The following is a 225,198-nucleotide window of genomic DNA, read 5'->3' as shown; positions in this document are numbered from 1 at the left end:
TTTCGGCCAAATATCTTCGATCTGCATGCTGGTTTATGACAGGTAATCGGCGAACGCGTCCACCACCTGCTCATAGACCTCACGCTTGAAGGGCACGATTTCCGCGATCAGCTTGCCGGGGTCTTGCCATTTCCAGCGGGTGAATTCCGGGTGATCCGTTGCGATATTGATCTGATCGTCGCGGCCGGTAAAGCGCAGCAGGAACCATTTCTGTTCCTGCCCGCGAAAACGGCCTTTCCAGATATTGGGCACAATCTCATGCGGCAGGTCATAAGGCAGCCAGCCATCGGTCTCGGCCACTACCTTGACCAGATCAGCGGTCACGCCTGTTTCTTCCCATAGCTCACGCAAGGCAGCATCGCGGGGGTCCTCACCCTTGTCCACCCCACCCTGCGGCATCTGCCACGCGTCCTTATGGCGGTCATTACGCTGGCCGACAAAAATCTTGCCGTCGGCATTCATCAGCATCAACCCGACGCAGGGGCGATAGGGAAGTTTGGCGATTTCTTCGGGGGTCATGCGTGGCCTCATGGGGATGTTCAGGCAACCTCTAACAAGCGCCGCGAGGTCCGCAAAGGGGGTGACGTTAGGTTTCGCGTGACAAAGTTTACGCGCGCGTCAATTTAGGTTGCAAATTCGTGAGGGAGAGTTTCGCCATGACTGCGTACCCAAACATGCTGGCCCCGCTGGATCTGGGTTTTACCACGTTGAAGAATCGCGTGCTGATGGGTTCGATGCATACAGGGCTTGAGGAAACCGGCGATTGGAACCGCGTGGCCGAGTTCTATGCCGACCGTGCGCGGGGTGGCGTAGCACTGATGGTGACGGGCGGGATTGGCCCGAACCTTGAAGGCTCGGTCCTGCCGGGTGCGTCAATGATGACCAACGACAAAGAAGTGGCGAACCATTCCATCGTGACGCAGCGGGTACACGAAGCAGGCGGCAAGATCGCGATGCAGATCCTGCACGCGGGCCGCTATGCCTATGGCCCGAAATGTGTAGCCCCCAGCCCTGTGAAGTCTCCGATCTCGCCGTTTCCGCCAAACGAGTTGGACGAAGACGGCATCGAGAAACAGATCAGCGATATCGTCAACGCTGCCCGATTGGCCCAGAAGGCAGGCTATGACGGGGTCGAGATCATGGGCTCTGAAGGGTATTTCCTGAATCAGTTCCTTGTAACCCACACCAACAAGCGCACCGATCGTTGGGGCGGGTCGTATGAGAACCGGATGCGCCTGCCCATCGAAGTCGTACGCCGCACGCGCGAGGCGGTGGGAACGGACTTCATCATCATCTACCGCCTGTCGATGATTGACCTGATCCCCAACGGCTCAACCCATGATGAGGTGGTGGAATTGGCGCGGCGGGTCGAACAAGCCGGTGCGACGATCATCAACACCGGCATCGGTTGGCACGAGGCACGGATTCCGACGATTGCGACCAGTGTTCCCCGCGCCGCCTTTGCGTGGGTGACCAAAAAGCTGATGGGCAAGGTCTCGATCCCCGTGATCACCTCAAACCGGATCAATACACCGGAAGTGGCCGAAGAGGTTTTGGCGACAGGCTGCGCCGATATGGTCTCAATGGCCCGCCCAATGCTGGCGGATGCGGATTTCGTGAACAAAGCGATTGCCGGGGACAGCGCCAAGATCGCGCCCTGTATCGCCTGCAACCAGGCCTGCCTGGATCACACGTTCAGCGGCAAGCTGACCTCATGCCTGGTTAACCCGCGCGCCTGCCACGAGACCGAGTTGGAGATTGCCAAGGCAGATACGGTCAAGACGGTGGCTATTGTCGGTGCTGGCCCGGCTGGTCTATCCACCGCCATGACCGCCGCCCAGCGCGGCCATGAGGTCACCCTGTTCGACCGCGCCAGTGAAATTGGCGGTCAGCTGAACATGGCCAAACAGGTACCGGGTAAAGAAGAGTTCTGGGGCCTGGTCGACTGGTACCGCACCATGATGGCTGATCTGGGTGTGAAAGTGGAACTGAACCGCGAGATTAGTGCCGATGACCTGACCGGTTTTGACGAAGTGATCATCGCCACCGGTGTTACCCCTCGCGATCCGCAGATACCGGGACAGGATCGGGACAACGTCCTCAGCTATATCGACGTGCTGCGCAACAAGGCCGAGGTCGGCGCGTCCGTCGCCGTGATCGGCGCAGGCGGCATTGGTTTTGATGTGTCCGAATTCCTGATTGAAGACGGACATAGCCCCACAACCGACTTGCCCGTCTGGATGAAGGAATGGGGTGTGACCGACCCCGAGGATCACCGCTCGGGCCTGGCCCCCGAAGGCCCGCAGCCCGAGGCTCCCAAGCGGCAGATCACCCTGTTGCAGCGCAAGAAGCAGGCACACGGCAAAGGGCTGGGCAAAACTACGGGATGGATTCACCGCGCAACGCTAAAGATGAAAAACGTCAATTTCGTAGGCGGCGTGAACTATGAACGCATCGACGAGGACGGCCTGCATGTAACCTTTGGCGAAGAACGCGCTGATCCGACTGTCATCCCAGCGGATACGATTGTTCTGTGTTCTGGTCAGGTGTCTGAACGCTGCCTTGCCAACGCGCTGATCGATCGCGGCATCACCCCGCACGTGATTGGTGGCGCGGATGTAGCGGCAGAGCTGGACGCCAAGCGGGCGATCAATCAGGGCACACGGTTGGCGGCTAGCCTCTGAGTTCGTACAAAGGTTACTCGGAAAGCGCGAGCTTGACGCCCAGCGCACCAAACGCGGTTGAGAAACACCGCTTGATCCAGGTCATGACGGATGGTCGGTGAATGACATAATCCCGCGCCAGCGCCGCGCAGGCTCCGTATCCAACAAAGACCACAAAGGTCAGTGCCATGAAGGCAAGGGCGAGCTTGATCAGTTCCAGCCCTGCGTTCGCCGTACCTGCCGGTAAGAACTGTGGCAGGAAGGCCAGAAAGAACAAGGATAGTTTGGGGTTCAGAACATTGATCAAAGTTCCGGTCACCGCGATTTTGACGTGGCTTACCGAGGATTTCTCGGCATTGACCTCCAATGCGCCGCCATCTTTGAGAATCCCCCAAGCCATATAAAACAGATAAAGGACACCCAGATACTTGATGAGCTGAAACGCCAGCGCGCTGGTATGCAAAAGCGTGGCAAGCCCGATGATACTGGCAAGCGCTGCCGGAACGATTCCAATTGTACATCCAACTGCGGCCGCAAGGCTGGCGCGAAAACCGCGCCCAAGACCAACGGCCAGCGTGTATATCACACCGGTCCCCGGCAATAGCACCACAATTAGGGATGTCAGAAAAAACTCAAGCGACATGCCGCCTCCAACTTGTTCCGAGGCAGAGTTTCCGACAATCAAATTAATGTAAACCGTTTTAGCTGGCAGTTCTGGTGACTACTCCACCGTAATCGTAATCACCTCGGACACAATTGGTGTTGCATGCGGCACGTGCCCTGCATCGCCCAACACCAGTTGCAGCGTGTGTTCACCGGGGGCAAGGTCCAGCGTCACTTCGGTCTGACCGCCACCAAAATGCAGGTGATTGTCGTCTGCGGGCAAACCATAGGCCAGCTCATCCGCGCCGTCTTCGCCCTCTCCTAGCGGTGGGCGGTCAATCAGCAAATGATGGTGACCGGTGTTTTCCTTCTCGGTCCCGGCCGGGGCCACGCCCATGCCGCTAAGACCAAAGACCACCGTCACAGGGGACTTGACGGTATCCCCGTCCGCCAGATTGACGAAATAAACCTTTGCTTCGGGGTTGGATGGCGTTTCTCCACCGGCCAACGCAAGGGTTGCGGACAGGCACAGGGCAGCAAGGGCGAAAAAGGCTTTCATGATCTCCTCCGTGGTCACAAATTTGCCATTCTCATCTTAGCATATTCGCGCCAATGCCCCTAAACTCTTTGTCTTTTTTGGGGTGTAGTCACCTTGGAAACTATTGTTTCCGCGTTTCCCATCTGCAAACGATAGCAATTAAATCCCTGATATTATCCCATGTCTGCCCCGTTTCCGCCCAGATTGGGCGCCAAAGTCAGGCAGAGACAAAACACCCGGGGAACGAGTATGGACCGACTGACCGAAATGGAAGCCTTTGCCAATGTGGTGGATCAGGGTGGGTTCACCGATGCGGCCAAGAAGATGGGTATTTCTAAATCTGCAGTATCAAAGCATGTATCAAGCCTTGAGGCACGGCTGGGCGCACGATTGCTGAACCGTACCACGCGTCGGGTATCCCCGACCGAGATCGGGCTGGCCTATTACGACCGCGCGCGCCGCGTACTGAATGACGCGGGCGAAGCGGATGCGCTGGTCACCTCAATGCAATCGGCACCTTCTGGCCTGCTGCGAATCAGCGTGGCGACAGATTTCGGGGTGAACCATCTGTCGCCGGTGCTGTCGGACTTTTTGGCCGCGTACCCGGATATCACCGTGAATATGGTTCTGAACAACCGTTACGTGGAATTGATTTCCGAAGGCTTCGACGTCGCCGTACGCATTGGTGAGCTTGAGGACAGCACCCTGCGCGCACGTAAACTGACCGAAACCGTGAAACGAATGGTGGCCGCGCCCAGCTATATCGAGAAATTCGGTCGTCCGCAGAAAATCGACGATCTGAATGAACACAAGCTGCTGCATTATTCGAGCCAATCCTCGGGCAATGTCTGGAGGTTGACCGCACCGTCAGGTGAAAAAAGACAAGTGCGCACCGCCGGTTGGCTCAGCGTGAATGACGGTCAGTCGCTGTTGAACGCGGCGATCTCGGGGCTGGGGATCGCATATCTGCCCAGCTACCTATATGCCGAGGCGCTGAAATCCGGCGAGGTACTGGATGCGATGCCGTCATTGCCCGATGAGGTGCAGGGTATCTATGCCGTCTATCCACCCGGCCGCTTCACGCAGCCCAAAGTACGCGCGTTCATCGATTTCCTGGTTCAGTCCTTTGCGGAAAAAGGCCTGATGGATTGGGTGGACTGACCCGATGCTCAACAGGCTGAACAAATGAATACAGCTATTCAGACCGAGAATAGCACCGAGCACGCCGATGGCGACGCACGTCCTGCATCGTCAACAGGGTCAAAAACGCCCCCGGTTTCAGCCGTAAGCGAAATCACTGGCCTGATTGGCGTAGTCGGCCTTTTTGCAGCAACATTGGCAGCCGTCTATTTCGACACGCCGTTGTTGCAGTCCATTCAGTTGTTGTTGGCGGGTGCCGCGCTTCCGATGATTGTGTCGTCTATCCTGCTGGACAAGGCCCATTTGCGCGCCTCAACAGGATTGGATTATAGGCTCAGGAGGCACTCTTCAGATGTTGTCTCAATCACGGTAACAAAGACCCTGGGCCTTGGGGCGACCTTTTTCGTCATCGCCATGGCCTACCAGATCATTCCGACCTACGACTCGTCAAAATACGAGCTGGTTCGCGCACTGACCCTTGCGTGGTTTCCTATAATTTGGATTCTGTCCCCAGCTTATATTGCCTTCACCACCCGCCACATGGTCGAGCCGCGCGACGAGCTTTGGCACTTTGGTAAGCTGATCACCCTGCAGCTTTCCGTCGTGGATTCTGAAAAGATTAAAGACCATTGCAGGACATGGCTGGTCAAAGGGTTTTTCCTGGCCTTCATGATCACCATCCTACCGCAGATCGTCAGTTTCGTGACCAACGCGGATCTAGAGAGCTTTTTTGCCGATCCAGTGTCGCTCATCCTGCTCTTGATCCAGGTTTCCTTTCTTGTGGATGTGTGCATCGGGTCGATTGGCTATGTCTGCACGTTCCGGGTTCTCGATTCACATATTAGAACTGCGAACCCGTATCTGTCTGCCTGGGTCGCTGCGCTGGTGTGTTATCCCCCCTTCGCGTTGATGACCACTGGCGGCCCGCTCGACTATCGCGCAGGCACGCAATCATGGACGGATTGGCTGTCGGATCAGCCTGTGCTTTTGATTGTTTGGGGCGGCGTAATTCTGTTGCTTGCCATAATCTATGCCTGGGCAACCGCTGCGTTCGGGCTTCGTTTTTCGAACCTGACCCATCGCGGGATTATCACGACCGGGCCGTTTCGTTATTCCAAGCATCCTGCCTATCTGTCCAAAAACATCATGTGGTGGATGCTTTACATGCCATTTCTTTCGGCCGTCGGACCAGCGGCCGCCCTTCAAAGCTGCATTTTGTTGTTGGGGGTGAATGCACTGTATTACGCGCGCGCCAAGACGGAAGAAAAGCATCTTATGACCGACGAAGACTATCACGTCTATGCTGACTGGATCGCGGAATATGGCCTGATTGCGCGCTTGCGAAATCAACGTCGCAGTCAGAAACCCTGACGGTCAGAGCCAACCGAAGGCGATTAGTCGAAGAACAACCACAGATCGTCTTCGTTTTGTCGACAAATCGTCTCTTTTGCCAGTGATAGTGCAAGTAACAGGAAAGATCTCCCCCGGTGAACCTCGACGGCCCGCGCATCAGTGCGGGTCTTTTTTTCTTGATTGTCTTTTAGAAACGCTCGACCCAAGGACGCAAGGTCAGCTCGTTACTCCAGGCGGATCGGTCCTGATGTACCAAATGCATGTATTCCCGCGCGATGGCGTCCGGGTCCAACATGCTGTCGGGGTTGTCCGTAGCCTCAACCCGTTCCGGACGGGACGCATTGCGGATGCCACCGTCGATATTGACCCACGCCACGTGGATGCCTTTGGGGTGCAACTCGCGCGCCATGGATTGCGCCAATCCGCGTTGTGCAAATTTGCCCATGGCAAAGGGTGCGGACAGCGGAAAGCCTTTGACCCCAGCCGAGGCACCGGTGAACAGAATCGTTCCGCGCCGGTTGTCCCGCATCGGCTGGTCCAGCATGCGGCGGGCAGCGGCCTGCCCTAACAAAAAGGCCCCGTGGGCCGTTACTTCAACTGCCTTGCGTACCGTTTCGGGGTCCAGATCGGTGATGGGACCACGCTGCCGGGCCGAAGGGTTGTAACAGGCCACACGCAATTCACCCGGCAGATCGGCGACCAACGCCGCTACGCCCGTGGCATCCGTACCGTCCAGCTGATGAAGCGTCGCACCCGTTTCGGCAGCCAGTGGTTCCAGTTTCGCGATATCGCGCGCGGTCAAGTGCAGCGCATATCCATCCCGAGCCAAGGCCCGCGCGAATGAGGCCGACAGGCCTGCCCCCGCGCCGATGATCAATGCCTGAGGGGTTTGTGTCTGATCGGCCATGGCGGGCTCCTTCACTCTTGGACCTCTCACTGACCTAAGTCGGTGCGATCAATTGACCAGCAATACGGCCTCAACCCGGCGATTCAGGTCGCGCCCTTCGGCGGTCGCGTTTGACGTCAACGGCGCCAGATACCCAATCCCCCGCGCCTCAAGCCGGTCGGCGGCAACCCCATGCGCCTCGATCAGGCGGGTTCGCACCGCTTGCGCCCGACCCGTGCTAACCGAGATATTAGCATCCAGCGCGCCGGTATCATCTGTGTGGCCCACCAACGCCAGCCGCGTACCCGGATTGTCGGCCAAATACCCGGCAATCAAATCCAGAGAGGCAAAGAGCCCGTCACCCAGCGTGATCTCACCGGTACGGAAATGCAGGTCGTCCAGAATCACATGCCCGTTCTGGGCCAATTCGCTCAGCAGGCCGTCCGAACCACTGACCGTTTCCTCAATCACCAGCGGCGGCGGAGCAGCGACACCAACCGGGGTGACACGGATCATCTGCACATAGCCGCTGGGCGGGTTGCGGCTGACCAGCAGGCTCAGCACCTCATCCCCGCGCGTGGCAGCCAAGAAGCGATAATCCTGGATCGAGACATACATGTCGGGGGTCGGCACCACCTCGGTCCCGAAGCGGAAATCGAACCCGCCGCAGTTCCGAGCCTCGCATTCGAACAAAACCTCATAGCCCTGCGCGATGATCTGTTCACGCAATGGCGCCAACAATTGCAACGTGGTGCTAGAGCCCGATTGCACACGCCATGTGATGCGCTCAATCTGCCCTTCGACGTGGCGCACGGGCAGGCTGCCATCGGCAAAGGGGCCAGTTGGCAGATCGTAACTGTCCAAGGGGCTGACACGGTCGCTGAGTTGACGTGCGCCGCTAGGCAGGGTCAGGTCTTGCGCGGCAAGCGGTCCGGCCAGCAACACCAGGATCAGAAAGGCAATTCGGGTCATCGGGCCTGCGCGTGATATTCGTCGTTCGGGGCCATGGCCGTAGCACTGGCAACCCGGTTCGACATGTTGAAAAATCCGGTGACATTGGCAAGGTCCCAGATATCCCGGTCTGTCAGCCCGACATCCCGTAGGTGTTGGCGATCGGGCTCTTCGATCTCGGCGCTGGAAGTCGTGATTTTGGCGGCGAAATCCAGCAGCGCGCGCTGTCGCGGGTCCAGTGGCGCCACACGGTAGTTCATCACCAGCATCTCACCCAGTTGAGGATCGCCCGACAATTGCCGCACCGCTGCGCCATGGGCCACAAGGCAGTAAAAGCATTTGTTGATCGCCGACACGACCACGGCGATCATTTCCCGTTCCAGCTTGCTCAGCCCACTGTCGCCCAGCATCAGATCGTTATACGTCGCCGTAAATGCGTTCAGCTTGTCGATATCAAACGCATAGGCCCGCAGCACATTCGGTACAAAGCCCAGCTTTTCCACACAGATATCAAAGTATTTCTGCGTCTCGGGCGGCAGCGGGTCCACCATCGGCAAATTCAGCGCGGTGGGCATATTCTGGTCGGTCACGTCAGGCTCTCTCCTTGGACAAGCTGACGGTAGTGGTATTCGCCGACAATCTCCATCCCAAGTGCGTGATAAAGCCCGTTGGCCGCAGCATTCGCCTTGGTGCAGATCACGCTGAGTGTTTCGGCACCGTTTTCCTGTGCCCAAAAGGCTGCCGCGCGCATCGCCCAGGCACCCAACCCGTGTCGCCGGTGCTGCGGCAGAACCTCAAGCGCGTGAACCATCGCAACACCGTCCTGTATCGCGACAAATACAGTACCGACGGGTTGATCGTCGCGGCGCAGCAGCAGCCCTGTTTTTAGGCCTTTCACCCGATCCATCACGGAAACCCGCGCCGGGCCAATTCCCCCCTGCGCCCAGATTTCACGCATGATCGCAAGGGGTTCCGGCGTGGGAAAGACCATCACGCGCGGGATCGGTGTATCGGTGAGGTGGCCTGTCGGACAGGCATAGATGTTAACCGGATCCAGAACCTCATACCCGCGCGCGGCAAGCTGAGCATCCAATGCCTCATCCCCCGGACGCAGACAGAACAGGTGCTTTTGCCCCATCGCCTGCATCGCAGCCTCGGCACCGTTGATATCAGCTTCGGTCACCGGACCCAATGCACTGGCCGCTGACACCCGCGATCCGCCGCCCTGCCCTTGTCGCAGCTGAAACGGACCCAGCCGTTCATAGCCCGCAGCGGGCCAGGTGCCGTCAACGATGTCGGGCCAGTTGACGCTCACAGATCAAGCTCTTTCGCCAACCGGGTGACAGCCGCGTCGATCCGCGCCCCGTCTGTGCCGCGCACAACCACGTTCGCCCCAAACACGCCGTTGATCTGGTACGGGTAGCTGCCGATGGACAGGTCCGAGAAATCTTCAGCTAAGGCGGACAGCGGGCCCGCGATATCACCCTCACCACGTTCCACGCGCAGGGTTTGCGACAACAACGGGCTGCCACCGGTCAGGCCGGGCAACACGCTGGCAACCATCGCCTGAAACACCGAGGGCACCCCGGCCATCACATGCACGTTCTGAATGGTGAACCCCGGCGCGGTCGAAACCGGATTGTCGATCAGCGCCGCCCCGTCCGGAATGCGCGCCATACGCAGGCGGGCCGCGTTCAACTCCTGCCCGGATTTGTCATAGCGGGCCTGCAACAAAGCGCGCGCATCCTCGCGCACGTCGATAGGCGTGTCGAACGCACGGGCAATGCTGTCGGCGGTGATATCGTCATGGGTCGGGCCGATCCCACCGCTGGTAAAGACATTGTCATAGGCTTCCGACAACGCCTTGACCGCCGTTTCAATGGCGGATGCGTCGTCGCTGACAATGCGCACCTCTTTCAGATCGATGCCATGTTTGGTCAGTTCACCGGCGAGGTAATGCATATTCGCATCTCGGGTGCGGCCTGAAAGGATTTCATCCCCGATCACCAGCATTGCAGCGGTTGGATTGGCCATGGCGCGTGCCTCCCTCTTGATCGACCTTTGGGGCAGGTATAGGCCCTGAGGCATGAAATTTGAAACCCCCCTTGTCCCCGCCCGCCTGATCCGACGCTACAAACGCTTCCTGGCCGATTGCACGTTGGAGGACGGGCGCGAGGTGACCGCACACTGCGCCAATCCGGGCTCAATGATGGGTCTGGCGGAGCCGGGTGGGAAAATCTGGCTTGAGCCCAATGACGACCCGAAGAAGAAACTGAAATACGGCTGGCGTTTGGTCGATCATGAAAATGGACACTTTACCGGGGTCGACACCTCGGTTCCCAACAAAGCCCTGCGCGCGACACTGGAAGCTGGTGAGATTCCGGAACTTGCTGCCTATAGGACCGTCCGCCCCGAGGTGAAATACGGCGAAAACAGCCGCATCGACTTTTTATTGACCCAACCGGGCCTGCCAGATGCCTATGTCGAGGTTAAAAGCGTCACCCTGTCTCGCCAACCGGGACTGGCCGAGTTCCCGGACAGCGTCACTGCGCGCGGCACAAAACATCTGGGCGAATTGGCGGAGATGGCGGCGCAGGGGCACCGCGCGATCATGCTGTATCTGATGCAGCGCACCGATTGCGACCGGTTCGCGCTGGCCGCGGATATCGACCCAGCCTACGCGGCCGCGTTCGAGGTCGCGCAGGGGCAAGGGGTCGAGCGGCTGATTTACGGCACGCGCATTGCACCCACCGAAATCACGGTCGGCGAAAGGATTTGGGCGCAACCCGGATAAGGCCGGATTTTATCTGTTGCGCCCGTTGCCATTTCCCGGTCCGCGCGTTTGACTATGCCCGGGTCACCCGCACCAACGATTTACCAACCAGTCAGGGGAACGCACTTGGAGTCCAATCAAGAAAAGCTAGTTGCCTTGCGGCAAGATTTTCACCGCTTTCCGGAACTTGGGTTCGATGAGACACGTACCAAGGCCAAAGTAGCGGAATTTTTGCGCGACCTTGGGCTGGACGTTCACGAAGGCGTCGGCGTCGTGGGGGTGTTGAAAGCGGGTACAGGCAACCGGGCCATCGGGCTGCGCGCTGATATGGATGCCCTGCCAATCCATGAGACCAGCCAGCACGATTACCCTTCGGAGACCGACGGCGTGATGCATGCCTGTGGGCATGACGGCCACATGTCGATGTTGCTGGGCGCCGCGAAGGAACTGGCTGCTGATCCCGGCTTCGATGGCACCATAGTTTTTTTGTTCCAGCCCAATGAAGAACATGGGCTCGGCGCGCGGGCGATGATTGATGAAGGGATTCTGGAACAGTTTCCGGTGGACGAGATCTATGCCATTCACAACCTTCCCGGTGCCCCTGTCGGGCAGGTATCGACGCGGATCGGGTTGATCTGTTCCTCAGAAAGCCTGTTCGAGATTGCAATCACCGGTCAGGGGGGTCATGCCTCGATGCCGCAAGCAGGGCGCGATGCGATAACCATTGGCGCGGACATGGTGCAGGCATTGCAGACCATCGTATCGCGTAAACTTGCCCCCGGTGCCGGGGCAGTGGTGTCAGTAACCGAGTTTCTGACCGATGGGCAACGCAATGTTCTGCCGGGACATGCGACTTTGAAAGGCGACGTACGCGCCCGCAGCCCCGAAGACCGCATCACCATCGAGGGCCTGATGCGCGAAATCGCACGCGGTGTGGCCATCGCGCACGGGGTCTCGGTCGATGTCATGTTCAACACGGAATTCATCGAAACAATTAATGCCGAGGAACCCACACAGGCCGTTGTTCGGACCGCACGATTCATCGGCGCCGACACCATCCCCGACTGCCAACCCATGAGCTTTTCCGAAGATTTCGCTCATTTCAGCGCGGCCGTTCCGGGCTGTTTTCTGCTGATGGGAAATGGCGAAACCGGACCGCATGGGCAACCGCTGCACTCCAGCGATTACGATTTCAATGATGAATTGCTGCTCTTGGGGGTCGATTTCTGGACTGCGCTTGCGCGCGATCGTTTGCCCGCAAGGGATTGAACCGAAGCGGCCACAATGGATAAGGGCGCAACCGGTTTCAGGCTTGCTGTTCCTCAGCATCGCCCGGCGCATCCAGAAACTCTGCCCACAACTCGGCATCCAGTCCGTTCACAAACGGCTCGAACTCATCTGTCACCGCCTGCCAGCCCCCGACCGAGGCGGCATTGACCGGCTTGCGCGCCTGTAGGTTACTGGCCGTCTTAATCGCGTTCGGGGACTTGTCCGGTGACAGCATCGCGTCCTCAAAGGACAGATCGCAAATCTGAGCCAGTTCTTTTGCGGTTTCTTCCAGATTGCCTACCAACGTCTCGTACCGAACGTCGTGAATGCGCCCGGGCAGTACCTTGTGCCAGTGCCGCATATAGCGCTGATACCGGTTGGCCTCGGCCGCCATCCAGTCCAGGTCATGGGTGAAATACAACCCGCCCGCGCCAAAATTCGCGCGCCACATGGACAGCGCGACATCGCGCGGGTCTCGCAGCACGTTAAAAATCACGGCATTGGGGAAAGCTTGCGCAATCTCACCCAAAAAAGCGTAGTTGCCCGGTGCTTTGTCCACAAAAGCCACTGCGCCATTTGTCAACGAAGGCAGCTTACCCGTGTAGAAATCGGCCAGATTATGAGCCTCGCGCCATTCGGGTGGTTGCGCTTCGGCCTGTCTGGCCCATTGGTGTACTGATGCCAGCTCACCCAAACCCTGAACAGCAGAGTGACGGCCCAGAATACGCTCGACCAGCGTGGTGCCCGACCGGGGTAGACCAACCACAAAAATCGGCCGGGTACTGCCCTTGGATGGTTTGGGCTGGGCAGCGGGCAATGGCGCAGCCAGCCGTTTATCGCATTCCTGCACGCTGCGTTCTTCCCAAGAGTCAAACCCCGCACGCTGCATCAAATGAGCCTCAGACAGGTGCTGCATTTCAAGCGGTGTGTTCTTTTCGCGGCGTGCCAGGCTGGCCGCAGCAAAGCATACCATCACAGCATCCTTAGGGTTTGGCACGCCGCGCTCCAGCGCAGCTGCGATCTGCGTCTTCAGCGTTGCGGCATCCTCGAAGGTCAGGTTGGGCAACCCCGCCATCATCTCAAGCGCCTCGGGGTGACCAGGCGCTTGCACCAGGGCTGTGCGTAGGTTCTTTAACACCTCGCCAAGCTGGCCCAAACCCAACTGAGATCTGGCAAGACGCAACAGGCCGGGAAGAAACCGCGGGTTTTTTCGAACCAGCGTATTCAACATGTCTACAGCACTATCCCATTGCTGCAACGCGTCCAGAATGTCCGCCTTCAGAATTTGCGCATTCACATTGGCGGGTTCGCGCTTCAGGACTTGTTCGATGGCTACAAGGGCCATTTCCGCTTCTTGCTCTTGCAGCAGGGCCAACGCCTGAATGAACAGCTGCGCCGGGCTGAGAGGACCACGTGCGCTGATTTTTTCCAGAAACTTCAAGGCAGCAGCCGGTTCGCCGCCTTGAATCAAGCTCAGGCCATAGTTCTGGATAAGTTCGGCATTGCCGGGGTCCAGCCGCCAAGCGCGTTCAAAATAAATCTGGGCCTGCTTGAAGTTCTGCTGCTGAATTGCGCACAGACCGGCAATTCGGGGCAACGCCGCAGCCTTAGGCCATTTCTTGGCCGCCTTGGTGGCGCGTTTAAAGGCCTGATCCAGCCGACCAGCCTGGAGAAGCGCGCTGATATTGGTGATCTCGGCCCTCAACTGGTCTGCTTTTCTTTGCATTTGCACGCCTTCTCCTGTTTCGCGCACCCGCGCAGCCTTGCTTTGTGCTAGTTGAAAATTACCTGAGGGTCTATATGCGATCAGGTACCAGACCGGGCGCGGACTTGACATTACGACCCAACGCCCTCTGGTACTTTCTGCACAAGCAGCGTAAAAGGAGTGCTGCGCGAAACATTTGGAGCCTCGCATCCATGAAAGAACATCGTGGCCGTCTGACCAAGGATGGCATCCGCATCTATGAACAGGGTGACTTTGCCGGCATGCACGCGGCAGGGGCACTGGCGGCGCGGATACTCGACGATATTGCGGATCATGTCTTTCCCGGCCAAACAACCGGTGAGATCGACCGCCTGATCACTCAGATGGTCGAGGATGCAGGCGCAACGTCGGCCACCATAGGCTACAAGGGCTATCAGCACGCAAGCTGTATCAGCGTGAATCATGTGGTCTGCCACGGCATCCCAGGCGACAAGCGCCTGAAGGATGGCGACATCCTGAATATCGACGTTACCGTCATCGTTGACGGCTGGTTCGGCGATACTTCGCGCATGTTCGTGGCCGGCAAACTGCCCCGCAAGGCAGAGCGTCTGATTCAGGTGACCCATGATGCGCTGTTCAAAGGCATTGAGATGGTCAAGCCGGGCAACACCTTCGGCGATATCGGCCACGCGATTCAGGCTTATGTCGAGGCGCACCGGATGAGCGTTGTCCGCGATTTCTGTGGCCACGGGTTGGGTCGTGTGTTCCACGCCCCGCCCAACGTGCTGCACTATGGCCGTCCGGGGACCGGAGCGAAGCTGGAAGAAGGCATGCTCTTCACCATCGAGCCGATGGTCAATCTGGGCCGCCCCGAGACCAAAACGCTGGCCGATGACTGGACCGCCGTGACCCGTGACAAGTCACTATCGGCGCAGTTCGAACATTCGGTGGGTGTCACGGCAGATGGGGTTGAGATCTTTACCCTGTCACCGGGCAACAAGTTTCACCCAACCTATTCGTCCTGATTGACGGCCTGATCGCGCAATAGCTTCAGCAGCAATGTCTCATCCCTCCACGGCGTTACTGCGTCATGGATGAATACCGGCGCGCGCATGGGATTGCGTTCGGGGCCGGTAGTCGATTCCGTATCCTTTGAAAGGGTCCAGATCGGGGGATTTAAGGTACGGTCCATGCCCCGAATGCTAGCACGTCCAGGTCAGATTCCCAAAAGCGTCGGAACCTCGGCCATATCGGTAAAGACTTCGGCCCCAAGTTCCGCCAGCTTCTCGCCCTGCCCATGCGGCGCGTAGGCCAGACAGCGCATGCCCGCGCGTTTGGCTGCCATTACGCCGTTCTGGCTGTCTTCGATCACCACTGGTGCGGTGGCCCCGAATTGATCGGCGGCCGTCTGGAACATGACCGGATCAGGCTTGGCGGTTCCCAAGACATGGGCGGAGTACATTGCGCCGCTAAAACGCTCCCACAAACCGTTCTGGCCCAGAGTGATCTGCATTTTGTCGGGACTTCCATTTGACGCCACACAGAAGGGGATGCCCTTGGCATCCAGCGCGGTCAGCAGTTCCGGAATACCCGAAACCAGATCCACGCCCTGCCGCAAACGATCATAGGTTTCTGCATAAACCTCATCGACCCAATCTTCGGGCAGGTTTGCGCCCAGCGCACGGGCCTTGTCGCGCACTCCGGTCATTGTACCCCCAAGAAAGAACGCAACACTGTCTTCCAGCGTCAAGTTCAGCCCATACCGTCCAAGATTGTCGACCAGCACCTGATTGGACAGCGGTTCACTGTCCACAAGAACACCGTCGCAATCGAAAATGACCAGATCGTGCATGCCTGCCCTCTTTGTTTTGCACTGTGCCTAGCCAACCGTGCGCGCAGGTGCAAACCGGGTGTCAGCAGAACCTTGCCCGCAGGGTTTCAGCCTGAAACATTTCGCCACATCAACGAGATATGCGTGTCACCGTATTTCCGGCTGTCCTGCAGGTCGAACCCCTGCGGCGCTGCCATGGGGCTGTTTTCCTCCCACACGATCAGCGCGTCGTCGGCAATCCAGCCATGGGACAGGGCAGCGATGGCCTTTTGCCCCATGGATTTTCCATAAGGCGGATCCAGAAAGATCAGATCATAGGGCGCACCCGGATTTTCGCCCAGCCGCGTGGCGTCCCGGCGGATCAAGGTGGTGCGGTCGGCGCTGCGGGTCAGGTCGATATTCTTGCGGATCAGCCCCTGCGCCACCCGCCCGTCATCCACAAAGGTCACCCGTGCAGCGCCGCGCGACAGCGCCTCAAGCCCCAGCGCGCCGGTTCCGGCAAACAGGTCCAGAACGCGCAGCCCGTCAAAGTCGATCTGATGACCCAACACGTTGAACAGGCTTTCGCGCACCCGGTCGGTGGTGGGGCGCAAATGAGCGCCCGCATCCCCTTTGCCAACCGACGCCAAGGCCCGGCCCCGGAACTCTCCGGCGATGATCCTCACGCCTTGAGCAGCGGTTTCAGATCCGCGTCCGGGTCGGCGACCACGGCCGGATCAGCGGTTTTGCCCGCCTCAATCAGACGCTTGCCAACCATATAAGCGCGAGGATCATTCATCGCGTCAACGGCGATCAGCTGATCGCCGTTGTAGTACCAGAAGGACACGGTCTGACCGTCACCCTGACGGGTCACCACGCGGTCATAGCCGGTGTTCAGGCCCGCGATCTGCAGTTTGACGTCATACTGATCCGACCAGAACCACGGTGTCGCCACATAGTCCTTGGCTGCGCCCAGCATGTTTTGGGCTACGATCTCGGCCTGATCAATCGCGTTCGGCACGCTTTCCAGACGAATACGGGCATCGCCATGTGGGAAGGACGCGCAGTCGCCCGCCGCCCAGATCGCCGGATCAGAGGTTCGACCATGCGCATCGGTCTTAATGCCGTTCTCCAACTCAAGCCCTGCGATCTCGGCCAGTTGAGTAGATGGGACGATGCCGACACCGACAACAACAAAATCGACCTCGATCTCGGTGCCGTCGGTCAGAACCGCACCAACCACCTTGCCGTTGTCGCCCACCAGACGATCCAGCCCGACACCTTCGCGGATATCGGCGCCATATTCACTGTGCAATGCGCGGAAGTAATCGCTGGTCTCGGGCGCGGCCACCCGTTGCAGGATGCGGTCGGCCATCTCGACCAAAGTCACCTTGACCCCGCGCTTGGCGCAGACTGCCGCGGCCTCAAGCCCGATATAGCCGCCGCCCACGATCAGGGCGCGCGCGCCGTCTTTCACGCGGGGCTCCATCTCGTCGATATGGGCCAGATCGCGTACTACGTGGACACCTTCAAGATCACCGCCAATCGCGGCAGGCAGGTAGCGCGGGTCCGACCCGGTGGTCAGGGCCAGTTCGTCATATGCGATGACCTCATCCCCTACGGTCACGGTTTTGGCCTGCGGATCAATCGCCGTCACGCGTTGACCCAAACGTAGGGTAATATTGTTCTCGGCATAGAAACTTTCGGGCCGCAGGAACAGGCGCTCCAGCTCCATTTCACCCAGCAGATAAGCCTTGGACAGCGGCGGGCGCTGATAAGGCAGATGCGGCTCGGCCCCGATCAGAGTGACGTCCCCTTCGAACCCGTCTTTGCGCAGCCTGGCAACAAGCGACGACCCCGCCTGCCCGGCACCGATGACGACAATATGGCTCATGTTCCTCCCACCGCGTCGAATTCCCGTGGTCTCATCCACTCGACCACCTATATTGCGGCTGAGCCCGACTCTGCAAATCCAAACGACAGGAGCTTAAAAAATGATTTCAACAGGTGAGACACTGCCCGACGCCACACTGACGCAACTGGGCGCAGACGGCCCCGAAGAGGTGCGGATTTCAGACAAAACCAAAGGGCGCAAAGTGGTGATCTTTGCGGTGCCCGGAGCATACACGCCGACCTGCAGTTCGGCCCATGTGCCCAGCTTCATTCGCACCAAAGACCAGTTTACCGCCAATGGCGTGGATGAGATCATCTGCGTTTCGGTAAACGACCCGTTTGTTATGAAAGCCTGGGGCGAGGCCACAGGCGCGGCCGATGCAGGCCTGACCATGCTGGGCGATGCCTCAGCCGAATTCACCAAGGCCATTGGCATGGAATTCGACGCCCCGCCCGCCGGACTGTATGCCCGTTCCAAACGCTATGCCATGCTGGTCGAAGACGGCAAGGTCACTGCGCTGAACCTGGAAGAAAGCCCCGGCACCTGCGAGATTTCGGCAGGCGAAACTTTGCTGGACGCGATCTGATCCTGCGCGCGGCCCTGGGTCACCTCGGGGCCGCAAACGCATTTAACTTGATGCAACGCCCTGATCAGCCAATAGTTGTGGCATACAATCAGGGAGTTCATTGATGAAACTGAAAGTATTCACTCTATTACTGAGCACAGCGGGGGCATTGGCCGCCTGCGGCCCGGCACCCACCCCTCAGCAACAGGCGGCGCGGCAGCATGAAATCGCATGTCTCAGCGGATCACTGGGCGGTGCATTGATCGGCGGCGCGATCGGCAACCAATTCGGTGGTGGATCAGGTAAATCCATCCTGACTGCGGCAGGCGCAGCCGCAGGCGCGATTGAAGGCAACAGATACGCATGCTGAGGAGAGCCGAGATGACACGTGGAATTTTGATTGCTGCGGCCCTTATACTGGCCGGTGCGGCCACAGCCGAGACCGTGGGCGAGTTGCATGAAAACGAACTGAAGGCCATCGACAAGAACAATGACGGCTTCTTGTCCCGTGATGAGTTCGATGCCTTTTCCGATTATGCCTTTCAGGAAATGGATGACGACAAGAACGGCACGCTGGGATTGGACGAAGCCAAGCCGTTTCTGGACATAAAACAGTTTCAGGACGTTGACCGCGATAATGACGACTTTATCTCTCGGGCGGAATACGACGCGCAGATGAACGACGATTTCAACGCGGCGGATAAGAACGGCAACGGTCAACTGGACTAGCAACAGGAGCGCACGATGAACAAATGGATCCGTTTGGGTGCGCTTTTACTGGTGGCGGCCTGCGATGTACCGCAGGCGCCGGTTGTGAACGGACCGGACGGGCAGACATTTATCCAGATCAACACTTCCGGGCTGACCTGCCATAACACCAAATGTCTGGATATTAATCCGGCAGCCCGCAGTGTGCGCCAAATCGGCAATCGGACGACGCAAATTCCTGGCAATATCAACGTCAGCGACGGAACCGTGACACCTGATGAGTTCCGGCAATTGGGTATTGCTGCATCCCTGGCCGGCGGAGAAGGCTCGCGGAGCGACAGAGGCTAAACCAGGCTGTCCATCTTGCGCGCCAGCTTTGCATCCAGCGCCGAAATGCCACCGACATCATGGGTGGCCAGCGTCACCTCGACTGTGCGGTAGACGTTGGACCATTCGGGGTGGTGATTCCACTTTTCGGCAAAAATCGCCACCTGCGTCATCCAGCCAAAGGCATGCACGAAATCTTCGAAGATAAAGGTCTTGGTGATCGCATCCCGGTCTTCGACCATGGTCCAGCCGTTGTTGAACAGCGGGTCCAGAAGCGGTCCGCGGGTCTCGGGCGACAGTAGTTCGGTCATTGCTGTTCCTCCGGGTTCGATTTCCTGAACGGGCCGTATTCCGTCAGAATCTCAATCTCTTGTCCCACTGCGTGGGCCTCGGCGTCCAGATATTTCTTGATCGCATCGGCAAAGCCGGGGTCGGCGACCCAATGCAAGCTATGCGTGCGCATAGGCATATAGCCCCGCGCCAGCTTGTGTTCGCCTTGCGCGCCGGCCTCAACACGGGCCAATCCTTCGGCAATGGCAAAGTCGATCGCCCTATAGTAGCACAATTCAAAATGCAGGCAGGGGTGATGTTCGACGCAGCCCCAATAGCGGCCATAAAGCGTTTCGCGTCCAATGAAATTCAGTGCCCCGGCAATCGGATAGCCATTGCGTTCCGCCAGAACCAACGCCATATCATCCGCCATGGTTTCCTGAGCGATATCAAAGAATTGTCGCGTCAGGTAAGGCGATCCCCACTTCCGCGCGCCGGTATCCTGATAGAACCGCCAGAACGCATCCCAATGTTCAGGGCGTAGATCATCACCGGAATAGGTGTGAATTTCTCCGCCAAATTCGCAGGCCTGCGCGCGTTCCTTACGGATATTCTTGCGCTTGCGCGAGGACAGCGCGGCCAGAAACCCATCAAAATCCGCATATTGGTCGTTAAGCCAGTGAAACTGCTGTGATTGACGCAGCAACAGACCCATCTGTTCGCCCGCCAGCGCTTCGTCCTCGGTGCAGAACGTGGCGTGGACCGAAGACACCCGGTTATCGGCTGCAATCTGCACGGCTCCTTGCACCAGGGCCGACATACCCGGAACCTCGTACCCCGGTCGCACCAGAAACCGCCGCCCGGTGGCCGGAGTGAACGGTACCGCGATCTGCAGTTTGGGGTAATACCGCCCGCCTGCGTTTTCATAAGCATGGGCCCAGCTGTGGTCGAAAATGTATTCGCCTTGACTGTGCGATTTGGCATACATCGGCGCGGCCGCGATCAGCATCCCATCCAGATATGCGGTCAGGTATTGAGGCTGCCAGCCAGTGCCCGCCCCAACCGAACCGCTGTTTTCCAGCGCCAGCAGGAATCGATGCGTGGTAAAGGGATCAAGCGGCCGCCCGCCATCGGCGGCCTCGGGGCAGGCGCAGGCATCCCATTCGGTCGCAGAAATCTGCGAAAGCGATCTCAGAACCTGAACTTCGATTTGCGCCTGATCCATGTGCCCTCCGCGTCTGATCTTTATCTGTGACACCGAGGGGCAGGTTCAACCCGGATGTGGCGCCAAATACCCTTCGAAGGTCACGTTATCGGCAACCCTTCGGGCCTGAGCCTCTTGCTCGGCCGAGCGTACGGTCCAACACAGAACCGGCACGCCGCGCGCTTTCAATTCGGCCACGCGGGGGCGGGACAGATCGGCGACCTCATGGCTGATAAAGCTGGCACCGACCCTGTCAAAATCGGGTATGTCGCGCAGGTGATCGCAGACCTTCTGCGGCAACAGCTCGACCTTGGGCTGGTAAGAACAAGTCACCAACCCGCGCGGCAGATGGGGGGCAAGACGCGCCAGTTCGGCCACGCTGTTGGGATTGAAAGACATCAAGGCCACTGGCCCGTCATAACCCTGCAAGGCCCGTACCGCGTCGGCCTCAAGTGATCCGACATTGGGACCCATCGCGCCGTCCTGATCCTTGAACTCGATCAGCAAGGGAACCTTGCCGTCCACCTGTGCAAGCACGTCGTCCAGCGTCGGAATACCATCATCAGCATGCAGCAGCTGCGTCGCCTGCGCCTGTGTCGCCGTCACCTGCTGAATAGGGCCGGGCTGCCCGGTCAGGCGTGTCATGTCGTAATCATGAAACACTATTGCCCGGCTGTCCGAGGTTCGCTGCAAATCAATCTCGATCCCGTACCCGGCCTCGACAGCCGCACGGATGGCCGCCCGGCTGTTTTCCGGGCGGTTATCCGAAAGGTCATGCAGCGCCCGATGCGCAATCGGGGCCTGCAGGAAAACTGACGGCAAGGTCGGTGTCATTGAACCTCGAAAATACCTTCGATTTCGACGGCCACGCCCAGCGGCAGTGCCGCGGCGCTGACGGCCGAGCGGGAATGACGGCCAGCCTCGCCCAGCGCCTCGACCAGGAAATCCGACGCCCCGTTGATCACCTGGGGCTGTGCTGTGAAATCGGCGGTCGAGTTCACGAAACCAGTCAGCTTGATCACGCGCACCAGTTTGTTGATGTCACCGCCACAGGCTGCCTTGACCTGCGCCAGCAGATTGATGGCGCAAACCTTTGCCGCCGCGGCACCGGCTTCGATTTCCATGTCATCGCCCAGCTTGCCGGTGATCAGATCGTCATCCTTGGAAATCTGACCCGAGACATAGACGATGTTGCCCACCCGAACGAAGGGTACATAGTTCGCCGCTGGCGCAGGCGCGTCCGGTAGGTTGACGCCCAGGCTTTCCAGTTTTGCTGCGATGCTCATGAAGTTTCCTCCCAATCTTTGAGTCGGGGCGAAGCTAACCGGGAAGACCGGGATCGGAAAGTACGAAAACGGGGATAGACGACCCAGAGCGGTCAGCGTAACTCTTCCTATGCCGAACAGTTGAACCTGTACCACTTTACGTAAGTACGTCGCACAGGTTAAACGCTTTTTGTTTCATACTGGTTGCGAAACGTATATGTGACATCGGATTGGGCCATGCTATGTGGCCACGGGCAGTATTGATTGACAGTTCGGGCGTGTGGAACCCGAACGTTTAGGAGTGGCAAAGACCGTGTTGAGCAGACCCCGCCTGAAGCACCTTATCGTCATGTCCGTGATGGCATTCCTTAGCGCCTGCGCCACGCGACCGCCGGAGGGGACCCCGTCGAATGAGGTGTTCGATCCCTATGAGAACACCAACCGGGGCATTCACAAATTCAACCTGGGCGTTGACCGGTTTCTGTTCCGTCCGGCCTCGAAAGGCTATGTCAAGATCGTACCCGATCCGATGGTGACCAGCTTTAACCATTTCGCCGAAAACCTGACGATGCCCGGGCAGGCGCTGGACTACCTGTTGCAAGGCAATGTCAAACAATCCGGCAACGCTTTGCTGCGCTTTGTGGTCAATACCACTGTGGGCGGCTTGGGCCTGTCTGACCCCGCTGCCGAGTTGAACCTGCCGCCGGTGGATACCGATTTCGGCGAGACCCTGCATGTTTGGGGCGTTGGCGAGGGCGCTTATGTCGAGCTGCCTTTCTATGGCCCGTCAACCCAACGGGATGCGATTGGTGTTGTGGTCAATCTATTCTCGAATCCGATTAATTTCACACCGGTCCGTCCGGTGGACAATATCGGCGTATATGCTGAGGTCGTCCGCCGCATGGGTGATCGGGGCCGGTTCTCGGATACGGTGGATTCAATCCTGTATGAAAGCGCCGACAGCTATGCGCAGGCACAGACAATTTACATCCAAAACCGCCGCTTTGAACTGGCACGCGACGATGAGGACGCCTATCTGGGTCTGTACGATGACCCTTATGCAGATATCGGGACTGACCCAGTCAGGGACCCCTACTTAGACCCCTACGAGGACCCCTATGCCGAATAACCATCTGAACCGACGTGGTTTTATTGCCACTGGCCTAGCCAGTGCGATGCTGACCGCCCTGCCCGCCTTTGCCCAGACCGAGGCCAGCGCCAAGGCACTGGTTGTCAGTGTCGTGGACGATATCAACCGCGTGATCGCCTCCGGCAAATCCGAAAAGGCGATGATCCGCGATTTTGAAAAGATCTTCGTGCAATATGCCGATGTGCCGATCATGGCGCGCTATGTGCTGGGGGCCGATGGCCGCTCAGCCAGCCCCTCGCAGATCAAGCAATTCACCAAAGCGTTTCAAGGCTATATTTCCAACAAATATGGCCGCCGCTTCCGCGAGTTCATTGGTGGCCAAGTCACTGTTCGCAATGCCCGCAAAATCAAGGCGGGCTACGAGGTGCGCACCTCGGTCAAGTTGCAGGGGTCTTCCCCGTTTGAGGTGACATTCCTGGTGTCGGACAAATCGGGCCGCGACAAGTTCTTCAACATGTTCATCGAAGGGGTGAACATGCTGCTGACCGAACGGACAGAGGTCGGCGCCATGCTGGATGCGCGTGGGGGCGATCTGAACCGCCTGATCAAGGATATGAGCCGAAACAAGCTCAGCTGATCCGGTTCACAAATGAAAAAGCGCCGCGCGATTGGTTTCGCGCGGCGCTTTTTTGGTTTTAGTTCAGGCGTTCGCCAGTTTCCTTGGCGAAATAGGACACCTTGCTCATGTCAAAGGCCAGGTTCAACATCTTGCCCGCCTGCGCACTGGTTTCCGCGTGCAGCCGCGCAGTGACCTGTTTGCCGCCCAGTTCCGAGACCACATAAGTGTCAGCCCCCGCCGGTTCGACCATGTCGACCATACAGGAGGCCTCTTGCACACCATCACCGGCACGGAACCCGGCCTCGGCAATGTCTTCGGGGCGTAGGCCCAGAATCACATCCTCGGGCAGTGACAGATCGCGGGCATCGTTTAGAACCAGTGTCTCGCCCGCTTCACGTGCAATGGCGATCTGCGTGCCCGGGCCGGTCTTGGACGCTCGCGCCGGGATCAGGTTCATCGCCGGTGAGCCCATGAAATCAGCCACAAACAGGTTGGCCGGGTTGTTGTAGATTTCAGCCGGGCTGCCGATCTGCTGCACGATTCCACCTTTGAGAACCACGATCTTGGTCGCCAGCGTCATCGCCTCGATCTGGTCATGGGTCACGTAGACGATCGAGGCATCCAGCGTTTGATGCAGTTTCTTGATCTCGGTTCGCATCTCGACCCGCAGCTTCGCGTCAAGGTTCGATAACGGCTCGTCAAACAGAAACAGTTTGGGATCGCGCACCAGTGCCCGACCCATCGCCACCCGCTGACGCTGACCGCCTGACAATTGGCTGGGGCGGCGGTTCAGCAGCGGCTCGATCTGTAGCAACGAGGCAACCTCGTTCAGCTTGGCCTCCTGTGTCGCCTGATCGACCCCGCGTACCTTCATGCCAAAGGTGATGTTCTTGGCCACGGACATTGTCGGGTACAGGGCGTAGGACTGGAACACCATCGCGATGTCGCGATCCTTGGGGCTGACATGCGTCATGTCCTTGCCCCCGATGGACAGCGTGCCGCCGGTAATTTCCTCCAGCCCCGCAATACAGTTCAGCAGGGTGGACTTGCCGCAACCCGAGGGGCCGACCAGCACCAGGAAATCACCCGGTTCGATCGAAATGTTGATGTCCTTCAGAACCTCGGTTGCGCCGTAATTCTTGTACAGATTGTTGATATCGAGGATGGGAGCCATGGGTTATCCCTTCACTGAGCCAGCGGTCAGACCGCGGATGAAATACTTACCGGCGACGACATAAACGAGCAGCGTCGGTAGCCCCGCGATGATCGCGGCGGCCATGTCGACGTTGTACTCTTTGACGCCGGTGGTGGAGTTTACGATGTTGTTGAGCGCCACGGTCACGGGCTGCGTTCCCGCCTGGCTGAACGACACGCCGAACAGGAAGTCGTTCCAGATCTGCGTGAACTGCCAGATCACGGTCACCACGATGATGGGCAGCGACAGCGGCAGGAAGATCGACCAGAATATCCGCAGGAATCCGGCCCCATCGACCCGTGCCGCCTTGGTCAGCTCGGCCGGAATGGTGACATAGTAATTGCGGAAAAACAGTGTGGTGAAACCGAGGCCATAGATCACGTGGACGAAGATCAGACCCGGAATGGTCCCGGCGATCCCCATCATGCCCAGCAGCCGCGCCATCGGCAGCAGCACAACCTGAAACGGGATGAAGCAACCAAACAGCATCAGCGAGAAGATGATATTAGCGCCTTTGAACCGCCATTGCGCCACGACATAGCCATTCAGCGCGCCCAGCAGGGTCGAAAGGGCCACCGCAGGCACCGCGATCAGGACCGAGTTCCAGAAGTAAGGCCGCAGCCCTTCACACTGGATACCGGTGCAAGCCCCGGACCACGCGGTTTTCCAGGCGTCAAAGCTGACCTCACGCGGCAGCGAGATCAGGCTGCCTGTGCGAATTTCCTCAAGGCTTTTAAGCGACGTGGTCAACATCACGAAAAGCGGCATCAGGTAATACAGCGCGAACAGGCCCAGCAGGACATACAGCAACCAGCGCAAGGCGATCTTGCCCGTGGCGCTTTGGGTGCGGGTTTGGGTTTGGGGCATCGACAGATCAGTCATTTTTAGCCCTCAGCTCTGAGTAAAGATAGGGAACCACGATGGCAAAGACGACCAGCATCATGATCATCGCGGAAGAGGCCGCCTGACCGATATCGCCGCGCGAAAACGCCATGGCATACATGTAGGTGGCTGGCAGATCGGTCGCGTAGCCCGGACCGCCACCCGTCAGGGCGATGACAAGGTCAAAGCTTTTGATCGCAAGGTGGGCCAGCACGATGAAGGCAGACAGGAAGATCGGGGCCATCGACGGGATGATGATCGCCGTATAGATGCGCCACGTGGGGATACCATCGACCTGCGCGGCCTTGATGATTTCGCCATCCACCGAACGCAGACCGGCGAGGAACAGCGCCATAACAAAGCCCGAGCTCTGCCAGATTGCGGCGATTACGATGGTGTAGATCGCGTAATTCGGGTTCACCAGCCAATCGAACTCGAAATTCGGGAAACCCCAGCCCTGCACCATGGATTCAATACCCAGACCCGGGTTCAGTATCCATTTCCACGCGGTACCGGTCACAATCATCGACAGTGCCATCGGGTACAGGTAAATTGTGCGGATGGCTCCTTCGACGCGGATCTTCTGATCCAGCAGGATGGCCAGCAGCAGACCCAGTACCATCGCGATCACGATGAACAGAGCACCGAAGATGTAAAGGTTGTTGATTGCCGTATCCCAGCGGGGTGAATCAAACAGGCGCTCATATTGGATGAACCCGTTGATCTCATATTTCGGCAGTAGTTTAGATCGTGTCAGCGACACCCATGCGGTCCATCCGATAAATCCGTAAACAAAGATCAATACGGCGATGAACGACGGTGCCAGCACCACCTTGGGCAGGTGGTTTTCCAGCCATTCGGACATTTTAGCCTCCGGGGAAAGATGCTCTGCCCCGCATTATAGGGGGCAGAGCGTATTGGATCAGTAGCTGTTCGCCACCGCGTCCGCCAGTTGCTGAACCGCGTCAGCCGAGGACATATCCGAGTTAAAATGCGCGGTCACAACGTCGGTGATTGCGCCGGACTGCGACCCGCGCAGCGCCATGCCATGGGCATAGGACGGCAACAGCGACCCAGCGTCCGAGGTCGAGCCCATGTCTTCAGCCGACAGGTTGGCGCAGATGTCAAAATCATCCAGCGCCACGTCGGTGCGAGCAGGGATCGAGCCCTTGTTCAGGTTGAACACTTTCTGGAAGTTCGGTGCGACGATCAGCTTGGCCAGCAGATCCTGACCGGCTTTCTTGTCGTCACCGTCCACGTTGAACATGGCAAAGCTGTCGACGTTGTACAGATAGCCGTCGCCGGGGGTCGAGGCGCACAGGAAGTCTTCGCCGGGCTTCTTGCCAGCCGCCAGGAATTCACCCTTGGCCCAGTCGCCCATGATCTGGAAAGCGGCCTCGCCGTTCATGACCATCGCGGTGGCCAGGTTCCAGTCGCGGCCCGAGAAGTTCTCGTCGACATAGCCGCGCAGGGTACGCATCTGATCAAAGACCTGAACCATCGTGTCCGAGGTCAGCGCCTCGGGGTCCAGATCGACCAGCGCTTTCTGGAAGAACTCGGGCCCGCCGATACCCAGAACCACAGTTTCAAAGACGGTCGCGTCCTGCCATGACTGACCACCATGGGCCAGCGGGATCACACCGGCAGCCTGCAGCTTATCAGCAGCAGCGTTGAACTCGTCCCAGGTGGTCGGCATTTCGATGCCATTTGCGGCCAGAACATCAGCATTGGCCCAGATCCAGTCTACGCGATGTACGTTCACTGGTGCGGCGCACCATGTGCCCTCGCACTTCATGTGACCTGCGATGGATGCGGGCAGCACATCCGCCCAGCCTTCGGCGTCGGCCACGGATGAGATATCGGCCAGAACGCCCTCTTCGTACCATTCCTGAATTGCGGGGCCTTTCAGCTGAACTGCGGTCGGCGCGTTTCCGGCCAGCACCCGGGCACGCAACGCGGTCATGGCCGCGTCACCGCCACCACCTGCAACCGGCATATCGGTCCAGGTTCCGCCATTCGACGCGAACTCTTCCTGCAGTACGGCGACCGACTTGGCCTCACCACCCGACGTCCACCAATGCAGAACCTCGGCCTGCGGCTCGGCCAGAACCGACGACCCGGCCACAACGGCCAATGTCGAAACGGTGGCGAATGCAAAATGCTTCATTGTCTGTCTCCTCCCTAGAGAACTTAGTGACTGCTGATGCAGCGATGCCCGTTATTCTGAGACCAGTTCGTCATCTGGCAACGCTGAATCCGCGCCAAAGCCCGGAAACCACCCAAAAATTCACTGCTTTTGTTACAGCGTGTTACGTTGACATTGAATCTGTTTCCGTTCGTTACAATGGATGATGTCGGAGGAGCAGAAACTGGGAGGACAAACCGCGTGAGCATTCCGCGACTTTTGGTGGTGGATGACGACCCTGAAATGCGGTCGATGATGACCCAATTCCTGCATCAGAACGGGTTCGTCGCCCTGCCCGCCAGTTCCGAGGCTGAAATCCGCAACCATCTGACAGCGGGACGGATCGACCTGATCCTGCTGGATGTGATGCTTGGGGATGAGAACGGAGTCGAAATCTGCGCCCGCCTGCGGGCTGAACAGGATGTGCCGATCATTCTGGTTTCGGCCCTGTCAGCCGACCATCAGCGCATGGCGGGGTACGAGGTCGGGGCCGACGACTATATCGCCAAGCCTTTCAACCCGCAGCTGATGCTGGCGCGGGTTCGTGCGGTGATGCAACGCGCCCGGCGTACGCCGTCGCTGGCCTATCGCCGCCGCACACACCGCTTTCGGTTCAACGACTGGGCCTATGACGGCAAACGGGATGAGGTGCATTCACCGGAAGGCTACCTGGTTCCTCTGTCGCAACGGGAAACTGCGCTGCTCAAGGTTTTGCTGGCCAACCCGCATATCCCCCTGACCCGGGATGAAATCGCCGCTGCGCTGGACGTCACCGGCAGCGCCGACAAACCCGAGGCGCAGGGTCGCGCCATCGACATGCTGGTTGGTCGGTTGCGTTCGAAAATCGAGGTCAACCCGAAAGACCCGCAGATGCTGCGTACCGAACGCGGGGTCGGCTATGTCTTTGCGGCCGAAGTGTCGGTGGAAGAGGACGCATGACCACACACGCCCCGCGCCTGCGCAGCCTGGGCTGGATCTGGACAGGGGCCGCCTTTGCCTCGGGGCTACTCTCCGCCGGGCTGTGGTTTTCTTCGGCCCGCGCCTGGGACAACTTTCTAACCCGCGCCTATGTCGCAGGGTTTTCCGTCTATGAAGAGCTTCGGGTCAGCAAAATCCCCCCGCCGGGGATCACGATCACCCCCTTGTCCCCCGAAGCTGCGCAGTTGGCCGATGCCGGGCGGTTCGAGCAACTGCCCGGCCTGTCGGATCGCAGCTTTGTCACCAACCTGTCGATCCTGACCGACAACACCGCCCCCCTGGCCGGGCGCGAACTGACGCTGGCGGTGATGTCCGACCGGCTGGTTTATCCGGTGTCTGATCTTCTGTCCCGCGTTGACCAGACCGGGGCCGAGAAGATGGGCAATCTGACCCGCCTTCTGGCCACCTATTGCAGCGAGCCAATCCTGATCGCCCGGTTCGGACACAGGGGCTGGCAGCAGGTGGACGGCACCGATATCTGGGGTTGCAAGGCCGCCCCTGGCGACCTGCGCCTGCCCGCCATTCTGGCCGCCATTGTGGCTTTGGCGGTCATCCTGACATCGATCGGCAATGTCTCGGACAGTTTCACCCGGTTTTCCAACGCTCTGCGCGGCCGCAAACGCCGGGGCGGGCCGAGCAGCTATGATGCCGACGGCCCGGCGGAACTGCGCGACATCGTGTCAGCCGTGAACGACCATCTGGATGCAGAGCGCATGCAGCTTGAAAAACGCGCTACCGTTCTGTCCGGTGTCAGTCACGATCTTGGCACCCCCGCCACGCGTGTTCGCCTGCGCGCGGCCCTGATCGCCGATGACGAACTGCGCGAAAAGCTTGAGGCCGATGTGGATCAGATGACGGGCATGATCGAAAGCGTGCTGACTTACACACGCTCGGAACTCAGCGTTGAAGACCCCCGTCAGATTTCCCTGACCGCACTGGTCGAGTCTGTGGTCGCTGATTATCAGGACATGGACCTGCCGGTAACCCTGAAGAAAATCGCCCCGGTCGCAGTCGAAGGCGCGCCATCGGTCTTCATGTCCCGACGCGGGCATGGATCCTTGCCCGAGACACGGCGGATGCTGGTGATGGGGCGGCCAATTTCTCTGAAACGGGCGTTAACAAATCTGATCGACAACGCCCTGAAATACGGCCGCCATGCCGAGGTGCAGCTGGAAACCGACGCCCGCACCGCGACCATCACGGTCGAGGACAAGGGTGCCGATCTGTCCGTCACTGATATTGAAAACCTGATGGCACCGTTCCGGCGCGGATCGAACATCGGATCCTCAGACGGGTTCGGCCTGGGTCTGACCATCGTGGCCACAATTGCCGAACAGCATGGGGGCTCCCTCAGATTTGAGGCCGGGGACCAGGGCTTGCGCGCGCGGCTGCAAATCACCCGGCAGTGATACCTCATGTCATATAGCTGCGCACCAACGCCCCAGCGATCAGAGACCATCCATCCGCAATAACAAAAAACGCCAGCTTGAATGGCAGCGATACCGTCGCAGGCGGCACCATCATCATTCCCATCGACATCAGCACCGCCGCCACAACCAGATCAATGATCAGAAATGGCAGGAAAATCAGAAAGCCGATCTGAAAGGCGCGTGCAATCTCGGACAGCATGAAGGACGGCATCAGGATCGACAGCGGCGCCTCGGGCGTCAGGGCGATAGCGTCACCGCCTGGTCGCAAGGCCGCCATCGCGTGAAACGTATCCGGGTCCAGCCGCGCGGCCATAAAGGCTCGGAAGGGCTGAATGGCAATCTGCAACGCGGGTTCAACCGCCATGGTTTCTTCGACCATCGGTCGAATACCGGTGGCCCAGGCCTCGGAAAATACAGGCTCCATGATGAAATAAGTCAGGAACATCGCCAGGCTGACGATCAGCATGTTCGGTGGCGATTGCTGCAATCCGATCCCTTGACGCAGAATGGCCAGAACGGTGATCAGAAACGGAAAACAGGTGACCATGATCGCCAGCCCGGGTGCCAGGCTGAGGATCGTGATCAAAAGGATCAGCTGGATGGTCCGCGCCGAGATCGACCCCCCCTCGCCCAATGACAGCGACAGCTCTTGCGCCGCAGCCAGAGACGGGGACAGTGTCGCCAGCGCAACAACCAACCAAAGCAGAGCCCGCATCAACCGATCCCGTTCTGCAAATCCGCAATCTCTGTCAGGCGCACAGCAAGCTGCCCGGCCTGATCGCCCTCCATCTCTTCCAGCAGGCCGCGGGCGACCAGTTGGTCTCCGACATACAGGTCGACCGGGTCCTCGATCCGCTTGTCCAGCGTCAGCACGGCGTTCTCACCCATGTTCAGCAGGTCGCGGATCAGCGGGCGCGCACGCCCGACCGAAACCGTAACCTCAATCGGAACCGCCTCGAACGGATTGGCTTTTTCGGGTTTCGGAGTTTGGGGATCATTCATGGTTCACTGCCTCTTTTGCCTCAAATACATATGCGTCAAATGCCCCCGCGACCGCGGCGAGCAGACCGCTGCAATCCACCTCACGCTGGGTTGTACCGACCTGCAACCGGGCCTGTCCTGGCTCTAACGAGGGGTCTTCGATCACGCGAGTGGGTGAGGACAGTTCCTGCGGCAGCAGGGCCTCTACCCCAGCCGCGCGGCCCTTGGGCACGAAGATTTGCATCGGCTGGCTAATCTGTTCCCGCGCCATTTCGGTCAGCTGTTCGGCCAACCGGACAGCAAAACCGCGATCCAGCGTTTCGGGCAGGACAGTGTCCACCAGGCTTTGGAACATCGGGTCCAGCGACAATGTCATGCGGGTGACAGCCTCATGATAAGTAAAGGACATATCCTCCAACGATCTGGCCAGCCCGTCCGAGACCTGACCTCGGCTTTGTTCTTGCGCCTGAAGCGCGTCTTCCCAACCGGCGCTATAGCCTTGCTCGAACGCTGCCAGCCGCTGTTCCTCCAGCGCGTCCTCGTCCAGCAGGTGCAGCTTGCCACCCCCGGCTTGCAGCGTGAAATCCTCAAGAAGATGAGCAATCGACATCAGACACGCTCCTCACCTTCTTCAAGCCAGCTGCGCAGGATCTCGACGGTCTCTTCCTGTTTATCGCCGATCATAGCCCGCAACCGGTCGACCGGATCAGCGCCCGCCTGCGCGGCCAGCGCCGGGACGTCGCCAGCGGCAGTCTGGCCCGGCAGCGCGCTAAATTGTCCGTTTTCGTCAGTCGCTATCTCGCCGGTCAGAATGGCCTCGGGCTCAGGAGGTGCCCCGGCGGGCAGCAAGGCCGGGGCCATCGCCGGTTGAGTCAGGATGGGACGGATCACGAAGAGCCCAAGCACCAGCGAGACAATCGCCAACACTGCCATCTGGATCAGCGACATCGCGTCGAAATGAACCTTTTGCCAGATCGAGGCCGCTGCCAATGTGCCCTGCGGCTCTACCACCGGCAGGTCCAGCGATTTCAGGGTGATGACGTCCCCGCGTTCGGCGTCGAACCCCACGGCCGAGGCCACAAGCTCCTTCAAGGCCTCCATCTCGGTTTCGGGCATCGGCTCAAATGTCTCGACTCCGGTCGCGTCCACGGACCGTGTGCCGTTGACCAGAACCGCAACCGTCAGACGCTTGATCGCACCGGGGGCATTGTGGACTTCCAATTCGGTTTCCGAGACCTCGTAATTCACCCGTTCCCGCGTCTGCGTCGCGTTCGAATTCGATTCGTCCCCACCCGCGCCATCGCCATCCGGCAGGTTCGACGCCACGGTGACATCGGCGGATTGATTGCGGGCGCTGTCCGAGCGTTCCTCGACATCAGTGCTGATGGCAACGCGGCCATTGGGGTCAAAACGGCGTTCGCGGATGGATTCGGTCTTGGTCACGGTGTCGACGCTGACCTCAACCACAGCATTGCCCGTGCCGACGCGCGCCTCGACCAATCGCATCACACGCTCGCGCAACTGGCGCGCCTTGTCATCTGCCGTATCCGCAGCGTCTGCGGTCTCCTGCGCGCCGATCACCGCCCCGTTCGAATCGACCACGGTGACATTCTCAGGCGCCAGACCACTGACGGCAGACGCCACAAGAAACCGGATCGCCTTGGCCTGATCGGATGTGATCTGCGCCCCTGACGGCACCAGATAGACCGAGGCCGTCGGCGCCACGCTGCGCTGAAACGGGTTGTTCGATCCGTTGGCAATATGAACCCGTGCCTGGCTGACATGAGGGCTGCCAACGATGGTTCGGGCCAGCTCACCTTCTTTTGCGCGCCAATAGGCGGCATCGAACATCTGCGAGGTGGTGCCAAACCCGCTAAGTGAATCCAGCAGCTCATAGCCTTGATTGCCGTTGGCGGGCATCCCCTCGCTGGCGAGTGTCATGCGCAGCTCATCTCGCTGTGATCCGGGCACGTAGATCGAGCCGCCCCGAATCTCATAAGGCACCCCGCGCTGATCCAGCGAGCGGACGACATCCCCCGCCGCGCCACTTTCCAGCCCGGCATAAAGCAAGGTCATCGACGGCGCCGTGACCAGTCGCGACATCGCAAGAACCCCAAGAAAAACCAGCACTACTGCGCCGGCGACGATGATTTGTTTACGCCTGTCCAAACTTGCCCAGACAGTTCCGATCTGCTGCACGATCACCTCCGACTCGCCGACATTCTGCCCGGCGCATCCCTTGTTTGAACGATTGCCCTTAACAATCGGTTAGTCCCTGCCGGGTTATGACGATTGCAGAACGGACAAATGAGGACGTCATGACTGACGCGGCTGCAGAACAGGCAGAAGTACCAGAAAAATTTGGGAAAAAAGGGATGATCATAGGGGTGATTCTGGCCGTGGCCGGGGCGGCTGGTGGCTATTTCCTGACCACCTCCGGGTTGCTTCCTTTTGGTGGCAAGCCCGCAATGGAAGACGTCAAGGAAACGGATAAGGGCAAGGCTGTAAAGGCCCTGCCGCAAGTGGGATTCATCGATCTGCCGCCGGTGATCGTGTCGGTGAACGCAGGCGATTCGCGGCATCTGAAATTTCACGCTCAGCTTGAGGTGAACAGCGAATACGCCGCCGATGTCGAAAAGATGAAACCCCGAATCATGGACATCCTGAACGGGTATCTACGCGCGGTCGAAGTCTCGGACCTTGAAGATTCTCTGGCCCTGATGCGCATCCGCGGCCATCTGCTGCGCCGCATTGAAATCGTCGTCGGAGAAGGCCGCGTGCGCGACGTTCTCGTGATGGAATTCGTTTTGAACTAGGAGGCGAAATTGGAGCTGATTGCAGATATTTTGCTGGTCGCCGGCGCGCTGGGTGCGGGTCTGTATTGTTTCGTGCTGTCCCGGCGGCTGAAACGCTTCACCGATCTGGAAAAAGGCGTGGGCGGCGCGGTTGCTGTTCTGTCGACCCAGGCGGATGAGCTTAAGAAATCCCTGGGTGCCGCACGAGCAGCCTCGGACCAGTCCGGTGCGGAATTGAAAGAGCTGACGCAGCGGGCAGAATCGGTGGCGCAGCGGTTAGAGCTGATGATGGCTTCGATGCACGACGTCGTTCCATCGCAAGACAAACCCGACCAGTCGACCGACCCCGAAGAAGATATCAGCGCCGCACCCGAGGAACAGGCGGAATCCGCCGTGGCTGAGTTAGATAAAGTCGCTGAAACGATCGAAGCGCCCGAGAAGCCAAAAAAGGACGCGACCGCCCCAGAACCGGCCAAGCGGCCGGGCGGCTTGATGTTCTTCCGCCACGATCGCTCTCAGGGTGAGGCCGCATCATGACCCGCCGGAAAGCCGATAGGCGCCCAAAAGGTGGCGTGCTGGCGGTCATCTCTTTGCTGATGATCGGGTCTGCCGCGATTCGTCTTGGGCTGGAAGCAGGGCCAGCGTTGGCAAAAACTGCCGAACCTTATGCCCCCAAAGTCAAACACGCACAGCCCGATCTGCCCGGCGCAAAGGTCCTGCTGACCGAACTGCTGCGCCGGGAAGAAGCGCTGAAAAAGCGCGAGGCAGCAGCGCTTGACAAGGAAAAGGCATTGGCCATTGCGGATCAGGCGATCGAGATGCGACTGGTTGCCCTGCAAGAGGCCGAAGAGGCGCTGCGCGCGACGCTCGCCATTGCCGAAAAAGCTGCCGAGACCGATCTGACGCGCCTGACGGATGTCTATCAAAGCATGAAACCCAAGGACGCCGCAGCGTTGTTTGAGACGATGGACCCAAGCTTTGCCGCCGGATTCCTGTCTCGCATGCCGCCCGATGCGGCTGCTGGTGTTCTGGCCGGGCTGCGCCCCGAAGCCGCCTATACCATTAGCGTCATAATGGCAGGCCGCAACGCCGCCGCCCCACAGGAATAAAACTCTAACCCCGCACAGGATTTTGCTGGAGATCACCCATGATCGGAATAATCGGAATTGTCGTCATTTTCGCCATGGTGTTCGGCGGTTATCTGGCTGCGGGCGGCAAAATGACCATCATTTTGAAATCGCTTCCTTTTGAGATGATGATGATCGGCGGTGCCGCTGTTGGCGCTTTCCTGATCAGCAATGACATGAGCGCCGTCAAACACACCCTCAAAGACATGGGCAAAGTGTTCAAAGGACCAAAATGGAAACCTGAGGACTACCGCGACTTGCTGTGCCTGCTGTTCTCGCTGATCCGTATTGCCAAGGCCAACCCGGTCGAGGTGGAACAACATATCGAAGACCCGGAAAATTCATCTCTGTTCTCGGCTTACCAGAAAATTCAGGCAGATAAAGAGGCCGTTGACCTGATCTGCGATACGATGCGCGCCGCCTCGATGAACTATGATGATCCCCATCAGGTGGAAGAAGTTCTTGAAAAGCGGATGGAGGCGAACTTCCACCATGCCATGCATTCCAGCCACGCCTTGCAAACGGTTGCGGATGGCCTACCCGCCTTGGGCATCGTTGCGGCGGTTCTTGGCGTGATCAAGACGATGGGTTCGATTGACCAGCCCCCCGAAGTGCTGGGTAAATTGATCGGCGGCGCCCTAGTGGGGACCTTTCTTGGGGTGTTTCTGGCTTATGGTCTGGTCGGACCTTTCGCGGGCAAACTGAAAGCTGTCGTCGAAGAAGACAACCACTTCTACCAGCTGATCAAAGAAGTGTTGGTCGCCAATCTGCACAACCACAACGCCGCCATGTGCATTGAGGTTGGGCGTCAGAACACCCCAACCCACAACCGCCCTGATTTCACCGAGTTGGAAGAAGCGTTGAAAGAACTCAAACAGGCAGCCGCATGACCCGGTTTGCATTCTTATTCTCGGCGTTCATCTCCGGGGCCAGCGGAGCCGCAGCGCAAGATCTGACGGTGCGCTCGGGTGAGCATGAAGGTTATACCAGATTGGTGGTTAAAGTGCCTCAAGACACCGATTGGGTTCTGAAACAGACAAAAAACGGCGCACGCCTGAACGTCGCGCTGAAGGATGTGACATACCGAACCGGCACCGTCTACCAACGCCTGACGCAAAACCGACTTGCCGCGATTTCGCAGGCCGAACCAGGCGGTGCACTGGAACTGGAGTTCGGTTGCGATTGTGTCGCTTCGGCCTTTCTTTTCAAAAGTACGATGATTGTGATTGATATCGCGCCCGGCACCTTCCTGCCGCCGCTCACCAGTGATATTCCGGCCCCGGTCCTGCCCAAATCCCCAAAAGAAATCAAAACGACAGGCCCGGAGCAGACCATTGATGCACTGGCCCTGCCGCTGTTGAACCTCAACGCGAACGGATTCGAAGACCAGCTTTCGACCCGGCTGCTGCAGGGGGCGGACCGCGGAATCATTGATCTGAACATTGCGCCGGTGGGGCCACGCGCATCCAACGGGAATCAAAGCGTATTTTTGCCAGCCGGTGTTGAATTGAATGTTCAAGTGACTTCGATTTCGGACGGTTTGAACGGGCTTTTGGGTCCGGATGTTCCAAAAGTGGAACGGCGCCCACCCTGCGTATCCAGCGCCGAGCTGGCTTTTGACCGTTGGTCTAACGAGCGTCCGTTTCCAGAACAAGCCGCGCAGCTTCGATCAGAACTGTACCAAGAATTCGATACCATCGACAAAGAGAGAGCGCTGAAACTGGCAAAACTGTACGCGCATTCCGGGTTTGGCGCCGAAGCGATCCGGGCGTTGGACCTGCTGGACGAGCGATCTTTGGAAACCGAACACATCGCGGCCATTGCCCGTGTTCTGGATGATGGGCCGCTGATCGAAGACAATCCGTTCCAGGGCTTGCAGCGTTGCGAGGGCGATGTGGCTTTGTGGGCGGCGATGAGTGAAGGCAACTTGCAAGGCGACGCCAATCTAACGGCTATCGAACAGTCTTTTGCCCGCTTACCGGACCATCTGCGGCGCCATGTCGGCCCGGCCTTGTCGGACATTCTGGTAGACGGGGACGAGTTAGAAGCCGCCCGGCGGATCTTGCGCTCGGTCGATCGCGTCAAGACGCAAACCAGCGCAAATGTCGCGCAGGCAAAGGCCAAGGTTGCAGCGGCCGAAGGTGACGCTCCCCGGACCGAAGTCTTGCTGACTGAAGCGATCGAAGCGTCAGACGCCACGCTTGAGGCGCCGTTGGCACTGGCCCGACTGGTCGACAAACGTTGGCTGGAACGTGGCGCAATCTCTCCTCAGGAACTGGATCTGGCGGAATCCTACACGATTGAGTTTCGCCGTTCTGACATCGGCCCCCTGATGAAACAAACCCATATGGTCGCGCTAAGCCTGAGTCAGGAATTCGATGCCTCTCTGGATTTGGTGGCAGAGCTGTCAGAGGATGCGGAATCCGCGGACGCTCTGAACCGTGCAGTGCTTATCCTGACCGAACGCGCTGATGATGCGACCTTTTTGCGCCGCGTCCTGATCTTGTCACATAAGCATTCCCAAAATCTGACAACCGACACAGCCATTGCCGTTGCTGACCGACTGGCAAAGCTTGGGTTTTCACGACATGCATACGCACTAGCAAAGCGTCCTCAGGACAGGCTGAGGCGGGGTGAGCGTGCCCGTCTGCGGGCCAAAGCCGCGCTATTGGATCAGCGTCCGCATCAAGCGATGCTGGAACTGGCCGATGATCAGACGGACGCAGCGATTATGCTGTGGACTGAAGCCCTGATTGCAGCAGAGGATTTTGCGGCGGCGGGTGATCTGATGCGCAACTCAGGTCGTGAGGATGAAGCAAACCGCTTGTTCTGGTTGGCCGATCTACCAGAGCAAGTGAATTTGGAAAATCACACCAAATTCGATCAGGTCGTCCAGACATCCCAAGGTCTAACAGCCGTACCGGCCCGACTTCCTGAAACGCCCCTGGCCGACGCGGAGAACCTATTGAGGGACAGCGTGGAAACCCGCAACAGGATTGCGGAGTTGTTTGCCATATTGAGTCAGCCGTGAATACGGCTCTAACCCGGACACTTTCCTGATGTTTGTCGACACGCGCGACGTAAACGACACATTTTCTAAGGATCAAATATCAACGGAGACAAGTCAGACATCCGAGAGTCCGGCGCGACCCATCCCAAAATTGCATCCCGAATTGCCGCAGCCCGGGTCGGGCCGATGACTGGCGTTGCGAATTCCAAGTACTTGGTGATCACTTCTTCGCGGCTGATGGGGACCTCAGGACCGCCTCGGGCGTGGACATCTCCAGAGTCGAAAATCTGCCCATCCGTGGTTTCGACACTGACATCGGCCCAACGCCCCTCGGGGAAGCGGGCATTGTGACGATCACTCTCGGCCACGTGAATACGGGGTATCAGCGCGGCCACTGCCGGGTCAGAAAGACCGGAACCGGAAATATGCTCGACCCCGATCCGACCGTAAAGCGCCTGCACGGCCACCGCGAAAGGCAACGAATACTGTGCCTGAGAGGTCGTGCCGGGCATTCCGGCATACAGGCAAGCACCCTGATGGAATGAGTTGATCTGAATAGACCGGATTTGCGCATGAGACAGGTCATTGTCCCGCATTACCGCCCGGACACCGTCGATTGCGGCATGGGCCCAACGGCAGATTGGGTAGGGTTTCACGTATTGATGCTCGACCTGCCAAAACTGGCCTAGATCGGCCCAATGAGGCGCGGCGATTTCTGCCTCGATCGTGATGGCGGGGGCACCGGTAAAGCCACGTTCGGCCAGAATAGCGGCTGAAACTCCGACAAGCGCACCCCAACCCGATCCGTCATGCAGCATCGTGGGGTTGGCAATCTCGCGCATCATCTGACTGCGGGGACCGTGATATTCGGCGATACCCATCGCCTGCCGCATCTGATCCAGCGAATGACCGCGCAGACGGGCGGCCATCGCGACCACACCCAACGCGTTCCATGCACCTGACGTATGGTAGTCACTGACCGAGGCATGCAGCGACAACCCCGCGCGCCCGGCAATTTCATAGCCGGTGATCACCGTCGCCAGTGCTTCGGGGCCCGTCAGATCCGGGCGATGGGCGGCCATGGCGATCAGTGCGGGCAAAACCACGACACCAATATGCCCCTTAGTCGGGTTATAGCCGTCATGCCCATCCAGGTTATCCGTCTGGGTCGCCGCCGCATAAGCCGCCCCGGCCATGCTGACCGGACGCCCGTCGAACATCATCCGGGCGCTGTAGTCCGGATCAGAGCTGCCATAGAGCAGGGCCGCCGTGTCGCGTGCGATCACCCCGGCCTCCATCGGGCCAGAGGCGATCAGGATGCCCATCGTATCCAGCATCATCAGCGCAGCCGCTTCCTTGGCGCTGTCGGGTATCTGATCGGCAGATCGGTTCAGGGCAAAATCTGCAACGCGGGCGAAGGTTCCAGTCATGAGACGCCTTCGGCCACCGGCTGAATTTCACGCAACTTGTGACCATTGGGATCGAAAGGCGGTTCCGAGAGGATTCTGGCGCTGTGCGGCTTGCCCAGAATGTAGATTTCGACCGCATCGCCGGGGCCGGCCACCTTGGGGTCGGCATACCCAATGGCCAGGGACTTGGCCACCGAATAGCCATAGGCACCCGAGGTCACCCGGCCCACAGGCGTACCATCGGGCATGAATATCGGCTCACCTCCGGTGGCATCAGCGTCAACGGCATCAACCTCAAAGATCGAAAGCATTTCGCGGGCAGAATTATCTTTGATGGACTGATAGGCGTCTTTGTTCAGGAAATCCTTGTCCAGTTTTATCAGGCCGGCCAACCCGACCTCTTGCGGCCAGTATTCCTGAGAATATTCCCGGCCCCACGAGCCGTACCCCTTTTCAATACGCAGCGATCCCAACGCGCGAGCGCCAACCGGGCCACCGTTCAGCTCTTTCGCCGCATTCAAAAGCGCGGAATAGAGCCTGATTTGATCGGATTCGGCGCAGTGTAGCTCCCACCCCAGATCACCGGTGAACGAAACGCGGATGGCCAGACAGGTCACCCCGGCCACTTCGATGGTCTGGGACCGCATAAAGCGGAACGCCTCGTTCGAAAGGTCCGCGTTGGTCAGCCGTTGAAGCAGATCGCGCGATTTTGGTCCCGCTACGTTGAAGCCCGCAATCCGATTGGTGGCAACCTCGAACGTGGTGCCTTCGGGCAGATCGACCATGTTGAAAAAACGCTGATGATACCGTTCCGCCATGCCAGAGCCGATCATCATATACTCATCCTCGGCCACTTTGGTGATGGTGAAATCACCGGCCACGCCACCGCGAACCGAGATCAGTGGCGTCAGGCAGGACCGTCCCACTGCAGTCGGCACCCGATTGGCCACCAGACGATCCAGCCAGTCATACGCGCCCGGCCCTTTGACCACGTAATTGGCAAAGTTCGAGATATCGATGACGCCCGCATGATCGCGCAGCATCTGCACTTCGCGGCCAACTGGCTCCCACCAATTCTGGCGAGTGAAGCCGTTGGTTTCAGTCGCCCCGGGGTGATCTGCGAACCAAAGCGGGTGTTCCCAACCACAGTTCAGTCCAAAGACGCAGCCCATATCTTTCTGCATCTCGTAAGCGGGGCGCACACGGGCGGGACGGCCAGCGCTGCGTTCTTCGTTCGGGAAATGGATGGCAAATCGATGGGTATAGACATCTTCGACCCGCGCCTTGGTGAATTTCTTATCGGCCCAATCGCCAAACCGCGCCAGATCCCAGGCGAACATGTCATATTGCGGTTCACCCTCGACCATCCATTGCGCCGCCAACAGCCCGAGGCCACCGGACTGCGAGAAGCCGGGGATGATACCGGTACAGCAGAAATAGTTCTTCAGTTCTGGCACCGGCCCCCAGATCGCGTTGCTGTCCGGCGACCAGATCATCGGGCCGTTGATCACCCGTTTGACCCCGGCTGTTGCCGCCACCGGCACACGTTCGGTAGCGCGGATCACGTTTTCCATGATCCGGTCCAGATCGTCGGGGAACAGGTCATGGGCGAAGTCCAGCGGCGTGCCGTTTTCGGCCCAGAACCGCATGTCTTTCTCATAGGCTCCGATCAGCAGGCCGTTTCCTTCCTGACGGAAATAATACTCACCATCTCGATCGGCGATCGAGGGCAGGCGACGGCCCAGTTCCGCAACCTCGTCAATCGCCTCGGTCACGAAATACTGGTGCTCGGTCGGTTGCAGCGGCAGTTCGATCCCGGCCAGAGCCGCGACTTCTCGCCCCCACAGACCCCCGGCATTGACCACCCATTGCGTGTGGATATCACCCTTTTCGGTGCGCACGATCCACGAGCCATCAGGTTTCTGTTCAGTCCCTATCACAGGGCAAAACCGCTCAATCGTTGCCCCCATGGCGCGCGCTCCGGCGGCGTAGGCGTGGGTCACACCCGACGGATCGACGTTGCCGCCATCGGGTTCGAACATGATACAACGGATATCGTCGAACTGCGCCAGCGGATGCAGTTCCATCGCCTGTTCGCGGCTGATCTCATAGAAGTTCAGGCCGTAGAATTTTGCCTTGGCCTCTTGCAGTCGCAGCTGGTGTTCGCGGTCCTCGGTCTGCGCCAGATACAGCGAGCCCGACTGGAACACGCCGCAGCCCTGTCCGGTTTCCTTTTCCAGCTCTTTATACAGGTTCATCGTATAATGCTGGATGCGGGTGATGTTGTTGTTGTCGTGCAGCCCATGAATATTTGCCGCCGCATGCCAGGTCGAACCCGAGGTCAGCTCATCCCGCTCCAGCAACACCGCGTCGGTCCAGCCGAGCTTGGCCAGATGATAAAGGATCGAGCAGCCGACAAGACCTCCTCCGATCACAACGGCCTGGGCGTGGGTTTTCATGGGTGTGACCTCCTGCTGGCGGGCGCATGAACCGCACCCTGTCAGGAAAGTCAGCCACAGGTCAAAGGTGGCTTATGCTCTGTTCCCGACGCGAAATGTCGGGAACAGAGTATTCTTGGTATGAATAATTTTCACGCAGAGATGAGTTAATACGGTGCCTCGACATCGTTCATTGAGACATAAACCGTCTTCATCTCGCTGAAATGGTTGATCGCCAGTTTCGAATTCTCACGTCCGACACCCGACATTTTCGACCCTCCAAACGGTGCCTCGACCGGAGCAAGGTTGTAGGTGTTGATATAACAGGTGCCCGCCTCGAACCCGGCCACAATGCGGTGGGCGCGGGTCAGGTCGTTGGTGAACACACCGGCGGCCAAGCCGAATTCTGTGTCGTTGGCGCGGGCCAGTACCTCTTCCTCGGTGTCGAAATCCAGCACCGACATGACGGGGCCAAAGATTTCTTCGCGCGCGATGGTCATATCATCGGTGACATCGGCAAAAACAGTAGGCTGCATATAGAACCCGTCACATTCGATGCGCTCACCGCCAAAGACCAGCCGTGCGCCTTCGGCCTTACCCTTTTCGACATAACCCAGCGCGATATTCATCTGGTTTTCGCTGACCATGGGGCCGAAATTGACCTCTTCATCCAGCGGATCGCCGATTTTCGCCGTTGCCAGACGCTTGGACAGACGGTTCAGGAAGGTCTCTTTGATGCCATTCTGCACGAACACGCGGGTGCCGTTGGAACAGACCTGACCCGAGGAATAGAAATTGCCCAAAATCGCACCCGACACGGCGTTTTCGATATCGGCGTCATCGAACACGATCATTGGGGACTTGCCACCCAATTCCATGGTCACGTGTTTCATGCCATCCGCCGCGGCGGAATAGACCTTGCGGCCCGTCGGAACAGACCCGGTCAGCGATACCTTGGCCACGCGCGGGTCGGTCACCAGTGACGCACCTACATCGCCATAGCCCTGCACCACGTTGTAGACGCCTTTGGGCGCGCCGGCTTCGATCAGAATCTCGGCCACCTTCAAGGCCGACAGGGGCGTGGTCTCAGAGGGTTTGAACACCATCGTGTTGCCGCAGGCCAGCGCAGGGGCACCCTTCCAGCAAGCGATCTGGGTCGGATAGTTCCACGCACCGATTCCGACGCAGACACCCAGCGCCTCGCGGATGGTGTAGACGAAATCGCCACCGCCCAGCGGGATATGCTCACCCGTCAGCGACGCCGTCAGCCCACCGAAATATTCCAGCGCATCGGCGCCACTGGTTGCATCGGCCACCAAGGTCTCTTGCAGCGGTTTTCCGGTGTCGTGGGTTTCGAGGATCGACAGCTCACGATTACGCTCACGCATGATATCGGCGGCGCGGCGCAGAACCCGGCCACGTTCAGTTCCGGACATCGCGGCCCATTCCGCTTGCGCCGCGTTGGCGCTGTTTAGAGCCTGATTTACAATCTCTGGCGTGGCGGAATGCAGCCGCGCGATGACCTCGCCAGTGGCCGGGTAGATGACGTCGATGGGGGCGCCATTGGTGTCTTCGACATATTCACCGTTGATGAAATGGCTGGCCTTGGGCTGAAACTTCATGCCGCGTCCTTTTCTTGATTGCACCCGCGTCGGGCAAAGAGCGTTATCCGCGGATTTAGCTTTTATTGATTGGTCAGTCAATAAAAGCCGTGACAGGCAACATCCCGCCGAGTCGCAGCCCCCTCTCTTGAAATTAGAAGTTAATGTTCCATTTATGTTCTACATAGTCAGGGGAATATCCGATGACCCAGAACTTGCGAAATTCCGCCCCAAGCGGCCCGACAAACGACTATCACCTGCTGCCCGTCACGGACCGGCAGATGCGCTTTGCCCGCGCTATTGCGGAACAGTCGGCGCTGGAAATCCCGGTCGAAGCACAACGCGACCGCCGATCAATGTCAGCCTGGATTTCGGCACATAAACCACACGATCCGTCACCTTTTGCCAATTATCCCACAGGCAAGCAGGTCGCCTTTGCCGAACGGATTTCGCGCAGCAAACGCAGGCCAATCCCGTCTGAGTGTTTTCGCGACAAATACGCAATGTCCCAGTGGATCGACCACAACAAGTGACCGTTCAATTCTGGCTGTGTCCGCGCGCGTAAATGCCCACGGCCGCCGCTACGAACAGGCCCAGCAGGATATACCCAGTGATCGCCTCAGCCACGGCCAGCCCGCGGCACAGGCCTGCGGGATGCAGGTCTCCGAACCCAACCGTCGTGAATGTGACATATGAGAAATACAAAACGTCTGACGGCCCTTTGGCCCCGACCACACACAGATCGTTATACCCGAACGAGCCGTAAACGGCTGCGAACAAGAAAGGCACGACCTGAATAAAGGAGATCCCCATAAGCAACAGCTGGCGCTTTGGGGATTTCACCTGGGTCATGTAGTACCAGGTCTGCGACACCAGCCAGATCGTCAACCCTACGGTTGTTGCAGTCCCTATTTTGTCGCCAGCAGTGGTCTCGCTCAGCCGCGACAGGCCATACCAGGCAACAAAGCTGACGACCACCAGACCCAAGGCCGCGACCAAGGTCGATTTCCACTCATCCAGAGTTGTCGGGTCGCGGTGCATTAAACCTCCGATACGGTGATGCAGGTTCAATGATCGACATTCCGACCCGCGCCTGCAACCTTATTTATCAGAGAGTTAGTCGGCGCCCAGATGCTCTTGCCCGCGCTGACGCGCCAGACCGATCTGCTTCTGCCGCTCACGGAACCGCATTTTGTCGGCTTCAGAGGTTTCGTCAACACACCGATGGCAGGACACGCCATGTTCGTATTCAGGGCGCTTCATATCCTCGGGCAGAATCGGACGGCGGCAACCGTGGCACAGGTTATGCGGCCCCTCGACCAGCCCGTGCCCAACGGACACACGGTTGTCGAACACAAAGCACTCGCCCTGCCAGGTGCTGTCATCAGCTGGCATTTCCTCAAGATAGCGCAGGATGCCGCCCTTCAGGTGATACACATCCTCAACCCCCTGCCCCAGCAGGAAGTTGGTGGATTTCTCACAGCGAATACCACCGGTGCAGAACATGGCGACGCGCTTGTTGTGGAACCGCTCTTTGTTCTCTTCCCACCAAGCCGGGAACTCACGGAAACTGGCCGTTTCAGGGTCTATTGCGCCCTCAAACGTGCCAATCGCCACCTCATAATCGTTGCGGGTGTCGATCACCACCACGTCGTCCGAGCGGATCAGATCGTTCCAATCCTCAGGCTCGACATAGTTGCCGACACGGGCGCGCGGATCGATATCCGGCTGCCCCATGGTCACGATCTCTTTTTTCAAGCGCACCTTCATCTTGCCAAAAGGCGGGTGATCGGCGGTGGCCTCTTTCCAGTCCAGATCGGCACAGCCGGGCAGCGCTTTGATATGCGCCAGCACCGCATCGATCCCAGCGCGGGGGCCGGCAATGGTGCCATTGATCCCCTCTTGCGCCAGCAGCAATGTGCCTTTGACAGATTGCGTACGGCACAGGTCCAACAAAGGCTCGCGCAGGGCAGCGTGATCCGGGAAACGGGTGAAGTGATAGAGAGCAGCGATGGTATACATGCGCGCGGTCTAAACCTGACGCAACAGAGTCGCAAGGGATCGAATTGACGCTTCGCAGCCAGATTGACGATTGGGCCTGCGCGCCCTACCGATAGAGCAACCTGAGGAGAAACCGCGATGACCCACGCCCTGCTTGTGATCGACGTCCAGAACGATTTCTGCCCCGGCGGCGCGCTGGCCGTACCCGGAGGGGATGAGATCGTGGCCCCGATCAACGCCATGATGGACGAATTCGATGCCGTGATCCTGACGCAGGACTGGCATCCGGCGGGTCATTCGTCCTTCGCCGGGTCGCATGACCACAAGAACCCGTTTGACATGACGGAAATGCACTACGGCCCGCAGGTACTTTGGCCGGATCACTGCGTTCAGGGAACCGAGGGCGCCAATTTCCATCCGGATCTGAACACCCATGCCGATCTTGTCCTTCGCAAGGGCTTTCGTAGCGGTATCGACAGCTACTCGGCGTTTTTCGAAAATGACCAGAAAACACCAACAGGGTTGGAGGGGTATCTTAAGTCGCGCGGAATCACGAAACTGACGCTCGTCGGCTTGGCCACTGATTTTTGTGTGTACTATTCCGCAATCGACGCAGCACGTCTGGGTTTTGACGTCACGGTCCGAATGGATGCGTGCCGAGCTATCGATATGGATGGATCACTGGCCGCTGCTGAAACCGCAATGCGGGAAGCCGGCGTTATCCTGGCCTAGGGGGCAGACCCCTCGGACGCCAGGTATCTCAGCACGACAATCACAACCACGGCCAGACCAAGCGCAAACCCGATACGCCCCTGAACCGAGCGTCGTTTTGGTTTGACCACATCAGGCGCTTGAGGGCTTGGCGTCAATTCCTGCAACTCGCGCGTGGCATTTGCCCGGGGGCGTGCCCGCTTTACGTCGTCCAGGAAATGCCAAAAGTCGAAATCACCACAATATTCCCCCTGAACACCCATATTGCGGATATTCGAAAACAGCCGTTTCAGGATGCGTTCACGATCCGGTGCATCTTCGGATAGGAAATAACCATGTGGAAGGCTGCCACCCTTGGATTCCAGGCTGAAGCCCGATTCCAGAAAAATACGACGAATCTTGGGGGATGCACTGTGCAAGGCCTCAACAGTCTGAGTATTGCGAAAGGTCGCGCGAACGGCGCGGTGGCCCGTCACGGCAGCCATGCCATGTTCCGGATCCACTTCATCAGGCGCAATCGCTACAATATCAAAGTCGTACTCGAGACCCATTCACCAACTAAACCTTGTTCTTCCAACCCCTTCTTTTCACTAACCAATGAAAAGATCACACAATATGCTCGATTTGTGACCTCACCTTGTCATTGTCTTCAATCTAGCGACTCTTGCCAATCCATGCACCTATTGATCTAACAACGGAAATCGCAGGAGTTCCAGCATGGTCGATATTGCGACGCGCGTGTACAATCATAAATGGAAGATTGACCCGATTGTACGGTCTTTAATCGACACAGACTTCTACAAACTGCTGATGTGCCAGTCAGTGTTTCGAAATAAGCCCCAAACGGATGTGGTTTTTTCGCTGATCAACCGGTCGAATCACATTCCTCTGGCCAATCTGATCGACGAAGGCGAACTGCGCGAACAGCTGGATCACATCCGGTCGCTGAGCCTCAGCCGGGGTGAAAGCACCTGGCTGCGCGGCAATATGTTCTATGGGAAACGGCAAATGTTCCGCTCGGATTTCATGGAGTGGTTCGAGAATCTGCGCCTGCCGCCCTACCACCTTGAGCGCAAAGGCGATCAGTACGAACTGACCTTCGAGGGCAAATGGCACGAGGTCATGCTGTGGGAAATCCCGGCGCTTGCGGTGCTGATGGAGCTGCGATCCCGGGCCGTTCTGAACAATATGCGCCGGTTCGAACTGCAGGTGCTTTATGCCCGTGCCATGACCCGCGTTTGGGAAAAAATCGATCAATTGCGCAGCATCGATGGGCTGGGCATTGCTGATTTCGGCACCCGTCGGCGGCATTCCTTCCTGTGGCAGGACTGGTGCGTGCAGGCGATGATCGAAGGGCTGGGGCCCGCGTTTACCGGCACCTCGAACTGCCTGATCGCGATGCGACGCGAGGTTGAGGCGATCGGCACCAATGCCCATGAACTGCCCATGGTCTATTCCGCGCTGGCGGAATCCGACACCGAACTGGCGCAGGCCCCCTATGACGTCCTCAGCGACTGGCACGAGGAACATGACGGCAATCTGCGCATCATCCTGCCCGACACCTATGGCACGCAGGGCTTTCTGGACAATGCGCCGGATTGGCTGGCGGGATGGACCGGTATTCGTGTCGACAGCGGAGATCCGGCGACAGGTGCCGAGATTGCCATCAACTGGTGGAAATCGCGCGGTGAGGATCCGCTGCAAAAGCGGGTTATCTTCTCGGACGGGCTGGACGTGGACAAGATCCACGAACTACACAGCCAGTTCGCTCATCGCACGAAGGTCTCGTTTGGTTGGGGCACCTTGCTGACCAATGATTTCCGTGGACTTGTCCCGAATGACGCACTGGCACCGTTCTCGCTGGTCTGCAAGGCGGTGTCCGCCAATGGCCGACCAACCGTGAAACTGTCCGACAACCCGGAAAAAGCGATGGGCCCAAAGGATGAGATCGAGCGCTATAAGCGCGTCTTCGGTGTGGGTGCACAACAGTCGATCGAAGTGATTGTTTAGACCCTAACCATGGTAAGCCGCTACTGTTTTCACCTGCGAGAACCCAAACAGCGCCTCGAACCCCTTTTCGCGGCCATGACCGGACTTGCCGACACCGCCAAACGGCAACTCTACCCCGCCCCCCGCACCATAATTGTTGATGAACACCTGTCCCGAACGCAGCTCTTTCGCCAACCGCATCTGCCGCGCACCGTCGCGGGTCCAGATGCTGGCAACCAACCCGTATTCGGTGGCGTTGGCGATCTGAACCGCCTCCTCCTCGGTTTCAAAGGGGATCAGAACCTGCACCGGTCCAAAAATTTCATCCCGAGCCAGAAGGTGATCTGACGGGACATCGGCAAAAAGGGTTGGCTGCACATATGCCCCCTCGCCGGGTGCATGATCTACGATACGCCCTTGTCCTGCGATGTTTAGGTCCGCGCCTTTGGCTAAAAACCCCTCGACGATCTGTTTCTGACGGGCCGAGATCAGGGGGCCGACCCGCAAATCTTCGGGTGCTGGACCAACAGTCAGATCGGCATAGGCGGCTGCCATGCGGGTTTTGACCAGCTCATACACCCCACGCTGCACCAGAATACGGGACGAGGCCGAGCAGGTCTGCCCGGCATTCTGAATACCCGCGTTCACCAGAAACGGCAGTGCGGCATCCAGATCGGCATCGTCAAATACCAGCTGGGGCGATTTACCGCCCAGTTCCAGCGTCACCGGCACCACGTTGCGCCCCGCCGCCTGTTGCACCAGCGCGCCGGTGGCAACTGACCCTGTGAATGAGATATGCTGCACGCCTGGATGCGCTGACAATGCCGCCCCGGCCTCGGCCCCTAACCCCGGCACCACGTTCAGCGCTCCGGCAGGTAGGCCCGCCTGTTGCGCCAGATGGGCAAAGGCAAGCGCGGTCAAACAAGCCTCTTCCGCTGGCTTCAGCACGCAGGCGTTGCCCATCGCCAAAGCTGCCCCGACAGAGCGGCCAATGATCTGCATCGGGTAGTTCCACGGCACTATATGCCCGGTCACTCCGTGCGGTTCGCGCAGCGTGTACACGGTGTATCCGTCCAGATAGGGGATCGTCTCGCCCATCACCTTGTCCGCCGCGCCGCCGTAGAATTCGCAGTACCGCGCCAACGCCACGGCATCCGCACGGGCCTGTGTCAGCGGTTTTCCTACATCCATCGCCTCAAGCTGCGCCAAGTCCTCTACGCGCTCCAAAACCAGTTGGCCAAGTCGGGTAAGGAGGCGGCCGCGCTCCAACGCCGTCTTTCGCCCCCAATCCCCATCCAACGCCGTTTGGGCGGCCTGCACAGCGGCATCTATATCTGGGGCATTCGCGCGGGCAATCCGGCAGATCTCGGATCCGTCAGATGGATTGATCATCGAAATCGTCTGCTGTGACGCAGGCGCGACCCAATCGCCGCCGATCAGGCAAAGGCCGGGATTGAACCAGAGAGAATTGGGCATTTTGGCCTCCATATCGACTCTAACAAAGGAATTACGCGACATTTACACCGATACCGGGCAAGACCGGTGCGGCATCGATCAGGGTCCGAGTGTAAGCGTGCCGCGGGGAAGAGAATACCTGTTCGGTCTCACCCTGTTCAACAATTCTGCCCGCCTGCATCACCATCACCCGGTCCGTGATTGTCCGTACGACACTTAGATCATGGCTGATGAACAGGTAAGTCAGGTTGTAGGTGGCACACAGCTCGGCCAGCAGATCCAGAATCTGTGCCCGGACGGATACATCCAAGGCCGAGACCGCCTCATCAAACACGATCAGATCCGGGCGAATGATCAAGGCGCGGGCAATGGCAATCCGCTGTCGTTGCCCGCCCGAGAATTCATGGATGTATTTGTTCGCATCATCCGGGCTGAGGCCCACGGCGGTCAGCATTTCGGCGATACGGTCTTGCCGCTCTGTGCCGGTGGGCGGGGATTCCAACAGGTGAAACGGCTCGGTGATCAGGCGGGCGACGCGGTGGCGCGGGTTGAAACTGCCATAGGGGTCCTGAAACACCACCTGCATCTTACGTCGCACAACGGGGTTCGGCTTGTGACCGGCAAAGACAGGCTGGTTGTCCAGTAAAATTTCACCGCTCTGCACGTCCTCCAAACCCAAAATTACTCGTGTTAGGGTCGATTTTCCACAACCAGATTCTCCGACCAGGCCCAACCGCTCACCCCGGTGCAGGGTAAAGCTGACTTCATCGACCGCGCGGTGGTGATCCGGCCTGCTGAACAGACCTTTTCGCGGCAAGCTATAGTCGCGCACCACATTTCTCACCTCTAGCAATGGCAGGGACTCGGGCGGTTCAGGCAGTGAAACCTGATGCCTCGAGGCCTGAAACAGCATCTTCGTATAGGGGTGCTGCATATTGTGCAGCAGGTCAGTGGTTGCACCGCTTTCGACCACCTCTCCATGGCGCATCACGACGATCTGGTCGGCCATGTCTGCCACCACCGCCAGATCGTGCGTGATCATCAGCAGCCCCATGCCATATTCGCGCGCCAGTCCTTTGAGCAGGTCGAGTATCTGCGCCTGCGTCGTCACATCCAGCGCGGTTGTCGGCTCATCCGCGATCAACAATTTGGGGCGCAGTGCGATTGCCATGGCGATCACCACACGCTGCCGTTGACCGCCGGACAGTTCATGCGGATATCGCGACAGCGGGAAACGGTCAGGCGGCAGGCCAACGCGGCTCAGAACCTCGTGTGCGCGAGCCAACGCCTTGGTGCGCGACATGGCCTTGTGGATCAAAATGGTCTCGATCACCTGATCGCCAATGGTTTTGACCGGGTTCAAGGCGGTCATGGGTTCCTGAAACACCATCCCAATCTCGGCCCCACGCAGGTCGCACATTTCGCGTTCAGACTGTTTCAGCAGATTCTGACGTCCCAGCCAGATCGCGCCTTCTGTCTTTGCGCCATTTGGCAGCAATTGCATCACGGCCAGCGCGGTCATCGACTTGCCCGAGCCACTTTCACCGGTCACGGCAACAATTTGTCCGGCACCAACACACAAGCTGACCCGCTTCAGAATCTCGGTCTCATGGATGGTCAGAGAAAGGTTTTCGATCTCCAGCAAGCTCATGCGCGCGCGACTCGTATTCTGGGATCAAGCCAATCGCGCAACCCATCGCCTAAAAGGTTCAGTCCCAGCACAGTGACAATAATTGCCAGCCCCGGAATCAGAGCCAAATGCGGGGCAAAACTGACCATTGTCTGCGCATCGGCCAGCATTCGACCCCAACTGGGTGTGGGCGGCTGCGCACCCAGACCGACATAAGACAAGCCCGCTTCGGCCAGGATACCCAGCGAGAACTGGATGGTCCCCTGCACGATCAGCAGATTCGCAATATTGGGCAGAATATGTTCTGCCGATATCCGCGCCGCGCCTTTGCCCGCGACACGCGCGGCCAGAATGAACTCGCGTTCCCATAGGGGCAGGGCCGCGCCACGGGTGATGCGGGCGAAGACGGGAATGTTGAAAATACCGATGGCGATGATCGCGTTGATCGCGCCTGCTCCGAACACCGCTGTGATTAGAATGGCGATGACTAGCGAGGGGAAGGCAAAGACCAGATCGTTGCCGCGCATGATCACCTCATCCAGCCAGGACCCCTTGCGCGCCGCTGCCATCAGGCCCAGCGGCACACCTAGTGCCATGCCGATCCCCACCGCCACCAGCGCCACTGCAAGGGACGTGCGCGCGCCCACCATGATCATCGAGAACATGTCGCGCCCGAAATGATCTGTGCCGAACCAATGCTGTACATTAGGCGGCTCCAGCTTGTTGGGGATATCCAGCGCCGCATAATCATACGGCGTCCAGACAAAAGACATAAGCGCCGCCAGCAAGACCAACGAGGACAATACTGAACCAAGAAGCAGGTTGCGGCTCATGTCCGGCCCCTTAGCCTTGGGTCCACGGCGGCATAGGCGAGATCGACCAGAAAATTCACGGTGATGACAGCAAAGACAAGCAGCATGACCACCGATTCCACCACGACCAAATCGCGGGCCGAGATCGCCTGAAACACTAGCCGCCCGAGTCCGGGCAGATAAAACACCTGCTCGATAATGATCGACCCCGCCAACAGAAACGAGAACTGCAGCCCGATGATGGTCAGAACCGGGATAAGCGCGTTGCGCACACCGTGCCGCCACATTGCTTGACGGCGTGACAATCCCTTGGCGCGGGCAGTGCGCATGAAATCTTCGCCCAGTATATCCAGCAGCGAAGACCGCATGACCCGCGCCAAGATCGCCGCCTGCGGCAAGGCCAGCGCAATGGCTGGCAATGTCAGAGAATGCAGGCCGGTCCAGACGCCTTTGTCCCAACCCGCAAAACCTCCGGCGTTGAACCAGCGAAGGTTGATGGCAAAGATCAGCACCAGCATCATCGCGAACCAGAAATTCGGCACCGCGATGCCCAGCTGCGTCGCCCCCATCACCGTCAGATCCCCCGGCTTACCTCGGCGGGCGGCGGCGTAAATCCCGGCAGGGAAGGCAATCAGGGTCGATAAGGTCAGTGCATAAAGCGCCAGCGGCAAGGACACCCACAACCGATCCGCAATCATCTGCGACACCGGTGTGCGATACGTGTAAGAGGTCCCGAAATCCCCCACCACCATGCCGCCAACCCAGTTGAAATATCGTTGGATCTTGGACCCGTCCAATCCCAGCTCGGTCCGCAATGCGGCCAGCGTGTCCTCTTGCGCGTTGACGCCCAGCATGAACGAGGCCGGATCACCCGGCGCCACTTCGATCACGGCGAAGATAACCACTGAAGCAACCACAAGGCTGATCAGCAAAGATATCAGTCGTTTGAGGGCAAAGCGCAGCATTGAAGCCACGTTAGGATCACATATCGCGCGGGTCCAGCACCTAAGGCACCAACAGATAGGCAAAAACCGCGTAAGCGACGATGGCTGCATAGCCCAGCGGGTAAATCCACTTGATTGCGTAATTGTCCAGTTTTCTGGCCCCATCCTCACGCCCGGACACTTTCAGTTTGCGCAAGGCCACGTTGAACACGATCAGCGCCCCCGTCATCAGGAACATGCATTGAAGGATGAAATCCAGAAAGGTCAGATACCCCAGCTTGGGCAGATCGGCCGAAATCGCCCAGTTGAAGGCCACGAAGACCAGCAGATTGCCCCCGGCAATCTCGATCCGGCGGCGGTATTCGTCGAGGAAAAACAGTGCCCAGCCCACCGAGACCAGAACCAGCATCGGCAGGAACACCCGGATCACATAATAGGTCAGGTGCCGCTTTCCTTCGAACGCCAGCGCCACCTGATCGCTGTCCCGACCAGACAGGCCGATGACCGTTGAATGCAGAATCTGTGGGTTGTCCAGTATCCATTCTTCCTCGCCAAGCAGATCACCCAGGCCGGAGTGATCTTCCAGCGGATAGTAAGTCACGTATTCAGATGGAAAGATTGAAACGACCTCGAAAAAGAACTCCTGCGTGTCGAACGGGTACTTGCGGAAGTCGAAATGCGGGGCCTGCAATGTCAGCGAGGATTTCTCGACATAGACCACATGCCCGTCATAGTGCAGCGAGGCCGCGGCTTCGTGTATCCATTTGTTGGATTGCTGGTTGTGAATGACAAAGGCCGGAACCACCGCCCCAATATCCGAGGTATGTTTGGCCAGCGTCCTCGGATTGAAAACCTGAAACTCGCGGCCGACCTCTTCGCGGTCGAAGGCCAGGGCCGGGTCGGTCCATTCGACACGCAGAACGACAACGGCACCATAGTTCTCTGCCTTTTGATCTACGCTGGTGACCTGATCTATCCGGATACCGATCCCCACCTTCAGCGGGTTTTCCGGCGTGCCAACCAACGCCGCAAGCCCGCCATCCAGCACGTTTTGCGCCTGCGACTTGTCGCCCAGCACACAGAAGCAGGCAGTCACAGCAACAAAACACAAAAATCGGACCAGGTTCATTTTCGGGCTCATTCGGGAACAGGCAATCCGGGGCCGGATACAGCCCCGGATCAGATTATTCGGACCAACTGATCTGGGTCAGGTCGATGGCAGCTGTTGGCGCGTTCTTCCACAGGCCCTGAACACCGGCCTTGGCGACCCCCAGCTTGGCCAACTGGAACAGGTATCCGTTGACATAATCCGTGGCGATCAGGCGCTGCATATCGCCCAGCAGTTTTTTACGCTCATCCGGGTCGGTGGTGGCGTTCAATGTCTCCATCAGTGTCTGGGCATCCAGACTGTCATACTGAAAATAATAATCGGGGCGGGCATAGATGCCGATATCCATAGGCTCGGTATGGCTGATGATGGTCAGACCGTAATCCTTGCCCTTGAACACCGATTCCAGCCACTGCGCCCATTCCACATTGATGATCTCGGCCTTGATGCCAACCTCGGCGAGTTGTGCGGCAATGATCTCGCCCCCGCGCCTTGCATATGAGGGCGGCGGCAAGTGCAAGGTGGTTTCAAACCCGTCTGCGTACCCCGCATCGGCCAGCAGCTTGGCGGCCTCTTTCGGGTCATGAGCCGAGTTGCCGGTCAGATCGACATAAGCCGGGTTATGCGGTGCGAAATGGGTACCGATGGGCGTGCCGTAGCCGAACATCGCCCCGTCAATGACCGCCTGCCGGTCGATGGCATGGGCCAGCGCCTGCCGTACGCGGATATCATCGAACGGAGGTTTCTTGTTGTTGGTCGACAGGATGGTTTCCCCTTCGGTCGACCCCACCAGCACCTGAAAGCGCGGGTCAGCCTCGAATTGAGGCAGGTTTTCGGGTGCGGGGAAGTTGTCGAAGACGTCCACATCTTCGGCCATCACCGCGGCAAAGGCGGCAGTGGGATCCGAGATGAATTTGAACGTAGCAGTCTCTAACGCAGGTTGTTCGCCCCAATAGTTGGGGTTCCGGTTTAGCGTGATGCTATCGCCCTGCACCCAGTCACCAAAGGTAAAGGCACCGGTCCCCACCGGGTTGGTCTTGATGTTGTCGATGCTTTCGGGCGCGACGATCACCGCATCCCCCCAAGCCATGTTGAACAGAAAATTGCCGTTCGGCTCGGACAGGGTGACCTTTACGGTCAGCGGATCCACAACCTCAACGCTTTCGATGCCTGCAAACAGCGCCTTTTGCGCATTGGCACTGTCTTCGGCCGTGGCGCGGTCGAGGCTGAATTTGACGTCCTCAGCATCCATGACGGTGCCGTCATGAAAGGTCACCCCGTCACGCAGCTTGAATGTATAGACAGTGCCGTCCTCGGAAATTTCCCAGCTTTCGGCCAGGCCGGGCACGACCGAGCCGTCACCCATAAAGCGGGTCAGACCCTCGAAGATATTTGTGTAAACAACCGAATCAATGGCCTGCGCGGCGGCGCTGGTCGGGTCCAGGTGTGGCGGCTCCAACTGCATCGCAATCGTAATGTCCGATTTGGCCAAAGCCTGCGAGGCAAACAGGCTGGCGCCCACCGCCAGAGCCGACGCAATACTCCGAAACATCTGCTTTGTCATGAAAAACTCTCCCTGTTTGAATCCTTGGAACCGGCTGTTTTACAGGCTTTTCTGCACTCAATGTCCCTTTAAACCTCGGGTCAATCAAGGAAATGTTCGCGCAACCGGGGTTTCTATAACCTTGTGCAATCTGCTATGCCGCACTGCAACATGAACCCCGCAGGAGCGATCATGAGCGCCACCGCCCGCAAAACAGCCCCGAATGCCGAGGACATCCGTGCCCGCAAAGGCAGCACACCATTGGTCAGTTTGACCGCCTATACCACACCGATGGCACGGCTGATGGATGCCCATTGCGACTTTGTTCTGGTCGGCGACAGCGTCGGCATGGTGCTGCATGGGCTGACCTCGACCCTGGGTGTGACGATGGAGATGATGGTGATGCATGGTCAGGCCGTTGCGCGCGGTCTGGACAGGGCGATGATGGTTATCGATATGCCCTTTGCCAGTTACGAACACGACCCGGCCCATGCCTTCAAGAATGCCGCTCGCCTGATGGCCGAAACCGGCGCAGGTGCGGTCAAGCTGGAAGGCGGCGTCGAAATGGCCGAGACCATCCGCTTTCTGGTCAAGCGCGGTATCCCGGTGATGGCGCATATCGGCCTGACGCCACAATCGATCAACACGCTGGGCGGCTACAAGGTGCAGGGTCGCGACGAACAGGCGAAGGCCGTGCTGGCCGATGCCCATGCCGTGGCCGAGGCTGGTGCATTTTCCGTTGTGCTTGAGAAGGTACCGCAAGGCCTGGCTGATCAGATCACCGCCGAGGTCGCGATTCCGACCATCGGCATTGGCGCCTCAGCCGGTTGTGATGGGCAGATTCTGGTCGTGGACGACATGGTGGGCTTTTTCACCGCGTTCAAACCGAAATTTGTCAAACGCTATGCCGAACTGGGTCCGCAAGCCGAGGCCGCCATCGCGGAATATGCCTCCGATGTGCGCGCCCGCAGCTTTCCAGCGGATGAACATGTCTTTGCCGATCAGGCTCCGGCCAAAGGACCTAAGACATGACCGCACCCATTCTGCGCCGCCTAAGTGATTTGCGCGCGCTGACGACCAAATGGCGCGGCAACGGCGAGACGATCGGTGTCGTCCCCACCATGGGCGCGCTGCATCAGGGGCACTTGTCTCTGGCCGAAGCCGCCAAGGCCGGAACCGACCGGGTGATCGTTACGGTTTTTGTGAACCCCAAACAGTTTAACAACCCCGACGATCTGGCCAATTACCCGCGGACCGAGAACGAAGATGCGCAGAAACTGGCCCCTTACGGTGTCGACGCGATCTATGTCCCCGATCCCGAGGAGATCTATCCGCGGGGCTTCGCCACCACCGTATCAGTCGCCGGTTTGACCGATGTGATGGAGGGTGAATTCCGCCCCGGCCATTTTGACGGCGTCGCCACTGTGGTCGCTAAGCTGTTCCTGCAAACGCAGGCAGATCGAGCCTATTTCGGGGAAAAAGACTATCAACAATTGATGATCGTCCGCCGCATGGCCCGCGATCTGGACATCCCCATCGAGGTGATCGGCTGCCCCACGGTGCGCGAACCCTCGGGGTTGGCGATGTCATCGCGCAACCTCCTCCTCTCGCCCGAGGGGTTGAACATTGCGGCCAACAAGCACCGGATCATGCAGGGTGTGGTCCAGTCGCTGAAAGCAGGGGCCGCGTTTGAAACTGTGGCCGCGCGGGCCGAGTCTGATCTGCTGGCGGCAGGTTTCACTCAAGTTGAATATATTCAACTGCGCTGCGCCGACACACTGGACCCGCTGACCCATGCCACACGGCCCGCTCGGCTGTTTGCGGCGGCTTGGGCGGATGGCGTGCGGCTGATCGACAATATTCCTGTCTGAACGCTCTGGCACGATCGTCATTGTTTGCGCTAAAGTCCGGCAAAACCAGACCGGAGGGGGGCGCAGGCGTGACCTATATTCTTGCCATTGATCAGGGCACCACATCATCGCGGGCCATTTTGTTCGACGCGGATATGCAGCGCGTAGGCACCGCGCAGCACGAATTCACCCAGCATTTCCCGCAGGAAGGCTGGGTCGAGCACGACGCCGAAGAAATCTGGGAGAGCGTTCTGCGCGTCTGCCGCGAAGTGATGGACTCCACCGGCGTCACCGCCGACCAGATCGCAGGCATCGGCATCACCAACCAGCGCGAAACCACTGTGGTCTGGGACCGCACCACCGGTCAACCACTCCACAACGCCATCGTCTGGCAGGACCGCCGCACCGCCGAGATTTGCGCGCGCTATAAACGGGCGGGGTGCGAAGATGACGTGACCGCTCAGACCGGGCTGCTGCTGGACCCCTATTTCTCGGGCACCAAGGTCAAATGGCTGCTGGATACTGTGCCCGGCGCGCGCGAACGGGCTGAGGTCGGAGAGCTGATGTTCGGCACCATCGACTGTTTCCTGATCTGGCGTCTGACCGAGGGGCGCAGCCACGCCACCGACGCGACCAATGCCGCACGCACCCTGTTGTTCGACATCAACAAAGGCGAGTGGAGTGCCGAAATTTGCGACCTGCTGGACGTACCGATGAACATGCTGCCAGAGGTGCATGATTGTGCCTCGGACTTCGGAAATACGACCCTATTCGGGGGGGATATCCCAATTCTGGGCGTGGCGGGAGATCAGCAGGCCGCAACCATCGGGCAGGCCTGTTTTCAACCCGGCATGATGAAATCGACCTACGGTACGGGGTGTTTTGCCCTGCTGAATACCGGGGACAAACCGGTTGAATCCAAAAATCGCCTGCTGACGACGATTGCCTATCAGTTGGACGGCAAGCGCACCTATGCGCTGGAGGGGTCGATCTTTGTGGCCGGGGCCGCTGTGCAATGGCTACGCGATGCGTTGCAGATCATTGAGAGCGCCCCGGAAAGTGGTGAACTTGCCCAAAAAGCCGATCCAAACCAGCATGTGGTGCTGGTACCTGCCTTTACCGGCCTCGGCGCGCCCTATTGGAAGCCCGACTGCCGTGGCGCGGTGTTTGGCCTGACCCGCAATTCCGGCCGCGCGGAGTTCGCCAAGGCCACGCTGGAAAGCATCGCCTATCAAACCCGCGATCTGTGGCACGCCATGCAGGGCGACTGGGGCGCGGACACCGATGTCACCCTGCGCGTGGATGGCGGTGCCAGCGCCTCGGACTGGGCGATGCAGGGGCTGTCGGACTATCTGGGGGCCGAGGTCGACCGCCCGGTGATGCAGGAAACCACCGCATTAGGGGCGGCCTGGCTGGCCGGCATGCGCGCCGGTGTTTATCCGGACCAACAGGGTTTTTCCGAAACCTGGGCACTGGATCGTCGGTTTGAACCGGAATTGTCCGCCCAAGAACGCGACGCCGCATATGATCGCTGGAAACGCGCGGTTGAGGCCGCGATGGCCTTCTAGCTGTGATCCTTCATCAGCCGCTGTTTCTGCCGTGACCAGTCCCGCTTGGCCTGAGTCTCACGCTTGTCGTGCAGCTTTTTACCTTTGGCGATGCCGATCTTCAGCTTCGCCCGGCCCTTGTGGTTGAAATACAAAACCAGCGGCACCAGCGTCATGCCCTTGCGCTGGGTGGCATTCCACAGATTCGACAGCTCTTTGCGCGACACCAGCAGCTTGCGGCGGCGGCGTTCTTCGTGCTTGAAAACCTTCGCCTGCTCATAAGGCGCGATATAGCTGTTGATCAGCCACAGCTCGCCATCCTCGACCGAAGCATAGCTTTCGGCAATGTTTGACCCACCAACGCGCAGGGATTTGACCTCGGACCCTTCCAGCACGATGCCGCACTCGATATCGTCCTCGATCGCGTAATCGAAGCGCGCACGCCGGTTTTCGGCGATAACTTTGTAATTCGGGTCTGTCTTTTGCTTGGCCATGACGCGTTGATTTAGGCGGCTTGGGCGGCCCTTGCAAGCCGTTGCGGTCAGGACGTGGCCGAGATGATCAGATCAGGACCGAAAATCGTGTCGGCGTGACTGTGCAGATAGATCTTCAGCCACGGCGTGAACCGCTGCGGATGTCGTTGCACTTCAGCCAGCAGATCATGGTAGTCGATCCACCGGATATCCATGACTTCGTCTGGATTAGGCTCGATTTTAAGCGGCCCACGAACATGAGCCAGAAAGATATCGACCACTTCGTGTTCGATCATGTTGTTGCCAACATCGGCGTGATATTCCAGCCGGTGCCGGTATTCCGGGTACAAGCCGGTGATCCCCAGCTCTTCGCGCAAACGACGCACGGCACATTCCGAGGGCGTCTCGCCCCAATCGGGATGGGTGCAGCAGGTATTCGCCCACAGGCCCGGCGTATGGTATTTGCCCAAAGCCCGGCGTTGCATCAAGATCTCGGTGCCGCGCACGACAAAGACCGACACTGCCTTGTGCCGCAGGCCCTTTTCATGCGCCTCAAGCTTGTCCACGGGGGTCAATTCACCATCAACCCAGGCCGGGATCATGATTCCCATCTGTCGTCTCCTGCTGCCGATCCGCCAGGGCGGCGGGATGTATGGAATTGGCTGCCGCCGGACCGGCTTGGCTTTGCGAAGTCATGCAAGGGCATGATGAACCGCGTATCCCCAAGGTGACCTTGATCCAAGCTGTTATCAATCGCACGAAAGGCCGCAGGGGGCTGCGGCCTTTTGCAATCTTTCGAATGGTCTGGTTTTTCAGACGTTATTCGCCCGAGACACTGACGATATAGGCATAGACGTCTTCGCCGCCCTTCTTCAACTTGAAGGTCATTTTCGACTTGGCCGATGTCTCACCCAGGTAATCTTTCAAAAACGCCTTGGGATCCTGCGCGTATTCGACAAAGGTGGCTTCATCCCAGACCAGACCGTTTTCACCAGCCTCAACGATGCTGTCTCCGTATTTGAACCCTTCGACGGTACCCGCGGTGCGGCCCGCGATACCGTAAAGGTTCGGACCGGTCTTACCGCCCTTGACGATGACTTCACCGGCCGGGTCAGCGATCTGATGGCAGGATTTGCATTTATTGAAGGCCTTTTTGCCGGCCTCGGCGTCACCTTCCGCATAGGCAGGAAGGGCCAGCAGGCCGACAATTGCGGTAGCGAGGATACGATTCATGAGTTTTGCTCCGATACGAATTGGCTGCACCGAATGGACCGTCGGCGCAAAAAAGAGTCAACGCGCAGATTGCCGCGCGAGGGTAATGTGCCCTGCGGCATAAAGACAGTCCTTAACTTTTGTCATGTGGTGCGGTCCAACAGGGCAATAGATCGCCCGCTGCCGGGGTCGCCAGATAAATAGCCCGCGCAATAGCTCGTGCCAGACAGACCGAGGCCGCATGTCCGATCAGCCCCAAGCCGGCTTCGGCGTCGATAGTCTGCGCGCCAGTGCTGACCGCAAAGACCAGATCTCCGTCCCCTGGTGTGTGTGCCGGCAGAATGGCGCGGGCAATGCCATCATGTGCTGCCACTGCCAGTCGCTGGCACTGCGATTTCGACAAGGCAGCATCCGTGGCCACAATAGCGATTGTCGTGTTGCCCTTATCCGGCTCGGCAAGTCGCATCGCCTGCGCCTTGAGGCTGGGAGCAGGAAAGCCAAGACCGGCACTTGTATCAGATCCTAAACCGCCAAATTCGTCTCCAAACTCGAACGGCGCTGCCCAGAAATGGCGGTCGCCGGGTGTTGTCACACTGCCCAACGGGTTGGCCGCAACCAGGGCACCGACGGTCACCCCATTGTCCAGAACCAATGAGGCGGACCCGAGCCCCCCCTTGTGCCGCGCCGCCAAAGCGCCGGTTCCGGCCCCCGCTGTGCCTAACGCAAAATCCACATCTGCGTCGTCAAAAGCCGCTCGTCCCAGCGCGCGATATGGGTTTTCAACCCAATCCTTGTCTCCGCCGTTCAACAAATCAAACAGGATCGCTCCGGGCACAATGGGCACCACGGTATCGCCCACTGGATACCCCCTGCCCCGCGACCGCAATGCATCCGAGACGCCAGAACAGGCATCCAGTCCAAAGGCCGACCCACCGGACAAAGTAATTGCATCCACTTGCGAGACCGATTTATCCGGCGCCAGCAGATCGGTTTCCCGCGTGCCCGGTGCGCCCCCCATCACGTGAACCGAGGCGGTAAAGGCCTGATCTGCCGTCAGGACAGTTGTTCCCGATTTCAACGCAGCGTCCTGCGCATTTCCGACCCTCAGGCCAGGGACATCAGTGATCAGATTACGGGGTCCGGGGATCATGGATAAACCTCAGATACAACGGCCACCGTCGACCTCCAATGCAGCGCCGGTGATCATGCTCGCCTCGTCCGAACACAGGAAACAGGCGGCGTTGGCCATGTCGTCGGGGGTCGAGAAACGCCCCAGCGGGATGGTCGACAGGAACTTGGCACGCATTTCAGGCGTATCTTCTCCCATGAAGGATTTCAGCAGTGGTGTTTCCCCGGCCACCGGGCAGAGCGCGTTTACACGCACACCCGAAGGCGCAAGTTCCACCGCCATTGTCTTGGTGGCCGTGATCATCCAGCCCTTGGACGCGTTGTACCAATTCAGGTTCGGACGTGGCGACAGCCCCGCGGTCGAGGCCACGTTCAGAATCGCACCCGCCCCGCGCGCTTTCATCGCTGGCACCAGCGCCCGTGCGGTCAGATAGACCGATTTCATGTTCACGTTGAAGACGCGGTCAAATTCCTCTTCGGTGACATCCTCTAGCGGCGTCGGCAGATGCGTGACACCGGCATTGTTCACCAGAATATCCAATTGCCCGAACCGATCCATCGCCATATCCGCCATGGCCTGCACCGAGACTGCATTCGCCACGTCGACCATCTGAGCAATCGCATTCGGCCCAAGCTGATTTGCCTGAACCTCGGCCGCGTCACCATTGATATCGGCAATCATGACCCGCGCGCCTTCGGACAGGAATTTCTGCACGATCCCGGCACCAAAGCCAGACGCGCCACCGGTTACAATCGCGGTTTTCCCCTCTAACCTCATGATCTTGCTCTCCCTTGCCCTATCAAACTAGCAAGGCACCGTGAAACTGCCAGTTCAATCTTCTGCGACCTTGCCGCGCAGCGCCTTCACATCCGAGCGCGCTTTTTTGGCCGCCAGCCGCCGTTTGACCGAGCCATAGGTGGGTTTCGTCGCAATCCGCCGCTTGGGTTTCACCAACGCGCGGACGATCAGTTCAACCAGACGGGCGCGGGCAATCTCGCGGTTGCGGGCTTGGCTGCGGGTTTCTTCGCATTGAATGATGATCGCGCCATCTTTGGTCCAGCGCCGCCCGGCCAACCGTTTCAGCCTGTTTTTGACCGGATCGGGCAAGGAGGGCGAGCGCGCAGCCTCGAACCGCAGCTCAACTGCGGTCGAGACCTTGTTCACGTTCTGACCACCGGGACCGGACGAGCGGACAAAGCTCTCGGTCATTTCCCAGTCCTGCAGGGTGATATCGTCGGTGATGCGCAACATGAAGTGGACCTTATCCGGCACAAGCAGAAACAAAAAGGGCCGCCCCGGCGGGACGGCCCTTCGAAAGTACAGGAGGTTGGGTCGGTTAGATCAATCGACCAGCCGGAGCGAGCGCTCCGCCAAGGGCTGCCCTAACAGGCGATCCCCCCGGTTGTTCCGACACCTCTCTCCAATCTCTTTCTCGACACTGGATCACCTCCTTTTCTATCTGTTGCGGTTAACTTTGAGCCTGACACAAGATGCGCCATTCTCAAAGCACTTTTTTTGCAAGCTAAGCGGTCAACCGCGCCTTTATGCCGGGTGCGCGGTCAACCGCGCAACAATCACCTTGAACGGGATCAGCGCGATCATCGCCAGCGACAGCTTCACCAGCCAGTCGGCAAACGCCAACGTCACCCACAGGGGGGTCATCGGACCAGTCAGCATGAAGGGCACAGGCTCCCACGCCCAGTTGATCGCCGCATCAGCATTGGCACCGAAAACCGTGATCGAAGCTGAGAATGCGATGGTGAAAAACAGCGCGGTGTCCAGCGCCGAGCCAACCAAAGTCGACACCAGCGGCGCGCGCCACCAGCGACCACCGCGAAGCGAATTGAACACGGTGACATCGGTCAGCTGTGCAATCAGAAACGCCGTCCCCGAGGCAACAGCGATCCGCAGCGGTACGGCGGCATAGGTGAACCCGTCACCTTGCAGTATGATCTGGCTGCCGATCAGCGAACAGATGATGCCGGTAACAAACCCGGCGAACACCACCTTGCGGGCCGTGGCCACGCCATAGACGCGGTTCATGATGTCGGTGACCAAAAAGGCCAGCGGATAGGTAAAAGCACCCCAGGTCAGCAGCCCGTCAAAAATCAGGAACTGAACCAGAATGTTCGAGGCCACAACAATGGCGGCCATGGCAATAATGCCGGGTATATAAGCGCGTTGCATGTTTTCAGATGCCCGTTTTGACAAGGTAGCGGCGACTTGGCCTAGGGACCGTCCCAAGGCAAGCCGTGCGTTTAGACCTTTGGATGGGATGTGTCAATCCGGTAGCAGATACTCCACCAGTTCAGTGCGCTGAAGGACCAGAAAGTTGTCGTCCGAGATCATCGTGGCGCGCAGCCGCCCCTGATCATCGCGCCAAACCGACAACCCTTCTAGGTTATCATGCGTGCCTGTGCCGGTCGTAAACAGGTTTTCTTCGGCACCGACTGAATCCTCTGTGATCTGCCACCGCCGCAGGCGGGTGCGGAACCCTGTCAGGGACAGGGCTCGTTCCAATAAATAGAACCGACCATCTGGACCAAAATCGGCAGATACAGGCAAGAATTTGCCCCGCTGTGGCAACACGAAAGGGGTCGACCAACCCTGCCCGTCCCAGCGATAAACGGGGATGTCGCCTGCTTCGGTCCGGCTTCTTTCGGGAAGGGTATACAGCCACCCCTGATTGTCGATTGCCAAGGCTTCGAACGACCCATTCAGTTTCAGATTTTCAAACGCCTTTGGGCGCGGCAGCACCCGCGCTTCGGCTTCGGGGGTTGCGTACCGGGCAACGCGATGCACTGACTCAAATGAGATGTAATGGCTACCGTCAGGTGCGACCGCAATGCCTTCGGAATCCCCTGCTTCGCCGGATAGGGGCCGTCCTGTGCTGGAGAGAACCGGCCAGTTCCCGGTGATCCGGACCCCCGTAATGTCATCCTCGTCCCGCGCAATGGTCGCGCGGACAAGAACCGACCGGTCACTAAGCGCAAGCATATGCCGACCGTTGTTCGAGATATACAGGGCCGAAAACCCACCAAACCATTCCGCCGGGTGGCGCCAGACAAAGCTGTTTAAGTATGTGGCCGTCTTGACCTCGACCGCCCAAACCGCACCCGCCAGCAAAGTAGCAATCAGTTGGATTGCAAGACTGCGGCGCATTGCTGGGGTAAATCGGTCAGAAAATACTCGCGGCGTTTCTTCGGCGCAGGCGCGTTCGGGTCAGGTGGCGGCGGATTGAGGATGTTGCGCACCCATTGCTGCGCCTCGGCACACCCATCACCTTTGGGCGGCGCGTCCTGATTGACACAGCCGCGCGAGCCCTTGGGGCATTTCAGACGCACGTGGAAATGATAATGATGCCCCCACCATGGCCTGATCTTGCGCAGATAGGCCTTGTTGCCTTTCTCATCATTGCACATCTGAACCTTGGCGCCGGGAAAGACGAAAATCCGCGCCACGCGCTTGTCCTTTGCCGCCTCACGCAGCACGGCGTGGTGTTGTGCCGTCCAATTGCCATTCACATAGGCCCCGTTGGCGCGGCGCAGAGAAATCGACGAGATATTCTCGCGCGCTTTGCGCGACAGCCGCATGTTGTCGCCAGGCAGCATCCAGATATCGATGTCCAACCCCAACTGGTGGCTGCGATGACCAGAAGTCATCGGACCACCACGCGGTTGGCTGATATCCCCGACATAGAGACCATTCCACCCCGGTTGCCGAGCCGCAAACTTGCTGAGGTCCTGTACGTAATCCACCGCCTCCGGGTGGCCCCAGTTGCGATTACGCGACAGGCGCATGGCTTGCCATGTCGGCCCCGTTTCAGGCAATTGCACCGACCCCGCGGCACATCCGCGCGAATAACTGCCGAACGCGGCTGGTTTTTGCTGTGAACTTTGCTTTTGCGCCCCGAACAATTGCTTGGCCAAGGGCTGCGCCCCGGCTGCTCCTGCCAATGTCATCGCGGCGATTATTGCTAAAAAACGTAGTAAAATCATCTGCTCTGATCCCCTTCCGGTTTAACCCAGCGCATTAGGAACAGGCCCAGAATAAACAACAGAATGATCGGTGACACCCCCAACCGCGCACTGCCCGTAACAGTTGTGGCAATCCCGATTAGCAAAGGCGCGGCAAAAGATGTCGCGCGGCCGGACAGGCCGTAAAGGCCAAAGCTTTCGACCGGCGTTTTTGGGTCGGTATGGCGCACCATCATGGATCGGCTGGCCGATTGCAGGATACCGCCCATACCGCCGATCAGAACTCCGCAGCCAAAGAACACCAGATCCGGCAGGCCTGACCCTTCGGGCAAGGAGATGCCGTAAATCTGCGTCCGATCCATCGACACCACGGTGATGCAGACAAAGATCAGCACCCAGATCGCGACCAGAATAACTGGTTTAGGGCCGTATTTCTTATCCATCTTGCCACCGACCCACGCAAAGATGGCCGAGGCCAGAACGCTGACAATCCCGAACACTCCGATCTTGATCAGCCCCCATTCCAATACCAGCCGTGCATAGACACCGCCGAAACTGTACAGCCCGTTCAGCGCATCTCGGTAGAACATGGAGGAACCCAGATAGGTCGCCAGACTGACCCGGTGCCGCAAGTCTGAGATGGATTTGCCCAGCAGTCGCAATGCCTCACGCAGGCTGCCAGTCTTGTTACTGTCCGGGTCATCACGCACCCACAGGAAATAGGGCACCATGAACAGGATGAACCAACCGGCGGTAAAGGGACCGACGAACCGCGTGCCCTGCTGGCTCGCCGCATCCAGCCCGAACATCGGGTCCATCCCAATCAGTGTCTTGCCGTTGGGCTGTTCGACGAACAGCAACAGCATGATCGCCAATGAAATCAACCCGCCGAAATAACCAAACGCAAAGCCCGAACCCGAAATTTCGCCCACTTCATTGTCATTGCCCAGATCAGGCAGCTGAGAGTTGATGAAGATCAGCGCATATTCCGCGCCGACAAAACCCAGCCCAAAGGCCGACAGCATCAGCCACATGTTCGATCCATCTGGCAGCGTGTACCAAAGCGCGGCAGATCCCACCGCGTACATCGCCGAAAAGGCAAAGATCCACGGAATGCGCCGCCCCGACACATCCGCCATCGCACCCAGCAAAGGTGCGCCAAAGGCGATGATCAACCCGGTGATGGTCAGGCAATTGGCCCAAACCGTCTGCGCCCGCGCGGCCGCAGCCTCGGCATCCAACCCGGTTCCTGAAAAATACCCCGCCGCAACCCCGGCGAAATAGGGGCCGAACACAAAGGTGACCAGAAGGGTGTGATATGGTTGACTGGCCCAGTCGAAAAACCACCAACCCCAAATGCGCTTGCGCTTGGAAATCTCTGCCATAACTGCCCCTGTTTATTGTTGCATTCATAAGACGGGGCTTTAACCCAATTCGCAAGCGTTGTGTTGGCGCGGGCTTGCTCTTTGTCGCGGGGGCGCTTACCTCTCATCTCACGTATTTACCGGAGGCCCCATGCTGTCGTTGATCCAAATTCTGCTGCTGATCCTGGACATTGTCTGGTTCATCATTTTGGCCCATGTGATCATGAGCTGGCTGATCAACTTTCAGGTTCTCAACCTGCACCAGCAACTGGTGGCGCAAATTTGGTATGGCCTGAACCGGATATTAGAGCCTATCTATGGCCCAATCCGCCGCGTCCTGCCCGCGATGGGTGGGCTGGACCTGACGCCTTTGGTGGTGCTGATCGGGGTCTACGCGCTGCGGATCATTCTAATTAACAATATGGGCTATTTCGTCTGACCTCTTGTTCACCGAATCTTAGTATGTGATTGTCCTGTCTTAAGAGCAGATAAACCTTAAAACAGGGCAACCCCGCACATGTTCGACGCCGCGCCTTTGCTGCGAGATGTCTTTGGATTCGACGATTTCCGCCCCGGTCAGGAAGAGATCGTCGACGCCGTTTCGCTGGGTGAAAACGTGCTGGCGATCATGCCCACGGGCGGCGGCAAATCCCTGTGTTTTCAGCTGCCTGCCTTGATGCGCGACGGGGTGACGGTGGTTATCTCTCCTCTGATTGCCCTGATGCGCGATCAGGTGCGCGGGCTGCAAGAGGCCGGGGTCGAGGCCGGTGCGCTGACCTCGGGCAACACCCCCGAAGAAACCGACGCCGTGTGGGAGGCGTTGGAGGCCGGGCGTCTGAAACTGCTCTACATAGCCCCCGAGCGTCTGGCCGCCGGGTCAGCCTTGGGCATGTTGCGTCGGATCAATGTCAGCCTGATCGCCGTGGACGAGGCCCATTGCGTCAGCCAATGGGGCCATGATTTCCGCCCAGATTATCTGCGGATCGGAGAGCTGCGACGCGCATTGGACGTGCCTTTGGCCGCTTTCACCGCCACTGCGGATGCCGAAACGCAGGACGAGATTGTCGAAAAACTATTCGACGGCACCGCCCCGCGTAAGTTCCTGCGCGGCTTTGACCGGCCCAATATCCATCTGGCCTTTGCTGCCAAGGACGGCCCACGCAAACAGATCCTCGACTTCGCCGAAGCGCGTAAAGGCCAATCCGGTATCGTCTATTGCGGCACCCGCAACAAAACCGAAGTGTTGGCCCAGGCCTTACGCGCCGAAGGCCACACCGCCTGTCATTATCACGGCGGAATGGAGGCCGAAGACCGCCGCATCGTCGAAACCCGCTTTGCCCGCGAGGATGGGCTGATCGTGGTTGCCACCGTTGCGTTCGGAATGGGCATCGACAAGCCCGATATCCGCTGGGTCGCGCATGCGGACCTGCCCAAGTCCATCGAAGCCTATTATCAGGAAATCGGCCGCGCCGGCCGCGACGGCGGGCCTGCTGAAACCCTGACCCTGTTCGGCCCCGACGACATTCGCTTGCGCCGGTCCCAGATCGACGAGGGGCTCGCACCACCGGAACGGCGCATGGCGGATCATGCGCGGCTGAACGCTCTGCTCGGGCTGGCCGAGGCGCTCGAATGTCGACGCAAGACCCTGCTGGGGTATTTCGGAGAACAGATCGAACCTTGCGGTAAATGCGACCTGTGCGACAGCCCTCCGGAAGTGTTCGATGGCACCACCCCCGTTCGCATGGCCTTGTCGGCGATCCTGCGCACCGAGGAATGGTTCGGCGCGGGCCATCTGATCGACATTCTGCTGGGTAATGAAACCGACAAGATTCGCGCCCGGCGGCACGACAACCTGTCCACATGGGGCATCGGCAAGGACTGGTCGCGCCCGCAATGGCAGGCGATCTTCCGACAGATGATGGGGCACGACCTTGTCCGCCCCGATCCCGAACGCCACGGCGCGTTGCGCATGACCGAAGCAGCCAAGCCGATCCTGAAGGGTGAGGCGCAGATCAACCTGCGCAAAGACACGATCCGCAAGGCCACCCGGAGACCCGCCGTCAAGATGATGGTGTCCGAGGAAGACGCGCCGCTGCTATCTGCGCTCAAGGCCAAACGTCGCGCGCTGGCGGAAAGCGCGCGAGTTCCGGCCTATGTTATCTTTCCCGATCGCACCCTGATTGAAATGGCCGAAAAACGCCCGGCCTCTTTGGACGATATGGCCCGGATCAGCGGAGTTGGCGCAAAAAAGCTGGAACGGTACGGCGACACCTTCCTTGAGGTGCTGACCGGCGCGGTTGAAGAATTGCACCCAGCACGCCGCAAACTGGCGGGCCGCGAACAAGGGGATATCTATGACCGACTGCTTGAGGTTCAAACACGGCTTTCACGCGGCTCCGACGGGATTGACAAACCGCTGACCTGTTCGGCCTCACAACTGGCCAAGGTCGCACAACTGCGCCCCAATGACCCGCGCGGGATGGAACAGGTGCTGGGCAACCGTCGTCACGAAAGGTTTGGTGCCGCGTTTCTGGACGTGCTGCGTCAGGCGGGCTAGATACCCAGCATCAGGCAAGAAACGAGGGCGGATATGCTGGTAGTGGTTTCCCCGGCCAAGCGGCTGGATTGGGCAGAGCGGGACGTTGAGGTCACGCAACCCGACTTTCAGGACGACGCGATCCGACTGTCGAAAACCGCCCGCAATCTGACACTGGGCGATTTGAAAAAACTGATGGACCTCAGCGACGATCTGGCCCGTCTGAACCGTGACCGGTATCGAGCATTTTCGGACTCACCTGGCGCTGAATTGACCCGACCTGCAGCGCTGGCCTTTGCTGGGGATACCTATCAGGGGCTGGAAGCGACCTCGCTGGATGCCGAAGAAATGGCCTGGGCACAAGACCATCTGCGTATCCTGTCCGGTCTGTATGGGGTGTTACGCCCGCTGGACGCAATTCAACCCTATCGTCTTGAAATGGGCAGCAAGCTGAAAACCCGGCGCGGCAAAAACCTGTATGAATACTGGCGCGATCAGCTGAGCAAGGCGCTGAACGCACAAGCTGATGAGGTTGGATCGGACATTCTGGTGAATTGTGCCAGTCAGGAGTATTTCGGCGCGGTTGACCTTAAGGCGTTGAAGCTGCGGGTGGTCACGCCGGTCTTTATGGAAGACAAGGCCGGCACCCCCAAGATCGTCAGTTTCTTTGCCAAAAAAGCGAGGGGTGCGATGGCCCGATATATCGTTCAACACCGTCTGACCGACCCCAAAGGGTTGCTGGATTTCGACACTGGTGGATATGAATACCGCTCGGACCTGTCGCAAGAGGACAGACTCGTTTTCGTGCGCCCCTATCAGGCCTGATCCAGCATCGATGGGTCGTAAGCAACCAACTCAACCGTGTTGCCCTCGGGGTCTTCGGTGAAAATGCCCCGCCATCCGATCCAGCCGAATTGTTCAACGCGGTAAGGCTGACTGATTTTGTCATACCAGCGCATAACGGCCTCTTGTTCGGCAAAGGGCAATGACAGAGCAATATGATGCAGCGATGACCCGGCGCCGGTAGTGGGCTTGTCGGCGCCGGTCGGGCGCAACCCAGGCCGCGGGGCGGCCGCATGGTCGAACAAAGCCAACACCTGTGTATGTCCGCCAAACCCTTCGGCGATGCGGAAAAAGGTGATGGCGCTGTTGTGATCACCGCTCAGGCGTTCCAGCCCGATTACATCTTCATAAAACGCCATCATCGCGCCCATATCGGCACAGCGAATGGCAATCTCACCCAAGGCACGAGGCTGAAATCCACGATCAGTCATGGCTTACCCTATTCAGCCTGTGCATCTTCGGCAATGACAGGCAAAACATCCTCGGGCTGATGGTCCAATATCATCTGGTGGATTCTCCGCTTTTGCAGCGGTTTGGTCAGATAGTGATCCAATCCGGCCGACAGAATGCCCTGATCATCCCCAGCCATGGCATGCGCCGTCAATGCGACAATCGGCACATGCCGATCTGTGTCAATCTCGCGCCGCCGGATTTCCGCCGTGGCCTGTTTCCCATCCATCTTGGGCATCGAAATATCCATGAAAATCAGGTCCGGGTCGAATTTCTGATGCTGGTCTACGGCTTCCAGCCCATTCGCAGCGAATTGCAGGTCAATATTCAAATCCTTGACCATCTTTTGCAGGATCAACTGATTGGTCCGATTGTCCTCGGCTGCCAAAACACGCATCTGGCGTTCACCCTGCGGCTCTGACGGTGCCTCGGGATCACTTGAAGCAGCTTCAGGCGTGACAGGCAGCCGCCCCAATGTCGTCAAGCGCGAATACAGTTCGGCGCGGGGAATAGGTTTCTGCAAAACCCCGTCAATCAGGTTACGTGCCGGGTTGGCGTGGATGACACCGGGATTGGCCGACATCACCACCACGGGCAAATCCCCCCAGCCCCGGTCTTTCAGCGTGGTCGCCAGTTCCAACCCATCCATGTCCGGCAGGTCGTGATCACACAGCAACAGGTCCACACTGCCATCAACAGCGGCCAGCGCCTCACCCCCCGAGGCGCAAACGGTGACTTTCGATCCCAATCGCCCTAGCTGTTTCGACAGGATGGCACGGTTCACCGCCAGATCCTCGACAACGACCACGTGGCGCAACCGACCAGCCAAATCAGGCGGTGTGGGTTGCGGGCCTTCGATGGTGGGCAACGAGATGCGAAATCCAAAACAGGAGCCCTGCTCAGGTTCGCTTTCCACCCAGACCGACCCGCCCATTAGTGTGATCAGCCGCTTGGTGATCGCCAACCCCAGCCCTGTACCCTCGAATGCGCGGTTTTTTTCATCTTCGACCTGATTGAATTCACCGAAGATGTGCCCGATCTTGTCCTCTTCGATGCCGATACCGGTGTCTTCGATCGCAACGTGAATATCGCATGTGTTCGTGTCTGCATTCGGCACACCAGTGACGCGGATCAACACATGGCCTTCGGTGGTAAACTTGACCGCATTGCCCACCAGATTGGTCAATACTTGCCGCACGCGACCGGGATCGCCCACGAACAAGGTCGGTAGGAACAAATCATAATCGACCAACAAGGACAGCCCTTTGTCGCGCACGCTGGGTTGCATCAGCATCGCAACCTCAAGAATGCAGCGTTCAAAATCGAACTGTTCAGGGTGCAGGATCAGCTTGTCCGCCTCGATCTTGGAATAATCCAGAACGTCGTTGATGATCACCAACAACGCCTCGCCCGAGTTGCGGATGGTGTTGAGATAGAGCCGCTGTTCCTCGTCCAGCGGGGTTTCCGACATCAACTCGGTCATGCCGACAATGCCGTTCATCGGGGTTCTGATTTCATGGCTCATATTGGCCAGAAAGGCAGATTTGGCCCGGTTTGCGGCCTCGGCCCGTTCGCGGGCGGCCTTCAACTCAGCCTCATGCCGAACCGAGGCGGTGATGTTCAGGCCCAAACTGACCACGTCACCGCCATTGCCGCGCTGGTCGATCAACTTGAAATATTCACCATTCCACAGCTTGATCACCACCGATTCCGGCTGGGGTTGTGCCCAGCGGTTCAGCATTCTGGCCTGCCAATCGGCCGGAGATTCCGCGCCAATGTCGATCAGCCCTTCGTCGGTTAAAATCTCAAGGATACGGGCATAAGAAATACCCGGTGACACTTCATCCAACCCATCAAACAGGCTGAGATAAGCCCCATTGGCCCCAATCATGCGGCACTGATCATCGAAAAAGGCAAATCCGTCCTGAATGGTCTGCATCGAATGCCACAAGCGGCGCTCGGCCACTTCGATCTTGGCATTGGCTTCGGTCAGGTCGGATTTGACCTTTTCATTTTCATCCCTGACCGTTTCGACCTCGGCCTGGGTTTCACCGATGCGTTTGGTCAGGGCCATCGCATGCAAACCCAGCTTGCGATTGGCGGCTGACAATTCGATCTGCTTCATTTCCAACAGCCGCTCGGCCGCCAGCCGCGCACGCCGTTCCTGTGCCAGTTTGGTTGCTAGACTCATCGTTTCTGATCCCAGGTAACTTGCGCCCAGCATCCCGACAGAGCGTGAAAAAGTGTTTAAGCCGTTGCCCGAACACGGACCATCGTGCCAGAGTTTTCGAAAACCCGGAGGTCTGCCATGCCGCGAAAAACATACTTGCCAATACTCTGCGCCATCACGCTGGGTTCTCATGCGGTGGCGGATTGCGCCACAGAAGCGCAGATCGACCAATATGTGCAGGACTATCTGACCAACACGCCGACGGCGGCCCTTTCTGCGGATGGCAGCATGGAAGACGCGCTGTGTACACAGGCCAAGATAGTCAGTGTGTTAGAACCACATTTGGGGCCGATCATCGGCTATAAGGCAGGCCTGACCAGCGCCCCCGCGCAAGAGCGGTTCGGCGCATCTGAACCGGTTCAGGGCGTTCTGTACCGCGATATGATGCTGGACGACGGGGCCACTGTACCCGCCACATGGGGTGCGCGTCCGGTTTTTGAGGCCGATTTGGTGCTGGTTGTCGGCGACGCTGGCATCAATCAGGCGACTACCCCGGCCGAAGTTCTTGCCCATATCTCAGCCATCCGCCCCTTTATCGAGCTGCCGGATCTTACCCTGGCCGAGGGGGAGCCAATCACGCCGGTTACCCTAACCGCCATTGGCGTTGCCCCGAAACTCGGCGTGTTAGGCTCTGAAATTCCCGTATCCGATCCTACAGCGATGACGCAGGCGTTGCAGGATATGACGGTCACACTCCGCGCCGCGGATGGCGAGGTACTGGCGCAAGCCCCAGGGGCGGCCGTTTTGGGGCACCCGGCAAATGCGGCCCTATGGCTGATGTCGAAAGGTATCGAGTTTCAAGCCGGCGACCTGATTTCGGTCGGGTCTTTCGGCCCGCTTGTGCCGCCTGCAAAGGGCAAAGGCGGGGCGTCCGTCACCTATGCGGGTCTGCCCGGTGATCCCACGGTCAGCGTGGTGTTCGAGTAATCAACGTCGCCCTTCGCGCAACCATCCGGCCAGCAAGAAGCCACCGGCCAGCACCAGCACCAGCCAGGGCGGTAAAAGCCCGGCCTGTGTGACATCGCGCGTCTCATAGGCTTCTCGCGGGGTCAGGCCGATCCATCCGCGCCCAGCAGCCGGACGCCCGGCGCGGACATTGCGGATAGACGGCAACCCGTCTTCCAGTCGGATGGTACCCCCGCGCAATTCGGCCAGTACGGGTTTCAGCACCTCATCAGTGGCGATGGTGCGCTCAAACTCTTTCGGCGCAGCGGGGCCCAGCCCGATCACTGCCATCTGGTCACCTTCCTGAAGACGGTAGAGGCCAATCTCGGGTCCAAAATATGTCGCCTCGAACCGCCCAGGGGAGACCTCATCGAGCGTTATTTCAAGCGTTTCGCCATCGGGGCGGGTGATGGTCACCGGTCCGACCTCATCCTCCAATGTCTGACGGATGATACGCATGACCTGCCCGTTGGCTTCGGCCCATAAGGCTTCTTCCTCAAGCTCGGGTTCTTTCATCATCCAATGGGCCAGACGGCGCAACAGTTCCAATTGCGGCCCGCCGCCCTCAAAACCCCGGCTCCACAACCAGGCATGGTCCGACGCCAAGAGCGCCACGCGCCCTTCGCCCACGCGGTCCAGCACCAGCAGGGGTCGCTCATCCACACCGGTCATCAACAGCTCACCCGTGCGGTGGTTGACGTCGATCTGGCGCAGCCATGCGCCCCAATCCTCGGAATCCCCCAGATCTGTCGTCACCGGGTGGCGATGGCCCAGATCGGTCACCATGGGCACGAAACGTTCCTCGATCACTCGGGCAGTGGGTTGTGCCGGCAGAATCGGCGCCAAAGGTGAACGGAAGATGCTGTCGGCGCTGGCAAAATCCGGCCCAGCCGCAATCAAAACAGCGCCGCCTTCGTTGATATAATTGGTGACATTGTCCAGATAGATCGCGGGCAGGATGCCGCGCCGTTTGTAGCGATCAAAGATGATCAGGTCGAAATCGTTGATCTTTTCCAGAAACAGCTCGCGCGTTGGGAAAGCGATCAAGGACAACTCGTCCACCGGCACGCCATCCTGTTTCTCGGGCGGGCGCAAGATGGTGAAATGCACCAAATCGACCGAGCTGTCGGATTTCAGCAGATTGCGCCAGGTCCGCCCACCCGGATGCGGCTCACCCGACACCAGCAGCACGCGCAACCGGTCACGCACCCCGTTCATCTGGATCAACGCGGTGTTGTTGCGGTCGGTCAATTCGCCCTCTGCCTGAGGCACAGTGAACTGGATGACATTGCGCCCACCATGCGGCAGAGCGATGGGCAATTCGACATCGACGCCGATGGGAATGGTGAATTGTTCCGGCTCGGCCCCATCTACTGATATCTCAAGCGGCGCAGTGGTCGCCCCGGTAGGCGCAGCGCCGCTGTCTTCGACGCGCAAGGTCAGGGTGACAGGTTCGCCGATAATGGCAAAGGCAGGGGCATTGCGGACGATCAGGCGGCGATCCCAGTCGCTTTCACGTCCGGTTTGCAGCAAGTGCATCGGCGCGGGCAGGTCGGGGGCCTGCTCGACATCATGCACCAGACCGTCTGAAACCACCAGAATACCCGCAATCCGTGCGCGCGGCTCTTCGGCCAGTGCGGCGCTCAACGCGGCCATAACCTGCGTGCCTTCGTCGCCGTCTCCGTCGGCGACCTTGATCCGGCGCAGCTCGGTATTGTCACGGGCTTCGATTTCAGCAGCCAAACCCTCGGCCGCCTGTGCGGTTTGGTCGGCGCGATCCGAAAGGGCCTGACTGGCGCTTTCATCCTCGATCATCAGCACGATATCAGTCAGCGGCGCACGGTCTTCGACCTGATAGACCGGACCCGCCAAGGCCGCGATCACCACCAGCGCCGCCAGCCCGCGCAAGGCCCAACCAGACAGGCCGCGCCAAAGGGCCAGCAGAACCCCTGTGACCGCAATCGCGGCGACAATGGCCAGTACTGGCCACGGGATCAGCGGATCAAAGATGACTGTTCCGGTCATTGTCCCAACCTGTCCAAAAGCGCAGGCACGTGTACCTGATCCGATTTGTAATTCCCGGTCAGCACATGCATCACCAGATTGACCCCAAAGCGATTGGCCAGTTCACGCTGACGTTCCCCGGCATAACCACGCCCGACTGGCAACAGCGCCTGTCCGTTGCGGTCAATTGCCCAAGCCCCGGCCCAGTCATTGCCGCCAATCACCACAGGGGTGACGTTGTCGTTGAGATTGCGAAATGGCATGCCCTCGATCTGTTCGGCATCCACCGGGGCGGCCTCGACCCAGATTTCTGTACCAGCGTAGCGACCCGGGAAATCCTGCAGCAGGTAAAAGGCTCGGGTCAGAACATGATCACCCGGAACAGGCTCTAACGCGGGAATATTAAGCGGGGCCGCCAGTTGTTGCAGTTTGCGCCCATTGGGGCTCGAGGCCCCAAAGCGCGCGATATCCGCATCACGTGTGTCGAACAGGATCATGCCACCCGACCGCAAATAAGCGTTCAGTTTAACATAGGCCTCAGCCGAAGGCTGCGGCTGATCCGGAGTGATCGGCCAATACAGCAGCGGGAAAAACGCCAGTTCATCGCGCTCTAGATCCACCCCAAAGGGCTCGGCAGGTTCAACTGATGTGCGATAGAACAACGTTTGCGACAAGCCACGCAGACCAGCACCTGCCACATCGTCAACCTGCGCATTTCCGGTCAGCACATGGGCCAGCACCAGCTCATGCGTGGCATTCAGTGCGAATTCTGTATCCTCGGGCGTCTGCGCCTGCGCCTCGGGCACCAACAGCATGGCACCCAGCGCAACCGCCGCCGCTTTGGCCAGACCAAGGCGGCCAGACAAGGCCAATGAGGCGATCACATCAATCGTCAGAAATAGCAGAGCGAGGCTGAGCAGGATGCCCCCGACAGGTGTCTCAGAGTTCACCTCCTGCCCTTTGATCGGTACATCCGAAGGCCAGATTGCCGGGCTAACCACTGCCTCTTCTGTCAGAACATTCAAGGCCAGCTTCTGTTTGCCGCTTTCATAAAGGCCGGGCTGCAATTCGGGGCCGATTGTGCCCGAGATCAGCTCGACCCCGTCCACGCCAGCCAGATTGCCCGCATCAGACAGGGCGCCAAAGCCGTCCATCACTTGCAGCGGCTCCCACGTGGTGCCCTGTAGCTGCGAATCCTGCCGAGATTTCGCCGCTGAGGCCACGGCCAGACGGTCCAACATCTCAACAAACAGCCCCGAAAGCGGCAGGCTGGACCATTCTGCATCTGCCGTCACATGGAACAGAACCACCTGGCCCAAGCCCAGCGCCTTGCGTGTGACCAGGGGCGTGCCGTCGGACAGCGACGCAATCACCCGATCCGCCAAGTTAGGGTCTGGTTGCGCCATGACCTGTGTTGTGACCGTAACATCGCCGGGCACCTGCAAGCCGTAGAAAGGCGAGTTTTCCGGGAAGGGTGCCAGCCCCTTGGCCTCACCCCAGCTCATCGCGCCACCGACCGAGCGACCGCCGCTGCGCAGACGTACCGGCAGCAATACATCTTCGGAATCGCGGCCCAGGTCGCTGGCGGCCATGCGCGGACCGGCAAAGCGCAGCAATAATCCGCCCTGTTCGACCCATTCCACCAATGCCGTCTGTTCCCCGGGCGACAGTTTGGCCACATCGGCCAGAACGATGGCATCAGGATTGGCAGGTAAAACTTCCAGCAACCCTCCATCCACGAAATCCGCAGTGGGACTCAGGACCTGGGTCAGATAGTGCAGCGGTGAGAGCAGTTCCAACCCTTCACGGTTCAACGTTCCGGCGATCAGGGCGACCTCGCGTCGGCGAAGGCTGTCATCCGTTAGCGTTACCGCACCGGCCGAACGCTGCCCCTGAATCTCGAACCTTGTGATCCGTCCCCGCAATTCGGATGGCAGGGCAAGCTCCACCTGCGCAGTTGTTTCATTTTCTTCGAAAACGGCATCAGCGCTGTGCAGAATGCGCATGACACCCGCCGGGTCGCGGCCCTGAGCCACAAGCGTGACAGCCGTCGCCGGCCCGGGTTCAGATCGTCTTGCAGTCAGTTGAATAACCCCATCCTGATACACTGCCGGAACCATCGCCAGCACCGGGGCGGCAGATTGATACACCGTCACGTCACCACGCGATTGCAAAGTGTCCAGAATTCGGGCGCTGTTCGGGTAAGCCAGCTTGTCGCTGAACCAGAATGTGTCAAAGTCCTCTTCGATCTGATCCAGCACGTCAATTGCCTGCGTGATCTGGGTTTCGCTTGGTTGCCATGGCACCGGAACCATCCCCGGCAACCGCCCGCGCCAGGCCTCTGCCGCCTGAAAGACAGGGGTTTCCGGCTCTGTAAGGCGCAAAATGGATACAGGACGGCCCGCGCGTCCGGCCTCAACAAACTGGGCGTCAATTTGCTCCAGCGTTGCTGGCCATCCAGTAGCCCCGGCCCAGCTTGCATCCAACACCAAAAGCAACGGGCCGGACCCGGCCTGAATACGTGACGGATTCAATACCGGTCCGGCTAATCCGATGATGATCGCGGCAACTGCCACCATCCGCAGCAAAAGCAACCACCACGGGGTACGGTCCGAAACGCTTTCCTTGTCCTTCTGTCCCAAAAGCAAAGTGACCGCGGGAAACAAGCGGCGGATCGGTGCAGGTGGAACTGCGCGCAGAATCAGCCACAGGATCGGCAGGGCCAGCAGGCTCAGCAATACCCAAGGGGATGTGAAGCTGATCACTGACAGAAATGCCGTCATCGCAAGCTCCCGTCCAAAGCGCGGTACAGCCACAGCAGCGCCGCCTGTGCGCTGTCTTCAGTGTGGTGCAGGCCATATTGCCAATTTGTCGCCCGGCACAATTGCTGTAGCGCTTCTTTGCGCTCCGCCAGCCGCTCAAGATACCGGCCACGCAAAGCACCAGCTTTCAGGGTCTCGTGTTTCAAGGTTCGTCCGACACTCTCGAACACGGTGCGGCCGTGATAGGGAAAAGATTCCTCGCTGGGGTCCAGAACATGCATCAAAACGCCCCGTACACCACGGTCGGCAGCTTTGGTCAGGGCCAGCTCCACCTCGCTCATCGGGCCCAGAAAGTCCGATATGAACACGGCACGCGCGCGCGGGATCATGGCGCGATGCTCGGGCGAGGCGTAATCGTCCTGCACATCGCCTGACCAGGCCTGCGCCAGTCGGAGGATTTGCGCGTTTCCGCGCCGGGGCGGCAGCGTGGTGCCGGTTAGGCCCACGCGCTCTCCACCGCGAACCAGCAGGATCGAGATTGCCAAACCCAGCAAACGGGCCCTGTCACCTTTCGTGGGAAGGTTCTTGTTGGACGCAAACCGCATCGAGGCACCCTGATCCACCCACAGCATCACCGATTGCGCGATCTGCCATTCCCGTTCACGCACAAACTGCTGATCCCCGCGGGCCGAACGCCTGTGGTCGATCATCCGACGGCTGTCACCGATCTGCGCTGGGCGGTATTGCCAGAAATCGTCACCAAGGCCCGAGCGCCTGCGTCCATGATCGCCCAGCAAAACGGTTCCGGCCAGATGTTCTGCGCGCGCCAACAGCGGCGGCAGCCGGGATGCCTCGGCCTCGGATCTTTCTCGAAGGGTCAGCGCGGCATTCACGCCGCGGCCTCGGTACGGATTAACCCGGCGGCCGTCGAGTCGATCAGCTCAGCCAGACTATCACCACGCGCGCGCGCCGCGAAGTTCAGCGCCATCCGGTGGCTGAGCACCGGGCGGGCCATGTCCAGGACATCTTCGGCATTTGGCGCCAACCGCCCCTGCAACATCGCGCGGGCCCGCACCGTCATCATCAGCGCCTGCGCCGCACGGGGACCTGGACCCCAGGCAACTGTTTCTGCGACGCGCTCGGACGCACCCGCCTCTTCTGGGCGGAACGCACGAACCAGATCAAGAATCAACTCCACAACCGACTCTCCCACCGGCATGCGACGCAGCAAAACCTGCGCGGCCAGCAGTTCATCTTTGGTGAAAATCTGATGGGCTTCGTCTTCTTCGACCCCTGTGGTTGCAAGCAAAATGTCTCGTTCGGTCTGACGGTCAGGGTATTCAACATCGACCTGAACAAGGAACCGGTCCAGCTGCGCCTCGGGCAGGGGATAGGTGCCTTCCTGTTCAATCGGGTTTTGCGTGGCGAGAACATGAAACGGCTCGCCCAGCGGGCGATCTTCGCCCGCCACGGTTACGGTGCGTTCCTGCATTGCCTGTAGCAGAGCCGACTGAGTCCGCGGGCTGGCGCGGTTGATCTCATCCGCCATCAGCAACTGACAGAAGATCGGGCCAGAGATGAAGCGGAAGTGGCGGGTGCCGTCATCAGCGGTGTCCAGAACCTCGGACCCCAGAATATCGGCAGGCATTAGATCGGGCGTGAACTGGATACGATTGCCATGCAAGCCCATCACCGTCGACAAGGTTTCAACCAATCGCGTCTTACCCAGCCCCGGCAAGCCGATCAACAAAGCGTGACCGCCGCACAACAGCGCAGTCAGGGTCAGGTCAACGACCCGTTCCTGTCCGATAAAGCGACGGGTGATCGAGGCCTTGGCCTCTTGCAGCTTGTTTTCCAGCGCTTCGATCTCGGACACGAGGTCGGCAGGTTCGCTCATGACTTTCCCTTCCGTGGACTATTATGATTGAAGTGTATCGCGCTGAGAGGAAATGGCAAAAGCAATGAGCGGACAAAAACCTGTGACCCCTTCACCTGATGGTCTGGCAGCATCAGTCAAAGCAACCAAATCCAAGGGTTTGCCGCCTGTTCACCTGTGGAATCCTCCGTTTTCCGGCGATCTGGACATCAAGATCGCAAAAGATGGCACCTGGAGTTATTTAGGGTCGCCCATCAACCGGTTCGAGCTTGTGAAGCTTTTTTCCTCAATTCTTAAGAAAGAAGACGGGAAGTATTACCTGGTAACCCCGGTGGAAAAGGTTGGAATCACCGTCGAGGATGCGCCCTTTGTGGCCGTCGATTTCGATATCGAAGGGGAAGGTGACGGGCAAAGCGTGACTTTTAGCACGCATGTCGGTGACCGCGCTGTGGCGGGGCCGGATCATCCCATCCGCATTGTCATCGACGAGGAAACAGAAGAGCCGTCGCCCTATGTATTGGTGCGCACAAACCTTGAGGCGCGGATTGATCGTAAAAGCTTTTACCGCCTTGTGGACCTTGCCCAGCATCAGGATGGCTGGTTCGGCGTTCGGTCGGGGGGGCGGTTTTTTCCTTTGATTCCGTCCGAGGACCTGCCGGATTAAGCCCGTCGCGGGACCCGGCGATCCTGCGCCAGAACCACAGCGACAGCGACGATGCTCGCGCCCAGCGCGCGGGTCCAATTCCACTCTTCGCCCAATACCAACATGATCAGCATCACATAGAAGGGTGCGATGTTGATATGAAACGAGGCCAATGCCACGCCCAGCTTGCCCACCGACGCGATGAACAGCACCTGACTCAGCCCCAGCGAAACCAGCGCATAGATGACCAGCATCCCCATCTGCTGCACATCAATCGGTGCCGAGGGCAGGATATCCATGCCAGCCTGACCCGCCGCAAAGAACAGGAATGCAGCCACGATCAGCCCCCCAACCAAGGTAATCGTGCTGCGCCCGGTCTGGCTGAGGTCGGGGAAATCCCGCGCTGTCGCCATGCTGGCCCAACAAAACAGCCCGGTTGACAGGATGGCACAGCCCGCACCCAACCCCAGCTGCGCCGGAGCTACCGCACTGGTGGCAATCAGCCCGCCGACGATCGACACAACCAGACCTACCGCAAAATTCCACCGCAACCGCCGTGCGCCAGTCGCCAGTTCCAACAGCGTCGCGAACAAAGGCGCGCAAGAGGCGATGATGGCCACTGTTACCGGGTCAGTCAGTTTTTGCGCCACAATGATCAGGAACATGCCAGCGCCCAGCGTCCCGCCAACAAACAACGCATGTCCCCAACGGGCGCGCAATACGCGTGACGAACCGTCAATCAGCAACCAGACCGGAACCAGAAACGCCACCGCCAATACCAATCGTGCTGCAAACAGGGCCACCGGAGGCCAGCTTTGCAACAGCACCTCGGCGGCCGGAAATCCCGCCGCCCAAGTCAGCATGGATGCAACCGCCAGACCATTGCCAGACACCGCGGATGTCCGTCCGCCAGACACAGTAAGGGCGTTCCCGCGCACGGGGTCAGGGCTCATTGCCATCGTGTTCAAACCTTCTGTTGGCACGGCGCGCAAAAATGATTCGCCGCGTTGCCCCAAAAGTCTCTAATTTGATCCAGGCGATCTGGCCGATTTTCGACAATCTGTCGTTTTTGATCCCCTTCCCCAAAAATCGCCGTCCCGCTAAGGTCCGGCCAACAGCTGCCCGAGACCGCCCATGCCCAAATTTGCCGCCAATATCTCACTGCTCTTTGCTGAGCTTCCGTATCTGGAGCGTTTCCAGGCGGCGGCCGACGCCGGGTTCAAAGCGGTCGAAATTCTGTTTCCTTATGAACTGGCTGCAAAGGAAACGCGCCGCGCGCTGCTGGCAAATGGACTGGAACTTGTTCTGATCAACGCGCCGCCGCCCAATTACACCGGGGGTGAGCCCGGCTATGCCGCAGTTCCGGGCGGCGAGGCGCGGTTTCAATCCGATATCCGCCGTGTCTTGCGCTATGCCGAGATCCTACGACCAGGGCTGATCCACATCATGTCGGGTTATGCCGCGGGTTCGGACGCGCAGGACTGTTTCGTGCGCAACCTGCAATGGGCCGCCGATTTTGCCCCGCAACAGCAGTTCACGATCGAACCGCTGAATCCGGTTTCCCAGCCCGGGTACTTTCTGAACGATTACGATCTGGCAATGCAGGTGCTGGACCGTGTGAACCGCCTCAATGTCGGCCTGCAATATGACAGCTTTCATGCTCATATGATCCACGATGACGCGGAAACTGTCTGGAATCGCTTTCACCCGCGGATCGTTCACGCCCAGATCGGCGCCGCCCCCGACCGCTGTGAACCGGGGCGCGGACCGACAGATTTCCAACGTCTGTTCGCAGCGATGGACGCAACGGGTTATTCCGGCTGGGTCAGCGCCGAATATATTGCCTCCACGTCACGAACAACGGACAGCCTTGACTGGATGCGGGGCTAGCTCTGGCGTTTTGACGGAAAATACAGCACATCAGGGGAAACAAGACCATCAGGATGCCCGCAATGATCCCCGCCCGCTTTTCCCGCGCCTTGTTCAGCCTGATCATGTCGGGCCTCATGTCCTGCCTGGTGACCGGGATCGCGACGGTAAAAGCCATCGGGTTTGGCCCCAACACCGTCAGCGACTGGATAGCGTCCTGGGCCTTTTGCTGGCCCATCGCCTTCACCGTCATCCTGCTGCTTGGCCCATCCGTGCAACGGTTGGTCAACCGCCTGGTCAGGCCACAGGACTGACCCGCTGTGAAGAGGGCCCGCCGGGCCTGATGAACTGCGCTGCCCTTGTTTTTAGCAGCTAGTGCGCCTCGGCCCAGTTGGCCCCTTGCCCCGAGTCCACGCTCAGCTTCACGTCCAACTTTACCGCCGGATCCGAGGCGCCTTCCATCACGTCGCGCGCCACGTCGACCACCTGATCCACCGCGTCCTCAGCCACTTCGAACAGCAATTCGTCATGCACCTGCAACAGCATCTTTGCGGGTAACCCATTAATCGCATCCGGCATTCGCACCATTGCACGGCGGATCACATCTGCTGCTGTACCTTGGATCGGCGCATTGATTGCTGCCCGGCGTGAAAATCCCGCATGCGGTCCCTTGGCGTTGATCTCGGGCGTATGGATTTTGCGCCCAAACAGCGTCTGCACGTAACCATGCTCTTTGGCAAAGGCGACGGTGTCGTCCATGTAGCGGCGAATACCGGGGAACCGCTCGAAATAACGGTCGATGAAACCCTGCGCCTCGGCTCGTGGGATGCGCAGGTTGCGCGCCAGTCCAAAACCCGAGATGCCATAGATCACACCAAAGTTGATAGCCTTGGCCTGACGGCGGATATCCGGCGTCATCTCGTCCAGCGGCACATCAAACATCTCGGACGCGGTCATAGCGTGAATGTCCAAACCATCTGAAAACGCTTGTTTCAGAGCCGAAATATCGGCGATATGCGCCAGAATCCGCAATTCGATCTGGCTATAGTCGAGACTGACCAGCACATTGCCCGGCTCGGCAATGAACGCCTCGCGTATGCGCCGCCCTTCTTCCGTGCGCACCGGGATGTTTTGCAGGTTGGGATCGGTCGAGGCCAAACGCCCCGTGTTCGCCCCAGTGATCGAATAAGAAGTATGCACCCGGCCCGTATCCGGATTGATATGGGTCTGCAGCGCGTCGGTGTAGGTCGATTTCAGTTTGGACAGCTGCCGCCAATCCAACACTCGGCGCGGCAACTCATGCTCGGTTGCCAGATCTTCCAAGATATCCGCCCCGGTCGAATATTTACCGGTCTTGCCCTTTTTGCCGCCTTCCAGACCCATCTTGTCGAACAGGATCTCACCCAGCTGCGCGGGTGAGCCGACATTGAAGTTCTCTCCCGCCAGCTCATGGATTTCAGCCTCTAATCCCGCCATTTTCTGCGCAAACGCGTTCGACATGCGGCTCAGGACGTCGCGGTCGACCTTAATGCCGTGCATCTCCATCTCTGCCAAAACCGGCACCAGAGGGCGTTCGAGCGTCTCATATACTGTGGTCACCTGCACCTGATGCAGTTGCGGCTTGAACAGTTTCCACAGGCGCAGAGTGATATCCGCATCCTCGGCAGCGTAAGCCGTAGCTTCATCAATCTGAACCTTGTCGAAAGTGATCGCCGACTTGCCCGAGCCCAGCAATGGTTTGATCGGGATCGGCGTGTGGCTCAGATACCGCTCGGACAGGGTATCCATACCATGTCCGTGCTCGCCCCCATGCATCGCATAGGACATCAGCATGGTGTCATCGATCGGTGCCACGTCGACGCCGTACCGCTTAAAAATCTTGGCATCATATTTCATGTTCTGCCCGATTTTCAGGATCGACTGGTCTTCGAACATCGGTTTCAGCAGGTTCAGAGCCTCATCCAGCGGCATCTGCCCCTCGGCCAACGCATCCGACCCGAACAGATCATCTGTTGCGCTTTCGCGGTGAATCAACGGGACATAGCAGGCCTCGCCCGCCTCAACGCAAAGCGAAATGCCGACCAGTTCAGCGATCATCTCATTCAGACCGGTGGTTTCGGTGTCCACCGCGACCCAGCCACGCTCATACGCCTGATCAATCCACTTTTGCAGCGCCCCGGCATCGCGTACGCATTCGTATTTCGACGCATCAAAGGGGACGGCCTCAGCCTCGGCCTCTTCGACCGCAGGTGCGGGCGCATCAGCGATTACCGGGGCCTCGGCCCCCAACTTGTCGGCGATGCGCTTGGTCAGGGTGCGGAACTCCATCTCGGCCAGAAAACCCAGCAGAGTGTCCGGTTCGGGGTCTTTCACCTCAAGATCGTCCAGGGTGAAATCCAGCGGCGTTTGTTCGTCCAACTGCACCAACTTTTTCGACAGCTCGATCTGATCGCGCTTTTCGATCAGCGTCTGGCGGCGTTTGGGCTGTTTGATCTCTTCGGCGCGGTCCAACAGGGTTTCCAGATCGCCATATTCGTTGATCAGCAAGGCCGCTGTCTTAATCCCGATCCCCGGCGCACCCGGCACGTTATCGACGCTGTCACCTGCCAGCGCCTGCACGTCGACCACCCGTTCCGGCCCAACACCGAACTTTTCGAACACCCCATCGCGGTCGATGCGCTTGTTCTTCATCGCGTCCAGCATTTCCACGCCGCCGCCGACCAACTGCATCAGATCCTTGTCCGAGCTAACGATTGTCACCCGTCCGCCGGCATCGCGCGCCTGCACGGCGAGGGTCGCGATGATGTCGTCGGCTTCATAGCCCTCTAACTCTTTGCAAGCGATGTTGAACGCCTGCGTCGCCTCGCGCGTCAGCGGCATCTGCGGGCGCAGATCTTCGGGCATCGCCTCGCGGTTGGCCTTGTACTGGTCATACAGGTCATTGCGGAAGGTGTGCGATCCCTTGTCGAAAATCACGGCCACATGGGTCGGCGCGTCCGGCCCGGCGTTTCCTTCGACATATTTCTGCAGCATGTTGCAGAACCCAGACACAGCGCCAATCGGCAACCCGTCGGATTTCCGCGTCAATGGGGGCAGCGCGTGATAGGCCCGAAAAATAAAAGCCGATCCGTCGATCAGATGCAGGTGACATCCTTTTCCGAAATTGCTCATGTACGCGCTCCGTTCTGGTTGGGAACGGTTCTGCCACAGGGTTGTGCAGGTGACCAGCGCAGAAGACAAACAAACTGCGGATCCGCTTGCTTAGCCGAGGTTGAATACCCTGCGCGCCTTATCCCAGACCAGCCCTGTACGATCTGCGATTTGCTGCAACTGCTTGTTTAGGGACCGATCATTCAAACGACGGCTCAGTGACCGCAGGGGAACAAGGTTACGCTCACCATACCCATCGATCAGAAGAAACATCCGGGTCTGACCGCGCAACCCGTAGACGATGTTTTCCGCGTGGATGTCACGGCCCACAATCTGCAGTTCGAACAACTTTTCCACAAAACGGTTGAGGTCACCCAGCATCTGATCGCTCAGCCCCTGCTGTCGGCACATCGACAAAAGATGGTTCGCAAGCTGGCCATCGCTGGATTGAATCCGTTCAACCACAACCCCCGGCCCGACATCTGTCTGCACAACGCCGAACGACCGCGCCAATGGCAGCTGCGCGATTTCCTCACCGCTTTTCAGCGCGGCTTTCATCTCACATTCGATCTCTTTCAAGGCGTTGCGAAAGGCGGTGTCCGGCAATATCCGCCGCACCAACCGTTTAGAGAACGAGCGGTTCCGGCGTGTACGGGGCCGTGTCACCTTGATCAAAAGCGCGGGCTGATCCGGGTAGGCATACACATTTCTGTGGCCGCCTTTTGCCAGTGGCTCCTGATCCGATAGCCGCAAAAGCTGCACTGCATATGGCATCCGGCCTCCGTTTCGCGCGGCACCTGCCACTCTGTCAGCTTTGTGCCTGGCTGCCGGACAGCACAAATTTGCAATCACAGTACGGACACTCGACCCAACCGATATCCCCGGGGATTTGCAGCCAGACGCGCGGATGGCCCAATGCGCCTTCCCCGCCGTCACAGGCGACACGGGCGGTTTCGACGATCTTGGTTTCCGGCGCTTCGATTGTCACGGCTGGCGATCCTTCTTCGGTTGTCGGCCTCGCGGGCATGCATTAGGTGCGTTTATGAGCGATGAGCAAACCGGGGGCAAGGGTCACATGGCCGATGCGGCAATCAGGATCGAAGGGCTGCGCAAAACCTATCGTGGCGGCAAGGGCCAGCCCGAGAAGAGCGCATTGAAAGGCATCGACCTGACCGTTCCACGAGGGTCAGTCTTTGGCCTGCTGGGGCCGAACGGGGCCGGAAAATCGACCCTGATCAACATCCTGGCCGGGCTGGTGGTGAAAACCTCGGGCCATGTGTCAATCTGGGGCTACGATCAGGACCAGAGCCCTCGCCAGTCCCGTGCTGCCATTGGCGTGATGCCGCAGGAACTGAACCTCGACCCGTTCTTCACCCCGCGCGGTGCGCTTGAGGTACAGGCTGGCCTTTACGGCGTGCCCAAAGCACAGCGCCGCAGCGATGAGATTCTGGAGCTTGTTGGCCTCAGCGACAAGGCCGAGGCCTATGCGCGAACCCTCTCGGGCGGGATGCGGCGGCGGCTGCTGTTGGCCAAGGCGCTGGTGCATCATCCTAAGATCCTTGTGCTGGATGAACCGACGGCGGGCGTGGATATCGAACTGCGTCAGATGCTGTGGGCCAATGTGCGCAATCTGAATGAACAGGGCATGACCATCATCCTGACCACGCATTATCTGGAAGAAGCACAGGAAATGTGCGACGAGATCGCCATCATCAACCACGGCGAAATGATCGCGCAGGACAGCACCGCCAACCTGCTGGGCCGGGTGGACAGCCGCACCATGGTGATTGCTCCGGACAGCCCGATTGTGAATCTTCCCACAACCGAAGGCGTCGAAGCCGCTTTGCGAGACGATGGCACCCTGGTATTGAGCTATCGCAGCGCCCAGACCAGCGCCGAACAGGTTCTGGAATCCGTACGCTCTGCCGGCATTCGCATCCGCGATGTTCGTACCGAAGAAGCGGATCTCGAGGATGTCTTCCTCGCCCTCACCTCATCCCGCGCGAATGAAACCCCGGCGGACGATCAGGATCAGCCGCGCCGGGGCATGCACCGGGTCAAGCTTTAGACCCGGTCGATTCGGGCCTTGTAGCAATTGTTTCGCGCGGATCGGACGTGGATATAGCTCACATCGGGGCGGGCAAAGATATCCCTGACCGCAGTGGCAATCTGGTCTGTGGCTGTGATCGCTCCGGTGCCATAGACGATCCGGTCATCGGTTCCGTAGCCCTTGATCAGATAGTCGGGTGACGTGGTCAGAATTTCAGGCAGCCCTTTCCCCTCGTACCGCTCACACTGTGCAGCGCATAGAAATATCGGACCCGTTTCCGCGTAAGGATGTGTCTCTAGAAAAGGCCGGTGCGCCAATATTAGCATCTCTTCGCCCTCAGGAATATTCTGCAGGCAATGGCGGCATGGATTGCCTGTGCCTGTGGATGTCGCGCGCTCTGGCGTGGCACCATAAGCATCCGGGTGACCAGCCTGAAGGGCGCGCACTTCGTCGGTTGCCAATGCGGTGATCTTGAACATTTTGCGTCTCCTTTTGCCCAATCATGCCCACCCGGAAAATCCCAATCGACCCGTTTCCTGCGCAAAGGACTCGAAAAAGAACAAAACGTGAATATAATATGGAATCGCCATGTATGCCGAACTGTCGATCACGTCGAATTTTACCTTTCTCACCGGGGCTTCACATCCCGAGGAATATATGGAGCGTGCCGTCACCCTTGGCCTACCGGCCATCGCGATTGCCGATGACAATTCGGTCGCCGGAATCGTCCGTGCCCATACCCAAGCGCGCGAAATCGCCCGCAAGGTACGTGAACGGCTGGAGTGGGAAGCGCAGAACACCTCTATCGGCCCACCTTGCCCCGATCACATCCCCAAACCGCCCTCTTACCCCATCCACGCGGTGCCGCGCCTGATCCCAGCGGCGCGGCTGATCTTTACCGACGCGCCCACCGTCACCGCCCTACCCCTGAACCGGCAGGGCTGGGCCAACCTGTGCCGTATCCTGTCGGCTGGCCGCCTGCGCGCCGAAAAGGGCGACTGCATTCTACAGCTGTCCGATCTGCTGGAGTTTTCCGACGGTCTCCACCTGCTGCTCTGGCCACAGGCGACACCGTCTCCGGGCGGCGCGAACGGATGGCGGACACAGGCGCAACAGCTAACGCGCCGCTTTGCCGGGCGGATGCATCTGTTGATGCACCCCCGGTATGATGGCGCAGATACTGTCTATTTCTCTTTATTAGAGACTGAATCAAAGCAACTCGGCATTCCCACCCTAGCCAGTGGCACACCGCTGATGCATCACGGCACCCGTCGCAAGCTGGCCGATGTGGTGACCGCCATCCGCCTACGCCGCAAAGTCGATGAGCTCGGTCGCGAGGCGCTGGCCAACGGGGAACAGCGCCTGCGGTCTGAGGCCGAGATGCTGCGGATATTCAAAGGCCACGAAGGCGCGGTCACCCGCGCCCATCAACTCAGCGAACAGCTAACCTTTTCTCTGGACGAGCTGCGCTATGAATATCCCAGCGAGGGCAGCGATCAGGAAACCCCGACCCAACGCCTGCACCGCCTGGCGCATGAGGGTTTAAAATGGCGCTATCCGGCGGGCGCGTCGGAAAAGGCGCAAAAGATGCTGGCGCATGAACTGACCCTGATCGGTAAGCTGAAATACGAGCCCTATTTCCTGACCGTCCGCGACATCGTCCATTTCGCCCGCTCGCGCGGTATCCTGTGCCAGGGGCGGGGCTCGGCGGCCAACTCGGTGGTCTGCTTCTGCCTTGGCATCACCGAAGTCAGCCCCGAGATGGGCACCATGGTCTTTGAACGCTTCGTGTCCGAGGCCCGCGATGAGCCCCCCGATATCGACGTCGATTTCGAACATGAACGGCGTGAAGAGGTGATCCAGCACATCTACGACCGCTATGGCCGCCACCGTGCGGGTCTCTGCGCCACCGTGATCCACTATCGCGGCAAACGCGCCATTCGTGAGGTCGGACGGGCGATGGGCCTGACAGAAGACACCATTTCAGCCTTATCCTCACAACTCTGGGGCTTTTTCTCTGCCGCCGGGCTCGAGGCTGAACGTATGCGCGAAATCGGTCTCGACCCCGAGGATCGCCGCCTAAAACAGACTCTAATGCTGGTCTATGAGATCAACGGCTTTCCCCGCCACCTTTCGCAACATGTCGGCGGTTTCATCATCACCGAGGGGCGTTTGGACGAGCTGGTCCCCATCGAAAACGCCACGATGGAGGACCGCACGGTCATCTGCTGGGATAAGGACGACATCGACTCTCTGGGTATCCTCAAGGTCGATGTCCTCAGCCTCGGAATGCTCACCTGCATCCGCAAGGCGTTCGACCTGATCGGCCAACACCACCAGACCAGCTATACGCTGGCCACCCTGCCGCCCGAGGACCCAATGGTTTATGACATGCTGTGCAAGGCAGACAGTATCGGCGTGTTTCAGGTAGAATCACGTGCGCAGATGAACTTTCTGCCCCGGATGCGGCCCCGCAATTTCTATGATCTGGTGATCGAGGTCGCCATCATCCGCCCCGGCCCCATCCAAGGCGACATGGTCCACCCCTATATCCGCCGCCGCAACGGAGAAGAGGAGGTCAGCTTCCCCTCGGACGCGTTGGGCGAGGTGCTGGGGAAAACGCTGGGCGTTCCGTTGTTTCAGGAACAGGCAATGCAGATCGCCATTGTCGGTGCCGGGTTTACCCCGGAACAGGCCGACCGCCTGCGCCGGTCGCTGGCAACCTTCAAGAAACATGGCAATGTCAGCGAATTCCGTGCGCTGTTCCTGCGCGGCATGAAGCGCAACAGCTATGACGACGACTTTGCCGAGCGCTGTTTTTCTCAGATCGAAGGCTTCGGCTCTTACGGTTTTCCCGAAAGCCACGCGGCCAGCTTTGCGCTGTTGGTCTATGCCTCGGCCTGGATCAAATGCCATCACCCGGGGATTTTCGCGTGCGCGCTGCTGAACTCGCAACCGATGGGGTTCTATGCGCCTGCTCAGATCGTGCGGGATGCACGCGAACATGGGGTTCAGGTGCGCCCGGTCTGCATCAATGCCAGTTTCTGGGACAATGTGATGGAACCCGACGGTCATGGCGGGCTGGCCCTGCGGCTGGGGTTTCGCCAGATCAAAGGCCTCAGCGAGGAAGACGCCAGTTGGCTGACCGCCGCGCGCGGCAACGGCTACACCCAGGTCGACGATGTTTGGCGTCGTGCCGGGCTGGGGCCGTCGGTGATCGAACGGCTGGCCGAAGCCGATGCCTTCGCCGCCTGCGACCTGACCCGGCGCGAGGCGCTGTGGCAAGCCAAGGCGATTGCCACCGCCAAACCTCTACCGCTGTTCTCACAGAATCTGGAAGGCGAGGCGCTGGACGAGCCCGAAGCCTATCTGCCCCAGATGACGCTGGGCGAACAGGTGGTCGAGGATTATGTGGCCACCCGTCTCAGCCTCAAGGCGCATCCGGTGGCCCTGCTGCGGCATATTCTGACACCGGACCAGCGCGACAAAACCACCCCTGTAGCGTAACCCCTGAACCGGCTATTGACCGCGAACAGAATCGAAACCCCGAGATCACGCATGTCCAGACCAACCATGCCCCCGCGATTCCCCGCGACGCCCGAGCAAATCAACGCGCAGGTCAGCGCCTTCTATGCTCGCGTCCGGGAAGACAAAGTGCTGGGGCCAATCTTCGACCGACATGTCGATGACTGGCCCGCGCATGAGGAAAAAATTGCCGCCTTCTGGCGCAACGCCATCCTGTTCGAGCGTAGCTATGACGGCAATCCACAGCGGGTTCATATCGAGCGGCCCGATGTAAAACCCGAATTCTTCGCCCATTGGCTGGATCTGTTCGAAGAGGTCGCCACCCGGATGCTGCCACCGGAAACCGCCATTCCCTGGGTCGCCTTGGCGCGTCGTATCGGTGTGGGGATGAAAGCGGGTGTTCAGTCTGCCCGTCAGCCTAAGGACGCGCCACCGATCCTGCGATGATCGGATATCATACCGGCTTTGACATGCTAGCGGTAAAATAGGGGCTATCAGACTCTGCAAAATGGGTTTATGCAGCGCGAATAGACAGCCCGAGATCACTCCGTGCCGCCCTAAACACCGCACATCACCCGAGGCCAGACTCATGAGCACTCAAAACACCACCCTCCGGGGTCTTGGCTATGCGTTTGCGGGCTTTGCAGTTTTTGCGAGTCATGACGCACTGATCAAAGTGCTGGGCGGGACCTATTCGGTGATGCAGATCATCTTTTTCGCCACGCTGTTTTCCTTCGTGCCGATGGCGGTGACAATCCTGACCGACCGGACAACCGGGAACTTCCTGCCCCATCACCCTTGGCTGGTACTGCTTCGCTCAGCCTTGATGGTTTCGTCCATGGTCTGTGCTTTCTATTCCTTTTCGGTTCTGCCGCTGGCTGAGGTCTACTCGCTGCTGTTTTCCTTCCCGCTGATCGTCACCGTCCTGTCGATTCCGATATTGGGAGAGGTCGTGCGCGCCCAACGCTGGGCCGCCGTTGGTGTTGGTCTGATCGGTGTCCTGATCGTCTTGCGCCCCGGTGCCACGGATATCACCCTGGGCCATCTCGCGGCCCTGACGGCCGCGTTCTGCAGTGCCTTTGCGTCCGTTCTGGTGCGCAAGATCGGGAATGAGGAACGCTCGGCCGTATTGATCCTATATCCGATGCTGCTGGCCATTGTAGCGATGAGCCTTGCCCAACCCGCCGTGTATCTGCCGCCCTCGCTGCTGCATCTGGCAATGATGGCGCTGGTCGGCGTGTTCTCGGTGATCGCCCAGCACCTGATCATTCTCGCCTATCGCGCCGCGCCTGCGGGCGTTATTGCCCCCAGCCAGTACAGCCAGATCATCTGGGCCACGATTTTTGGCATGGTTTTCTTTGGTGAACGCCCGGACATCTGGGTGGCGGTTGGCGCAAGCGTCATCATCGCGTCCGGTGTCTATGTAGTCTGGCGCGAAAGCCGCACCAACACCACCTCGGCCAACACCCCTGTTCTGCGGGTACGGTCACCGCGGTCAGATACCGGGGCGTCACGGCCGGGGGAGTAAGGGCAAAAACACGCAAATTCAGGGATCTCTGACAGCCTTTTTCAGCTGTCCTTATGCCTGATCATAAAGTGGCCGTTCGCCCCTTTTTCTTCAAATTTTCCGGTCGCACGCACCAAATCGCTCAACCTCTTGTAACCGTAAGTACGGGAATCGAAATCCGCGTAGATTTTGCTGAGTTGGCTGCCAACGAGCCCAAGCCTAACCCATCCGTCTGGCTCATCTGTGTTCCGAACCACATTGTGAATCAACTGGAAGGCATGGTTCAGATCATATTTTGTTTTTTGGGGGGCCGCAGTCTCAGCCGGCTGGCTGACTGATGCAGTTTTTTCGATATTCTCAACGTAAATAAATCTATTGCACGCTGTGACAAAGGCTTTGGGTGCCTTACGTTCTCCAATACCAAAAACATCCAATCCCTGTTCCCGGATCCGACTAGCAAGTCGGGTGAAGTCGCTGTCAGACGACACCAGAACAAACCCACCAAACCGTTCCGAGTGCAGAATGTCCATGGCATCAATCACCAACGCGATATCGCTGGAGTTTTTACCGGATGTATTGGCAAATTGTTGGTGGGGAACAATGGCGTATTTGGCCAATGACTTAGCGTCCCAACCTTGTGGCGACCCGTTCGAGAAATCACCGTAAATGCGCCTCAGGCCAGCTTCGCCTAAAGTAGCTATTTCTTCAAAAATCTCTTCGGCATGTTTTGCGGGCACGTTGTCCGCATCAATCAGAACCGCAAGGCGGTCTGTCCTTCCTGTTGTCACCTCAATCCCTCAACTATAAATTTTATTCGTAACATGGAATGTAATGACAAAAAGGGCGGGCAAAAGCCCACCCTTTCGGATTTTTCAAGTTTTATCAGTAAACAACCACCGACCGGATGCTCTCACCTTTATGCATCAGGTCAAAGCCGTGATTGATGTCGTCCAGACCCATGGTGTGGGTAATCATCGGGTCAATCTCGATCTTCCCGTCCATGTACCAATCAACGATCTTGGGCACATCGGTCCGGCCCCGCGCACCGCCAAAGGCGGTGCCGCGCCACGACCGGCCTGTGACCAGCTGGAAGGGGCGGGTCGAGATTTCGGCACCAGCAGGCGCTACGCCGATAATGATCGATTCTCCCCAGCCCTTATGCGCCGATTCCAGCGCGTCACGCATCACACCGACATTACCGGTGGCGTCGAATGTATAATCCGCACCGCCCTTTGTCAGGTTGACCAGATAGGAGACCAGATCGCCCTCGACCTCTTTGGGGTTCACGAAATCGGTCATGCCAAACTTGGTGGCCATTTCCACCTTGGACGGGTTCAGGTCAACGCCAACGATCTGGTCAGCTCCGGCCAGACGCAGGCCCTGGATCACGTTCAGGCCGATACCGCCCAGACCGAACACGATGGCGCGGCTACCAATCTCGACCTTGGCGGTGTTGATCACCGCGCCAATACCGGTCGTCACGCCGCAGCCGATGTAACAGATCTTGTCGAACGGAGCGTCCTCACGCACCTTGGCCAGCGCAATCTCGGGCAGGACCGTGTGGTTAGCGAAGGTCGAGCAACCCATGTAGTGCAGGATCGGATCGCCATCCAGCGTCGAAAAGCGCGAGGTGCCATCGGGCATGAGGCCCTTACCTTGGGTTTCGCGGATCGCCTGACACAGGTTAGTCTTGGGGTGCAGACAATATTCGCATTCGCGACATTCCGGGGTGTAGAGCGGGATCACGTGATCGCCCGGCTTCAGGCTGGTCACTCCCGGGCCGACCTCGACCACCACGCCCGCGCCTTCGTGGCCCAGAATGGCGGGGAACAACCCTTCGGGGTCAGCACCCGACAGGGTGAATTCATCGGTGTGGCAAATGCCGGTGGCCTTGATTTCCACCAGAACCTCGCCCGCTTTGGGGCCTTCGAGGTTTACTTCCATCACTTCCAAGGGTTTGCCGGCCTGAACGGCGACGGCGGCACGGGTACGCATATCGTTGTCTCCCTGTCTTCTTTGCCCCGACCCTGCGTCAATCGCAGAGGGTTTTCAACTGCGCTTTGGTGACAGATCGGCTAATGATTTGATATTGCAGAAACGACATTGCCGCAAAGAGGAACGCCAATGCGCCGATTTATTCCGATTTTGATCTTGCTGGCCGCTTGTGCCGAAACGCCACCCGCACCGGAAGACGCCCGCCTTGCACCCGAAGCCGCACCGGTCGATCTGGCCTTTTGCGAGGGTGAACCCTTTGGCGATTCCATTGGTCAACCGGTTTCGACCATTCAGGGCCAGCTGCCTGAACGCGCGCGTGTGTTAGGGCCGGATGATTTGGCCACGCAGGATTACCGCATCGACCGGTTGAACGTGTTCGTCAATGACGCCGGGATCATTCAGCGTCTGACCTGCGGGTAGGCGTGGACTCGGGGTATGATTCTACGGTAAGAACAAAATGGGAACATTTTGATGTCTGCCGATGCCCAAACGACGAATACTCTCACTCTGGTTTCCCCGTCTGGGGGCTGAACGGCTGGTCCGCGCTGCGCGGGGCCTGCAGGATGGGCCTTTGGCCGTGGTGGCCGAGCAGGCGAACATGCAGGTTGTCACCTCGCTGAATGCACAGGCTCAGGCCGCCGGGTTGCGCGTGGGTCAGCCGGTGCGCGATGCCCATGCCATGTGCGCGAATCTTGTGACGCGCCCTCGCAATACCCCCGCCGAGACCGCGTTTCTAACCGCTTTGCGCCGCTGGGCAGGCAAATTCAGCCCCTGGGTGGCCGAAGAATCACCGGACGGGCTGATTGTCGACCTGTCGGGCTGCGCCCATCTGTTCGGCGGCGAAGAGGCGTTGCTGAGCGTACTTGAGGTCGACTGCGCCGATATGGGCCTGAGCGTACAGATGGGCATCGCCGACACGCTGGGCGCGGCCTGGGCGTTGGCGCGATACGCCGGGCAAGAGGCCACATCCGACCGCAACGGCGACGCCATCAGCCAAGAGGCCCGTGCCACCCGTGCCCGCGCCACCAAACGGCGGCACTGGACCAAAGGTGGCGCCGCGCCGCAGGTGATGGCCTTGGGTGGTGGCGCGCGGATTGCAGCGCCGGGACAATCCTATGGCGCGCTCAGCCCCCTGCCCATCGCGGCGCTGCGGTTGGAGGATCAGACCGTGGCGCAGTTGAACCGGCTGGGCCTGCGCCGGATCGGCGATCTGTTGGGCCAGCCGCGTGCCAGTTTGGCGCGGCGGTTCGGGCGGGGTCTGGTGCTGCGGTTGGATCAGGCCATGGGCAGCGCGCCCGAACCGGTCTCGCCCGCCCGTCCGCCCCATCGCTTTGCGGTGCGGATGACCCTGCCCAACCCAATCGGTCTGATCGAAGACGTCATGGCCGCCATTGATCGGATACTGCCCACGCTTTGCGCAAAACTGGAGGAGAAAGGCCGCGGCGTTCGCACCCTGCGGCTTGAGGCACATCGCGCCGATCAGGCGGCTGAGATTATCGAGGTTGGTCTGGCCCGCCCGACCTTTGACAAATACCGCATTCGCCCTTTGTTAGAGATGAAAATCGACAAGATTGATGCAGGTTATGGCATCGACATGCTGCGGCTTGTGGCGGTCCAGACCGAGCCTATCCACGCCCGCACCATGGCGGGTCATGCCGAGGCCCACCGCGCCGTGCGGGATCGGCTTGAGGGCAACACCGCCGTCGACGACCTGATCGGTAAGCTGGGCGCACGCGTGGGGCTGGAGGCGATCACGCGGCGGCACCCGGCGGCCTCACATATCCCCGAGAAGACGGCGCAGACGCTGGCCGCAGCCTGGTCGGAACCGGCGCATGACTGGCCTGCCCCTCCGCGTCCCCGCCCCTTGCAGATGTGGCAACCCGAACCGGTGATGGCGCCGGAAACCCCGGACGTGCCCAGCGCCTTTCGCTGGCGTGGGCGCGACTGGCAACTGGCACAAGCCACGGGCCCGGAACGCATTGCGCCGGAATGGTGGCTGGACGATCCCAACTGGCGCAGCGGCGTGCGCGATTACTGGGTGGTGGTGACCGAACAGGGCGAGCGGCTGTGGCTGTTTTATGGCCATGGCGGTACCATGTCGGCAGGATGGTTTTGCCAGGGACAGTTTTGTTAGAGTCTATTTTTCACGATAAACCAGCCAATCAGGCAGATAGTCGATCAGACGCACCAGCCAGGAAAATGGTGCTGGAAAATCAGTACGGAATCGGCGACGTGACATCGCTTTGACCACCCGGTCCGCTGCATCCTCGGGCGTCATCAGCATCGGCATCTTGAAAGTGTTCTTCTCGGTCAGGCGGGTCTTGATAAAGCCCGGATTGACGATGCGCACCGTTACCCCTGTGCCCGCCAGGTCGAACCGCATGGTCTCGGCCAACGAAACAAGTGCTGCCTTGCTGGCCGCGTACCCCACCGCCGCGGGCAAACCCCGATACCCCGACAAAGACCCGATCAGCGTGATATCCCCCCGACCCCTGCGTACGAACCTGCGTACAACCTCACCCAGAACCCGCAGGGCACCCGTGTAATTCACATCCGTCATCGCCAGCACGGCCTCGGAATTCCAATCGGCAGAGCGCATCGGTTCATAAGCTCCGGCGTTATAGACCAACCCGTCCACCTCTCCGGCCTCGACCGCGGCACGACGTACAGCGTCCAGATCTGTCACGTCGCACGGAACAGCTTGCGCATTTGGCAGGGCAGAACAAATCTCGGTCAGACGCTCGGTATTGCGGGCAGACAGGATCAGATGTGCGCCCTGACGGCTCAGCGCCTCGGCCAAAGCACGGCCCAGCCCTTCGCTGGCGCCAACGATCCAATAGGTTTTTCCTTCAAAGCTGCTCATGCCCTGACCAATACAGTTGTGTCTAAGATTTTACGGCCAGAGCGACGCACTGGATCAAAACTCCAGCCGTGACAACATAGTGCTTTTGCGAAAAACTTCTAATCCGATTGATCCACCCCGGCATTTCCTGCGTATCCTATTGTAAAATGTCGCACAAAGAGGATGGCATGTTCGACGAAACCCGAGGCGTACGCAAGAAAATCGCGGTAGTAGGTGCAGGTATCTCAGGTCTGTCGGCCGCTTACTATTTGTCAAAAAACAACGATGTGACCGTGTTCGAAGCCGAACCTCGGCTGGGCGGCCATGCCCGAACCGTCATGGCAGGCAAAAACGGCGACCAACCTGTCGATACCGGTTTCATCGTCTTCAATTATGCCACCTACCCCTATCTGACGCGCCTGTTCGATGAGCTGAACGTGCCCGTCATCAAATCCGAGATGAGCTTTGGTGCCACCATCGACAACGGCCGCATTGAATACGGTCTGAACAACCTGCGCACCCTGACGGCGCAGAAACGCAACCTCGCGCGGCCTGCCTATTATAAGATGATCGCGGACATCCTGCGCTTTGGCAAAGAAGCCCCCGAAGCCGCACGTGACGATGACACCACGATCGGAGAGCTGGTCGATCAGCTGCGTCTGGGTCATTGGTTCCGCCACAATTACCTGATGCCGATGTGCGGCGCGATCTGGTCCACTCCGGTGGAGTTCGTGGATCAGTTCCCGGCCCGCTCGCTGGTACAATTCTTCCGCAACCATGCCCTGCTGGCCAGTGGTCGCGCCAATCAGCATCAATGGTACACTGTCAAGGGCGGCAGCATCGAATATGTCCGCCGCATCGATGCCGCGTTACGTGAGCGCGGGTGTGAAATCCGTCTGGCCTGCCCGGTTGAGCATATTCAACGCGGCGATGCCGGTGTGACTGTCCACAGCCAAGGTCAGGTTGATCTGTTCGACGAAATCATATTGGCCACCCATTCCGATCAGTCCCTTGCCATTCTGGGCGAGACCGCAACAGATGCGGAAAGAGCTGCGTTAGGCTCTATTCGTTACCAACCGAACACGGCTATCCTGCATTGCGACCCAAGCCAGATGCCCCGCCGTCGCGCGTGCTGGTCCAGCTGGACCTACCGTTCGCAAGCGGGGAATGTTGGCGTAACTTACTGGATGAACCGACTGCAGAATATTCCAGACAGCGATCCGCTGTTTGTGACGCTGAACGCATCTTCGGAAATTCCTGCGGGTAAAATCTATGACAAGGTCGAGTTTGCCCATCCGGTGTTCGACAAAGCGGCCCTGAAAGCTCAGGGGCAAATCCGCGAGATGCAGGGACAGAACCGAACCTGGTTTGCCGGGGCTTACAACCGGCATGGATTTCACGAAGACGGGATTGCCAGCGCGATGCATGTTGTTGAGCGCCTTAACGGCACCCCGCACACACTCGGAGCTGACAATGGCATTCCTGCACAAGACCCGGCCATCCCTGCCTCGGCTGATCTCTGATACCTGCCGCGCTGCACTGTTTTCTGTGATCGTGCTGGCCCCGGGCGGGTTGGCCGCGTCACCGATCACCCAGACGCTGACTGATGCGCAACTCAGAGGCAGCGCAACCTTCCGGTTTTTGGGCATGCCGATCTACGAAGCCAAGCTGTATACGCCGCAAGGCAGCACGCTCAATTGGACGCAGGACTTTGCATTGCAGCTGACCTATCGCAAATCCCTGAAACAGAAAGCACTGGTTGAATCGACGTTGGATGAGATGGCTCGACAAGGAAACCCTGCCCCGACGCAGGCCCAGTTGCAGAAGTGTTTTCAGGCGGTTAGCAAGGGCGACAACTATATTGCAATCTCGGAAGGCCCGAACAAAGTTGGATTTTGGCGAAACGGCCAAAAGACCTGTACCCTGTCCTATCCCGGCGCCAAAAGCGCCTTTATGTCCATTTTTCTGGGCGACAACACCCGATCGGGCAGTTTCACCCGGCAATTGAAGGGCGGATGATGCTGTACCCGCGTGTCAGTCTGTATGCGCTGATGCTCGCTGCGGCGGGGATACCGCTATATATCCATCTGCCGCGATTTGCTGCCGTTAATCTTGGTATCGGGTTGGGTGTGATCGGCACCGTTCTGCTGGTGATCCGGTTAATCGATCTGGTGCAGGATCCGCTGATTGGTTGGGCCATAGACCGCTGGCCAAACGCGCAACTGCTGTTTGCTGCGACCGCTGCGATTGGTTTGGCGATCGGGTTTCCAATGCTGTTTGGACTGCCGCCGGGAACAAATATTGCCTTATTAGTCTCTGTTTTAGTCTTACTGTTCTCAGCCTACAGCTTGGGCACCATCCTGCTTTACGGTCGCAGCGCGACGCTTGCCATACGACCAGAGCCGCAAGAGTTGATAAGATTGGCCGCATGGCGCGAAGGCGGGCAGTTGACAGGCGTCATCCTTGCAGCCAGCGCCCCAGCCTTGTTCGTAGGATTCGGAGCCAGCGCGCAGGGCTATCCCGCCTTTGGCCTGTTTCTGGGCCTGATCGCGATCTTCACCCTGACCCTGACGATCCCAATCTGGCGCCGACCCCCGATTACTGGCGATGGCCTGTCGTTCAATGGGCTCGCACAAGCTGGTGCGCTGCGATTGCTGCTGCTGGCGCTGGTCAACAGCTTACCAGTGGCCATCACTTCGACCCTGTTTTTGTTCTTTGTCGAAGATCGCCTGCAATTGCCGGGAAAAGCCGGACCACTGCTGATCCTGTTCTTCCTCAGCGCCGGGGCCAGCGTTCCGCTTTGGGCAAAGCTGGCTAACCGGATTGGCCCGAAACGAACACTGATCATCGCCATGCCCCTGTCGATCGCGGGGTTTATTGGTGCAGCTTTGTTGTCCGCCGGTAATCTGACCGGGTTCGCCGCAATCTGCCTTGCCTCGGGCGCGGCACTGGGGGCGGATATGGTGGTGCTGCCGGCCATGTTCTCGGTCGCGCTGACGCGGGCGGGGCTGAACGCATCCGCTGCGTTTGGTATCTGGTCATTCGCTGGCAAGCTGGGCCTCGCGCTCGCTGCCTTTTTCACTCTGCCGCTGCTGGAACGCAGCGGGTTCACCCCAGGACAGGCAAACTCGGCCGAGGCGTTGCGGACGCTCACCCTCGCCTATGCCGTGCTGCCCTGCATCCTGAAACTCGGCGCGTTTGGGCTGGTCCTGACGTTGCCTTCTGAGGTCTCAGCCAAATGACTATCTTAGCTATCCTACTGCTTGCCATCCTTGTTCTGGTCGCAGCTCAGCGCCGGTTCCTAAGCTTTCGCTCGCAATCCCCTGCCGATTACAGCGGCACCGGGCCTGCCTTTAAAATGAAAGAAGTCCTGAACGGCGAAATCCTGTCCGAAGGGCTGATTTATGGCCCCAATGGGAAGATGTCGAACAGCTTTGTCGCCCGTATGGTGGGGAAATGGGATGGCAACACCGGCACGCTGACCGAGCATTTCACCTATTCCAACGGCAAGAAGATGACCCGCAAATGGCATCTGACGCTGGGCACGGGCAACACGTTTACCGCGACGGCAGAAGATATCGTCGGTGAGGGTCACGGCACAATTTCGGGATCGACCGTGAAGCTGACCTACCGGATCATCCTACCCCAGGACGCGGGCGGGCACACACTGGACGTTACCGATTGGATGTACCTGACCGAGAACGGTGTGATCATGAACCGGTCCGAGATGCGCAAATTCGGCATCAAGGTCGCTGAACTGGTCGCCACTATGCGCCCCGCGCCCGAAGCTAAAGCTGCGCATGTCAGCGGTTCAAATGGCTATGACACCGCGGTAGAAACGAGGACCTTGCAATGACGCCCCGCCGCATCCTGATCGCGGCCCTTGCCATCGCGGGGCTTGCCGCGCTGACCGCCTGTTCCGCCAAGCCGCGCGTACCTAAAAGCTTTCTGTCCGACCGGCAGTTGAATCTTGAGGAGTTCTTTGAAGGCAAAACCGTCGCCTATGGTCAGTTTCAGGATGTTCTGGGCAATGTCCCTCGCCGATTTACGGTGGATATCCAAGGCACCTGGGATGGTGAAACCCTGACCCTGATCGAGGATTTCGTCTATGACGACGGCGCCACCGAACAACGCATCTGGACCCTGATCAAAACCGGTCAGGACACCTGGACCGGAACTGCGCCTGGCGTTCTGGGCGCTGCCAGCGGGGTCGAGCGTGGTGATACCTTCAACTGGACATACAAGATCGATCTACCGGTCAAGGACGGCACCATGCGGGTCAATTTTGACGACTGGATGTGGCTGCTAAGCGATGATCGTCTGCTGAACCGCGCCTATGTTTCGCGATATGGCGTGCGGCTGGGCGAGGTCATCCTGTTCTTTGAAAAACAGTAGGCCACCAAAAAGGGCGAACCTAAAGGCCCGCCCTTGAACCTAAGTCAAACAGGTCACTTTAGAAGTTGAACCAGACACCAAAGTCGGCCTGAATCTGGCCGTCGTCGTCACCGTCTTTAACTTCGCCAACAGCACCACGCAGTGTTGCGCCCGCACCCAGATCATAGATGGCGCCCACACCGATGTTGCGCGTGTCATTATCGGCCGATCCGTCACCATAGACCAGCTGCAACGTGGTCGCTGCACCCAGGTTATAGGCGACCGAGAAACCGTAAGCAGTGCCGTTTTCATCATCATCGGCCACATCGTCGTCCGCCAGGAACAGCGTTCCGTAGAAGTCATTGAATTCGGCACCCAAAGTGAAGACGGTCAGGCTTTCCTTTTCGACACCATCACCTTCATCGGTTTCACCATAAACCAGCGAGGCGGTGATGTTGTTGAAAGTATAAGCCGCACTTACGTCCCAGCGGTCACGGTCCGTGGTTGCGCCAGTGCCATTATTTGCAAAGATGGTGTTCTGGTCGTAGGACGCCGAAACAGCAAAATCACCAACGGTGTACTGGAAGAACACGGCATTGTCGCCCGAACCGGTCGATTCATACTCGAGGAACGAGTAGTTCACGCCCGAATACTGACCCAGAAACTCTTCCAGGCCGGGCTCGGTGCCGAAATAGTCATCCAGGTTGTCGAATGAACCAGCCACGTTGCCGGCGTCAACACGTAAGCCACCATAGATAACAGAGAACCGCGCGCCGTTCAGACCGGCGTTGTTGGCTTCACCAGTGTCGGAGTCTTCGTCGGCCTGCAGACGAACACGACCTTCAAACCGAACGCCACCGTCAGTTTCCGTGAAACCGTCAATATTCAGACGGAAACGTGAGATCAGGATGGCCTCGTCAGAATCTGCCGTGAATTGGTTTACCGTACCATTGGCTGTGGTGGTGGTCAGTGTCGTGTTCTGACGGTCCTCAAGGTAACCAATACCAAAACGGCCATAGCCGCTGAGGTTGATGCCGGATTCGGCCGCTGCGATGCCTGCGGTTGCAATTGTTGCGGTCGACGCAAAAAGAAGTTGTTTCATGATAAGTCCATGAGAGTGAGAGGAGTTTGGCTACAAAGTGTGGCTGAGCGCCTAGTCGAACAAATCGCGGGCATGCTCAACAGGGCCCGCGGACATTCGAACGTCTTGCCCTCGGCTTGCGTTGCAACTTTGCACAGGTGAAATCAGATAAACTAATTTTTATTGTTTATTTTTAGATAATTAGCATAGCTTCCAGAAGCCGTTACAAAAAGTTGATCGCAGAAAAAGGCCGCGACCTCTTTAATTTAAAGAGACTGACCCAATAGCCGTAAATGGTGTTTTCGATACTCATGCCAACGCCTTACGGCCACGCTGATCGGTAAAATCCAACGCTTTCGAATATACCTGCTCAGCCTGCCAAGCTCTTCGGCAGATCAGTTGCCGTAATAGACAAAAGACAGCGACCGGCTGACACCTCCGGGCGGTTTCGGAAAGGGTGAGGCCGCTGCCACCTGTGCCTTGGCTGCCCGTTCAAGATCCGGTGTGCCGTTGGTATCCACCACTTCGACATAATCCAGGGTTCCGTCCGGCTTGATCACGAAAAACACCCTCGCAAAGCCCCGCGCTGCTGTATAGACGATCGGCGCGCGGTTCAGGTGAACCAGAACCTCTCCGGCATAATTCGTCCGGTCAGAATTTCCGGGCCCTCGCCCGCCTGAGCGCCTGCCGCTATTGCCCGAAGTAAACCTGTCGACACCCCGGCGAGCGTATGTGGTCAGGGGGGATTCAATTTCGCGCGATGGATACCGAAGGTTGCTGAAATCCCGCACGCTACGCAACACGTCCCGCGGTTCAGACTGTGGGCGACGATCCGGCAGTTGTGGGCGGATCGAAGAGGCCACAGCCAGCTCTGATCCTTCGCTGCTTTCCTCTGCCTGCGGTGCGGATTCGACTTGGGCTGTGGGAATATCGGGCTCGACCGCCTCGCTTTCAGTGGGGATATCCGGCGCAACTGATGGCAATACGTCTTCCGAAGGGTCCGGCAGCGCGGCAAGCTGCTCGGCCTCAACCGGTTCAGGTGCCGCGGCCTCAGTAATCGGTTCGGTCACCTCGGGGTTGCCTTCTGGGACTTCGACAACCTCGGCAGTTTCTACGTCCGGAGTTTCTTCCACCTCGTCACTGGCGCTCTGGTCGCCATCCGTGGTCTCTTGGGGTTCGGGGGCTTCTGACTCGACCGGTTCGGGGGAAACGGGCTGCAACACTTCTGAGGTGCCCGTATCGGGCGCAAAGGTTTGTTGGGGATCGTCCGAGGCCACATGCACTTCGCTGGTTGGAATCTCGGCAGGTTCGGGCGGGTCTTCGACCGGAGGTTCAGGCGTTTCCTCCGGTTCGGGCTCAACAGGTTCAGCGACGGCTTCAACCAGATCTTCGAAACTGTTGCCCAGTTCAACCCTGTCGGGTGTATCAGTGTCACCTGATTGTCCGGTCAGTCTGGGTGCGGTCAGGCTTAGCCCCGTCAGATGCAGCAGCAGCGACAGAAGCGCGGCCAGAACCGCAATGACCACCGACCCCCGGATCATTCCAGCGCCTTTTCGGTCACGACAAACACGGATACGGCGCCCAGTCGCCGCAGTTCAGCCGTCACTTCCATCAGCCGAGCGCCCGGCGCCTCGCGATCCGGGACGATACGTACCGGTCCGGGGTCGCGCCCTGTCATATAGGTTTCGGGGTCCATCGGCGCGCCGCGAAAGCTGAGCGTTCCGTCCCGGTGCAACACCAGCGCATCGGGCGGTTCGCGGCCTTCCAACTCGGACGTGTCGACCAGATTCAGATCAGGGTCCAGCGGCGTGGCCACCGTTCCCGCGATCAGAAAGAAGATCAGCATCAGGAACACGACATTGATCAGCGCAATGGTCGAGTCGCGTTTGCGGCGGGGGCGGCCAAGACGGATCATTCCAGCACCAGAACGCTGAGGCCCTCGCGCCCGCGCAGCAAAACCAGCAGGTCCACCAGCCGCTGCGCCGTCGTGTCAGGGTCCAAACTGACCAGCACCTGCCCGGTCGTCACCTGTGTGGTCAGGTCCGCAAGCGTGACCGGAGTACCGTTCAGAACCAGCCTTTCTTCTCCCAGCTGCACAAAGGCTCGATCTTGAGGTGTGTCCGCGGTCGGGTTGCCCGCTGTTGCGGCGCTCAGCTCGATCTCGCCATATTTGGAAAAGGTCGAGGTCAGCATGAAAAACAGCAGCAACAGAAAGATCACGTCGATGAGCGGTGTCATCGCCAGTGGTCGCCTGACAAAGGGTGCGAGGTTACGCATGTCCGGGCGTGGCCGCCATGCTCTGTGCGTCCTCGGCCAGCGGGATGGCCTGCCCCGGCACCAGTACCGTGCGCAGCGCCTTGTCGGCGAACACCCGTTCCCGCGCGGTGCGGCTTTCGAACCACGACAGCACCATCGAGGTCGGCATCGCCACCGCCAGGCCCACCGCAGTGGTCACCAGCGCCACCCAGATACCACCCGCCAACAGCGACGGATCAACCGAAGACCCGGCGGTTTGCAGACTGCGGAACGCTTCGATCATGCCCAGAACCGTACCAAACAGACCCAACAGCGGCGCCAGCTGCGCCACCGTGTCCAGAAGACGGAAACCACGTTCAAGCCCGGCCAGCGCCAGCCCCGCCTCGGCATCCAACCGTTGATCCAGACCGGGTGCGTCCGGCGCATCCATCGCCACGCCGACCAGCGGCGCAAGATAGCTGTTGCTTTTGGCCAGTAGCGCGCGGGCGGCTTGCTTGTCACCGGCATCCCAAGCGTCCAGCGCCTGCGACAGAACCCGGTGCCGACCAACACCCGAGGCGGCGAATTGCCAAAGCTTGTAAAGCGTCACCGCCAGCGTCACCACGGACATGGCGATCAGGATGGCCACAACCGGCCCGCCCAGGGCCAGAATTTCACGCAGGGCGTCAAGAATACTCATCCCAAAAGCTCCACTTCAGTACGGCTGCGCAAGGTTGGTGTCTTGTCGCAGATTTCGCTGTCAGCACCGTCGACGGTACAGCCGCTTAGCCCATTGATCAGAACCCGCCCAAGATTTTCACAGGCGATGTCGCGTACATCAAACTGACGCACGCGGGGGCGTTCCGCTGGCAGGTCCCGAAATCCAAAAAGGGTAAAGCGTTCGAACACACCAGCGGCATCGAAAATCACCACCTGATAATTGGCAGTGTCTATCGCCGTTGCAGTTTCGTTTTCGACCAGAAAGGTCAAACGGCAGGCGCCTTCGACATCTTCAGTCGCGTTCAGCTCGACCACCAACCCCGGCGCATCCTTCGCAGTTTGGGCCTGAGCCGCAAAGGGCAGCGTGCTAACGATGGCAGCAAGGGCCAAAGGGCGAAACTTCATGAATACGCTCCCAATTGTTTCACGCAGGCAGAGGTTCTGACAGCGCTATGTCCGTCTTATCCAAGACCGCTGGGGCGCGAAAGGGTTGCGGACATCTTTGTGATAAAGTGCGATTTTCGACCCGTTCAACCCTATTGCCGGGTCCAGGGCAACAGCGTGCTGCTCTAGTTGATGTCACTGGGGCAGTTGCAGGCAGTCCTATTTGTCATCGCGCAGTCCACTCACTGGCACGAACAGACTTACATGTCGGACCTGCGCCCACTTCAGGTCTGATCGGCTTAAATTTCTCGTTCGCAAGCACACTCACACGTGAATAGCTATCGGGGAAGGGGTGCAAACAAACCTCGTGGTAACGTCAGCTTCTGCTCCACGACAAATCTTGCTTTTATTGAAAAAAGTGGTGAGCCGTGCAGGATTCGAACCTGCGACCCACTGATTAAAAGACCCTAAACTATAACGTTAAAACAATGAGTTGCTGAATATTTTTCCAGCCCATACCAACGTTGAAGGCGGTTAATTATACCATTCCCACAAGAGAGGATAGGCGCAGTACGCTGTAACTAGTGGATCAATAGTAGGGCCGTGACAGAGAGATGCCGGTGTAGCTCAGCTGGTAGAGCACGTCATTCGTAATGATGGGGTCGGGGGTTCGAGTCCCTTCACCGGCACCATCCTTCTCACGGCAGAACTTGAAAAAGGCTCTTTGGGCTTCCGGCCCTCAAAAAATGCCCACTAGGTTGGTTTAAAAATATCAACCTTGGTTTCTAGACAAGGCCGCAGAGAAAAGTCATTTGCGCCAATCGTGAACCATCCTTCTGGTCTCTGGTAGAAATCCAAACCTCGCCCGATCTTGATGATCCAGCGGTCGTCGATTCTGATCTCCCGATCATGAATCTTGCTGTCAATCTCCACTGAAAGGACGACATCTCGCTCAAGCAGACTCTGTTTGAGTTCTTCAATCTTGCTCTCAACCCCCGCAAGATCGGTGTTTTCATCATACCCGGTTAGAAGGTGGATTTCTCGTACGGTCGGACTCTTAACAACCGTCTCGCAGAAGCGGACAAAATTCGCGATCTGATGCGGTGCACGAATGTATGGGTCTTCAATCGAAACGCTCTTAGCCTTCGCCAGGTATGGTCCTATGATCGTGTCGTAGGTATGCCCAACATCCCCATAGGCGATCGTGTAGTGCCGATCTTCAGGGATCTCAGCTTCTGAGGTCTGCGCAACGTCAGATGACACCTCGCTCTTATGGGTCTTCGCTTCTGGTTCTTTGGTCTCAACCATTTTCGGTCTAGAGGACTTTCCAGAAAGCGTGCGGCGGGCAGGTTCAAGAGTAGCAGCAATACCTTTGGTCTCGGGGCAGTGCACCACCACCTCGCGGCCTTCTGGCGCGAAGTAGGAAAGGTTGATCAATGCAAACTCATCATCTGGTTTGCGCTTATTCATCTGCTCCTTGACCCTACGACGACATTCAATCGCGTATTCCACATACTCGAAGAACTCATCGTCGCTTGGAGCCCCGTCGGGATGGAGGATTTTCAAGAGCGCGCAGAGTGTCTTCTTAATGCCCTTCTCGTCGCGACCTTCGACATTGCTCCCGAGCTTCACGCGGCTTGAGACTTCTTCGTAGCGGTTGTTGTGCTTAAGCTGATAGTGAAACGCTTCGGCCAAGTAGTCCGTGATTAGCCCAAAGCGGTCGGTCAAGTACGCACTACTCGTCTTGGGCATCTCCCAGCCAGGCAAGTAGCAGGCAAAGCGGTCCATCACGGCCAGATCGAACTCCGCGGGGAGTGGTAGGAAGAGGTCATGCTCGGATGAACGAACGATTTGTTCCACCGACTGATCGATGTTTCCTACGAAGGCCATGCTCGCATTGGCAATGATCTCGACACCCCTCGAGAACCGACCATTGGCCATGAAGTCCTTCATAATTTGGATGGTATCTGGGTCTTTGATCTTGATCCCACCAACCTCGTCGAAAGCAACGGTATCCCAGAAGCCAACAAGTCCGATCTTGTTGCGGGCGTTGTTGTAAAACAGCGTTGCCTTCGTCGCTTGGCCGCCACTGATCAGCGTCGAGTACGGGGAAAATTCACTAAAGAAGTACGACTTCCCGGTACCGCGCGGACCAAGCTCGACAAAGTTGAAATTAGCCTCGACGAGGGGCGCGAGCCTAGCAATGAAGTGCAGCTTTTGCCTATGTGACAGCGTGCCTGGTTCGAGGCCGACCGACCTCAGGACCACGTCTAGCCATTCGTCTCTCGTCAGCTTTGCACGGCCTTCTTTGTAGGCTTCAAAGTCGAAGCGGCTCAGCTGGATAGGACGAAGGTCTTCTACGTAAAAAGCGTAGTTGTCATCGTCGATGTCGTTGTGTGCGATTGTCACCTCTGCCCAGATACCGCCTTCAAGAAGTCGATCGATGTCACGGTAGAACTTCTCGGCGATGGCGACTTTTTGGGATGCAAAGTTCTCAAGAGCTGCCCAGTGCCGCTTGTCCTTTTCGACGTAGCGTACATGCACCTTGTCGATGAACTTGTGCTTTCCCTTTACGGCAACCCGAGATTGGGCAGCGTTTGCCTCGTCAGGGCGAACGTAGTTCTCATCAAGCGTCGCCAGAACGGCTTCCATACCGGCTTGGATTTCCGCTGGTTCGTTGCTTGCGCAATACCTTGCCAAAAGGAACTCCAGGACGAACGTAGGCACGTTCGTCCCTTTCTTAATGCGATGCAGTAGGTCCTTGCGGACGACCTTGCCGTCGAAGACCTCGTTGAGCTTCTTGTCGAGGTCATCCATTTCCATTTCAAACGGCATAATCAGTCTCCAGATCAAGGCTGGCGTAGGCGGCCATCGTTACCGGATCGAGGGCCTTCAGCTTAAATTTGCCTTCAAACTCAGGCTCCATGCGGATGGTGATTTGCTTGCTCTCGCCGGGCCGCAGCGTGATGGTACGCGTGGCTGGGTTTACGTCCCCGCCTGGGCGCGGCTCTCCTACGACATCACCTTGTGTGGACTGAGCTTCGAGAAGGACCTCAATGTCTTTGTCCTGTGTGAACATGTCGTCAGACGATGCACTCACTTCCACTACCGGCACCCGAGTTGTGATCCGCTTAGCGCCGCGCTTGTAGTTGAGTTCAACACCGAAGCTTCCGGAACCCGACAAATCCTTGGTATCCAGTCGCGCGACCAAGACCGGTACGATCGCCTCCGGCAGCGATACTCCTCCGTGAAAGTAGAGATGTCCAGCTCGGTACGGAGCCATGCTCTTTGGCAGAGCGACTTGCTGATAGTCTCCACGCACCCCTAGCTTGGCCGCATCGATTACGACGCTATGGTTATCTGCGTTGCCCGTTCCTAGGAATGCACGGTCGTGTGCGTTCACGACCCAATTGCCTTGGGGCTTTGAACAGACGTCGCCGTCAGATGCATGCCCATTCAAGAAGAACCCGTGATCTGTGGCAATAACTGCGTCCTGGAAACCAAGTTCGCGCAGCTTATGAAGTGCCACGCGAACAAGTTTCAGCGTGTTCGGGATAAGCCCGAGGGTGCTCTCCGGATTGCTCTCAAGCTGACTGTCGATCTCGGTTGAGCGCAGCACGATAAGATCAACAGTCTTGGAAAGGCGCGGTTTCGCTTTTACGAAATCGCTCAGGGTCATTTCATGGAACCGGTCACCCAACCGCTTCCTTAGAACATCCATACGCTGACTGACATTCGCGACTTTGACATCACCAAGCCTGGGAACGAGCTTACCGGCCTTTTCTGTCAACCTGAGGTCTTCGCGCGCCCCAGGGAGGAGACTTGCCATTCCAACTGGCGTAATGGTGGGAAGCTGCGCGTACGCCGCTTGCAGCTCCACGGGGCCATCATCCGCGAGCCTCTTCTCAAGGACGACACCGAGTTCGTAACGGAGGGCATCTACCAGGACATAGGCGACTCTCCGCCCGCTTTCCTTCAGCTTGCTTGCCACATGCTTGTCGTAGACATCGAGATTGCTCGGGCGTCCCTGCGGGGGCCAACCAGACGTTTCCAGATGCTTCACAAAGGCGGTCTGCACCTTCTCGGCGAGGCGTCTGTATTTTGACCTCGAGTACTCGACCACGTCAGACAGGAGGTCTTGGTGATCCAAGAAATCGGAGAGGGCCTGCTCGAACTCCCTCTGGAGTCGATCAGTTTCCCTCAAGCTAGAAATGTAAAACTCAATCAGGGCGCTCTGTGACTTTGTGTGATCAGGGAGCTGTCGCTCGTTGTCGTCGCAACTCTCAATCAGGGAGAAGCTAGCCTTAATCAATTCCCACTGAGCTTGGCTTTCACCACGACCGATCCAAACCGAATGTCCATGGGCTGCGATGGTATCCCTTGCAGCGTTGAGATCGTTCTCTAGTAGACCCCTTATAGCTCGCTTCAGGAAGGTCCGCTCTTCGAAGGGGAAAGTATCTCTGCTGCCCAGGTCTTCGATACTTGCGCAAATCCGATCTAGCGAGAGCTCTTGTTCGATCTGCTCAGCGCGTTCGATGTAGACATCTCGGCTCGCTGGACTGGTTCTCAACCTCTCGCAGACGTCCTCGATAATTGGTTTCGCTTCAGAAACGGCATGCGGAACGCCTTGGAGCTGCTCTGGTAGGTCCGCTGGCAAGTCGAAGACAAACTCGCTGAAGAGAACGAACCGCCACAACTCGTCGGAGATCGAGTTCCAGGTCTTGCCTCGCGTTTTGACACTCATGCCCAGCGTTGCGGATAGGAACTCCCGCGCTTCCTCGCTCCATCCATCGTGAGCTTTGAGCGCCGCCGCTTGCTTCTCGCTCGGGGCGAGCAAGGCTTCAAGGATTTCACGTCCCGACTCAACCTTCAGCGCGGCGCGCAGTTGCGGCCATCTCGCACCGCCACCTACGGCGTCGACCACTGAAAACGTCGGACCACCTGGGGAGTTGGCAAAGACGCGCCTTATCTCCGTTGAGTGATCAGGCTTGGCACGGAGGCAAAGACTTAAGTAATCATCCCCGTCGTCACGGGGGAAGACCGCTCCTGCCTGAGCGTAGATCGAAAACGGATCGATCTGTTTCTCTTCATCAGTTTCAGGCCGTCGCTTAGGGACATAGACCAGCACGGCATCCAGCGTGCTTTTTGGCCGTCCAATATCTTGTAGGGCTTCTATTGCATCCAGGCGGCTCTTGATGCTGCTGCTACTCGCATCGACGACACGAACACGTTCGTCTCCAAGGCTCGCACAGACGTTCTGGTATTGCCCGTCTGGATCGTAGACGACCATGCACCCCGCCTCGATCAAGCGAGGGCGCAAGATGGTGTCACGGATGAAGGCTGCAATACTCATGCCCTATCCTCGGGTTCGATGTAGAGGTGTTCCAGGTCGTGCGCGATGGCGAGGGATTTGTCCGTCTTGCACTTCTCGCGCACGCGGTCTGGCCAGTACGCCATAGCCAGGTGCGCCCAGTCGTAGTCACCTTTCTCCAACTTCGTCCACGCATCCTTCAGAACCTTCTGCCACGGCTTGTGGCGGAAGAGCGACCAGAGCGGAGCCGCGGTGATCTGAACGCCGTCGTCGTGGTTGGGGCGATAGGTTGGAGCGATCTCTAGGAGCGCGTCACGAAGCTGGATGAGCTCCAGCTCCAGGTCCTGCAGTTTCTCTAACACTTTCTCGTCTGCGCTAGAGCGGGAGCCGCCTTTGTCGCGCAGTGTCACCAGGTCGCGGCGAACTTCCTTTAGCTTCGGCTCGACGAAATCATTCACAGCTGTGTAGAGCGTTTGGTCGGTCAGACTGGGGTAGTAGAGCCAGAGCGTGTAGCTGCCGGAATTGGTCGCGATCGGCCAGTAAATAGGGGCAGGACTGCCACCCTCTGTATACTTCTTTAAATGATCGGGAAAGAAGCCAGACTGCGAATTGATATATGAATCCAAATCTTGTGCGCGCAGATACCCAAGAACAGTTTCCTCCGTATTTTCGGAATTTTTTCCGAAGGTCTGCGTCAAAGACATATGCACATGCGATACAAGAGAATCTGGTCCACTTGGATCACCACTTAATACTTCCACGGCTTGATGATGATCTGTCGTGCTAAGTGCCTCATTCAGATTGGGCGGTGCTTCCAAGTCAATGCCGCAGATATTTCGAGGCTTCTGAGTGCTGGCAGAGTCGTTCCATCGACCGAACGCACACCCAACAAGCAGCGATATCAGGGTTGCGGCAACATATCGTTCTCGCTCCTTCAGAACCAGCATATCACCCGGGAGCTGCTGAGCAGTAGTGGCGCCAACGCGCAGCTGTAAAGCCTTCAGATCTTCTGAAGACATACCAAACGACGTCTGAACTATTTTGTCAGCTTCAAGCCTTAGCGATCTTAATGATTTCGATAGCGCTTCCGCATGGCTTACGGCTGACTTTATCGGGTCGGGATCAAATACAAAGTCCAAGCACCAGTGTTTCACGAAGTACCTGCTGCATTCATCGCCCGATACAAACTCGAGCGAAAGCATGATCGACTGCCGTGTTATATCCGACAGCCTTTGCTTGTCATCGGAACTAAAATTAGGCACTGGAAGAAGCTTGACATAGTTTGCTTGAAAAAACCGATTTGGATTTATCACTTTCAATAGAAGCCGCACAGGCTCGCTATTTAGGAATGACAGAAGCCAAAACGTACTATGCTCATCATTCGGAACGAGTCCATGGGCCGCGATGGAGAATATTCCACCCTTTTGCATCAGCTGAGCTGAGAAGGTCGTCTGTCCAGTGTAGATATACGATATTCCCTTCTTGAAATATGATTCATGCCCGGTGAATGTTCCCCCCGTAGCACTTTCAGCTATGGCGCGAAGTTCAGCACAGTCTTTCTGCCAATTCACTACGATATGATCGTTCTTCAGATAGTGCTGAGGATTTCCACCTGTTTTGATATGCGGCCAGTCAGAAGAAAAACTCTGCGCGGCTGATGGTTCCCACCAGCGACGGTAGAAGCGATCTTCATTACCCCGCGTATGCAACCCAACGGAAATTCGACAAAACTTTGATATCGGTTTATTTTCAGAAAAAACTTGGTACAGCGATTCCGGCACCCAGTATGAGAATACGCTGTTTGGCATACTTAAGAATTTTTTTGGAGCCGCTTCAAATAGATGCGGGTCCTGCTGGTCAGAACGATAACGGGCTGACGCCTCGAGCAAAATCTCTGCTTTATCTCTAGGCGATTTGATGTCGATAAAACCAGATTTTCGGGGAAGATGGTGATTGGAGCCGGCGCATATGCAAATGCAGGCAGCGGATACCGCAGCGTCGTCCATTACACCATTGCCAAGTTCAACGATTGATTCGAGGTTCGTCTCATTTATCAACCGGACACGAAGATCTTCAAAGTTTGCTAGGTTGAGGTAAGTGCTCGATGTGATTGCACCGAGATATCCGCCCTCACCAAGCAACTCCAACCCACGATCGATAAACGTGGCGTATAGATCCTTCCAAGAACTGGGGTAGGCTTCTCGCAGGTAGGGCTTTTGGTTTGAAGCTGGCTGCCCAAAAGGTGGGTTCATGACTGCAACATCAAAACGCACGTTTCCCAAATCAACTAGGCGCAACCCTTGCAACGCATCGTCTGCAAAGAGCCGCCCCTGATAGGTAGATCGTGTCGCGCGCGCGAACTCGACAAGGGCTTCTCGGAGGCGCGTTTCAGCCTTCTGCCAATGCGCTATGTCCTCTTTGCGGAAGAGGTCGCCATGCTCGCCGAATACTTCGCGGACAAGTACAGGCAGTTCCTTTTCGACCTGCAACAGCACCCCAAGCTCTGGCAAGCCCTTGAGCAGGAATAACGTCCTCTCAAACAGTTCTGCATCCAGGGGGTCGAGCTCTTCCATCAACCGCTTGCGCAACTCGACCTCTGCAGGGGGTGCGACAGCGGCCACCACATTCCCGTGCCCAACCTGAGGCCGATCCTTGGCTTTGATGCCTGCCTCGTGCCAGGCGCGCTGCGCCCGCAACCACAGCGCCAGCGACGCGATCTGTGCCGCGCGCGGGTCGATGTCGACGCCGTAGATGTTGTGTTCGATGATCAGCCGCGGCACGTCGTGCAAGAACGCGTCCTGGTCGGCATAGGTCTGGCTGAGTGGTTTCAGATCGGCACTGCCGCCAGTTTCGGTATCCAAGCAGCCGGGACCATGGGTCTGCTCCCACGCCCAGGCCTCGCGATAAATCTCCAGGAACAGGTCAAAGGCGTAGAGCCCGAAATGCATAGAGCCACAGGCCGGATCGAGCAGCTTAATCGTGCGCGGGTCGCGCAGGCGTTCGGCGGGTTCGGACTGCTCGTCCGGCTTCACCAGCAGGTATTGGCAGCGGTCGCGCAGGCCGGTTCGCCCGTCCGTCCAGTTGAACCAGAGTCGCCCCAGAGTGTTGTCGACCAGGAACTCCACCACATAGCGGGGGGTGAAGAACTGGTTGCGGACTGCCAGTTCCCGACTGTTGCGCGGGGCTTGAGACGCATCGCGCATCGCTTTGCGCTCTTCTTTCGAGTTGAAGTACTGGTAAATCCAACCAATCGTCTCGTCTTCTGCCCACAGCGGCTCGATCTCACCGTGGTTAATAAGTTCGATCACCTCGAGGAGCGCGGTCTCGCGAGGGAACAGGCGGCCCTGTGGCGAAAACCGGTCAAAGAGCCCCGGCAAGTCCTGCGCCAACTCATCGAACACGCTTTGTAAGAAGACCCGATAGGCATCACCAGTCTCCCCGAGACCAGTCCCAGCAAGGCGTGAGTAGAGTTGGAAACCCTGAGACTGATAGCCGTTGCCAACAGTCTCGATGAGCAGCCCGCGCGCCTCGGCCATACGCAAGGCAGCGAGCCGGTTGAAGATCGTGAAGGCCTGCTCGCGAACAATCCGGTCCAGGCCTGCTTTTGTGTCCGTATCCGAACCCGCGCAATAGTGTTCAAGCGTGGCTCGAAGTATGCGCGCCGTCTCGCGCTGTTGGTCCGTGATGTGACGCAAGCTTTCGAGCGAAGAAACAGTGCCCGAGTCAGGATCCAACCCATAGTCGTTCTGGAGCTGTCGAGTGAACTCCTCTTCCAGAATTCCACGCGCTTCGCTCACGAAGCGCTGAAGCCTGTTGCGTGTGGACTGATCAAACGCCATCGATCAGCCCTCATCCGTCTTCAGAGAGATGGAGACGTCGATCTCCTCGTAGAGTCGAGCTTGCGTTTTCAGCTCTTCCAGCTCCGAGATTACCGCTTCGAGCTCCGACGCCGAGCTCACCTTGGCAGGGATGGACACCGACGTTTCCAGGCGCGAGGGACCGTCCTTTCCCTTCTTCGCCTGCTCATCAGCAATGCGCTGGCGAATGCGCTCCTGTCCTGTGACCTCCACAGAACGCTTCAGTTCGTCAAGCGTGGTGCTGATATCATAATTCCGAGCAAGCAGTGCGTTAAGCCCGGCTAGGTCTTCAGTCGCTGTGAGCTCCAAGGCATCCAATCGGCGTAGGGTCGTACCACGCTCGTCCTGAGTAAGTTCTCGCCACTCAGACAGCTCTTGGAGACTTTCGCCGCCGTCCTTGAGTCGTTGCTTTTGTTGGTTCGACAACTCAATGACAGTGTCACGAACGCGGCCCTTGATGTGAGTTAGGGTCGAAGCCAAGTCTGCAGAATGCCTGAAGAAGTCGTCCTTGGCTGTCCAATTGGAAATGGATGAGAGCTCATCCTTTAGCTCCATGCGCAGCGCGCCGGGTGCGCCGGTATCCGGCAACGCCTCGATATCACGCTTATGAGATTGAAGCTGCCGAAGTGTGTGTTCCAGCCCATTCTCAAGTGCTCGCCGAACCTCTGTAGCCCATTTCAGATTTTCGAAAAGTGCCGACTCCTCCGCTCCTAGAAGTTGGGGCGCATCCGAAGCGTCAGAAGAAAGCAGGTCCGACAGAGACTGGTTCAATGCTTGTGCGCGATCACTTCCGTCAACACCAAGTGAGCCGAGTTTTTCGGGCAAGGAACCATATTCGTTCTGAAACCGAGGGAAGTTCTTCAGCGTCGCTTTGCTGATCTCTTGCTCAAGCGGGATGACGGTGTCGCCCAGCAACTCGGTCAGACGTTCCGAAGCGCGCGACAAGGCTTCATTGGAGGGACGCTCGTCCCTCAGAGACACGCCAATCTGCTTGAAGCTGTTATTTGTCTTGAGGGCATCAATCGCAAGCGGTCCAGCAGTTGTAACCTCGCGCCCTGAGACCGTGAGTTTGATCTCGCCAGCTAGTAACATAACGGCGAGAATGTACCGGGTTGTGTCCTGCGACCACCCGAACGGGTCAGCGTTGAAATGCTCAAGAAGTCGCTTCCCGACCGCGCTTCCATGCCGATCAATGTAGTCACGGATGCTCACGAGAGCCTTTTCGTCAGTCTTGAACGACGGACGACCAGCTTTCACCTGAACAAGCCCGAGCGGGTCTAGGGCACTTGTGATCGCCGCTGGATTAGCAAGCTTAAGAACCTTCTCAGCATTATCTGTGTTGGCTCGAACAGGTGCTTCGCCATAACGATCGAACACTTGGGCTGCTGCGCTGGAGAGTATTTTCTTTGACGCCTCTAAGAGGTCGGCATGCAGCGCCGATACAGCAGTGCGCTGTCCCCTGAAGATGAACGACCCCCCCTGAAGAGCAGTCTTAAGTTTCGACTTGAGTTCTGTCGCCAGCCTTGCAGCGCGATCTTGTTGTGCTCTGCAATAGTCCCTGATCTCCTGATCGGCGTCGTTTCGATGAAGTTCGGTTATCCGCTGACAGCGGAAGATCTCGTTGCAGAGGTCGTCCAGTTCGGGCGTTGTCCTCGTCATTAGTCCGATGACATTTCGAGACGCATGGCTTCGTGAGTCGTCAACTAGGCGGATCTGGGCAGTTTCGTAGTCGTCGGATGCAACGAACTCGACGACTGTCTGAATGGCGTTTTGCTCTCCAGCAAGGCTCGTCACTGAGCCTCCACTCTGAACCTTGATACCCGAAGCAACTGCAAGAGTTCCGTGAAAGTTGACCCTGGGTAGAGGATCGAAGACTTCACGGACACCATCGTTGAAGATGCGCCGAACATCGACAGAACGAAGCGCCAGTCCGCTACGCTCTTGCTCGATGTCGCGCAGCTTCTCGCTCAAGAAGACAAGCGTGCCATCTTTGTCGCCGAGCGGCACCAACGGGTCCCGCACCATCTCTTCCACGGCTGCTTTGACTTCCTCGAACTTTGACGGAGCCATGACCGAGGAGTGCATCAAACTGGCAACGTTCTGAAGCGTGACTGGTAGGTTCCCCAGTATCTGCAACACGGCAATAGATTTGGCGATATTTTGGTGAAGAGGTTGATCGGGAAACCGAATTTGAACTTTGCCGACCGCTTGATGAACTGGAGCAAAGGCTCTTCGAATATCCTTCTCGAGCTCGTCATACACCGTGACCGTCGTGGCGAGCGACCCTACGGGTTGATCCGCAAGTGCAGTTGTCCCCCCCTCACCACGAAGGATGTCTTGGACAACTTTGATGGCTGAACGCAGCCCAACGCCACCTGTCGACTTGGCTAGTGCTCCAAGTAGGTGAAGAAGGATTTCAAAGTGAGCAGGCAGGAAGGGGTAGAGCTGAACGAAAGTGTCGCGGGTGAAGTCCGCGTCGTAGTATTTCGCATTCTCTAGCCGGGTGTTCTGTCGCAGCGCTTGACCTTGCTGATCAAAGAGTTTGGCGAGCTGCTTTTCACCGTCGTTTGACTTACCAAGTAGCCGTCGATAGCAGATTTCCTTGATATCGCTGGACTCGAGATCGATCTGGATAGGAAACCGATCCTTAAGTTTGAAGAGCTGAGGTGAGTTGAGACTTGCTCGGGGATCATCCTCAGTAAGCGTTTGTTGCGCCGTCGAGATGATCCAAACCTTGCCGTCGCCTAACCTCTTGAAGTTCTTCGCAAGCCCATCGAGATTGAGGATCAAGTTGTCCCGGGAGGCAACATATTGACCAACTTCGTCGACGATGAAGATGATATTTTGCTTACCGCTCTTTTGGCGCACAATATCAATCATCTCTTGGACACGCTGATCCTCGAACTGAAGGAAGTCTTCGATGTTCGAGCTAAAAGAAGATGCCTCGGGGAAGAGCTCTGGGTACATCTCATGCGCGATGCGAGGAATAAGTGCGTCAATAGCAAGCGGATCATTTTGTATCCGCTTCCAAGTGGCACCCGGCATCACCTCAGAAACCTTTTTGTGAAGCTCTTCGGTCCGATTGTCCGCTTCTACTTTCCGCTCGAAAGCGGCAACCTTTAGGTTCCGAGAGTAACCTGCCCATTGAAGAACCTTGTAATAGAGGACGCTCGATACATCCTCCATCGTCGCCCCAGCGAGCATCTCACTAGCTAGGTCTAGCATCACGACAGCTGCCGGAAATCTCTGCGCGACGGTACTAAGGTGAGCTTTGGTCTGCGGCTTGTGAAGGCGATCTTGCAGGTGAGTTAGGAAAGGGACTCCGTCGATTGTCCTCTGATTGTCGAAGGCAAGACCCAGGTATTTTGTAAAGGAGCTTTTGCCCGATCCGTAGAAGCCGGAGACCCATACGCCAACTTCGTTTTCGCCGCCCGCTTCCATCGCGCGTTGCATTTGATCGAGCAGTTTTTCGAACTGCTCCTCAATACTATCAGTTACAACGTATTCAGATATTTCAGCCTTCAAGCGCCTCTCTTCGTCAGCGCCGTAGCTGATGACTTTCTCAATCGTCCGATTGATGTCGCGAGATGGGTCGAACAGACTGCGAATGCTCATGCTTTGTGCTCTCAATAATTGTTACCCGCCCACGTGCACGGAGCGATAGTTGCCGTCCTCTGGGTAAAACCCGAGAAACTTAAGCCTTGTTTTTCCTGTACGGGTTCCCGGATAGAGAAAGATCGTCGGCACATGAAAACTACCCTGCAATTTACTTTCAATTGAGCCGATACGCAGGAACGGATGCAGTGCTTCTAGATCTGTTACAATTAGCAGCGCATTTTCTTTTCCCTCAAGCTCGGTGAGCTTACTCTCAAGTCGCTGAAGAAGACCGTCTTCTGCAGTAGCACGTGCAGCAAGAGCATCATTGGTCTTCTTCCAATCAGTCGGGGATTTCTCGTCCTGTGCCACCCAGAGGGGCCAGAACGGATCTTGCTTCAGCAAGTCCCAAAGCAGCTCCGAGATTGAGAACAGCTGAACGTCCCAACCCTCTTGATGTAGCTTCGCTTCCCAGGCAGGCGTTTGCCGCTTTACCTCAAGTATGCTTTCAGGAGGAAAGACGAGGTAATAAACGGGTTCAAAGCTCGCGTGACCGAGCTCACGTCCATGGCGAATCCTTTCACGAAGCTCATCAAAATCTGCTCTAAGTGAGGCCATCGCAAAGCGCCTCCATGTCCGGGGACGTCCAACTGATACGCACAATGTCGCTTGCGCTCTGAATGACTAGGTTGCCCTGGAGTGATGCACGTTTCAGCTCCTGAGCTACATCTTCACGAGACAGGCCAAAAAGCCCCCAGTCCTCATGTGCGAGTACGGTGTTGTCGCCCATCCCAAGAAAATGAAGATCATACGCCAGATAGGCAGTGACAGGTTGCGCAATTCGAAAAGGAAGAATTTGCCGGGTTGATTTCAACCCGGCCTCGAGAAGCCCAAAGTCTGCACAGCACCCCGTAAGATAAGCTGCAACTCGGCGAATAGTGCTTTCGGACCATCGCTTTGAGGTCTTGCCGTCGTCGATGCCGCGCTCGACAAAATACCGGGCATCGTTGCTTGTCATGGTATCGTAGCCACCCTCATAGCGCGCCCAGTAAACATCGCGGACAAAATCTGCGAGGATTGGGTTGGCACGGCAGGTGTACAGAAAGAGTAGCTGTAGGAACGCATCACTCGGAAGCTGATGACGCAGAGTCTTAAGAAGTCGCGCCGTTTGCCCTTCACCCCTCAGGTAGCGTGGCGCAAAACACTCTGCCACGATGTTTCGCAGGCGACGGGCCGTCACGTTCGGAAACCGACCTGAAGAAAGCGCAGTCGCGTACAACGCTGCTGTGCGCATTCCAGGTTCCCAGATTTCGAGTAGCTCTTTGGTTTCCTCAACCAATCCGAGGCCGGCCTGGAGCTGCGTTGTGTAGGGAGCACTTTCCACTACGAGCTCCCCTCGAAATATGGATAGGCGCTCATGCCTCGTTCAAATGCTCCAAGATAGATTGACGCTAATTTCGATAGCGCCGATCCAGATAGAACGTCCTCGACGTTGCCACAGAGAAATGGCCCCTCAGCATTTTCGGTTTGAGCGTCGGCAAAGGCCCTAAGAGACTCTAAACGAGCTTCTCGATCGTGAGCTAGGATACCCTCGATCTCGTCCGGCGACAGAGATGCGATGGTGTTTTGGATATCTTGCTCGACTTCTTCAGGAAGCCGAAAAGTGTGAAAGCTACCCGCACTCAAATGTTCATCATGGGCGCTTCGAGCCGCCTCCAAGATGCCGTGATACTGCGCCAAGATCGACGTCCTCGGAAAGACTGGCTCCAAAAACATCTTTGCCGACAGTGAAAAGAAGGAAGTGGGCCACCAGCCGTAATTATCACGCTCTCCCAATGCGCCAACTAGCAGCCGTAGCTCAGCAATTTGCCTGTAGTGCGATGCAGTGCTCAATGTCTTATCCTTGGTCAAAACCGTTAGCGTGGAACTCATCTCGCGTGATCGCTGGTCAGAGGGGAAGCTCGGAGAAGCTATCTCCGTGCTCCAACGCTATGGAACCAAGTCCCTTTCTTCAAGAGCTCAACGGTTCATTCAGAACGATAATTGCTGACTTTTCGACTTTGAAGTTTTTCAGGCAGCCGCTGTGGCTCGTTTGTGAAGCGTTGAGAAAGACTTCAGATACACAGGCGCGTTTCGGTCGGATTCATACATGGCGTACGTCTATAAAACATCCCAATGCGCCAACACCGGCTACACCTCTGGGCCCGGGACCTGGCAATGCTGGAACACCCCCCTTGGGGTGGGTGGAATTTGAAAGAGTCATGCCCCAGGTAATGCGAGTGCCTCGCATGAATGCGTGCGACCAACTAAGGTGGGTGCAGGGGGGTGGGCCGATGCCCATCTGGAACACATGCTCGATCATTTGCCTGAAGCGCCGGGGAGCGGCGGCCGCATTTGGGCGTGACCCCAAACACTAGATTATTGCATAACTGATCTGAAATCCGTTGCGTATCCAAGCTTCTCAATAAGATATTCTACTGCTTCCCAATTTTTCTTAGATGTTTAGTTTATGTTGTCTTTGCGCGTCGGGAATTTGTGGTCAAAAGTAACAATTGAGGAATCGAGCGGCTCGCTACCCTTGTAAACAATGACATTGTGTTCACTTCAACACATCGGCGTGCAGGAGCTGTCTGCTGATGTCTTCGGCAAGAACGCGGGATGCAATTTTGGCAAGAAATACGACTTTTTTGGCGGTCAATCAAATGCAAGTACTTGCACGAAATGCTAGATTTTGCGGTGACTAAGAGATCCGGACCAGTGAATGAAACATCTAATAGCGATCATTGCACTGACGGCGGTTGCGGCTTGCGCCGTCGATGAAACTGAGTCTTCGCCGACCTATACACCTGTGACTGCAGCCGCTCCGACTGCTTCCGGCACAGCATCGCCCGTTCATGCTCAGACCGTTTGGGTGAACCCCATTGATGGGCAGACATATATGCGTGTGGGCGGTGGAGATATGTTCATGAATCTTGATACCAACGACATGTATATGCGGGTTGGCTCAACTCATGCGATGAGCCTCGAAACCGGCGAACTTAAGTACATGGGCGGCTGGTGATGGAACAACTATTTGTAATAATCGCGGGAGTGTTGGCGCTCTTTTTCTTGATCTGGCTGTATATCCTGCTGCCTGCAGGTATGGCGGAGCGTAGAAATCGTAGCCAACTGATTTGGGTCCTAATCAGTTTTTTGGGATCACCCATTCTGGCCTGTCTCCTTCTGCTGGCATTGGGAGATGCAGAATGAGCTACACTTTCTCAGCCGCAATTTTCGCAGCGTGCTGCTTTGCAGCCTTGCCTTGTCATGCAACGACGCTTGAAGGCAAAGTCGTGCATGTCCGTGACGCCGACACGATAGAGATAGCAACTGACCGCGGTCGATTTGCAGTGCGTCTTAATGGCGTTGATGCACCGGAGTTGAATGAGCGAGGCGGCCAGGCTGGCAAACGCTGGATGCAACGTACTTATCGAAATGCCATCGTCACCTGCAACTTCAATGGTCAGCGGTCCTATGACCGATGGATTGCCGTGTGCTTTGACACGAACGGAGCGGACATTGGCGCGGCTGTCATCAATGCGGGTCACGCTCGCGATTGCCCACGTTATTCAGGTGGTCGCTACCGGAAATACGAGACAGAAGCGTCCCGTGCTATTCCGCCCAAACGATATTGCCGATGAGGCTGAGCAAAGTCGCAATCGTGCGAAGATCTCCGAAAACGGGCAAGTCTGTGCCGTTGCACTTGGACATTCTGAAGGCCAGCGATGTATACGACCAACACGATATTCGCTACTTCAGCCTCGCCTATCCGTCCTGTCATTGAAGATCGCGCCACAAAATTCCCCGCAGCGCGGCTGAGGACGCCAACTCAAGCTTCTCATACACTTGTCAGAGTGCGCCAAGCCTTCCAATACCCGTTCTGCGCCGCAACCCAGGCAGCAACCAGATTTGCCTTTCGCAACAACCCCTGCTGAGCCCCAAGTGTCTCCGTCGCTCTCCATTCTGGCGTTCGCGTCAATTCAAGCGGAGGTGGGTTTTCAGAAAGCCAATCCCTAGCTTGGCGGACATGGCGGTTGGGACTTGGAGGTGTCCCGGAATATTGGCGCGCCCCGTGCTTAATGCACTTTGGCGTACCATAGGCAGCCCATCCCCTGCAGGGGGTGCCGTCTCGCTTAAGGGCCGTACAACGTTTCTGCACCCCAACACCGAAGCCATGCTGCAGCGCCATTTCCATTGCAAGCGACTTATCTCGACTAACCGGCCGCAGGTTGGCCAGCTGTCGTGCACGAGCTTCTGGATTGTTAGAAAGAGGCATGCGGATCACTTCCACCAGGACCGCCCTCATCGTTAAGTTCGGCCTCTATTTACGACGGAAGGCCCACCCCTTCCACCACGTATCACCCATTGCTTCCTCTGAAATACTAAGCCAAATTTGGCTTCCCGCGAAGAATAAGATTAAGGGTTGATCGGGGGGCATGGGGGGTGTGGCAGTTGCTTGGCCTTCAGATCAGTGTTGCATCGTTGGTGCCCCAAAAGTCTCCAAAGAGCCTTCAAAATTCGGCGAATTCTGCACGAAAAGTGAGTTTCCGGCGCCCGTTTGGCTTTTTCCCTTGCTTCACAATGAACCGATGATTGCCAAAGCGGCGTCGGTTAAGCGGCGCGAGCAAATCATTTACTGCTCGCGCCGAAATTTCGCTTTGGTCGCTCTCGTGCTTCTTTCCTCGTGCAACTGCGTAGTTCCGAAGCTGTTCTTGGAACCGTGTCGCCAGATCCCCTGGCATGAAGCCTTCATTGTTTATACGCACCCTGGCATTGGCGTCCTTATCTTTCCTTTCCGCCAACCGGATAAGCCCGGCGTCGGCCACACTCTTGGCGATCTCTTCCTGCTCGACAACCATTGCTTCGACAAGATCGGCGGCGGCTTCATCGACTGATGCCAAAAAGCGGTTTTCAGCCCAAGCGTCGTAGATCTCAACACCCGTCTGAGAAGCAACCATCATGGGCGCGGCCACTTCATATTCCCAATCGCTGAACCGACCGCCAGGAATGCGGGCAACTGAACTGATGTCGGCTTGTGCGATTTTTGCGTAGGCGGAGAGGAGCGCAGAACGGTTCTCGACAGTGAAGCCAATCAGGTCCCTAGAGAAGAGACGTCCTGGTTTTGGCCCCATGAAATTCACCCAAAGCGCGCGAGACATACTGTCAGCCGATCCTGGCTGTATAGCATTTCCAGTGACGACGATGACGGGCAATGTCGAAACTTCCACCTCCTGTGTCTTACCCAGGATGCGAAGCCGCATAGTGTCGCTGGTGGCTGCTTTGTCTAAGGTCGCATTTCTCCAATGCCAACCATTAGGAAGATTGTCGAAAAGGATCATGGTCGGTGTCTCAATCAGTGCCGCCGCATAGGATTTCTGAAACTCTTGCCTGTCCTCGGGATACTCTGTGACGCCGGGTAGTCCGCCGGTAACCAATAGGTGGGCGGCTTCAGCGCTTGTCGTTTTGCCACTGTTCGGCTCGGGCGCATTCAGAAGGTAGATCGGACACCCGCGCCGAATCGACGTTGGTCGCTTTATGAGAGTTAAGGGCAGCGACAGAAAGTGCACCAGATCCTGAAAGTTATCAAAGCGAGCTTCCATCATCCAATCTTCGACCAAAAAGTTGAATGCGTCCTGTGGTGACGAGTACATGTCAGGGTCTATGTCGACGTTTTTGCTGTCGATATAGAGCTTTGTCGGGGGGTGGTATCCGATAGATCCGGTAAGCAATTGTCCTTCCCACCACACCGGGTGATCAACAACCCCCGCCAACTCGCGCAGGCCACCGGTCGGCCCAAGATTTGCGATCGCTTTGATGATCCACGGGTCCATTCTTTTGCGGGCGATTTCTATCCGCTGACCGCTTTGCACGCGCCCGTACCATTCTACGGCGCGCTCCATGGGAACTATCAGGTTAGTTGTATCGGCCTTGATAGGACGCTTGCGCCGGACGAAGGGCGCACTTCTATCGATACCTTCTCGTAAGATTGCACTTTCGATCTCGGCCACGACGAAGGTCGCGTCTGCGAAGCAATATACCTCACCAAACCTATTCAGAGCCTGCACAACAGCCGCAATGGTGGCGCTTCGATCATCGCCCTCGTCAGGCACGACGACGCGATTTGCGCCAATGCGACCCTCAATCATTTTCAGCACGTTGTTCAAATCATCAGCCATCGATTTGTTTACTCAACCATTCTGAAATGATTTTTTGCTCGTTTGTATTGAGGCGCGAGAGCGCCCTTACAGCGGCCTCGATTCGCTGCTCCCGATTTGGAAGTCGGCGTCTTGCTCGCTCAGCGTCCCGCCGCGCGTTGGTCGCCTGCGTTTTGCGGGCGCTACCGATTTGCGAGATAAGCCAAGTAACACTGGCACCAATATCCGCGCCCATGACGCCTATGCTGATAAGCATGCGTACTATTTCTGCATCGCCCCAACCATCTTGGCACAACAACCAAGAGATGCTGTTAACACGGCGTTTCCAATCGTCTGATCCAGCAGTCGTGGTTTTGGCGTGACGGACGTGTTCCAGCAACACCGGGTCGGCGGCACCAAGGCTCATATCGGAGCGCATCTTACGGAAAACCGCGCGGCGCTCTGCACGGACGGCCTCATCTAGACTGCCCACATCTGGACCACCTGACCGGCGCACCCAGTCAAGGAAAGCGTCCGTGGTGCGTCCATATTCAACACTCGAGCATCGGTGAAAGCAGTGAAATGAGCGATACGGATCGGAACTCGTAGGCGGTCGGTAACCTGTGCCCTGGATTTCTCCTTCACTATGCTCGTCGTGCCAGGGGCAAAGGACGTCGATCCAACCGTGATCGCCCCGGTCTCCAAGGATCATTCCTTGGGCATCAAGCCAAACTAGCACTGGGTCGTCGCCGATGTTGGCGGGCGCGGGATCACCCGCGGTAAGAGGCGCTGGGGCGTTTGACTTTACTAGTTTGCTGGCAGCCTGGAGATCGAGACCCAGCCCTGTAATGACTTCCGCTTCACTGAAATGCCTGCCAGTCCACGCGACCAACTCTGCGCGATATGTTTTGCCATAGGGCAAAGAGCCTGGCAGCCTCGCGAGCCGCAGCGGGTTCTGCCCGCCCGGATCACTTACACCAGCCAATATAGTAGCATCGAGCAACAGTTTTGCGCGCTGATAGTCACGCACTGGCTCATCAAAGATATAGCCCCACTGCTGCGATCCTGGTTTGGTCTCCACCACAAAGCTCGGCTCCGTTTCGGGAGTCTTAATGGTCCGGTCACCTTTTTTTTGACCAACGTCGTCAAGCACAAGAACTGCCATCCCGCACCAGGTACTTTTGGTTCGTCGAAACTTACTCCGATCGCCGATCGTTGGATCCTGCGGAAGGTGAAGACCGACACCAAAATGCGTGTGAAACTCCTGTACATTGCTCGCCGGCCAAGCGTATGCAGGAAATGTGGGTCTTCCCTGTAATAGGTGGGTGGCCGCAATGCAGCCTGTCTCACCCTCTTTGGCCGCATGAAACACTTCCTCCAGAAATTGAACGTTGGTCTCTGGAAGAGTTGCATGCCGAAGCATTGGTCGTTCAGCAACGGCGAGTCGCTGGCTCTTCTGGTTGTGTGCTTCGCGACTCATGATTTGACCCCTGCGGCCACGTGTTTTGCCTCAACTCTGGGCTTCACGAACTCATGAACTTCAGCGAATTCGAAATACACCCACGTGGAGTTGTCGTAGCCGCCTCGGCCATTTCCCAACCACGAAACCCGTCCAACCGGAACGATCTTAGCTACGTGAGGAGCGAAGGGCGCGAACCATTGCCCGGTGAGCCAATCCGAAGGAATCAAGAGCCATGCCCGGCATTTTGCTTCCAGCAGCGCATTGAGCACACGAAGTCGGGTCTTCTTTCCGTAGGGCGGGTTGGTAACCACTAGATGAAGTGGCCGACGATTAGCGACATCAGAAGTCTCTACCTTGCGGTCCCGAGGCTCAATGTCGTACGCCTCAGCGATGTGAAGCCCCCGGGCCTCAAGTTGTGCTGCAAGAACGTTTGCGCCGGCACACGGCTCAGAGATTTTCTCATTCGGATCCAGGTAAGGTACCAGCCTGTCTACCACGGACGTGGGGGTGTCGACCTTGTCGTCCTTAATGTGTGTGTGGCCGCGTTTGCTCATGCTGCACCACGCGGCGGAACAACACGCCTTTCCCGGAACGCATCAAGGCTTTCACGTGTCACTCGACGCCCTCGAGGACCGATCTTGTAGGAAACCAATTCACCGCGGCTGATTAGATCCCAGATTTTGCGATGCGAGACCGCAATCTCGGCTGCAGCGTCAGCGATTTTCAAGTCTGGTTCACGAGTAATGTGCATGATGTTCCTCCACATTCAAACCGCACATTTGTGCGAATTTGGGATTAGAGAAATCATGCCATAGCACTGAAAATCAACGAGAAAAGATAAGCCTTAAGGCTTGCCAACATAAGCCTTAAGGCTTGTTCAGAGACCTGAGATTGGAGGCTACTAAACCAGTGCTCGCAAGTAGCTTATGGAGTAAGTTCTCCGATTGACGGGGTCTTCTGTGGACCATGAATCAAGTCGTTGCTTAAGCAGAACTAAGCCATTCTCTTTGCACCTACCGGCATCCGCCAGAGCCTTCGGCCAGAGTTGCTTGACCATTGCTTTTGCGACTTCGGCCCTTTCAGAATTGATGGCGCTTCCTCGGGCGCGTCCTGGAGCGCGGCGTCGTTCAGGCTCTTTTGCTGCATCTAACTGGCGTTCAACATTGGACTTGATCACTGCTCCGCGCATTTCCATATCTTCAGCATTGATTCTAAGCCGTGCGATCTCGGATGCCGCAGCTTGGAACGCCTCCAGCACGACCTGGTGGTTATTTAAGTCAAGCGGAATTGCTCCAACGTGGGCTCCATCCACTCGGTACCAACCTCCAGAGCCAATCTCGTAACTGCCAAACCAACTATCATCGAAAACCTGTATTCTTCCGTCATCGCCACGCTGTAGGAATAGACCGCCGATCTCATATACTTGACTCATGTTCGCGCCGCCCCGATCGGTGTAACGTTTTCTTCTTCCAAAGCGGTCAAGTGGTCGACCCAGGCCTGCGTAAATCGGCGGGCTGCTTCGTTGTACTCAGCAGAGACGTAGATATGGTCGGCGCCGTCTGAGGGCGGTGTATGGTTCGACAACCGGTCGCGTATGTCGCGACCCCCGCCATTCTCAGCAACCCATGTCAGCGCTGCTCTCCTCGTGGCGTGTGAGGTGAACTCTTCCGAAATGCCTATAGTCTTACGATTACGAGCAAGCGTCCGGATTACCAAATGTTTGTCGGTCGGGCGGTTGGTGTCTTGAGCCGAAGGAAAAACCAGATCCGAAGTGGCCTCATCCTGTCGGGTGCGAAGTCTGGCGACGGTCTGCCAAGCCAGCATCACGACATGCGCCTTTCCGTTTTTCGATCGCGCGGCAGGGAGGGTCCACGTGCCAGCATCCAGATCGAGTTCAGCCCACTCCATGGCGGAGACTTCGCCGATCCTGGCAAACGTTTCCAACTGGATGCGAAGGATCAGGCCATGTTTCCCCATTTGATCGAGACCGCGGATATAGTTGCGCAGCTCGCGGGTCCCAGGTGTGTGTTGTCTTGGATTGCGTTTAGGTAGAGTTACCGCGCCCACAGGGTTAGGATGATCTGGTGACAGCCACGTGCCGTCGAGTGTCGAGATCTTGCGTGTCCTACCACTTGCAACATTGAACAACGTCGACAGCACCGACCGAACTTTCTCAGCCTCCCGCAACGCACCCGCATTGACGATGTTGGATAAGACAGCCTTGGCCACCCCGTGGTCGAACTCACTTGCAGGCAAATCTGCATAATAAGGCACTATGAACTTGCCCAAGAGGCGTTCGTCTTCCTTTGCCGATGATGCGGCTTTGGTCGCGCGCGCATATTCGGCAATGTAACGCTTGATCAGATCACCCATCGTCAATGAACTAGGTGAGTCGGAGCTGACGGCAGTCGGTACATTTCCCTCGAGCCGCTGGGCGCGAAGGTCACGCCACCTTTCGCGGGCATCGGCAGTGCTCATAGCAGGGTAGCGCCCGAATTGCAGTTCGATCTGCTTCTTGGTTTCGGGGTGTTCGTAGCGATAGATCCATACTTTGCCTGTACGTTTACCGTGACGCATCAAGAGACCAGGACGGTCCTTGTCAACGAGTTTGCCGCCGATGGCCAGCTGCCGGTACTCCAGATCTGAAACATTAGTCACACGCTGACCAGCAGCCAATGCTGCCGCTTTGCGTAGGGCTTCACGCAGTTCGCCGCGGACGCCGGTGTCTAATGCAGCTTGGATATGAGTTGAAGCACGCTCTCGTGCTGACAGGTTCCTCTCAGGCATAGCAGCGTTTCCTCAAGAGATTGGCGATGTCGGAATCAGCTATTGCAGCGGCTGGCCCCGCCGCGACTCTAGGATTTCTTCCAGGTTTTTTCCAGATTTGCCTGCATTGTTGTGCCGAAACCTGCACAATCCTGCGCTTCCGCGTGTTGTGGCGGCAAGGCTGATTGCCCCTGCTTAACAGAGGTTTCAGTCATATTTTCTTGGTGTTTGGAGTGGTGAGCCGTGCAGGATTCGAACCTGCGACCCACTGATTAAAAGTCAGTTGCTCTACCAACTGAGCTAACGGCCCACTCTTTTGTTGGATCTGTTCGATCCGTGGCGCTCTCTAAGGTATTTTCCCGACTGGGTTCAAGCCCTTATTTTGCACCTCGTTTCACCGTCACTTAACTTGTTTCCGGCGTCCCGATAGGCGGCCTAATTAGGGAGGTGACGCGGGGGGGTCAACCCCTTTTTTCAGGAATCTGCATCGCAGGGTGGATTCCTTTCAAACGCGTGGTTATATGCCGGCCATGCAACGAATGATGACCTCTGGTTTGCCCTTCATGAAGATGCACGGGCTTGGCAATGACTTTGTCATTGTAGATGCGCGCGCGCAAAGTGTTGAGATTTCGCCTGCGCTTGCTAGGGGAATCGGGCACCGACAGTTCGGCGTGGGTTTCGACCAGCTGGCCGTGATAGAAAACGGTAACGCAGATGCGCATCTGGTGTTTTATAACGCCGACGGGTCGACCTCAGCGGCATGCGGGAACGCCACGCGCTGTATCGCCCGTTTCCTGTTGGAAGAAAGCGGCAAATCGGAACTGACGCTGACCACCGAACGCGGCACGCTTTTTGCCTGCGATGCCGGGGACGGCATGACCTCGGTGAACATGGGGCAACCGCAGCTGGAATGGAACGAGATTCCGCTGGCTGAAGAAGTTGATACACTGGAATTGCCGATCGAGGGTACTCCGACCGCGACCGGTATGGGCAATCCCCATTGCACGTTCTTTGTCGAAAACGCCGAGGCGATTCCCCTGGGAGAATTTGGCGCGCGGTACGAATATCACCCGCTGTACCCTGAGCGCACCAATGTGCAGGTGGCGCAAGTCATCGGACCGGACCACATCCGCATGCGTGTTTGGGAGCGGGGCGTGGGAATCACGTTGGCTTCTGGTTCGTCCTCCTGCGCGACAGCTGTGGCTGCTGCTCGTCTTGGCCTGACTGGTCGCAAGGTTCAGATTGATCTGGACGGTGGCACCATTTGGGTCGACTGGCGCGAAGATGGCGTCTGGATGACCGGACCCACCTGCCATGTGCTCTCGGGCACTCTGACCCCGGAATTTCTGGAATCTCTGGAATGAGCGCTCCCAAATTCACCACGCTAGGCTGTCGCCTGAACGCCTATGAGACCGAGGCGATGAAAGAGCTGTCGCAGCAAGCCGGTCTGACCGACGCGGTGGTGGTGAATACCTGCGCTGTAACTGCCGAGGCCGTGCGCAAGGCCCGGCAAGAGATTCGCAAACTGCGGCGGGAGAACCCCGACGCACGGCTGATCGTGACTGGATGTGCTGCGCAAACCGAACCCGAGACCTTTTCCCGGATGGAGGAGGTCGATGCGGTGATTGGCAACACCGAAAAGATGCAGCCCGACACCTGGAAAGGCATGGCCGCGGATTTCATCGGTGAGACTGAGGCTGTGCAGGTCGATGACATCATGTCGGTGACTGAGACGGCGGGACATCTGATTGATGGGTTCGGCACCCGCTCGCGCGCTTATGTGCAGGTCCAGAATGGCTGTGACCATCGCTGCACCTTCTGCATCATTCCTTATGGCCGCGGCAACTCGCGCAGCGTCCCTGCGGGCGTGGTGGTGGATCAGATCAAGCGGCTGGTGGACCGGGGCTATAACGAGGTTGTACTGACCGGCGTTGACCTGACCTCTTGGGGCGCTGACCTGCCCGCAGAGCCCAAGCTGGGCGATTTGGTCATGCGCATCCTGAAACTGGTGCCTGACCTGCCGCGGCTGAGGATCAGCTCCATCGACTCGATCGAAGTGGATGAGAACCTGATGCAGGCCATCGCAACCGAACCACGCCTGATGCCGCATCTGCACCTGTCGCTACAGCACGGGGATGACCTGATCCTGAAGCGGATGAAGCGCCGCCACCTGCGCGACGATGCCATCCGTTTCACGCAAGAGGCCCGCAAGCTGCGCCCCGAGATGACCTTTGGCGCCGACATCATCGCAGGCTTCCCGACCGAAACGGATGCGCATTTCCAGAACTCGCTGAAGCTGGTTACAGATTGCGACCTGACCTGGCTGCACGTCTTCCCCTATTCCAAGCGCGACGGCACCCCGGCGGCCCGCATACCGCAGCAGATCAACGGGAACATTATCAAGGACCGCGCCGCCCGTCTGCGCGCGATGGGTGAGGCGCAGGTCGCAAAGCACCTGACCGCCCAGATCGGCAAGACCCATCACATCCTGATGGAAAACCCGCATATGGGCCGGACCGAGCAGTTCACCGAGGTCGCGTTCAACACGCCGCATGCCGAGGGGCAGATTGTGACGGCCAAAGTGCTAGGGCGCTCAGACGCACAGCTGACTGCCTGAGGTAAAGCTGCTTAGGTGGTGACCGCAGACACCGCTGCGGTGTCATAGAATTCCTCGTATTCACAGACCAGCCCGTCGCGAAACCGGCAAATGATCAAAATCGGCGTCTCTACCGTCTTGCCAGTGCCTTTATGCGTCCAGGCACAGGCGCCGATGCCGACAACACGGTCATCCTGTGCAATGGTGTCTTTCAGGGTCCAATGCTGCATCTCGAATGCGGCAGTCAGATCTTCCAGATATTCCTGCATCTCGGCCCGACCATCGCGCCCACAGCTGAAATCCAGCCCGTATTGGCCCCGGCCCAGCGAACGCATGCACAGATCCTCGGTCGTGTATTTTTCCCACATACCGATATCTGACGCCTTGCAATCGTTCCATTCCGCAAAGGCTTTCCGCATCTTTTCGACATTGCTCTGCGTGTCCATAATTCGTTCTCCCAAATGTAATGCGCTGAAAATGTGCTGCCCCAGAAACAACAAAGGACGGGGCAAGTATAACACCGGCAGCCAGCCGAACAAAAAAGGCCCGGTGTCGAACACCGGGCCTCGTAACATTCAGAAGCAAAATCCGATCAGACGGTCTTCTTGCCTTTCACGCCTGCCCACAGGCGCTTGTTGACCAGGTACAGCAACACCGACAACAGCGACAGGAAGATGACACCGACGAAGCCGGAGTACTTACGCTCCATCATCTTCGGCTCGGCCGTCCACATCAGGAAGGCCGCGATGTCTTCGGACAAGGCTTCGACCGTGGCCGGGTGACCGTCAGCGAATTCCACCTGATCTTCGGCCAGGGGCGGTGCCATCGAAATCCAGCCGCCTGGGAAGGCGGTGTTTTCGTACAGGATCGTGCCGGCCTCTTCTTTTTCATGGCCGGTATAGCCATCCAGCAGCGAGGCGATGTATTCCGCGCCACCCATGCCTTTGAAGAACTGGTTGATGCCCAGACCGTAAGGACCGTGGAAGCCCGCACGGGCCTTGGCCATCAGGCTCAGGTCCGGTGCGCCAACGCCGTCATTTGCCGGGAAGTGATCGGTCGGAATGGCCGGACGGAAATCGTCCAGCTCGGGGTCGAACACTTCGAAGTTGCCCGCCGCATAGGCGATGACTTCTTCTTCCGAATAGCCCAGCGCTTCAAGGTCGCGCAGGGGCACGTATCTCAGGCCGTGGCAAGCCGCGCAAACCTCGGTATAGACTTGAAGACCGCGCTGCAGCTGGTTCTGGTCCCAGGTGCCAAACGGCCCCTCGAACGAGAAGTGGAAGTCCTCGATATGCTGTTCGCCGCCGCCTGCCGCGTAGGACGCAGCAGGAGCAAGGGCGAGAGCAAACGCGGCACCGATTGCAAGTTTCTTGAACATGTTTCCGGTCCCTCTTCTTACTCGGCCGGCGTGGCGTCGGCGTCAGCCTTGCCATAATGCGCGTTGAAGTCTTCTTCGATGGTCTCGGGCTGGGCCAGAGGTTTCTCGATCACGCCAAGGATCGGCAGGATCACGAAGAAATAAGCGAACCAGTAGGCGGACGCGATCAGCGAGAAGGTCGCATAGGGCTCTTCCGCGGGCATCGCACCCAGCCACATCAGGGCAAAGAAATCGATGATCAGCAGGTAGAACCACCATTTGAACAGCGGGCGGTATTTGCCCGAACGCACAGTCGACGTGTCCAGCCAGGGCGCCAGCGCCATGGCCAGGATCGCACCGAACATCGCGATCACACCAAAGAATTTGGCGTCAACAATGCCGCCGGTGATGAAGCTGGCGAACTGCACGACCCAGACCTCACCAGTGAAGGCACGCAGGATCGCGTAGAACGGCAGGAAGTACCATTCGGGCACGATGTGCGCAGGCGTCACCAGCGGATTGGCTTCGATGTAGTTGTCCGGGTGGCCCAGATAGTTCGGCATGAAACCGACGACCGCCCAGAACACAACCAGGATAACAGCCAGTGCGAACAGATCCTTGATCACGAAGTACGGCCAGAACGGCAGCGTGTCTTTCTCGGCTTCGGCTTTCGAACCGCGGCGCACTTCAACACCTGTTGGGTTGTTATTGCCAGTGGTGTGGAAGGCCCAGATATGCACGATCACCAGCGCCGCAATGACAAACGGCAGCAGGTAGTGCAGCGAGAAGAAGCGGTTCAGCGTGGCGTTGTCCACCGCGGGTCCGCCCAGCAGCCAAGTCTGGATCGCATCACCCACGAACGGGATCGCGCCAAACAGGCCGGTGATCACGGTTGCACCCCAGAAGGACATCTGACCCCAAGGCAGAACGTAGCCCATGAAGGCGGTGCCCATCATCATCAGGTAAATCAGCATCCCGATGATCCACGTGATCTCACGCGGGGCTTTGTACGAGCCGTAGAACAGGCCACGGAAGATGTGGATGTATACCGCAACAAAGAACAGCGATGCGCCATTCATGTGCAGGTAGCGCAGCATATAGCCGCCATTCACGTTGCGCATGATGTGTTCGATGCTGGCAAAGGCCAGATCGACATGCGGGGTGTAGTGCATCACCAGAACGATACCGGTGACAATTTGCAGCGCCAGGCAGAACGCCAGGACGATGCCCCAGATCCACCACCAGTTCAGGTTCTTGGGCGTTGGGATCATAAGGGTGTCATACAGCAGGCCGACGATCGGCAGACGGCTGTTCAGCCACTTCTCGCCATTTGTCTTCGGCTCGTAATGATCGTGGGGAATTCCGGACATCTGGGTCTCCCTTAGCCGAGCTTGATGGTTGTCGCATCCACCCATTCAACGGGCGGAACGGGCAGGTTTTCAGGCGCGGGGCCTTTGCGGATTCGACCGGCAAGGTCATAGTGCGAACCGTGGCAGGGGCAGAACCAGCCACCGAAATCACCCGCATCGCCCAGAGGGACACAGCCCAGGTGGGTGCAAACGCCCATCTGAACAATCCATGCGCCGGGCGCTTCGCCTTCGGGCGACGGCATCACGCGGTTGGCATCCGTTGCGGGCGCATCGGCAGGCAGGTTGAAGTTGCGCGCCAGCGGATCAGGCAGTGCATCTACGCCTTCGGCGTCCTGTTCCTGAGCCTCTTGGATCTCAGCACCGGTACGGTGACGGATAAATACAGGCTTGCCCAGCCATTTGACGGTCAGCTGCGTGCCCGGCTCGACACCGCTGACGTCCTGGCGAATCGAGGACAGCGCCTGAACGTCTGCCGATGGGTTCATTTGGTTGATCAGGGGCCATACGGCTGCACCCGTCGCAACGACACCTGCGCCGCCTGCGACGTAGTAGAGGAAATCTCTGCGGGTGCCTTCGTGGTCTTCTGCGTGGGACACGAGGTTTTCTCCGATTCCGGCGCCCGCGATTGCGGGCAAACATGCATCAGCACCGCATCAAAGCGGCGTCTCATCGCGGCTATCTAGCCGGGAGAAATCGGTTCGTCCAGCGGTCATAGGCGCGCAGGACGCCTCAACAGGGCATTCATGTCACAACGACGGGGTATTTTTTCAAGATGGGGACAGATTTAAGCGGGGGAACCCACCGCCTGTCCAAACCTGCTGCCCATGTGATTCGGGTGAGGCATACTGAGGGCGAAACCGGCATGCAGAACTGGGTTTTGCCCCGCAAGAGAGCGGGCATCGGGCAAGATTCAGACCAGATTCTGCCACCCTATTTTCCACTTTTCTGGAATGTGTGACCAATTAAAAACTGAGTTAAAAATGTATATTTTATAACGGGTTATATACGCCTGAATTCGATTGCACTTTTAACGGGAATCCACGAAAGGCAAGGAAATTCCAACCTCTGCAGGACGTTTTCAATGTCAAACCCCGTGTCACAACTTTTTGCACCAACGCTGACCCTTTTTCTGGCCATCGCGTCTCAGGCCGTGGCCGTTGGCGATCCGGCAAAGGGTGAAAAACTATATAACCGCTGCTCTTCTTGCCACGCGATCATCAAAGATGGAGAAATTTTGGTCAAAGGCGGCATCACCGGGCCGAATCTGTATGGTGTGGTAGGTCGTGTTGCCGGATCCGAGACTGATTATCTTTACGGAAGCGAACGCCTGCCCATCGGAATGTTCACTGATGACATGATCCGTGCGGGCAACGAAGGGCTTGTGTGGACCGAGGAAAATATCATCGCTTACTCGCAAGACCCGATTGGGTTTATTCAGGATTACCTGAATGACGAAACCGCACGCCCGAACATGAGCGTGAAGCTGAAGAAAGGGGCCGAAGACATTGCTGCCTATCTGGCCACCTTCAGCAGCCAGTAATGCAAAAGGCTCCGCCCCATCCTCGGCGCGGGGCCTGTTTCCTAGGCTGGCGGGCGGGTGGCAACCATGCTTGGCCGTTCGCTGAAATCCGCGTACCACGCGGCCAACGCATCATTGCCCTTACGCCAGCCACGCGCATCATGCCGCAGGTCCAGATACCCCAGTGCGCAGGCCACAGCGATCTGGCCCATATCCAGCGGGCCCGCCAAATGGGCCATCCACCGTTGGTTCAGCGCAGCGCAGGCACGTTCGATCTTACCCCATTGCGCATCCTTCCAAAGGTCCCACTGCTTATCCTCGGGGCGGAAACGCTCTTCATAGGCGACCGCCAAAGCTGAATCCATAATACCGTCTGCCAGCGCTTCCAGTGTCAGCACGTCCCAGCGCCCGGAACCCTCGGGGTACATCCCGGCCTTGGCGCGTGCATCCAGAAAGGCGCAGATCACCCGACTGTCGAACAATGTCGGGCCATCGGACCGCTCCAACGCGGGGATTCTGGTCAACGGCACTTTGCCCAGCAGGGAATCGGAGGGATCCAACGGCGTATTGGCAATGGTCATCACCTCGACATCGTCAAGTTGGTTGGTTTCATGCAGCAAAACCATAACCTTACGCACATAGGGGGACATCGGGCTGTGATAGAGTTTCATTCACATTCTCCTTGGCTTCAGAAACCCTACAGCAGCTGGTTTGAAACAAAACCCATCAATTGCCAGCACCTTCACCCTTGCGGAACCGCGCGGGCCTTGGCAATGTCGATCCCGTTCTCAGGGCGGGGCGAAATTCCCCACCGGCGGTATGCGGGCCAAGACCCGTAAGCCCGCGAGCGGCCCCGTTGACCGGGGTGTCAGCAGATTTGGTGAAAGGCCAGAGCCGACGGTTAAAGTCCGGATGGAAGAGAACGTGCAAGTAACGCCGGTGATACGGCGTATTTGCTCGTGATCGCCTTGGGTGACGTGTCTGTTACGAAAGGAGATCATGATGACACACACCCGCTATGCTTTTATCAAAGCCAACTGGCATTCCGATATCGTTGACCGCGCGCTGGATGGGTTTCTGGACCTCATTCCCGCCGAGCAGGTCGACGTTTATGACGTCCCCGGCGCGTTCGAGATGCCGCTGCTGGCCCGCGACCTGGCCCAAACCGGGCGTTATGCCGCGGTCGCCTGCGCCGCATTCGTCGTGGATGGCGGTATCTACCGGCACGATTTCGTTGCCCAAGCCGTGGTTGACGGGCTAATGCGCGCTGGGATGGACACAGGTATTCCGGTCCTATCGGTATCGCTGACCCCGCACCAGTATCAGGAAACCGACCACCACAATGCCATCTACCGCGACCACTTCGTACAAAAGGGCCGCGAAGCGGCACAGGCGGTGTTGAAAATCACCCAGACCCGCGCCGGGTTGGCGGCGGCTGCGTGATGTGAACAAGGTTGGGGTCAAACGGCCCCAACCGCAAATCCGCTTGAGGCCGCGGGCCTTGCCCGCTAATCACGACGCGCAAAGGAGCATGCCCCATGTCGATGAACAGCTTTGGACACCTCTTCCGCGTCACCACCTGGGGCGAAAGCCACGGGCCCGCTTTGGGTGCCACCGTCGATGGCTGCCCGCCGGGCGTTGCGATTGACGAGGCGATGATTCAGCACTGGTTGGACAAGCGCAAACCGGGGCAGAACAAATTCACCACCCAGCGGCGTGAGCCTGATCAGGTTAAAATCCTGTCCGGCGTGTTTGAAGGCCAGACCACCGGCACGCCCGTGCAACTGATGATCGAGAACACCGATCAACGCTCAAAAGACTACGGCGATATCATGGACAAGTTCCGGCCGGGTCACGCCGATATCACCTATTGGCAGAAATACGGTATCAGGGATTACCGCGGTGGCGGGCGCAGTTCGGCCCGGGAAACCGCATCGCGTGTGGCCGCCGGGGGGCTGGCGCGCGAAGCTATCAAACAGATCGCTCCCAATGTGCAGATCACCGGCTATATGGTGCAAATGGGGTCGCGCAAGATTGACCGCAACAATTTTGACTGGTCGCAAATAGAACAGAACCCGTTTTGGACACCTGACGCGGCAGCAGCCGAAGACTGGGCGACCTATCTGGATGACCTGCGCAAATCCGGCAATTCGGTCGGCGCAGTGGTTGAAGTGGTAGCCCGAGGCGTCCCTGCCGGCATCGGCGCCCCCGTATATGCCAAGTTAGACACTGATCTGTCCGCTGCGATGATGTCGATCAACGCCGTCAAAGGTGTTGAGATCGGTGAAGGTATGGCCGCCGCCGAACTGACCGGCGAAGCCAACGCAGACGAGATTTTCATGGGGCAGGACGGTCCGCAATACAGCTCCAACCATGCGGGCGGTATTCTGGGCGGTATCTCGACTGGGCAGGATCTTGTGGTGCGATTTGCGGTGAAGCCGACCTCGTCGATCCTGACCACCCGCAAAACCATCACTAAATCCGGTGAGGAAACCGAGATCATTACAAAAGGGCGCCACGATCCTTGCGTCGGCATCCGTGCTGTGCCCGTGGGCGAGGCAATGATGGCCTGCGTCATCCTCGACCACTTGCTGCTGCACCGTGGCCAGATTGGAGAGAACCGTGGACGGATCGGCTGATCTGCGCGCGCGCCTGCGCGCCATCGTCGCGCAGCGGATGGAGACCGACCCGGCGCATGATCTGGCCCATCTGGACCGAGTTTGGGTGAACGCGCAGGCCATTGCGGACGATCAGACCGACATGCCCGTGTTGCTGGCCGCCAGCTATCTGCATGATCTGGTGAACCTGTCCAAAGACGACCCGGATCGCCATCTGGCATCCCGCCAGTCCGCGCAGGAATCAGAGCCTATACTGGGCAAACTCGGCTATGGCCCAGACCAAACTCGCGCCATTCAGCATGCGATTGAGGCACACAGCTTCTCTGCCAATATCACGCCAGTCTCACCCGAGGCCTGCATCTTACGCGATGCGGATCGGCTGGACGCGCTGGGCGCGATCGGCATTGCGCGGAACTTTTCGGTTTCAGGCGCTTTGGGACGGGCGCTGTACGATCCGGCAGATCCGTTTGCCGCAAATCGGTCCTTGGACGATCTGACCTATTCGCTGGATCACTGGAAGGTAAAGCTGCTGGGCCTGCCCAGTGACATGCTGACCGAGGGCGGAAAAACCCTTGCACGACAACGCATCGAGCTGATGATCCGCTTTCTGGATGACTTCGCGGACGAGATCGGCCAGTCTCTGCCTGCGGACTGGACGAATTCCTGATTCCACGCGTTGATCTTTGTCGAACAAAGGCGCAGGTTCGCGCCGATGGCAAAACCGTTAACATCGCATCGACCGCTGCTGGCCGTCGCTCTGAAAACGAGCGCGGTTTTTTTGTTCACCGTGATGGCCGGGTTGATCAAGTCGCAGTCTGATCACTTTCCACCCGGCGAGATGGTGTTCTTCCGATCACTGTTCGCCATTCCAGTGATCGTCATCTGGCTGATCTCACGCGGAGAATTGGCGCAAGGCTTTGTTGTTCGCAAACCCATGGGTCATTTCTGGCGCGGCGTACTTGGGACCACAGCGATGGGGCTGACCTTTACTGGCCTTGGTCTGATCCCCCTGCCCGAGGCCACGGCAATTGGTTACGCGACCCCGATTTTCACCCTGATTCTGGCCGCGATCATGTTGGGCGAGCGCATCCGCAAGATTCGGATCGCCGCCGTGGCAATTGGCCTTTTGGGTGTTCTGATCATGATCTGGCCCCGACTAGGCGGCAACAACATGGAGGCCGCCGCAACCATCGGCGCGCTGTGCATACTAGGAGCGACCGTTGCACGCGCCTTTGTGCAGATTCACATCCGGCAGTTGGTGCAGGTCGACCACCCGGCGGCCATTGTGTTTTATTTCTCGATGACCGCGACCTTGCTGTCCGGTCTGACCGTTTTCTGGGGCTGGGTCCTGCCCACGTGGGAGCAAGCCGCCGTGTTGATTCTGGCCGGGCTGATCGGCGGTGTGGCGCAGATTCTGGTGACCTCGTCCTATCGCTTTGGTCAAGCGTCGATGTTAGCGCCCTACGACTATACTTCGATGTTGTTTGCCATTGTCATCGGCTATTTCTGGTTCAGCGAACTCCCGACACTGGTGATGTTGATCGGTGCGGCACTAGTGATCGCCGGCAATATTGTGGTGATCTGGCGCGAACATCAGCTGGGTCTGGAACGTGGACGCGCCCGCGCCGTCACAGATCCCAAAGCCTGACCTTTACCTTTGCCAAACTTCCCCTAGGGTGTGGCGCGACACAAAATGAGGGTTCCCCATGAGCGACGCACAGGATCACAAGGAAAAGATGCAAAAGGTGCAGGCTCAGCACCGCAAGAAAGTCTCAGAGGCGGTCGATCCCGACCGTGGGCTGGTGCTGATCAACACCGGCAAAGGCAAGGGCAAATCCTCGGCTGCTTTTGGCGTGGTAATCCGCGCCCTGGGTTGGGGGCAGAAGGTCGCCGTGGTCCAGTTCATCAAGGGCAAGTGGAAAACCGGCGAGCGGCGTTTCTTCGAAGAACGTGATCTGGTCACCTGGCACACGATGGGCGAGGGCTTTACCTGGGACACCCAAGACCGCGAGCGTGACATCGCAGCCGCTAATGCCGCCTTTGACAAGGCCCGCGCGCTGATGGCCAGCGGGGATTATGATCTGGTGGTACTGGATGAGATCAACATCGCCCTGCGTTATGAATATCTGTCGGTTGATCAGGTGATTGACGGGCTGAACGAGCGATCAGACAAAACCAGCGTGTTCCTGACCGGGCGGGACGCTCCGCAAGCGCTGCGCGACTATGCCGATCTGGTCACTGAAATGACCGAAGAAAAGCACCCGTTCCAAGCCGGGATCAAAGCACAGCGCGGCGTGGATTTCTGAAAACAGAGTCTAAACAGCCCCAAACCGGGGCTGTTATCCCGCCCGGTTTTCATTGAGAAACCGGACCGACCCGCGTTGGCTGGCGGCGCTGTCAGGTAAACGGTCGGATGACTTGGCATCTGTGGCAGGTTTTTTCTTGTCGACATAGGCGCAAAAATCGTCGTCACAACAGCAGCCGCACGCGGTTGCGGCCTCGTACCGTGCCATGATTTCGTCCAGCGGATCGCCCATACCAAGCTCTTTCCATGCCAGTCTGTTTCGTTTCCGAGGCGGCGGCGGGCTCTCACCAAGTCACGCGCTAAGCCCGCAAACCGCCTCGAAATTCGGTGCCGGATAGTATCATACCCAGCGTTGCTTTTTATCTGATTATTTTAGTCGGGAATTGCAAGAGCAAAAGCGCCATGTGATCAGGTGTGATGCGTTTGATGAGCGGATGAGCCGCCTGTTCTTAAAACAAGCGACTCACAGACATAAAAGTGGGCGTATTTCACACTCAGGCGGTTGCGCCCTGTTCCGACGCGCTAAGCGAGATCACAGCAACCACCGCCGCACCATTCAGCCAGTAGTAAATTGCGTCCAGCCCCGTAAAACCAAACAGGCTAGGTGCGGCCAGGAACGTGACGCCGACGAGCAAATCAACCGCCAGGTGGAATTTATAGGGCAGAACCCGCCAGACGCCGAGATGGTGGTCGGTCAGCACGGTCAGAACAAGCGCCGCGACACCGGTGACTACCGACAGCCACAACGCCATTGGGTTGGATTGCCCCAGCCCTAAAACAAAAGGCAACACCATCAGCGCCAGAGCAACCGGATAATCAAGATAAGCATGCACAGTGCGGGTAACAAAACGGACAGACATTGTTTTTTCCTTTCCTAACTTGGCATGGCACCAAGTTAAGATTGGATAGTCGGACGTTTAATTCTGGATCGTTCGCGAAACATTGCAGATCGTTCGAAGATCCAGCGGATCAGTGCATGGACCGGTAAGCTGCCGGAGACAGGCCAATCTGTTTCTTGAACACGCGGGAAAAGGCCGCTTCTGACGCATAGCCAACCTCGGCCGCCGCATCCGCCACGTTCCAGCGATTCTCAGTCAGGCCGTGACAGGCGATCTGCATGCGCCAATCCGTCAGATATTGCATGGGGGTCGCGTTCATCTTCTCGGCAAACAACTGCGCGAAGGCGGTACGTGACATCCCGGCCTCACGCGCCAGTGACTCGACACTCCATTCCTGTGCGGGGGCCTGATGAAAGGCGGTCAGCGCCCGCGAGATGCGCGGATCAGCGAATCCGGCCAAGGCGGTATCGCTGGGGCTTTGGTATTCCAGATGGGCGCGTATGGCTTGCGCAAACAGCACTTCGGACAGCTTCAGGGCGATCAGGTCGCCCCCGATACGGGCACCGTTGATCTCGGACCCGATCATGCGCAGGGTCGCTTCGATCCAGGCACCGGCCTCTTCGCCGTAGTTTTCGATCAGAATGTACGACGGCAAGCGGTCGATCAGCATATGACCTGCGCCCCTTCGTCCCGGCGGACCAGTGAATGAGAAATGGCCGCACACCAGCTGAGTATCGCGGCTTTTATCCTCGCCCCCGTAAATCAGGACGCCGTCGCCCTGATAACCGGACTCCTCCAGAACCTGCTCTAATGGCAACGCGTCCAGTGGCTTGATCTCATTGCACAGCAGCGCGTGCGCGGCCCCGTGCGGGATCAGGATCAAATCGCCTTGCTTGAGCCGCAGCGTTTCCCCTGTGTTAGAGACATAAACCTTCAATTCGCCGCGCTGAACAAAGTGGAAGCGGGCGACATTTTGATAGGCAGGGACCTGGATACCGAAAGGCGGCGTGAATGACGTGCGGAAATAGAATGTCCCCCGCAAGGACAGGCGGGTGAGGATATCGCTGAGCAGGTCCAACATGGGCGTAACCTATCGCTGCCTGCGCTGCCGTCCAGCCCGTTGAACGATCTGCACAAGAACTTGAACGGCGGGCAAAGAAAAACCCCCACGAAACGCGGGGGTTCCTAACTGTGCGTTTCTGGTCAGATCAGGCGCGAACCAGCGCCTCATAATCTGCGGCGATCTCGCGGGTCAGATCTCCGACTTCGAAAGCGTAGTCGCCGATTTGCCCCACCGGAGTGACCTCGGCCGCCGTCCCGGTCAGCCAGCATTGCTCGAAATCAGCCATTTCTTCGGGCTTGATACGACGTTCGATCACGTTGATGCCCTTGTCTTTCAGCATCTGGATCACGGTCTGACGGGTGATGCCGTTCAGGAAGCAATCGGCCAACGGAGTATGTACCTCGCCATCCTTGACGAAAAACACGTTGGCACCGGTCGCCTCGGCCACATAGCCGTTGTAATCCATGAACAGCGCGTCCGAGCAGCCCTTGGCCTCGGCCTTGTGCTTGGAAATGGTGCAGATCATGTAGAGACCCGCCGCCTTAGCGTGAACCGGGATGGTTTCCGGACTTGGGCGTTTCCATTCGGCGATGTCCAGCTTGGCGCCTTGCATCTTAGCGTCGCCATAATAGGCGCCCCAAGGCCAAACCGCGACGGCCATACGTACGGGGTTTCGAGCCGAGGCCACGCCCATATCTTCGCCCGAACCGCGCCAGACCAGCACCCGCACATAGGCGTCCTGCAGACCGCTGGCTTTCAGGGTTTCTTCCTTGGCAGCTTCGATCTGATCGATCGTATAAGGCATCGGCATGTCCAGCGCGTCGGCAGATGCGATCAGACGCTCGGAATGCTCGCGGCTTTTGAAGATCTTGCCGTTATATGCGCGCTCACCTTCGAACACCGAGGACGCATAGTGCATTGCATGAGACAGGATGTGTACATTGGCATCGCGCCAAGGCACCAGTTCACCGTCTATCCAGATCACGCCGTCACGATCATCATACCCCGCCATGCGAAACCTCCTGAACTGGGTTGAATTTTTCGCTTGTTGCGCCATTTAAGTCCGATGCGGACATAAAGTTGCGCAGAAACTGCGGTTCGATACCTGTCCACTCTTGGAATGTCAATAACGCTGACATAAAGTCGGTCCTGAGTAACGAATGAGGCAAATGATGTCGGATACGCGCCCCGCCCAAGTGTTTGGCGGTGAAAGCCTTTTGTTTTTGACCGACGAACAGTTGCGACAAGGGATCGAAGCGATGTTTTTCGCTTACCGGGGCTTTACCGCCGATCCTGATCGCATTCTGGCGCAACTCGCCTATGGTCGAGCCCATCACCGCGCCGTTCATTTCATCAACCGCGCGCCAGGAACGACCGTGAACAACTTGCTGGCGATCCTGGGCGTGACGAAACAGTCGCTGAACCGGGTACTGCGGACCTTGATCGATGACGGGCTGGTCGAAAGCCGCGTGGGCACAGTGGACAAGCGCGAACGCCACCTGTTTCTGACCGAAAAAGGCAAGGCGCTTGAGGCCAAACTCTCTGAGGCTCAGCGGGTGCGAATGCGCGCCGCCTACAAGGATGCGGGCCCCGAGGCGGTATCAGGATTTCGTAAAGTACTTGAAGCAATGATGGATGCTGATATGCGTCATGCTTACACGAAACTGCGGGATACGACCTCATGAGCGATTTGGATGCCCATCTGCTGATCGTCGACGACGATGAGCGTATTCGTGATCTGCTCAAGAAATTCCTGATGCGCAGCGGGTTTCTGGTGACCGCCGCCCGTGATGCCGCCCATGCGCGGCGGGTACTTTCGGGGCTGGACTTCGACATGATCGTTCTGGACGTGATGATGCCGGGCGAAGACGGCGTAAGCCTGACCAGAACTCTGCGCGAAACCCATTCAACCCCGATCCTGCTGTTGACCGCGCGTGGTGAGACCGAACACCGGATCGCCGGGCTTGAGGCTGGCGCGGACGATTACCTGGCCAAGCCGTTCGAGCCAAAAGAGCTTTTGCTGCGCATCAACGCGATCCTGCGGCGGATGCCTGAAACACCAGCGCAAGATACGGCGACCAAGATTTTGACCCTCGGCCCGATCCGCTATGACGTGGAACGTGGTGAGATGTGGCAGGGCGAAGAACCGGTGCGTCTGACTGCGACGGAAAGCCAGTTGATGAAGATCTTCTCGACCCAACCCGGTGAGCCGATCAGCCGCGCCAAGCTGGTCGAGGATCTGGGCCGCGACAAGGGACAGGCGCAGGAACGCGCGGTGGATGTGCAGATCACCCGGCTGCGGCGCAAGATCGAACAAGACCCAAAGCAGCCACGTTATCTGCAGACGGTCCGGGGCGCCGGGTATATGCTGGCGCCGGATTGATCAGGCCGCTTCGCGGCAACTATTGGCCTTCGGCGAAGGTATTTTTAGCCAGATGAACAGGGGATCAATATGAAAACCGCCCTTTTGACTCATGCGGATTGTCTGGCGCATGTCACCCCGGATGGGCACCCTGAGCGGGTGGCCCGGCTGGAGCATATCCTGCATGCGTTGGAGTCATTGGACCTGAACCGGGTGACAGCGCCACTGGCGGCGGATGACGATCTGCTGCGCATACATCCGGAAAGCTACATCCGGGATGTACGCAAAATGCGCCCCGCAGAGGGCTTTGCCCAGATCGACGGGGACACGTTCATGTCTCCGGGCTCGGTCGATGCGGCCTATCGCGCGGCGGGGGCTGTGGTGCGGGCGGTGGATATGGTGCTGGGCGGTGAGGCGCAAAATGCCTTTTGTGCGATCCGGCCTCCGGGGCATCACGCCGAGACTGACACCGCGATGGGGTTTTGCCTGTTCGGCAATGCCGCGCTGGCGGCGAAACATGCGCTGGATCACCACGGGCTGAACCGTGTCGCAGTGGTTGATTTTGACGTGCATCACGGCAATGGCACGCAGGATTTGCTATGGGATGAGAAACGCGCACTTGTGATCACCAGCCAGCAGATGCCGTTGTGGCCCGGATCGGGGCGTCCGGATGAAACCGGCGCGTATGAGACCATTCTCAACATCCCCCTGTCCCCCGGTTCCGGCGGGGCCGAGATGCGTGCGGCCTATGAAACACAGGCTTTCCCGCGCCTGCGCGCCTTCAAGCCGGACCTGATCATCATCTCGGCTGGATTTGACGCGCATCAAGACGATCCTTTGGCCAATCTGAACTGGTCCACAGGTGACTTTGCCTGGGTCACCGCAGAGCTTTGCAACATAGCCGATGAGCTTTGCGGGGGACGTATCGTCTCGACTCTGGAAGGCGGGTATGATCTGAACGCACTGGCCCAGGCCACACTCGCCCATGTGGAAGAATTGATGAAGGCAGCCCGATGACCGATACTCCAGTAGACCAGATGACATTCGAACAGGCGATGAAAGAGCTTGAGGCCGTTGTTGGCCAGCTCGAGCGCGGCGATGTGGCGCTGGACCAGTCCATCGCGTTGTATGAGCGCGGCGCGGCGTTGAAAAAGCGCTGCGAGGAGGAGTTGAAGCGGGCCGAAGAAAAGGTGGCCGCTATTACTCTGGACGCCAACGGTCAGCCGACCGGGACGACGCCTGTCGAAGGTCAGTAAATGTTTCGTGAAATACTAGCGCAGGATGCGGCGCGGATTCAGGATCAGTTCGATCTGGTTCTGGGCGCGCTGGACGATCTGAATGTGACCCGTGCGATGGCCTATGCCACCAAAGGTGGCAAACGGTTACGTGGGTTTCTGGTGCTGGAAAGCGCGCGCCTGCACGGCGTGGATGCAAGTCGCGCCGTTTGGCCCGCCACCGGGATCGAAGCGCTGCACGCGTACTCACTAGTCCATGACGATCTGCCCTGTATGGATGACGACGATCTGCGCCGTGGGCGGCCCACGGTTCATGTGAAATGGGACGAAGGCACCGCCGTTCTGGCCGGGGACGCGTTGCAGACGCTGGCCTTCGAACTCTGCACCCGTCCCGAGGTCGGCACGGCCGAGGTTCGGGCAGAATTGGCTCTGACCCTTGCCAAGGCCAGCGGAGCGCAAGGTATGGTGCTGGGTCAGGCGCTGGATATCGCGGCGGAAACGGCTGCAGCACCGCTGACCCTGGACGAAATCACGCGCCTTCAAGCGGGTAAGACCGGTGCCCTTATTGAATGGTCCGCATGTGCAGGCGCACGTTTGGCGCAGGCCGACCCCGGGCCGTTGCGCCAATATGCCCGGGCACTGGGGCTTGCTTTTCAGATCGCGGACGACATTCTGGATGTCGAGGGTGATGCCGAAAAGGCTGGAAAACGCCTGCAAAAGGATGCCCAGGCTGGCAAGGCCACATTTGTTTCACTGTTGGGTCTGGAAGCAGCCAAAGCCCGTGCGGCGGAACTGGTGGATCAAGGCTGCGCCGCACTGGACGGCTATGGCGCATCGGCAGAAACCTTGAAGGACGCCGCCCGCTTCGTTATTGCCCGGGACAGCTAAGCCAGGAACGCCAAATGTCTGACCGTCCGAAAACGCCTTTGCTGGACCTTGTGAGCCGCCCTGCGGATCTCAAGCAGTTCTCGGATGCGCAACTGCATCAGGTGGCGCAGGAATTGCGAACCGAGACGATTTCGGCCGTGTCCGTCACAGGTGGGCACTTGGGCGCGGGCCTAGGTGTAGTCGAGCTGACCACCGCGTTACATGCGGTGTTCGACACGCCCCGCGACAAGATCATTTGGGATGTGGGGCACCAGTGTTATCCGCATAAGATCTTGACCGAACGGCGCGACCGTATCCGAACCCTGCGCATGAAGGACGGACTGAGCGGGTTCACCAAGCGCAGCGAAAGCCCGTATGATCCGTTTGGGGCAGCGCACAGTTCGACCTCGATCAGCGCTGCGCTTGGGTTTTCCGTGGCCCGCGATCTGGGAGGCGTCACGCCCGAAGGGCTGGGTGACGCAATTGCCGTGATCGGCGATGGGTCGATGTCGGCGGGTATGGCCTTTGAGGCGATGAACAACGCCGGTCATCTGGGCAAACGCCTGATCGTCATCCTTAATGACAATGAGATGAGCATCGCCCCGCCCGTCGGTGCACTGTCCAGCTATCTGTCGCGAATTTACACCGAAGCACCGTTCCACGAATTGAAAGCCGCTGCCAAGGGTGCGGTCTCGCTTCTGCCTGAACCGTTCCGAGAAGGTGCAAAACGGGCCAAGGAAATGCTGAAAGGCATGGCGGTGGGCGGCACGCTGTTCGAAGAGCTTGGCTTTTCCTATATCGGGCCTCTCGACGGTCACGACATGGATCAGTTGCTGCCGGTTTTGCGCACGGTCAAAGCACGGGCGACCGGTCCGATCCTGATCCATGTGCTGACAAAAAAGGGCAAGGGCTATGCGCCCGCCGAGCAGGCCCGCGACAAGGGCCACGCCACCGCGAAATTTGACGTGGTCACGGGCGAGCAGAAAAAGGCCCCGTCCAACGCGCCGTCATATACGTCGGTCTTTGGCAAAGCGCTGGTTGATGAGGCGGGGCGCGATGACAAGATCGTGGCTGTCACGGCCGCAATGCCGGACGGCACAGGGTTGAACCTGTTTGCCGAACGCTACCCTTCGCGCTGTTTCGACGTCGCAATTGCGGAACAGCACGGCGTGACCTTCGCGGCGGCGCTGGCGGCTGGCGGTATGAAACCGTTCTGCGCGATGTATTCGACCTTTTTGCAGCGCGGCTATGATCAGGTGGTGCATGACGTGGCCATTCAGCGCCTGCCGGTGCGTTTTGCCATCGACCGTGCAGGGCTGGTGGGTGCTGATGGCGCAACCCATGCGGGATCCTTCGATATTGCCTATCTTGCCAACCTGCCCGGCATGACCGTCATGGCCGCTGCGGATGAGGCCGAACTGATGCACATGGTGGCCACGGCGGCGGCCCATGACGATGGCCCCATTGCGTTCCGCTATCCGCGCGGCGAGGGTGTGGGCGTCGACCTGCCTGAACGAGGCGAGGTGCTTGAGATCGGCAAAGGCCGCATGATCCAAAAAGGTGCGCGCGTGGCGCTTTTGTCCTTTGGCACCCGCTTGGCCGAGGTGCAGAAGGCCGCCGAGGCCCTTTCAGCCCGCGGGATCACACCCACCATCGCCGACGCCCGTTTCGCCAAACCGCTGGACCGTGATCTGATCCTTGATCTGGCCGCTAACCACGAGGCTCTGATCACCATCGAAGAAGGTGCCGTTGGCGGATTTGGCAGCCACGTGGCACAGCTATTGGCGGATGAGGGTGTGTTCGATCACGGGCTGAAATACCGCTCGATGGTGCTGCCGGATATCTTCATCGATCAGGCCAGCCCAGCGGACATGTATGCCGTTGCGGGCATGAATGCCGAACAGATCGAAGCCAAGGTTCTGTCGGTTCTGGGCGTCACAACAATAGGCGAAAAACGCGCCTAAGCGGTTACCGGAACACGATTCGGGAATGCATGTGGTGCCTCAAGAGGGACTCGAACCCCCGACCTTGTCCTTACGAAGGACCTGCTCTACCAGCTGAGCTATTGAGGCAAGCGAGGGTTCGTTTAAACGGTCGGGGTGGTACGCGCAAGCCTACTTCTTTTTGGTTTCCTCGTGCTTTTTCCACGCGTTTGGGCAAGCTGTGCTGTTGACCGCTCGACCCCAACGCGAACATTCAGTGACAACGAATGTGAATTTATTGTAACGGCGCGGGTTAGGGATTGTTGCTTGCGTATTATTTCGATATTTCATGAAATATGATAAATCGAATAACAAACCAACTCGCTGTCCTTGGCCACCCGCAACGTATTTCGGTGTTTCGTATATTGATGCGACGCTTTCCTGACGCCGTTCCGGCGGGTGAATTGGCGACAGAGCTGAGTATCAAACCCAGCACTCTGTCGAACTATCTGAACGCATTGCAACGATCCGGGCTGGTGACGCAGAAACGGTCGGGGACTTCCCTGCTTTATTCGGTTGAAATGAAGAACGTTCAGAACATGCTGGGCTTCCTGCTGAACGATTGCTGCCGTGGCCGCCCTGATATCTGCATGCCATCCGAGCAAGGAAACGGCGCAATGACGGGCCGCAAATTCAACGTGTTGTTTATCTGCGTTGGCAACTCGGCACGTTCCATTTTTGCCGAGACCCTGCTGCGAGACATCGCTGGGAACCGGTTCAACGTCTACTCAGCTGGCACAAAATCGTTTTCCGAGCTGAATCCGATGGCCATGCAAGTGCTTGAGGACAAGGGTCATGACACCTCGGGTTTACGGTCCAAAAGCACATCTGAATTCTCGGGCCCCGACGCGCCCGAGTTGGATTTCGTTTTTACTGTCTGCAACAAGGCCGCAAACGAAGAATGCCCCGCCTGGGAAGGTCAGCCGATTAGCGGCCACTGGGGTATGATCGATCCGGTCCAGACCGAAGGCACAGACGCCGAAAAAAGCCTAGCGTTTCAGAACACTTATGGCGCGCTCAAGCGCCGGATTGAAGCCTTCACCTCTTTGCCGGTCGAAAGTCTTGACCGGATCGCATTGCAATCTGCTGTCGATGACATCGGCAGAACGCCCGTCGAGGAAGAACAATGACAACTTACGCACTGAACGGTTTGGGCCGGATGGGAAAGCTGGCCTTGAAACCATTGCTGGAAAAAGGCGCCAAGATCGCCTGGATCAATGATGCAGTGGGCGACCCCGAAATGCACGCGCATCTGCTGGAGTTTGACACCGTGCATGGCCGCTGGGATGCCAATTTCGAGCATGACGCAGAGAGTGTCACGATCAATGGCACCCGCCTGCCTTTTATTGGCACCAAGGACCTGAATGCCCTTCCACTGGACGGTGTCGATGTGGTGATCGATTGTACAGGCGTATTCAAGACTGAGGCCAAGCTGGCCCCATATTTCGAGGCTGGCGTGAAAAAGGTTGTCGTCTCGGCTCCGGTCAAGGAGGGACCGACTGCCAATATCGTCATGGGCGTCAACGATGCCACCTATGACCCGAACAAGCACCTAATCATCACTGCGGCCTCATGCACCACCAACTGCCTGGCGCCTGTGGTCAAGGTGATCCATGATAACCTGGGCATTCGACACGGATCGATGACCACAATCCACGACGTGACCAACACGCAAACCATTGTGGATCGACCGGCCAAGGACCTGCGCCGCGCACGCTCGGCGTTGAATTCTCTGATCCCGACCACCACCGGATCGGCCACCGCAATCACGCTGATCTACCCCGAACTCACGGGGCGGCTGAACGGCCATGCAGTGCGTGTGCCGTTGCTGAACGCCTCGCTGACCGATTGCGTATTCGAAGTCGAGCGGGAAACAACTGCTGAAGAGGTCAACGCCCTGTTCAAAGCCGCTGCCGAAGGGGACTTGAAAGGTATTCTGGGTTATGAAACGCGGCCTTTGGTGTCGACCGACTACACCAATGATACACGCTCTTCGATCGTGGATGCGCCTTCGACCATGGTGGTGAACGGAACGCAGGTAAAGATCTATGCCTGGTACGACAATGAAATGGGTTATGCGCACCGCCTGGTGGACGTTGCCCTTATGGTTGGGTCGGGGCTGTGACCCAACGGCCCGAGGGTCTGTCAGCCTATATCGCGGTCACAGCCGCCTATTGGGCGTTTATGCTGACCGACGGTGCGTTGCGCATGTTGGTGCTGTTGCATTTTCATTCGCTGGGCTTTTCTCCGGTGCAGCTGGCCTATCTGTTTGTTTTGTATGAGGTCGCAGGGATCGTGACCAATCTGACGGCGGGCTGGATCGCGGCGCGGTTCGGGTTGGCCTCGACGCTTTTTGCCGGTCTGGGACTTCAGGTTCTGGCCTTACTGGCGATGACGCAACTGGACCCGAATTGGACCATCGCAGCATCGGTGACCTTTGTGATGATGGTGCAAGGGGCCAGCGGCGTGGCCAAGGACCTGGCCAAGATGTCCTCGAAATCTTCTGTGAAACTGCTGGCACCCACCGAGGGGGGCGGGCTTTTTCGTTGGGTAGCGGTGCTGACCGGATCCAAGAATGCGGTGAAAGGGCTGGGCTTTCTGCTGGGTGCGGTGATGTTGGCCACCTCGGGATTCATGATGGCGATCCTGATTATGGCCGCAGTTCTGGCGCTGATATTGATTGGAGTAATACTGTTCATGCCCGCAGGTCTGCCCATGGGTCGCAAAGGGGCAAAATTCTCCGAGGTGTTCTCGAAATCCGCCAATGTGAACTGGCTTTCGGCGGCGCGTGTCTTTCTTTTTGGCGCCCGAGACGTGTGGTTCGTGGTCGGCATCCCGATCTATTTCTACGCCGTGCTGTCCGACGGCACCCAAGAAGGAAACCGCGCAGCCTTTTTCATGATCGGCTCTTTCATGGCAGTCTGGGTTATCCTTTACGGCGCTGTTCAAGCCAGCGCGCCCAAGATTCTGCGCGCCAGTGAACGCAGCGAAGCAGACCTGATCCGCTCCGCCCGCGGCTGGGCCGCAGCTTTGTTTTGCGTACCCGCCGCATTGACGATTGTGGTGCTGTTCTCTTCAGGCCCCGAAACATGGTTAACCGTCACGCTGGTTCTGGGCCTGCTGCTGTTCGGCGCGGTGTTCGCAGTCAACTCATCGCTGCATTCCTACTTGATCCTGGCCTTCACAAAATCGGAACGGGTGACGATGGATGTCGGATTTTACTACATGGCCAATGCAACGGGCCGTCTTGTAGGCACCGTCCTGTCCGGGCTGACCTATCAAATCGGAGGTCTTTCCCTGGTCCTGGGCACCGCAGCCGCGATGGTTGCACTGGCAGCGCTGGCATCGGGCAAGCTGACCGATCAAACCGCTGACGCCTATTCTTGAATGTCGTCGTACACTACCTGACCGCCCGGCCGCCTATAGCTGTGTTTCAGCAAACTTGGCGACCCCGGCAGGATTCGAACCTGCAACCTGCCCCTTAGGAGGGGGCTGCTCTATCCAGTTGAGCCACGGGGCCGCGCAAGGCTCTCTGTAACCCGGTTTTTTCAGGTTGTCATGACCTTTGCACAACAGTTGTAAATCAAGTCCCGTTCACGCTACCATCGGGCAAAACAACAGTGCAGGTGCCCTCCGTGACCACAGAAACAAAACGTCCGCTTACCCTTCGTGATGTATCCGAAGCGTCAGGGGTGTCCGAAATGACGGTCAGTCGGGTCCTGAGGAACCGGGGCGACGTGTCCGATGCTACCCGCACCCGCGTTTTGGCTGCCGCGAAAGAGTTGGGATACGTTCCTAACAAGATTGCAGGCGCGCTGGCTTCCAGCCGCGTAAATCTGGTTGCGGTGATTATCCCGTCGCTGTCCAATATGGTCTTTCCCGAGGTTCTGACCGGTATCAATCAGGTGTTGGAAGACACTGAATTGCAGCCCGTTGTCGGCGTCACCGATTACCTGCCCGAGAAAGAAGAAAAAGTCCTTTACGAGATGCTCTCGTGGCGGCCGTCGGGTGTGATCATCGCGGGACTGGAACATACCGAAGCAGCCCGCGCAATGCTGGATTCAGCCGGAATTCCGGTGGTCGAGATCATGGATACGGACGGCAAACCAGTGGACGCGATGGTCGGCATCTCACACCGCCGTGCCGGGCGTGAAATGGCTGCTGCGATCCTGAAAGCGGGTTATCAACATATCGGTTTCATGGGCACCAAGATGCCGTTGGACCACCGCGCGCGGAAACGCTTTGAAGGTTTTACCGAAGTGCTGGGCAAGAACGGGATCGAGATCGAAGATCGCGAGTTCTACTCCGGCGGCTCGGCCCTGGCCAAGGGGCGCGAGATGACGCAGGCCATGCTGGATCGTTCACCAGATCTGGATTTCCTGTATTATTCCAATGATATGATCGGTGCTGGTGGATTGCTGTACCTGCTGGAACAGGGCATCGACATACCGGGACAGATCGGTCTGGCCGGGTTCAACAATGTGGAACTGCTGCAGGGGTTACCACGCAAGCTTGCCACGATGGATGCCTGCCGTCTTGAGATCGGGCGCAAGGCGGCCGAGATTATCGCCACACAATTGGCCGATCCGAATACCGAGGTCGACACGCGTCTGACACTGACCCCCAAGATCAGCTACGGCGACACCCTGAAGCGGCGCTAAAACCGTGGCGCCGCGGCGGCTGGACAACAAAACGGCCCGCGCGTTGTTTATGGATCACCATGCGCTGGCCGAACCGCCTTCGGGCGGGGCCAAAGGTGCGGATTTATTGGATTTGATCCACCGACTGGGCTTTGTTCAGCTGGACAGTATCAATACCGTGGCGCGCGCCCATGACATGATCCTGTATTCGCGCAGGCCATCCTATCGCGCCAAAAACCTCAAACAGCTTTACGAACGTGACAAGGCGCTGTTTGAACACTGGACTCATGACGCTGCTGTCATCCCGATAGAGTTTTACCCCCATTGGCATCTGCGATTTCAACGTGATGAGGTATTGTTGAAATCCCGGTGGAAAAATTGGCGCCGGGATGGGTTTGAGCAGCAGTTTGCCTCTGTCCTGCAACATATCCGCGATCATGGCCCGGTCTCGTCCTCGGATGTGGGCAAGGACGAGAAAAAGGGCTCGGGCGGTTGGTGGGATTGGCACCCATCGAAAACGGCGCTTGAGTTCCTGTGGCGGTCGGGCGCGCTGACCGTGGTTGGCCGCAACGGATTTCAAAAGCAATACGATCTGACCGAACGGGTCATCGAGACGCATCTGTGTCCTGGCAACATGCCCTGCAACGCCGAGGAAACCGTGGATTGGTTGTGCAAAGCAGCGTTGGACCGGCTGGGATTTGCAACACCCGGAGAGCTGGCGGCATTCTGGGATACGGTCAGTGTTAGCGAGGCCAAGAACTGGTGTAATAAGGGTCTAACACAGGGCATTCTGGAGGAGATTGAAGTCACCTGTGCCGATGGAAGAATCCGCAATCTGCTCGCGCGCCCGGATTTGGCCGAGAAAAACCCGCCTTCGCCGTCCAGCCGCATTCGCGTGCTTAGCCCCTTTGACCCGATGCTGCGCGACCGCAACCGCGCGGAACGTCTGTTCGGGTTCCATTATCGGATTGAGGTCTTCGTTCCCGCCGCCAAACGGACCTATGGCTATTACGTGTTTCCGCTGCTGGAAGGGGACCGATTGATTGGCCGGATCGATATGAAAGCCCAGCGCGACAGTGGCATTCTGCAGATCAACGCGTTATGGCCAGAGCGATCCGTGCGCTGGTCCGACGCACGGACACGCAGGCTGGAGGCCGAGATGGACCGCGTCCGCCGGTTTGCTGGATTGGACGGTGTTGAATTCGCAACCGATTGGCTGAAAGACCCTAAATAGGGTCTATTCTGAATCCGTCAGCGTCAATTGGATCGGCTGCAACCCGTCAATCCCCCCTTCGATCACATCCCCAGCCTGCACTGGGCCAACACCGGCGGGTGTGCCCGTCAGGATCAGGTCACCTGGACGCAGATGGTAATATCCGGACAAATGGCTGATGATTTCGTCGATCTTCCAGATCAGTTCGCTCAGCGTGGCATCCTGACGAATGTCGCCGTTCACGCTTAGATGAATGCGTGTGTTGTCTTGCGGTGACCAGTCCGCAGCCGAGGTCAGGGGCGCAAACACTGCCCCGGCCTCAAGGTCCTTACCCAGATCCCAGGGTCGCTGTTTGTTGCGCTCTCGGATTTGCAGATCCCTACGGGTCATGTCCAGGGCACAGCCATAGGCATAGACGGCGTCCCAGGCCTGCGCACTGGTGGCGCGGAAAACGGGCTTGCCGATGGCTACAGCCAGCTCCATCTCGTAATGAAAATTCTCGGTCCCCGGAGGGTATGGCACAGACGCACCGGTCAGAACTGCGTTTGGAGCTGATTTGGTGAAATAAAAGGGGGCTTCGCGGTCGACCTCGTGCCCCATTTCGGCGGCATGAGCGGCATAGTTACGGCCCACACAGAAAATTCGCCCCACCGGATAGGCCGCATCCTGCCCCCGCATCGGAATCACAACCGGATCGGGAAGAGAAAACAAATTGTCTGGCATGGGAGCCCCCTAATCTATCAGCCAGCGCGCATCTTAATGCGGTGAACCGCGGGAACAAGTCGCCGCTTCTCGCGACATCGGCTGAATTCACTGCAATTTTACCTGCCAATCGGCAAGCCCTGGCCGACAGCTGTTCACAATCTGGTCGACGGGCTTGGAAAACGCTCAAACAGCTCTAAGTTGAAAGATGGCTGGGTGACGAGCGCTGGCAAATCGGGGTGCCGCGCGCTCTGACCGCCACTCACAGATATGGCGGGGACCCAAGCACCCGCCACGACGTCAAGACACCCCATAGGGTCCCGCATCACGCGGCATTATCGGGTGCGAATATTTCAGAGAACTATGGTCAAAGGCGTTACCCCCAATGTCTTTGGAGCAAAAAGCCGGTTACTTTTTTGATTGGCGCGTTCTCTGAATTGCGGGCCGGACCGTCGGGAACTATCCGGTGCAACCGGCCTCGGGCCAGGCATATAATCCAGTACACGTCTGGCCGCCCCGTCAGAGATAGCACCTGTCTCTGGCGGGGTTCGTATTTGGGGTGTCACGTTTCCAGTTCGCGCAATTCGTTCAGCAGGTCCAACAGGGCCTCATGCCGGTCGGGCCCAAGTTTGGTGCGCAGATCCTCGGCCAGATGGATGGTTATCTGAATATTGTCTTGGATAATCTGCTTTCCTTTGGCTGTGATGTCGACGATCTGGCGGCGCTTGTCACAAGGGTGCGCGCTCCGCAGGATCAGGCCTTTGACCTCAAGCTTTTGCAGAATGCGAGTGAGGCTGGGCAACAACAGGCAAGCACGGTCCGCAATATGAGTCGGCTCTTGCGGGCCTTCCTCGTTCAGGACACGCAGCACGCGCCATTGCTGTTCGGTCACACCAACATCCGCCAGCATCTTGCGAATGGGACCCATGACCCGTTCCCGCGCCCGCAGCAACGCAATGGGCAATGAACGTGACGTCAATGGTACATCATTGGTCATACGAAATTCTTGCCGAATTCCGCCGACACTGCAACGGGACAAAGGGTTTTTTCCGCTGTTCTTACCTATTTGGCCATAAATAGACTCTATGCGATGGGATATTTTCACAGGGTTGTCATTTTGTGATGAAGTGAAGGATCGAAAGATCGTTGACCTTCTGCCCGCGTTGTCCATCACTATCAGCAATACAAAACCAGCCCGGGGGTAACCCCCACCAAACAATGCTGAGGATAGCGATGAAATGGGATGAATTCTCAGACTGGGGCAAGAAAATATCCGAATGGGCACAGGATTATCACCTGACCGTGGGGGACAAACCGGTGCGCGCCCAGACCGAGCCCGGAGAAGTTTTCAACGCCCTGCCCGCCCATCCGCCGGAACAGGCGCAGGCGATCGAGGACATTTTCCGCGATTTCGAAGATATCGTGATGCCTGGTATCACCCATTGGCAGCACCCCCGGTTCTTTGCCTATTTCAACTCGAACGCCTCGGCCCCTTCGGTTCTAGCCGAGTTTCTGGCCAGCGCCATCGCGCCGCAATGCATGCTGTGGCAGACCTCGCCCGCCGCGACCGAGATGGAAACGCGGATGATGGACTGGCTGCGACAAGCGCTGGACCTGCCCGAAGAGTTTGCTGGTGTCATCCAGGATTCTGCTTCGTCGGCAACGCTGGCCGCTGTGCTGACTATGCGGGAAAAAGTGTTGAACTGGCAGGGCAATCGTCAGGGGTTGTTCGGTCAGAAACCGCTTCGTGTCTATTGCTCGGCCGAGGTCCATACATCGGTGGACCGCGCCATCTGGGTTGCGGGGATTGGGCAGGATAATCTGGTACGTGTTCCGATCAAGGGAGATTGGCGCGGGATGGATCCTGCGGCACTGGATAGGGCAATTCAGGCCGATTTAGACTCTGGTTTTCAGCCCGCCGGTGTCATTATGTGTGTTGGTGGCACCGGAACTGGGGCCACCGATCCGATCGACGAATGCTTGAAGGTGGCGCAGAAATACGGGCTTTATACGCATGTGGATGCGGCCTGGGCCGGGTCGGCGATGATCTGCCCGGAATATCGCCACTATTGGCCCGGCGTGGATCAGGCCGATAGCATCGTCTTCAACCCGCATAAATGGCTTGGTGTGCAATTCGATTGCTGTGCGCATTTCCTGAAAAACCCGGATGACCTGGTGCAGACGTTGGCGATTAGCCCGGAATTCCTGAAGACGCATGGTAAGGACGGGATCATCAACTACTCGGAATGGTCGGTGCCTCTGGGCCGTCGGTTCCGTGCGCTGAAACTGTGGTTCGTTATACGCGCCTATGGGCTTGAGGGGTTGCGTGAACGGCTGCGCAATCATGTGAACTGGTCCGTCGACCTGCATGACAAGTTGGCGGCCGAGCCGGATTTCCAGATCACCACGCAACCGATGTGGTCGTTGTGGACCTTCCGCTATGCGCCTGAAGGGCACCCCGATCTGGACGCGCTGAACCTGCGGCTGGTTGATGCCATCAACGATGATGGCCGCATTTACCTGACCCAAACCCGTGTTGACGGTGATATGACGATCCGTTTTCAGGCGGGTCAGTTCGAAACCACTGAAGATGACGTGCGAATGGCCTATGATGTCATCACCGAAATCGCACGCTCACTAACCTAAGGGTTCCACCATGTCCGCACCAAAAAATACTTTCAAACAGGCTCTGATCAACGGAGATCGCCAAATCGGTTGTTGGAGCAGTTTTGCCGAACCCATCGCAACCGAGATCATGGGCACCGCCGGATTCGACTGGCTGGTGATCGACGGTGAACATGCGCCGAATGACATCCGTTCGATACGCGATCAGCTTATGGCGCTGGCCGCCAGCCCCTCGCATCCGGTGGTACGCGTGCCCGTTGGGGAAACGGCGAAGATCAAGATGGTGCTGGATGTGGGGGCGCAAACCATTCTGGTACCGATTGTAGAAAGCGCCGAACAGGCACAGGAATTGGTCCGCGCCTGTCGTTATCCGCCCATGGGCCTACGCGGTGTCGGTGCAGGGGCCGCACGGGCGACTGGCTATGGGTCCGTCACGGATTACATTCAAACGGCAGATGCGCAGATTTGCCTGCTGGTTCAGGTGGAAAACCGCGCCGGGATGGCAGCACTGGACGATATTCTGACGGTTGACGGTATTGATGGTGTGTTCATCGGCCCGGCGGACCTGTCCACCGACATGGGCTATCAAGGCAATAGCGCCGCGCCCGAGGTGCAGGCCACCATCGCCGACGCCATCACCCGTATCAAAGCCGCCGGCAAGGCACCTGGCATTCTGGGCACCAATGATCAGGCAAATCAGACCTATATGGATATGGGCGCGCAGTTTCTGGCAGTGGGAATCGATGTGATGCTATTGGCGCAGGCGGCGCGGGCCTTAGCGGCCAAGTGGAGAGCGAAGTGACGCCTTAGCCCTGCATCCCTGCCGCGGCCTGCGCGTAACCACCCGAAGCTCCATCGACGAAATGCACATGATCATCGCGCGTGGCCGAGGGCACGAAACAGGTCATCATAGCCTCATCCTGCACGTGCAGACCATAGCGAACCTTGCCCTGCCCGCGCGCTTGTTCCAGCATCACGCGGATCTGCGATAAGGTGGCCGGATCGCAATCCAGCGTCATTTTCAACCCATCATCGAATTTGCGGAAATCGGCATTGCGACTGACCATGTGTTTGTAATGCTCGGGGTCGAACTGACCCAATCGCTTTCCGGTCTTGAACAGCAGCGCAATCAGCAGGTTTTGCCCCAAAAGTTTGAGTTTCTGCGCAAACAGGTTGCGCCCGGCCCGTGACACACGCGCATCAAGCGCGACATCGGGGGGTGGCCAACTGATTGGTGGGCCGTTTTCTGGCACGGGGTGGCCTGCGCGCTCTAACCGATCGGCCGCGGATAGGACGGATTGAGACAGATCGGCAAAATCGCTTTCGGTGGCTTTGGAAGTCGGCTGCACCACGACCGAGACGATCATTCCATGCCGCGCCCTGCTATTGGACCAGCGACAGGACAGGCCGGTAAGGTCGGGCTGCGCGCCGGGGTCGGCGGGCGGCACTTCGAACTGGCCTTCTTTCATCTGCGCCTCAGCCCAGGCCAGCCCGCCCCCCGAGAACATGGCGTAATCCACCCCGTCTGACGGCGCATAGCGTGCCACACGGAGGTCTTTGCCCGCCATGCGGATTTCGGACACAGGCACCAAGGCCCCGCGCAGAGTAATCCCAAACTCCTCGTCCGCCCAGCGCCGAAGCTGGGCCAGGACCGTTCGGCCCGTGTCAACCGCGCTGGCGGGTATGGCAAATCCGGCCCCGTCGCCACCGAAGACATAGGGAAACTCCTGCCCCTTCAACCCGTTGATCATGCCCGAGATCACAGCCGCGCCGACCATATTGACGGTTTTATAACGCCCTTTGGCAATCTCACCGGTGGAATCAACGATATCGGCCACGCCCAGCGCCCAATCATCCGGCACAGCGGTAAACCGCGCAGGCTGAGCCAGTCGAGTAAAGTCCCGCTGCAGGGGAAGGCTGTCATAAAAGGCGGCCTGGGCGTCTTTCATCTGCACCTCGGGGTGATGGGTAAATAGTTAGATAGACCGAATGTGAACGCTGTCCGGTGAAAACAGTATAGCACACGCGCTTGTGTGGCGCATCGTGACGTGCGAAGCATTTCCGCGCAGGCGGGGGTAGAAGGGACGAAAAATGAAGGCAGGTCTGGTAGTCTTGTGCCTGGGCTATGTGCTCAGCCAGTTCTTTCGCGCCTTTCTGGCGGTTCTCAGCGTTGATCTGGGCCGCGATATCGGCGCCACACCCGAGGATCTGGCCTTTGCCTCGGGTCTTTGGTTTCTGATCTTTGCCGCGATGCAATTGCCGGTGGGATGGGCTCTGGACCAGGTCGGGCCGCGCCTGACCTCGGCCGTTCTTTTGCTGGTCGGCGGCGCAGGTGGCGCAGCCCTGTTTGCCGTGGCCCACACGCCGTTTCACATCGCCATCGCCATGGGATTGATCGGGGTCGGATGCTCGCCTGTTTTGATGGCATCTTATTATATCTTCGCGCGGGAATACCCGCCCGCCCGCTTTGCGACATTGGCCGCCGTGATGTTGGGGGTTGGATCGGTCGGCAATCTGGTGGCCTCATACCCCACTGCGCTGGCGGTCGAACTGGTTGGATGGCGCGCAACGATGTGGGTGTTGGCGCTGTTTTCGGGGGCTATCGCACTGGGTATCTGGTTCACCGTGCATGACCCAAAACGGGTCGAGATCGAACACAGGGGGTCCGTGCTGGATCTGCTGAAGGAACCCGCGCTTTGGGCGATCCTGCCTTTGATGCTGGTCGCCTATGCACCCTCGGGCGCCACACGAGGGTTGTGGGCCGGACCGTACCTAAGCGATATATTCAACCTAAACACCACTCAGATCGGGACGGCGACTCTGATCATGGGCGCGGCGATGATTGCAGGCACCTTTGCCTACGGGCCGCTTGACCGGATGCTAGGCACGCGGAAATGGGTGATTTTCGGCGGCAATGCGTTGGGCACCGTGGCGCTGGTGCTGTTGTGTCTGTGGATCAACAACGCCGTCTGGGTATCAGTGGTTCTGATGGCGGTGATTGGGTTCATGGGGGCCAGCTTTCCGGTGATCATGGCGCATGGCCGCGCTTTCGTTGCACCGCATCTGGTTGGGCGCGGCATGACCTTGCTGAACCTCTTTGGCATCGGAGGTGTGGGGCTGGCCCAATTTATCACCGGACGCATTCACGCGGCCACGGTGGACATAAGCCCGACCGCACCCTACACAGCGATATTCGGCTTTTTCGCAGTCGCGCTTGCCATCGGGTGCGTGATTTATCTATTCAGCCGCGACAGCATAGACTGATCCCGCCTCGGATCATCGGGTATGGAGAGCTCAATGCAGGATATCGAAGTTCTGGCGCCGAACCTGAAACATAGTCTTTCGGGAGTGACCACAACTGTTATCCGGCTGCTGCCCATCCAGTTAAAGCTGATCAACATCCGCGCCACGGGCCCAGGGTTGCCAGATAATATTCCGCATATTCCCCTTTGGAAGACTCTGTTTTTGCCCAATCGTGCGCCCATCGTCTGGCATGCGCGTCGCAACACCGAAATGCTGATGGGGCTGTTCCTAAGGTCCGTATTCCGCCGCAACTATAAAATGCTGTTCACGTCGGCCGCACAGCGCGATCATTCGGGATTTACCAAAAAACTGATCTCGAAAATGGATGCGTTGATTGCCACCACACCACAGGCGGCCTCATTCCTGCAACACCCGTCGAAGGTGATCATGCATGGCGTTGATACGCAGATCTTCCACCCGGCCGAGGATAAGGAAGCACTGCGCGCCAAGCTTGGATTGCCAACCGGGACGTTGATAGGGTGCTTCGGGCGTATTCGACCCCAAAAAGGCGTCGATCTGTTGGTCGATGCAGCGATCAAGGTGCTGCCATCCTTTCCCGATGCCAAAATTGTCTTTACCGGCAATGCCACGAAAGAATTCGAAGCCTTCCAGCATGAACAGGAAACCAAGCTGAAACAGGCCGGGCTGGCCGACCGTGTCCGGTTTCTGGGCGAACGCCCGTGGGAGGAGATCGTCGAAACCTATCGCGCGCTGGATTTGTTCGTCGCCCCTGCCCGCCATGAAGGGTTCGGCCTGACCCCGCTTGAAGCGATGGCATCAGGCGTTCCGGCCATCGCCTGCCATGGCGTTGGCGCCTTTAGTGCGCAGATTCAGGACGGAGTAACCGGTCGTTTGGTGAAAAAAGACAACGTTGATGCGCTGGCCGAGGCTTTGCACGACATGCTGAGCGACCCAGGCAAAATGGCCGCCGCCGGAACCGCCGCCCGCCAGCATATCGAACAGAATTTTCGAATCGAAGGCGAGGCAGAAGAGATCGTCAAGGTATACCGATCCCTGTTAGCGCAAGACTGAGGCCGGAAACGCCTCAAATCGCCGTCATCCTCGGAATAATGGCGCGATTCCTCTTTTTTCTTTGCTGCAACGCGGCTATGAACGCGCGTCCTTAACTTTGGAGACATGAAATGGGCTATCGCGTCGTAGTCGTCGGCGCCACGGGTAACGTGGGCCGCGAAATGCTGAACATCCTGGCGGAACGCCAGTTCCCTGTCGATGAACTTGCTGCCCTGGCAAGCCGTCGTTCGCTGGGGACTGAGGTGACTTTTGGCGACAAGACCCTCACGACCAAAGACCTGGACACATTCGATTTCACCGGCTGGGACATGGCATTGTTTGCCGTGGGGTCCGAGGCCACCAAGGTTTACGCCCCCAAGGCGGCCGCGGCTGGCTGCGTGGTGATCGATAACTCGTCGCTCTATCGCTATGACCCGGAGATTCCGCTGATCGTGCCGGAATGTAATCCGCAGGCGATTCACGACTATAAGAACAAGAACATCATCGCCAACCCCAACTGCTCGACGGCGCAGATGGTTGTCGCGCTGAAGCCGCTGCATGATCGCGCCAAGATCAAGCGCGTTGTCGTGTCGACTTATCAGTCGGTTTCGGGTGCTGGCAAAGAGGGGATGGATGAGCTGTGGGATCAGACCAAGGCCATCTACAACCCCACCACCGAGGTTGAACCGAAGAAGTTCCAGAAACAGATCGCCTTCAACGTCATTCCTCAGATCGACGTCTTCATGGAAGACGGCTCGACCAAGGAAGAGTGGAAGATGGTTGTCGAAACCAAAAAGATCGTCGATCCGTCGATCAAGGTTACTGCTACCTGCGTTCGTGTTCCGGTGTTCGTCGGCCATTCCGAGGCGGTGAACATCGAATTCGAAGAATTCCTGGACGAAGACGAAGCCCGCGACATCCTGCGCGAGGCACCGGGCATCATGGTGATCGACAAGCGCGAACCCGGCGGCTACGTCTCGCCGATCGAATGCGCAGGCGATTTTGCCACCTTCATCAGCCGCATCCGCCAGGATTCGACGATCGAAAACGGCCTGAACCTGTGGTGCGTGTCCGACAACCTGCGCAAGGGCGCGGCGCTCAACGCTGTGCAGATTGCCGAACTGCTGGGTCGTGAAGTCCTGAAAAAGGGCTGATAAACATATCGAATGTGCCATGTTGGATGACGTGGCACATTCCACCTCTGCCTGTTGACAAAGACAGGCTGGCTTGTCACCAAAATGACGCGCTTTGACAGCGGGACATGTGACACAGCAAACCACATGCATTGCCCCGAACAAAGCGACAGAGGCAGAGCATGCGAGTTTTGACCAGGCACAGGATTGTACGAAACCTGATCATAGGCTGCGCAAGTATGCTGATGGGTCTGGTCATTATTGGCTTTACAGGCCCCGTCATTGCAGCTGGGGATTCGTTCGCCCTGCTTCGCCCGCTGGCCGGCGTTCTGCTTTTACCATGCGCCGTGATTTTGCTGTGCATGCGCGCGCGTTACGTCGCTTTGAGCGCGATAGCCGTCGCCGTCCTCGCGATTGGGTCAATCGCAACCAGCTATGCAGCGCCCTCAGGTGATTGCAACGGTGCTTGCCTGACGTTGTATCAAAAGAACCTCATGAGCCAGGCCTGGCCACGCTATCCCTTGGCCGATGACATAATAGAATCCAACGCCGAGATCGTGACCTTGCAGGAAGTGTCCAGTCACAATCGCAAGTTCATGAGAAACATGTTCGAACATTACCCGGCAAAATCGATCTGTGAATTTCGCCCCGAACAAAACGTCGCCATCTTGACCACATTGCCAATTGTCGAAGGTTCCGAGTTTTGCCTGGAAGGGTATGGGCTTGTCGGGGTGCAGGTTAAAACCCCCGGCGGCGGTCTGGTTTGGGTTGTATCCGTACACCTGAACTGGCCGTTTCCTTACGACCAATCCAAACAAAGCCAAGTGATTGCTGATCGCATTAAGGAACTCGACGGGCCGGTTCTGATTGCCGGAGATTTCAATATGGTGCCCTGGGGCCAAAGCGTTCAGCGGATCGCGGCGGCAGCAGACAATCAAAGCTTTGGAACTATCTTGAACACTCATAACCTTGGCAGCTGGCAGATACCCTTGCCAATCGACAACCTGTTGTTCCCGAAAGGAACAACGGGAACGGTTGAGTTGCGCCCCTTTATGGGCTCCGACCACCTTGGAAAGCTCGCCCGAATTCGATTTGAATAATCTGCCCGACCGTTGCGCCGGGCTGCATAGATCAAAACCTGCGGCGCAAAACCTATTGGCTTAGGTCTGTCCTTCGACCAGCGCCTTTAGATTGCTCAGTCCCTGTTCGTAATCGCCGCCGACCCACTTATCCATCATCAACCCCATCCAGCGTGCCATCGGGTTCATCCCAAGATCGGATTCAAGCCCCCAAGTTACCTGAGTCTGATCGCCTTCGGGCGCCAGCTCAAACGACGCCGATGCCGTGCCCATCGGACCAAAATCCAGCGCGGTTCTGACGGTCTGATCCGGAACACTTTCGATGATTTCCTGAGTGCCGCTGCCGACTTGTGGATGCTCGGAACTCCAGCTCAGGGTATTGCCCACCCCAGCTTCGGGTCCGCTATAGGACAGTTGCGTTTCCGGGTCCCGCGCCAGCCAGGGAGACCATTTCTCGGTCTCTTGCATGGAATTCACATAAGGAAAGATGGCGCTGGCCGGGGCATCGATGGTGATGCTGCGCGACACGATCGCCTTGCCGGGCAGCAGGTATGAGACACCGATCAATAGCAAAACAAGACAGATTAGAAAAAGGAAAATACGTTTGATGACTCGCATATCGCGCCTCTAACCCAAACCTGGATCAGGCCACTATACCAAAAAAGGGCGCAGAATCAGAGACCTGATCCTCCGCCCACTATTTGCGCAACATTTCAGCGCCGCTTAGACGACGACGAATTTCTTTTCCTGCGGATCATAGCTTTGCAGCCCGCCTTCGCCGATATCGGTCCACAACCCATGCAGGCTGAGCGAACCATCCTGCACCGCAGAGGACACGAAGGGAAAGGTCATCAGGTTCTCAAGCGAGGCCACAACCGCCTGCCGCTCAAACTGACGCGCCTGTTCAACGCTGTCCTCGACATCGGCGACCAGGTCGTATTTCGGTTTGAGGATATCCATCCAGCGGCCCACAAAGCTTTCTTTGGCTTCCAGTTGCGGGGCCTGCCCCTTGCACATGTCGATACAGCCCTGCACACCACCACATTGCGAATGGCCCAGCACGATCAGATGCGCCACTTTCAGAGCGGTGACCGCATATTCAATCGCCGCACTGGTGCCGTGATGATCACCATCCGGTGCATAGGGCGGCACCAGGTTGGCAATGTTGCGGTGAATAAAGAACTCACCCTGATCGGCCCCGAAGATCGAAGTGACATGGACGCGGCTGTCACAACATGAAATCACCATCGCCCGTGGACGTTGTCCTTCAGTGGCCAGACGGCGATACCAGACTTGATTTTCAGAATATGTGGTGGCTTTCCAGCCGTGATACCGCTTGACCAAATAGTTCGGCAAAGGTTTGGCGTGATCCATTTGAAAGTCCCTGATTTGTTCGCTGGGGGCTGCTCTACCCCGAATTCGCAGAAAATTCGAGCGATTATCCCCCGCGAATGCAAGGTTTTGCAAAGGAATTCGCGGTCAAAGTCGGTCCATGCCGTGGGGGCACAAAATATTGGGGTGAATGTGGTGGATAAGATACTCACGCTTGAACACAAGGAAACCGTTCGTCTGGATCAGGACCGGCTGAATGGATTGTACCGGCAATTGGGCGACAAGAACGCATTGGACGTTTTGTGCCGTACGGTCGAGGAACTGGCCGTGCGCCTGTCGAACTGCGAACGGTTCTGGCGGCAACGCGATTGGGCCGGGTTGCGCAAATGCGCGCGGTCGCTGGTGGCGATCGCCGAACAGATCGGCATGGTCGCATTGGCCCGCGTCGCCGGAGATGTGGCGCAGTCCGTGGATGCAGGGGATGCCGTTGCCACCGGCGCCACCCTGTCGCGGCTGATCCGGGTCGGTGAAAACTCGTTGACGGTGATCTGGGATCAGCAGGACCTTTCGGTCTGACGGGGCTTGCGGACGGGCCGTGGGCGGCTAGGCTGGGCGCAAATCGAACAAGCCGAGATTTCCATGACCCTGTCCTTCGCTTCCTCTTCTGATCCATCGCTTCCGCTGCATGTCATCGCACAACCCGATCTGGAAGGTTGGCTGAGCGATCAGCCAGACCATATTCCAAACTGGGTCAGGGCCAGCGGGTTCACCGGCGCGCTGGGTCAAGCATTGCTGATTCCCGGACCGGAAGGCAAACCCGAATTTGCGCTGGGGGGATATGGCAAAGCAACAGGCCGGGTGCGCAAGCGCTTTCCGCTGGCCGCCGTGGCCGAAACCCTGCCAGAAGGCACCTATCACATTGCTTCTGGCGTCCCATCCGAGGTGTTAGCGACCGAATGTCTGGGCTGGTTGCTGACCGGCTATGCGTTCAACCGCTATGCCAAGCAATCTCCGGCCAACGCCCGGCTGATCGCGCCCGAGGGCGTCGACGCCACGTTGATCGAAGTTTTGGCCCAAGCCGAGGCCCTGACCCGCGATTTGGTCAACACGCCCACCGCAGATATGGGTCCGGATCAATTGCAAGCTGCGGCAGAGGCGCTGGCGCAGGAATTCGAGGCGTCGTGCGACGTGATCCGCGGCGCGGCGCTGTTGGATCAGAACTTTCCGATGATCCACGCCGTTGGCCGGGCATCCGCGCAGGACCCCCGGCTGATCGAGATAAACTGGGGCAGTGTCGGTCCCAAGCTGACATTGGTCGGCAAAGGTGTGTGTTTTGATACCGGTGGGTTGAACCTGAAACCCGGCAACTCGATGGGCTTGATGAAGAAGGACATGGGAGGATCGGCCAATGTGCTGGGCCTGGCCCGGATGATCATGGCGTTGAACCTTCCGCTGCAACTGCGGGTGTTGATCCCAGCGGTTGAAAATTCGGTGGCCGGAGACGCCTTTCGCCCCGGCGATATCCTGACCTCGCGCAAGGGCTTGACGGTTGAGATCAACAATACCGACGCTGAGGGGCGGCTGGTACTGGCCGATGCGCTGACGCTGGCAGATGAGGGGGAGCCGGATCTGGTAATCTCGATGGCCACGCTGACGGGTGCCGCGCGGGTGGCCGTTGGCCCCGATCTTGCGCCGTTTTACACCGATGACGACAGTGCTGCCGATGCTTTGGCACAAGCAGGCAGGCAGGCCGCTGATCCGGTTTGGCGGATGCCGTTCCATGAACCCTATGAGGCAATGATCGAACCCGGCATCGCCGATCTGGACAATGCGCCTCCGGGTGGGTTTGCAGGCTCGATCACCGCCGCGCTGTTCCTGCGTCGGTTTGTGGGCAATAGTCGTTACATGCATTTCGACATCTACTCGTGGCAGCCCAGCAAGGTCCCGGGTCGCAGCAAAGGCGGCCTCGGTCAAGGCCCCCGCGCCATATTGACCGCCCTACCCGAGATTCTGGGCTTATGACCCAACAGCGCATCATAACCCCCGTCGCTGACCTGTTGCGCCGCCCGGATGGTCCGCGGGACCGGCAGCTTTTATTCGGTGACACCGTCACCGTCCTTGAAACGCAACAGGGTTGGGGCCGGATCACCGCCGACAAGGACGGTTACCCGGGCTGGGTAAACCTGGATCATTTGGGGGCACCGGTGCCCGATACGCATTGGGTCACGGCGCCTGCGACCCACGCCTATGCGCAGCCGGATATGAAAAGCCCCGACCGGGTCTCGTTAAGTTTCGGCAGCAGGGTTCAGGTTCTTTCGGAAAATGGCCGGTTTCTGGAAACTGAGCTGGGATTCATCCCCGCCGTTCATGCCAAGCGCAACGCCATCCACCTGACCGATCCGGTTTCCGTGGCCGAACTGTTTCTGGGCACACCCTATCTTTGGGGCGGCAACAGCCGGTTCGGATTGGATTGCTCGGGTCTGGTGCAGGCTGGGCTATTGGCCTGCGGCACGCCTTGTCCCGGCGATAGCGGCGATCAAGAGCGTGAATTGGGCGAGGCCCTGCCCGCTGGGACGGAACCGAAACGCGGCGATCTGCTGTTTTGGAAGGGTCACGTCGCCTGGGTCTATGGCGACAACATGCTGCTGCATGCCAATGCCTATCACATGGATGTGACGTTCGAGCCGATGGATCAGGCTATCACGCGTATTCTGGAACAGGGTGATGGGCCAGTGACCGCCCACAAACGGCTCTAATCAAGGTCGACCGAGCGAATCAGCTTGCGTTCCAACACCCTTAGAACCGTGCGCAAATCCTGGCCGCGTTTCAGGATGCGGCCATCCATGCCAACCACCGAATACATCCCCTGCCTTTGCCGCAGACGTGGATGTTTCTCGACCCGGTAAATCGGATGTTCTGCCGTTCGCCGAAAGATGGAAAACACCGCCATGTCGCGCAGGTTGGAAATTCCGTAATCGCGCCATTCTCCGGCGGCGACCATCCTGCCATAGACGGATAGAATATGGGACATCTCGTGCCGGTTAAACGCGACGGGCATCTGGGCCGAGTTTGCAGAAAACCGGCTGGGAGGCTGCATGTTCATACCCCAAGCCTTGCCGGAAATTGCGTTTGAATCAAGCCCAAGCACAACAGGATGTGATTTTTTGGTTCGCCCTGTGCTAGCGCCGCCCGACCTGACGGCAGATCAGAATCACCGGCAACAGCCCCACCGCAAGGATCACCAGCGAGGGCACGGCGGCACCCTCCAACCGCTCATCCGAAGCCAGCCGATACGCCTGTACCGCCAGCGTATCAAAATTGAAGGGCCGCATGATCAAGGTGGCGGGAAGCTCTTTCATCACGTCGACAAAGACGATCAGCAGCGCCGTCAGCAGCGAGGGCGTCAGGATTGGCAAATGCACCCGTCTCAGCGTTCCCAACGGGGTCTGGCCCAGCGACCGTGCAGCGGCGTCCATGTTGACATGCACCGTGCTTTGCCCACCCTCATAAGCGCTGAGCGCAGCGGCCAGAAAACGCACCATATAGGCCGCGATCAGCAACCAGATTGACCCGGTAACCAGCAGGCCGGTCGAGATATCGAAAGTTTCGCGCATCCAAGCATCCAATGCGTTGTCGAAACTGGCAAAAGGCACCAAAAGGCCCACCGCGATTACACCGCCCGGCACTGCATACCCCAGCCGCGCGACATAACCTGACGTGGCGGACCCTTTGCCCGGGCGCAACCGCTGATAGAACCCTATGCAAATCGCCGCAAAAACGGTGACGACGGCGGCCGTACCTGCCAGCGTTAACGAGTTCTGGATAAACCCGATATAGCGCCGCGACAGCAGGTTCTGTTCCGATTCAAGACCCATCTGCACGAGAATGAACACCGGCAGCAAAAAACCCAATAGCACCGGAATGGCACACAGCGTGAACCCCGCAACTGCAAACCAACCTTTAATCTGCTGTGCTGGCAGTGGGGCGTGGCTTTTACCTGCCTGGTAATATTTTGCCTTGCCCCGCCGAGTGCGTTCGATCACTGCCAGCAGCAACGCGAAACCCAGCAGACACATGGCCAATTGCGCGGCGGCAGCGCGGTCTCCGATCGAAAACCAGCTGGTATAGATACCGGTGGCAAAGGTCTGGACACCGAAATAGGCCACGGTACCAAAATCGGCGATGGTCTCCATGATCGCCAGCAGGACCCCGCCGGCAATTGCCGGGCGCGCCATTGGCAAGGACACATGCCAGAACGCCAGCCAAGGGCTTTTTCCCAACGCCCGCGCGGCCAGAAAAGCAGTCGAGCTTTGCTGTAGAAAGGCGGCGCGGGCCAACAAATAGACATAAGGATACAGAACCAGGATCAGCATCACCGCCGCGCCCCCGGTCGAGCGAATCTCGGGGAACCAATAGTCGCGCGGGCCCCAGCCGGTCACCTCGCGCAGGGTGGTTTGAACGATGCCGGGGTGATCCAGAATGAACGTATAGGCATAGGCCAGAACATAGGCCGGAAAGGCCAGTGGCAAGACCAGTGCGATCTCAAGAAAGCGGACGCCCGGAAAGCGGGTCATCGTCACCAGCCAGGCCGCGCCCACACCGATGGACAAGGTGCCGATGGCGACCAGAACCACCAAAATCAACGTTGTCAGCGCATAGCCGGGCAGAACCGTATCCAGCAGGTGTGAGATCGTTTCCGTCCCACCCGTCACCGCTGCCAGCACAACAGCCATCATCGGAAGCAGACAGGCCGCAGCCACCAGATAGGCCACCACGGCCACCAGCCGGGTGCCAAACACGCCCCGATTGCGCGTTCCGTGTTCTGAGTATTCGATTTCGGCCATGTTTCCGGTGTTACAGGCAAAGAGGCGCAGGTTTCGCCTTTAATCGACTAAAATGCTAAGAAACACCAGTAGGCAGAGGAACAATTCTACGGCACAAACTGCCGCAGAACCCTTTGTTGGACTATTCGTAAACGCGTTGATCCTCGATCACCAACCCGTCCTTGGGCAGCGACCCGGGGGCCACAACCTCAATCGCGCCTTTCAGTTTCAGCACCTCAATTACGGATTTGGCATAGGTCACGTCATCGTCGCGTGGACTTTCGATCTGAACGGTCATCGTGTCCATTTCCCCCTGTCGCGCGGCGATGACACGGGCTTTGACGATCTCTGAATGTTTGTCGACCAGCGCGGCCACCTGTTCAGGACGCACGAACATGCCTTTGATCTTGGTGGTCTGATCGGCCCGTCCCATCCAACCCTTGATACGCAGGTTGGTGCGGCCACAAGGCGATTGTCCGGGCATGATCGCGGACATATCACCGGTGGCAAACCGGATCAGCGGATAATCTGGGTTTAGCGAGGTCACCACGACCTCACCCACCTCACCCGTTGCAACCGGGGTGCCTGTGCCGGGCGTGACGATTTCGACAATCACATGCTCGTCGATGATCATTCCCTCCATCGCGTGGCTTTCATAGGCGATATTGCCCAGATCGGCGGTGGCATAACATTGCAGACAGGAAATACCCCGGTCGGCATAATCCTGACGCAGCGATGGGAACAGCGCGCCACCACCCACCACGGCAGAAGAAAAGTTCAGCTCCACGCCCATCTCATCCGCTTTGTCCAGAATGACCTTCAGGTAATCCGGAGTACCCGCATAAGACGTACACCCCACATCACGCGCCGCAGTGACCTGCAACTCGGTCTGGCCGGTACCGGCGGGCAGCACAGCGGCCCCAACAGCCCGCGCACCACTTTCAAAAATCATCCCAGCCGGGGTCAGGTGATAGCCAAAACAGTTATGGACGATATCTCCGGGTCCTACGCCTGCCGCATGCAGGAACCGGCCCATGCGCCACCAATCGGGATCAGTGCTGCCGGGCTCATAAATCGGGCCCGGGGACTGAAAAACATGGTGAAAATGCCGCGCCGGTGTGACCGTGAACCCGCCAAACGGCGGCCGCGCCGCCTGTGCCTGCGCCAGTTCAGATTTGCGCAGCACTGGCAGTTTCACCAGATCCTCGGCCGAGGCAACAGCACTGCAATCAACCCCTGCAAGATGCGCCGCAAAACCGGGCGCGGACAACGCCCGCTGAATTTGAACACGCAGCGCCTGAGCCTGATCGGCAGCGCGCTCGTCGGCTGAACGGGTCTCGAGCGCGTCGTAGTAGTTCTTCATGACCAGATCCTCCATCCGCTTACAGCCACCTTTTGCGGCGGCGGTATGAGCGCACGTCACGGAAGCTTTTGCGCCCCTCGTCGGACATGCCCAGATAAAACTCTTTCACATCCGGGTTTTCGCGTAGATCGGCCGCCGGGCCGTCCATCACAACACGCCCCGATTCCAGAATGTATCCGTAATGTGCAAACCGCAGCGCCACATTGGTGTTCTGTTCGGCCAGCAGGAAGGACACGCCCTCTTTCTCGTTCAAATCCTTGACGATGCCGAAAATCTCTTCGACCAGCTGCGGCGCAAGACCCATCGATGGCTCATCCAGCAGGATCGTTTCTGGGCGCGACATCAAAGCCCGACCCATCGCCACCATCTGCTGTTCCCCGCCCGAGGTATAGCCCGCCTGCGACCGGCGCCGTTCGGCGAGACGCGGGAAATAGGAATACACAAGTTCAAGATCCTGCTGGATCGCCGCGTTGCCATCCTTGCGAGTATAGGCCCCGGTCAGCAGATTTTCCTCGACCGTCAGGTGTTCAAAGCAATGGCGGCCTTCCATCACCTGAATGACGCCCTTTTCCACCAGATCGGCCGGATCGCTTTCATGCACGCTGGTGCCGCGATAGGTGATCGTACCCTTGGTGACCTCGCCCCGTTCGGACTGCAGCAGGTTCGACACCGCCTTGAGCGTCGTGGTCTTGCCCGCCCCGTTGCCGCCCAGCAAGGCGGTGATCCCACCCTTGGGCACGGTCAGGCTGACGCCCTTCAGCACAAGAATGACGTGGTTGTAGATCACCTCGATATTGTTGACCTCCAACAGGGTTTCGGCCTGTACATCGGTGGTTTGTGCCGCATCCAGCATCGTCAACTCCCGTAGATTTCGTTGATCTTGCGCTCCACCTCAGCCGCGGTCAGCCACGGGATGGGTTGAGAGCTTGTCATGTTCTTCCCCGCCTCGAACAAGGCCCCGGTGATACATTTGTCAAAAAGGGGTTCGGGGTTCTTGCAATTGAGCGCGGGCAGTTCAGGCGCAACCAATGCCTTAAAGGTCCAAGAGGGGTTCTGTTTCACAACGCGAAGGGTTCGGTCGATCGACTCGCGAAATCCCTGATCGGTGACCAGTTGGAAATTCCGGCCTGCCAACGCGAGGATACCGGGTCCTGGGTCCTTTTCCGCGACAACCAGGTCACCGTTCACCAGCAAAGTTACCCGAACGTCAAATTGTTGGCCTGTGCGCTGCGTAGCTGTTTGCTGACCTTTAGCCAGGCCTTCCAGAAACACATGCTGGCGCACACCTGCATCCGCGTATAGGCCCCCATTGATCTTGCGAGGCGGGAACAGAACCGGAATGGCCGAGCTGGCCAGAACCGCCTCGGACACGCAATCCTCTTTTGTCGCGAAATCATCTGGGGTGGTGGCCAGATACTGACCGATATCCATGATGTCGAACCGCCCGGTTTTCAGATTGACCGCGCCGACCACCACGCTGTTGACCTCTTGCCCGGATTGGCCCGGATCGGCCCGCTCGGCGATACGATCCAGCAGAGGTTCGTCAATTTCACTTTCGACCAGCCGTTTCAGTTTTTTGGTGCTGAAGACAGAGCTGGCCAAAGGAATCGGTGGCACGATTTGCAGCGACAGCACATCGTTCAAATTGATCCTGGTATTGGATTTCAGGCGCGCGTCAAACGCCGATCCCGCAAATGCCAGAGGGGTAATCAAAGCCCCGGCGCTGGCCCCGGTCACGACGTTGAAGTCTGGCCTGCCGTTTTCTGTCCAGCCGGTCAGAACGCCTGATGAGAAGGCACCATATTGCCCACCGGTGGTCATAGCCAGAATTTCGACGGGAATGCCCCGCCCATCGCGGTCAAGGTTTGCACGTTGCGCGGCCTGACCTTCGAACACCCGGGCAAACAGATCCGCAGTCGCATCCACATTCGGCGCTGAGCTGCGCCCGACAACGGATTTCGCCGGAACAAAATCTCGGACAAGCCCGGTGCAGGTCGGCCCGTCGATCTCGGGCGCGCTGCACGCAGCAAGCCCAAGTACCGCACTCAGCACTATCCCTGTTCTTATCCGGAGAAACTCCAGCATCACCGCGTGTCCTTGTTTGGGGGTTGGGGCGGCAGATCACCGCCGCCCCTGTTTTTGTTGCGCTTTAGTTGCAGCGCCCCTCGAGGTTGTTTTCCGACGCGTAAGCTGCGGAATCCTCGTCGATAAGCGCACCGATCACGTCACCATCTGTTGGTTTGAAGTCAGAAATCAGCGACCAGGTCTTGTTCGCCGCGTCCCACTGCGTCACACCAACCAGAGCGTCGCCGCCGTGGTTTTTGCACGAGACCGAGAAGGTCGGACCAAAGTTCGGCAGGCCCAGCTCAGCCATTTTCTCTTCGGTCATTTCAAGCGCTTCCATACCGTCACGCATGTCAGCCGGAGTGATTTCGGCATTGCCCGAAAGCTCTTGTGCTTTCTTAATGGCTTCTGCAGCCAGCACCGCAGCGTAAAGGCCTCGGTTATACAGAACCGTCCCAACCTGATCGCCTGCACCGGCAGCCTTGCCAGAATCGACCACATATTGTTGCAGGTCAGCAAAGACCGGGAAATCCGTGCCCACATTGTGGAAGGTCAACGCCTTGTAGCCATTCGCGGCCTCACCCGCAGGCACAACGTCATTTTCCGAGCCGGACCACCAGATACCGATGAAATTCTCCATCGGGAAGCGGATGTTCGCGGCTTCCTGTACCGCAACCTGGTTCATGACGCCCCAGCCCCACATCAAGACATAGTCAGGACGGTCGCGGCGGATCTGCAGCCATTGCGACTTCTGCTCTTGACCGGGGTGATCGACCGGTAGGGCCGCCAGCTCAAAGCCGTGCTTCTTGGACAGTTCTTCCAGCGTGCGGATCGGCTCCTTGCCGTAGGCCGAATTGTGGTAGACCAGAGCAATTTTCTTGCCGCTCAGATCGCCACCGTTTTCTTCCAACAGATAGTTAATCGCACCTGACGCCCCGTCCCAATAGTTGGCCGGATAGTTGAACGTGTGGCTAAAAACGTCGCCATTCTTAGCCGAAGTCCGGCCATATCCCATCGTGTGCAACGGGATATTGTCCGCGGTCACTTTTGGGATCAACTGATAGGTGATGCCCGTCGACAGCGGTTGATACACCAACGCGCCTTCGCCCTTGGTTGATTCGTAGCACTCAACCCCTTTTTCGGTGTTGTAGCCGGTTTCGCATTCGACCACGCGGATCGGCACGCCGCCAATGCCGCCATCCCGTTCGTTCAACAGGGTGAAATAGTCGTTATACCCGTCCGAAAACGGAATGCCGCCAGCTGCATAGGGCCCAGTCCGGTAGCTGAGATCAGGGATTACCAAATCCGCCAGAGCCGGTCCTGCGGCCATCAGGGCGCCAAGCGCCGCGGTTGCCAGTGTCAATTTCATCGGGTGTCTCCTCCCTTGGTTGGTCCGATGTTGGGGTCGGGCTTTGCACCCGTTATCTGATTGGGCCTGCCCCTTAGTGCGGGAACGGCCAGAGTCTGAGTTTCTCTTTCGCCACGCGCCAAAGCTGCGCCAGACCGTGTGGCTCAAGGATCAGGAACATGATGATCAGCGCGCCGACAATCACCAGCTGCAGATGCGCCACAATATCGGTGGGCCAGCCCAGCCAATCGGCGCCAACAACTTTCAGCACCACGGGCAGCAACACCAGAAACGCAGCGCCCGCAAAGGATCCGAAAATAGACCCTAACCCGCCAATAATGATCATGAACAGCACCAGAAATGATTTCTGAATGCCAAAGACCTCACCCACTTCGACAGCGCCCAAATAGACGGCAAAGAACAGCGCCCCGGCGATGCCCACAAAGAACGAGCTGACGGCAAAAGCGGTCAGTTTCGCCTTCAGCGGGTTCACCCCGATGATCTCGGCGGCGATATCCATGTCGCGGATCGCCATCCAGCTGCGCCCCGTGGTGCCACGCGTCAGGTTGCGCGCAATGATGGCGCTGACCGACAGGAAGATCAGGCAGAACAGATAGGTGGCCCAGGCCGGTGCATTCGGGCCGGTGATGATGATGCCGAACACGTCACGCTCGGGCGCGTTGATCTGGCCCGAAGCGGAATAGTTGTAGAACCACGGTACGCGGTTGAAAAGCCAGACCAGAAAGAACTGCGCGGCCAGAGTTGCCACCGCCAGATAGAACCCCTTGATCCGCAGGCTTGGCAGGCCGAACAGCACGCCGACAATGGCGGTGATCCCGCCCGCCAGAATGACATGTATGAACATGCTGACATCCGGGAACGCGGTCATCAGCTTGTAGCAGGCATAGGCCCCCACGGCCATGAACCCCCCGGTGCCCAAGCTGACCTGACCGCAATAGCCCACCAGAATGTTCAACCCGATCGCTGCAATCGCGTAGATCAGAAACGGCAACAGCAACGCATTGGCCCAGTAATCATTGATGAGGAACGGAATAATCCCAAAGGCCACGGCCAGCACGACATAGTACCGATACCGGTCGAACTTGATCGGAAAGGTCTGGTTGTCATCGATGTAGGAGGTTTTGAAATCCCCGGCCTCACGGTAGAACATAACTTACTTCTCCCACTCTTCCTGTGCCCGGTTACGAGCCTCGGCATCCAGTTGGTTTGTGCCCTTGGCGTATCCGCTCGCCTCGGAGTTGCGCACCAGTTTCATGTAGGCCAGAACGCCCGTGATCAGCCCGGCAAAAGCCAGTATCGCGGCCACGACCAGCTGGCTTTCGGTCAGATCTTCCGAGGTGACGGCGATATAGCCAAAGGCCCAGAACCCTGCCCATGCGATGACGTTGATGATGGCGATCAGTTTGGTCATGTAGCGACCCCGCGGCTTTTGACGTTCAGCCAATGCACCACAGCAGCAAAAGCTGCGTAGAAGAACAGCGAGTCCAAGGCTCGCAGATAGCTCACAATGAGCAACATCCTCATCTCCCACGCTGTATCGCCAGGCATCGCTATGCTTGAACCAGACAGGTTGAGTTCAAAGCAGTCACCAAGTGACCGCGCGAACCCATAGGCCAGCAATGCAATTGGCAACGTTTTGAAGAGGGGTTCCAGCTTATCCATCTATACTCTCTCGATAATTTTCTCACCGAAGAGACCTTGCGGACGAAACACCAGGAAGATCAACGCCAAAACGTAAGCGAACCAGTTCTCGGTCGCGCCGCCGACCAGCGGGCCGACGGCGAACTCGAACAGTTTCTCACCCACACCGATTATCAACCCGCCGACAATGGCACCTGGGATCGAGGTAAACCCGCCCAGCATCAGCACCGGCAGCGCCTTGAGCGCGATCAGCGACAGCGAGAACTGCACGCCCGACTTGGTGCCCCACATGATGCCCGCGACCAGCGCCACGAACCCAGCCACCGACCAGACCATGATCCAGATGAAGTTCAGCGAGATGCCAACCGACAGTGCTGCCTGATGGTCATCGGCCACTGCACGCATGGCCCGGCCCTGTTTGGTGTACTGGCTGAACGCCACCAAGGCCGCCACCAGCAGCGCCGCAATCACGGTCGCCACGATGTCCAGATTGTCGAGGAAGAAGCCATAACCGAAGATGTTAAAGGTGCTCTCATCAATCCACAGATTGATGCCCTGCGGCAGGCCCACATCCAGCGTCTTGATCTCGGACCCCCACATCAGGTCGGCCACACCTTCAAGGAAATAGGCCAGCCCGATGGTGGCCATGAACAGGATGATCGGCTCTTGCCCTACCAGATGACGCATGACGAACCGCTGTACCGCCCAGGCCAGCAATACCATGACACCCATGGTCAAAAGGATCGCCACAAAAGCGGGCACATTCCACCCGAAGGTATGAACATGCGTGCCAAAAGTTGCATTTATCACATGCGCAAAGGGCACCTGCCCGTTCATGACCCCGACCAGCGTCATCGCCGCAAACAGCGCCATAACGCCTTGGGCATAATTGAAAATCCCCGAAGCTTTGTAGATCAGAACAAAGCCCAGCGCGACCAACGCATAGAGCACCCCGGCCATCAGACCGTTGAGGATGACCTCCATCGCGAATACGAGTTGTTCAGGCATCTGCGCCTCTCCCCATGTCTGTCCGATGCTCAGTCATGACTGACCCCCAGATAGGCGTCGATGACGTCCTGATTGCTGCGCACCTCATCCGGGGTGCCGTCGCCGATCTTTTTTCCGTAATCCATCACGACCACGCGATCGCTCAGGTCCATCACCACGCCCATATCGTGTTCGATCAAGGCAATGGTGGTGCCGAACTCGTCATTCACGTCTAGGATAAAGCGGCTCATGTCCTCTTTTTCTTCGACATTCATGCCCGCCATCGGCTCATCCAGCAGCAGCAGCCTGGGTTCGGCCGCCAGCGCACGGGCCAGCTCGACCCGCTTTTTCAACCCGTAGGGCAGGCGCGACACCGGCGTTTTGCGAATGTGCTGGATTTCCAGAAAATCGATGATCTTCTCCACTGCCTCGCGGTTTTCCACCTCTTCCGCTTCTGCCTTGCCCTTCCACCAGGCCTGCTGAAAAATGTTGGTCTTCATAAAGTTCAGCCGTCCGGTCATAACGTTGTCCAAAACGCTCATACCTTCGAACAGAGCAATGTTCTGGAACGTCCGCGCAATGCCTTGCTGCGCGACCTCGAATGGCCGCATCGGTGGGCGCTTGGCCCCGTGAAACCAGACCTCACCCTCTTGCGGGACATAGAACCCGGAAATCACGTTCAACATCGAGGATTTACCTGCCCCATTCGGCCCGATGATGGCGCGGATCTCACCCTCGCGAATATCAAACGAGATATCCTTGATTGCCACAACACCGCCAAAACGCAGAGTGATGTTCTTCATCTCCATCACCACGCCGCCGATCTTGCGGCCGTCTTCGGTGACATATCCTTCGGAACTATCCAGCATCAGTCACTCCCTGACCTACGCAAAAACGGGATGGCGGGCGGGGCGATGACCGCAGGTCGAGCGGCGCTCGGCGACCCATCATTCCGCAGCCACTTTATGTTGAGCGACCGGTACAACCGGCGCATCTACGATCTCAAGCGTCGCGCTGATCGATCCCTTGCGGCCGTCCTCATAGGTCACTTCCGTTTTGGTTGAGACGGTCTCTGACCCGTCATACAGCGCCGCGATAATGTCGCTGAACTTGTCCTCGACAAACCCGCGCCGCACTTTCCGCGTGCGGGTCATCTCGCCGTCATCCGCATCCAGTTCCTTGTGTAGAACCACAAAGCGATGCACCTGACAGCCCGACAGCATCTCGTCGGCGGCAACAGATTTGTTCACCTCTTCCACATGTGCCTTGATGGTCTCTAACACCTGTGGATTCGCCGTCAGTTCTTGATAAGACCCGTAGGCCACGTTGTTACGTTCCGCCCAATTGCCCACTGCTGTCAGGTCGATATTGATAAAGGCCACGCAGCGATCCTTGCCGTTTCCAAACAAAACAACTTCAAGGATGTCAGGATAGAATTTCAGCTTGTTCTCGACGTATTTCGGCGCAAACATCGACCCGTCGGCCATCTTGCCCACATCCTTTGCGCGGTCAATTATCCGCAAATGCCCTGAGTTCTCTTCGATGAAACCGGCATCGCCAGTGGCAACCCATCCCTCGGCATCTTTGGTCGAGGCCGTGGAATCCGGGTTTTTGAAATACTCAACAAAAACACCGGGCGAGCGATAGTGAATTTCTCCCTTGTCATCGATCTTCAACTCGACATCCGGCGCAGGCACACCAACCGTATCCGCGCGTACTTCGCCGTCCGGTTGCACGGTGATGAACACGGTGGCCTCGGTCTGGCCGTAGAGCTGTTTCAGATTGATGCCAAGGGATCGGTAGAAATCGAAAATCTCGGGCCCGATGGCCTCACCCGCTGTATAGCCCACCCGGAACCGACCATAACCCAGCGTATCCTTCAGCGGGCCGTAGACCAGCAGATTGCCCAGCGCGTATTTCAACTTATCACCGAGGCCCACGGGTTTGCCATCCAACAGCAAACCTCCGACCTTCTTGGCATGCGCCATGAAGTGATGGAACATGCGCTGCTTCAGCTTGCCCGCGTCCTCCATCCGGATCATCACATTGGTCAGCTGTGTTTCGAACACGCGCGGCGGGGCGAAGAAATAGGTCGGTCCGATCTCGCGAAGATCGGTCATCATCGTATCGGCGCTTTCGGGGCAGTTCACGCAGAACCCGCACCAATAGGCCTGACCGATGGAAAAGATAAAATCGCCCACCCAGGCCATCGGCAGGTAGGACAGGATATCCTCGCTCTGGGTCAGATGATCGAACTCGGCTGAATTCTTGGCGCTTTCGATGACGTTGCGGTTCGACAACACCACACCCTTGGGCTTGCCGGTAGTGCCCGAGGTATAGAGCATCACGCAGGTATCGTCATAAGTGACCGCAGCAATGCGCTTGTCCAGTTCCGCATCGAACCGGGCGTGACCGGCACGGCCTTCGGCCATGATGTCGTCCAGCGCGTTCATCTGGGAATGGTCGTATTTCCGCATCCCCCGCTTGTCGGTATAAAGAATGTGTTTGACCTGGTGCAGGTTTTCCTGAATCTCGATGACCTTATCGACCTGCTCTTGATCGCCGCAGACAACGTATTTTGCACCGCAATGTTCCAGTACATAGGCCATCTCTTCGGCCACCGCGTCCTGATACAGCGGAACTGGCACCGCTCCGACCATTTGCGCAGCGACCATCGACCAATAATGCGCCGGGCGGTTGCGACCGATCACAGCAATATGGTCGCCCTTTTCAACACCCAACTCGAGAAACCCCAACGCGATGGCACGAATTTCCTTAGTCGTCTCAGCCCAAGTCCAGCATTGCCAGATGCCGAATTCTTTCTCTCGATAGGCCGGGGCGTCCCCGAACTGTGTCGCGTTTCGGTGTAGCAGCGCAGCAAGGGAGTGCATCCCCTCGGCGCCCGACTGCGTCTGAGCCAATCTTCCTCTCCTCCACATCCGACCTCTCCCCGGGCCGGAAAAAGCGGACCCGAGGATCAACCCCGGACGCCAACGCCCGATTAAGGGACGCTTGCACGATCAGCGTCAACTTTTTCCTGATGTTTTCTCAATTCTTACGAATTGTAACAACCAAGACGTGGTGAAACCTGACCAATCTTGGGTGTGAAAATTGCAAACCTAAACCAAACGAACAGATAAACAGCCCTGACCTACTATCAAATGCTCTGATCGTCAGGAACGATTTGCCGCCGCAGACATCGGTCTTGCGGAGGTCTTCTAATGGCTAAATATTCTGGATTACCACATAAGACACGGCGCGTTGGGCGCTGGTAAAAAATTCAGAAAATCGCGTGTTGATGAAGGCCGACAACAACAAAGGCCGACGCCGCAATGACCAATGCAGACGCGAAATACTTGAAACTTAGCTGTTTCTTTTCAGGCTTCATCGTCCATGTCGCCCATTTGTTTTGCAATTCATTGTTGGTGGAACTTGTATCGCTTTTCATAACATCACCAATCCGATCTGCGCCATTCAATCTGCGTAGCCGCCCCTGACCTTATCATTGAGTAATTCTGCAGACAGGCACCATTAGGTGTTTTCGACTCGCCGTAAGCTAACAGAGTTTGCATCAACAATATTAAATACAGAAGCAACGCGTTGTTCACATTGCATTCACATTCTCTTGGTTGAAAACGGAACTGATTTCGTTCCGACGTCCAATCTGACGGACTTACAGCCAGTCCCGCAAAATTGGGATCAGCGGCACATCCGCTGCAGGCATCGGGTAGTTTCGCAACTCATTCGCGCGCACCCATTTCAGTGCCTGCCCTTCTTTAGACTGCGGGATCCCCTCCCACTTGCGGCAGGCAAACAAGGGCATCAACAGGTGAAAATCGTCATAGCTGTGACTGGCGAAGGTCAGCGGGGCAAGGCAGGAGGCCCAGGTGTCGATGCCCAGCTCCTCATGCAATTCGCGGATCAAGGCGGCTTCGGGCGTTTCTCCGGCTTCGATCTTGCCGCCGGGGAACTCCCACAAGCCCGCCATGGATTTACCTTCCGGGCGCTGCGCCAGCAACACCCGGCCCTCGATGTCGATCAGGGCGACGGCAGACACTAATACGGTTTTCATGGTCGCAATCCCGGACGCAAAACCGGGCTCCACTTTTGCTGGAATTGCTCCGGTTTCACGAGCGATAATCCGCGTTGATCTCGATATACCCGTGGGTCAGATCGCAGGTCCAAACGGTGGACTTACCTTCGCCCAGCCCCAGGTCGACCGAGATCACCAGATCCTGACCTTTCATATAGGCGGCGGCGGCGTCCTCGCTGTAATCGGGGCTGACCCAGCCTTTCTCGGCCACCAGAATGTCACCGAAAGAAATGCTCAGCAGGTCCCGATCCGCCGCGGCACCCGATTTTCCGATGGCCATAACAACGCGGCCCCAGTTCGGGTCCTCGCCCGCAATTGCGGTTTTGACCAGAGGGGAATTGGCAATGGCCAACCCATGCACCTTGGCATCTGCGTCCGAGGTGGCCCCAGTCACGCGGATTTCCACGAATTTAGTCGCACCTTCTCCGTCGCGCACTACCTGCTGCGCCAAATCCAGCATCACGCCTTCCAGTGCCTCGGCAAAGGCGGCATTGCCCGTCGCATCCACGCCTGACGCCCCGGTCGCGCACAGCAACAGGCTGTCCGAAGTTGAGGTATCGCTATCCACCGTGATGCAGTTGAATGTCCGGTCCGTCTGCGCGCCTAGCAGCGCCTGCAGCGCCGACTGTTCGACCTGCGCATCGGTGAAAATGTAAACCAGCATCGTCGCCATATCCGGGGCGATCATGCCTGATCCCTTTGCAATCCCCGCAATAGAGACTGTTTTTCCATCAATCTCGACCTGCGCGCAGGATCCTTTTGGGAACGTGTCCGTGGTCATGATCGCGCGCGCGGCATCCTCGACCGCGTGACGGCTGAGGCCCGCTTTCAGAGCCTCAAGCTGCGCCACGATACGCTCATGGGGCAGCGGCTCACCAATTACGCCGGTGGACGAGGTAAAAACCCGTTCGACCGGAACACCGGTGGCCTTGGAAACTGCCTGCGTCACCTCGGCCACCGAGGTCTGACCATAATGACCGGTAAAGGCATTGGCATTGCCTGAATTCACCAGGATCGCAGCTGGTCCCTCGTTGGTTCCGCCGATCTTGTCCTGACAGTCTAGGACAGGGGCCGCGCGTGTGGCGGAGCGGGTGAACACCCCCGCCACCGAAGTGCCGGGATCCATCACCGCCAGCATAACATCAGTACGGCCCTGATAGCGCACACCGGCCTCGACCGTGGCGAACCGCACACCATCAATCGCGGGCAAATCGGGAAAGGCCGCCGGGGCCAACGGAGATACCTTGGTGATCGTGGCCACGGGGGTTACTCCTGAAGCAGTTCGATCTGACGCAGCGCCTCGGGGCCAGCACCCTCGGGGGCGGGACGATCGATGTCGGCCTCGCGGGTCAGCTCGTCGATCCGAGCCTGAATGACGCCCTGTTGCAGGGTTTGGGTCAACTCGGCGCGTACCTGTTCCAATTCAGGCGCTTCGGTTTTGCGCTTGTCGTTCAGGGTGACCAGATGCCAGCCGAACTGAGTTTTCACCGGCTCGGAAATCTGGCCTTTGTCCAGCGCGATCACGGCCGCCTCAAATTCCGGGACCATCTGACCGGGTCCGAACCAGCCCAGCTCACCCCCGTTCGGGCCCGACGGGCCGGTGGAGTGTTCTTTGGCCATCTCGGCAAAATCGGCGCCGTCATCCAGCTGTGCCTTGATTTCTTTGGCTTTGTCTTCCGTTTCCACCAGAATATGGCTGGCGTTGAACTCGTCCGAACCTTCGAAATCTGCGTACTGGGCGTCATAGGCGTCTTGTATCACGTCGTCGGTCAGGTTTTCGTCGATCAACGCATCCACCGCCTGCACCGCCCGCATGGATCGCGTCTCGTTTTCCAAGGCCAGAGTGTTCAGTTTGCTCAAAGCGTCCTGCTGCTGGCTCAACAATTGTTGCTGGATCAGCTGATCCAGAATCAGATCATACAGAACATCGTCTTCGATCTGCTGGTACTGCTCGGGCAGCGCGGCTGCGGTGGCGATGATGTGACCCAATGTGATTTCATCACCGTTCACACGAGCGACCACGGTGGCGGCATCAGGTTTGGTTTCGGCGGCCAATGGCAGGGCCATCACAGCAGCAAGCGCCAGCGATGGCAGAAAAGTGAGGCCTTTGGGCATGGAATCATCCTATTTCTTTGCCGCGACAGGGCGCAGCGTTGACACTCTGGGACCTGCCGCTTACATCGCTTTGAAGCCTTGGACAGGGCCGCCTTTCACCCCCCGTATCTATGGGTTGCGCGCAAGGTGGGCAAGCCTGTCGCAACCACGATAAGAACAGATCCGCTGGAGTGAACATGCTGGGACTCGGAACGCTCGCCAAAAAGGTGTTCGGAACACCGAACGACCGCAAGATTAAGGCGACCCGCCCGTTGGTCGAGAAAATCAACGCGCTGGAGCCAGAGTTCGAAAAACTGTCCGATGACGGCCTGATCGAAAAAACCGCCGAGCTGCGCAAACGCGCGCTGGATGGTGAAAGCCTGGATGACCTGCTGCCCGAAGCCTTTGCCAACGTCCGCGAAGGCGCCAAGCGCGCGCTGGGTCTGCGCGCCTTTGACGTGCAGCTGATGGGCGGCGCGTTCCTGCATCAAGGCAACATCTCGGAAATGAAGACCGGTGAGGGCAAGACTCTGGTCGCCACCTTCCCCGCCTATCTGAATGCGCTGACCGGCAAGGGCGTTCACGTGGTCACGGTGAACGAATATCTGGCCAAGCGCGACTCGGAATGGATGGGCAAGGTGTTTGCCTCCGTGGGCATGACCACCGGCGTGATCTGGTCGGGCCAACCCGACGCCGAAAAGAAAGCGGCCTATGCCTGTGACGTGACCTATGCCACCAATAATGAGCTGGGTTTCGACTATCTGCGCGACAATATGAAGGCCGAGCTGGATCAGATTTACCAGAAATACCACAATTTCGCGATTGTGGACGAGGTCGACTCGATCCTGATCGACGAAGCGCGAACACCTCTGATCATCTCTGGGCCGTCGCAGGACCGTTCGGATCTGTATACCGCCATTGATGGATTGATCCCCTCGTTGCAGGACGATCACTATACGCTGGACGAAAAGTCCCGCAACGTGACCTTCACCGATGAGGGCAACGAGTTTCTGGAACAGCAGCTGATTGCTGCGGGGCTGATCCCCGAAGGGCATTCGCTGTATGATCCCGAAAGCACAACCGTGGTGCACCACGTCAACCAAGGTCTGCGCGCGCACAAGCTGTTCACGCGCGACAAGGACTATATCGTCCGTGACGGCGATGTCGTGCTGATCGACGAATTCACCGGCCGGATGATGCCGGGCCGCCGCCTGTCCGAAGGTCTGCATCAGGCCATCGAAGCCAAAGAAGGTGTGCAGATTCAGCCGGAAAACGTGACGCTGGCCAGTGTGACTTTCCAAAACTATTTCCGCCTGTACGACAAGCTGGGCGGCATGACTGGCACCGCACTGACCGAGGCCGAAGAATTCGCTGAAATCTACGGTTTGGGCGTAGTCGAGGTTCCGACCAACAAACCGATTGCCCGTTTGGACGAAGACGATCAGGTCTATCGCACCGCCGGTGAGAAATACGGCGCGATGATCGAACAGACCAAAGAGGCGCAGGAAAAGGGCCAGCCGGTCCTCCTGGGCACCACGTCGATCGAGAAATCCGAACTGCTCAGCCAAATGCTGCAAAAGGAAGGCATTGCACACAATGTTCTGAACGCCCGCCAGCACGAGCAAGAGGCGCAGATCGTCGCCGATGCCGGCCGTCTGGGTGCGGTGACTATCGCCACCAACATGGCTGGCCGCGGCACCGATATTCAGCTGGGCGGCAATGTGGAAATGAAGGTTTTGCAGGCACTGGCCGAAAACCCCGAGGCCGACCCGGCCCAGCTGCGTGCCGCTGAAGAATCCCGCCATGCCGAGGAAAAGGAAAAGGTTCTGGCAGCCGGTGGTCTTTATGTAATGGCGTCCGAGCGTCACGAAAGCCGCCGCATCGACAACCAGCTTCGTGGCCGTTCGGGCCGTCAGGGCGATCCGGGCCGCACCGTGTTTTACCTGAGCCTCGAAGACGACCTGATGCGAATCTTTGGGTCAGAACGGCTCGATAAGGTGCTGACCACCCTGGGCATGAAAGAAGGCGAAGCCATCGTCCACCCCTGGGTGAACAAGTCACTGGAGCGGGCACAGTCCAAGGTCGAAGGCCGCAACTTTGACATGCGCAAGAACGTCCTGAAATTTGACGACGTGATGAACGACCAGCGGAAGGTAGTGTTCAGCCAACGGCGTGAGATCATGTCTTCGGACGACCTGTCCGAAATCGTCTCGGATATGCGCGAACAGGTGATCGACGATCTGATCGACGAACACATGCCGCCAAAATCCTATGCCGATCAATGGGACACTGACGGTCTGCACGAGGCGCTCAAGGATAAGCTGACCATCGACGCCCCTGTACAGGACTGGGCCGCCGAAGAAGGCGTGGATGACGAGCAGGTACGCGAACGTCTGATCAACGCCGCAGACGAGATGATGGCGCAGAAAGCGGCGGCCTTTGGTCCCGAAAACATGCGCAACATCGAAAAACAGGTGCTGTTGAACACCATCGACGGTAAATGGCGCGAGCATCTGTTGACGCTGGAACATCTGCGCTCGGTCGTTGGGTTCCGCGGCTATGCCCAGCGCGATCCGCTGAACGAATACAAGAACGAGAGCTTCCAGCTGTTCGAGTCGATGCTCGATAGCCTGCGTGAGACCGTGACTCAGCAATTGTCACGCGTGCGCCCACTGTCTGAAGAAGAGCAGCGGGAAATGCTGGCGCAGATGCAAGCACAACAGGCTCAGGCGCAGCAGCAGGTCGAACAAGCGACCGAGCGGGCCGAAGCGGTAGCCGAGGCCGAAGCCTCGGGCGATCCGCGTCCCGGCTTTGTCGAGGATGATCCAAGCACCTGGGGCAACCCGTCGCGCAATGACCGTTGCCCCTGTGGATCGGGCAAAAAATTTAAACACTGCCACGGGCGCCTGACCTGACGTCAGCGTAATTCAGACACATTGAGTCCCCCTCACGGCCACATATTGGCCGTGATTCAGAATCAATATGCGACTCGCTCCTTCAACTGGGGAGGGTGTCTTGTTTGTAATAAAGAACTACGTGACCACCGGCGGCACAGTCGTTTGCGCGCTGGCAATTGGTTACCTGATGCAAAATGGATTTCCTGCGTGGTCTGACGACGTGCAGGGCACTGAACTTGCGGCCGCTGATCAAGGCGCCGGTATTCCCGGGCTGGAGGACATTGTCTTGACCTCCTCGACCCCCGCCCAGGAAACGGTTCGCGCCATCCCTTCTGCACAACGAGTTGAGACTCCCAGCCGGTCAACCCCCTCTGATCGCTCTGATTGTAGCCTGAGCGCCCGCGCACGCGCCGTGCCCGGTGCTGCCGCGCGCCTGATCATCAAGGCCCCCTGCCACGGTAATGAACGGATCGAGGTGCATCACAGTGGACTGACCGTAACCCAGCAGACAGACGCCAATGGCACGCTGGACCTGACCATACCGGCCTTGTCGGAATACGCGATCTTCCTGATCTCGCTTGACGATCAGAAAGGGACCGTAGCCACCACTCACGTTCCCGACATCAGCCAGTATGCCCGCGTTGTATTACAATGGCAGGGCACGACCGAGCTGCAGATCCACGCGCTGGAATTTGGGGCCAGCTATGGGGATGCAGGTCATGTTTCGGCGCAGTCTGACTCGCAAGGCGCAGGCAGTGTCGTTCAGCTGACGCAACCGACCTTCAGCGATGCGCGCAACCTCGAGATCTATTCCTTTCCCGCCGCGCAATCGGATCAATCGGGCTCGATCGAATTGACGGTCGAGGCTGAGGTGACATCAGAAAATTGCGGCACGGACCTGCACGTCCAGTCGCTGGAGATGCGCGAAGACCGGAAACTGCGGCCGCGCGAATTAACGCTGAACTTTCCAAACTGCTCCAAAACAGGTGAGTTTCTGGTGTTGAATAATCTGTTCCAAAACCTGACAATCGCGGCAAACTAAAACCGCAGGCAGGCTCGAACTTCCTATGACATTTCTTCGTGTGGCGGCGGTCGCACTGTTTTCGGCAACACTTTCCTCAGCCGTTCAGGCGCAGGATATCACGCTCACCTCTCATGACGGCAAGGTCGAGGTGACAGGCACCCTGCTTGGCTTTGACGGAGAGTTCTACCGCGTCGACACTCAATTTGGTGAGCTGACGGTGGATGGCTCGGGCGTGACCTGCGATGGCCCTGCCTGCCCCAATCTGACCGATTTCGTGGGCGAACTGAGGTTTTCAGGCTCTTCCGTCATGGCCGAGAAGGTGTTGCCTGCCCTGTTGATGGGCTTTGCCGAACAGGAAGGGCTGTCAGTCACGTCCCGCCAATCCGCTCCGGACAGTTTGATATACGAGCTTCATCAGGATGGGCGCGACGCGCCGCTGGGCCGATTCTATTTCGATATCGGCAATACCGGTCAGGGCTTTGCCGATCTGATCGCGGATCAAGCCGACATTGTCATGGCTTTGCGCGAAATCCGCCCGTCAGAGCAAGAGGCTGCCGAGGCCGCTGGTTTGGGCGACTTGAACCACGCACGCCGGTCGCGGGTTATTGCGTTGGATGCGTTGGTGCCCATCGTGGCGCCGGACAATCCCGTGCCCCAAATCTCTCCTGCGGATCTTGCCTTGGTGTTTTCTGGCTCGATTGACAATTGGTCCGCCTTGGGTGGACCCGACGCACCAATTGCGCTGCACCTGCCCGACGCCGGATCAGGTCTGGCACAAGGGGTCGAGGATCAACTGCTTTCACCCGCCAGTGTCGTTCTGTCTGATGCCGTTATAAGGCATGAGCGCAGCAGCGATCTGGTTCAAAAGGTCACCAAGGACCCTTTTGCCATCGGCATCGCTAGCCAGGCCGAGGTTGACGCGGCCCGCGCACTGCCCCTGACCGGTGGATGTGGTCACGTGTTGATGGCCACCCGGCAGACGATCAAGACCGAGGACTACCCGCTGACCTCACCCATGTTCCTGTACCTCCCCAAGCGCCGCCTGCCCCGTATCGCCCGGCAGTTTCTGGCTTATACCCAAGGCGACGCAGCCCAAAAGGCGATCCGCAATGCGGGTTTTGTCGATCAGGAACCCGAGATGATGCGGATCGGATTGCAGGGGGATCGTCTGGCCAATGCGGTGGCCTCGGGTGGCCCCGAGGTTGGGTTGGAGGAATTGCAGCGTATGGTCGATACCCTCAGACCCATGTCCCGGCTGTCGCTATCGGTCAGGTTCGAGGCAGGCTCGTCCCGCCCCGACGCACAATCACGGTCGAACATCCAGCATTTGGCCCAACAGCTTGAGGCCGGGACGCTGAATGCGCGCAAGCTGGTGTTCGTTGGTTTCAGCGACGGCGACGGAGCCGCGACTGCAAATAAGCGGATCGCCTTGCTGCGCGCCAAAACCGTGCGCAATGCGGTGTTGGCGGCGGTGGAAACTGCCATTCCCGATAGTGTTGAATTGCAAGTCGATGCGTTTGGTGAGGCGATGCCGATGGCTTGCGACGACACCGAATGGGGCCGAAAGATCAACCGCCGGGTCGAGATCTGGGTTCAGTAACTCGCTACAGATATCCCTGCGACCGAAAGCTCAGCTCATTCGATTTGCCGATGATCAGATGATCATGCAGCGTCAGCCCCAGGGCCAGACATGCGTCCTGTATCCGGTTGGTCATGTCGATATCTGATTGCGACGGGGTCGGATCGCCCGAAGGGTGATTGTGTACCAGGATCAAGGCTGACGCATTCAATTCCAACGCCCGTTTCGCAACCTCGCGCGGATAGACGGGTACGTGATCGACGGTGCCCTTGGCCTGTTCCTCATCCGCGATTAACACGTTCTTGCGATCCAGATAGAACACCCGGAACTGCTCCGTCTCGCGATGGGCCATCGTGGTGTGACAATAGTCCAGCAGTGCATCCCAACCTGAAATCACGTGCCGCTGCATCACCCGCGCGCGGGCCATGCGATGGGCGCAGGCCTCAAGTATCTTCAGATCGGTGATCACCGTGTCACCAACGCCCTTGATCTGACGCAGCCGTTCCTCGGGCGCGGTCAGAACCCGGTTGAAATCCCCAAACGTGTCCATCAGCGCCCGTGCCAGCGGCTTTACATCCTGCCGCGGGATTGAACGGAACAGCACCAGTTCCAACAGTTCATAATCCGGCATCGCCGCCGATCCGCCTGACATGAACCGTTCCCGCAGGCGTTTCCGGTGGTCTTTGATGTAGGACGGTAACCGACCCGAGGGCAGGGGCGCCACCGGGGCTTCGTCACTTTCAAACAGCATCGGGGCTTCGGCAAAGGCGTCCTGAGTCATGCGTTCAGATTTGCGCAGAAACGGTTTCCGAAAGGTTAACGCGTCCAAACGACCTTAGACCCCTTTGGTCGATACTCACCGGTTTCCACCTACCTCGTGTATCAATTCACTCATGTAGTTGAGGCTGCAACCAGGACAATCTCACCGGACCAATCCGATTGAATTTGCTCAGCCGCCCGCCATGCGCGCAATCCGCTAGAGCAACAAAGCGCAAGTCGTCGTCCTTTGTTAGGCTCTGTTTTCAGGGATTCAACAATGTCCCGACGTGCCCTACTGTGAAGAGGCTCGGGGGCCTCGTCCCGGGTGCGCAGTTCAATGATCACATCATCTTCGCTCAATTGGCTGGCGGAAAGAAATCGAAAGTAGTGCGCCGGTTCCGGTGCGCCGTCAAATCTGAATGTGCTGTTGCGCAGCGTGCGGGCGTCAAACTGTACCAACTGTCCCAAAGGCGAGGGGTCCAGGCCAAGGATCACGCCCAGCGCCATTTGCGCCTGCAAGGCACCTATCACCCCAACGACAGGGCCCAGCACGCCGGCCGTTGCACAGCTCGCGCCGCTATCCGGTGCATCCGGAAACACCGCACGCAAGGACGGCGCGCCAGCACAAAACCCACCGACATAGCCTGTCAGCCCCAATACGGATGCGCTGATCAGCGGCTTGCCCTGCAACAAACAGGTATCCGACAGGATATAGCTGGCCGCATAACTGTCCGCGCAGTCCAGAACAATGTCAGAGCCGCGGACAAAATTTAACACATTCTGGTTTGTTAGAGCCTGATTCTTGGCCATTACGGTGATGTCACCATTCAGCGCCCGGCAGCGTTCTGCGGCGACTTTGGCCTTGGCGCGCCCACAGTCGGATTCAGCGAACAATGTCTGCCGATGCAGGTTCGATTGCGCGATCTGATCCCGGTCCAGGATGGTTATATGCCCAACCCCGGCCCCGGCCAACAAGGGTAAGACCGGGGAGGCTAATCCGCCCGCGCCCACCACCAGAACCCGCGCTGCTGACAGGCGGGTCTGGCCTGCCGATCCAACCTCGGGCAGGATCATCTGGCGGGCATAGCGGCTCATCTCGTGACCTCGATCCATTCGCGAACGCGGGTTTCTGGATCGGAATTCAGCGTGACGTCCGTGACGACCGAGACGATGTCGGCCCCCGCCTGCAATACGCCCGGCGCCCGCTCAACGCTCATGCCGCCAATCGCGACCAGAGGGATATCCCCCACCCGTGCCTTCCATTCGGTGACGCGTGGCAGGCCCTGCTGTTCCCATTTCATTTTTTTCAGGATCGTCGGATAGACCGGGCCCAAAGCCACATAGTCCGGGTCCATGGTCAGGACTCGCTCTAATTCATCATCATCGTGGGTGGAGACACCCAGTTTCAGCCCCGCCTTGCGGATGGCTTTCAGATCAGCCACGTCCAGATCCTCTTGCCCGAGATGAATCCACTCACAACCAGCGTCGATAGCCGCCTGCCAATGATCATTGACCACCAGCACGGTGCCGTGGGCACGGCATAGTTCCAACGATTGGGCGATCTGCTCCCGTATGACCACATCAAGCTGATCCTTAATCCGCAGTTGCACCAGCTTCACACCCAGGGGCAGCATCCGGCGCAACCAATCAGAGTGGTCGAAGATCGGATAAAATCGGCCTAACATCATGATAAGAAGGCCTTTCCGATTACCGGAGTTGACGGTTCGGCCATATCGCGCGCCTCGATCGGGTCGGCTTGATGCGCCAGTTGCCCGGCCTCAATCGCCAGTATCATCGCGCGGGCCATGGCCACAGGGTTTCCAGCACGAGCGACAGCGGTATTCAGCAGAACGGCGTCATAACCAAACTCCATCGCCTGCGAAGCGTGACTGGGCAGGCCGATCCCGGCATCCACAACCAATGGAACATTGGGGAACTCGGCCCGCATCGCGCGTAGAGCATATTCATTGTTCAGCCCGCGCCCCGACCCGATGGGTGCACCCCAAGGCATCAGCACCTCGCACCCGGCGGCCAGCAGACGCTCACCCACGATCAGGTCGTCGGTGGTGTAGGGGAAAACCTGAAACCCGTCCTCGGTCAGTATGCGCGCGGCCTCGACCAGTTGAAACACATCTGGCTGCAAACTGTCAGTGTGGCCGATCAATTCCAGCTTGATCCAATTAGTGTCAAACACCTCACGCGCCATATGGGCGGTGGTTACGGCTTCTTTGACCGTGTGGCAACCAGCGGTGTTTGGCAGGATCAGCACGCCCAGCTCGCGGATCATCTGCCAGAAGGTCTGCCCAGCCCCGGATTCACGGCGCAAGGAAACTGTGGCAACACCCGCGCCGCTCTCGCGAAACGCCTGTTCCAGAATGGCGGGGCTGGGGTACTGCGCCGTGCCCAGCATCAATGAGTTGGGAAGTTGGGTCCCATAAAAGCTTTTCATCCTCAGCCTCCCTGCATCGGCGCGACGACTTCAACCCGGTCGCCATCGGTCAACTTTTGAGCAATGCGCAGACCCGAGGGCACAAAGTCTTCGTTTACAGCTGTCGCCACCCGTCCAGAGAACCCGCATTCGACCAACAGGTCCGAGAGGATTTCGGCGCGCACCTCGCGCGATTCACCATTAAGCACGATCTTCATCGACCATCTCCGAATGTTCGTTGTCCAACGCCAGATCGGCCACTCCCTGCGCCAGCGCTGGGGCCAGCAGATAGCCATGGCGGTACAGTCCGTTGGCATAAATCGTATGCCCCAGCCGCCGGATGCGGGGCAGGTTGTCGGGAAAAGCCGGGCGCAGATCGACACCGATCTCAAGCACCTCGGCCTCGCCAAAGGCGGGGTTCAGCGCATAGGCGGCACTGAGCAGTTCCAGCATGGATCGGGCCGTGATACGGCTGCTGTCTTCGCTTTCGATCATCGTTGCGCCCAGCATGTAGACACCATCCCCACGCGGCACGATGTACAGCGGCATCCTTGGATGCAGTAGACGTACAGGTCGCGTCAGGGTCACGTCCGGGCAGCGGATCACCAACATCTCTCCCTTGACGCCGCGCAGGTCGTGCAAAACCTCACGCGCGTGCAGACCGCGGCAATCGATTACATTCTCCAGCTGGGTCGGGGCCAGTTTCCGGTGGAAGACTACCCCTTGGTCCAGCAATTGGCGGTGCAGATCCCGCAGCGCCTGTCGTGGGTTCAGATGAGCCTCATCCGTGAAATGCAGACCGTTGGTGAAACTGGTTAAATCAGGCTCTAAATTGGCAACTTCAGCCGGACTAATCTCGGTATACCCCCCGGTCCGACGGGCGAACCGACGCAAATCCGGCAGATCACGCGGGTTGGCAACAACCAGCGTGCCACGTTGTTCCACCCGAGTACGCGTAGACCACCACTCGAACGCAGCCTTTCCCAACCGCAACACCGGTTCTTCGGCGTTTTCAAACTCGCACCATGGGGCCAGCATACCGCCAGCCCACCAAGAACACCCATGCGGGCCAGGTGGACCACTGGGATCAAAGATCTGAACCTTGGCCCCGCGCGACACTAGCTCGCTGGCTGCTGCCAGCCCGGCCACACCGGCCCCTATGACCGACCAGACCGTCACGCGGGCCAGACCCGATGGAAATGATGAACCGGGCCATGCCCCTGTCCGACCATCAGACCGTCAGCTTTAGCAATGGCCCCTTGCAGATACTCATGCGCCTGCGCGACCGCATCGGTCAGGCCCAGCCCTCGCGCCAGCCCGGCTGCTATCGAAGACGACAGGGTGCAACCGGTGCCATGCGTGTTGCGCGTATCGCACCGGGGGGCGGTGAATTCTGCCACAACTCCCGAAGGATCAAGCAAGACGTCGTGGCAAACGTCGCCGCGCCCATGTCCGCCTTTCATCAATACCGACCGCGCCCCCAGCCCGCACAGCGCCATCCCCTGCGCGATCATCTGATCGGGGGATTCGGCGTCCGAGGTGCCCAGCAAACAAGCGGCCTCGGGTAAGTTCGGGGTAAGCATGGTCGCTTGGGGCACAAGAACATCACGCAGGGTGCGAACCGCATCCTGTGCCAGCAAGGCATCGCCAGATTTGGAGATCATCACCGGGTCCAAAACGACGGGGCCATCAAACCCAGCGATGGCCCCGGCAACGGTTTGAATAATTTCAGGGGTCGCAAGCATGCCGATCTTGATCGCGCTCACATCCAGGTCGGTCAGCACCGCCTCGATCTGAGCGGCCACTACGTTGAGCGGTATGCCATGCACTGCGGTCACAGCCCGCGTGTTCTGCGCCGTGACCGCCGTGATCACGCTGGCCCCATACACGCCCAACGCAGACATAGCCTTGAGATCCGCCTGAATCCCGGCCCCACCGCCACTGTCCGAGCCCGCAATTGTCAGGGCAATATGCGCCATATCGTTGCTCCATCATCAGGGGGCAACGCAGCATGGAAAACGTCTGTGTGTGTAGACCGTTCCCTACGCCGGTATTGCCCGGATCAGGTTCGATGGGTTAGCGCATTCACGCCTCTCAGCCCCTTGATCAGGGCACCCCAACGGTTGGCGCGACAATCTCAGGGGATGCGAAGGGATTCAAGGGCCAATTTTCGCGAAGTTCGTGGACAAACTGGACCTATAAACGAAAAAAGCCGACCCAAGGGGATCGGCCTTTTAGCAACTTGGTGGAGTGATCTTAGCCCTTCATCCCATCCCAAAAGGATTTGACGGATGAGAAAAAGCTTTTTGATTCCGGGTGGTTATCCTCACCCAAATCGTCGAACTCTTTCAGCAGTTCTTTTTGGCGACTGGTCAGGTTGACCGGCGTTTCCACCGCCAGTTCGATGAACATGTCACCCACACCGCCGCCACGCAGGGCGGGCATGCCTTTGCCGCGCAGGCGCATCTGACGGCCCGATTGGCTGCCTGCTGGTATTTGCACGCGGCCGCGGCCACCATCGATGGTTGGCACTTCGATCGAACCGCCCAGCGCGGCCTTGGCCATGCTGACAGGGACGCGGCAATACAGGTTCACGCTGTCGCGTTCGAACAGCTTGTGATCCGACACTTCGACAAAGATATACAGATCACCCGGAGGGCCACCGCGCATCCCAGCTTCACCCTCACCCGCCAGGCGGATGCGGGTTCCGGTCTCGACACCGGCGGGGATGTTGACGGACAGCGCACGCTCTTTTTCCACGCGGCCTGCACCGCCACAGGCTTTACAGGGGTTCTTGATGATCTGACCCAGACCCGAACAGGTCGGGCAGGATCGTTCGACGGTAAAGAAACCCTGCTGTGCACGCACCTTGCCCATGCCCGAACAGGTTGGACAGGTGGTTGGCTCCACTCCGCCTTCTGCACCCGATCCGTCACAGGCCGAACAGGCCACGGCAGCAGGAACACTGATGGTTTTCTGCAGGCCCGCGAACGCCTCTTCCAGCGTCACGCGCAGGTTATAGCGCAGGTCCGATCCGCGCGCCGCACGGCGCCCGCCACCGGGGCCGCCACGCTGACCGCCCATGAAATCGCCGAACAGATCGTCGAACACGTCTGAGAATGCGCTGGAGAAATCACCCTGACCAAAGCCGCCGCCCGGACGACCACCACCGCCGCCCATACCGTTTTCAAAGGCGGCATGGCCGAAACGGTCATATGCGGCCTTTTTGTCGGCGTCGCGCAGAACATCATAAGCCTCGTTGGCTTCTTTGAACTGCGACTCGGCATCCGGGTTGTCTTTGTTGCGATCGGGATGCAACTCTTTGGCTTTCTTGCGAAAACCCTTTTTGATTTCATCCGCTGATGCGCCCTTTGATACGCCGAGCACATCGTAGTAGTCGCGTTTTGACATCAGTATTTCCTTCAGCCTCAACGTATTTGGGCCGGCCCGGCAACCGGACCGGCCCACATTGGCCCGGTTACCCGTTAGTTACGCTTGTCGTCGTCCAGATCTTCGAACTCGGCGTCAACAATGTCGTCCTCACCCGGCGCAGCATCTGCCGCCGCAGGTTCATCCTCACCTTCTTCGGCTTGCGCCTTGTAGATGGCTTCGCCCAGCTTCATGGCCGCTTCGGTGACGTTCTGGATGCCCGACTTGATCTTGTCGGCATTCTCGGTCTCCAGCTCGTCCTTCAGCGCGGCAATTGCCAGCTCGATGGCTTCGATGGTGGTCGGGTCGACTTTGTCGGCATGCTCTTCCATCGACTTTTCGGTCGAGTGGATGAGGCTTTCCGCCTGGTTCTTGGCGTCTACCAGCTCGCGGCGTTCCTTGTCGGCTTCCGCGTTCTCTTCGGCGTCCTTGACCATCTTGTCGATGTCTTCATCCGACAGACCGCCCGAGGCCTGGATGGTGATCTTCTGCTCTTTGCCAGTGCCTTTGTCCTTGGCCGAAACCGAGACAATGCCGTTGGCGTCGATATCAAAAGTCACCTCGATCTGAGGCATGCCGCGCGGTGCAGGCGGGATATCTTCGAGGTTGAACTGACCCAGGATCTTGTTGTCCGCAGCCATTTCACGCTCACCCTGGAACACGCGGATGGTTACGGCGTTCTGGTTGTCCTCGGCGGTCGAGAAGACCTGAGACTTTTTGGTCGGGATCGTGGTGTTGCGGTCGATCAGACGGGTGAACACCCCACCCAGCGTCTCAATCCCCAGCGACAGCGGGGTCACGTCCAGCAGAACTACGTCTTTGACGTCGCCCTGCAGAACACCGGCCTGAATGGCGGCGCCCATGGCAACCACTTCGTCCGGGTTCACACCCTTGTGCGGCTCTTTCCCGAAGAACTTGGTGACCTCTTCGATCACTTTCGGCATCCGGGTCATACCACCGACCAGAACAACCTCGTCAATGTCGCCAGCCGACAGACCAGCGTCTTTCAGTGCGGCCTGGCAGGGCTTCATCGACTTTTTGATCAGGTCCGAAACCAACGATTCCAGCTTGGCACGGGTCAGTTTCATGACCATGTGCAGCGGCTGACCGTTCGAACCCATCGAGATGAACGGCTGGTTGATTTCGGTTTGCGAAGTCGAAGACAGCTCAATCTTGGCTTTCTCAGCAGCTTCTTTCAGACGCTGCAGCGCCATCTTGTCTTGCGACAGGTCGACACCGTGTTCCTTTTTGAACTCATCCGCCAGGTAGTTGACGATGCGCATGTCAAAGTCTTCACCACCTAGGAAGGTGTCACCGTTGGTCGATTTGACCTCGAACAGGCCGTCGTCGATTTCCAGAATGGTCACGTCGAAAGTACCGCCACCAAGGTCATAGACCGCGATGGTTTGAGTTTCTTCTTTGTCCAGACCATAGGCCAGCGCAGCCGCTGTCGGTTCGTTGATGATCCGCAGCACTTCCAGACCGGCGATTTTACCGGCGTCTTTGGTGGCCTGACGCTGTGCGTCGTTGAAATATGCAGGAACGGTGATCACGGCTTGCGTGACTTCCTCACCCAGATAGCTCTCGGCGGTTTCCTTCATCTTGCCCAGAGTGAAGGCCGAGATCTGGCTTGGGGAGTACTTTTCACCGCGGGCTTCCACCCACGCGTCGCCATTGCCGCCATCGACGATGGCGTACGGCACCATTTTCTTGTCTTTTTCGACTTCTGCATCATCCACACGACGACCGATCAGACGCTTAACACCAAAGATCGTGTTGTCGGGGTTGGTGACCGCCTGGCGTTTTGCAGGCTGACCGACCAGTCGCTCATCTTCGGTGAAGGCGACGATCGAGGGCGTGGTCCGCGCCCCTTCGGCGTTTTCGATGACCTTCGGCTGCGAGCCGTCCATGATGGCCACACACGAGTTGGTGGTTCCGAGGTCAATCCCGATTACTTTTCCCATATGTTCAATCCCTTTCTCTTCAAGGCGATGTCCCGAGGTCCGAACCCGTTATGGCACCCGGCCCCGATCTGATGTGCGCAACAGCCCTACACCATCGCGCGTCCCGGCGTATATAAGGGCGGGATCAGAGGCCTGCAAGCGTTGTAAAACGCAGGTTTTCGGGAATCTGTGGCCTTTTTGGCAAGGTTTTGGCAAGGATCGGGGATTCTCGGATGGCGCGGCTGCTTTTACGCGGTTTTGATATCAGGAAAGCCTGGCTGGACGGGCCCGCGCAGGAGCGGCTGATCGACAGCCTGCGGCCGATTCTGAAATCCGCCCCTTTGTTCCGGCCGGTCACGCCATCGGGTAAGGAAATGTCCGTGCGTATGACGTCGGCCGGGTCACTGGGCTGGGTCACCGACAAGACGGGTTACCGATATCAGGCGCAACACCCCAAAGGCGCGGTTTGGCCCGCGATCCCGGAGCAGATTCTTGGTATCTGGCGCGACCTTGCCAGTGCGGACCGTGATCCTGATTGCTGTTTGATCAACTACTACGGCGAAGGGGCCCGGATGGGATTGCATCAGGACAAGGACGAGGCCGATTTTTCCTGGCCGGTCCTGTCGATCTCACTGGGGGATGATGCCCTGTTCCGCATCGGCAACCAGACACGGGGCGGCAAGACCGAATCCATCTGGTTGAACTCGGGTGATGTGGTGATCATGGGCGGGCCCGCCCGGCTGACCTATCACGGCGTCGACCGCATCCGGTTCGGATCATCAAAACTGTTGCCCAAGGGTGGTCGGATCAACCTGACGCTGCGTGTGGCAGGTTAGCGGCGCGCCTCCCAGCTTTGGGACACATGCTGACGAGAGAAGAAAATTCCCAACAAGCCGATCAGCAGCAGGATCAGCCCCACCCAAAGCGCGTATTCCCAGCTGGTATTGCGAGGAAAATAATTGCGGAAAAGAAAACCGCGGCACTGATCGATGACGTGAAACAGGGGGTTCCAGGTGAACATGGCCAACGTGGCACCGCCCAGCGCATTCGCCACGAACATTTTACCCGAAAAGATCATGTTCAAGCGCCGGTAGATATTGGTCAGGACTGTCACAAAAGTGGGAAACCACGGTCGCAGAGCCATGAAGACGACGCCAATTGCGCAGCCAACAAACCAGCTCAGGATCAACATGCCAAAAGCGCCGCCCGGTTCCTGAATTTCAATTGGCGCGACTGCTACACTGTAAATAAAGAGGATCACGATGATTGTCACAATCTGCGTGTAAAGCGCCCCAAAAGCGGTGGCCAACAGGACGACAACCATGTTCATCGGCGAATGCAGCATCATCGGGTTGTTGCCGGTCCCGACCCCCGCTACCGCGCTGACGGACTTGATATGGGTGATGAACAGAAATACGCCCGACAGCAGAAACAGGACAAATTCGCCCCGGATTCTTGCAATACGTGGTCCCAGGAAAGACAGGATCGTATACAACACCAAAACCAGGGCGAGAACCTGCAAGATGTTGATGATTATGGCCACGACCGCGTTGTGATGCTGGGACCGTATGCTGCGAACAACGGCGTGGAAAATCAGCTCGGCCGTTGTGAACGCGCCGCCCAGTAAGGACTGGTTTCGCTTGAAATAATACACCCGAAGCGTCTTTCCCGTTTTTTCGCCTGCAATCTGTCACGAAATTCTTGCCGTTCCGTAACCGGCACATCATAAGGCCGTCAGGCTATTCGATCAACAAATCACAGGAACGGAGCTTTTTTGTGACCTACGACGCCCTCATTCCCGTCATTCGACGGCTGGCCCTGGAAGCCGGTGACAAGATCATGGAGATCTACAATTCGGATGATTTCGACGTAAAGGTCAAATCCGATTCCAGCCCGGTGACCGAAGCAGACGAAGCTGCCGATGCCTTGATTTCGGCCGGTCTGCGCGATGCCTTCCCGGATATTCTGCTGGTGACCGAGGAACAGTCCGCCTCGCATTCAGAAAAGGGTGACAGATTCCTGATTGTCGATCCTTTGGACGGCACCAAAGAATTCATCAACCGGCGCGGCGATTTCACGGTGAATATTGCGTTGGTCGAAAACGGCGTTCCAACCCGTGGCGTGGTTTATGCGCCTGCAAAGGGTCGCATGTTTTATACACAGGCCGATGGTCAGTCGGTTGAAGAGACCGGAGCATTGGACAAAGCCCAGGCTGGGGAGGTGACTTCCATATCTGTGTCTAATCCGGAAAATTCAGCACTTCTAATCGTTGCGTCGAAATCGCACCGCGATCAGGCCACCGAGGATTACATCAACAAATATCAGGTGAAGGACAGCAAGAGCGCGGGCTCATCCCTGAAATTCTGTCTAGTGGCCACGGGCGAGGCAGATCTTTACCCCCGCGTTGGCCGCACGATGGAATGGGACACAGCTGCGGGCCATGCCGTGCTGGCCGGTGCGGGCGGCAACGTGGTGCGCTTTGATGATCATTCACCGCTGACCTATGGCAAGGACGGCTATGCAAACCCGTTCTTTATCGCCTACGCTCCGGGTGTTGACCTGAAGGAGGCCTGATGTCCGTTCTGATCGCCATTCCCGCCCGCTATGCCTCGACCCGCTATCCGGGCAAACCGCTGGTTCCGCTGACCGGCGCCAATGGCACCGCGATGACGTTGATCGAGCGGTCCTGGCGCGCTGCCTGTTCGGTGTCGGGCGTCGACAAGGTGGTCGTTGCCACCGATGACGACCGCATCCGCGAAGTGGCCGAAGGGTTCGGGGCCGAGGTGGTGATGACCTCGGAAAGCTGTGGCAATGGCACCGAACGCTGCGCTGAGACCCATGCCAACCTTGGCGCTGGCTATGACATCGTGGTGAACCTGCAAGGCGACGCGCCGCTGACACCGCATTGGTTTGTCGAAGACCTAGTCGCTGGCCTGCGCGCCGCGCCCGGGGCGGGCGTGGCCACACCCGTGCTGCGCTGCGATGGTGACGCGCTGAACAGTCTGCTGAACGACCGCAAGCACGGGCGCGTTGGCGGCACCACCGCCGTCTTCGCCGCGGATCACAGCGCCATGTATTTCTCAAAAGAAGTCGTCCCGTTCACCGCCGAGACCTACGCAGGCGAAGAAGAGACCCCGGTTTTCCACCATGTCGGCGTCTACGCCTATCGCCCCGATGCTTTGGCCGCCTATTCCACCTGGCCGGTGGGCCCGCTGGAACAGCTGGAAGGGCTTGAGCAACTGCGCTTTATGGAGAATGGCCGCAAAGTTCTGTGCGTCGAGGTTGAGGCCAAAGGCCGCCAGTTCTGGGAGCTGAACAACCCGCAGGACGTTCCCAAGCTTGAGGAAATGATGGCCGCGATGGGGTTGGATTGAGCCATTTTCCCCCTGACCTGGACACACCTGTTGGCATAGCAGGGCACAAACTTCTTTGTCTGGAAGACAGATGACCAATATTCTTGTAACCGGCGGGGCTGGATATATCGGATCGCATGCCTGCAAAGCGCTGGCGCAGGCGGGCTATACACCCGTGACTTATGACAACCTGATCACCGGCTGGCAGGACGCGGTGAAATTCGGACCGTTCGAACAGGGCGATCTGCTGGATCGCGCTCGGTTGGATGAGGTCTTCGCCAAATACCAGCCCGCCGCCGTAATGCACTTCGCCGCCCTCAGTCAGGTGGGCGAGGCGATGTCCCAGCCAGGCAGATATTGGACCAACAATGTCACAGGGTCACTGAACCTGATCGAGGCAGCCGTGGCAGCCGGTTGCCTGAACTTTGTGTTCTCCTCGACCTGCGCCACCTATGGTGAGCATGACAATGTGGTGCTGGATGAAGACACACCGCAACTGCCGCTGAACGCTTATGGTGCCTCAAAGCGGGCCATCGAAGATATCCTGCATGATTTCGAGGCTGCATATGGCCTGAATCACGTGATCTTCCGCTATTTCAACGTGGCCGGTGCCGACCCCGAGGGTGAAGTGGGGGAATTCCACCGTCCCGAAACTCATCTGGTGCCGCTGATGCTGGACGCCATTGACGGCAAGCGCGACGGGCTGACCGTATTCGGCACCGATTACGACACGCCCGACGGTACCTGCATCCGCGACTATGTGCATGTCTGTGATCTGGTCGATGCTCATGTTTTGGGGTTGAACTGGCTGGAACAGGGCAAGGGTAGTCGGGTTTTCAACCTTGGCACCGGATCGGGCTTTTCGGTGATGGAGGTGATCGGCCATTCCAAAGCCGTCACTAACCGCGAGGTGCCCTATTCCATCGGCCCCCGCCGCGCTGGCGATTGCACCAAGCTTGTTTCAGGCTCGGTCCGCGCCGGGCAAGAGCTTGGTTGGACCCCAAAAAGATCAACGTTAGAGACTATGATCAGTGATGCCTGGCGCTGGCATCAGAACGGCAATTACGAAAAGTGAGCCATAGGTGACAGATCATGTAGCCGATAATCTTCCACCCATTGGATGGGTGCAGAAGTACCGGTTGCGTCTGAAACGACGGCGGTTGCTTTGGCGATCCTTTCGCAGCCGCCATCAGCTAGCCAGCCTCAAGGATCAGACCGCGCAAATCAGACCCGGCGCGGTACTGGCCTTCACCACGTTGCGCAATGAAATCAATCGCCTTCCGTGGTTCTTCCGCCACTATCGCAGGCTTGGGGTGGATCGCTTTCTGGTCGTGGATAACGGCAGCGATGACGGCTCGGTAGAATTTCTGCGCGATCAGCCCGATGTGTCGCTGTGGCAGACCCTTAACAGCTATCGCGACGCGCGATACGGTTTGGATTGGCTGACATGGCTGCAAATGCGCTATGGCCACGGACACTGGACCTTGATGGTGGACGCGGATGAGCTGCTGATCTACCCCAACCACGACAGCAAATCCCTGCATGACCTAACAGGCACCTTGGACCAACAAGGCCACATCGCCTTTGGCGCGCTGCTGCTGGATCTCTACCCCAAGGGGCCACTGGGCGCGCAGCCCTATGACCCCGAAATGGACCCGACCAAAACCCTTAGCTGGTTCGATCCCGGCCCCTACCGGGCGCAGCGCCAAGGCTCATTGGGCAACCTGTGGGTGCAGGGTGGCGCGCGAGAAAGGATGTTTTTTGCCGACAGGCCGCGGCATTCGCCCACGTTGAACAAAATCCCGCTGGTGCGCTGGTCACGGCGCTATGCCTATGTGAACTCGTGCCACTCGGCCCTGCCCCGGCATCTGAACGCGGTCTATGACGGCCCCGGCGGCAAGACGCCTTCGGGCGTGTTGCTGCACACCAAATTTCTTCCCGAGGTGGTGGACAAGTCATCGACCGAAAAAACCCGACGGCAGCATTTTCATGATCCCGACCTATTTGGGTCATATTATGATGCAATTGGAAACCGCCCCGACATGTGGACGCCTCAGTCCGTGCGTCTTGAGGGCTGGGCCCAGTTACAACAATTGGGTCTGATGGGGAAAGTTTGCTGAAAAGCAGCATATGTGACTAACGGTTTTTAAATTCGTTGCCTTGAAAGATACATCAATGGCATAAAACGGCACTTGCCCGGCACCACTCTGGATCGTCCAGCCCCTGGGCATGCTCGCGTAACGAAAAAGGCAGTGCAAACGCGTGAGCCTGTTGGATTCATACCGAATGAGATTGCGGCGCAAGCGTCGTCTGGTGCGCTGCCTGCGCAAACGTCGGCAATTAAAGCCGATTTCCGACAAGACCAACGATATCCAACGCGACGATATCTTGTTGATGAGCGTTCTGCGGAACGAGAAAATCCGCCTGCCTTACTTTCTGGAATACTACCGCAGGTTGGGCGTCGATCATTTTCTGTTTGTCGACAACGACAGCGATGATGGCTCGGGCGAATACCTGGCAAGCCAACCCGACGTTTCGGTCTGGCGGGCAAATGCCAGCTATAAACAGGCTTCGTTTGGATTGGATTGGTCAAACTACCTGTTGCGAAAATACGCACACGGACATTGGGTTCTGACAGTCGACCCGGATGAGTTCTTTATCTATCCGTTCTGCGACACCCGTCCGATCCGCGCCCTGACCGATTGGCTGGACGGCTGCGCGGTACGCAGTTTCGGCACCATGCTGATCGACATGTATCCGCAAGGACCAGTGGATGCTCAGCCGTATCACGAAGGGCAGGACCCGTTTGAGATCGCCCGCTGGTTTGATGCTGGCAACTACATGATCACCAAGAACCCCGAGTATAAAAATCTGTGGATTCAGGGGGGACCTCGTGCGCGCGTGTTTTTTCGCGACACCCCCTTGCAAGCGCCTGCGCTGAACAAGATTCCCTTGGTCAAATGGGACCGTCGCTATGTCTATGTCAGCTCGACCCATTCGCTGCTGCCGCGTGGCTTAAACCAGGTTTATGACGATTGGGGCGGTGAAAAGACCAGCGGTGCGTTGCTGCACGCCAAGCTGATCAGCACGCTGGGCGACAAAGCCCGCGAAGAGATGCAGCGCGGCCAGCATTACCGCCGCTCGGGCGAATATCGCGCATATGCCCAGGGGCTGGACGAGCAGCCGGTGTTTTGGTGTGACCGGTCCGAGAAATACATCAACTGGCGTCAGCTTGAGATCCTTGGCCTCATGTCGAAAGGAAACTGGGCATGAGCCGTCTGGGCATTGTCATGCTGGTTCATACAGCACTGCACCGGGCCGAGCAGGTGGCACGGCATTGGACGGCATCGGGCTGTCCGGTGGTGATCCATGTGGACCGCAAAGTGCCGGATCAAGTTTATTCCGATTTCGTTGCCGCGTTCGCGGATGAAGCGTTGATCCGGTTCTCGGAACGCCATACCTGCGAATGGGGTAGTTGGGGAATTGTCGCGGCCTCACAATCCGCGGCCGAACTGATGCTTGAGGCTTTTCCGGACGTTCATCACGTCTACTTGTCTTCGGGGGCCTGCCTGCCCCTGCGGCCCGTGGATGAGCTGATCGACTATCTTTCTGACCGGCCTCGGGTCGATTTCATCGAAAGCGCAACGACCGCCGATGTCAGCTGGACGATCGGTGGGCTGGATCAGGAACGTTTTACACTGCGCTTTCCGTTTTCCTGGCGCCGGAACCGCAAACTGTTCGACGCTTATGTAAAACTGCAACGCGCCCTCGGGATGCGCCGCAAAATCCCCGAAGGGCTGATGCCGCATATGGGCAGCCAATGGTGGTGCCTGACCCGACAGACCCTGTCGGCCATTCTGCAGGACCCCAAGCGGCAGACCTATGACCGCTATTTCCGCCGCGTCTGGATTCCGGATGAAAGCTATTTCCAGACGCTGGCCCGACTGTATTCCACCCACATCGAAAGCCGGTCGCTGACCTTGTCGAAATTCGACTATCAGGGGCGACCACATATCTTTTATGATGATCATCTACAGTTGCTGCGCCGGTCGGACTGTTTTGTGGCCCGAAAGATCTGGCCGCGTGCTGATCGGCTGTATCAGGCCTTTCTGACCGATCAGAGCAGCGCCATGCGACCAGCCGAACCCAACCCGGGCAAGATCGACCGGGTATTTTCCAAAGCGGTCGAGCGTCGAACCCGTGGGCGCGACGGGCTGTACATGCAAAGCCGCTTTCCTCGCCACGGCAGTGAGAACGGCCTGACCTCATTCCCTTATTCGGTATTTCAGGGCTTTGCCGAGCTGTTCGAGGATTTTGAACCCTGGCTGGCTGAGACCACAGGCGCACGGGTGCATGGGCACCTGTTTGGCCCCGCTCGGGCCGAGTTCGCCAACGGGGACACGATCACAAACGGTGCGCTCAGCGATTGTGCGGTTCTGCGTGACTATAACCCAACGGCCTTTATCTCGAACCTGATCTGGAACACACGGGGTGAGCGGCAGTGCTTTCAATTCGGTCCCGGGGACACGCAAAAGATCAGCTGGTTTCTGGCGCGGGATAAGAACGCGCAAATCTCGGTTATCACCGGGGCCTGGGCGATCCCACTGTTCCGGTCGAACATGAATTTCGCCGATATCCGCTGTGAAGCGGCACGCCTTCAACAGATTGAAACCAAACAGCTTGAGGTTCTGGGCTCGGTCTGGACCAAGGCGCAGGTGCGGACCTGGTCCTTGGCCGAATTTGTGGAATCTCCGATGGAGCCCATGCAGACCGTGATCGAGGAAATCGGCACCCATCGCGCGAACCATTTGACCGAGGCGCCAAAAATGGTGGATTTGACTGGCTTTGGACAATTCCTCCAGAACCTCAAAAATCAGGGAATGCATCCTTATTTGGTGGGGGATTTTCCGGCAGATGATATTTTCGGCGCGCGGGTTCGGCCATTCAAGAAACCCTATCTGGTGCAATAGTCTGTCATGACATCCAAGTTCGACTATTTCGTCATCCTCGCCGCGATGCGCACCGGGTCCAACCTGCTTGAGTTCAATCTCAACGCGCTTGAAGGCGTCACCAGCTTTGGTGAGGCATTCAACCCACATTTCATTGGTCGGCTGAAATCTGAAAGTCTGTTGGATGTAACTTTGGAAGATCGTGACGGCGATCCGATGAAACTGGTGCAGGCAATCAAAGATGCACCCGGCGAGTTAAATGGGTTCCGCTTCTTTCAGGGGCACGATAACCGCGTGTTAGAGCCTGTTTTGGCTGACCCACGCTGCGCCAAAATCATTTTGACGCGCAATCCTCTGGACAGTTACGTTTCGTTGAAAATTGCGCGGGAAACCAAGCAGTGGCAACTGAAGAACATCAAACGCCGCCGCGAAGCACAGGTAGAGTTTAATGCGGAAGAGTTTGAATCCTATCTGGATAGACAGCAGGATTTTCAGCTCTTGTTGCTCAATACCCTTCAGCGAACAGGTCAAACCGGGTTTTACATTTCCTATGACGACCTGACCAATCTGGAGGTGCTGAACGGGCTGGCCGCGTGGTTGGGTATTTCGGCGCGGTCGGCTTCGATTGACGATACGATCAAGCCGCAGAACCCGGGCCCGACCCTGTCCAAGGTGACAAACCCGGAAGAGACCGAGCATGCCTTGGCCCGGATCGACAGTTTCAACCTGCATCGCACCCCGAATTTCGAGCCCCGGCGCGGATCGACCGTCGGCAATTATGTCGCCGCGCCGCATACGCCCTTGATGTTTATGCCGATACGCGGCGGGCTTGAGGCACCTGTGACCCAATGGATGGCCGATCTTGACTCGGTCAGCACCGACAAGCTGGTCACCAATCTGAACCGCAAACAGATGCGGCGATGGCTGCACGCTCATCCCGGACACCGAAAATTCACGGTACTACAGCACCCTCTGGCACGGGCGCATTCGGCCTTTTGCTCCAACATCCTCAGCACCGGGCCCGGCGCTTACCTGAAAATCCGAAATATGCTGCGCAACCGGTTCAAAATTCCGATCCCGGGTCAGCTGCGTGACGGCAATTACCCGGTTGATCAGCATTATGAGGCGTTTTCGGCCTTCCTAATCTTCCTACGCCAAAATCTGGCTGGACAGACGCCCGTTCGTGTGGATGGAACGTGGTGCAGCCAGTCTCAGGTATTAGACGGGATGGCATCCTTTGCTCTGCCTGACTTCATCCTGCGCGAGGATGAGATCGCAACAACCCTGCCCGATCTAGCCAGACGGATGGGGCATGACAGCCCACCAACACCCGGGTTTTGCGCGCCGGAAATCCCGTTCACGTTGGCCGAAATTTATGACGACAGATTAGAAACGCTGGCGGCTGAGGCCTACCAGCGCGACTATGTGCAATTCGGGTTCGGGGATTGGGAACCAGTTACGGGCGCAGCGTGATCAGTGTGCCCTTGTTGACCATCGCATAGATCTCTTCGATCTCTTCATTCTTGACGGCGATACAACCGGCGGTCCAATCCGCTGTCTTCTTGGCGCGTTTCAGTTCCGACCGCTTTTTCGGCTGACCGTGAATGAAAATATCACCACCCGGATCAACACCGGCCGCCTTGGCCTGCGCGATATCATTGGAATTCGGATAGGAAATCCCCAGCGACAGGTGATAGCGACTGTTGGGGTTGCGACGGTCGATCAGATAGCTGCCTTCGGGCGTGCGGCCATCACCGCGCTTTGTCTTTGTACCATCTGGCGCAAAGCCCAAATCGACTTTGTATTCCTTGAGAATGGTTTGGTTGTGCAGAAGATACATCTTCCGCGCGCCCTTGTTGATGACCAAAGAAGTCACCTCGGGGCCATCATATGTCAGAAATCGTGGGCTAGCTGTGGCACAGGCCGAAAGGCCCAGCGTTGCCATAGCGCCCAATCCAAATGCTCGACGATCCATGTTTCACTGCCTGCTCTTTTTTTTCAGCATTATGCCAGATTTCCGAAAAACTGAAATCACTTTTTGATGTGCTGCTGTTCGGTCAGGCGGCGCTCGATGCTTTCCAGCCGTTCCAATACTTCGTCGCGATAGGCGTCAGTTCGCACCTCATCCTCGGCATGATGCGCATCCTGCATCGAGTTCACAATCAGACCGACCAGCAAGTTCACGACCGCAAAGGTGGTGACCATGATGAACGGAACAAAGAACAGCCAGGCATAGGGATAGACCTCCATCACCGGACGGACAATGCCCATGGACCAGCTTTCCAGCGTCATGATCTGGAACAGCGTATAGGCCGACAGACCTAGGTCGCCGAACCAGTCCGGGAAAGTGGCCGAGAACAGCTTGGTCGAGATCACGGCACCGATGTAGAACAGGATCGCCATCAACAGGAATACGCTGGCCATGCCCGGCAGGGCCGAAATAAAACCCTCGACCACCCGCCGCAGGCGCGGCGCGACCGAGATAACCCGCAGTACCCGCAGGATTCGCAACGCCCGCAATACCGACAGCCCCCCGGCGCTGGGGATGAGGGCAATGCCGACAACGATAAAGTCAAAGACGTTCCAGCCGCTGAGAAAGAACCGTCGCCCGGTCGCCAACAGCTTCATGGCGATCTCGGCCACGAAAATGGCAAGACAGATAGTGTCCAGCGTCACGATCAGGGGTCCCGCGGCCTCCATCAGGGTTGGCGATGTCTCCATCCCCAACAACACAGCATTAAAGATGATGACCGCAGTGATGAACCGACCAAAAGTGGGATGTTCGATGATGGTCAGCAGACGCTGATTGAAGCCCATATTGACACTCTCCTGTCTGCTCATGATGCGGGCCCCCATACAAACCGCGCGGCAAGTTCCGTGTGTGACGACCATCGAAATTGGTCCACCACCTGTACCCATTCAAGAGTGTAGCCCGCATTAACCAGCGTTCTTGCGTCCCGCGCGAAGGTCACCGGGTTGCACGAGACATATGCAATCACCGGGCGCTGCGCCTGTGCCAGTTCGGCAACTTGCGCCTCGGCCCCAGCGCGGGGCGGGTCCAGCACAACGGCGTCAAAGGATTTCAACTCATCGGGCATCAGCGGGCGGCGGAACAGGTCGCGGGACTCGGTCGTGACCCGTTTCAACCCTTGCGCGCGGCGCCAGCCCTGATCCAGCGCATCCGTCATCGCGGCTTCACCTTCGACCGCGTGTACCTCGGCACTTTCGGCAAGTGGTAGTGAGAAAGTCCCACTGCCTGCAAACAGGTCGGCAATACGCTTCGCACCCTGTATTGCCTGCAAAACGGCCTGTAACAGAGCCTGTTCTCCATCTCTTGTCGCCTGCAGGAATGCTCCGGGCGGTGGCACAACCCCAGCACCCCCAAAGCGTTGCATCGGAGGTTGGCGCATTGCGATCACTTCACCATCCCAGCTAAGCCGCGCCAAGCCGTGCTTCTCGGTTGCCTGCGCCAATGCCAGTTCCAACGACCCATCCAGCGGTTTGCCACCCTTGACGGCCACATCCAGCCCGCCTTCGGACAAGGTCAGTGTCACGGCCAGTACGCCCTTGCGACTTCCGCCCAGAATAGCCAGCGCCTCGGCCACCGGTATGGCAGCAATCAGGGCCGGGTCCAGCAGATGACAATCGGGGATTTCGGTGATCGTTTCGGACGCTCGGCCATGGAATCCGGCCAGCGTGCCCTTTTTGGTTCGACGCACGGCGATCGTGGCACGGCGGCGCGACCGCTCGGGCGAAGTATGGATCGGGCGCATCTGCGCCTCTAGCCCCTGCGCCGCCAGTGCGGTGCGCACCACTTCGACCTTCCAGTCGGCCACAAAATCATCTGCGGCGTGCTGCAATTGGCATCCACCACAGGCCTTGTAGTGACGGCAAGGAGGTTTCACCCTTTGGTCCGAGGGTGTTTCAACCCGTATGTCAGTCAGCAGCTGCCCTACTAATGTACCACTTACCACCTCACCTGGCAGGGTACGCGGCGCGTAAACCGGGCCGTCAGCAATGCCGTCTCCCTGATGACCCAGGCGATTTATGGTGAAGTGTTGCGTCATAAGGGGCCTGATACCGGGGCTTTGCGCGCAACAAAACCCCCTAGCACGCTTTGTGCGTTATTCGGCGGCTTCGGCCTGAATGAACCCGCCCGATTGGCGATGCCAGAACCGCGCGTACAGCCCGCCCTGCTCCAACAACGCATCATGGGTGCCGGATTCGACGATCTGCCCCTGATCCAGGACGATAATCCGGTCCATCTCGCTGAGCGTGGACAGGCGATGTGCAATCGCCAGGACCGTCTTGCCCTGCATCACCCGGTGCAGGGCGGTTTGAATCGACGCCTCAACTTCGGAATCCAGCGCCGAGGTCGCCTCATCCAGCACCAGAATCGGCGCATCTTTGAGGATAGCGCGCGCCAGAGCGATCCGTTGCCGCTGCCCACCGCTGAGCTTCACACCGCGTTCGCCTAGATGCGCGTCATAGCCGCTGCGGCCATGGGCATCCTGTAGGCTAAGAATAAACTCATGCGCTTCAGCCTTCTTCGCCGCTGCAATCATGTCGTCTTCTGACGCGTTTGGGCGGCCATACAGGATATTCTCACGCGCTGAGCGGTTGAACATCGCAGTTTCCTGCGTGACCATGCCGATCTGACTACGCAAACTGTCCTGCGTTACCTGGCTGACATCTTGCCCATCAATGCGAATAATGCCTTCTTCCCCGTCATAGAGCCTGAGCAACAACGAGACCAAAGTGGATTTCCCAGCGCCCGAGGCCCCAACAATTCCCAGCTTTTCACCCGGATGCACGGTCATTCTCACATCGGACACACCGCCCACATCGCGACCATAGGCAAAGCTGACATGGTCGAATTCTATCCGCCCCTCGGTCACTGTCAGGTCAATGGCTTGCGCGGCGTCCTCGACCCGGTCGCGTTTGGCAAGCGTCTTCATACCGTTCTCGACCTCACCCACATTCGCGTAGAGCCCCATCAGTGTGAAACTGACCCAGCCGGTCATCTGCGCAATTCTGATCGAAACCGCGCCAGCCGCCACGATATCACCCGCCGTCGCAATCCCGTTTCTCCACAAAAGCAGCGTCGCGCCCAGCAAGAGAACCGGAAGAACCCCGGCCAGCACCATCAGGATAAATCGGAAGCCGGCGGACAATGCCCCGAAGGCCAACATCTTTTCGCGTAGATCAACCATCGAGTTTCGCGCGGCCTGATCCTCAAACGCAGAATGGGCGAACAGCTTTACGGTCTTGATATTGGTGATGGTATCAACCACTTGCCCGGACACCATGGCGCGCGCGCCAGCCCGCGCAGCAGACCGGGCGCGAATGCGTGGCAGATACCAGCGGATCAGCAGGAAATACACCACCAGCCACCCGGCGAAGGGTAACATCACCAGTGGATGAATAGACCCTAACAAGAACAAAGAACCGGCAAGTGAGGCCAAGGCAAACACAATTGCACTGATTGTCTCGGACACGACAGAGGCCAATGCGTTAGACGTCTGCATCTGTTTCTGCGCGATCCGGCCCGCGAAATCATCGTCGAAATAAGTGACCGATTGGCCAAGGGTCCAGCGGTTCAGCTTGGCCAGCACCAGCGGCGGCACATTGGGCATGACGATATAGTTGTTCGTCACCGAAGACAGCCCGAACAGCGCTGGGCGCAGCAACATGAAAAATGCCACCACGCCCAGAATCATCCACAGATTATCTGCGTTGAAAAAACCCTGAGGTCCATTTTCCGAGGCAAGATCGATCACCAGACCCAACATCCAGGCCGTTCCTGCCTCCATCGCGCCAGCCATGGCCGAAAAACTGGCCGCGACAAAAATCATCGGCCACGCGCCGGACAGGCACCAACGGATGAACGCCCCCAGCGTTTGCGGCGGGGGCGTCTCAGATTTTTTGAACGGATCTATAAGATCGGCAGCCTTCATTCCGCAGCCTCCGGGTTCAGGAAGCCACCAGATTGCCGCGCCCAGAACTGAGCGTAAAGCCCCCCATGCGCCAACAATTCGGAATGCCCGCCCTGCTCTACAATCCGACCTCCATCCATAACCAGAATACGATCCATCTGCGCAATGGTGCTCAGCCGGTGGGCAATGGCGATCACGGTTTTACCTTGCATCATGCCGTAGAGGGTCTCCTGGATCGACGCTTCGACCTCGGAATCCAGGGCGGATGTCGCCTCATCCAACAGCAGGATCGGTGCGTCTTTCAGGATCACCCGCGCCAGCGTCACCCGCTGCCGCTGTCCACCGGACAGCTTCACGCCCCGTTCCCCCACATGTGCATCATATCCGGTGCGTCCCTGCGGATCTTGCAGGTCGAGGATGAATTCATGCGCCTCGGCCTGTTTGGCGGCGGCGATCATCTGTTCCTCGGATGCCTCGGGACGACCATACAGGATATTATCGCGCACCGACCGGTGCAGCAACGCACTGTCCTGCTGCACCATACCGATTTTGCTGCGCAGACTGTCCTGAGTGACGCTTGCGATGTTCTGGTCGTCAATCAGGATTGCACCCTGTTCCACGTCATAAAACCGCAAAAGCAGCTTAACTAGGGTCGATTTTCCGGCACCGGACCGCCCGATCAGACCAATCTTTTCACCCGGTTGAATGGTCAGGTTGATATGATCCAGCCCACCGGTTTTGCGGCCATAGTGATGCGACAGGTTGCGGATGTCGATCTGACCTGTGGTCAGTTGCAATGGTTTCGCATCCCGCGCATCCAGCAGGTCGATAGGCTGGGCAATCGTCTCCATCCCTTCAGCCACCACACCAAGCTGGCGGAAGAAACTGGTCAACGCCCACATGATCCAACCGGTCATCGCATTCAGTCGCAAGGTCAGCGCGGTCGCCGCTGCTACCACACCGACCGTGGCACTGCCCTGCATCCACAAGGCAATGGCCCAACCGACAACACCAACGATCAGCAGGCCGTTCAACGTCACCAGAACCGCATCCATAATGGTGAAGATCCGCATCTCAACCTGGAAGGTGCGACGGGTTTCAGCTATGGCTTCGCGGGCATAGTCCAACTCTTGATCATCATGCGCGAACATCTTGACCGAGTGGATGTTGGTGTAACTGTCCACCACCCGACCCGTCACCGCCGAGCGCGCATCCGACGCCGCCTTGGACGCCGGTCCGACCCGAGCGACCGTCCAGCGCACCAACAATGCATATAGTGCAAACCAGATCAGCAGCGGCAACAACAGGCGCGGATCGGCCGCCATCAATAGGATCGCCGCCCCGATCAGATAAGCCAGCGAGAAAGAAATCGCGTCAAAAACCTGAAACACGGCCTCACCCGCGGCGGGGGGCGTCTGCATGATCCGGTTTGCGATACGGCCCGCGAAGTCATTCTCGAACCACCCCACGGACTGACGCAGCACATGCTTATGCGCCCGCCAACGTATGATGGTGCCAAAGTTCGGCAGGATCGTGTTGTTCAGCAGCAGGACATCAACCACATGCAGCATCGGCCGTAACAGCAGCACAAACACAGCCATCAGAATCAATTCAGTCCCGTGGGCCTGCCAGACCTCAGCCGGAGGGCCAGACAACAGGTCAACCACGCGGCCCATGTAATAAATCAGCCCGACCTCGACCGCGGCGACGATGACTGAAATCAGCGCGGTCCAGAAAAACACCCGCATGAAAGGTCGGGAATAATCCAGCATAAACGGCCACAGCCGCGTGGGCGGTGTGTCGGTCTCGGTATAGTCGGCAAAAGGGTCAACAAGGTTTTCGAAATAGCGAAACATGGAGAGTGCTCCGATTGAGCAGTAAATAGGTCATGCGAAGAAAGATGGCACCAGAACACCACCCCTACGGGTCAAAGTGTTCCGGCTTTAGCCGAACCAGATCCCGTAATACATTCGCATCCCTCCATTCATGTGACAGGCGCACGAAACCACAAAGAAGTTGATTTGTCATCCCCTTTTGAGACTTCGTGTCAGATGCTCAGCAATTCCTCGCGGGTCAGCGCAAAGCCTGATGCAATCCAGCGCGCCTCAAGCTCGGCCAGTTTTTTGCCCAGCGCGGGACCGGTGAAATCGGGAATCAGGTCGGTGGCCTTGATCGGGAAATCAGCCTCAGCCCCTTTGTGCAGATCGGTGCGCAAGGTTTCGCTCCACGGCTGTTCAAGGAAGGCGCAGCGCAGCAAGGTTTCGTGCAAGCCGCCCTCTTCGCCATAACGAAACCCCAGTTCGGCAACGCTGGCAGTACCGGATGCCTCATCCCGCATGCGGGTCAGACGTTGTAATTGCGCCTTGCTCAGGCGCAGGGTCTTGGCGATATCCGGTGTTGCGATTGCGGCCAGACGCCGAATTGACTCAGGGGCGGCCCCGGCCTGTTCCTCTAAGGCTATCAACGGTGCCAACGCACGGTCCTCGGCCCCTGGCAACAGCCGGGCCAGAACTCCCGATTGACGCATCGCGGCAATCGAGGGTGCCGGATCGGGTGCGCCCATAAGTTTCAGAAGTTCGGCCCCGACCCGTTCACGAGACAGGCCCTCTAGCCCGTCCAGATTAGACGCAATCGCCGCCAGAGCGTCCGGATCAAACCCAGCCTCGGCATCGCCATACCAGGCGTGAAACCGGAAATACCGCAGGGATCGCAGGTAATCCTCTCGAATGCGGTTCTCGGCGTTGCCGATAAAGCGCACGCGGCGGGATTGCAGGTCGGGCAGCCCGTTCAACGGGTCGAGAATACTGCCATCGGGCCGCGCATAGATCGCATTCATGGTGAAATCGCGGCGCGCGGCGTCTTCTTCCAACTTGTCGGAAAATGCCACCACCGCCCTGCGGCCATCGGTTTTCACGTCGCGGCGAAAAGTGGTGATCTCATGCGGGGCACCGCCACTGACCACAGTGATCGTGCCGTGGTCGATTCCGGTGGGGATGGCCTTGAGGCCCGTTGCCTGCGCCAGCTCCATCACCCGTTCGGGGCGCGCATCGGTGGCGATATCGATATCCGAGACCGGCGCGCCCAGCAGCGCGTTGCGCACGCAACCCCCGACGAACAACGCCTGCGCACCGGCGCCCGTCAACGCTGCACAGACCTTTTGCGTTGCCGGATCAGTAACCCAGGCCTCAGAAATTCGCGTCATTCATTCACCCGTGCGGCCAATCCCCGCAACATTCGGGCCGTCGCGCCCCAGATGTAGTAGGGGCCGAACGGCACCGTGAAATAATACCGTTTGTGACCACGCCAGCGGCGCGATTCAACGATATAATTCGCGGGGTTGAGGACATGTGCAAGCGGAACCGAAAACACCTCGTCCACTTCGCCCGGTTCGGGGGTCAGTTGAAACGGTTCGCGCAGGATCGCGACAACCGGTGTAACGGTAAAGGACGTGACGGTTTCATGAGACGATAGGTGGCCCAGAATCTCGGGCAAGTCGGGCGGCAGACCGATCTCCTCCTGCGCCTCACGCAGGGCAGTGGCGGTGACATCTACGTCGCCTTGATCCTGCTTACCGCCGGGAAAGGCGATCTGGCCGGGGTGGTGTTTCAGAGCCGAGGATCGTTTCGTCAGAATCAGCCGCGGCGTGTCGTCAAACACCGTGATCGGAACCAGCACCCCCGCCGGGCGCAATTTGCGCCCTTCAGGCAGGTTGGTTTCGGGGTTCAGGTCGAAATCGCTTGAACCGTGGCCGGGGCGGCGCAGGGCCGCCCGCAACTGGACCGTAGGATCAGGCGTCGTCCGCATCAAAGCCGACCGAACCCGGTTCCAGTATGTAATGTGCGCCACAGAACTGACAATCGGCGGTTACCTTGCCTTCGGGCGTGGTCATCTTTTCGATGTCCTTGGCCGAATAGATCGACAGGCTTTGCCGCACACGATCTTCCGAACAGGTGCAGCCGAATTGCACGGACTGAGCGTCATAGACCCGCGGCTGTTCCTCGTGAAACAGCCGGATCAACAGGTCGGTCGGCGCCACCGAAGGCCCGATCAATTCGAGATCCTCGACCGTATCCAACAGGATGTTGACGCGGCCCCAGTTTTCACTCTCTTCCCCGTCGACCAGATCTTCGGCGGTCAGGATCTGCCCCCCACCTTGTCCGTCCGCCACAAAGGGCGAGGCCTTGGGCATGTGCTGCAGCATCACTCCGCCCGCGCGCCAGTGTTCACCGACGCCCGGCTCGGTCGATTTGCCAAAGCTGAGCGAGAACCGCGTCGGCAGCTGCTCGGATTGTGCGAAATACGCCTCGGCACAGGCAGAGATCGAGCCCCCCGCCAGCGGAGTGATCCCCTGATACGGCTGCGTGCCTTCACCCTGGTCGATCATGATGGCGAAATAACCCTCGCCCACCTGATCAAACGGCCCGCCATCGGTCAGGCGGTCGCGATCATAGCTGGCATAGGCGCGGATGCGGGCCGGCTCTCCCTCGACCTTGGGCGCAAAGTAATCGGTCGCGATCATGCGCACCGGGCCCTTGGACTGCACCTGCAAAGACAGTTTCCAACGCAGCGAAACGGTCTGGCCGATCAACGCGGTCAGCAGGGCCATCTCGGCCACTAACGCCTCGACCTTTTCGGGATAGTCATGCTGCTTCAGGATGCCGTCCAGCACACCATCCAGACGGGCTACACGGCCGCGCATATCCGATACATCAAGTTGAAAGGGCAGGACAGTATCGTCCCACGCGATTTTCGTTCCAAGAGACATGGGGTTTCCTTACACGCCACGGGTTGGCATACCGGCACCATATAGGTTGAACAGATTGGGTTTGAAGGGGCCATACATGATCAGACGGTTCGGTGAAACCCCGGAAAAAGGGCGTACATATACACGCAGACCGGGTGTCTATGCGTTACTGCCGAAAGGAAAAGACCTGCTGGTCACGTGGTATGACGATGGGCTGAACCCCGAATTGCAGCTGCCGGGCGGTGGCATTGATCCGGGCGAATCCCCGATTACCGCGCTGCATCGCGAAGTGTTCGAAGAAACCGGCTGGCTGATCGCCGCCCCGCGGCGGATCGGTGCGTTTCGCCGATTCACCTTTATGCCTGAATATGACCTTTGGGCCGAGAAAATCTGCATGATCTACAGCGCCCGTCCGGTGCGCCGGATGGGACCGCCCCGCGAAGAGTTTCACGAGGCGCTTTGGATGGAAACTGCCGTTGCGGTGCAGATGCTTGGCAACGAGGGGGACCGTCACTTTGCCACCCGACATCTGAACAGTTTCTAAGCCCCGTTATATTCAAAGAACACGGCGGACACGTCATCATCCATGCCGCTACCCGGTGCCATGGCCTGCGTCATGCGCCAGAACATATCGTCCAGAAACTCAGTACCGCAGCGGTCGGGCGCACAATCGCGGGCCATCTGCTGCAGGCCTTCTTCCTCAAGCAAACCGCCATCGGCCAGACGACACTCGGTAAAGCCATCAGAATACAGCATCAGTTTATCGCCAGGTTGCAGGTAAGTTTCGATCCGCTGAAAGGACACATCGGGCAGCAAACCGATGGGCAGGCCACCCTCGCCCAGAAATTCGGCACTGCCGTCTTGGCGCAAAACAAGTGGATGCGGGTGCCCGGCCTGCACCATCTTAAGATGCCCGTTGCGCAGATCGACAATAGCATAAACCATGGTGAAGTATTCTTCGACGCCGGCATCGGCCATCAGGCGGCAATTGAGCATCTCGGCCACCTGTTCGGGTGGCAGCAGAGCATAGAACTTGTCAAAGCGTTTTTCCATCGCCACGTTCTGATCGAAATGATTGCTGGACAGATAGCCGCCCAATCGCGCTGTCATCATCGCCGAGGTGATACCGTGGCCCGACACGTCAATGCTGTAAAACCCCAGCCGATTGACCCCGGGCGAGAACATCCCCACCAGATCACCGCCAATATGCCCGCAGGGTTTCAGCAGCATGCTGACCCGCGATTTCCCGAAATCCCGCGTCAGTTCGGGGACAAGGGATTCCTGAATTTTCCGGGCCTGAATCAGGTCTTTGTCGATGGCATCATGCGCCACGCGCAGGTCTTCTAACGCGGATTCGATCATCCGGTTCTTCTCGGACAGTTCGCGCTGCATATCCAGAATCCGCGCCCCGGCCGAGATCCGCGCGCGCAGCTCATCCGCCTCAAGCGGTTTGATCAGGAAATCGTCCGCACCAGCGTCCAGCCCGCGCGCCACCTCTTGCTTTTCACTTTTTGAGGTCAACAGGATGAAGTAACTGTATTGATCACTTTCCAGCGCCCGGAAGGCACGGCAGAATTCCAGCCCGCTCATCCCCGGCATCACCCAATCGCTGAGAACCAGATCCGGCGGGTCGGTGGCGCACATCTCGATCGCGGCGTCGCCGTTATCGGCCTCTAGCACCTCAAAGCCCCACTTTTTCAGCGAGGCCACCAGAATACGACGTTGCAGCCGGCTGTCATCGACGACCAGCACCTTTTGGATCGCGCCAAAATCCTGATCGGACCTGGCCTCTGCCTGACTGCCCTCTGCCACCTGAACCCTCTGCACTGTGACCTTTACGGAACGCAGCGACCCTAGCGCGGGGCGGTTTAACATCCGGTGAAGGCGTCTTTGTCTTGTTGCTTAACCCGCTCTTTACTCGCCGTGGGCTACGCAAGTCAGGTCGCGATATGTGTGGAGAGGCCGAACATGATCGACTGGTCCAGAGTCAGACAACTGCAGGATGAGGTGGGTACCAACGAATTCGAAGAGGTGGTGCAGATCTTTCTGGACGAGGTTCAGGAAACCATCGACCGGCTGCATCAGGACACCGACCGGGCTGAGTTCGAACAGAACATGCATTTCCTCAAGGGCAGCGCGCTGAGTCTGGGGTTCGACCGGTTTTCCAAGCTGTGTCAGGACGCAGAGCGCAACGCCGCCGCTGGCAAGGCCAGTGACGTCGATCTGCCTGCCATCCTGACAGTCTATGACGACTCAAAAACTGTGTTCTTTGCCGAGAAAGTCGCAAACCTGTCCTAGATCACGAACTGGGCCAGCGTCTCGTCTTCGGTGATGTCGGTGTAGGTAAAGCCAGCCTCGTCCAGATGCGCGAACAGGCGTGCGAAATTCTCGGGCTTACGGGTTTCGATGCCGATCAGGACCGAACCGAAATTGCGCGCCGACTTCTTCATGTATTCGAACCGGGCGATATCGTCTTCCGGCCCTAATATGCCCAGAAACTCTTTCAACGCGCCGGGGCGCTGCGGCAGGCGCAGGATAAAGTACTTTTTGACGCCGGAATAACGCTGCGCCCGTTCCTTGACCTCGGGCAGACGTTCGAAATCGAAATTGCCGCCCGAGGTGACGCAGACAACGGTTTTGCCGCGGATAAAGCTTTGCACATCGGTCACTGCCTCGATCGCCAGAGCGCCTGCGGGCTCAAGCACGATGCCTTCGACATTCAGCATTTCGATCATGGTGGTGCAGATACGGTCTTCGGACAAGACCAGCACGTCGGACAGGTGGCGATCCTTGAGCAGTTCAAACGGTTTCGCCCCGATCTTCCCGACCGCTGCCCCATCGACAAAATTGTCGATCTGATCGAGCGCCACCGGATGTCCCGCCGCCATGGCCGCATGCAAACAGGCCCCGCCTTTGGGTTCGACAAACAGGCAATGGGTCCGATCCCCGAACCATGTCGCCACGCCCGAGGACATGCCGCCCCCACCCACCGGCAGGATCACGTGATCCGGGACGCCACCCAGCTGCGCCTCAACCTCGACAGCCAGAGACGCCTGCCCCTCGATCACATCCTCATCATCAAAGGGCGACAGAAAATGCCCGCCCTGCTGCGCACACCACGCCTGCGCAGCGGCCAGCGTGTCGTCGAAATAGTCTCCGGTCAGGTGAATTTCGATATTGTCGCCGCCAAAAATGCGGGTCTTCTGGATTTTCTGCTGCGGCGTCGTCACCGGCATGAATATCACGCCCTTCACACCCAGATGCTTGCACATGAAGGCCACGCCCTGCGCATGGTTGCCCGCGCTGGCACAGACGAAAAGCTCTTGCCCCTGCTGCTTGCGCATCGCGTTGAACGCACCACGGATTTTATACGACCGCACCGGGCTGAGGTCTTCACGCTTGAGCCAGATATCCGCGCCATAGCGGTCGGAAAGGTGAGCGTTCCGCTGCAACGGGGTTGGCGGAAACACGGTGCGCATCGCCTGTTCAGCGACGCGGGCGCGGGTCATGAAATCAGTCATGCCGGTTTCCCTGCCCGATCACCGTTGAAAGGGCAAGGAATACATATGTGTACTCAGCTTAGGTGAGTTCGCGTTTCTCGATGAACACGCCATAGATCGTCGTCAGAATGCTGACATTGATCAATGGGACGATCAGCATGCTCGCAAACAAAACTATCAATATCCCGATGATCGGGATGAAAAGCAGCAATGACGCCAGTAGCTGAAGCAATATTTGGAAGAGGATGGACAAGACGACCAGAAGTGCGATGGCTCCGCTTGCGCCCGAGGTCGCCTGCCACGCTTCAGACAGCTTTATGGGCTTTCCAATAGCTGCACCGGGCAGAATTGGTGAGGCACGATAGAATCCGATCGTAAGACATACGATCAAACCCACCCAGAAAATGGACCCCAAAACCGCCGAGGATTGCGCCAACATACTCATGATCAACGCCGCAGGGATCATAAGGATGAAAGCCAACAAGAACAGCATCAAAAGACGCCCGAAATAGGCCAGAACGCGGTCAAATCGGAAAGGTGGAACTAGCCCCGACGGATACTCTTCGAGCAAAACAAACCTGTGCCATGATACTACAATCCAGAGCATTACGACGAACACTACGATCACGATGCAAAATAGGAATCCGAGTAACGTCATCACAGCAGTTGGGTCAGGGGTTGTAGCAGTGGCACCTTCGAATTGTTTGTGTGGGGCGTCGAAAAGAAAGAACAAGCCAATGGCCAAAAAGCCGCCAATGAGTGCAGGTACAACGGAAATCTGAAGCGCTTGCTTCAGGTTCCTCAGAACCATCTTTACCGAATGTACGAAAATCGCCAATCCCAGCATATACTCTGCCCTCTCAACCATTCCTTGTTCTCAATCCGCCCGTTTCACCGCAATTCCCACCCTGCGTCAATCCTCATAACTTGCCCCCGCGTCCAAAACCCGTTAGGGGCCAATCGTCTTACGAATAAGGGGAAGTCAGATGTCCGCGCCCAAGAAAGTTGTTCTGGCCTATTCCGGTGGCCTTGATACCTCGATCATCCTGAAATGGTTGCAGACCGAGTATGGCTGTGAGGTCGTGACCTTCACCGCCGATCTGGGTCAGGGTGAAGAGCTGGAGCCCGCCCGCCAAAAGGCCGAGTTGCTGGGGATCAAGCCCGAAAACATCTATATCGAGGACATCCGCGAAGAGTTTGTCCGCGACTTCGTCTTCCCGATGTTCCGCGCCAATGCGCAATACGAAGGCCTGTATCTGCTGGGCACCTCAATCGCGCGTCCGTTGATCTCGAAACGTCTGGTCGAGATTGCCGAGGCCACCGGTGCCGACGCCGTTGCACATGGCGCGACCGGCAAAGGCAACGATCAGGTGCGGTTCGAACTGGCCGCCTATGCCCTGAACCCCGACATCAAGGTCATTGCACCCTGGCGTGAATGGGACCTGACCAGCCGCACCAAGCTGTTGGAATTTGCCGAAGCGAACCAAATCCCAATTGCCAAGGACAAACGCGGTGAGGCGCCGTTCTCGGTCGATGCCAACCTGCTGCACACCTCGTCCGAAGGTAAGGTTTTGGAAGACCCCGCAGATCAGGCGCCAGACTATGTCTATCAGCGTACCGTCCACCCCGAGGACGCACCGAACGAGCCCGAGTTCATTGAGATCGGCTTTGAAAAAGGCGACGCGGTCAGCATCAATGGCGAGGCGATGAGCCCGGCCACGATCCTGACCAAACTGAACGAATATGGCGGCAAGCACGGCATTGGCCGCCTGGATCTGGTCGAAGGCCGGTTCGTGGGCATGAAATCGCGCGGCATCTACGAAACGCCCGGCGGCACCATCCTGCTGGAAGCGCACCGTGGTATCGAGTCCATAACCATGGACCGCGGCGCGATGCACCTGAAAGACCAGCTGATGCCGCAATATGCCGAGCTGATCTATAACGGCTTCTGGTACAGCCCTGAGCGGGAAATGCTGCAAGCCGCCATCGACAAGTCTCAGGAACATGTCACTGGCACCGTCCGCGTGAAACTGTACAAAGGCTTGGCCTCAACCGTGGGTCGCTGGTCGGATCATTCGCTGTATTCTGAAGAGCATGTGACGTTCGAAGATGACGCCGGCGCCTATGACCAAAAAGACGCGGCCGGATTTATCCAGTTGAACGCGCTGCGCCTGAAATTGCTGGCGGCGCGGGATAAGCGCCTGTCCAAGTGATCGACGACGACGACATCAACGACGAACTCGATCTGTTCATCGAAGCGCAGGACGCGGTCTGGTCCGACGTCCTGCGCGAATTGGAACAAGGACAGAAAACCAGCCACTGGATGTGGTTTGTATTTCCGCAATTGGCCGAACTTGGCCGGTCTCACATGGCGCAGCTGTACGGGATCGAGGATTTGGATGAGGCCACAGCTTATCTGGATAATCCAGACCTCCGCCAGCGCCTGACCAAGGTTGCTGGGTTGATGTTACAGCACAAA

220 protein-coding genes, 4 tRNA genes and 2 riboswitches (2 of these 226 running past the window's edge) are annotated in these 225,198 nt (G+C 58.2%); of the genes, 89 read left to right on the top strand and 135 right to left on the bottom strand.

The window, feature by feature from the left end; translation table 11 throughout:
- On the bottom strand, window positions 1-27 hold the beginning of the coding sequence (gene sigZ / locus ACR0AJ_RS12870; RefSeq protein ID WP_480741021.1) for an RNA polymerase sigma factor SigZ. 513 nt of this gene lie to the left of the window's left edge; only the first 27 of its 540 coding nucleotides appear in the window; its start codon is at window positions 25-27; the stop codon falls past the left edge of the window.
- Between the two features lie 6 nt (window positions 28-33).
- Window positions 34-519: an RNA pyrophosphohydrolase gene (locus tag ACR0AJ_RS12865; protein ID WP_170410760.1), complete on the bottom strand. Its 486-nt coding sequence runs from the start codon at window positions 517-519 to the stop codon at window positions 34-36.
- A gap of 137 nt (window positions 520-656) precedes the next feature.
- Here ACR0AJ_RS12865 and ACR0AJ_RS12860 point away from each other — a divergent pair, with 137 nt between their 5' ends.
- Entirely contained in the window at window positions 657-2,684 is a 2,028-nt protein-coding gene (locus ACR0AJ_RS12860) for an NADPH-dependent 2,4-dienoyl-CoA reductase (RefSeq protein WP_170349779.1), read from the top strand.
- A 13-nt stretch (window positions 2,685-2,697) separates the two neighbouring features.
- Here ACR0AJ_RS12860 and ACR0AJ_RS12855 read toward each other — a convergent pair whose 3' ends face one another.
- Window positions 2,698-3,306: a LysE family translocator gene (locus ACR0AJ_RS12855; RefSeq protein ID WP_480741020.1), complete on the bottom strand. Its 609-nt coding sequence runs from the start codon at window positions 3,304-3,306 to the stop codon at window positions 2,698-2,700.
- A 78-nt stretch (window positions 3,307-3,384) separates the two neighbouring features.
- The gene (locus tag ACR0AJ_RS12850; protein ID WP_170376221.1) at window positions 3,385-3,825 is read right to left on the bottom strand and encodes a DUF4399 domain-containing protein; all 441 of its coding nucleotides are present in this window, start codon (window positions 3,823-3,825) and stop codon (window positions 3,385-3,387) included.
- A gap of 228 nt (window positions 3,826-4,053) precedes the next feature.
- Here ACR0AJ_RS12850 and ACR0AJ_RS12845 point away from each other — a divergent pair, with 228 nt between their 5' ends.
- Window positions 4,054-4,965, top strand: coding sequence for a LysR family transcriptional regulator (locus ACR0AJ_RS12845; RefSeq protein ID WP_170349776.1), 912 nt, complete (start codon window positions 4,054-4,056; stop codon window positions 4,963-4,965).
- Window positions 4,966-4,989: 24 nt separating this feature from the next.
- Complete coding sequence (locus ACR0AJ_RS12840) at window positions 4,990-6,315, top strand: methyltransferase family protein (protein ID WP_425081357.1); 1,326 nt, start codon at window positions 4,990-4,992, stop codon at window positions 6,313-6,315.
- A gap of 169 nt (window positions 6,316-6,484) precedes the next feature.
- On the opposite strand, the gene ACR0AJ_RS12835 is transcribed toward ACR0AJ_RS12840, so the two are convergent.
- From ACR0AJ_RS12835 to ACR0AJ_RS12815, 5 genes are read right to left on the bottom strand one after another with little or no spacing between them, the layout of a single operon-like run.
- On the bottom strand, window positions 6,485-7,204 hold the full coding sequence (locus ACR0AJ_RS12835) for an SDR family NAD(P)-dependent oxidoreductase (RefSeq protein ID WP_170349774.1): 720 nt from the start codon (window positions 7,202-7,204) through the stop codon (window positions 6,485-6,487).
- 48 nt (window positions 7,205-7,252) lie between these two features.
- Window positions 7,253-8,155: an OmpA family protein gene (locus ACR0AJ_RS12830; protein WP_170349773.1), complete on the bottom strand. Its 903-nt coding sequence runs from the start codon at window positions 8,153-8,155 to the stop codon at window positions 7,253-7,255.
- Complete coding sequence (locus tag ACR0AJ_RS12825) at window positions 8,152-8,724, bottom strand: peroxidase-related enzyme (RefSeq protein ID WP_480647739.1); 573 nt, start codon at window positions 8,722-8,724, stop codon at window positions 8,152-8,154. The genes ACR0AJ_RS12830 and ACR0AJ_RS12825 overlap by 4 nt, the downstream gene beginning before the upstream one ends.
- Entirely contained in the window at window positions 8,721-9,449 is a 729-nt protein-coding gene (locus tag ACR0AJ_RS12820; RefSeq protein WP_480647737.1) for a GNAT family N-acetyltransferase, read from the bottom strand. The genes ACR0AJ_RS12825 and ACR0AJ_RS12820 overlap by 4 nt, the downstream gene beginning before the upstream one ends.
- Window positions 9,446-10,168 (bottom strand): competence/damage-inducible protein A, encoded by a 723-nt coding sequence (locus ACR0AJ_RS12815; RefSeq protein ID WP_170349770.1) that lies wholly within the window; start codon window positions 10,166-10,168, stop codon window positions 9,446-9,448. The genes ACR0AJ_RS12820 and ACR0AJ_RS12815 overlap by 4 nt, the downstream gene beginning before the upstream one ends.
- A 52-nt stretch (window positions 10,169-10,220) precedes the next feature.
- On the opposite strand from ACR0AJ_RS12815, the gene sfsA reads away from it, so the two are divergent.
- Both sfsA and ACR0AJ_RS12805 read left to right on the top strand, forming a co-directional pair.
- Complete coding sequence (gene sfsA, locus ACR0AJ_RS12810; RefSeq protein ID WP_480741017.1) at window positions 10,221-10,928, top strand: DNA/RNA nuclease SfsA; 708 nt, start codon at window positions 10,221-10,223, stop codon at window positions 10,926-10,928.
- Window positions 10,929-11,033: 105 nt separating this feature from the next.
- Window positions 11,034-12,176: an amidohydrolase gene (locus ACR0AJ_RS12805; protein WP_480741016.1), complete on the top strand. Its 1,143-nt coding sequence runs from the start codon at window positions 11,034-11,036 to the stop codon at window positions 12,174-12,176.
- A gap of 37 nt (window positions 12,177-12,213) precedes the next feature.
- On the opposite strand, the gene ACR0AJ_RS12800 is transcribed toward ACR0AJ_RS12805, so the two are convergent.
- Window positions 12,214-13,902 carry a tetratricopeptide repeat-containing sulfotransferase family protein gene (locus ACR0AJ_RS12800; RefSeq protein ID WP_170349767.1) on the bottom strand — a complete coding sequence of 563 codons (1,689 nt, stop codon included), beginning with the start codon at window positions 13,900-13,902 and terminating at the stop codon, window positions 12,214-12,216.
- Between the two features lie 191 nt (window positions 13,903-14,093).
- Here ACR0AJ_RS12800 and map point away from each other — a divergent pair, with 191 nt between their 5' ends.
- Window positions 14,094-14,906 carry a type I methionyl aminopeptidase gene (gene map / locus ACR0AJ_RS12795; RefSeq protein ID WP_480647731.1) on the top strand — a complete coding sequence of 271 codons (813 nt, stop codon included), beginning with the start codon at window positions 14,094-14,096 and terminating at the stop codon, window positions 14,904-14,906.
- Here the strand turns inward: map and ACR0AJ_RS12790 are convergent.
- The 4 genes from ACR0AJ_RS12790 to ACR0AJ_RS12775 form a co-directional block, all read right to left on the bottom strand.
- Window positions 14,894-15,073 carry a hypothetical protein gene (locus ACR0AJ_RS12790; protein WP_170349765.1) on the bottom strand — a complete coding sequence of 60 codons (180 nt, stop codon included), beginning with the start codon at window positions 15,071-15,073 and terminating at the stop codon, window positions 14,894-14,896. The two genes, map and ACR0AJ_RS12790, sit on opposite strands and share 13 nt — an antisense overlap.
- A 24-nt stretch (window positions 15,074-15,097) precedes the next feature.
- Window positions 15,098-15,733 carry an HAD family hydrolase gene (locus ACR0AJ_RS12785; protein WP_425081353.1) on the bottom strand — a complete coding sequence of 212 codons (636 nt, stop codon included), beginning with the start codon at window positions 15,731-15,733 and terminating at the stop codon, window positions 15,098-15,100.
- An 86-nt stretch (window positions 15,734-15,819) separates the two neighbouring features.
- The gene (gene rsmD, locus ACR0AJ_RS12780; RefSeq protein ID WP_170376240.1) at window positions 15,820-16,377 is read right to left on the bottom strand and encodes a 16S rRNA (guanine(966)-N(2))-methyltransferase RsmD; all 558 of its coding nucleotides are present in this window, start codon (window positions 16,375-16,377) and stop codon (window positions 15,820-15,822) included.
- A complete protein-coding gene (locus ACR0AJ_RS12775; protein WP_170349762.1) occupies window positions 16,374-17,585 on the bottom strand; it encodes an NAD(P)/FAD-dependent oxidoreductase in 1,212 nt (403 codons plus the stop codon). The genes rsmD and ACR0AJ_RS12775 overlap by 4 nt, the downstream gene beginning before the upstream one ends.
- A gap of 100 nt (window positions 17,586-17,685) precedes the next feature.
- Between ACR0AJ_RS12775 and ACR0AJ_RS12770 the strand changes: the two genes are divergently transcribed.
- The 4 genes from ACR0AJ_RS12770 (at window position 17,686) to ACR0AJ_RS12755 (ending at window position 19,206) form a co-directional block, all read left to right on the top strand.
- Entirely contained in the window at window positions 17,686-18,171 is a 486-nt protein-coding gene (locus ACR0AJ_RS12770; protein WP_170349761.1) for a peroxiredoxin, read from the top strand.
- A 103-nt stretch (window positions 18,172-18,274) separates the two neighbouring features.
- On the top strand, window positions 18,275-18,520 hold the full coding sequence (locus tag ACR0AJ_RS12765; RefSeq protein ID WP_480741013.1) for a glycine zipper 2TM domain-containing protein: 246 nt from the start codon (window positions 18,275-18,277) through the stop codon (window positions 18,518-18,520).
- Between the two features lie 11 nt (window positions 18,521-18,531).
- Complete coding sequence (locus ACR0AJ_RS12760) at window positions 18,532-18,879, top strand: EF-hand domain-containing protein (RefSeq protein WP_226689088.1); 348 nt, start codon at window positions 18,532-18,534, stop codon at window positions 18,877-18,879.
- Between the two features lie 15 nt (window positions 18,880-18,894).
- Entirely contained in the window at window positions 18,895-19,206 is a 312-nt protein-coding gene (locus tag ACR0AJ_RS12755; protein ID WP_480741012.1) for a hypothetical protein, read from the top strand.
- On the opposite strand, the gene ACR0AJ_RS12750 is transcribed toward ACR0AJ_RS12755, so the two are convergent.
- From ACR0AJ_RS12750 to ACR0AJ_RS12735, 4 genes are read right to left on the bottom strand one after another with little or no spacing between them, the layout of a single operon-like run.
- Window positions 19,203-19,496 carry a 4a-hydroxytetrahydrobiopterin dehydratase gene (locus ACR0AJ_RS12750; protein WP_170349758.1) on the bottom strand — a complete coding sequence of 98 codons (294 nt, stop codon included), beginning with the start codon at window positions 19,494-19,496 and terminating at the stop codon, window positions 19,203-19,205. The two genes, ACR0AJ_RS12755 and ACR0AJ_RS12750, sit on opposite strands and share 4 nt — an antisense overlap.
- A complete protein-coding gene (locus ACR0AJ_RS12745; protein ID WP_170349757.1) occupies window positions 19,493-20,680 on the bottom strand; it encodes a GNAT family N-acetyltransferase in 1,188 nt (395 codons plus the stop codon). Before ACR0AJ_RS12745 ends, ACR0AJ_RS12750 begins: the two co-directional genes overlap by 4 nt.
- 45 nt (window positions 20,681-20,725) lie before the next feature.
- Entirely contained in the window at window positions 20,726-21,493 is a 768-nt protein-coding gene (locus tag ACR0AJ_RS12740; protein ID WP_170349756.1) for a glycerophosphodiester phosphodiesterase family protein, read from the bottom strand.
- Window positions 21,490-21,945 carry a RidA family protein gene (locus ACR0AJ_RS12735; protein WP_170396603.1) on the bottom strand — a complete coding sequence of 152 codons (456 nt, stop codon included), beginning with the start codon at window positions 21,943-21,945 and terminating at the stop codon, window positions 21,490-21,492. The genes ACR0AJ_RS12740 and ACR0AJ_RS12735 overlap by 4 nt, the downstream gene beginning before the upstream one ends.
- A gap of 328 nt (window positions 21,946-22,273) precedes the next feature.
- Here ACR0AJ_RS12735 and ACR0AJ_RS12730 point away from each other — a divergent pair, with 328 nt between their 5' ends.
- Both ACR0AJ_RS12730 and ACR0AJ_RS12725 read left to right on the top strand, forming a co-directional pair.
- Window positions 22,274-23,053: an MlaA family lipoprotein gene (locus ACR0AJ_RS12730; protein ID WP_170349851.1), complete on the top strand. Its 780-nt coding sequence runs from the start codon at window positions 22,274-22,276 to the stop codon at window positions 23,051-23,053.
- On the top strand, window positions 23,043-23,651 hold the full coding sequence (locus ACR0AJ_RS12725; RefSeq protein WP_170349755.1) for an MlaC/ttg2D family ABC transporter substrate-binding protein: 609 nt from the start codon (window positions 23,043-23,045) through the stop codon (window positions 23,649-23,651). The genes ACR0AJ_RS12730 and ACR0AJ_RS12725 overlap by 11 nt, the downstream gene beginning before the upstream one ends.
- Window positions 23,652-23,709: 58 nt before the next feature.
- Here the strand turns inward: ACR0AJ_RS12725 and ACR0AJ_RS12720 are convergent, their stop codons facing one another.
- Genes ACR0AJ_RS12720 through ACR0AJ_RS12705 form a run of 4 tightly spaced genes read right to left on the bottom strand, consistent with a single transcriptional unit; the run spans window position 23,710 to window position 27,877 of the window.
- Window positions 23,710-24,807: an ABC transporter ATP-binding protein gene (locus ACR0AJ_RS12720; protein WP_480688778.1), complete on the bottom strand. Its 1,098-nt coding sequence runs from the start codon at window positions 24,805-24,807 to the stop codon at window positions 23,710-23,712.
- Between the two features lie 3 nt (window positions 24,808-24,810).
- Window positions 24,811-25,710, bottom strand: coding sequence for a carbohydrate ABC transporter permease (locus ACR0AJ_RS12715; protein ID WP_170349753.1), 900 nt, complete (start codon window positions 25,708-25,710; stop codon window positions 24,811-24,813).
- The gene (locus tag ACR0AJ_RS12710) at window positions 25,703-26,575 is read right to left on the bottom strand and encodes a carbohydrate ABC transporter permease (protein ID WP_480741011.1); all 873 of its coding nucleotides are present in this window, start codon (window positions 26,573-26,575) and stop codon (window positions 25,703-25,705) included. Before ACR0AJ_RS12710 ends, ACR0AJ_RS12715 begins: the two co-directional genes overlap by 8 nt.
- Before the next feature lie 57 nt (window positions 26,576-26,632).
- On the bottom strand, window positions 26,633-27,877 hold the full coding sequence (locus ACR0AJ_RS12705; protein WP_480741009.1) for an ABC transporter substrate-binding protein: 1,245 nt from the start codon (window positions 27,875-27,877) through the stop codon (window positions 26,633-26,635).
- Window positions 27,878-28,096: 219 nt separating this feature from the next.
- Between ACR0AJ_RS12705 and ACR0AJ_RS12700 the strand changes: the two genes are divergently transcribed.
- Window positions 28,097-28,834: a response regulator transcription factor gene (locus tag ACR0AJ_RS12700; protein WP_170349750.1), complete on the top strand. Its 738-nt coding sequence runs from the start codon at window positions 28,097-28,099 to the stop codon at window positions 28,832-28,834.
- Window positions 28,831-30,282 (top strand): sensor histidine kinase, encoded by a 1,452-nt coding sequence (locus tag ACR0AJ_RS12695; RefSeq protein WP_480741007.1) that lies wholly within the window; start codon window positions 28,831-28,833, stop codon window positions 30,280-30,282. Before ACR0AJ_RS12700 ends, ACR0AJ_RS12695 begins: the two co-directional genes overlap by 4 nt.
- Before the next feature lie 4 nt (window positions 30,283-30,286).
- Here ACR0AJ_RS12695 and fliP read toward each other — a convergent pair whose 3' ends face one another.
- From fliP to fliF, 4 genes are read right to left on the bottom strand one after another with little or no spacing between them, the layout of a single operon-like run.
- Window positions 30,287-31,018: a flagellar type III secretion system pore protein FliP gene (gene fliP, locus ACR0AJ_RS12690; protein WP_480647721.1), complete on the bottom strand. Its 732-nt coding sequence runs from the start codon at window positions 31,016-31,018 to the stop codon at window positions 30,287-30,289.
- Window positions 31,018-31,305 carry a FliM/FliN family flagellar motor switch protein gene (locus ACR0AJ_RS12685; protein WP_170360799.1) on the bottom strand — a complete coding sequence of 96 codons (288 nt, stop codon included), beginning with the start codon at window positions 31,303-31,305 and terminating at the stop codon, window positions 31,018-31,020. Before ACR0AJ_RS12685 ends, fliP begins: the two co-directional genes overlap by 1 nt.
- On the bottom strand, window positions 31,298-31,894 hold the full coding sequence (locus tag ACR0AJ_RS12680; protein ID WP_480741005.1) for a FliH/SctL family protein: 597 nt from the start codon (window positions 31,892-31,894) through the stop codon (window positions 31,298-31,300). Before ACR0AJ_RS12680 ends, ACR0AJ_RS12685 begins: the two co-directional genes overlap by 8 nt.
- Window positions 31,894-33,483: a flagellar basal-body MS-ring/collar protein FliF gene (fliF, locus tag ACR0AJ_RS12675; protein ID WP_480741003.1), complete on the bottom strand. Its 1,590-nt coding sequence runs from the start codon at window positions 33,481-33,483 to the stop codon at window positions 31,894-31,896. Before fliF ends, ACR0AJ_RS12680 begins: the two co-directional genes overlap by 1 nt.
- Window positions 33,484-33,602: 119 nt before the next feature.
- On the opposite strand from fliF, the gene ACR0AJ_RS12670 reads away from it, so the two are divergent.
- From ACR0AJ_RS12670 to ACR0AJ_RS12650, 5 genes are read left to right on the top strand one after another with little or no spacing between them, the layout of a single operon-like run.
- Window positions 33,603-34,100: a flagellar basal body-associated FliL family protein gene (locus ACR0AJ_RS12670; RefSeq protein ID WP_480741001.1), complete on the top strand. Its 498-nt coding sequence runs from the start codon at window positions 33,603-33,605 to the stop codon at window positions 34,098-34,100.
- 9 nt (window positions 34,101-34,109) lie between these two features.
- Entirely contained in the window at window positions 34,110-34,616 is a 507-nt protein-coding gene (locus ACR0AJ_RS12665; RefSeq protein WP_480741000.1) for a hypothetical protein, read from the top strand.
- Window positions 34,613-35,188, top strand: a complete 576-nt coding sequence (locus ACR0AJ_RS12660) for a MotE family protein (RefSeq protein WP_480740999.1) — start codon at window positions 34,613-34,615, stop codon at window positions 35,186-35,188. Before ACR0AJ_RS12665 ends, ACR0AJ_RS12660 begins: the two co-directional genes overlap by 4 nt.
- A gap of 38 nt (window positions 35,189-35,226) precedes the next feature.
- Entirely contained in the window at window positions 35,227-36,096 is an 870-nt protein-coding gene (motA, locus tag ACR0AJ_RS12655) for a flagellar motor stator protein MotA (protein ID WP_480740997.1), read from the top strand.
- On the top strand, window positions 36,093-38,237 hold the full coding sequence (locus tag ACR0AJ_RS12650) for a hypothetical protein (protein ID WP_480740995.1): 2,145 nt from the start codon (window positions 36,093-36,095) through the stop codon (window positions 38,235-38,237). The genes motA and ACR0AJ_RS12650 overlap by 4 nt, the downstream gene beginning before the upstream one ends.
- A 65-nt stretch (window positions 38,238-38,302) precedes the next feature.
- Here the strand turns inward: ACR0AJ_RS12650 and ACR0AJ_RS12645 are convergent, their stop codons facing one another.
- From ACR0AJ_RS12645 to betB, 3 genes are all read right to left on the bottom strand, one after another.
- Entirely contained in the window at window positions 38,303-39,646 is a 1,344-nt protein-coding gene (locus ACR0AJ_RS12645) for an MmgE/PrpD family protein (protein ID WP_480740993.1), read from the bottom strand.
- A complete protein-coding gene (locus ACR0AJ_RS12640) occupies window positions 39,643-42,084 on the bottom strand; it encodes a GcvT family protein (RefSeq protein WP_480740991.1) in 2,442 nt (813 codons plus the stop codon). The genes ACR0AJ_RS12645 and ACR0AJ_RS12640 overlap by 4 nt, the downstream gene beginning before the upstream one ends.
- A 146-nt stretch (window positions 42,085-42,230) precedes the next feature.
- A complete protein-coding gene (gene betB / locus ACR0AJ_RS12635; RefSeq protein ID WP_480740989.1) occupies window positions 42,231-43,685 on the bottom strand; it encodes a betaine-aldehyde dehydrogenase in 1,455 nt (484 codons plus the stop codon).
- A 182-nt stretch (window positions 43,686-43,867) separates the two neighbouring features.
- On the opposite strand from betB, the gene ACR0AJ_RS12630 reads away from it, so the two are divergent.
- The gene (locus ACR0AJ_RS12630) at window positions 43,868-44,197 is read left to right on the top strand and encodes a hypothetical protein (protein ID WP_170360821.1); all 330 of its coding nucleotides are present in this window, start codon (window positions 43,868-43,870) and stop codon (window positions 44,195-44,197) included.
- Between the two features lie 4 nt (window positions 44,198-44,201).
- On the opposite strand, the gene ACR0AJ_RS12625 is transcribed toward ACR0AJ_RS12630, so the two are convergent.
- Both ACR0AJ_RS12625 and trhO read right to left on the bottom strand, forming a co-directional pair.
- Window positions 44,202-44,705 carry a potassium channel family protein gene (locus ACR0AJ_RS12625; protein WP_170349735.1) on the bottom strand — a complete coding sequence of 168 codons (504 nt, stop codon included), beginning with the start codon at window positions 44,703-44,705 and terminating at the stop codon, window positions 44,202-44,204.
- A gap of 75 nt (window positions 44,706-44,780) precedes the next feature.
- Window positions 44,781-45,686 (bottom strand): oxygen-dependent tRNA uridine(34) hydroxylase TrhO, encoded by a 906-nt coding sequence (gene trhO, locus ACR0AJ_RS12620; RefSeq protein WP_480688752.1) that lies wholly within the window; start codon window positions 45,684-45,686, stop codon window positions 44,781-44,783.
- Window positions 45,687-45,803: 117 nt separating this feature from the next.
- Between trhO and pncA the strand changes: the two genes are divergently transcribed.
- Window positions 45,804-46,397, top strand: a complete 594-nt coding sequence (pncA, locus tag ACR0AJ_RS12615) for a bifunctional nicotinamidase/pyrazinamidase (protein WP_480740988.1) — start codon at window positions 45,804-45,806, stop codon at window positions 46,395-46,397.
- Here the strand turns inward: pncA and ACR0AJ_RS12610 are convergent.
- On the bottom strand, window positions 46,394-46,927 hold the full coding sequence (locus tag ACR0AJ_RS12610; protein ID WP_480740986.1) for a hypothetical protein: 534 nt from the start codon (window positions 46,925-46,927) through the stop codon (window positions 46,394-46,396). The two genes, pncA and ACR0AJ_RS12610, sit on opposite strands and share 4 nt — an antisense overlap.
- A gap of 166 nt (window positions 46,928-47,093) precedes the next feature.
- Here ACR0AJ_RS12610 and pncB point away from each other — a divergent pair, with 166 nt between their 5' ends.
- Entirely contained in the window at window positions 47,094-48,386 is a 1,293-nt protein-coding gene (gene pncB, locus ACR0AJ_RS12605; RefSeq protein ID WP_170396637.1) for a nicotinate phosphoribosyltransferase, read from the top strand.
- Between the two features lie 3 nt (window positions 48,387-48,389).
- Here the strand turns inward: pncB and ACR0AJ_RS12600 are convergent, their stop codons facing one another.
- The 6 genes from ACR0AJ_RS12600 to ACR0AJ_RS12575 are packed head-to-tail and all read right to left on the bottom strand — an operon-like array spanning window position 48,390 to window position 55,878.
- Window positions 48,390-49,841 (bottom strand): aldehyde dehydrogenase family protein, encoded by a 1,452-nt coding sequence (locus tag ACR0AJ_RS12600; protein ID WP_480740984.1) that lies wholly within the window; start codon window positions 49,839-49,841, stop codon window positions 48,390-48,392.
- Window positions 49,842-49,872: 31 nt separating this feature from the next.
- Window positions 49,873-51,471, bottom strand: coding sequence for an ABC transporter ATP-binding protein (locus tag ACR0AJ_RS12595; protein WP_480740982.1), 1,599 nt, complete (start codon window positions 51,469-51,471; stop codon window positions 49,873-49,875).
- Entirely contained in the window at window positions 51,468-52,283 is an 816-nt protein-coding gene (locus ACR0AJ_RS12590) for an ABC transporter permease (RefSeq protein WP_480740980.1), read from the bottom strand. The genes ACR0AJ_RS12595 and ACR0AJ_RS12590 overlap by 4 nt, the downstream gene beginning before the upstream one ends.
- Window positions 52,280-53,227 (bottom strand): ABC transporter permease, encoded by a 948-nt coding sequence (locus ACR0AJ_RS12585; protein WP_170349727.1) that lies wholly within the window; start codon window positions 53,225-53,227, stop codon window positions 52,280-52,282. Before ACR0AJ_RS12585 ends, ACR0AJ_RS12590 begins: the two co-directional genes overlap by 4 nt.
- Before the next feature lie 40 nt (window positions 53,228-53,267).
- A complete protein-coding gene (locus tag ACR0AJ_RS12580; RefSeq protein ID WP_170349726.1) occupies window positions 53,268-54,335 on the bottom strand; it encodes a ligand-gated ion channel in 1,068 nt (355 codons plus the stop codon).
- Between the two features lie 55 nt (window positions 54,336-54,390).
- Window positions 54,391-55,878, bottom strand: coding sequence for an ABC transporter substrate-binding protein (locus ACR0AJ_RS12575; protein WP_170349725.1), 1,488 nt, complete (start codon window positions 55,876-55,878; stop codon window positions 54,391-54,393).
- A gap of 171 nt (window positions 55,879-56,049) precedes the next feature.
- Between ACR0AJ_RS12575 and panB the strand changes: the two genes are divergently transcribed.
- The 3 genes from panB (at window position 56,050) to glpK (ending at window position 59,275) form a co-directional block, all read left to right on the top strand.
- Window positions 56,050-56,889, top strand: a complete 840-nt coding sequence (panB, locus tag ACR0AJ_RS12570; RefSeq protein ID WP_170349724.1) for a 3-methyl-2-oxobutanoate hydroxymethyltransferase — start codon at window positions 56,050-56,052, stop codon at window positions 56,887-56,889.
- On the top strand, window positions 56,886-57,728 hold the full coding sequence (gene panC / locus ACR0AJ_RS12565; RefSeq protein WP_170349723.1) for a pantoate--beta-alanine ligase: 843 nt from the start codon (window positions 56,886-56,888) through the stop codon (window positions 57,726-57,728). The genes panB and panC overlap by 4 nt, the downstream gene beginning before the upstream one ends.
- Before the next feature lie 68 nt (window positions 57,729-57,796).
- Window positions 57,797-59,275, top strand: a complete 1,479-nt coding sequence (glpK, locus tag ACR0AJ_RS12560) for a glycerol kinase GlpK (protein ID WP_425081326.1) — start codon at window positions 57,797-57,799, stop codon at window positions 59,273-59,275.
- On the opposite strand, the gene smpB is transcribed toward glpK, so the two are convergent.
- From smpB to ACR0AJ_RS12510, 10 genes are all read right to left on the bottom strand, one after another.
- Window positions 59,272-59,748, bottom strand: a complete 477-nt coding sequence (gene smpB, locus ACR0AJ_RS12555; protein ID WP_170360845.1) for an SsrA-binding protein SmpB — start codon at window positions 59,746-59,748, stop codon at window positions 59,272-59,274. The genes glpK and smpB overlap by 4 nt on opposite strands.
- A gap of 47 nt (window positions 59,749-59,795) precedes the next feature.
- Window positions 59,796-60,338 carry an isopentenyl-diphosphate Delta-isomerase gene (gene idi, locus ACR0AJ_RS12550; protein ID WP_170349720.1) on the bottom strand — a complete coding sequence of 181 codons (543 nt, stop codon included), beginning with the start codon at window positions 60,336-60,338 and terminating at the stop codon, window positions 59,796-59,798.
- Between the two features lie 208 nt (window positions 60,339-60,546).
- Window positions 60,547-60,960, bottom strand: coding sequence for a c-type cytochrome (locus ACR0AJ_RS12545; protein ID WP_170349719.1), 414 nt, complete (start codon window positions 60,958-60,960; stop codon window positions 60,547-60,549).
- 112 nt (window positions 60,961-61,072) lie between these two features.
- A complete protein-coding gene (locus ACR0AJ_RS12540) occupies window positions 61,073-62,089 on the bottom strand; it encodes a P1 family peptidase (RefSeq protein WP_480740977.1) in 1,017 nt (338 codons plus the stop codon).
- A gap of 9 nt (window positions 62,090-62,098) precedes the next feature.
- Window positions 62,099-62,845 carry an SDR family oxidoreductase gene (locus tag ACR0AJ_RS12535; RefSeq protein ID WP_170360849.1) on the bottom strand — a complete coding sequence of 249 codons (747 nt, stop codon included), beginning with the start codon at window positions 62,843-62,845 and terminating at the stop codon, window positions 62,099-62,101.
- 54 nt (window positions 62,846-62,899) lie between these two features.
- On the bottom strand, window positions 62,900-63,319 hold the full coding sequence (arfB, locus tag ACR0AJ_RS12530; RefSeq protein ID WP_480647686.1) for an alternative ribosome rescue aminoacyl-tRNA hydrolase ArfB: 420 nt from the start codon (window positions 63,317-63,319) through the stop codon (window positions 62,900-62,902).
- 291 nt (window positions 63,320-63,610) lie between these two features.
- Entirely contained in the window at window positions 63,611-64,255 is a 645-nt protein-coding gene (locus ACR0AJ_RS12525; protein ID WP_480740975.1) for a queuosine precursor transporter, read from the bottom strand.
- Between the two features lie 93 nt (window positions 64,256-64,348).
- Entirely contained in the window at window positions 64,349-65,230 is an 882-nt protein-coding gene (locus tag ACR0AJ_RS12520; RefSeq protein ID WP_480740974.1) for an esterase-like activity of phytase family protein, read from the bottom strand.
- Entirely contained in the window at window positions 65,203-66,066 is an 864-nt protein-coding gene (mepA, locus tag ACR0AJ_RS12515) for a penicillin-insensitive murein endopeptidase (RefSeq protein ID WP_480740973.1), read from the bottom strand. Before mepA ends, ACR0AJ_RS12520 begins: the two co-directional genes overlap by 28 nt.
- Window positions 66,063-67,430: an MFS transporter gene (locus tag ACR0AJ_RS12510; RefSeq protein WP_170349713.1), complete on the bottom strand. Its 1,368-nt coding sequence runs from the start codon at window positions 67,428-67,430 to the stop codon at window positions 66,063-66,065. Before ACR0AJ_RS12510 ends, mepA begins: the two co-directional genes overlap by 4 nt.
- A gap of 130 nt (window positions 67,431-67,560) precedes the next feature.
- Here ACR0AJ_RS12510 and ACR0AJ_RS12505 point away from each other — a divergent pair, with 130 nt between their 5' ends.
- The 3 genes from ACR0AJ_RS12505 to yaaA all read left to right on the top strand — a co-directional run bounded on the left by ACR0AJ_RS12505 (window position 67,561) and on the right by yaaA (window position 70,770).
- Window positions 67,561-67,848, top strand: coding sequence for a YggT family protein (locus ACR0AJ_RS12505; RefSeq protein ID WP_170349712.1), 288 nt, complete (start codon window positions 67,561-67,563; stop codon window positions 67,846-67,848).
- A 78-nt stretch (window positions 67,849-67,926) separates the two neighbouring features.
- Complete coding sequence (recQ, locus tag ACR0AJ_RS12500) at window positions 67,927-69,966, top strand: DNA helicase RecQ (RefSeq protein ID WP_480705481.1); 2,040 nt, start codon at window positions 67,927-67,929, stop codon at window positions 69,964-69,966.
- A 33-nt stretch (window positions 69,967-69,999) separates the two neighbouring features.
- Window positions 70,000-70,770: a peroxide stress protein YaaA gene (yaaA, locus tag ACR0AJ_RS12495; protein ID WP_170349710.1), complete on the top strand. Its 771-nt coding sequence runs from the start codon at window positions 70,000-70,002 to the stop codon at window positions 70,768-70,770.
- Here yaaA and ACR0AJ_RS12490 read toward each other — a convergent pair.
- Both ACR0AJ_RS12490 and ACR0AJ_RS12485 read right to left on the bottom strand, forming a co-directional pair.
- Entirely contained in the window at window positions 70,761-71,219 is a 459-nt protein-coding gene (locus tag ACR0AJ_RS12490; protein ID WP_170349709.1) for a VOC family protein, read from the bottom strand. The two genes, yaaA and ACR0AJ_RS12490, sit on opposite strands and share 10 nt — an antisense overlap.
- A gap of 8 nt (window positions 71,220-71,227) precedes the next feature.
- The gene (locus tag ACR0AJ_RS12485) at window positions 71,228-73,429 is read right to left on the bottom strand and encodes a response regulator (RefSeq protein ID WP_170349708.1); all 2,202 of its coding nucleotides are present in this window, start codon (window positions 73,427-73,429) and stop codon (window positions 71,228-71,230) included.
- Between the two features lie 117 nt (window positions 73,430-73,546).
- On the opposite strand from ACR0AJ_RS12485, the gene ACR0AJ_RS12480 reads away from it, so the two are divergent.
- A complete protein-coding gene (locus ACR0AJ_RS12480; protein ID WP_170376322.1) occupies window positions 73,547-74,395 on the top strand; it encodes a 2-keto-4-pentenoate hydratase in 849 nt (282 codons plus the stop codon).
- Here ACR0AJ_RS12480 and ACR0AJ_RS12475 read toward each other — a convergent pair whose 3' ends face one another.
- From ACR0AJ_RS12475 to ACR0AJ_RS12460, 4 genes are read right to left on the bottom strand one after another with little or no spacing between them, the layout of a single operon-like run.
- Window positions 74,396-76,438 (bottom strand): hypothetical protein, encoded by a 2,043-nt coding sequence (locus ACR0AJ_RS12475; RefSeq protein WP_170360871.1) that lies wholly within the window; start codon window positions 76,436-76,438, stop codon window positions 74,396-74,398. It abuts the gene before it with no gap.
- Window positions 76,435-79,200, bottom strand: a complete 2,766-nt coding sequence (locus ACR0AJ_RS12470) for a DUF4159 domain-containing protein (protein ID WP_480740970.1) — start codon at window positions 79,198-79,200, stop codon at window positions 76,435-76,437. Before ACR0AJ_RS12470 ends, ACR0AJ_RS12475 begins: the two co-directional genes overlap by 4 nt.
- Window positions 79,197-80,072 (bottom strand): DUF58 domain-containing protein, encoded by an 876-nt coding sequence (locus ACR0AJ_RS12465; protein WP_480740968.1) that lies wholly within the window; start codon window positions 80,070-80,072, stop codon window positions 79,197-79,199. Before ACR0AJ_RS12465 ends, ACR0AJ_RS12470 begins: the two co-directional genes overlap by 4 nt.
- A complete protein-coding gene (locus ACR0AJ_RS12460) occupies window positions 80,069-81,076 on the bottom strand; it encodes an AAA family ATPase (protein WP_170349703.1) in 1,008 nt (335 codons plus the stop codon). The genes ACR0AJ_RS12465 and ACR0AJ_RS12460 overlap by 4 nt, the downstream gene beginning before the upstream one ends.
- A 64-nt stretch (window positions 81,077-81,140) precedes the next feature.
- Between ACR0AJ_RS12460 and ACR0AJ_RS12455 the strand changes: the two genes are divergently transcribed.
- Window positions 81,141-81,719, top strand: coding sequence for a DUF1285 domain-containing protein (locus tag ACR0AJ_RS12455; RefSeq protein ID WP_170396677.1), 579 nt, complete (start codon window positions 81,141-81,143; stop codon window positions 81,717-81,719).
- Here ACR0AJ_RS12455 and ACR0AJ_RS12450 read toward each other — a convergent pair.
- On the bottom strand, window positions 81,716-82,651 hold the full coding sequence (locus ACR0AJ_RS12450; RefSeq protein WP_480740966.1) for a DMT family transporter: 936 nt from the start codon (window positions 82,649-82,651) through the stop codon (window positions 81,716-81,718). The genes ACR0AJ_RS12455 and ACR0AJ_RS12450 overlap by 4 nt on opposite strands.
- 181 nt (window positions 82,652-82,832) lie before the next feature.
- Between ACR0AJ_RS12450 and ACR0AJ_RS12445 the strand changes: the two genes are divergently transcribed.
- A complete protein-coding gene (locus ACR0AJ_RS12445; RefSeq protein WP_480740965.1) occupies window positions 82,833-83,588 on the top strand; it encodes a hydroxypyruvate isomerase family protein in 756 nt (251 codons plus the stop codon).
- A 62-nt stretch (window positions 83,589-83,650) separates the two neighbouring features.
- A complete protein-coding gene (locus ACR0AJ_RS12440; RefSeq protein WP_170349700.1) occupies window positions 83,651-83,881 on the top strand; it encodes a DUF2798 domain-containing protein in 231 nt (76 codons plus the stop codon).
- 58 nt (window positions 83,882-83,939) lie between these two features.
- On the opposite strand, the gene polA is transcribed toward ACR0AJ_RS12440, so the two are convergent.
- The 3 genes from polA to ACR0AJ_RS12425 form a co-directional block, all read right to left on the bottom strand.
- Entirely contained in the window at window positions 83,940-86,738 is a 2,799-nt protein-coding gene (gene polA, locus ACR0AJ_RS12435) for a DNA polymerase I (protein ID WP_480740964.1), read from the bottom strand.
- A 90-nt stretch (window positions 86,739-86,828) separates the two neighbouring features.
- Window positions 86,829-87,491 carry a YrbL family protein gene (locus ACR0AJ_RS12430; RefSeq protein WP_170349698.1) on the bottom strand — a complete coding sequence of 221 codons (663 nt, stop codon included), beginning with the start codon at window positions 87,489-87,491 and terminating at the stop codon, window positions 86,829-86,831.
- Between the two features lie 34 nt (window positions 87,492-87,525).
- A complete protein-coding gene (locus ACR0AJ_RS12425) occupies window positions 87,526-87,705 on the bottom strand; it encodes a zinc-finger domain-containing protein (RefSeq protein WP_480647658.1) in 180 nt (59 codons plus the stop codon).
- 87 nt (window positions 87,706-87,792) lie between these two features.
- On the opposite strand from ACR0AJ_RS12425, the gene ACR0AJ_RS12420 reads away from it, so the two are divergent.
- Window positions 87,793-88,785 (top strand): ABC transporter ATP-binding protein, encoded by a 993-nt coding sequence (locus tag ACR0AJ_RS12420; protein ID WP_480647798.1) that lies wholly within the window; start codon window positions 87,793-87,795, stop codon window positions 88,783-88,785.
- On the opposite strand, the gene ACR0AJ_RS12415 is transcribed toward ACR0AJ_RS12420, so the two are convergent.
- The gene (locus ACR0AJ_RS12415) at window positions 88,782-89,246 is read right to left on the bottom strand and encodes a DUF1203 domain-containing protein (protein ID WP_480740962.1); all 465 of its coding nucleotides are present in this window, start codon (window positions 89,244-89,246) and stop codon (window positions 88,782-88,784) included. The genes ACR0AJ_RS12420 and ACR0AJ_RS12415 overlap by 4 nt on opposite strands.
- A gap of 109 nt (window positions 89,247-89,355) precedes the next feature.
- On the opposite strand from ACR0AJ_RS12415, the gene ACR0AJ_RS12410 reads away from it, so the two are divergent.
- The 3 genes from ACR0AJ_RS12410 (at window position 89,356) to ACR0AJ_RS12400 (ending at window position 93,820) form a co-directional block, all read left to right on the top strand.
- Window positions 89,356-92,274 carry an error-prone DNA polymerase gene (locus ACR0AJ_RS12410; protein ID WP_480638363.1) on the top strand — a complete coding sequence of 973 codons (2,919 nt, stop codon included), beginning with the start codon at window positions 89,356-89,358 and terminating at the stop codon, window positions 92,272-92,274.
- Between the two features lie 51 nt (window positions 92,275-92,325).
- Window positions 92,326-92,739 (top strand): group III truncated hemoglobin, encoded by a 414-nt coding sequence (locus tag ACR0AJ_RS12405; protein ID WP_170349694.1) that lies wholly within the window; start codon window positions 92,326-92,328, stop codon window positions 92,737-92,739.
- A 142-nt stretch (window positions 92,740-92,881) separates the two neighbouring features.
- Entirely contained in the window at window positions 92,882-93,820 is a 939-nt protein-coding gene (locus ACR0AJ_RS12400) for a DMT family transporter (protein WP_170349693.1), read from the top strand.
- Between the two features lie 41 nt (window positions 93,821-93,861).
- On the opposite strand, the gene ACR0AJ_RS12395 is transcribed toward ACR0AJ_RS12400, so the two are convergent.
- Together ACR0AJ_RS12395 and ACR0AJ_RS12390 are read right to left on the bottom strand one after the other, a co-directional pair.
- The gene (locus ACR0AJ_RS12395; protein ID WP_170349692.1) at window positions 93,862-94,587 is read right to left on the bottom strand and encodes an NYN domain-containing protein; all 726 of its coding nucleotides are present in this window, start codon (window positions 94,585-94,587) and stop codon (window positions 93,862-93,864) included.
- Between the two features lie 94 nt (window positions 94,588-94,681).
- The gene (locus tag ACR0AJ_RS12390) at window positions 94,682-95,794 is read right to left on the bottom strand and encodes an S-(hydroxymethyl)glutathione dehydrogenase/class III alcohol dehydrogenase (RefSeq protein ID WP_170349691.1); all 1,113 of its coding nucleotides are present in this window, start codon (window positions 95,792-95,794) and stop codon (window positions 94,682-94,684) included.
- 129 nt (window positions 95,795-95,923) lie between these two features.
- On the opposite strand from ACR0AJ_RS12390, the gene ACR0AJ_RS12385 reads away from it, so the two are divergent.
- A complete protein-coding gene (locus tag ACR0AJ_RS12385; RefSeq protein WP_170349690.1) occupies window positions 95,924-96,214 on the top strand; it encodes an I78 family peptidase inhibitor in 291 nt (96 codons plus the stop codon).
- 61 nt (window positions 96,215-96,275) lie between these two features.
- A complete protein-coding gene (locus ACR0AJ_RS12380; protein ID WP_480647651.1) occupies window positions 96,276-97,928 on the top strand; it encodes a DUF6504 family protein in 1,653 nt (550 codons plus the stop codon).
- 3 nt (window positions 97,929-97,931) lie between these two features.
- Here ACR0AJ_RS12380 and ACR0AJ_RS12375 read toward each other — a convergent pair whose 3' ends face one another.
- The gene (locus tag ACR0AJ_RS12375) at window positions 97,932-98,657 is read right to left on the bottom strand and encodes an SDR family NAD(P)-dependent oxidoreductase (RefSeq protein WP_480740960.1); all 726 of its coding nucleotides are present in this window, start codon (window positions 98,655-98,657) and stop codon (window positions 97,932-97,934) included.
- Between the two features lie 167 nt (window positions 98,658-98,824).
- Here ACR0AJ_RS12375 and ACR0AJ_RS12370 point away from each other — a divergent pair, with 167 nt between their 5' ends.
- Genes ACR0AJ_RS12370 through ACR0AJ_RS12350 form a run of 5 tightly spaced genes read left to right on the top strand, consistent with a single transcriptional unit; the run spans window position 98,825 to window position 103,031 of the window.
- Window positions 98,825-100,159, top strand: a complete 1,335-nt coding sequence (locus tag ACR0AJ_RS12370) for an NAD(P)/FAD-dependent oxidoreductase (protein ID WP_170396702.1) — start codon at window positions 98,825-98,827, stop codon at window positions 100,157-100,159.
- A complete protein-coding gene (locus tag ACR0AJ_RS12365) occupies window positions 100,110-100,655 on the top strand; it encodes a hypothetical protein (RefSeq protein WP_170349686.1) in 546 nt (181 codons plus the stop codon). Before ACR0AJ_RS12370 ends, ACR0AJ_RS12365 begins: the two co-directional genes overlap by 50 nt.
- Window positions 100,655-101,878, top strand: coding sequence for an MFS transporter (locus ACR0AJ_RS12360; RefSeq protein ID WP_480741053.1), 1,224 nt, complete (start codon window positions 100,655-100,657; stop codon window positions 101,876-101,878). Before ACR0AJ_RS12365 ends, ACR0AJ_RS12360 begins: the two co-directional genes overlap by 1 nt.
- The gene (locus ACR0AJ_RS12355; RefSeq protein ID WP_425081303.1) at window positions 101,875-102,492 is read left to right on the top strand and encodes a DUF3833 domain-containing protein; all 618 of its coding nucleotides are present in this window, start codon (window positions 101,875-101,877) and stop codon (window positions 102,490-102,492) included. The genes ACR0AJ_RS12360 and ACR0AJ_RS12355 overlap by 4 nt, the downstream gene beginning before the upstream one ends.
- Window positions 102,489-103,031, top strand: coding sequence for a DUF3833 domain-containing protein (locus tag ACR0AJ_RS12350; protein ID WP_170360909.1), 543 nt, complete (start codon window positions 102,489-102,491; stop codon window positions 103,029-103,031). Before ACR0AJ_RS12355 ends, ACR0AJ_RS12350 begins: the two co-directional genes overlap by 4 nt.
- Window positions 103,032-103,089: 58 nt before the next feature.
- On the opposite strand, the gene ACR0AJ_RS12345 is transcribed toward ACR0AJ_RS12350, so the two are convergent.
- From ACR0AJ_RS12345 to ACR0AJ_RS12320, 6 genes are all read right to left on the bottom strand, one after another.
- Window positions 103,090-104,112, bottom strand: a complete 1,023-nt coding sequence (locus ACR0AJ_RS12345; RefSeq protein ID WP_480740958.1) for a porin — start codon at window positions 104,110-104,112, stop codon at window positions 103,090-103,092.
- A 374-nt stretch (window positions 104,113-104,486) separates the two neighbouring features.
- Window positions 104,487-105,632 (bottom strand): TonB family protein, encoded by a 1,146-nt coding sequence (locus ACR0AJ_RS12340; RefSeq protein WP_480740956.1) that lies wholly within the window; start codon window positions 105,630-105,632, stop codon window positions 104,487-104,489.
- Entirely contained in the window at window positions 105,629-106,006 is a 378-nt protein-coding gene (locus tag ACR0AJ_RS12335) for an ExbD/TolR family protein (RefSeq protein ID WP_480740955.1), read from the bottom strand. The genes ACR0AJ_RS12340 and ACR0AJ_RS12335 overlap by 4 nt, the downstream gene beginning before the upstream one ends.
- On the bottom strand, window positions 106,003-106,329 hold the full coding sequence (locus tag ACR0AJ_RS12330) for a biopolymer transporter ExbD (protein WP_170349680.1): 327 nt from the start codon (window positions 106,327-106,329) through the stop codon (window positions 106,003-106,005). Before ACR0AJ_RS12330 ends, ACR0AJ_RS12335 begins: the two co-directional genes overlap by 4 nt.
- Window positions 106,330-106,360: 31 nt before the next feature.
- Window positions 106,361-107,026: a MotA/TolQ/ExbB proton channel family protein gene (locus tag ACR0AJ_RS12325; protein WP_480740953.1), complete on the bottom strand. Its 666-nt coding sequence runs from the start codon at window positions 107,024-107,026 to the stop codon at window positions 106,361-106,363.
- Window positions 107,023-107,451, bottom strand: coding sequence for a hypothetical protein (locus ACR0AJ_RS12320; protein WP_170349678.1), 429 nt, complete (start codon window positions 107,449-107,451; stop codon window positions 107,023-107,025). The genes ACR0AJ_RS12325 and ACR0AJ_RS12320 overlap by 4 nt, the downstream gene beginning before the upstream one ends.
- A 595-nt stretch (window positions 107,452-108,046) precedes the next feature.
- On the opposite strand from ACR0AJ_RS12320, the gene ACR0AJ_RS12315 reads away from it, so the two are divergent.
- Window positions 108,047-108,122, top strand: a tRNA-Thr gene (locus ACR0AJ_RS12315).
- 61 nt (window positions 108,123-108,183) lie between these two features.
- Here the strand turns inward: ACR0AJ_RS12315 and brxL are convergent.
- From brxL to ACR0AJ_RS12280, 7 genes are read right to left on the bottom strand one after another with little or no spacing between them, the layout of a single operon-like run.
- Window positions 108,184-110,265, bottom strand: coding sequence for a BREX system Lon protease-like protein BrxL (gene brxL, locus ACR0AJ_RS12310; protein ID WP_480740952.1), 2,082 nt, complete (start codon window positions 110,263-110,265; stop codon window positions 108,184-108,186).
- On the bottom strand, window positions 110,255-112,783 hold the full coding sequence (locus tag ACR0AJ_RS12305; protein WP_480740950.1) for a PglZ domain-containing protein: 2,529 nt from the start codon (window positions 112,781-112,783) through the stop codon (window positions 110,255-110,257). Before ACR0AJ_RS12305 ends, brxL begins: the two co-directional genes overlap by 11 nt.
- Window positions 112,780-116,580 (bottom strand): BREX-1 system adenine-specific DNA-methyltransferase PglX, encoded by a 3,801-nt coding sequence (gene pglX / locus ACR0AJ_RS12300; protein ID WP_480740949.1) that lies wholly within the window; start codon window positions 116,578-116,580, stop codon window positions 112,780-112,782. Before pglX ends, ACR0AJ_RS12305 begins: the two co-directional genes overlap by 4 nt.
- A gap of 3 nt (window positions 116,581-116,583) precedes the next feature.
- Window positions 116,584-120,213: a BREX system P-loop protein BrxC gene (gene brxC, locus ACR0AJ_RS12295; protein WP_480740947.1), complete on the bottom strand. Its 3,630-nt coding sequence runs from the start codon at window positions 120,211-120,213 to the stop codon at window positions 116,584-116,586.
- Between the two features lie 21 nt (window positions 120,214-120,234).
- The gene (locus ACR0AJ_RS12290; RefSeq protein ID WP_480740945.1) at window positions 120,235-120,810 is read right to left on the bottom strand and encodes a BREX protein BrxB domain-containing protein; all 576 of its coding nucleotides are present in this window, start codon (window positions 120,808-120,810) and stop codon (window positions 120,235-120,237) included.
- Window positions 120,797-121,576 carry a BrxA family protein gene (locus tag ACR0AJ_RS12285; protein ID WP_480740944.1) on the bottom strand — a complete coding sequence of 260 codons (780 nt, stop codon included), beginning with the start codon at window positions 121,574-121,576 and terminating at the stop codon, window positions 120,797-120,799. The genes ACR0AJ_RS12290 and ACR0AJ_RS12285 overlap by 14 nt, the downstream gene beginning before the upstream one ends.
- Window positions 121,576-122,085, bottom strand: coding sequence for a BrxE family protein (locus ACR0AJ_RS12280; protein WP_480740942.1), 510 nt, complete (start codon window positions 122,083-122,085; stop codon window positions 121,576-121,578). Before ACR0AJ_RS12280 ends, ACR0AJ_RS12285 begins: the two co-directional genes overlap by 1 nt.
- A gap of 868 nt (window positions 122,086-122,953) precedes the next feature.
- On the opposite strand from ACR0AJ_RS12280, the gene ACR0AJ_RS12275 reads away from it, so the two are divergent.
- Entirely contained in the window at window positions 122,954-123,253 is a 300-nt protein-coding gene (locus ACR0AJ_RS12275; protein WP_480740941.1) for a hypothetical protein, read from the top strand.
- A 184-nt stretch (window positions 123,254-123,437) separates the two neighbouring features.
- A complete protein-coding gene (locus ACR0AJ_RS12270; RefSeq protein WP_480740940.1) occupies window positions 123,438-123,872 on the top strand; it encodes a thermonuclease family protein in 435 nt (144 codons plus the stop codon).
- A gap of 870 nt (window positions 123,873-124,742) precedes the next feature.
- On the opposite strand, the gene ACR0AJ_RS12265 is transcribed toward ACR0AJ_RS12270, so the two are convergent.
- From ACR0AJ_RS12265 to ACR0AJ_RS12235, 7 genes are all read right to left on the bottom strand, one after another.
- Window positions 124,743-126,407, bottom strand: a complete 1,665-nt coding sequence (locus ACR0AJ_RS12265) for a hypothetical protein (protein WP_480740939.1) — start codon at window positions 126,405-126,407, stop codon at window positions 124,743-124,745.
- Window positions 126,400-127,845, bottom strand: coding sequence for a hypothetical protein (locus tag ACR0AJ_RS12260; RefSeq protein ID WP_480740937.1), 1,446 nt, complete (start codon window positions 127,843-127,845; stop codon window positions 126,400-126,402). The genes ACR0AJ_RS12265 and ACR0AJ_RS12260 overlap by 8 nt, the downstream gene beginning before the upstream one ends.
- Complete coding sequence (locus ACR0AJ_RS12255) at window positions 127,842-128,381, bottom strand: hypothetical protein (protein WP_480740936.1); 540 nt, start codon at window positions 128,379-128,381, stop codon at window positions 127,842-127,844. The genes ACR0AJ_RS12260 and ACR0AJ_RS12255 overlap by 4 nt, the downstream gene beginning before the upstream one ends.
- Window positions 128,378-128,578 (bottom strand): helix-turn-helix domain-containing protein, encoded by a 201-nt coding sequence (locus tag ACR0AJ_RS12250; RefSeq protein ID WP_170705535.1) that lies wholly within the window; start codon window positions 128,576-128,578, stop codon window positions 128,378-128,380. The genes ACR0AJ_RS12255 and ACR0AJ_RS12250 overlap by 4 nt, the downstream gene beginning before the upstream one ends.
- 150 nt (window positions 128,579-128,728) lie before the next feature.
- Complete coding sequence (locus tag ACR0AJ_RS12245) at window positions 128,729-129,259, bottom strand: hypothetical protein (RefSeq protein ID WP_480740934.1); 531 nt, start codon at window positions 129,257-129,259, stop codon at window positions 128,729-128,731.
- Complete coding sequence (locus ACR0AJ_RS12240; RefSeq protein ID WP_480740933.1) at window positions 129,256-130,614, bottom strand: tyrosine-type recombinase/integrase; 1,359 nt, start codon at window positions 130,612-130,614, stop codon at window positions 129,256-129,258. Before ACR0AJ_RS12240 ends, ACR0AJ_RS12245 begins: the two co-directional genes overlap by 4 nt.
- A gap of 213 nt (window positions 130,615-130,827) precedes the next feature.
- Window positions 130,828-130,903 (bottom strand) — tRNA-Lys (locus ACR0AJ_RS12235).
- A 211-nt stretch (window positions 130,904-131,114) separates the two neighbouring features.
- Here ACR0AJ_RS12235 and dapF point away from each other — a divergent pair.
- A complete protein-coding gene (gene dapF / locus ACR0AJ_RS12230) occupies window positions 131,115-131,957 on the top strand; it encodes a diaminopimelate epimerase (protein WP_480740932.1) in 843 nt (280 codons plus the stop codon).
- Entirely contained in the window at window positions 131,954-133,210 is a 1,257-nt protein-coding gene (gene mtaB, locus ACR0AJ_RS12225; RefSeq protein ID WP_480740930.1) for a tRNA (N(6)-L-threonylcarbamoyladenosine(37)-C(2))-methylthiotransferase MtaB, read from the top strand. Before dapF ends, mtaB begins: the two co-directional genes overlap by 4 nt.
- A gap of 11 nt (window positions 133,211-133,221) precedes the next feature.
- On the opposite strand, the gene ACR0AJ_RS12220 is transcribed toward mtaB, so the two are convergent.
- The 4 genes from ACR0AJ_RS12220 to petA all read right to left on the bottom strand — a co-directional run bounded on the left by ACR0AJ_RS12220 (window position 133,222) and on the right by petA (window position 136,512).
- Entirely contained in the window at window positions 133,222-133,635 is a 414-nt protein-coding gene (locus ACR0AJ_RS12220) for a nuclear transport factor 2 family protein (RefSeq protein WP_170349663.1), read from the bottom strand.
- A gap of 146 nt (window positions 133,636-133,781) precedes the next feature.
- Entirely contained in the window at window positions 133,782-134,567 is a 786-nt protein-coding gene (locus ACR0AJ_RS12215) for a cytochrome c1 (RefSeq protein ID WP_170349662.1), read from the bottom strand.
- Between the two features lie 17 nt (window positions 134,568-134,584).
- Entirely contained in the window at window positions 134,585-135,916 is a 1,332-nt protein-coding gene (gene petB / locus ACR0AJ_RS12210) for a cytochrome b (RefSeq protein ID WP_170349661.1), read from the bottom strand.
- 11 nt (window positions 135,917-135,927) lie between these two features.
- Complete coding sequence (gene petA, locus ACR0AJ_RS12205; RefSeq protein ID WP_170349660.1) at window positions 135,928-136,512, bottom strand: ubiquinol-cytochrome c reductase iron-sulfur subunit; 585 nt, start codon at window positions 136,510-136,512, stop codon at window positions 135,928-135,930.
- Window positions 136,513-136,997: 485 nt separating this feature from the next.
- Here petA and ACR0AJ_RS12200 point away from each other — a divergent pair, with 485 nt between their 5' ends.
- On the top strand, window positions 136,998-137,456 hold the full coding sequence (locus ACR0AJ_RS12200) for a c-type cytochrome (RefSeq protein ID WP_170349659.1): 459 nt from the start codon (window positions 136,998-137,000) through the stop codon (window positions 137,454-137,456).
- Window positions 137,457-137,497: 41 nt separating this feature from the next.
- On the opposite strand, the gene ACR0AJ_RS12195 is transcribed toward ACR0AJ_RS12200, so the two are convergent.
- Window positions 137,498-138,106 carry a glutathione S-transferase gene (locus ACR0AJ_RS12195; RefSeq protein ID WP_170550164.1) on the bottom strand — a complete coding sequence of 203 codons (609 nt, stop codon included), beginning with the start codon at window positions 138,104-138,106 and terminating at the stop codon, window positions 137,498-137,500.
- A gap of 109 nt (window positions 138,107-138,215) precedes the next feature.
- A riboswitch (FMN riboswitch) is annotated at window positions 138,216-138,363 on the top strand.
- Window positions 138,364-138,437: 74 nt separating this feature from the next.
- On the opposite strand from ACR0AJ_RS12195, the gene ACR0AJ_RS12190 reads away from it, so the two are divergent.
- The 5 genes from ACR0AJ_RS12190 to cobO all read left to right on the top strand — a co-directional run bounded on the left by ACR0AJ_RS12190 (window position 138,438) and on the right by cobO (window position 142,359).
- Window positions 138,438-138,878 (top strand): 6,7-dimethyl-8-ribityllumazine synthase, encoded by a 441-nt coding sequence (locus ACR0AJ_RS12190; protein WP_480740927.1) that lies wholly within the window; start codon window positions 138,438-138,440, stop codon window positions 138,876-138,878.
- 95 nt (window positions 138,879-138,973) lie between these two features.
- Window positions 138,974-140,074, top strand: a complete 1,101-nt coding sequence (gene aroC, locus ACR0AJ_RS12185; RefSeq protein WP_480740926.1) for a chorismate synthase — start codon at window positions 138,974-138,976, stop codon at window positions 140,072-140,074.
- Window positions 140,058-140,720, top strand: coding sequence for an HD domain-containing protein (locus ACR0AJ_RS12180; RefSeq protein ID WP_480705438.1), 663 nt, complete (start codon window positions 140,058-140,060; stop codon window positions 140,718-140,720). The genes aroC and ACR0AJ_RS12180 overlap by 17 nt, the downstream gene beginning before the upstream one ends.
- A gap of 45 nt (window positions 140,721-140,765) precedes the next feature.
- Window positions 140,766-141,701, top strand: a complete 936-nt coding sequence (locus tag ACR0AJ_RS12175; RefSeq protein WP_170376372.1) for a DMT family transporter — start codon at window positions 140,766-140,768, stop codon at window positions 141,699-141,701.
- A 58-nt stretch (window positions 141,702-141,759) separates the two neighbouring features.
- The gene (gene cobO, locus ACR0AJ_RS12170) at window positions 141,760-142,359 is read left to right on the top strand and encodes a cob(I)yrinic acid a,c-diamide adenosyltransferase (protein ID WP_480647608.1); all 600 of its coding nucleotides are present in this window, start codon (window positions 141,760-141,762) and stop codon (window positions 142,357-142,359) included.
- 33 nt (window positions 142,360-142,392) lie between these two features.
- Here the strand turns inward: cobO and ACR0AJ_RS12165 are convergent, their stop codons facing one another.
- The 4 genes from ACR0AJ_RS12165 to ACR0AJ_RS12150 all read right to left on the bottom strand — a co-directional run bounded on the left by ACR0AJ_RS12165 (window position 142,393) and on the right by ACR0AJ_RS12150 (window position 145,272).
- Window positions 142,393-142,590 carry a hypothetical protein gene (locus tag ACR0AJ_RS12165; RefSeq protein WP_170396731.1) on the bottom strand — a complete coding sequence of 66 codons (198 nt, stop codon included), beginning with the start codon at window positions 142,588-142,590 and terminating at the stop codon, window positions 142,393-142,395.
- 262 nt (window positions 142,591-142,852) lie between these two features.
- A complete protein-coding gene (locus tag ACR0AJ_RS12160) occupies window positions 142,853-143,218 on the bottom strand; it encodes an SPW repeat domain-containing protein (protein ID WP_170349651.1) in 366 nt (121 codons plus the stop codon).
- 109 nt (window positions 143,219-143,327) lie between these two features.
- A complete protein-coding gene (locus tag ACR0AJ_RS12155) occupies window positions 143,328-144,278 on the bottom strand; it encodes an AraC family transcriptional regulator (RefSeq protein WP_170360940.1) in 951 nt (316 codons plus the stop codon).
- A gap of 127 nt (window positions 144,279-144,405) precedes the next feature.
- On the bottom strand, window positions 144,406-145,272 hold the full coding sequence (locus tag ACR0AJ_RS12150; protein WP_480647605.1) for a branched-chain amino acid aminotransferase: 867 nt from the start codon (window positions 145,270-145,272) through the stop codon (window positions 144,406-144,408).
- Window positions 145,273-145,432: 160 nt separating this feature from the next.
- On the opposite strand from ACR0AJ_RS12150, the gene ACR0AJ_RS12145 reads away from it, so the two are divergent.
- The 6 genes from ACR0AJ_RS12145 (at window position 145,433) to dxs (ending at window position 150,688) form a co-directional block, all read left to right on the top strand.
- On the top strand, window positions 145,433-145,945 hold the full coding sequence (locus tag ACR0AJ_RS12145) for a MarR family winged helix-turn-helix transcriptional regulator (protein WP_170349648.1): 513 nt from the start codon (window positions 145,433-145,435) through the stop codon (window positions 145,943-145,945).
- Window positions 145,942-146,643, top strand: a complete 702-nt coding sequence (locus ACR0AJ_RS12140) for a response regulator (protein ID WP_170349647.1) — start codon at window positions 145,942-145,944, stop codon at window positions 146,641-146,643. The genes ACR0AJ_RS12145 and ACR0AJ_RS12140 overlap by 4 nt, the downstream gene beginning before the upstream one ends.
- A gap of 69 nt (window positions 146,644-146,712) precedes the next feature.
- Complete coding sequence (locus tag ACR0AJ_RS12135; protein WP_480647603.1) at window positions 146,713-147,639, top strand: histone deacetylase family protein; 927 nt, start codon at window positions 146,713-146,715, stop codon at window positions 147,637-147,639.
- A complete protein-coding gene (locus ACR0AJ_RS12130; RefSeq protein ID WP_058282745.1) occupies window positions 147,636-147,878 on the top strand; it encodes an exodeoxyribonuclease VII small subunit in 243 nt (80 codons plus the stop codon). Before ACR0AJ_RS12135 ends, ACR0AJ_RS12130 begins: the two co-directional genes overlap by 4 nt.
- Entirely contained in the window at window positions 147,879-148,745 is an 867-nt protein-coding gene (locus tag ACR0AJ_RS12125) for a polyprenyl synthetase family protein (RefSeq protein ID WP_480740922.1), read from the top strand.
- A gap of 14 nt (window positions 148,746-148,759) precedes the next feature.
- Window positions 148,760-150,688, top strand: coding sequence for a 1-deoxy-D-xylulose-5-phosphate synthase (gene dxs / locus ACR0AJ_RS12120; protein ID WP_170376385.1), 1,929 nt, complete (start codon window positions 148,760-148,762; stop codon window positions 150,686-150,688).
- Window positions 150,689-150,720: 32 nt separating this feature from the next.
- Here the strand turns inward: dxs and ACR0AJ_RS12115 are convergent.
- Window positions 150,721-150,796 (bottom strand) — tRNA-Thr (locus tag ACR0AJ_RS12115).
- Window positions 150,797-151,002: 206 nt separating this feature from the next.
- Between ACR0AJ_RS12115 and ACR0AJ_RS12110 the strand changes: the two genes are divergently transcribed.
- The 3 genes from ACR0AJ_RS12110 to arsJ are packed head-to-tail and all read left to right on the top strand — an operon-like array spanning window position 151,003 to window position 154,093.
- Entirely contained in the window at window positions 151,003-151,836 is an 834-nt protein-coding gene (locus ACR0AJ_RS12110) for an arsenate reductase/protein-tyrosine-phosphatase family protein (RefSeq protein ID WP_480740920.1), read from the top strand.
- On the top strand, window positions 151,833-152,831 hold the full coding sequence (locus ACR0AJ_RS12105) for an ArsJ-associated glyceraldehyde-3-phosphate dehydrogenase (RefSeq protein ID WP_170349642.1): 999 nt from the start codon (window positions 151,833-151,835) through the stop codon (window positions 152,829-152,831). Before ACR0AJ_RS12110 ends, ACR0AJ_RS12105 begins: the two co-directional genes overlap by 4 nt.
- Window positions 152,828-154,093, top strand: coding sequence for an organoarsenical effux MFS transporter ArsJ (arsJ, locus tag ACR0AJ_RS12100; RefSeq protein ID WP_480740918.1), 1,266 nt, complete (start codon window positions 152,828-152,830; stop codon window positions 154,091-154,093). The genes ACR0AJ_RS12105 and arsJ overlap by 4 nt, the downstream gene beginning before the upstream one ends.
- Before the next feature lie 56 nt (window positions 154,094-154,149).
- Here arsJ and ACR0AJ_RS12095 read toward each other — a convergent pair.
- Window positions 154,150-154,226 (bottom strand) — tRNA-Arg (locus ACR0AJ_RS12095).
- 115 nt (window positions 154,227-154,341) lie between these two features.
- Between ACR0AJ_RS12095 and ACR0AJ_RS12090 the strand changes: the two genes are divergently transcribed.
- On the top strand, window positions 154,342-155,367 hold the full coding sequence (locus ACR0AJ_RS12090) for a LacI family DNA-binding transcriptional regulator (RefSeq protein WP_170360951.1): 1,026 nt from the start codon (window positions 154,342-154,344) through the stop codon (window positions 155,365-155,367).
- Window positions 155,368-155,371: 4 nt separating this feature from the next.
- On the top strand, window positions 155,372-156,580 hold the full coding sequence (locus ACR0AJ_RS12085; protein ID WP_480740916.1) for a winged helix-turn-helix domain-containing protein: 1,209 nt from the start codon (window positions 155,372-155,374) through the stop codon (window positions 156,578-156,580).
- 3 nt (window positions 156,581-156,583) lie between these two features.
- Here ACR0AJ_RS12085 and ACR0AJ_RS12080 read toward each other — a convergent pair whose 3' ends face one another.
- Window positions 156,584-157,282 (bottom strand): fumarylacetoacetate hydrolase family protein, encoded by a 699-nt coding sequence (locus ACR0AJ_RS12080; protein ID WP_170349628.1) that lies wholly within the window; start codon window positions 157,280-157,282, stop codon window positions 156,584-156,586.
- A gap of 541 nt (window positions 157,283-157,823) precedes the next feature.
- Window positions 157,824-158,258, bottom strand: coding sequence for a homoprotocatechuate degradation operon regulator HpaR (gene hpaR / locus ACR0AJ_RS12075; RefSeq protein ID WP_480740914.1), 435 nt, complete (start codon window positions 158,256-158,258; stop codon window positions 157,824-157,826).
- A 236-nt stretch (window positions 158,259-158,494) separates the two neighbouring features.
- Here hpaR and ACR0AJ_RS12070 point away from each other — a divergent pair, with 236 nt between their 5' ends.
- Both ACR0AJ_RS12070 and ACR0AJ_RS12065 read left to right on the top strand, forming a co-directional pair.
- Complete coding sequence (locus ACR0AJ_RS12070) at window positions 158,495-159,907, top strand: pyridoxal phosphate-dependent decarboxylase family protein (protein ID WP_480740912.1); 1,413 nt, start codon at window positions 158,495-158,497, stop codon at window positions 159,905-159,907.
- A 10-nt stretch (window positions 159,908-159,917) separates the two neighbouring features.
- The gene (locus ACR0AJ_RS12065; protein WP_480662899.1) at window positions 159,918-160,688 is read left to right on the top strand and encodes an HpcH/HpaI aldolase family protein; all 771 of its coding nucleotides are present in this window, start codon (window positions 159,918-159,920) and stop codon (window positions 160,686-160,688) included.
- A 4-nt stretch (window positions 160,689-160,692) separates the two neighbouring features.
- Here ACR0AJ_RS12065 and ACR0AJ_RS12060 read toward each other — a convergent pair whose 3' ends face one another.
- Window positions 160,693-161,835, bottom strand: coding sequence for a DUF3095 domain-containing protein (locus ACR0AJ_RS12060; protein WP_170349624.1), 1,143 nt, complete (start codon window positions 161,833-161,835; stop codon window positions 160,693-160,695).
- A 142-nt stretch (window positions 161,836-161,977) separates the two neighbouring features.
- On the opposite strand from ACR0AJ_RS12060, the gene ACR0AJ_RS12055 reads away from it, so the two are divergent.
- The 4 genes from ACR0AJ_RS12055 (at window position 161,978) to ACR0AJ_RS12040 (ending at window position 166,433) form a co-directional block, all read left to right on the top strand.
- Complete coding sequence (locus ACR0AJ_RS12055) at window positions 161,978-163,150, top strand: MFS transporter (RefSeq protein WP_480740910.1); 1,173 nt, start codon at window positions 161,978-161,980, stop codon at window positions 163,148-163,150.
- Window positions 163,151-163,183: 33 nt separating this feature from the next.
- Window positions 163,184-164,221 carry a glycosyltransferase family 4 protein gene (locus tag ACR0AJ_RS12050; RefSeq protein WP_170550205.1) on the top strand — a complete coding sequence of 346 codons (1,038 nt, stop codon included), beginning with the start codon at window positions 163,184-163,186 and terminating at the stop codon, window positions 164,219-164,221.
- 110 nt (window positions 164,222-164,331) lie between these two features.
- Window positions 164,332-165,354 carry an aspartate-semialdehyde dehydrogenase gene (locus ACR0AJ_RS12045; RefSeq protein ID WP_170349621.1) on the top strand — a complete coding sequence of 341 codons (1,023 nt, stop codon included), beginning with the start codon at window positions 164,332-164,334 and terminating at the stop codon, window positions 165,352-165,354.
- A gap of 161 nt (window positions 165,355-165,515) precedes the next feature.
- On the top strand, window positions 165,516-166,433 hold the full coding sequence (locus ACR0AJ_RS12040) for an endonuclease/exonuclease/phosphatase family protein (RefSeq protein ID WP_480647591.1): 918 nt from the start codon (window positions 165,516-165,518) through the stop codon (window positions 166,431-166,433).
- Between the two features lie 60 nt (window positions 166,434-166,493).
- Here the strand turns inward: ACR0AJ_RS12040 and ACR0AJ_RS12035 are convergent, their stop codons facing one another.
- Entirely contained in the window at window positions 166,494-167,030 is a 537-nt protein-coding gene (locus ACR0AJ_RS12035) for an SRPBCC family protein (protein WP_480647590.1), read from the bottom strand.
- A gap of 105 nt (window positions 167,031-167,135) precedes the next feature.
- On the bottom strand, window positions 167,136-167,786 hold the full coding sequence (locus ACR0AJ_RS12030; RefSeq protein WP_170349618.1) for a carbonic anhydrase: 651 nt from the start codon (window positions 167,784-167,786) through the stop codon (window positions 167,136-167,138).
- Between the two features lie 144 nt (window positions 167,787-167,930).
- Here ACR0AJ_RS12030 and ACR0AJ_RS12025 point away from each other — a divergent pair, with 144 nt between their 5' ends.
- The 3 genes from ACR0AJ_RS12025 (at window position 167,931) to ACR0AJ_RS12015 (ending at window position 170,500) form a co-directional block, all read left to right on the top strand.
- The gene (locus ACR0AJ_RS12025; protein WP_170349845.1) at window positions 167,931-168,320 is read left to right on the top strand and encodes a hypothetical protein; all 390 of its coding nucleotides are present in this window, start codon (window positions 167,931-167,933) and stop codon (window positions 168,318-168,320) included.
- A gap of 63 nt (window positions 168,321-168,383) precedes the next feature.
- Complete coding sequence (locus ACR0AJ_RS12020) at window positions 168,384-169,766, top strand: leucyl aminopeptidase family protein (protein ID WP_480647588.1); 1,383 nt, start codon at window positions 168,384-168,386, stop codon at window positions 169,764-169,766.
- Window positions 169,763-170,500: a C40 family peptidase gene (locus ACR0AJ_RS12015; protein WP_480638414.1), complete on the top strand. Its 738-nt coding sequence runs from the start codon at window positions 169,763-169,765 to the stop codon at window positions 170,498-170,500. The genes ACR0AJ_RS12020 and ACR0AJ_RS12015 overlap by 4 nt, the downstream gene beginning before the upstream one ends.
- Here the strand turns inward: ACR0AJ_RS12015 and ACR0AJ_RS12010 are convergent.
- The 16 genes from ACR0AJ_RS12010 to ACR0AJ_RS11935 all read right to left on the bottom strand — a co-directional run bounded on the left by ACR0AJ_RS12010 (window position 170,497) and on the right by ACR0AJ_RS11935 (window position 186,199).
- A complete protein-coding gene (locus ACR0AJ_RS12010) occupies window positions 170,497-170,847 on the bottom strand; it encodes a DUF2794 domain-containing protein (RefSeq protein WP_170349615.1) in 351 nt (116 codons plus the stop codon). The genes ACR0AJ_RS12015 and ACR0AJ_RS12010 overlap by 4 nt on opposite strands.
- A gap of 76 nt (window positions 170,848-170,923) precedes the next feature.
- Window positions 170,924-172,588, bottom strand: coding sequence for an ABC transporter permease (locus tag ACR0AJ_RS12005; protein WP_480647584.1), 1,665 nt, complete (start codon window positions 172,586-172,588; stop codon window positions 170,924-170,926).
- Between the two features lie 121 nt (window positions 172,589-172,709).
- Window positions 172,710-173,945 carry a phenylacetate--CoA ligase family protein gene (locus ACR0AJ_RS12000; protein ID WP_480740908.1) on the bottom strand — a complete coding sequence of 412 codons (1,236 nt, stop codon included), beginning with the start codon at window positions 173,943-173,945 and terminating at the stop codon, window positions 172,710-172,712.
- Window positions 173,946-173,949: 4 nt separating this feature from the next.
- Complete coding sequence (locus ACR0AJ_RS11995; RefSeq protein ID WP_170349612.1) at window positions 173,950-174,783, bottom strand: ABC transporter ATP-binding protein; 834 nt, start codon at window positions 174,781-174,783, stop codon at window positions 173,950-173,952.
- A gap of 2 nt (window positions 174,784-174,785) precedes the next feature.
- The gene (locus ACR0AJ_RS11990; protein WP_480647580.1) at window positions 174,786-176,015 is read right to left on the bottom strand and encodes a patatin-like phospholipase family protein; all 1,230 of its coding nucleotides are present in this window, start codon (window positions 176,013-176,015) and stop codon (window positions 174,786-174,788) included.
- Window positions 176,016-176,079: 64 nt separating this feature from the next.
- Window positions 176,080-177,363, bottom strand: coding sequence for an ABC transporter substrate-binding protein (locus ACR0AJ_RS11985; RefSeq protein ID WP_170360980.1), 1,284 nt, complete (start codon window positions 177,361-177,363; stop codon window positions 176,080-176,082).
- A 73-nt stretch (window positions 177,364-177,436) separates the two neighbouring features.
- Window positions 177,437-178,513: a branched-chain amino acid ABC transporter permease gene (locus ACR0AJ_RS11980; RefSeq protein WP_170349609.1), complete on the bottom strand. Its 1,077-nt coding sequence runs from the start codon at window positions 178,511-178,513 to the stop codon at window positions 177,437-177,439.
- A 3-nt stretch (window positions 178,514-178,516) separates the two neighbouring features.
- A complete protein-coding gene (locus ACR0AJ_RS11975; RefSeq protein ID WP_170349608.1) occupies window positions 178,517-178,774 on the bottom strand; it encodes a hypothetical protein in 258 nt (85 codons plus the stop codon).
- The gene (locus ACR0AJ_RS11970; RefSeq protein ID WP_480740906.1) at window positions 178,771-179,025 is read right to left on the bottom strand and encodes a hypothetical protein; all 255 of its coding nucleotides are present in this window, start codon (window positions 179,023-179,025) and stop codon (window positions 178,771-178,773) included. Before ACR0AJ_RS11970 ends, ACR0AJ_RS11975 begins: the two co-directional genes overlap by 4 nt.
- A complete protein-coding gene (locus ACR0AJ_RS11965; protein WP_480647578.1) occupies window positions 179,026-180,012 on the bottom strand; it encodes a branched-chain amino acid ABC transporter permease in 987 nt (328 codons plus the stop codon).
- A gap of 29 nt (window positions 180,013-180,041) precedes the next feature.
- A complete protein-coding gene (locus ACR0AJ_RS11960; protein WP_170376430.1) occupies window positions 180,042-180,860 on the bottom strand; it encodes an ABC transporter ATP-binding protein in 819 nt (272 codons plus the stop codon).
- 78 nt (window positions 180,861-180,938) lie between these two features.
- Window positions 180,939-182,882 carry an AMP-binding protein gene (locus tag ACR0AJ_RS11955; protein WP_480647796.1) on the bottom strand — a complete coding sequence of 648 codons (1,944 nt, stop codon included), beginning with the start codon at window positions 182,880-182,882 and terminating at the stop codon, window positions 180,939-180,941.
- 389 nt (window positions 182,883-183,271) lie between these two features.
- The gene (locus ACR0AJ_RS11950; protein ID WP_170360986.1) at window positions 183,272-183,469 is read right to left on the bottom strand and encodes a hypothetical protein; all 198 of its coding nucleotides are present in this window, start codon (window positions 183,467-183,469) and stop codon (window positions 183,272-183,274) included.
- A 195-nt stretch (window positions 183,470-183,664) separates the two neighbouring features.
- A complete protein-coding gene (gene mutT, locus ACR0AJ_RS11945; protein ID WP_170349603.1) occupies window positions 183,665-184,063 on the bottom strand; it encodes an 8-oxo-dGTP diphosphatase MutT in 399 nt (132 codons plus the stop codon).
- A gap of 55 nt (window positions 184,064-184,118) precedes the next feature.
- Window positions 184,119-185,345 carry a bifunctional glutamate N-acetyltransferase/amino-acid acetyltransferase ArgJ gene (argJ, locus tag ACR0AJ_RS11940; protein ID WP_480705406.1) on the bottom strand — a complete coding sequence of 409 codons (1,227 nt, stop codon included), beginning with the start codon at window positions 185,343-185,345 and terminating at the stop codon, window positions 184,119-184,121.
- A 5-nt stretch (window positions 185,346-185,350) separates the two neighbouring features.
- Window positions 185,351-186,199: a peptidylprolyl isomerase gene (locus tag ACR0AJ_RS11935; protein WP_170349601.1), complete on the bottom strand. Its 849-nt coding sequence runs from the start codon at window positions 186,197-186,199 to the stop codon at window positions 185,351-185,353.
- Between the two features lie 176 nt (window positions 186,200-186,375).
- Here ACR0AJ_RS11935 and secA point away from each other — a divergent pair, with 176 nt between their 5' ends.
- The 3 genes from secA to ACR0AJ_RS11920 all read left to right on the top strand — a co-directional run bounded on the left by secA (window position 186,376) and on the right by ACR0AJ_RS11920 (window position 191,699).
- The gene (gene secA, locus ACR0AJ_RS11930) at window positions 186,376-189,093 is read left to right on the top strand and encodes a preprotein translocase subunit SecA (RefSeq protein ID WP_480740903.1); all 2,718 of its coding nucleotides are present in this window, start codon (window positions 186,376-186,378) and stop codon (window positions 189,091-189,093) included.
- Between the two features lie 100 nt (window positions 189,094-189,193).
- Complete coding sequence (locus ACR0AJ_RS11925; RefSeq protein WP_480740902.1) at window positions 189,194-190,117, top strand: hypothetical protein; 924 nt, start codon at window positions 189,194-189,196, stop codon at window positions 190,115-190,117.
- A gap of 25 nt (window positions 190,118-190,142) precedes the next feature.
- Window positions 190,143-191,699: a phosphate ABC transporter substrate-binding/OmpA family protein gene (locus ACR0AJ_RS11920; RefSeq protein ID WP_480740901.1), complete on the top strand. Its 1,557-nt coding sequence runs from the start codon at window positions 190,143-190,145 to the stop codon at window positions 191,697-191,699.
- Window positions 191,700-191,703: 4 nt separating this feature from the next.
- On the opposite strand, the gene radC is transcribed toward ACR0AJ_RS11920, so the two are convergent.
- The 9 genes from radC to dnaK form a co-directional block, all read right to left on the bottom strand.
- Entirely contained in the window at window positions 191,704-192,459 is a 756-nt protein-coding gene (gene radC, locus ACR0AJ_RS11915; RefSeq protein WP_058283296.1) for a RadC family protein, read from the bottom strand.
- A 110-nt stretch (window positions 192,460-192,569) separates the two neighbouring features.
- Entirely contained in the window at window positions 192,570-193,532 is a 963-nt protein-coding gene (locus tag ACR0AJ_RS11910; protein ID WP_480740899.1) for a HesA/MoeB/ThiF family protein, read from the bottom strand.
- On the bottom strand, window positions 193,529-194,125 hold the full coding sequence (locus ACR0AJ_RS11905) for a thiamine phosphate synthase (RefSeq protein ID WP_480740898.1): 597 nt from the start codon (window positions 194,123-194,125) through the stop codon (window positions 193,529-193,531). Before ACR0AJ_RS11905 ends, ACR0AJ_RS11910 begins: the two co-directional genes overlap by 4 nt.
- A complete protein-coding gene (locus tag ACR0AJ_RS11900) occupies window positions 194,122-194,886 on the bottom strand; it encodes a thiazole synthase (protein WP_480740897.1) in 765 nt (254 codons plus the stop codon). The genes ACR0AJ_RS11905 and ACR0AJ_RS11900 overlap by 4 nt, the downstream gene beginning before the upstream one ends.
- 2 nt (window positions 194,887-194,888) lie before the next feature.
- On the bottom strand, window positions 194,889-195,083 hold the full coding sequence (gene thiS / locus ACR0AJ_RS11895; protein ID WP_170349593.1) for a sulfur carrier protein ThiS: 195 nt from the start codon (window positions 195,081-195,083) through the stop codon (window positions 194,889-194,891).
- On the bottom strand, window positions 195,067-196,044 hold the full coding sequence (locus ACR0AJ_RS11890; RefSeq protein ID WP_480662921.1) for an FAD-dependent oxidoreductase: 978 nt from the start codon (window positions 196,042-196,044) through the stop codon (window positions 195,067-195,069). Before ACR0AJ_RS11890 ends, thiS begins: the two co-directional genes overlap by 17 nt.
- Entirely contained in the window at window positions 196,041-196,844 is an 804-nt protein-coding gene (thiD, locus tag ACR0AJ_RS11885; RefSeq protein ID WP_170361001.1) for a bifunctional hydroxymethylpyrimidine kinase/phosphomethylpyrimidine kinase, read from the bottom strand. Before thiD ends, ACR0AJ_RS11890 begins: the two co-directional genes overlap by 4 nt.
- A 43-nt stretch (window positions 196,845-196,887) precedes the next feature.
- Window positions 196,888-196,994: riboswitch (TPP riboswitch) on the bottom strand.
- A 127-nt stretch (window positions 196,995-197,121) separates the two neighbouring features.
- A complete protein-coding gene (gene dnaJ / locus ACR0AJ_RS11880; protein ID WP_170349590.1) occupies window positions 197,122-198,276 on the bottom strand; it encodes a molecular chaperone DnaJ in 1,155 nt (384 codons plus the stop codon).
- 74 nt (window positions 198,277-198,350) lie between these two features.
- Entirely contained in the window at window positions 198,351-200,258 is a 1,908-nt protein-coding gene (gene dnaK, locus ACR0AJ_RS11875; protein ID WP_170349589.1) for a molecular chaperone DnaK, read from the bottom strand.
- A gap of 212 nt (window positions 200,259-200,470) precedes the next feature.
- Between dnaK and ACR0AJ_RS11870 the strand changes: the two genes are divergently transcribed.
- Entirely contained in the window at window positions 200,471-201,073 is a 603-nt protein-coding gene (locus ACR0AJ_RS11870; RefSeq protein WP_170349588.1) for an alpha-ketoglutarate-dependent dioxygenase AlkB family protein, read from the top strand.
- Here ACR0AJ_RS11870 and ACR0AJ_RS11865 read toward each other — a convergent pair.
- Window positions 201,070-201,891, bottom strand: a complete 822-nt coding sequence (locus ACR0AJ_RS11865) for an ABC transporter permease (RefSeq protein WP_170349587.1) — start codon at window positions 201,889-201,891, stop codon at window positions 201,070-201,072. The two genes, ACR0AJ_RS11870 and ACR0AJ_RS11865, sit on opposite strands and share 4 nt — an antisense overlap.
- Before the next feature lie 122 nt (window positions 201,892-202,013).
- On the opposite strand from ACR0AJ_RS11865, the gene cysQ reads away from it, so the two are divergent.
- The 7 genes from cysQ (at window position 202,014) to ACR0AJ_RS11830 (ending at window position 210,012) form a co-directional block, all read left to right on the top strand.
- A complete protein-coding gene (gene cysQ / locus ACR0AJ_RS11860) occupies window positions 202,014-202,811 on the top strand; it encodes a 3'(2'),5'-bisphosphate nucleotidase CysQ (protein ID WP_170349586.1) in 798 nt (265 codons plus the stop codon).
- Window positions 202,811-203,611: a 3-deoxy-manno-octulosonate cytidylyltransferase family protein gene (locus ACR0AJ_RS11855; protein ID WP_170349585.1), complete on the top strand. Its 801-nt coding sequence runs from the start codon at window positions 202,811-202,813 to the stop codon at window positions 203,609-203,611. The genes cysQ and ACR0AJ_RS11855 overlap by 1 nt, the downstream gene beginning before the upstream one ends.
- Before the next feature lie 70 nt (window positions 203,612-203,681).
- Window positions 203,682-204,665, top strand: coding sequence for a UDP-glucose 4-epimerase GalE (galE, locus tag ACR0AJ_RS11850; protein WP_170361011.1), 984 nt, complete (start codon window positions 203,682-203,684; stop codon window positions 204,663-204,665).
- Between the two features lie 7 nt (window positions 204,666-204,672).
- Window positions 204,673-205,710, top strand: coding sequence for a glycosyltransferase family 2 protein (locus tag ACR0AJ_RS11845; protein ID WP_480740895.1), 1,038 nt, complete (start codon window positions 204,673-204,675; stop codon window positions 205,708-205,710).
- A gap of 166 nt (window positions 205,711-205,876) precedes the next feature.
- The gene (locus tag ACR0AJ_RS11840) at window positions 205,877-206,863 is read left to right on the top strand and encodes a glycosyltransferase family 2 protein (protein WP_170533175.1); all 987 of its coding nucleotides are present in this window, start codon (window positions 205,877-205,879) and stop codon (window positions 206,861-206,863) included.
- Complete coding sequence (locus ACR0AJ_RS11835; protein WP_480647556.1) at window positions 206,860-208,560, top strand: DUF5927 domain-containing protein; 1,701 nt, start codon at window positions 206,860-206,862, stop codon at window positions 208,558-208,560. Before ACR0AJ_RS11840 ends, ACR0AJ_RS11835 begins: the two co-directional genes overlap by 4 nt.
- A gap of 6 nt (window positions 208,561-208,566) precedes the next feature.
- A complete protein-coding gene (locus ACR0AJ_RS11830) occupies window positions 208,567-210,012 on the top strand; it encodes a nodulation protein NodH (RefSeq protein WP_170349580.1) in 1,446 nt (481 codons plus the stop codon).
- On the opposite strand, the gene ACR0AJ_RS11825 is transcribed toward ACR0AJ_RS11830, so the two are convergent.
- The 8 genes from ACR0AJ_RS11825 to hslO all read right to left on the bottom strand — a co-directional run bounded on the left by ACR0AJ_RS11825 (window position 209,996) and on the right by hslO (window position 219,240).
- Window positions 209,996-210,514, bottom strand: coding sequence for a L,D-transpeptidase family protein (locus tag ACR0AJ_RS11825; protein WP_170349579.1), 519 nt, complete (start codon window positions 210,512-210,514; stop codon window positions 209,996-209,998). The two genes, ACR0AJ_RS11830 and ACR0AJ_RS11825, sit on opposite strands and share 17 nt — an antisense overlap.
- Before the next feature lie 56 nt (window positions 210,515-210,570).
- Window positions 210,571-211,356, bottom strand: a complete 786-nt coding sequence (locus ACR0AJ_RS11820) for an ion transporter (RefSeq protein WP_170349843.1) — start codon at window positions 211,354-211,356, stop codon at window positions 210,571-210,573.
- 20 nt (window positions 211,357-211,376) lie between these two features.
- The gene (locus ACR0AJ_RS11815; protein ID WP_480740892.1) at window positions 211,377-212,606 is read right to left on the bottom strand and encodes a class I SAM-dependent RNA methyltransferase; all 1,230 of its coding nucleotides are present in this window, start codon (window positions 212,604-212,606) and stop codon (window positions 211,377-211,379) included.
- A 57-nt stretch (window positions 212,607-212,663) separates the two neighbouring features.
- Window positions 212,664-214,496: an ABC transporter ATP-binding protein gene (locus tag ACR0AJ_RS11810; protein ID WP_480740891.1), complete on the bottom strand. Its 1,833-nt coding sequence runs from the start codon at window positions 214,494-214,496 to the stop codon at window positions 212,664-212,666.
- On the bottom strand, window positions 214,493-216,331 hold the full coding sequence (locus ACR0AJ_RS11805) for an ABC transporter ATP-binding protein (RefSeq protein WP_480662934.1): 1,839 nt from the start codon (window positions 216,329-216,331) through the stop codon (window positions 214,493-214,495). The genes ACR0AJ_RS11810 and ACR0AJ_RS11805 overlap by 4 nt, the downstream gene beginning before the upstream one ends.
- Before the next feature lie 191 nt (window positions 216,332-216,522).
- The gene (locus tag ACR0AJ_RS11800; RefSeq protein WP_480662936.1) at window positions 216,523-217,677 is read right to left on the bottom strand and encodes a CCA tRNA nucleotidyltransferase; all 1,155 of its coding nucleotides are present in this window, start codon (window positions 217,675-217,677) and stop codon (window positions 216,523-216,525) included.
- Window positions 217,674-218,279 (bottom strand): CoA pyrophosphatase, encoded by a 606-nt coding sequence (locus tag ACR0AJ_RS11795; RefSeq protein WP_170349574.1) that lies wholly within the window; start codon window positions 218,277-218,279, stop codon window positions 217,674-217,676. The genes ACR0AJ_RS11800 and ACR0AJ_RS11795 overlap by 4 nt, the downstream gene beginning before the upstream one ends.
- Window positions 218,263-219,240 carry an Hsp33 family molecular chaperone HslO gene (gene hslO, locus ACR0AJ_RS11790; protein WP_170349573.1) on the bottom strand — a complete coding sequence of 326 codons (978 nt, stop codon included), beginning with the start codon at window positions 219,238-219,240 and terminating at the stop codon, window positions 218,263-218,265. The genes ACR0AJ_RS11795 and hslO overlap by 17 nt, the downstream gene beginning before the upstream one ends.
- Window positions 219,241-219,316: 76 nt before the next feature.
- On the opposite strand from hslO, the gene ACR0AJ_RS11785 reads away from it, so the two are divergent.
- On the top strand, window positions 219,317-219,763 hold the full coding sequence (locus tag ACR0AJ_RS11785; RefSeq protein ID WP_480662938.1) for an NUDIX hydrolase: 447 nt from the start codon (window positions 219,317-219,319) through the stop codon (window positions 219,761-219,763).
- Here ACR0AJ_RS11785 and ACR0AJ_RS11780 read toward each other — a convergent pair.
- Complete coding sequence (locus ACR0AJ_RS11780) at window positions 219,760-221,031, bottom strand: PP2C family protein-serine/threonine phosphatase (RefSeq protein ID WP_367648257.1); 1,272 nt, start codon at window positions 221,029-221,031, stop codon at window positions 219,760-219,762. The two genes, ACR0AJ_RS11785 and ACR0AJ_RS11780, sit on opposite strands and share 4 nt — an antisense overlap.
- A gap of 156 nt (window positions 221,032-221,187) precedes the next feature.
- On the opposite strand from ACR0AJ_RS11780, the gene ACR0AJ_RS11775 reads away from it, so the two are divergent.
- Window positions 221,188-221,517, top strand: coding sequence for an Hpt domain-containing protein (locus tag ACR0AJ_RS11775; RefSeq protein WP_480740888.1), 330 nt, complete (start codon window positions 221,188-221,190; stop codon window positions 221,515-221,517).
- On the opposite strand, the gene ilvA is transcribed toward ACR0AJ_RS11775, so the two are convergent.
- Window positions 221,514-222,740, bottom strand: a complete 1,227-nt coding sequence (ilvA, locus tag ACR0AJ_RS11770) for a threonine ammonia-lyase IlvA (RefSeq protein WP_170376510.1) — start codon at window positions 222,738-222,740, stop codon at window positions 221,514-221,516. The two genes, ACR0AJ_RS11775 and ilvA, sit on opposite strands and share 4 nt — an antisense overlap.
- A 58-nt stretch (window positions 222,741-222,798) precedes the next feature.
- Window positions 222,799-223,587 carry a hypothetical protein gene (locus ACR0AJ_RS11765; protein ID WP_254440201.1) on the bottom strand — a complete coding sequence of 263 codons (789 nt, stop codon included), beginning with the start codon at window positions 223,585-223,587 and terminating at the stop codon, window positions 222,799-222,801.
- Window positions 223,588-223,705: 118 nt separating this feature from the next.
- Between ACR0AJ_RS11765 and ACR0AJ_RS11760 the strand changes: the two genes are divergently transcribed.
- The gene (locus ACR0AJ_RS11760; RefSeq protein WP_170349568.1) at window positions 223,706-224,932 is read left to right on the top strand and encodes an argininosuccinate synthase; all 1,227 of its coding nucleotides are present in this window, start codon (window positions 223,706-223,708) and stop codon (window positions 224,930-224,932) included.
- On the top strand, window positions 224,929-225,198 hold the 5' portion of the coding sequence (locus ACR0AJ_RS11755; RefSeq protein WP_170506395.1) for a DUF1810 domain-containing protein. The gene runs 171 nt beyond the window's last position; only the first 270 of its 441 coding nucleotides appear in the window; its start codon is at window positions 224,929-224,931; its stop codon lies off the right edge, out of view. Before ACR0AJ_RS11760 ends, ACR0AJ_RS11755 begins: the two co-directional genes overlap by 4 nt.

Source organism: Ruegeria sp. CJ9 (assembly GCF_056536625.1).
This window is presented reverse-complemented; position numbering and strand designations above follow the sequence as displayed.

What these genes read in the sequence shown, in the direction of transcription:
- ACR0AJ_RS12815 (WP_170349770.1), bottom strand. Translation starts at nt 10,168, where the DNA reads ATGGCCAATCCAACCGCTGCAATGCTGGTGATCGGGGATGAAATCCTT.
- ACR0AJ_RS12410 (WP_480638363.1), top strand. Translation starts at nt 89,356, where the DNA reads ATGTATGCCGAACTGTCGATCACGTCGAATTTTACCTTTCTCACCGGG.
- ACR0AJ_RS12220 (WP_170349663.1), bottom strand. Translation starts at nt 133,635, where the DNA reads ATGGACACGCAGAGCAATGTCGAAAAGATGCGGAAAGCCTTTGCGGAA.
- ACR0AJ_RS12720 (WP_480688778.1), bottom strand. Translation starts at nt 24,807, where the DNA reads ATGGCTCCCATCCTCGATATCAACAATCTGTACAAGAATTACGGCGCA.
- ACR0AJ_RS12155 (WP_170360940.1), bottom strand. Translation starts at nt 144,278, where the DNA reads ATGTTGGACCTGCTCAGCGATATCCTCACCCGCCTGTCCTTGCGGGGG.
- ACR0AJ_RS12165 (WP_170396731.1), bottom strand. Translation starts at nt 142,590, where the DNA reads ATGGGCGATCCGCTGGACGAAATCATGGCACGGTACGAGGCCGCAACC.
- ACR0AJ_RS12070 (WP_480740912.1), top strand. Translation starts at nt 158,495, where the DNA reads ATGAAATGGGATGAATTCTCAGACTGGGGCAAGAAAATATCCGAATGG.
- hslO (WP_170349573.1), bottom strand. Translation starts at nt 219,240, where the DNA reads ATGTCTCTTGGAACGAAAATCGCGTGGGACGATACTGTCCTGCCCTTT.
- ACR0AJ_RS11785 (WP_480662938.1), top strand. Translation starts at nt 219,317, where the DNA reads ATGATCAGACGGTTCGGTGAAACCCCGGAAAAAGGGCGTACATATACA.
- mepA (WP_480740973.1), bottom strand. Translation starts at nt 66,066, where the DNA reads ATGATTTTACTACGTTTTTTAGCAATAATCGCCGCGATGACATTGGCA.
- ACR0AJ_RS12695 (WP_480741007.1), top strand. Translation starts at nt 28,831, where the DNA reads ATGACCACACACGCCCCGCGCCTGCGCAGCCTGGGCTGGATCTGGACA.
- ACR0AJ_RS12200 (WP_170349659.1), top strand. Translation starts at nt 136,998, where the DNA reads ATGTCAAACCCCGTGTCACAACTTTTTGCACCAACGCTGACCCTTTTT.
- yaaA (WP_170349710.1), top strand. Translation starts at nt 70,000, where the DNA reads ATGCTGGTAGTGGTTTCCCCGGCCAAGCGGCTGGATTGGGCAGAGCGG.
- ACR0AJ_RS12735 (WP_170396603.1), bottom strand. Translation starts at nt 21,945, where the DNA reads ATGAGCATCGCAGCAAAACTGGAAAGCCTGGGCGTCAACCTACCGGAC.
- ACR0AJ_RS12110 (WP_480740920.1), top strand. Translation starts at nt 151,003, where the DNA reads ATGATAAATCGAATAACAAACCAACTCGCTGTCCTTGGCCACCCGCAA.
- ACR0AJ_RS12745 (WP_170349757.1), bottom strand. Translation starts at nt 20,680, where the DNA reads ATGGATCAGGCGCAAATCGAAGTTCAGGTTCTGAGATCGCTTTCGCAG.
- ACR0AJ_RS12475 (WP_170360871.1), bottom strand. Translation starts at nt 76,438, where the DNA reads ATGACCGGAACAGTCATCTTTGATCCGCTGATCCCGTGGCCAGTACTG.
- ACR0AJ_RS12325 (WP_480740953.1), bottom strand. Translation starts at nt 107,026, where the DNA reads ATGAGTATTCTTGACGCCCTGCGTGAAATTCTGGCCCTGGGCGGGCCG.
- ACR0AJ_RS12685 (WP_170360799.1), bottom strand. Translation starts at nt 31,305, where the DNA reads ATGAATGATCCCCAAACTCCGAAACCCGAAAAAGCCAATCCGTTCGAG.
- ACR0AJ_RS12730 (WP_170349851.1), top strand. Translation starts at nt 22,274, where the DNA reads ATGTCCGTGATGGCATTCCTTAGCGCCTGCGCCACGCGACCGCCGGAG.
- ACR0AJ_RS11870 (WP_170349588.1), top strand. Translation starts at nt 200,471, where the DNA reads ATGGCGCGGCTGCTTTTACGCGGTTTTGATATCAGGAAAGCCTGGCTG.
- ACR0AJ_RS12260 (WP_480740937.1), bottom strand. Translation starts at nt 127,845, where the DNA reads ATGAGTCGCGAAGCACACAACCAGAAGAGCCAGCGACTCGCCGTTGCT.
- ACR0AJ_RS12430 (WP_170349698.1), bottom strand. Translation starts at nt 87,491, where the DNA reads ATGCCATATGCAGTGCAGCTTTTGCGGCTATCGGATCAGGAGCCACTG.
- ACR0AJ_RS11825 (WP_170349579.1), bottom strand. Translation starts at nt 210,514, where the DNA reads ATGGATCGTCGAGCATTTGGATTGGGCGCTATGGCAACGCTGGGCCTT.
- brxL (WP_480740952.1), bottom strand. Translation starts at nt 110,265, where the DNA reads ATGCCGTTTGAAATGGAAATGGATGACCTCGACAAGAAGCTCAACGAG.
- ACR0AJ_RS12330 (WP_170349680.1), bottom strand. Translation starts at nt 106,329, where the DNA reads ATGACACCGCTCATCGACGTGATCTTTCTGTTGCTGCTGTTTTTCATG.
- radC (WP_058283296.1), bottom strand. Translation starts at nt 192,459, where the DNA reads ATGACTCAGGACGCCTTTGCCGAAGCCCCGATGCTGTTTGAAAGTGAC.
- ACR0AJ_RS12040 (WP_480647591.1), top strand. Translation starts at nt 165,516, where the DNA reads ATGCGAGTTTTGACCAGGCACAGGATTGTACGAAACCTGATCATAGGC.
- ACR0AJ_RS11935 (WP_170349601.1), bottom strand. Translation starts at nt 186,199, where the DNA reads ATGCCCAAAGGCCTCACTTTTCTGCCATCGCTGGCGCTTGCTGCTGTG.
- arfB (WP_480647686.1), bottom strand. Translation starts at nt 63,319, where the DNA reads ATGTTGCGCATCACCGACGATATCACCCTGCAGGACTGGGAAATGACC.
- ACR0AJ_RS12035 (WP_480647590.1), bottom strand. Translation starts at nt 167,030, where the DNA reads ATGCGAGTCATCAAACGTATTTTCCTTTTTCTAATCTGTCTTGTTTTG.
- ACR0AJ_RS12455 (WP_170396677.1), top strand. Translation starts at nt 81,141, where the DNA reads ATGAGCGGACAAAAACCTGTGACCCCTTCACCTGATGGTCTGGCAGCA.
- ACR0AJ_RS12845 (WP_170349776.1), top strand. Translation starts at nt 4,054, where the DNA reads ATGGACCGACTGACCGAAATGGAAGCCTTTGCCAATGTGGTGGATCAG.
- ACR0AJ_RS12010 (WP_170349615.1), bottom strand. Translation starts at nt 170,847, where the DNA reads ATGAACATGCAGCCTCCCAGCCGGTTTTCTGCAAACTCGGCCCAGATG.
- trhO (WP_480688752.1), bottom strand. Translation starts at nt 45,686, where the DNA reads ATGTATACCATCGCTGCTCTCTATCACTTCACCCGTTTCCCGGATCAC.
- ACR0AJ_RS12670 (WP_480741001.1), top strand. Translation starts at nt 33,603, where the DNA reads ATGACTGACGCGGCTGCAGAACAGGCAGAAGTACCAGAAAAATTTGGG.
- galE (WP_170361011.1), top strand. Translation starts at nt 203,682, where the DNA reads ATGACCAATATTCTTGTAACCGGCGGGGCTGGATATATCGGATCGCAT.
- ACR0AJ_RS12305 (WP_480740950.1), bottom strand. Translation starts at nt 112,783, where the DNA reads ATGAGTATTGCAGCCTTCATCCGTGACACCATCTTGCGCCCTCGCTTG.
- ACR0AJ_RS12505 (WP_170349712.1), top strand. Translation starts at nt 67,561, where the DNA reads ATGCTGTCGTTGATCCAAATTCTGCTGCTGATCCTGGACATTGTCTGG.
- ACR0AJ_RS12610 (WP_480740986.1), bottom strand. Translation starts at nt 46,927, where the DNA reads ATGGGTCTCGAGTACGACTTTGATATTGTAGCGATTGCGCCTGATGAA.
- dxs (WP_170376385.1), top strand. Translation starts at nt 148,760, where the DNA reads ATGTCTGACCGTCCGAAAACGCCTTTGCTGGACCTTGTGAGCCGCCCT.
- ACR0AJ_RS12750 (WP_170349758.1), bottom strand. Translation starts at nt 19,496, where the DNA reads ATGACCGAACTACTGTCGCCCGAGACCCGCGGACCGCTTCTGGACCCG.
- ACR0AJ_RS12350 (WP_170360909.1), top strand. Translation starts at nt 102,489, where the DNA reads ATGACGCCCCGCCGCATCCTGATCGCGGCCCTTGCCATCGCGGGGCTT.
- ilvA (WP_170376510.1), bottom strand. Translation starts at nt 222,740, where the DNA reads ATGACTGATTTCATGACCCGCGCCCGCGTCGCTGAACAGGCGATGCGC.
- ACR0AJ_RS12765 (WP_480741013.1), top strand. Translation starts at nt 18,275, where the DNA reads ATGAAACTGAAAGTATTCACTCTATTACTGAGCACAGCGGGGGCATTG.
- ACR0AJ_RS12800 (WP_170349767.1), bottom strand. Translation starts at nt 13,902, where the DNA reads ATGCAAAGAAAAGCAGACCAGTTGAGGGCCGAGATCACCAATATCAGC.
- ACR0AJ_RS12715 (WP_170349753.1), bottom strand. Translation starts at nt 25,710, where the DNA reads ATGACTGATCTGTCGATGCCCCAAACCCAAACCCGCACCCAAAGCGCC.
- ACR0AJ_RS12065 (WP_480662899.1), top strand. Translation starts at nt 159,918, where the DNA reads ATGTCCGCACCAAAAAATACTTTCAAACAGGCTCTGATCAACGGAGAT.
- ACR0AJ_RS11995 (WP_170349612.1), bottom strand. Translation starts at nt 174,783, where the DNA reads ATGCTGGATGCGGCACAAACCACCGATGTACAGGCCGAAACCCTGTTG.
- ACR0AJ_RS12725 (WP_170349755.1), top strand. Translation starts at nt 23,043, where the DNA reads ATGCCGAATAACCATCTGAACCGACGTGGTTTTATTGCCACTGGCCTA.
- recQ (WP_480705481.1), top strand. Translation starts at nt 67,927, where the DNA reads ATGTTCGACGCCGCGCCTTTGCTGCGAGATGTCTTTGGATTCGACGAT.
- ACR0AJ_RS12370 (WP_170396702.1), top strand. Translation starts at nt 98,825, where the DNA reads ATGTTCGACGAAACCCGAGGCGTACGCAAGAAAATCGCGGTAGTAGGT.
- thiD (WP_170361001.1), bottom strand. Translation starts at nt 196,844, where the DNA reads ATGGCGCATATTGCCCTGACAATTGCGGGCTCGGACAGTGGCGGTGGG.
- ACR0AJ_RS12385 (WP_170349690.1), top strand. Translation starts at nt 95,924, where the DNA reads ATGCGCCGATTTATTCCGATTTTGATCTTGCTGGCCGCTTGTGCCGAA.
- ACR0AJ_RS12400 (WP_170349693.1), top strand. Translation starts at nt 92,882, where the DNA reads ATGAGCACTCAAAACACCACCCTCCGGGGTCTTGGCTATGCGTTTGCG.
- ACR0AJ_RS12480 (WP_170376322.1), top strand. Translation starts at nt 73,547, where the DNA reads ATGCCGCGAAAAACATACTTGCCAATACTCTGCGCCATCACGCTGGGT.
- ACR0AJ_RS12865 (WP_170410760.1), bottom strand. Translation starts at nt 519, where the DNA reads ATGACCCCCGAAGAAATCGCCAAACTTCCCTATCGCCCCTGCGTCGGG.
- ACR0AJ_RS11855 (WP_170349585.1), top strand. Translation starts at nt 202,811, where the DNA reads ATGTCCGTTCTGATCGCCATTCCCGCCCGCTATGCCTCGACCCGCTAT.
- ACR0AJ_RS12470 (WP_480740970.1), bottom strand. Translation starts at nt 79,200, where the DNA reads ATGACGGCATTTCTGTCAGTGATCAGCTTCACATCCCCTTGGGTATTG.
- thiS (WP_170349593.1), bottom strand. Translation starts at nt 195,083, where the DNA reads ATGAAGATCGTGCTTAATGGTGAATCGCGCGAGGTGCGCGCCGAAATC.
- ACR0AJ_RS12600 (WP_480740984.1), bottom strand. Translation starts at nt 49,841, where the DNA reads ATGCCCAATTCTCTCTGGTTCAATCCCGGCCTTTGCCTGATCGGCGGC.
- ACR0AJ_RS12215 (WP_170349662.1), bottom strand. Translation starts at nt 134,567, where the DNA reads ATGTTCAAGAAACTTGCAATCGGTGCCGCGTTTGCTCTCGCCCTTGCT.
- ACR0AJ_RS11975 (WP_170349608.1), bottom strand. Translation starts at nt 178,774, where the DNA reads ATGACCAAACTGATCGCCATCATCAACGTCATCGCATGGGCAGGGTTC.
- ACR0AJ_RS12445 (WP_480740965.1), top strand. Translation starts at nt 82,833, where the DNA reads ATGCCCAAATTTGCCGCCAATATCTCACTGCTCTTTGCTGAGCTTCCG.
- ACR0AJ_RS12710 (WP_480741011.1), bottom strand. Translation starts at nt 26,575, where the DNA reads ATGTCCGAATGGCTGGAAAACCACCTGCCCAAGGTGGTGCTGGCACCG.
- dapF (WP_480740932.1), top strand. Translation starts at nt 131,115, where the DNA reads ATGCCGGCCATGCAACGAATGATGACCTCTGGTTTGCCCTTCATGAAG.
- cobO (WP_480647608.1), top strand. Translation starts at nt 141,760, where the DNA reads ATGAGCGACGCACAGGATCACAAGGAAAAGATGCAAAAGGTGCAGGCT.
- pglX (WP_480740949.1), bottom strand. Translation starts at nt 116,580, where the DNA reads ATGGCGTTTGATCAGTCCACACGCAACAGGCTTCAGCGCTTCGTGAGC.
- ACR0AJ_RS12590 (WP_480740980.1), bottom strand. Translation starts at nt 52,283, where the DNA reads ATGAGCCGCAACCTGCTTCTTGGTTCAGTATTGTCCTCGTTGGTCTTG.
- ACR0AJ_RS12630 (WP_170360821.1), top strand. Translation starts at nt 43,868, where the DNA reads ATGACCCAGAACTTGCGAAATTCCGCCCCAAGCGGCCCGACAAACGAC.
- ACR0AJ_RS12835 (WP_170349774.1), bottom strand. Translation starts at nt 7,204, where the DNA reads ATGGCCGATCAGACACAAACCCCTCAGGCATTGATCATCGGCGCGGGG.
- ACR0AJ_RS12005 (WP_480647584.1), bottom strand. Translation starts at nt 172,588, where the DNA reads ATGGCCGAAATCGAATACTCAGAACACGGAACGCGCAATCGGGGCGTG.
- ACR0AJ_RS12485 (WP_170349708.1), bottom strand. Translation starts at nt 73,429, where the DNA reads ATGAGTCTAGCAACCAAACTGGCACAGGAACGGCGTGCGCGGCTGGCG.
- ACR0AJ_RS11775 (WP_480740888.1), top strand. Translation starts at nt 221,188, where the DNA reads ATGATCGACTGGTCCAGAGTCAGACAACTGCAGGATGAGGTGGGTACC.
- ACR0AJ_RS12585 (WP_170349727.1), bottom strand. Translation starts at nt 53,227, where the DNA reads ATGCTGCGCTTTGCCCTCAAACGACTGATATCTTTGCTGATCAGCCTT.
- ACR0AJ_RS12440 (WP_170349700.1), top strand. Translation starts at nt 83,651, where the DNA reads ATGATCCCCGCCCGCTTTTCCCGCGCCTTGTTCAGCCTGATCATGTCG.
- ACR0AJ_RS11820 (WP_170349843.1), bottom strand. Translation starts at nt 211,356, where the DNA reads ATGGGCTTCAATCAGCGTCTGCTGACCATCATCGAACATCCCACTTTT.
- smpB (WP_170360845.1), bottom strand. Translation starts at nt 59,748, where the DNA reads ATGGCCAAGCAAAAGACAGACCCGAATTACAAAGTTATCGCCGAAAAC.
- ACR0AJ_RS12060 (WP_170349624.1), bottom strand. Translation starts at nt 161,835, where the DNA reads ATGAAAGACGCCCAGGCCGCCTTTTATGACAGCCTTCCCCTGCAGCGG.
- ACR0AJ_RS12660 (WP_480740999.1), top strand. Translation starts at nt 34,613, where the DNA reads ATGACCCGCCGGAAAGCCGATAGGCGCCCAAAAGGTGGCGTGCTGGCG.
- ACR0AJ_RS12360 (WP_480741053.1), top strand. Translation starts at nt 100,655, where the DNA reads ATGCTGTACCCGCGTGTCAGTCTGTATGCGCTGATGCTCGCTGCGGCG.
- ACR0AJ_RS12145 (WP_170349648.1), top strand. Translation starts at nt 145,433, where the DNA reads ATGTCGGATACGCGCCCCGCCCAAGTGTTTGGCGGTGAAAGCCTTTTG.
- ACR0AJ_RS12580 (WP_170349726.1), bottom strand. Translation starts at nt 54,335, where the DNA reads ATGAACCTGGTCCGATTTTTGTGTTTTGTTGCTGTGACTGCCTGCTTC.
- ACR0AJ_RS12275 (WP_480740941.1), top strand. Translation starts at nt 122,954, where the DNA reads ATGAAACATCTAATAGCGATCATTGCACTGACGGCGGTTGCGGCTTGC.
- ACR0AJ_RS11980 (WP_170349609.1), bottom strand. Translation starts at nt 178,513, where the DNA reads ATGTTCTACCGTGAGGCCGGGGATTTCAAAACCTCCTACATCGATGAC.
- ACR0AJ_RS11910 (WP_480740899.1), bottom strand. Translation starts at nt 193,532, where the DNA reads ATGAGCCGCTATGCCCGCCAGATGATCCTGCCCGAGGTTGGATCGGCA.
- ACR0AJ_RS12050 (WP_170550205.1), top strand. Translation starts at nt 163,184, where the DNA reads ATGCAGGATATCGAAGTTCTGGCGCCGAACCTGAAACATAGTCTTTCG.
- fliP (WP_480647721.1), bottom strand. Translation starts at nt 31,018, where the DNA reads ATGCGGGCTCTGCTTTGGTTGGTTGTTGCGCTGGCGACACTGTCCCCG.
- ACR0AJ_RS12860 (WP_170349779.1), top strand. Translation starts at nt 657, where the DNA reads ATGACTGCGTACCCAAACATGCTGGCCCCGCTGGATCTGGGTTTTACC.
- ACR0AJ_RS12365 (WP_170349686.1), top strand. Translation starts at nt 100,110, where the DNA reads ATGGCATTCCTGCACAAGACCCGGCCATCCCTGCCTCGGCTGATCTCT.
- ACR0AJ_RS12740 (WP_170349756.1), bottom strand. Translation starts at nt 21,493, where the DNA reads ATGACACCGACCTTGCCGTCAGTTTTCCTGCAGGCCCCGATTGCGCAT.
- ACR0AJ_RS12355 (WP_425081303.1), top strand. Translation starts at nt 101,875, where the DNA reads ATGACTATCTTAGCTATCCTACTGCTTGCCATCCTTGTTCTGGTCGCA.
- ACR0AJ_RS12390 (WP_170349691.1), bottom strand. Translation starts at nt 95,794, where the DNA reads ATGCGTACCCGTGCCGCCGTCGCCGTTCAGGCCGGCAAACCCTTGGAA.
- ACR0AJ_RS12135 (WP_480647603.1), top strand. Translation starts at nt 146,713, where the DNA reads ATGAAAACCGCCCTTTTGACTCATGCGGATTGTCTGGCGCATGTCACC.
- pncB (WP_170396637.1), top strand. Translation starts at nt 47,094, where the DNA reads ATGGTCGATATTGCGACGCGCGTGTACAATCATAAATGGAAGATTGAC.
- ACR0AJ_RS12420 (WP_480647798.1), top strand. Translation starts at nt 87,793, where the DNA reads ATGGCCGATGCGGCAATCAGGATCGAAGGGCTGCGCAAAACCTATCGT.
- ACR0AJ_RS12345 (WP_480740958.1), bottom strand. Translation starts at nt 104,112, where the DNA reads ATGAAACAACTTCTTTTTGCGTCGACCGCAACAATTGCAACCGCAGGC.
- ACR0AJ_RS11970 (WP_480740906.1), bottom strand. Translation starts at nt 179,025, where the DNA reads ATGGATAAGCTGGAACCCCTCTTCAAAACGTTGCCAATTGCATTGCTG.
- ACR0AJ_RS11765 (WP_254440201.1), bottom strand. Translation starts at nt 223,587, where the DNA reads ATGGTTGAGAGGGCAGAGTATATGCTGGGATTGGCGATTTTCGTACAT.
- ACR0AJ_RS11955 (WP_480647796.1), bottom strand. Translation starts at nt 182,882, where the DNA reads ATGCACTCCCTTGCTGCGCTGCTACACCGAAACGCGACACAGTTCGGG.
- ACR0AJ_RS11760 (WP_170349568.1), top strand. Translation starts at nt 223,706, where the DNA reads ATGTCCGCGCCCAAGAAAGTTGTTCTGGCCTATTCCGGTGGCCTTGAT.
- ACR0AJ_RS12405 (WP_170349694.1), top strand. Translation starts at nt 92,326, where the DNA reads ATGTCCAGACCAACCATGCCCCCGCGATTCCCCGCGACGCCCGAGCAA.
- ACR0AJ_RS12335 (WP_480740955.1), bottom strand. Translation starts at nt 106,006, where the DNA reads ATGATCCGTCTTGGCCGCCCCCGCCGCAAACGCGACTCGACCATTGCG.
- betB (WP_480740989.1), bottom strand. Translation starts at nt 43,685, where the DNA reads ATGAAGTTTCAGCCCAAGGCCAGCCATTTCATCAACGGTGAATATGTC.
- ACR0AJ_RS12785 (WP_425081353.1), bottom strand. Translation starts at nt 15,733, where the DNA reads ATGCACGATCTGGTCATTTTCGATTGCGACGGTGTTCTTGTGGACAGT.
- petB (WP_170349661.1), bottom strand. Translation starts at nt 135,916, where the DNA reads ATGTCCGGAATTCCCCACGATCATTACGAGCCGAAGACAAATGGCGAG.
- ACR0AJ_RS12055 (WP_480740910.1), top strand. Translation starts at nt 161,978, where the DNA reads ATGAAGGCAGGTCTGGTAGTCTTGTGCCTGGGCTATGTGCTCAGCCAG.
- ACR0AJ_RS12240 (WP_480740933.1), bottom strand. Translation starts at nt 130,614, where the DNA reads ATGCCTGAGAGGAACCTGTCAGCACGAGAGCGTGCTTCAACTCATATC.
- ACR0AJ_RS12130 (WP_058282745.1), top strand. Translation starts at nt 147,636, where the DNA reads ATGACCGATACTCCAGTAGACCAGATGACATTCGAACAGGCGATGAAA.
- ACR0AJ_RS12320 (WP_170349678.1), bottom strand. Translation starts at nt 107,451, where the DNA reads ATGAAGTTTCGCCCTTTGGCCCTTGCTGCCATCGTTAGCACGCTGCCC.
- ACR0AJ_RS12760 (WP_226689088.1), top strand. Translation starts at nt 18,532, where the DNA reads ATGACACGTGGAATTTTGATTGCTGCGGCCCTTATACTGGCCGGTGCG.
- map (WP_480647731.1), top strand. Translation starts at nt 14,094, where the DNA reads ATGAAAGAACATCGTGGCCGTCTGACCAAGGATGGCATCCGCATCTAT.
- ACR0AJ_RS11965 (WP_480647578.1), bottom strand. Translation starts at nt 180,012, where the DNA reads ATGCCTGAACAACTCGTATTCGCGATGGAGGTCATCCTCAACGGTCTG.
- ACR0AJ_RS12105 (WP_170349642.1), top strand. Translation starts at nt 151,833, where the DNA reads ATGACAACTTACGCACTGAACGGTTTGGGCCGGATGGGAAAGCTGGCC.
- ACR0AJ_RS11795 (WP_170349574.1), bottom strand. Translation starts at nt 218,279, where the DNA reads ATGCGGACGACGCCTGATCCTACGGTCCAGTTGCGGGCGGCCCTGCGC.
- brxC (WP_480740947.1), bottom strand. Translation starts at nt 120,213, where the DNA reads ATGAGCATTCGCAGTCTGTTCGACCCATCTCGCGACATCAATCGGACG.
- ACR0AJ_RS12545 (WP_170349719.1), bottom strand. Translation starts at nt 60,960, where the DNA reads ATGAATCGTATCCTCGCTACCGCAATTGTCGGCCTGCTGGCCCTTCCT.
- panB (WP_170349724.1), top strand. Translation starts at nt 56,050, where the DNA reads ATGAGCGCCACCGCCCGCAAAACAGCCCCGAATGCCGAGGACATCCGT.
- ACR0AJ_RS12160 (WP_170349651.1), bottom strand. Translation starts at nt 143,218, where the DNA reads ATGTCTGTCCGTTTTGTTACCCGCACTGTGCATGCTTATCTTGATTAT.
- ACR0AJ_RS11805 (WP_480662934.1), bottom strand. Translation starts at nt 216,331, where the DNA reads ATGTTTCGCTATTTCGAAAACCTTGTTGACCCTTTTGCCGACTATACC.
- ACR0AJ_RS11840 (WP_170533175.1), top strand. Translation starts at nt 205,877, where the DNA reads ATGAGATTGCGGCGCAAGCGTCGTCTGGTGCGCTGCCTGCGCAAACGT.
- sfsA (WP_480741017.1), top strand. Translation starts at nt 10,221, where the DNA reads ATGAAATTTGAAACCCCCCTTGTCCCCGCCCGCCTGATCCGACGCTAC.
- ACR0AJ_RS12190 (WP_480740927.1), top strand. Translation starts at nt 138,438, where the DNA reads ATGACACACACCCGCTATGCTTTTATCAAAGCCAACTGGCATTCCGAT.
- ACR0AJ_RS12855 (WP_480741020.1), bottom strand. Translation starts at nt 3,306, where the DNA reads ATGTCGCTTGAGTTTTTTCTGACATCCCTAATTGTGGTGCTATTGCCG.
- motA (WP_480740997.1), top strand. Translation starts at nt 35,227, where the DNA reads ATGATCGGAATAATCGGAATTGTCGTCATTTTCGCCATGGTGTTCGGC.
- ACR0AJ_RS12680 (WP_480741005.1), bottom strand. Translation starts at nt 31,894, where the DNA reads ATGTCGATTGCTCATCTTCTTGAGGATTTCACGCTGCAAGCCGGGGGT.
- ACR0AJ_RS12380 (WP_480647651.1), top strand. Translation starts at nt 96,276, where the DNA reads ATGCCCAAACGACGAATACTCTCACTCTGGTTTCCCCGTCTGGGGGCT.
- mtaB (WP_480740930.1), top strand. Translation starts at nt 131,954, where the DNA reads ATGAGCGCTCCCAAATTCACCACGCTAGGCTGTCGCCTGAACGCCTAT.
- ACR0AJ_RS12595 (WP_480740982.1), bottom strand. Translation starts at nt 51,471, where the DNA reads ATGAGCTTGCTGGAGATCGAAAACCTTTCTCTGACCATCCATGAGACC.
- ACR0AJ_RS12490 (WP_170349709.1), bottom strand. Translation starts at nt 71,219, where the DNA reads ATGACTGATCGTGGATTTCAGCCTCGTGCCTTGGGTGAGATTGCCATT.
- ACR0AJ_RS12195 (WP_170550164.1), bottom strand. Translation starts at nt 138,106, where the DNA reads ATGAAACTCTATCACAGCCCGATGTCCCCCTATGTGCGTAAGGTTATG.
- ACR0AJ_RS12255 (WP_480740936.1), bottom strand. Translation starts at nt 128,381, where the DNA reads ATGAGCAAACGCGGCCACACACACATTAAGGACGACAAGGTCGACACC.
- dnaJ (WP_170349590.1), bottom strand. Translation starts at nt 198,276, where the DNA reads ATGTCAAAACGCGACTACTACGATGTGCTCGGCGTATCAAAGGGCGCA.
- ACR0AJ_RS12265 (WP_480740939.1), bottom strand. Translation starts at nt 126,407, where the DNA reads ATGGCTGATGATTTGAACAACGTGCTGAAAATGATTGAGGGTCGCATT.
- ACR0AJ_RS12640 (WP_480740991.1), bottom strand. Translation starts at nt 42,084, where the DNA reads ATGAAAACCCACGCCCAGGCCGTTGTGATCGGAGGAGGTCTTGTCGGC.
- ACR0AJ_RS12020 (WP_480647588.1), top strand. Translation starts at nt 168,384, where the DNA reads ATGACCCTGTCCTTCGCTTCCTCTTCTGATCCATCGCTTCCGCTGCAT.
- ACR0AJ_RS12705 (WP_480741009.1), bottom strand. Translation starts at nt 27,877, where the DNA reads ATGAAGCATTTTGCATTCGCCACCGTTTCGACATTGGCCGTTGTGGCC.
- ACR0AJ_RS12850 (WP_170376221.1), bottom strand. Translation starts at nt 3,825, where the DNA reads ATGAAAGCCTTTTTCGCCCTTGCTGCCCTGTGCCTGTCCGCAACCCTT.
- ACR0AJ_RS11815 (WP_480740892.1), bottom strand. Translation starts at nt 212,606, where the DNA reads ATGACGCAACACTTCACCATAAATCGCCTGGGTCATCAGGGAGACGGC.
- polA (WP_480740964.1), bottom strand. Translation starts at nt 86,738, where the DNA reads ATGAGCAATTTCGGAAAAGGATGTCACCTGCATCTGATCGACGGATCG.
- ACR0AJ_RS12575 (WP_170349725.1), bottom strand. Translation starts at nt 55,878, where the DNA reads ATGACAAAGCAGATGTTTCGGAGTATTGCGTCGGCTCTGGCGGTGGGC.
- ACR0AJ_RS12175 (WP_170376372.1), top strand. Translation starts at nt 140,766, where the DNA reads ATGGCAAAACCGTTAACATCGCATCGACCGCTGCTGGCCGTCGCTCTG.
- ACR0AJ_RS11905 (WP_480740898.1), bottom strand. Translation starts at nt 194,125, where the DNA reads ATGATGTTAGGCCGATTTTATCCGATCTTCGACCACTCTGATTGGTTG.
- ACR0AJ_RS12840 (WP_425081357.1), top strand. Translation starts at nt 4,990, where the DNA reads ATGAATACAGCTATTCAGACCGAGAATAGCACCGAGCACGCCGATGGC.
- dnaK (WP_170349589.1), bottom strand. Translation starts at nt 200,258, where the DNA reads ATGGGAAAAGTAATCGGGATTGACCTCGGAACCACCAACTCGTGTGTG.
- ACR0AJ_RS11920 (WP_480740901.1), top strand. Translation starts at nt 190,143, where the DNA reads ATGACATTTCTTCGTGTGGCGGCGGTCGCACTGTTTTCGGCAACACTT.
- hpaR (WP_480740914.1), bottom strand. Translation starts at nt 158,258, where the DNA reads ATGACCAATGATGTACCATTGACGTCACGTTCATTGCCCATTGCGTTG.
- ACR0AJ_RS12510 (WP_170349713.1), bottom strand. Translation starts at nt 67,430, where the DNA reads ATGGCAGAGATTTCCAAGCGCAAGCGCATTTGGGGTTGGTGGTTTTTC.
- secA (WP_480740903.1), top strand. Translation starts at nt 186,376, where the DNA reads ATGCTGGGACTCGGAACGCTCGCCAAAAAGGTGTTCGGAACACCGAAC.
- ACR0AJ_RS12270 (WP_480740940.1), top strand. Translation starts at nt 123,438, where the DNA reads ATGAGCTACACTTTCTCAGCCGCAATTTTCGCAGCGTGCTGCTTTGCA.
- ACR0AJ_RS12125 (WP_480740922.1), top strand. Translation starts at nt 147,879, where the DNA reads ATGTTTCGTGAAATACTAGCGCAGGATGCGGCGCGGATTCAGGATCAG.
- ACR0AJ_RS11830 (WP_170349580.1), top strand. Translation starts at nt 208,567, where the DNA reads ATGACATCCAAGTTCGACTATTTCGTCATCCTCGCCGCGATGCGCACC.
- ACR0AJ_RS12340 (WP_480740956.1), bottom strand. Translation starts at nt 105,632, where the DNA reads ATGATCCGGGGGTCGGTGGTCATTGCGGTTCTGGCCGCGCTTCTGTCG.
- ACR0AJ_RS12770 (WP_170349761.1), top strand. Translation starts at nt 17,686, where the DNA reads ATGATTTCAACAGGTGAGACACTGCCCGACGCCACACTGACGCAACTG.
- ACR0AJ_RS11985 (WP_170360980.1), bottom strand. Translation starts at nt 177,363, where the DNA reads ATGAAATTGACACTGGCAACCGCGGCGCTTGGCGCCCTGATGGCCGCA.
- ACR0AJ_RS12525 (WP_480740975.1), bottom strand. Translation starts at nt 64,255, where the DNA reads ATGCAACGCGCTTATATACCCGGCATTATTGCCATGGCCGCCATTGTT.
- ACR0AJ_RS12775 (WP_170349762.1), bottom strand. Translation starts at nt 17,585, where the DNA reads ATGAGCCATATTGTCGTCATCGGTGCCGGGCAGGCGGGGTCGTCGCTT.
- ACR0AJ_RS12460 (WP_170349703.1), bottom strand. Translation starts at nt 81,076, where the DNA reads ATGAGCGAACCTGCCGACCTCGTGTCCGAGATCGAAGCGCTGGAAAAC.
- aroC (WP_480740926.1), top strand. Translation starts at nt 138,974, where the DNA reads ATGTCGATGAACAGCTTTGGACACCTCTTCCGCGTCACCACCTGGGGC.
- ACR0AJ_RS12140 (WP_170349647.1), top strand. Translation starts at nt 145,942, where the DNA reads ATGAGCGATTTGGATGCCCATCTGCTGATCGTCGACGACGATGAGCGT.
- panC (WP_170349723.1), top strand. Translation starts at nt 56,886, where the DNA reads ATGACCGCACCCATTCTGCGCCGCCTAAGTGATTTGCGCGCGCTGACG.
- ACR0AJ_RS11990 (WP_480647580.1), bottom strand. Translation starts at nt 176,015, where the DNA reads ATGCTGGAGTTTCTCCGGATAAGAACAGGGATAGTGCTGAGTGCGGTA.
- ACR0AJ_RS12045 (WP_170349621.1), top strand. Translation starts at nt 164,332, where the DNA reads ATGGGCTATCGCGTCGTAGTCGTCGGCGCCACGGGTAACGTGGGCCGC.
- ACR0AJ_RS12790 (WP_170349765.1), bottom strand. Translation starts at nt 15,073, where the DNA reads ATGGACCGTACCTTAAATCCCCCGATCTGGACCCTTTCAAAGGATACG.
- ACR0AJ_RS12030 (WP_170349618.1), bottom strand. Translation starts at nt 167,786, where the DNA reads ATGGATCACGCCAAACCTTTGCCGAACTATTTGGTCAAGCGGTATCAC.
- ACR0AJ_RS12830 (WP_170349773.1), bottom strand. Translation starts at nt 8,155, where the DNA reads ATGACCCGAATTGCCTTTCTGATCCTGGTGTTGCTGGCCGGACCGCTT.
- idi (WP_170349720.1), bottom strand. Translation starts at nt 60,338, where the DNA reads ATGGGAATCATGATCCCGGCCTGGGTTGATGGTGAATTGACCCCCGTG.
- ACR0AJ_RS11810 (WP_480740891.1), bottom strand. Translation starts at nt 214,496, where the DNA reads ATGAAGGCTGCCGATCTTATAGATCCGTTCAAAAAATCTGAGACGCCC.
- ACR0AJ_RS11800 (WP_480662936.1), bottom strand. Translation starts at nt 217,677, where the DNA reads ATGACGCGAATTTCTGAGGCCTGGGTTACTGATCCGGCAACGCAAAAG.
- ACR0AJ_RS12450 (WP_480740966.1), bottom strand. Translation starts at nt 82,651, where the DNA reads ATGAGCCCTGACCCCGTGCGCGGGAACGCCCTTACTGTGTCTGGCGGA.
- ACR0AJ_RS12645 (WP_480740993.1), bottom strand. Translation starts at nt 39,646, where the DNA reads ATGACTGGAACCTTCGCCCGCGTTGCAGATTTTGCCCTGAACCGATCT.
- pncA (WP_480740988.1), top strand. Translation starts at nt 45,804, where the DNA reads ATGACCCACGCCCTGCTTGTGATCGACGTCCAGAACGATTTCTGCCCC.
- ACR0AJ_RS12535 (WP_170360849.1), bottom strand. Translation starts at nt 62,845, where the DNA reads ATGAGGTTAGAGGGGAAAACCGCGATTGTAACCGGTGGCGCGTCTGGC.
- ACR0AJ_RS12755 (WP_480741012.1), top strand. Translation starts at nt 18,895, where the DNA reads ATGAACAAATGGATCCGTTTGGGTGCGCTTTTACTGGTGGCGGCCTGC.
- mutT (WP_170349603.1), bottom strand. Translation starts at nt 184,063, where the DNA reads ATGAAAACCGTATTAGTGTCTGCCGTCGCCCTGATCGACATCGAGGGC.
- ACR0AJ_RS12625 (WP_170349735.1), bottom strand. Translation starts at nt 44,705, where the DNA reads ATGCACCGCGACCCGACAACTCTGGATGAGTGGAAATCGACCTTGGTC.
- ACR0AJ_RS12250 (WP_170705535.1), bottom strand. Translation starts at nt 128,578, where the DNA reads ATGCACATTACTCGTGAACCAGACTTGAAAATCGCTGACGCTGCAGCC.
- ACR0AJ_RS12245 (WP_480740934.1), bottom strand. Translation starts at nt 129,259, where the DNA reads ATGAGTCAAGTATATGAGATCGGCGGTCTATTCCTACAGCGTGGCGAT.
- ACR0AJ_RS11960 (WP_170376430.1), bottom strand. Translation starts at nt 180,860, where the DNA reads ATGCTGGATAGTTCCGAAGGATATGTCACCGAAGACGGCCGCAAGATC.
- ACR0AJ_RS12000 (WP_480740908.1), bottom strand. Translation starts at nt 173,945, where the DNA reads ATGGAGGATCTGGTCATGAAGAACTACTACGACGCGCTCGAGACCCGT.
- ACR0AJ_RS12415 (WP_480740962.1), bottom strand. Translation starts at nt 89,246, where the DNA reads ATGTTCAAGATCACCGCATTGGCAACCGACGAAGTGCGCGCCCTTCAG.
- ACR0AJ_RS12150 (WP_480647605.1), bottom strand. Translation starts at nt 145,272, where the DNA reads ATGGCGGGGTATGATGATCGTGACGGCGTGATCTGGATAGACGGTGAA.
- ACR0AJ_RS12080 (WP_170349628.1), bottom strand. Translation starts at nt 157,282, where the DNA reads ATGCCAGACAATTTGTTTTCTCTTCCCGATCCGGTTGTGATTCCGATG.
- ACR0AJ_RS12650 (WP_480740995.1), top strand. Translation starts at nt 36,093, where the DNA reads ATGACCCGGTTTGCATTCTTATTCTCGGCGTTCATCTCCGGGGCCAGC.
- ACR0AJ_RS12375 (WP_480740960.1), bottom strand. Translation starts at nt 98,657, where the DNA reads ATGAGCAGCTTTGAAGGAAAAACCTATTGGATCGTTGGCGCCAGCGAA.
- ACR0AJ_RS12540 (WP_480740977.1), bottom strand. Translation starts at nt 62,089, where the DNA reads ATGATCCCCGGACCCCGTAATCTGATCACTGATGTCCCTGGCCTGAGG.
- ACR0AJ_RS12290 (WP_480740945.1), bottom strand. Translation starts at nt 120,810, where the DNA reads ATGGCCTCACTTAGAGCAGATTTTGATGAGCTTCGTGAAAGGATTCGC.
- ACR0AJ_RS12520 (WP_480740974.1), bottom strand. Translation starts at nt 65,230, where the DNA reads ATGCGCCGCAGTCTTGCAATCCAACTGATTGCTACTTTGCTGGCGGGT.
- ACR0AJ_RS11900 (WP_480740897.1), bottom strand. Translation starts at nt 194,886, where the DNA reads ATGAAAAGCTTTTATGGGACCCAACTTCCCAACTCATTGATGCTGGGC.
- ACR0AJ_RS12015 (WP_480638414.1), top strand. Translation starts at nt 169,763, where the DNA reads ATGACCCAACAGCGCATCATAACCCCCGTCGCTGACCTGTTGCGCCGC.
- ACR0AJ_RS11835 (WP_480647556.1), top strand. Translation starts at nt 206,860, where the DNA reads ATGAGCCGTCTGGGCATTGTCATGCTGGTTCATACAGCACTGCACCGG.